This window comes from Streptomyces graminofaciens (genome assembly GCF_030294945.1).
GTDB classification, from domain to species: Bacteria; Actinomycetota; Actinomycetes; order Streptomycetales; family Streptomycetaceae; genus Streptomyces; species Streptomyces graminofaciens.
This window is the reverse complement of sequence record NZ_AP018448.1, coordinates 7446469-7677154: the sequence shown is the minus strand read 5'-3', so window position 1 is coordinate 7677154 and position 230686 is coordinate 7446469. Positions and strand designations below refer to the sequence as shown.

Genomic DNA, 230686 nt, shown 5'->3' with positions numbered 1-230686 from the left:
GGCGAGGCACAGTTCCGAACAATACTGCGAGAAGCGGAAGAAAGCTTAGAAGGCGCACAAAAGGGGCGTACGACTCGAAGAACAGACGAGTCGTACGCCGAGGTGGTGCGCTGTCGCCCTGGGCCGACGGGGTCGCCCGGTCAGGCGCCACCGGCCCTGTCGGCCGTGTCGGTGGCTTCGGAGGCCTGCCGGCCGTGCTCCACGCGCGCGAGGGCGGCGTCGACGGCCGCGTCCTCCTTGGCCTTGTTGGCGCCGCCCTGGGTCTTGATGATCACCCTGATGACCGCGATGAACAGCACGGCCATCACGAAGGGGGGCAGCAGCGCGGAGACGTAGTCCATGGGTCCAGGGTAGCCAGGGCTATACGGCCGCGAGCTGTTGGGGCGGGTTCGCGGGCGGAACGGAGGGTTTGCGCTTGGGCGGGAAGACCTCGCCGGGGGTGGGGATGGGCCGGCGGCCCGGCTCGGGGGCCTCGGGACGGCGGACGGGGCCCGGCTTGTCGGCGGGGTCGGCCGGGCGGGCGGGCCGGACCGGCTTGGGCCTGGCGGGCTCGTCGGCGGCCAGCCCGCCGGGGAGGGCCATGAGCCGGCCGCGCGAGCGCGAGGCCGGAACGGCCAGCCTGACCGTGCGCCCCCCGAGACGGGCGCGCACGACGCGCTCGGCGAGGGTGCGGCAGTGCTCCAGGAGCGCGGCGGCGGTGGGGTTGCCGCGCAGGGCGCGGAGTGCGGCGAGGTCGTCCGGGTGCGGGCGGTACCCCGCGCCGAGTGCTTCCTCCAGGAGCGCCAGGTAGCCCGTGACGGTGCCGGGGAGTGCGGCGCGGTACCTCGCTAGGTCGGCCACCAGGAAGGCCCTCAGACGGGCGCCCTCGCGGGTCGCCTCGTCGACGGACTCGGCGAGCCGGAGGCAGTCCTGGACGTCCTCCGCCGAGGCGGGACTTGGGTTGAGGGCGAGGGCGAGGGCCCGGCGGAGCACACGCAGCTCCTCCGTACCGAACGCCATGCCGCCGCGGGTTCCGTGGGGCGTGGGCATGCGGTGACGATACGCGCTAATCAGACAAAAGAGGTGCGCCGGGCGTGTGTGGCGCGCGGGGACCACCTGGTTGGGTGGTCCCCGCTGGGGCTCCGCCTCCAGACCCCTTGAAGGGGCGGCGGCGAGTAGATCTCAGAGACGCGACACGTTCCGCTCGTACACCAAGCGCAGGCCGATCAGCGTCAGCCACGGCTCGTGCTCGTCGATCACCGACGACTCGCCGAGGACCATCGGCGCCAGCCCACCCGTGGCTATCACCGTCACCTCCTCCGGATCGTCCGCCAGCTCACGGACCATCCGGCTCACCACGCCGTCGACCTGCCCCGCGAACCCGTACACGATGCCCGCCTGCATGGCCTCGACCGTGTTCTTGCCGATCACACTGCGCGGCCGCGCCACCTCGATCTTGCGGAGCTGCGCGCCCTTGACGCCCAGCGCCTCCACCGAGATCTCGATGCCCGGCGCGATGACCCCGCCGACGTACTCCCCGCGCGCGCTGACCGCGTCGAACGTCGTCGCCGTACCGAAGTCCACGACGATCGCCGGGCCGCCGTACAGCTCGACCGCCGCGACCGCGTTGATGATGCGGTCGGCGCCGACCTCCTTGGGGTTGTCGGTGAGGATCGGGACGCCGGTCTTGACGCCGGGTTCGACGAGGACCGCCGGCACGTCGCCGTAGTACCGCCGCGTCACCTCGCGCAGTTCGTGCAGCACCGAGGGGACCGTCGCGCAGATCGCGATGCCGTCGATGCCGTCGCCCAGTTCCTCGCCGAGGAGGGGGTGCATGCCCATCAGGCCCTGAAGCAGGACCGCCAGCTCGTCGGCGGTGCGGCGCGCGTCCGTGGAGATGCGCCAGTGTTCGACGATGTCCTCGCCGTCGAACAGACCGAGGACGGTGTGGGTGTTGCCCACGTCGATCGTCAGCAGCATGGCCTGTCCCCGTCCCTACTCGGCCGCGCGCAGGTCGAGGCCGATGTCCAGAATGGGAGACGAATGGGTCAGGGCTCCCACCGCCAGGTAGTCGACGCCCGTGTCCGCGTACGCCTTCGCGTTGTCCAGCGTCAGTCGGCCCGAGGCCTCCAGGACCGCCCGGCCGTCGACGATCCCGACGGCCTCCTCGCATTCGAGGGGCGTGAAGTTGTCCAGGAGGATCAGGTCGGCGCCCGCGTCCACGACCTCGCGGAGCTGGTGCAGGGTGTCGACCTCGACCTCGATGGGCACCTCGGGGAACGTCTCCCGCACCGCCTTGAAGGCCTGGGCGACACCGCCCGCGGCGACCACGTGGTTGTCCTTGACCAGCGCCGCGTCCGAGAGGGACATGCGGTGGTTGACCCCGCCGCCGCAGCGGACCGCGAACTTCTCCAGGGAACGCAGCCCCGGCGTCGTCTTCCTCGTGTCGCGCACCTTCGCCTTCGTGCCCTCCAGGGCGTCGGCCCACGCGCGCGTGGCGGTCGCGATGCCGGAGAGGCGGCACAGGATGTTCAGGGCGCTGCGCTCGGCGGTGAGGAGATCTCGGGTGGCGCCGGTGACGCTGAGGAGCTTCTGGCCGGCCTCCACGCGGTCGCCGTCGTCGACGTGGCGCTCGACCTCGAACTCGTCGGAGCAGGCCACCGAGAGGACCGCTTCGGCGACTCTGAGGCCCGCCACGACACCGCCCTCGCGCGCGGTGAAGTCGGCGGTGGCGCGGGCGTCCTCGGGGATCGTCGCGACCGTGGTGACGTCCACGCCGTGGGCGAGGTCCTCCTGGATGGCGACGTTGGCGATGTCCTCGACCTCGACGGGGTCGAGTCCGGCGTCGGCCAGGAGCTGGGCGAGCGCGGGGTCGAGCCCGCACGCCAGGTATTCGGCGTCCGCGAGGCCGTCGTCGGCGCCGCAGGCGCAGCCGTCGCCGCAGCCGCCGGAGGCGAGGGGAAGGTCGGGGGTGCTCACGTCTGTCACTGCTCCTGCCGGTGCTGCCTGGTCGGGGGGAAGTCTGGGGTGTCCGTGGTGTGTACCGCCAGTGTGCGGTCCGGATTGAGGCGTACGACGATGTGGCGGCGCCACTCGGTGTCGTCGCGCTCGGCGTGGTCCTCGCGCCAGTGGCAGCCGCGGGTCTCCTCGCGCAGCCGGGCGGCGGCGACCAGGACGCGGGCGACGCACAGGAGGTTGGTGGTCTCCCAGGTGTCGACGCCGGGCTCGGCCGTCTTGCCGTTCTCGTACAGGGCGTCCCGGGCCTCGGCGTGCAGCCGGTCCAGGGCCGCGGCGGCGGTCGCCAGGGAGGCCTCGGAGCGCAGGACGCCGGCGCCCTCGGTCATCGTGCGCTGGATCGCGAACCGTATCTCCGGGGCGAGCAGCGGGTGCGCGGGGGTCTCCGCGTGCGGGACGGGCTGGGGCACGCGCGCGTGGAGGCCGTTCCCGGCGTGGGCCGCGGCGATGTCGGCGACGATGCGCTCGGCGTAGACCAGGCCCTCCAGCAGGGAGTTCGAGGCGAGCCGGTTGGCGCCGTGGACGCCGGTGCAGGCGACCTCGCCGCAGGCGTAGAGGCCGGGGACGGTGGTCCGGCCGTGGGAGTCGGTGCGGACGCCGCCGGAGGCGTAGTGGGCGGCGGGGGCGACCGGGATGGGCTCGGTGACGGGGTCGAGGCCGTGGACGCGGCAGGCGGCGAGGATCGTCGGGAAGCGGTGCTGCCACATGTCGGCGCCGAAGTGCCGGGCGTCCAGGTACATGTGTTCGGCGCCCTGTTCCTGCATGCGGCGCATGATGCCCTTGGCGACGATGTCCCGGGGCGCCAGTTCGGCCAGTTCGTGCTGGCCGAGCATGAAGCGCACCCCGTCGGCGTCGACCAGGTGGGCGCCCTCGCCGCGGACCGCCTCGGAGACCAGGGGCTGCTGGCCCTCCGCGTCCGCGCCGAGGAAGAGCACGGTCGGGTGGAACTGGACGAATTCGAGGTCGGAGATCTCCGCGCCCGCGCGCAGGGCGAGGGCCACGCCGTCGCCCGTCGACACGGACGGGTTGGTGGTGGCGGAGAAGACCTGGCCCATGCCGCCGGTGGCGAGGACCACGGCGGGGGCGTGCACGGCTCCGACGCCGTCGTGCTGGCCCTCACCCATGACGTGCAGGGTGACACCGGCCGTGCCGCCCTCGGCGTCCGTCAGGAGGTCCAGGACGAGCGCGTTCTCGATCGTGCGCAGCCCACGCGCGCGTACGGCCTCGACGAGGGCCCGGGAGATCTCGGCGCCCGTCGCGTCGCCGCCCGCGTGGGCGATGCGGCGGCGGTGGTGGCCGCCCTCGCGGGTCAGCTCCAGGCCGCCCTCCTCCGACTCGTCGAAGTGGGCTCCGGTCTCGATCAGACGGCGTACGGCGTCGGGGCCCTCGGTGACGAGCAGCCGTACGGCGTCCTCGTCGCACAGGCCCGCGCCCGCGACCAGCGTGTCGTCCAGGTGCTGTTCGGGGGTGTCGCCCTCGCCGAGGGCCGCGGCGATGCCGCCCTGCGCCCAGCGGGTGGAGCCGTCGTCGAGGCGGGCCTTGGTGACGACGACCGTGTTCAGGCCGGCGGCCTCGCAGCGCAGCGCGGCGGTGAGGCCGGCGACGCCCGAGCCGACGACCACGACGTCGGCGGCGATGGACCATCCCGGTGCGGGCGCGTGCAGTCGTATGCCTGTGCTGGTCACGAGGCGGCTCCGAAGGTCAGGGGGATGTTGTCGATCAGCCGGGTCGTCCCGACCCGGGCCGCGACGGCGAGGACGGCTTCGCCCGTGAAGCCGTCCTGGATGTCGGTGAAGTCGGACGGGTCGACCAGAGCCAGGTAGTCGAGCACGATCGGCGGCTTCCCGCGCAGGGCCTCGTCGAGGACCAGGCGGGCGGCGGCGCGGACGGCGGCCGGTCCGCCGGGGGCTGCCTTGGCCATCGCGTGCGCGTCGGCGGCGGCGCGGGACTCGCCGAGCGCGCTGAGGGCCTCGGCACGCGCGCGCGTGGCGGGCACTTCGCGGGCCCGCGCGCGCAGCGCCTCCTGGGCCGCGTGCCGGTCGGCGCCCGCGAACAGGGCCTGGGAGAGCGCGAGGGCCGTACGGCGCTCCTCGGCGGACAGATACCGGTTGCGGCTGGACAGGGCCAGGCCGTCGGGCTCGCGGACGGTCGGTACGGCCACGATCTCCACGCCGAAGTTCAGGTCCCGGACCATGCGGCGGATCAGGGCGAGCTGCTGGGCGTCCTTCTGGCCGTAGAGCGCCACGTCGGGGCGGGTGAGGTGGAGCAGCTTGGCGACGACGGTGAGCATGCCGTCGAAGTGGCCGGGGCGGGCGGCGCCCTCCAGGCGGGCGCCCATGGGCCCTGCGGTGATGCGCACCTGGGGCTCGCCGCCCGGGTATACCTCGTCCGCCGAGGGGGCGAACACGACGTCGGCACCCGACTGTTCGGCGAGCTTCAGGTCGGCGTCCAGGGTGCGCGGATAGCGGTCGAGGTCCTCGCCCTCGCCGAACTGCAGGGGGTTCACGAAGACCGTGACGACGACCTCGCCGTCGGGGCCCGCGATCTCGCGCGCGGTGCGGATCAGCGTGGCGTGGCCCTCGTGCAGGGCGCCCATGGTCATCACGACGGCGCGACGGCCCACGCGCGCGCGTGCGTGCAGTTCGCCGGCGGTGCGCAGCACAGTGGTCGTCATCGGGCGTTCCCTTCGGTCCCGTCGGTCCCGCCTGCTCCGGTGGTTCCGTTCGTCCCGCCCGCGAGTACCCCGAGCAGGTCCTCGGCGAGTTCCGGTTTGAGCAGGCCGTGGGCGAGCGCGCGGTCGGCGGTCGCGCGGGCCATCGCCAGATACCCGGCGACGGTCTGCGGGGCGTGTTCGCGCAGCTCGGCGACGTGCGCGGCGACCGTGCCCGCGTCCCCGCGCGCGACGGGGCCGGTGAGGGCCGCGTCGCCCGACCTGAGGGCGTTGTCCAGGGCGGCGCCGAGCAGCGGGCCGAGCATGTGGTCGGGGGCGGAGACACCGGCCGTGCGCAGCAGTTCCATGGACTGGGCGACCAGGGTGACGAGGTGGTTGGCGCCGAGGGCGAGGGCCGCGTGGTACAGCGGGCGGTTCTCCTCGGCGATCCACTCGGGTTCGCCGCCCATCTCGATCACCAGGGCCTCGGCGGCGAGGCGCAGCTCCACGGGCGCCGTGACCCCGAAGGAGCACCCGGCGAGGCGCTGCACGTCCACCGGAGTGCCCGTGAACGTCATCGCGGGGTGCAGGGCCAGCGGCAGCGCGCCGGCCCGCAGGGCGGGGTCCAGGACCTTCGCGCCGTACCGCCCGGAGGTGTGCACGAGCAGTTGCCCCGGTCGTACGGCACCGGTGTCGGCGAGGCCCTCGACGAGCCCCGGCAGGGCGTCGTCCGGCACGGTCAGCAGGACCAGTTCGGCGCGCTGCAGGACGTCGGCCGGGGAGACGAGCGGCACGTCGGGCAGGAGCTCGGCGGCCCGCCGCCGGGAGGCGTCGGAGACCCCGGAGACCGCCACCGGGCGGTGCCCGGCGAGTTGCAGTGAGGCCGCCAGCGCGGGGCCGACCCGGCCGGCGCCGACGACGCCGACCGTGAGCCGCGCGGGGCGGTCCTTGGGATCTGGCTGCTGGAATGTACTCACTCGGTGGTGGCCTTCCCGTTCCAGTCCGCTCTGGGTACCGGACGATTTCTCGTCATGTTAACGCGATTGGGTTCGGGGGCTGTTTGGTTGTCCACAGGCTGTGGGTTTTCGCACGTTGACGAGGTGCGGAAACCGGGGTGTCGGGCGGGTGCGGGCCGGGGGATGATCCGGGGATGAGCGATACGGCGGAGCACGGAACGGGACGGACGACGGAACCGGCGGCCACGCCGTCGGCCGCGCGACGCAGGGCGGCCCAGCGGGCGGCGGAGCGCATCCTGGCCCGGCCCGGCGTCCAGGGGACGATCCGCGAGCGGCTGGCGGCGCTGGCCGAGGCGGCGCCGGACGTGTACGACCTGGACAAGTCGGCGGACATGTACGGCGACGGCATAGTCGAGGCCCTGGAGGAGCGGGTCGCGGGGCTGCTCGGCAAGGAGGCCGCCGCGTTCTTCCCGACCGGCACGATGGCCCAGCAGGTGGCCCTGCGCTGCTGGGCGGGCCGTACCGGCAACCCCGTGGTCGCCCTGCACGGCATGTCCCACCCGGAGATGCATGAGCGGAACGCGTTGGAGCGGGTCAGCGGTTTGCGTCCGGTGCGGCTGACGAGCGATCCCCGGCTGCCCACCGCCGAGGAGGTGCGCGACCTCGACGAGCCCTTCGGCACGCTGATGCTCGAACTGCCCCTCAGGGACGCCGGTTTCCTGCTGCCCTCCTGGCAGCAGCTGACGGAACTCGTCGAGGCGGCCCGGGAGCGGGACGCGGTGGTCCACTTCGACGGGGCCCGCCTGTGGGAGTCGACGACCCATTTCGAGCGTCCCCTGGACGAGATCGCGGGCCTCGCGGACAGCGTCTACGTGTCGTTCTACAAGTCCCTCGACGGCTTCGCCGGTGCCGCGCTCGTCGGCCCCCGGACCCTGATCGACGAGGCGAAGGCGTGGCGGCACCGCTACGGCGGCCAGCTCTTCCAGCAGTTCCCGACCGTGCTCTCGGCCCTCGTCGGCCTCGACCGGGAGCTGCCCCGGCTGCCGGAGTACGTGGCCCACGCGCGCGTGGTCGCCGCCGCGCTGCGCGAGGGCTTCGCCGAAGCGGGCGTCCCGTGGGCCCGCGTGCACCCCGAGGTGCCGCACACCAACGAGTTCCAGGTCTGGCTGCCGTACGGGGCCGACGTCCTCGGGGAGGCCGCGGTCCGGCAGGGCGAGGAGACGAAGACGCTGCTCTTCCACCGGGGCTGGGTCCCGGGCGGCCCGGGCCTGTCCGTCACCGAGGTCGGCGTGCGGGCCGAGGGCCTGGAGTGGACGGCCGACGACGTACGGGCGGCGGTGACGGACTTCGTGGCGCGGGTGGCGGAGGCGGGCGAGCGGTAGGCGGCGGGTGGCAGGGGGGCGGCGAGCAGTGGGCCGAGCAGTGGGCAGCGGGTGGCAGGCAGGGGCTCAGCCGAACCGGATGCGCCATGCGCTGTGCTGTCCCCTGCGTGGTTCACCTCCGCGTGTTCAGCCCTGTCCCCTGTGCGGATCACCTCCGCGTGGTTCAGCCCTGTCCCCTGTGCGGATCACCTCCGCGTGGTTCAGCCCTGTCCGCCGGCCCGGACCAGACCCGTCTCGTACGCCAGGACGACCACCTGGACGCGGTCGCGCAGGCCCAGCTTGGTGAGGATGCGGCCCACGTGGGTCTTCACCGTGGCCTCGGAGAGGACGAGCCGGGCCGCGATCTCGCCGTTGGACAGGCCCTGGGCCACCAGGATCATGACCTCGCGCTCGCGCTCGGTGAGCCGCTCCAGCTCCTTGTGCTGGGGCTCCTGCGTGCTCGGCAGCATCGGCGCGAACCGGTCGAGGAGCCGCCGGGTGGTCGAGGGCGCGACGACCGCGTCACCGCTGTGCACCGAGCGGATCGCGGCCAGCAGCTCGCCGGGCGGCACGTCCTTCAGCATGAAGCCGGAGGCGCCAGCCTTCAGCCCGGAGAAGGCGTACTCGTCGAGGTCGAAGGTGGTCAGGATGAGTACCTTCGGCGGGTTCGGCTCGGCGCAGATGCGGCGGGTTGCCTCGACGCCGTCCAGCTTCGGCATCCGGACGTCCATGAGGACCACGTCGACGTCCGTGGACCGCACCACCTGGAGGGCCTCGACGCCGTCGCCCGCCTCGGCCACGACCTCCATGTCCGGCTGGGCGGCGAGCACCATCCGGAAACCGGTGCGCAGCAGCACCTGGTCGTCGACGAGCATTACGCGGATGGACGGCATGTCGGGGGCCTCCGGTCGGGGATAGGGCGTCTGGGCTGGGCTGGGGCTGAGCGGGCACGTGTCAGCGTGTGGCGGTCGCGCGGGGCCGCGTCAATGGGCGGGCTTGAGCGGCAGCAGGACGCTGATGCGGAAGCCTCCCCCGGGGCGGGGGCCCGCGTCCAGGGTGCCGCCGACCATCCCGACGCGCTCGCGCATACCGATCAGACCATGCCCCTGGCCGTCGGCGCCGCCCTCCTCGTACATCTCGTGCGGGGCGCCCTTGCCGTCGTCCTCGACGAGCAGACCGAGCCCGTCGTCGAAGTACACCAGCCGTACGCTCGCACCCGCGTTCGGGCCGCCGTGCTTGCGGGTGTTGGTGAGGGCCTCCTGGACGATGCGGTACGCCGTCAGCTCCACACCGCTGGGCAGCGGGCGCGGGGTGCCCTCGATCTTGAAGTCGACGGGCAGACCGGCGACCCGGCACTGCTCGACGAGGTCGTCGATCTGCTCGACGTCGGGCTGCGGGACGTACTCGCCGACCTCCTGGTGCTCGCCGGTGCGCAGGACGCCCAGCAGGCGGCGCATCTCGGCGAGGGCCTGGCGGCCGGTGGAGGAGATGGTCTCCAGGGCCTTCTTCGCCTGGTCGGGGGCGGCGTCGAGGACGTACGCGGCGCCGTCGGCCTGGACGACCATCACGGAGACGTTGTGGGCGACGACGTCGTGCAGCTCCCGGGCGATCCGGGCGCGCTCGGCGGCGACCGCGACCTTGGCCTGCGCCTCGCGCTCCCTCTCCAGGCGGGCGGCGCGCTCCTCCAGCTGGGCGAAGTAGGCGCGGCGGGTGCGCAGCGAGTCGCCGAGGACCCAGGCGAGGGCGAACGGCACGGTCAGAATCACCCCGAGCACCGCGTTGCCCAGCATGCCCGTCTGCTGCTCGGACCAGCGCAGCTGTGCCAGCGGCGACGCGCAGAGGCCGCCGGCCAGGGCGAACCAGGAGGCCCAGCGGGCACCGTTCGCCGCGACGGTGTAGATGATCACCAGCATCGCGAAGTCGGCCGGCATTCTCGGCACGTCGAGGATCAGCTGCGTGAAGCCCGCCGCGGCGGCCAGCACCAGCATCGCCTCCGGCATACGGCGCCGCAGGGCGATCACAAGGCAGAGCAGCAGCGTGATCGCCAGGAAGGCGGCCTCGTTGTCGTTCCCCTCGTAGTTCCGGTCGAGGGATCCGCCGACCACGGAGATCCCGAGCAGGACGAGGGCCCAGAAGCCGTCGACCCATGTCGGGTGCCTGCGGAGGAAGTCATAGAGGCGCTGCACGTAACCCAGCGTAGGGAAGCGTCCGGTGTGCGGGGTCAACCGGAGGGTCGATCCGTGACCGGGCCACGTACTCCCCAAGGTGGAGGACGTGTTGTCCGTTCCGCTTAGCCTGCGGTGTGAGGGAGATGACGGATCGCCCATGAGCTCGGGAGTGTGTGTTGTCCGGCGACTGCGGGCGCGATGTGGTTGATCGCGCTGTTCCCCACGCCCCTGACGGGGCGCGGCCTTGGCGGGGGGCGATCGAAGAGGCCCTCTACGGTCCCGACGGGTTCTACCGGCGCCCCGAAGGGCCCGCCGGGCACTTCCGTACCTCCGTGCACGCCTCCCCCCTCTTCGCGCACGCCGTGGCCGGGCTGCTCTGCCTGGTCGACGAGGCGCTGGGCCGTCCCGCCGAGCTGGACGTCGTGGACATGGGTGCCGGGCGCGGGGAGTTGGTGACGGCGGTGCTGGGGGCGCTGCCCGCCGGAACGGCCGCACGCGCGCGTGGGTACGCCGTCGAGGTCGCCGGGCGGCCGTCCGGCCTCGATCCGCGTGTCGAGTGGCTCGCCGAGCCCCCGAAGGGGATCACCGGGCTGCTGTTCGCCAACGAGTGGCTGGACAACGTGCCCGTGGAGGTCGCCGAGGTGGACCCCGAGGGCGTGCCCCGGCTGGTACTGGTACGACCGGACGGGACCGAGCGGCTCGGGGAGCCCGTCGGCGGGGCGGAGGCGGAGTGGCTCGCCCGGTGGTGGCCGCTCGCCCCGGAGGAGGGGCTGCGCGCCGAGATCGGGCTGCCCAGGGACCGGGCCTGGGCGGGGGCCGTCGCGGGCGTCGGGCGGGGCCTCGCCGTCGCCGTCGACTACGCCCACCTGGCGGGGGCCCGGCCGCCCTTCGGGACGCTCACCGGCTTCCGGGAGGGCCGGGAGACGGCACCGGTCCCGGATGGCTCGTGCGACCTCACCGCGCATGTGGCGCTGGACGCCTGCGCACTGCCGGGGGCCCGCCTGCTGACCCAGCGGGACGCGTTGCGCGCCCTCGGGGTGACGGGCGGACGTCCACCGCTGTCCCTGGCCACCACCGACCCCACCGCGTACGTACGGGCCCTCGCGGGCGCGGGCGAGGCTGCCGAGCTGACCGCGCCGGGCGGGCTGGGCGACTTCGGCTGGCTGATCCAGCCGGTTGGAATTCCGGACCCGCTCCTCGCCTGAGCCGGCTCGCCGGTTGAAATTCCGGACCCGCTCCTGGCCCGAGCAGGACCATCGGTCGGAGTTCCTGACCCGCTCCCGGCCCGAGCCGGCCCGTCCACTGGAATTCCGGACGGGTCACTCGCCTGGCAGTTTGTTTTCCGGACCTACTTGTCGATGTCCCCGACCACGAAGAACAGCGACCCCAGAATGGCCACCATGTCCGCCACCAGCGTGCCCGGCAGCAGCTCGGTCAGCGCCTGGATGTTGTTGTACGAGGCCGAGCGCAGCTTCAGGCGGTACGGGGTCTTCTCGCCCTTGCTGACGAGGTAGTAGCCGTTGATGCCGAGCGGGTTCTCGGTCCACGCGTACGTGTGGCCCTCGGGGGCCTTCAGGACCTTCGGGAGGCGCTGGTTGATCGGGCCGGGCGGCAGCTCGGCGAGCCGGTCCAGGCAGGCGTCCGCGAGGTCGAGCGCGATGTGCGTCTGTTCCAGGAGGCACTCGAAGCGGGCCAGGCAGTCGCCCTCCTCCCGGGTGACCACCCTGAGGACGTCCTGCAGCTCCCCGTACGCCAGGTACGGCTCGTCGCGCCGCAGGTCGAAGTCGACGCCGGAGGCGCGGGCGATCGGCCCGCTCACCCCGTACGCGTGGACGGCCTCCGGCGTGAGGACGCCCACGTCGCGCGTGCGGCCCCGGAAGATCTCGTTGCCGAGGACGAGGTCGTCGAAGACGCCCATGCGGGAGCGGACGTCGGCGACGGCGCCGCGCGCGCGCGTGGCCCAGCCCGCCGGGAGGTCCTCCTTCAGGCCGCCGACGCGGTTGAACATGTAGTGCATACGCCCGCCGGAGATCTCCTCCATGACGTTCTGGAGCTCCTCGCGCTCCCGGAAGGCGTAGAAGACCGGGGTGATACCGCCCAGCTCCAGGGGGTACGAGCCGAGGAACATCAGGTGGTTGAGCACCCGGTTCAACTCGGCGAGCAGTGTGCGCATCCACACCGCGCGCTCGGGCACCTCCATGCCGAGCATGCGTTCGACCGCGAGGACGACGCCCAGCTCGTTCGAGAAGGCGGAGAGCCAGTCGTGGCGGTTGGCGAGCATGATGATCTGCCGGTAGTCGCGCGCCTCGAAGAGCTTCTCCGCGCCCCGGTGCATATAGCCGATCACCGGCTCCGCGTGCGTGATCCGCTCGCCGTCCAGGACGAGCCGGAGGCGCAGCACGCCGTGCGTGGACGGGTGCTGCGGTCCGATGTTGAGCACCATGTCGGTGCTCTCGGCGGCGCCGCCGACACCGACCGTCGTCTCTCTGGTCTCCGTCGTGGGAGTCATGGGCACAGTCTCTCGTACGTACGCTGGCGGAATGGAGACGGGGACCTTGGAAGACGGCACCGGACATGTGGGCGACGAGCCGGTCTGGACCGGGCTGCCGCCCGGGCTGCTGCGTATGAGGCGGCTGTTGCTGGTGGTGTGGGTGGGGGCGATCGCCGTCGGTACGGGCCTGTTGCTGGGTCTGCTCGCCGGCCCGGTCTGGGCGGCCTTCGCGCTGCTGCCGCTGGGGCTGCTGCTGTGGGGCTGGTCGATGCTGGGCCGCAACTGGCGTTCCTGGCGGTATGCCGAACGCGCCGACGACCTGCTGATCAGCCGGGGTGTGCTGTGGCGCGAGGAGACCGTCGTGCCGTACGGGCGGATGCAGCTGGTGGAGGTGACGTCCGGACCGGTCGAGCGGCACTTCGGGCTGGCGAGTGTGCAGCTGCACACGGCTGCGGCCGCCACGGACGCCTGCATCCCGGGCCTCGAACCGGCGGAGGCGGAACGATTGCGCGACCGGCTGACCGAGCTGGGCCAGGCCCGATCGGCGGGGCTGTGACCGCCCACGACGCCGACGAGGCAGTACGCGAGATGCGGCCGGTGACCGAACACCGGCTGCATCCCATCACCCCGCTGCGGCGGGCCTGGGCGCCGATCGCCGTGATCATCGGCTGGGCCGTGCACGACCCGGACGGGGCGCAGCGCCAGCTCACCAAACTGACCACGACGATGCTGCTCGTCGGGCTCGCCGTCCTCATCCCGGCCGCCGCGCTGTACGGCTTCCTGACGTGGTGGTTCACCCACTTCGCGGTGACCGACAGCGAACTGCGCATCCGTACCGGCCTGTTGTTCCGGCGCACCGCGCACATCCGGCTGGAACGCATCCAGGCCATCGACATCACCCGGCCGCTCCTGGCCCGGATCGCCGGCGTCGCCAAGCTCAAACTCGACGTCGTCGGCACGGACAAGAAGGACGAACTGGCCTATCTGGGCGAGGCCCACGCCCAGGCCCTGCGCGCCGAACTCCTCGCCCGCGCGGCCGGTTTCGCCCCCGAGACCGCCGGCGAGGTCGGCGAGGCGCCGGTACGGCAGTTGCTGAAGCTCCCGGCGGGCGTCCTGGCGGTGTCACTGCTGCTGACGGGCGCCACCTGGGGCACGCTGGTGGCCGCGGTCGTGGTCCCCTCGGTCCTCTGGTTCGCGACGGAGAGCGTTTGGACGGTCCTCGCGACGGCGCTGCCGCTGCTCGGCGCGGCCGGGGCGAGCAGTGTGGGGCGGTTCGTCGGGGAGTACGACTGGACGGTGGGCGAGTCGCCGGACGGCCTCCGCATCGACCGCGGCCTCCTCGACCGGACGCACGAGACGGTGCCGCCGGGCCGTGTGCAGACCGTGCGGATCGTCGAACCGCTGCTGTGGCGCCGCCGCGGCTGGGTGCGCGTGGAGCTGGACGTGGCGGGCTCCTCCAACTCCGTGCTCGTACCGGTCGCACCGCGCGAGGTGGCCGAGTCGGTGATCGCCCGGGTGCTGCCCGGGGCGACGGTCCCGGACCCGTCCGCGCTGGTACGGCCGCCGCGCCGGGCCGCGTGGTGCGTGCCGCTGTGGTGGAAGGGGTACGGCCTCGCCGTCACCGACACCGTGTTCGCCGCCCGGCACGGGTTGCTGCGCCGCCGTCTGGACCTCGTACCGCACGCGAAGGTCCAGAGCGTACGGCTGGTGCAGGGGCCGTGGGCACGGTTCAAGGGCGTGGCCGACGTGCACGTCGACACGGGCGCCAACAAGACGGTGACGGCCCGCCTGCGCGATGCCGCGGAGGCGGCGGAACTGCTGCGGGCGCAGGCGGAACGGTCACGAACGGGGCGCAGGGAGGCGCGGCCGGACCGGTGGATGGCCTAGCTCTCGTCTTCCCTTGAAGACGCTTCCTTTGAGGACGCTTCCCTCGAGGACGCGTGCCGCCCCCGGCGGCACGACCGGCCTCCTGACAGCCGGGACCGGCTGTCAGGAGGCCGCCGTGCGCAATCCCTGCAGATCGATCTGCTCGGTCTCGTCATGGGCCGTCAGGTCGATCACCTGTCCGATCCCCCGCGACGCCTCGTCGATCGGCTTGAACCGCCCCTCCGACTCTGCCTTGTGCAGCGCGAGCGCCTCCTGGCCGACCACATCGGCGAGGTCCTCGTTCTGCACGGCCTCGAAGGTGTCCGCCTCCTTCTGCGTACCGAAGAAGTCGAACCCTCCCTCGACGGCCGGCCGGCGCTGCGGCGCGGCCGGAACGTAGGCCACGGCGGTCGGCACGGTGAAGTGCCCCTCCGGCCGCCCGGACGACAGCACGGGCAGCGCCGACTGTGCCGGAACGGGCTCCACGGGCGCGGGTGTCGGCTCGGCGACCGCGTGCTCATGCCCGTCAGCCGCCCCGGGCTTCCCCGCCGGGTCGTCCTCCTCGGCGGTGACGACCGGAACCGCCTCGCCCTCGCCCTCCTCGGGAAGGACCTGACGGGAGCCGCCGCCGGTCGGACCGTCCGGGTCCCCCTTCGGCGAACGGTCCTCGGCGGAGCCGCCCTTGGACGACTTTTCCTTGCCGGACTCGTCCTCGGACTCGCCCTCCACGGCCTCGGGCGCGCTCTCCTCGACCTCGGCGACCTCGACGGCCTCGACGGCCTCGACGGCCTCGACGACAACGTCCGTCTCGGCCTCGGCCTCGACCTCGGCCTCGACGCCGGACTCCGAGTGCTCCTCCACGGCCCCCCGCCGTGTGATGATCCGGTCCAACGCCGAGTTGGCACGCAGGAACAGCGCGGACCCGGCCGGGGAAAACACGGAGGGAACCGACCGGTTCGCCTCGGAGCCGTCCTTCTCCGCCGACGCCGACGCCGACTCCGAAGAGGCAGCCACAGCCTCGTCGGACCCGTCGACCACGTCATCGTCCGCGCGATCCCGGGACACCCGAGGCGCCCCCTTCGCCGGCAACCCCTGCGGTGCCACCGGCGAGGCCTGAGCCGCGGCGGTAGGCGCGTCGCCGGTGGACAGCGCCCGCGCACCACCCTGCCCCTGGCTCTGCCCCTCCTCCGGAACCGTCGTCTCTATCTCCAGCAGACGGCGGCCCTCCAGGGCGCTCGCGCGCTCGGTCTCCGCCGTGGCGTACCGGCGCAGCAGGGCGGCGTGTTCGTTGCGCAGGTTCGCCAGCTCGGCCCGCTTGGCGCGCAGCTTGTGCTCCAGCTTGGTGCGCAGCTCGCGCGACTCCTCCAGGTCGGTCTCCAGTTCGGCGACCCGCTCCTCGTGACGCCATTCGTCGCTCGCCCGCGCGCGCGTGAGGTCGGCGACACGCTTGCCCGCCTCGACGTCCCAACGACGCATGACGGCCGCACCCACGGCCGCGGTCGCCGCCGCGACGGCGGCGGAGACCCGGAGTACCGAGGGCTGCTCGAACACCCAGGGGGTGAGGGCGCAGACGAGGGAGACGCCTGCGATCGCCGTGGGGGGCAGCAGCCTGTGCAGAGGCGGAGAATGGCGGTGACGTCCACGTGGCATGGCCAGAAACTTACCGCGCGTACGCGAATGATGGTGCCCCGGGCGGTAAAAACTCAGCCGTTCCCCAGCCCGCACACGGCTTCGGGTGTCCACCGCCGACACCGCTCCTTGATCGGCTCCGCCGAATCAAGATACTCCCAGGCCACATCGGCCTCTTATAACCCTCCTCGCCGGGCATCCGGCGAATTGCGGGACCATCGCGAACGCCTTCGGAATTCCTCACCGGCCGCGCACATTAAGTGGCCGTCACCGGTTCAAACCTCAGAACCGGTCACCGATCGCTCAGCCTTCCACTGATCCACTGCAGGGTCGCCGGGATCTCCCGCCGCCAGGTGTTGAAGTTGTGTCCGCCGCTGTCGAGGACGATGGACGAGATCCGCGTCGGCTGCCTGGACTTCACGAGCTTGATGAAGTCGAGCGTGGCCCGGTAGTCGCTCTCCCCCTGCTTGCTGCTGCTGACCAGCAGTGAGGTGTCGGGCGCGGGCCGGTTCCCGAGGTACCAGAAGAGGTCCGCCTCGTTCCGCAGCGTCTTGTTCCCCTGGAAGAGATCTCCCGTCGTCGGGTCGATCGGCGCCTTGTAGTACGGCGAGAGGCCGGCCCCGGCGGCGTACACCTCGGGGTGGTGGACGGCGAGTTTCAGCGCGCAGTAGCCGCCGGTGGAGTCGCCGACGACGCCCCAACTGCCGGGTTTCCTCCCGACCCTGTAGTGGTGGCCCACGGCGTCCGGAAGGTCCTCGGCGAAGAACGACTCGGTCTGCGGCCCGCCCGGGACGTCCACGCACTCGGTGTCGCGCGGCGGCGCCACGGTCGGCCGCATCATGACCAGAATCATCGGCTGGGCCCTGCCTTCGCCGGCCAGCTGGTGGGCCGTCTGCGGATAGCGCAGCCCCTTGATGAGTGCCTCGGCGGTGCCCGGATAACCGGTGAGCACGACGACGGCCGGGAACGTCCGCGTCCGGTACCGGGGCTGGAAGTACTCCGGCGGCAGATACACATACGCCGGGCCGGCGATCCCGGTCGTACGGCCGACGATCACCACCTTCTGTATCTGGCCGCCGAGTTGGCTCCGGGAACCGCCCGCCACGTCCATCTGCCGGGTGTCGACGACCCGGAGCGGACCTCCGCCGCCGCGGATGCCGTCGTGGTCGACGACCACTCCCTGGCTGGTCTCCTGGCCGAGGAGGTCGGCCCAGCTGGCGTAGAAACCGAAGGCCTGGTTGGCGGCGAGGCCGATCGACGCGAAGACGGCCACCTGGGTCGCCAGCAGCACCCCGATCCGGGCGCCGACCGTCCGCCAGCGACGGCGTGCCAGCCGCGGCCACAGCCAGACCGTACCGACGAACAGCAGTACGGCGACCGCGACCGCCACCACCAACAACGTGTTGCTCGTGAGACCCATCGGGTGACTCCCGCCGACCTTTCCTGTGCCTAAAACCGATTCTTTTCCTTGGCTTTGAACCGGCTTTCCCTTGGGGAGTGAACCTCTCTCCCCGAGACACCGTCCTAGAGGGCGCAATGTCGCCGGATGCCGGAAAGGCACCGGATCCAAGGTCTCTCGCGGAACTATGGGATGCGATGTCTGTCAGGACAGATGGGGAAATGTCGGGCGGGGTTCCGCTCCGATCGGGCGAGGCGCGAACAGCGAGCACGGTGAGGAGGCCGAGCAAGGCGCGTGAGGTGCTGCGCGGTCCGCGCGCGGAGGCCGTCCCCGCCTGGGTCGCCAGAGCCTGCACGCTCGTCGGGCTCCTCGACATCGCCGCGGGGGTGTTCCCGCGCTTCCGGTACAGCCGTATGCACACCCTGGCCGAGGTGCTGCCCGGCGCGCTGGGCCCGTTCGCCGCGGCCCTCTCGCTGAGCACCGGCGTGCTGCTGCTCCTGCTCGCCCATGGCCTGCGCCGGCGAAAACGGCGGGCCTGGCGGGCGGCCGTGGTCCTCCTCCCGGCGGGAGCGATCGCCCAGTTCACGTACCGTCACTCGCTCGTCGGCGTCCTGATCTCGCTGGCGCTGCTCGTCCCGCTGCTGCGCCACCGCGACGAGTTCCGCGCCCTGCCCGACCCGTACAGCCGCTGGCGGGCGCTCGCCAACTTCATGCTGATGGGCGCCGGTTCGATCGGCCTCGGTCTGCTCGTCGTGAGCGCGCACCCCCGGCGCATGGTCGGCAGCCCGAGCCTCGCCGACCGTCTGGAGCACGTGATCTACGGTCTGTTCGGCTTCGAGGGCCCGGTCGACTACACCGGCGACACCTCCTGGACGGTGGCCTTCTCCCTGGGCGCCCTCGGCCTGCTGACCGCCATCACCACGATCTACCTGGCCTTCCGCCCCGAGCACCCGGCGGCCCGGCTCACCGCCGACGACGAGGTCCGGCTGCGCGCCCTGCTGGCCAAGCACGGCGGCCGTGACTCGCTCGGCCACTTCGCGCTCCGCCGCGACAAGGCGGTCGTGTTCTCGCCGAGCGGCAAGGCGGCGGTGACGTACCGCGTGGTGCACGGCGTGATGCTCGCCAGCGGCGACCCGATCGGCGACGTCGAGGCCTGGCCCGGCGCGATCGAGCGCTTCATGGACGAGGCGACGGCCCACTCCTGGACACCGGCCGTCATGGGCTGCTCGGAGACGGGCGCCGAGGTGTGGACCCGCGAGACCGGCCTCGACGCCCTCGAACTGGGCGACGAGGCGGTGGTGGACGTCGCGGATTTCTCCCTCGCCGGGCGCTCGATGCGCAACGTGCGTCAAATGGTGAAGCGCATCGAACGGCTCGGATACGAAACCCGGGTACGGCGAGCCCGTGACCTCGGCGAGGCGGAGCTCGACCGGATCCGCCGCGCCGCCGAGGACTGGCGCGGCACCGACACCGAGCGCGGCTTCTCCATGGCGCTCGGCCGCATCGGCGACCCGGCCGACGGGGACTGCCTCATCGCCACGGCCCACAGAATCGAAGGGGCGGCGCGAAGCGCCTCGGGTAGGGCGGCGGTGGGAGACGGGTGGGTGGACGAGGTACCCGGCCCCTACGGGGACCTGAAGGCGGTCCTCCACTTCGTCCCATGGGGGCCCGACGGCGTCTCCCTTGACCTGATGCGCCGCGACCGCTCGGCGGACCCCGGCATGAACGAACTGCTCATCGTCGCCGCGCTCCAGGCGGCCCCACGCCTGGACATCAAGCAGGTCTCCCTGAACTTCGCCATGTTCCGCTCGGCCCTGGCCCGCGGCGAGAAGATCGGTGCCGGGCCGGTGCTGCGCGCCTGGCGGGGCCTGCTGGTGTTCCTCTCCCGCTGGTTCCAGATCGAGTCGCTGTACAAGTTCAACGCCAAGTTCCGCCCGCGCTGGGAGCCCCGCTTCGTCGTCTACGCCGCCTCCCGCGACCTCCCCCGGATCGGCCTGGCGGCCATGCAGGCCGAGGGCTTCGTCAACCCCGCCCTCCCCCGCTTCCTCCGCCGCCGCTCGGCGACCCCGTCCCCGTGCGCACACGCGAGGGCGGAACAGCACGACATGAGCAAGAGAGGCGTACGAGCGGCCTGAGCGGGGGCCGCGCCACTGGCGGTGGGTCCGCCATTGACGAGCCGTACCGGCTTCCTCACCCGACTACGGACCACGGCCTGCACCACCGGGGGCCTAGGCTTGACGCATGAGCATGCAGAACCGGCGCGGCCACGTGGCCGGAATGCCCCTGTGGGACCGTTGCGCGGTCATGGGCGTCGTCAATGTCACCCCGGACTCGTTCTCCGACGGCGGCCGCTGGTTCGACACCACCGCGGCCGTCAAGCACGGACTGGAACTGGTCGGCGAGGGCGCCGACCTGGTGGACGTCGGCGGTGAGTCGACGCGCCCCGGAGCGACCCGGGTCGACGAGGCGGAGGAACTCAGGCGGGTCGTCCCCGTCGTGCGGGGCCTGGCCTCCGAGGGCGTGACCGTCTCCGTCGACACCATGCGCGCCTCCGTCGCCGAGCAGGCCCTCGCCGCGGGCGCGGCCCTCGTCAACGACGTCAGCGGCGGTCTCGCCGACCCAGCGATGATCCCGGTGGTCGCCGACTCGGGCGCCCCCTTCATCGTCATGCACTGGCGCGGCTTCCTGGAAGGAGGCAACGTCAGGGGCGTCTACGAGGACGTGGTCTCCGAGGTCGTCAGCGAGCTGCACGCGCGCGTGGAGGCCGTTCTGGAGGGCGGTGTCGCCGCCGACCGGATCGTCGTCGACCCCGGTCTCGGCTTCTCCAAGGAGGCCGAGCACGACCTCGTCCTCCTCGCCCACCTCGACCGGCTGCGCGGGCTCGGACATCCGCTGCTGGTCGCCGCCTCCCGCAAGCGGTTCCTCGGCCGGGTCCTGGCCGGCCCGGAGGGCGCTCCGCCGCCCGCGCGGGAGCGCGACGCCGCCACCGCCGCCGTGTCGGCCCTCGCGGCCCAGCAGGGCGCCTGGGCGGTCCGGGTGCACGAGGTGCGCGCCACCGCCGACGCGGTACGCGTGACCCGGGCGATCGAAGGGGCTCGCGCGCGGTGAGCACGGCCCACACGGACGTCGAACAGGTCGAACTCGCCAACACCGCCTTCTACGAGGCGATGGAACAGGGCGACTTCGACACGCTCTCCTCGCTCTGGCTGACCCCGGCCGACCTGGGCGTCGACGAGGAGTACCACGACCCGGCCGACGCCGGCGTGATCTCCTGCGTGCACCCCGGCTGGCCGGTGCTCACCGGGCGCGGCGAGGTGCTGCGGTCGTACGCGCTGATCATGGCGAACACGGAGTACATCCAGTTCTTCCTCACCGATGTGCATGTGTCCGTCACCGGGGACACGGCCCTGGTCACCTGCACCGAGAACATCCTCAGCGGGGGTCCGGCGCCGGACGGCAGCGACGAGCTGGGGCCGCTGGTCGGGCAGTTGGTCGTCGCCACGAACGTGTTCCGGCGGACGGCGGACGGCTGGAAGCTGTGGTCGCACCACGGCTCCCCCGTACTGACCGAATCCGATGACGACGACGGCGACGACACGCCTTCCTGAGTGGTTGGAATCACGGGCACGGGGTATGCGCGGCTTCCCACCCGTGAGCCGCCGCGTTCCCCGGGGGAAACGTTCGGTGAACCCTGTCTGTACGGCGGTCGACCCGGGCCTCCAGGGGCGGGTGCTGTCCGTGCTCGCAGGTAGATTCGACAGTGGCCGGTGTGCCGTCCGCGTACGGCGGGCATGGGCCGTCACCGACGATTGCAGGAGTGATTCGCGTGGATCGTGTCGCGCTGCGCGGCCTGAGGGCCCGTGGGTACCACGGTGTGTTCCAGCACGAGCGCGAGGAGGGCCAGACCTTCGTCGTGGATCTCACGCTGGGCCTGGACACCCGACCGGCCGCGGCCGACGACGACCTGGCGAAGACCGTCCACTACGGGATCGTCGCGGAGGAGGTCGTGGGGATCGTCGAGGGCGAGCCGGTGAACCTCATCGAGACGCTCGCCGAGCGCATCGCCCAGGCGTGTCTGCGACACGACGGGGTGCTGGAGGTCGAGGTCGGCGTCCACAAGCCGAACGCGCCGATCACGGTCCCCTTCGACGACGTGACCGTCACCATCACCCGGAGCCGAGTATGACCGCGTTCTTCACCGAGGGTCAGAGCGACCCGACCGTACAGCCGGTGCCCGCCTCCGTCGTGGAGAAGGTCGACGCCGCCGACACCACCCTGCACAACCCCCGGTGGGCCGTGATCTCCCTGGGCTCGAACCTCGGCAACCGCCTGGACAACCTCCAGGGCGCCATCGACGCGCTGGAGGACACCCCGGGCGTCCGCATCAAGGCCGTCTCGCCGGTGTACGAGACGGAGCCGTGGGGCGTGGCGCCCGGCAGCCAGCCGAGCTACTTCAACGCGGTAGTCGTCCTCAAGACCACCCTGCCCCCGTCGTCCCTGCTGGAGCGGGCCCAGGCCGTCGAGGAGGCCTTCCACCGCGTCCGCGCGGAGCACTGGGGGCCGCGCACGCTCGACGTGGACATCGTCGCGTACGCCGACGTGGTCTCCGACGATCCGGTGCTCACGCTGCCCCACCCGCGCGCCCACGAAAGGGCGTTCGTCCTCGCGCCCTGGCACGACGTGGACCCGGAGGCCCAGCTCCCCGGCCGCGGCCCGGTCGGGCGACTTCTCGCCACCGTCACCCGGGAAGGCGTGTCGCCCCGCGCCGACCTGGAACTCCAGCTGCCCGAGTAGTCGTTAAGGTCTACCGGGTCGGGATCATCCGGGGTCGCCCCCGGAACCGCCGGATCACCGCTTCGGCCCGGCACCCGACCCGTACGGACCACCGGCTCGTCGAAGGGGCATCGTGAAAGAGCTGCGCATCAGGACGCTGGCAGCGGTGTTCGTCGTGGCCGGAGTGCTGTCGTGGGCGGGGGCCCGCCTGTGGTATTCGGTGGGCACCCTGCCCAGCGTCCCGCTGGCCGCGCCCATCGTCCTCGCCCTGATCGCCGCCGTCCTCACGGCCACGGCGCTCTCGCTGCGCTCCCGGCTCAAGGCCCAGCGGGAGCGGCAGCCCGACGCCAAGGGGGTCGACCCGCTGATGGCGGCCCGAGCGGTCGTCTTCGGCCAGGCCAGCGCCCTGGTCGCGGCCCTGGTGGCCGGTATGTACGGCGGCACGGGCGTCTTCCTGCTGGAGTACCTGGATGTGCCGCCCCGCCGGGATCAGGCCATCTACGCCGGATTCTCGGTCCTCGCGGGCATCGCCGTCATAGCGGCCGCCTTCTTCCTGGAGCGCGTGTGCAAGCTGCCCGAGGACGACGACACCAACGGGGGCGCGGCGCGGGCGGCGTAGGGGTCTCCCGGGCTGCCGGACCAGGTGGCCGTTGCCGAGGAGGCCTGGGTTCTGCTTGCCGACAATCGTCTCAGCGCGCCAGTATCAGGCTCATCGCCTCGGCACGGGTCGTGGCGTCCCGAAGCTGACCCCGCACGGCCGACGTCGTCGTCTTGGCGCCCGGCTTGCGAATGCCCCGCACCGACATGCACATGTGCTCGGCCTCGATGACGACGATCGCGCCACGCGCCTCGAGGATCCGCATGAGCGAGTCCGCGATCTGTGTGGTGAGTCGTTCCTGCACCTGCGGCCGCCGGGCGAACACGTCAACAAGCCGAGCCAGCTTCGACAAGCCGGTAATCTTGCCCGTTTCAGCCGGAATGTAACCAACATGCGCTACGCCATGAAACGGGAGCAAATGATGTTCACACAGGCTTACGATCTCAATGTCCTTCACCAGGACCATCTCGTCGTGTCCCAGATCGAACGTCGTCGTCAGAACGTCCTCGGGCTCCTGCGTGAGCCCCGCCAGAAGCTCCCGATACGCCCGGGCCACCCGCGTCGGCGTCTCCCTGAGGCCCTCTCGGTCCGGGTCCTCTCCGACCGCGATCAGCAGTTCTCGTACGGCGTTCTCGGCACGTTTCTCGTCGAACTCGCCGATGCTGCCCTCGCCGTCCAACGTCACGGGGTCGATCATGTGGTGCCTCGTTCCTGGGCCTGCGACACATAGGGATTACGCGTCTCACATATGGGCATACGAAAATGCCGCGCCCCCCAGGCTAGAACCTGGGGGGCGCGGCATCCATTCCGGGCCAAAGTGAGGCTTCCGGGAGCTCTGATCAGCTCTCGGGGCTCTCCTCCGGTGTGGCCTCCACCGCGGCCTTGGCGGTGATCGCCGGGGCCGCGCCGTTGGTGCCGTTCGTCAGTGCGAGCTCCCTGGGGGAGAGCACCGGCGGGCGGGTGGAGGGGGTGCGGCGGGAGGAGCCGGTCCAGGCGGGCCGGGGGGGACGCTTGACGATGGAGGCGAAGATCTCGGCGATCTCCTCCTTGCCCAGCGTCTCCTTCTCCAGCAGCTGAAGCACCAGGTTGTCGAGGACGTCGCGGTTCTCGACCAGGATCTCCCAGGCCTCGTTGTGCGCGTTCTCGATGAGCTTCTTGACCTCTTCGTCGACCAGCGCGGCGACCTCTTCCGAGTAGTCGCGCTGGTGGGCCATCTCACGTCCGAGGAACGGCTCGGTGTTGTCGCCGCCGAACTTGATGGCGCCGAGACGCTCGGTCATGCCGTACTGCGTGACCATCGCGCGGGCCAGGCTGGTGGCCTTCTCGATGTCGTTCGCGGCACCGGTGGTCGGGTCGTGGAAGACCAGTTCCTCGGCGGCGCGGCCACCCAGCATGTAGCCGAGCTGGTCGAGCATCTCGTTGCGGGTGGTCGAGTACTTGTCCTCGTCCGGCAGGACCATCGTGTAGCCGAGGGCGCGGCCTCGGGACAGGATCGTGATCTTGTGGACCGGGTCGGAGTTCGGCGAGGCCGCCGCGACCAGGGCGTGACCGCCCTCGTGGTACGCGGTGATCTTCTTCTCCTTGTCCGACATGATCCGGGTCCGCTTCTGCGGGCCCGCGATCACGCGGTCGATCGCCTCGTCCAGCATGTGGTTGTCGATCAGTTTCTTGTCGCTACGGGCCGTCAGGAGCGCGGCCTCGTTCAGGACGTTGGACAGATCGGCACCCGTCATACCGGGGGTGCGGCGGGCGACGGCGCCCAGGTCGACGTCGGGCGCGACCGGCTTGCCCTTCTGGTGGACCTTGAGGATCTCCAGACGGCCCTGCATGTCCGGGCGGTCGACGGCGATCTGCCGGTCGAAGCGGCCCGGGCGCAGCAGCGCCGGGTCGAGGATGTCCGGCCGGTTCGTCGCGGCGATGAGAATCACACCGCCCTTGACGTCGAAGCCGTCCATCTCGACGAGCAGCTGGTTCAGCGTCTGCTCGCGCTCGTCGTGACCACCGCCGAGGCCGGCGCCGCGGTGGCGGCCGACCGCGTCGATCTCGTCGACGAAGACGATCGCCGGGGCGTTCGCCTTGGCCTGCTCGAACAGGTCACGGACCCGGGAGGCACCGACACCGACGAACATCTCGACGAAGTCGGAACCGGAGATCGAGTAGAAGGGGACGCCCGCCTCGCCGGCCACGGCACGCGCGAGCAGCGTCTTGCCCGTACCGGGCGGGCCGTAGAGCAGCACACCCTTGGGGATCTTGGCGCCGACGGCCTGGAACTTGGCCGGCTCCTGGAGGAACTCCTTGATCTCGTGGAGCTCCTCGACGGCCTCGTCCGCGCCCGCCACGTCAGCGAACGTCGTCTTCGGGGTGTCCTTGGTGATGAGCTTGGCCTTGGACTTCCCGAAGTTCATGACTCGGGAGCCGCCGCCCTGCATCTGGTTCATCAGGAACAGGAAGACCACGACGATGAGGACGAAGGGGAGCAGGGACAGCAGGATGCCGACGAAAGCGTTCTGCTTGGTCGGGGAGACCGTGTAGCCGTCGGGGATCTGCTTGTTCTGGTACTTGTCCTGGAGGGTGGCGGCGAGGGTCACACCCTGGTCGCCGATGTAGCTCGCCTGAATCTTCGAGCTGCCCTCGATCTCCTCACCCTTTTTGAGCTGAGCCTTGATGAGCTGCTCTTCGCCCGTAGTGAGTTTGGCCTCTTGGACCTTGTTCTCGTTGATCGCCTGGACGACCTGGCCCGTGTCCACCGTCTTGTAGCCGCCGGACGAGCCGACGACCTGCATCAACACGACCACGGCAAGGACGGCCAGCACGATCCACATGACCGGCCCACGGAAGTATCGCTTCACGTCCATCCACACGGAGCGGTGCCGCCCCGTCCCTCCTGCCATAGTGAGTTTGATAAAGACTGTTCTTCGGACGGTACCCCAGCATTGTCACCCGAAGCCGCAGGGGACTGCTGCCAATCCCGTCCACGCCTGCTCCAACGGCGCGAAACCCGCTGGGGTTCCCGAACGTCTTACAGAGACTGTGTCAGCCGCCGTAGACGTGAGGCGCGAGCGTACCCACGAACGGGAGGTTGCGGTACTTCTCCGCGTAGTCGAGGCCGTAGCCGACGACGAATTCGTTGGGGATGTCGAAGCCGACCCACTCCACGTCGATGGAGACCTTGGCGGCGTCGGGCTTGCGCAGCAGCGTGCACACCTTGAGGGAGGCGGGCTCGCGGGAGCCGAGGTTGGAGATCAGCCAGGACAGGGTCAGACCGGAGTCGATGATGTCCTCGACGATCAGGACGTGCCTGCCCTTGATGTCGGTGTCGAGGTCCTTGAGGATCCGTACGACGCCGGAGGACTGGGTGCCCGCTCCGTAGGAGGACACCGCCATCCAGTCCATGGTGACGGGGGTGGACAGGGCCCGGGCGAGGTCGGCCATGACCATCACCGCGCCCTTGAGGACGCCGACGATGAGCAGGTCCTTGCCCTCGTACTCCGCGTCGATCTTGGCGGCCAGCTCTGCCAGCTTCGCGTCGATCTCTTCTTTGGTGATGAGCACCTGCTTGAGGTCGGCACCCATGTCTTTCGCGTCCACCCGCATCACTTTCGGTCGTCCCACCGGCCTTCGGACCGCTCACGTCCCGTGTCAGCGGCCCGGTTCAGGAGGGTCCGGATTCAGCCTTGCCGAATCACCAGTCTGCCACCCTGCCGCTGGGCGACGACTCGGCCGGGGAGATTGATGGCCCCCTGGCCCCGCCAGCCGGTGATGAGGCGGTCGACTTCCTCGATGTGCCGGGCGAAGAGGGAACCTGCCGGGGCACCGGCCTCGATGGCGGCACGGCGCAGGATGCGGCGGCGTACGGCGGGCGGGAGGGCGTAGAGCTTGGCGCACTCCAGCAGGCCGGCGGCGTCGCGCACGGAGGCCTCGGCCTGGCGGGCCCAGGCGTCGAGGGCGTCGGCGTCGTCGCGGGAGAGCTGGGCCGTACGGGCGAGGGCCTCGACGACGCCCTTGCCGAGCGCCTTCTCCAGGGCGGGCAGGCCCTCGTGGCGGAGCCGGGAGCGGGTGTAGGCGGGGTCGGCGTTGTGGGGGTCGTCCCAGACGGGGAGGGACTGGACCATGCAGGCCTTGCGGGCGGTCTGCCGGTCGAGGGCGAGGAAGGGACGTCGGTAGCGGCCGTCGGCCCCCGAGACCGCGGCCATACCGGACAGGGAGCGGATGCCGGAGCCGCGGGCGAGGCCGAGGAGGACGGTCTCGGCCTGGTCGTCGCGGGTGTGGCCGAGGAGGATCGCGGCGGCACCGTGGCGTTCGAGTGCGGCGTCCAGGGCGGCGTAGCGGGCGTCGCGGGCTGCGGCCTCGGGGCCGCCGTCGCGGCCGACGGAGACGGCGGCGGACTCGACCGGGTCCAGGCCGAGTTCGCGCAGGCGCAGCACGACTTCCTCGGCGCGCAGGTCGGAGCCGGGCTGCAGGCCGTGGTCGACGGTGACGCCACCGGCGCGGATGCCGAGTTTGGGGGCTTCGAAGGCGAGGGCGGAGGCGAGCGCCATGGAGTCGGCGCCGCCCGAGCACGCGACGAGCACGAGCGGCGGGGGCGACTGCTGCTCGTGTGCGGGGTCGTGCGCCGCGTACGCCGGGGGTGCGGCGGGGGCGGGCACGGGGGGTGCGCCGACAGCGCCGGGGGCGCCCGGGGTGGCGTGGGCGGGCGCGCGAAGGGGGGTGTTCGCGGTGCCGTGGGCGGTGGTGTCGGTGCTGTGTTCGGTGAGGAGGTCGTGGAGTACGCGGCGGACCGCCAGGCGTATCGCCGCGACCGCGGGGTGGGGACCCATGTCCGGTTCCCTTCATGAAGTTGTCGGGGGCGAGCCCGAGCTCGGTCACTCAGAGTGTGTAGATGGTGACAGAAGCGGGCCGTTCCCCGAGCATTGCACGCCTACCCATGCCTCACGGTCCCTCGGACGGGTGATTGGAGGGGCGTTCGCCTGCCGTCGGCCGGATTCGTTCACCACGCTCGCGCGCGGCTCACGACTCCGCCTTGCGATGCACCCGCGCGACCCAGTCCGCCGGTTTGGCGATCTCCGCCTTGGTCGGCAGGGTGTTCGGGGAAGTCCACACCCGGTTGAAACCGTCCATGCCGACCTGTTCGACGACAGCCCGTACGAACCGCTCACCGTCACGGTACTGCCTGAGTTTGGCATCCAAACCCAGCAGCTTGCGCAGGGCGAGGTCCAGTCGGGAGGCCCCCTTCGCGCGTCGCTGCTGGAACTTCTCGCGGATCTCCGCCACCGACGGCACGACCGCCGGGCCCACCCCGTCCATCACGAAGTCGGCGTGTCCCTCCAGGAGTGACATGACGGCCGTCAGCCGGCCGAGGATCTCCCGCTGCGACGGGGTCTGTACCAACTCCACGAACGAGTGACCGTCGTCGCCCTGCTCTCCCTCGGGCCGACCACCCGCGAGTGACTGGGCGGCCTCCCGGACGCGTTCGAGGACGGTCATGGGGTCGACCTCCGTCTCCCCCAAGAACGACTGGATTTCGCCCTCCAGGTGGTCACGCAGCCAGGGCACGGCCGTGAACTGCGTCCGGTGGGTCTCCTCGTGCAGACACACCCAGAGGCGGAAGTCATGGGGCTGTACGTCGAGTTCGCGCTCCACGTGGACGATGTTCGGGGCGACCAGCAAGAGGCGTCCGCCGCCGTTGTCCCCGGCCGGAAGCTCTCGGGTGGCCGGGGCGAAGGTCTCGTACTGGCCGAGGACCCGGGAGGACAGGAACGACAGCAGCATCCCGAGCTCCACGCCGGTGACCTTGCCGCCGACCGCGCCGAGCACGGCGCCGCCCGGGCTGCCGCCGCGACGTTCCTGCATCTTGTCCAGCAGCGGCTTGAGGAGCTCCCGGAACCCGGCGACGTTCGCCCGGACCCACCCGGGGCGGTCCACGACGAGGACGGGGGTGTCGTCGGCCGCGTCGGGTCCCATCCGCGTGAACGCGCGGACGTGCTCCTCCGACGCCTTCGCGTGCCGGCGCAGCTCCGCGACGATGGCCCGCGCCTCGTCCCGGCTCACCTCGGGGCCGGGCCGCACGAGCCTGGTCGCAGTTGCCACGGCGAGATTCCAGTCGACCATTTCGGCACCACCGATGCTCGTCATGTCATCAACCGTACGGGAGCACTGCCGCTGAGGTCAGGGGGCGAGGCGGGTGAGGGCCCCGTGCCTGTTCGGGTGGCGGTCGCGCGGAGTTGCTCGCGCAGTTCCCCGCGCCCCTTTCCGGTGCGCCGCAGCCCAGTGACGGACACGAAGGACGCGGCAGGGCCTCAGCGGCAGCCGCACGCCGCCAAGGCCGAGGCCGCGGCGTCCAGGGCTTGCTGCGCTCCCCCCGCGTCCTTCGTGTCCGTCGCCATGAAGGCGAAGGACAGGAGGCGGCCGTCCGCGTCCACCACCGTTCCCGCCAGCGTGTTCACACCGGTCAGGGTGCCGGTTTTGGCTCGTACCACTCCGGTGCCGGGGAGGTCGCTCGCGTAGCGGTTGCGGAGGGTGCCGGTGAAGCCCGCGACCGGGAGGCCCGTGAGGATCGGGCGGAGTTCGGGGTGGGTCGGGGCGGCGGACCTGGCGAGCAGGGTGGTGAGGAAGGCGGCGGTGAGCTGGTCGCCCCGGCTCAGGCCGCTGCCGTCGGCGAACCGAACGCCTTCCAGGGGGAGTTCGAGTTTCTTCAGTTCCTTGCCGATGGCTGACGCGCCGCCCTCGAAGCTCGCCTGCTCTCCCGTCGCGATCGCCACCTGGCGGGACAGGGCCTCGGCGATGTCGTTGTCGCTGTTGGTGAGCATGCGTTCGACCAGGGTCGAGAGGGGCGGTGAGGAGACGGAGGCCAGCTGCTCGGCGTCCTTCGGGGCCTTCACGGGGGCCTTGGACTTGACGGTGACGCCTCGGTCCTTCAGGAGGGCCGCGAACGTGGCGGTCGCGTCCGCCGCCGGGTCCGTGCTGCGGGCGGCGGTGCCGCGGTCGGAGTCGTCCAGGCGGGCCTCGTCGACCATGAGGGCGGCCACGGGGGCGAGGTTGGGGTTCTTGCCGATGGGGTGGAGTTCGGGGCCGCTGTAGAGGGAGGTGTCGTAGGTGAGCGTGATCTCCTTCAGGTGACGCTTGTCCAGGGCGGCCGCCGTCTCGTCGGCGAGGGTGCGCAGGCTCGCGTAGCCCTTCGTGTCCTTGTGGGCGGTGAGGGTGGGGTCGCCGCCGCCGATCAGGACGACCTGCTCGGCGTCGGTGTCCAGGACCGTGCGGGTCTCGATGCGGTGATCGGGTCCGGCCGCGCTGAGCACCGCCGCCGCCGTGGCGATCTTCGTCGTGGAGGCGGGGGTCAGCGAGTCGCCCGCCTCCCGGCCGTAGAGCTGCTTGCCGGTCGCCACGTCGACGACGGCGGCCGCGCGGCGCGGGCCGAGGGCCGGGGCGTTCAGGAAGGGGGCGAGGGCGTCGGTGAGGGCCTCGGTGTCGGGTGCGGAACCGGCGCCGGTGGCGCCGCCGAGGCCGATGAGTACGTTGGGGGCGCTCGGCGCGGGCTTGGGCGCCCCCGCGGACGTACCGGTCGGCGTATCGGAATTACGTCCGTGATCTGCGCCACCCTCGCCTTCGCGCGATGTTGCCCAGTCGCGCTCGGCCGTACGCTGACCCGAGGAGTCCCAGGGTCCGGCGATGGCGACGGATCCGGCCGAGATCACCAGGCCCAGCGTGGCCGCACCGGCGGTGAGCTGGAGGGTCGTGAGCTTCCCCGTGTGCCGTGTGAGCTGCGCAGAGCGTGTTTTCACGGCGTGCGCGGCTCGTACGACACCGGGTTTCACGGCGTGCGCGACGCGTACGGCGCCCGGTTTCACGGCGCGCGCGACCCGCACCACATGCGGTCTCGCAGCCCGCCAGACCTTCGGCTCAGGCACGACCACCAGCCCCTTTCGCGATCACACACCTGCGTGAGGGACACTTAACCACCAGAACTATGTGTTGATCATGGAGGAGCCACCGGTGGAGTTCGACGTCACGATCGAGATTCCGAAGGGTTCGCGGAACAAGTACGAGGTGGACCACGAGACCGGTCGGATCCGCCTGGACCGTCGGCTCTTCACCTCGACCGCCTACCCGACCGACTACGGCTTCGTCGAGAACACCCTCGGCGAGGACGGCGACCCGCTGGACGCGCTGGTCATCCTTGATGAGCCGACCTTCCCGGGCTGCCTCATCAAGTGCCGCGCGATCGGCATGTTCCGGATGACGGACGAGGCCGGCGGCGACGACAAGCTGCTGTGCGTCCCGGCGACCGACCCGCGTGTGGAGCACCTGCGTGACATCCACCACGTGTCGGAGTTCGACCGCCTGGAGATCCAGCACTTCTTCGAGGTCTACAAGGACCTGGAGCCCGGCAAGTCCGTCGAGGGCGCCGACTGGGTCGGTCGCGCCGAGGCCGAGGCCGAGGTCGAGAAGTCGTACAAGCGCTTCAAGGAGCAGGGCGGTCACTGACCCCCTCGTTCCGCTTTGGCTGAAACGGGCCGTGTGTCCCCTCGGGGATGCGCGGCCCGTTCGCGTACCGGTGCGTGCCGATGCGCATACTGAGGCGTACTGGAGGTGTCGTACGAGGAGCGCGGCGGAGTGAGGGAGCCCGAGGACCGCAAGCCGGTGTCGGACGAGTCGAGAACTGCCTTCGTGCCGGTGGGCATCACACCGGTGGTCGACGGCGAGTCGTCGGTGACCTCGGAGTTCGCGATCCCGGCCGGGCTGGATGTGCCCGCCGTGGGCGACTCCGAGTCGCAGACGACCTCCGAGTTCGCCATACCTGCGGGGCTCGCGCAGCCGCACGGGCCGGCCGCCGGGGAGCACGAGGGGTCCGCGTTCAGCACCCCGCGCACCTACAGCGCGAAGGACGCGCCGCCCGCGTTCACGCCGCCCGGCGGGATACCGGCCGTCAGCCTCGCCAAGGACGTGCCCTGGCAGGACCGGATGCGCACGATGCTGCGGATGCCGGTCGCCGAGCGGCCGGCGCCGGAGCCGCTGCGCGAGGGGGGCGAGCCGGGGCCGCCCGTGCCGCGCGTCCTGGACCTGACGCTCCGCATCGGTGAGCTGCTGCTCGCGGGCGGGGAGGGCGCGGAGGACGTGGAGGCGGCGATGTTCGCCGTGTGCCGCTCCTACGGCCTCGACCGCTGCGAGCCGACCGTCACCTTCACCCAGTTGTCGGTCACCCATCAGCCGTCGCTCGTGGACGACCCGGTCACCGCGGCGCGGATCGTACGGCGCCGGGGCACCGACTACACGCGGCTGGCGGCGGTGTTCCAGCTGGTCGACGATCTGAGCGACCCGGAGACCGCGATCTCGCTGGAGGAGGCGTACCGGCGGCTCGCGGAGATACGGCGCAACCGGCACCCGTATCCCGGCTGGGTGCTGACCGGCTCCAGCGGGCTGCTCGCGGGCGCGGCCTCCGTCCTGGTCGGCGGTGACTTCGTCGTCTTCGTCGCGGCGGCGCTGGGCGCGATGCTCGGCGACCGGCTGGCGTGGCTGTGCTCGGGGCGCGGGCTGCCGGAGTTCTACCAGTTCCTGGTGGCCGCGATGCCGCCGGCCGCGATCGGGGTGGCGCTGACCCTCGCCGACGTGGACGTGCGGGCCTCCGCCGTGATCACCGGCGGGCTGTTCGCGCTGCTGCCGGGGCGGGCGCTGGTCGCGGGCGTGCAGGACGGGCTGACCGGGTTCTACATCACCGCGTCCGCGCGGCTGCTGGAGGTCATGTACCTGTTCGTGGGGATCGTGGTGGGGGTGCTGACGATCCTCTACTTCGGTGTGAAGCTCGGCGCCGAGCTGAACCCGGACGCGGCGCTCAGCAGCGCCGAGCGGCAACCGGTGTGGCAACTCGTCGCATCGATGCTGCTGTCGCTGACCTTCGCGGTGTTGCTTCAGCAGGAACGATCCACCGTGTTGGCGGTGACGTTGAACGGGGGCGTGGCGTGGGCGGTCTACGGGGCCATGCACTACGCCGGGGGGATCTCGCCGGTGGCCTCCACGGCCGCGGCGGCGGGGCTGGTGGGGCTGTTCGGGCAGTTGCTGTCGCGGTATCGGTTCGCTTCGGCGTTGCCGTACACGACCGCGGCGATCGGGCCCCTGTTGCCGGGGTCGGCCACGTATTTCGGGTTGTTGGCGTTCGCCCAGAACGATGTGGACGCGGGGTTGGTCTCGCTGACCAAGGCCGCGGCATTGGCCATGGCCATCGCCATCGGGGTGAACCTGGGGTCCGAGCTGTTCCGGTTGTTCCTGCCCGGGGCCGCGCGGGTGGGGCGGAAGGCGGCCAAGCGGACTCGGGGGTTCTGAGCGCCTGATGGCCGGAGGTTCCGCCGTCCGGCGACTGCGGGCTGTCCGTGGCTGGTCGCGCGGTTCCCCGCGCCCCCTTGCGAGCGCGGGGTTGCCCTGTCGCCGTCAGTGCTGTGGGTAGTTCTGGCCGTAAGGGTTCTGCTGCTGTTGCTGGGGCTGCTGCTGGTAGCCGTAGTCCTGCCCGTAGCCCTGGCCGTACTGCTGGTCGTAGCCCTGATTCTGGTCGTACTGCTGGCCCTGGTAGCCCTGCTGGCCCTGGTAGCCCTCGTAGACCTGGTGCTGGTCGTAGCCCTGGTTCTGGTCGTACTGCTGCTGGTAGGGCTCTTCCTGCTGGTGGGCCTGGGGGATGCGGCGGAGCTGGGTCGTCCTGTCGTCCATGACCGGGGCGGCCGGGGCGACGTGGGCCGCGGCGGGCTGCTCGGGGGCGTTCTTCTTCGCCTTCTTGGCCTTGACGAACTCGATGATGATCGGGACCACCGAGATGAAGACGATCAGGAGCAGGATCGGCTCGACGTTCTCGCGGACCTCCTTGATGGTGCCGAGCCAGGAGCCGAGCAGGGTCACGCCCGCGCCCCACAGGATGCCGCCGATGATGTTGAAGATCAGGAACGAGCGGTACTTCATGCCGCTGACGCCCGCGATGATCGGCGTGAACGTGCGCACGATCGGCACGAAGCGGGCCAGGATCAGGGACTTGGGGCCGTGCTTCTCGAAGAACTCGTGGGCCTTGGTGACGTTCTCCTGCTTGAACAGGCGGGAGTCCGGCCGCTTGAAGAGCGAGGGGCCCACCTTCTTGCCGAACATGTAGCCCGCCTGGTCGCCGAGGATCGCGGCGAGGCAGATCAGCAGGACGGCCGACCACAGCGGGAAGTCCAGCGTGTCCGCGGTGATCAGCATGCCCGCCGTGAACAGCAGCGAGTCGCCCGGCAGGAAGAAGCCGATGAGCAGGCCGGACTCCGCGAAGACGATCAGGAGCAGGCCCCAGATGCCGAACTGGTCAAGCAGATAGTCCGGATCCAACCAGCTCGGTCCGAGGGCGATCGTCGTCACGGTTCCGGGCTCCTGTGGGGTGAGGAAGTAGGGGAAGCAGGTGAGGAAGTAAGGGCCTACCGTGTCCGTGCGGGACCTGTAGGAGTGACCAAAGCTATCAACGCCAGGTGACTCCCCCAGGTTCCAGCGCTTCCTCCAGGGTGCCCTGTGGGCCTTCTGGGACCAAGCTGTGGGTCATGGATGCCGACGGGCCGCGTTCGCCGTGATCGCCTCCCTGAGGTGCTCGGCGAGGCCCGGACGCATGGAGTCGTAGAACTCCTTGAAGCGCTCGTCGGAGACGTACATCTCCGCCAGGCCCTGATGGATCTCGTACGTGCACTCGTAGAACCACTTGGTGATGTGCTGCCGGTGTTCCTCGGCCATGTCCATGGCGCGCTGCCCGGTGGCGGGTTCGCCGACGGCCATGAGGGCGTCGTAGCGCTCGCCCCAGGAGGCCACCTCGGCCTGCATGCGCTTCCAGTCGTCCTTCGTGTACGAGGCGGCGCGGCGTTGGGACTCCGCGTACGCCTCGGTGCCGCCCCAGCGGCGCTCGGCCTCCTCGGCGTGCTCCTCGGGGTCCTTGTCCCCGAACACCTCGAACTTCTCCTCCGGCGTGAGGTTGATGCCCATCTTTCGCGCCTCCATGGCGTGTTCCACGGCCGCGGCCATCTTCCGCAGCTTCTCGATCCGGGCGGTCAGCAGCGCGTACTGGCGGCGCAGCTGCGTCTGAGGGTCCGCCTGCGGGTCGTCGAGCAGGGTCGCGACCTCGTCCAGGGGGAAGCCGAGCTCTCGGTAGAACAGGATCTGCTGGAGCCGGTCGAGATCGGCGTCCCCGTAACGGCGGTGGCCCGCGTGGGTGCGCTCGCTCGGCACCAGCAGGCCGATCTCGTCGTAGTGGTGCAGCGTGCGCACCGTGATCCCGGCGAAGCCCGCCACCTGCCCCACGGTGTAGCTCATGCCTCCGCTTCCCTTCCCTTTCCCGGTGTGTGCTCCAGGCTGCGGCCTCACGTCGCGTGAGGTGCAAGTCCCGCGTCCCGGGCCTACCGTCGAAGACATGCCACTGCACCGATGGGACAGCGCCCCGGACACCGGGCAGGACCAGGAAAGCGACCGGGCCGGGAGGGACGGCAAGCACGACCGGCACACGCTCGCCGTGAATCCCTTCTACGGCGAGGCCAATCCGGTGGGCGGCATGGCCGAGGCCCCGCCCCGGCATCGGCTGCCCGACGCGCCGCTGGCCCCCTCGACGGCCTACCAGCTCGTCCACGACGAACTCATGCTCGACGGCAACTCCCGGCTGAACCTCGCCACCTTCGTCACCACCTGGATGGAGCCGCAGGCCGGGACCCTGATGGGTGAGTGCCGGGACAAGAACATGATCGACAAGGACGAGTATCCGCGCACCGCCGAGCTGGAGCGGCGATGTGTGGCGATGCTCGCCGATCTGTGGCACGCGCCGGATCCGGCCACCGCCGTGGGGTGCTCGACGACCGGGTCGAGCGAGGCCTGCATGCTCGCGGGGATGGCCCTGAAGAGGAGATGGGCCAAGCGCAACGCCGACCGCTATCCCTCGCCGAGCGCCCGTCCCAATCTGGTCATGGGTGTCAATGTGCAGGTCTGCTGGGACAAGTTCTGCGCGTTCTGGGAGGTGGAGGCCCGTCAGGTGCCCATGGAGGGCGACCGGTTCCATCTCGACCCGGAGGCGGCCGCCGCGCTGTGCGACGAGAACACCATCGGGGTCGTCGGCATTCTGGGGTCCACCTTCGACGGGTCGTACGAGCCGATCGCCGAGCTCTGCGCGGCCCTCGACGCGTTGCAGGAACGCACGGGCCTGGATGTGCCCGTACATGTCGACGGGGCGTCCGGCGCGATGGTGGCGCCCTTCCTCGACGAGGACCTGGTGTGGGACTTCCGGCTGCCGAGGGTGGCGTCGATCAACACCTCCGGGCACAAGTACGGCCTGGTCTATCCGGGCGTGGGCTGGGCGCTGTGGCGGTCCGCCGCCGAGCTGCCCGAGGAGCTGGTCTTCCGGGTGAACTACCTCGGCGGCGACATGCCCACCTTCGCGCTCAACTTCTCCCGGCCCGGGGCCCAGGTCGTCGCGCAGTACTACACCTTCCTTCGGCTCGGCCGTGAGGGCTACCGGGCCGTCCAGCAGTCCACGCGGGACGTGGCCCTCGGGCTCGCGGAGCGGATCACGGAGTTCGGTGACTTCCGGCTGCTCACCCGGGGCGACGAGCTGCCGGTGTTCGCCTTCACCACGGCCGATGGCGTGACGGCGTACGACGTGTTCGATGTGTCCCGGAGGCTGCGGGAGAGCGGATGGCTGGTGCCCGCGTACACCTTCCCGGAGAACCGGCAGGACCTGTCCGTACTGCGGGTGGTGTGCCGCAACGGCTTCTCCTCCGATCTCGCCGAAATGTTCGTCGAGGATCTCGGGCGGCTGCTGCCCGAACTGCGCCGCCAGCCGCACCCCTTGACCCATGACAAGGAGGCGGCCACCGGCTTCCACCACTGACGGCACGTGCGGGAGGGCTACTTGTTCAGGCGCGCGAACCTCCGTACCGCCAGCGGGAAGAACACCGCGAGCAGGGCCAGTGGCCAGACGACCGCCGCCGTGATGTGCCCCGGTTCGCCGCCCGAGCGGCCGAACAGGTCGCGTGCCGCCGTGGCTGTGGCCGACAGCGGGTTCCACTCGACGACGGTGCCCAGCCAGGACGGCATGGACCCGGGGACGGCGAAGGCGTTGGAGAGGAAGCCGACCGGCCAGACCAGGATCTGCACGGCCTGCACCATCTCCGGTTTCCCGGCGACCATCGCCAGGTGGATGCCGATCCACAGCATGGCGAAGCGGAGGAGGAGGAGCAGGCCCACGGCTCCCAGGAAGGCCCCGGCCCCGCCGTGCGCACGCCAGCCCAGCGCGTACCCGACGGCGATCATCACGGCCAGGCTCAGCACCGACTGCATCATGTCGGCGGTCGAACGGCCTACCAGGACCGCCCCGTTGGCCATGGGCATGGAACGGAAGCGGTCGATGACGCCCTTGTTGAGGTCCTGGGTGACGGCGACCATCGTCCCTTCGAGCCCGAACGCCATGGTCAGCGCGAGCATGCCCGGGACCAGGAAGCTGACGTAGTCGCCCTCGACGCCCCGGCCGCCACCGATGAGGTAGCCGAACATCAGCAGCATCATCACCGGGAAGACCAGGCCGACCACGACCCGCACGGGCTGCCGTGCCCAGTGGGCGAGTTCGCGGCGGGTCATCGTCCAGCAGTCGGTCAGCGCGTACGCGGTCACACGGCCTCCTTCGTCCGGTGGTCCTCGGTCCGTTCCCGCCGCTCCCCCGTCAGGTGCAGGAACACCTCGTCCAGCGTCGGGCGGCGCAGGGCGACGTCCTCCGCCTCGATGCCGGCCTCCGCCAGGGCCCGTACGACGCCGGAGAGCGCGGCCATGCGGTCGGTGACCGGGGCGCTGAGGAGGCGCCGGTCGGTGTCGACCAGGACGTCCGCCGCGGAGAACGGCAGCAGGGCGGCAGCCGCGTCCAGCCGGCCGGCGTCGCGCAGGACCACGTCGACGCGGTCGCCGCCGGTCAGGCTCTTCAGCTCGTCCGGTGTGCCGTCGGCGACGACGCGGCCGCCGTCGACGACCGAGACACGGTCGGCGAGCTGGTCGGCCTCTTCCAGGTACTGGGTGGTGAGCAGGACCGTCGTACCGCCGCCGACCAGGGTGCGTACGGAGTCCCAGACCTCGGCTCGGCCGCGCGGGTCCAGGCCGGTCGTCGGCTCGTCCAGGAAGAGCACCTCCGGTTCGCCGATCAGGGACGCGGCGAGGTCGAGGCGGCGGCGCATACCGCCGCTGTACTGCCCGACCGGCTTGCGGCCGGTGTCGGCGAGGCCGAAGCGTTCCAGGAGCTCGTCGGCCCGCACGCGCGCGTGGCGGGCGCCCAGGTGGTAGAGGCGGCCGAACATCTCCAGGTTCTGCCGGCCGCCGAGCTCCTCGTCGAGCGCGGCGTGCTGGCCGAGCAGACCGATGCGGAAACGCACCTCACGCGCGCGTGCCACCACGTCGTGACCCGCCACCACGATCCGGCCCGCGTCGGGCCTCAGCAGGGTGGACAGGATGCGGACCAGGGTCGTCTTGCCCGCGCCGTTCGGCCCGAGCACTCCGTGCACCGTGCCGCGCGCGACTCGCAGATCGAGCCCTTCAAGTGCCTTCTTCTCGCCGTACTTCTTGTGTGCGCCTTCGACGGTGATCGCCGGGTCGGCCACTGAGAACTCCCTCTCTAGTCAAACTTGACTACGCCACTCAACGTAAGCCACCGGGACGCGTTGGTCAAACTTGATTAGCGGCGGTCCCCCGGATGCCGCTCCTTTGTCGCGTACGGGTTCGCCTGGCCCTCCGCCAGGACGGCGACGAACGGCTCGCCCTCGCCCGCGAAGGTGTAGGCGCCGCCCTCGACGCGCTCGATGAGGCTGCGGGTCCACTCGGCCTCGCCGTCGGCCGCGTGGACCCACATGTTCATGATCTCGCCGATGTGGCCCAGCTTTTCCGGACCGTCCTCGGGGACGTAGTGCTCGGTGACGGCGTCGCGCCACTCCGCGAGCCCGGCCAGCCGCTCCCGGAGCAGGCGCAGCACCTCCGCGCGCTCCAGGTCGACCATGAAGCCGATCGCCGCGGACAGCACGTCGATGGTCCGCTCGCGCGCCACCAGGGCCTCGCGCAGCAGCACGAAGTACTCCTCGGTGCCGATCTCCGTGATCTCGTACTCCGTGCGGGGCGGGCCGCCGGCCGTGGAGGGCGCGATCTCGTGCGCGTGCAGCAGTCCCTGTTTCGCCATCTGTTTCAGGGCGTGGTAGATCGAGCCCGGCTTGGCGTTGGACCACTCGTGTGCGCCCCAGTACTCCAGGTCGTTGCGCACCTGGTAGCCGTGGGCCCGCCCGTGCTGGCGCACGGCGCCGAGCACGAGGAGACGGATCGCTGACATGGGGCCCAGCGTAGAACCCACGTGAGGTCACCCCCCGCTCGCACCCTGCTCCTTCGCCACCAGCTCGAAAGCGGTGGCGCCGTCCAGCGATTCGCGGATGACGTCGGCGTGACCGGCGTGCCGGGCGGTCTCGCGGATGAGGTGGAGGCCCAGCCAGCGCATGGACACCCGCTCGTTCGGCGGGAACCACGGCTCGTTCGGCAGCGGAAAGGTGTCGTCGAGGCTGGGCACCGACCGGAGGAAGGACTCCGTCTCGGCGGCGACCTTCTCCCAGTACGCGAGCTGCGACTCCACGGTCTCGTCACCGACCAGGGTGAAGCACTCGTGCCAGTTCGTCTGGTCCCGCTGCACGGCCGGCTGCTCGCCCTTGGCCTTGGCGATCCACCACTGCTCGACCTCGGTGACGTGCTTGAGGAGCCCGGCGAGGGAGAGTTCGCTGGCGCTCGGCTTGCTGGAGGCCTGCTCGTCGGTCAGCCCGAGCACCGAACGGCGGATGCCGCCGCGCTGTTCCGCCAGGAAGGCGAGCAGCGCCCCGCGCTCGTCGACCGTCTCCTCTGCTCGCACGTGCTTGACCATGACCGTCTGCCTCTCGTCGGACCGGGGGCTTCGGGGAGCCCCTCTGACACCGACGAAACTACGGACCCTTGCGGTCAGCTTCTGTCCGCAAGGGTCCGTAACGGCGAAAGAATCCGGCAGCGAAAGGATCTAGAACGGGAAGAAGCTCCGGCCGTGCTGCACCGAGATCCACTTCTGCGTGGTGAACGCGTCCACCGTCGTCTCGCCGTTGAGGCGGCCGATGCCGGAGTGCTTCTCGCCGCCGAAGGGGACGAGGGGCTCGTCGTGGACGGTGCCGTCGTTGACGTGGAACATGCCCGTGTCGATCTGCTTGGCGAAGGCGACACCGCGCTCGATGTCCCCGGTGTGGACGGCGCCGCTGAGGCCGTACGGGGTGTCGTTGACGATGCGGACGGCCTCCTCCTCGCCGTCGAAGGGGATGAGGAAGACGACGGGGCCGAAGACCTCCTGCTTCAGGAGGGCGGAGTCGGCCGGGACGTCCGTGAGGACGGAGGGCTCGACCAGGGTGTCGGTCGTGGTGCCGCGGACGAGTGCCGTGGCGCCCTCCGCGATGGCCTGCTCGACGACGGCGGAGAGGGCGTCCGCCTGGGAGGAGTTGATGACCGGGCCGATGACCGTCTGCGGGTCGCTCGGGTCGCCGACCTTCAGCGACTTCACCTTCGCCACGAACTTCTCGGTGAACTCGGCCTGGACCGAGCGGTCGACGAGGACGCGGTTCGCGGCCATGCAGACCTGGCCCTGGTGGACGTAGCGGGAGAAGACGGCCGCGTCGACGGCGTAGTCGATGTCGGCGTCGTCCAGGACCACGAGCGCGCTGTTGCCGCCCAGTTCGAGGATCGAGCGCTTGAAGTGCGAGGCGGCGACGGTGGCGACATGGCGGCCGACCTGGTCGGAGCCGGTGAAGGAGATCAGCTTCGGGATCGGGTGCTCGATGAAGGCGTCGCCGATCTCGGCGATGTCGGTGACGACGACGTTCAGCAGGCCACCGGGCAGGCCCGCCTCCTCGAAGATCTTCGCGACGAGCGTGCCGCCGGTGATCGGGGTGTTCTGGTGCGGCTTCAGCACCACGCCGTTGCCGAGGGCGAGGGCCGGGGCGACCGACTTGACCGAGAGGAGGAGGGGGAAGTTGAAGGGGCTGATCACGCCGACGACGCCGACCGGGACGCGGTAGAGGCGGTTCTCCTTGCCGTCGACCGGCGAGGGGATGATCCGGCCCTCCGGGCGCAGCGCCAGCTGGACCGACTCGCACAGGAACTCCTTGACGAGATGCAGCTCGAAGCCGGCCTTCAGACGCGTACCGCCGAGCTCGGCGATGATCACCTCGGTGATCTCCTGCTCGCGGTCCTCGATGACGCGCAGGGCCTTCTCGAAGACCGCGCGGCGCGCGTACGCGTTGACCTGGGCCCAGTCCTTCTGGGCGGCGGCCGCGGCCCGGTACGCCTCGTCCACCTCGTCGACCGTGGCGATCGTGATCGACGCGAGCTTCTCGCCGTCGTACGGGTTGAAGTCGATGATGTCCCAGGAGCCGGAGCCCGGGCGCCACTCGCCGCCGATGTACTGCTGAGCCAGATCGGTGAAGTAGGACGACATGTGATCCTCAATCAGTCGGCATCGATCAATGATTGATCACTCGTCATCGTACGTCTGTGAAAAGGGAGTTGGAGAGCTACTCGGGAGACTCTGTGAAGACTCCCAGGAACAGGTTCCCGGCTCTCGGGAAGGACTTCAGGACAGCTGCAGCAGGCCCCTGAGCAGGTCGCGGCTCTCCGCCGGGGACGGGCTGTCGTCCTGGAGCTGCTTGAGCGCCCGCTCGTACTGGGTGACGTCCTCCTGCTTGTCCAAGTACAGGGCGCTGGTGAGCTGTTCGACATAGACGACGTCCGAGAGGTCGGACTCGGGGAAGCTCAGCAGCGTGAACGCGCCGCTCTCGCCGGAGTGCCCGCCGAAGCCGAACGGCATGACCTGGAGCACGACGTTCGGCCGCTCGGAGATCTCGATCAGATGCTGGTACTGACCCCGCATCACTTCCCGGTCGCCGTACGGGCGGCGCAGCGCGGCCTCGTCGAGGACACAGTGGAACTCGGGGGCGCTCTCGGAGACCAGGTACTTCTGGCGCTCCATGCGCAGGGCCACCCGCTTGTCGATGTCGGCCGGGCTCGCGCCCGCCATGCCCCGGGAGACGACCGCGTGGGCGTACGCCTCGGTCTGCAACAGGCCGTGCACGAACTGGACTTCGTACGAGCGGATGAGGTGCGCCGCGCCTTCGAGGCCGACGTAGGTGGGGAACCAGCTGGGCAGGACGTCCGAGTAGCTGTGCCACCAGCCCGCGACGTTGGCCTCCTTGGCGAGGGAGAGCAGCGAGGTGCGCTCGGCCTCGTCGGTGACGCCGTACAGCGTCAGCAGGTCCTCCACATCGCGTGTCTTGAAGCTCACGCGGCCCAGTTCCATCCGGCTGATCTTCGACTCGGAGGCGCGGATCGAGTATCCGGCCTTCTCCCGCGTGATCCCCTGCGCCTCGCGCAGCCGCCTGAGATGCGAGCCCAGCAGCATCCGCCTCACCACCGACCCGCTCGATTCACCGGCGCCCACGTTCGTCCAGCCTCCCCAACTTCTTCAAGGGCCGCAGTCTGCCACTAAATCACTCCGATCCGCACTCGTCCGGTTACAGAAATGGAAAGTCTTCAACAGGTGAGACGGATGGGGCGCGCGAATACACCACGGATGACATGGGACGCACAGGAAATCGCCAGCCCGACGCCAGGTTTCGCTCAGTCTGCGGGAAGAAGGTGACAGAAGAAATGAAGAGGAAGCGGCATGGGCAGGTCTATTTCGGGCGCGTGCACGTGCATCTGCCCTTGCATCTGCTGTACGCATCAGAAACCATGGTCCCGCGCCACCGCCGCATCGCCACGACCGCGAACACCCGGGAGTGCCTCGCATGGGGACGATTGGATCGACCATGCTCGAACCCTTACGGCAGGGACTTCCGCCACTTGATCCCGCGGCCGTGTCCAACGCCGCGTCCTGCGCGCTGCCGCCCCGCTACGAAGCGGTGCGCGAGGCACGGCAGTTCACCCGGGGCACGCTCGAATCGTGGCAGGTGGGCGACCGCTTCGACGACGTCTGTCTGGTGGTCTCGGAACTCGTCACCAACGCCCTGCGGCACGGCCTGGCCCCGACGGCCGGACAGACATCCGCCCAGGACCCCCCGGTACGGCTGCACTTGATGCGCTGGACCGAGCGGCTGGTCTGCGCGGTGCGCGACCCCAGCCACGACAGCCCCGTCGCCCGCGACTCGGACGACTTCTCGGCGGAGTCGGGCCGCGGCCTGTTCCTGGTCGACTCCTTCGCGGACAGCTGGGGCTGGCATCCGCTGGCCGGCACGCTGCGCGGCAAGGTGGTCTGGGCGCTGTTCCGGCTGTCCACGGGTGCGGGCGGGCCGGTCGCGTGCGACTCGGCGAACGGCTCGGCGAGCGGCTCGATGAACGACTCCGTGAACGACTCGGTCTTGAGCAGGTGAGGAACCGCGGCCCTTTTCCGGGCCGCGGTTCTACGCGTGTCACATCGGGGTGCGCGTCCGTACCCGGCACCCTGCGGGGGCTCAGCCGATCAGGTGGTCGAACTCGCCGTCCTTGATGCCCAGCAGCATGGCCTCGATCTCGGCGCGGGTGTAGACGAGCGCCGGACCTTCGGGGAACCGGGAGTTCCGCACCGCCACATCACCGCCGGGCAGCCGGGCGAACTCCACGCAGGAGCCCTGAGAGTTGCTGTGCCGGCTCTTCTGCCAGGCCACCGCGTGAAGCTCGGTCAGCTCCGTCGCGGCCATGCCGTTGTACACGTCGTCCACGCCGAACACGTCGTGGTCCACAGGTCGCTCCCCGGGGTGGTGGTGCAGTGGCTGTTGCGGCCATTGGTGCAATGGTCAACTGTTCCCGGATCATAGCTCCGTTCACATGCCGATGCGCGTGCAGACGCACGTGCGGATGCACGAGCAGATGCACGTGCACGAGGTGTGCATCTCTGGTTACGAAGCGACGCGAGAGATGCGTGAGACGCGCGGGGAACTCGCAAGAGAGACGTATGCCGGGGCCTTTCCGTTCCCCTCCTTGCACGGGATCCAGGCCCGCGAAGTTCACCGGGCGGGGAAAGGGGTGCGGAAACGGGTGTGGAAACGGGTGTCGAAAGCCGCCGTGAGGTTGGCGGGAAATGGGCGGGCCCGGGAGCGGGCGGCCCCGGGGAGCGGGCGGCCCCGGGGAGGAGGGGGATCCTTCCCGGGGCCGGTGTGGGGGGTGAGGGTGGAGCGTGGGGCTATCGGGAGGAATACGGCAGGAGGGCCATCTCCCTGGCGTTCTTGACGGCGCGGGCGAGTTGGCGCTGCTGCTGGGCCGTCACCCGGGTCACCCGGCGGCTGCGGATCTTGCCTCGGTCGGAGATGAACTTCCGCAGCAGGTCGGTGTCCTTGTAGTCGACGTATGTGATCCCGGCCTGGTCGAGGGGGTTGGGGCGGGGCTTGGCGGGCTTGCGCTCGGGCTTGCGGGCCATGGGGTTCAGACCTCCAGGAAGGTGTCGAAGGGACGCGGCAGCCGTGACCAGGCGTCGCGTCCGGCGGCGTACTCGGCGTCGGTGAGCAGGCAGGACTCCAGGAGCTGTTCGAGGCCGTCGCGGTCCAGGCCCGGTGAGGTGAAGACCAGGTGCTGGCAGCGGTCGCCGTGCTCCGGGTGCCAGTCGAGCGCGGCGGCGGCTCGGCGTACCGGCGGGACCATGTCCCAGGCCGCGTCCGGGAGCGAGGCCAGCCAGGGCCCGACCGTCTCGACGCACAGGGCGCCGCCCGCCGCGTCCCAGTGCAGCAGGGTGTCCGGCCGCTCGGCGAGCCAGAACCGGCCCCGGCTGCGGGCGGCCGCGCAGCACAGGTCCTCCAGGGCGGCGTACAGGCGCTCGGGGTGGAAGGGGCGGCGGCGGTGCCAGACGAGGGTGGTGACGCCGCACTCGTCCGCGTCGGTGGGGAGGAGGGCGCAGGCCGGGTGTTGGGCTGCGGCGGCGGCCTCCACGTCGAAGCCGGCGAGCGCTGCCGCGAGCAGGGCCGGGGAGCGCCGCGGGGGTTGTCGCGCGTCTTCGGGTGCCGGTGCGTCGCGGCTGGTCGCACCCCGCGACGGAGCCGCGTTTTGGTTCACCCCCGCGCCCCTTTCAGGGGCGTTGGCCGCGTCCTCTTCCGGAACACGCGCCGAGAACCAGTCCGCCCACAGGCCCCCGCCGCCCGCCGGACTCGTAGGGTCACCGCTGTCGATGGGCACCCTGTGCGCCGTCGGGTGCAGCTGGGCAAGTAGTGCCCTGTCCTCGTCGTCCGCGTCCTCCGAGTCGAGGACGGCGAGGACGGGGGCGTACTCCAACTGGCGGGCGAAGGTGTCGGCGACCGTGCGTTGGTCCGTGGCGGCGGCCGCCAGGCCGCGTTCGGCCAGGTCGTCGCCGTTGCCGAGGTAGGGCAGGAGGAGGGCGGGGTCGACGGCCGTGATGACCGAGGTGAGGCGCAGGCCGCTCGCCGCGACCACCTCGGCCATCGCCTTGGGCTCCACCGAGTCCCACAGCTCGACCACGGCGAGGCGGGTGAGGCCCGCGTCGGCGAGGCGCTCCAGCTCGGGGACCAGGTCCTCGCGGAGCGCGCAGCACGCACAGTCGTTGACGAGCGGGGCCTCGCCGGTGGAGACGAGGCCCGCCGCGTCCCGTACGGTCCGCAGGACCTTGCCGTCGGTGGCCGTGGAGAGGTCGTGGTGCAGCGCGACGCTGCCCGGGACCCCGGCGAGCAGCGCCTCGACGGCGGCCCGCCGGGCGTCGGCGTGCAGCCCGCCGACGATCGCGACAGACAGCTGGGTCACGTCGGTCAGCCCCGCTTCTTCCCGTACCGCTTCTCGAACTTCTCCACGCGCCCCGCCGTGTCCAGCACGCGCGCGGTGCCCGTGTAGAAGGGATGGCTGACGTTCGAGATCTCGACGTCGACCACCGGGTAGGTGTTGCCGTCCTCCCACTCGATCGTCTTCTCGCTCGTCATGGTCGAGCGGGTGAGGAAGGTGTGGTTCGCGGCGCGGTCGCGGAAGACGACGGGACCGTACGACGGGTGGATGTCCTTCTTCATCTCGGTCAGCGCTCCTCTCGGAAGTCAACGTGCCGGCCGGCCTTCGGGTCGAACTTGCGCAGCGTCAGCCGGTCCGGGTCGTTCCGGCGGTTCTTGCGGGTGACGTAGGTGTAGCCGGTGCCGGCCGTGGACCTCAGCTTGACGACCGGACGGAGTTCGTTGCGTGCCATGCTGGTACCTTACTGAAAATGACTTCCATTTGCATCACTGGATCGAGAGAGGTGCATCACCCTTGTCCGCCCACTGCATGCTGACCGGCGCCCAGCCCGGCTTCGGCAACCGCATCTCGCACTCCCACCGGCGTACGTCACGCCGTTTCGACCCCAACATCCAGTCCAAGCGCTACTGGCTGCCGAGCGAGAACCGGCATGTACGCCTGCGGCTGAGCACCAAGGGGATCAAGACCGTCGACGTCATCGGCGTCGAGGCCGCCGTGGCGCGGATCCGCGCGCGGGGGGTGCGGGTCTGATGGCGAAGAAGAGCAAGATCGCGAAGAACGACAGGCGGCAGGAGATCGTCGCCCGGTACGCCGCGCGGCGGGCCGAGCTGAAGGAGATCGTCCGGCGGCCGTCCTCGACGGAGGCGGAGCGGCTGGCCGCGCAGCGGGAGTTGCGCCGCCAGCCGCGCGACGCCAGCGCCACCCGCGTACGCAACCGGGACCAGGTGGACGGTCGCCCTCGCGGCTACTTCCGGGCGTTCGGGCTCTCCCGGGTGAGCCTGCGGGAACAGGCGCACGCGGGGTTCCTGCCGGGGGTGCGCAAGTCCTCCTGGTAGCTCATGGAGTCCTCATGGTTCCCGGCCATGTCCCGCACGGCCACTGCTGGTAGCTTGCCGATGTCGCCGCGGCGACCGGAACTGGCCACGCCCATGGGAGACCTCCAGTGACTACGGTGACTTCGGTGACTTCGGTGATGAAAGCAAGGGCCGCGGCGGCCGGGCTGGCGGCCGCGCTCGTGCTGACCGGGTGCAGCAGTGACGGCGACGGCTCCGGGACCAAGGAGTCGTCGGCCACCCCGACGGCGAGCGACAGCGCGTCCGGCGACGACGGCGGCTCCTCCGGCGCCAAGACCAAGCTGGAGGGCAACTGGCTGGCCACGACCGACGGCAAGCCGATCCTGCTGTTCGTCGACGGCAAGAAGGCCGCCGTCTTCGCGGGTACGTCGGTGTGCAGCGGCAAGGTCTCCGACTCGGCGAACATGCAGATGATCGAGCTCACGTGCACCGACGGCAGCGACGACCGCACCTCGGGCATGGTCGACTCCGTCAGCTCCAAGTCGCTCACGGTGACGTGGGAGGGCGGTGTCGGCGAGGAGACGTTCCAGAAGGCCGAGGGCGGCGGCACGCCGTCGGGCTTCCCTACGGGCCTGCCGACGGCGGGGCTCGGATAGGCCGACGCCGTGTTCTGAGCGTCTGAGCGTTCTGAGCACGACTTTTCGAGCAGGACAATCTGACGGGCCGCGGAACCTCGGGGGTTCCGCGGCCCGTTCACGCGACATCACCGGCACAGCAGCCGGACCAGCCACGACCTCCGGGAACCTCATGCGCACCGCTCCGATCGCCGCCGCCTCCATCCTGCTGGCGGCCCTCGCCCTGACCGCCTGCAGCAGTGACAGTGGGGGTGACGGCGGAAGCGGCAGCGGGAACGACACCCCCGCGAGCGAGAAGAAGGACACCGGCACCGCCTGCAAGGCCTCCGCACTCACCATCGCGTTCGGTCCCAGCAGCGCCGCCCCGGCCGCCGGGGACGAGGGCGCCGTCCCGGTCACGCTGACCAATGAGAAGGGCACCGCCTGCACGCTGAAGGGCTTTGCCGCCGTGCACCTCTCCGGGGGTGGTGACTCCTGGGGGCTCAAGTCCCAGGAGGGTGCGCAGGCGGCGGAACTGACCCTGGCGAAGGGGCAGTCGGCGAGCTTCACGATCTCGTATGTGCGGGGGGTGGCGGGTGACTCGGCGAAGAGCGCCGAGCTGGAGGAAGTGGTGTTCAAGCTGCCCGACGACAGCGAGACCAAGACCTACAAGTGGCCTGACGCCGAGGTCGAGCTGAAGTCAGTGGATCGGATCAGCGCGACGGTGGGACCGTTCTTGCCCGTGGGGGACTGACCGTTCGGGGGACTGAGGCGCTCGGCGGCTACCGGGCGGCCGGGGCTGGGGCTGGCGGGCCAGCCCCGCCGCCGGGTAGCCGGCAGCCGCCCCAGCGGCACGACTGCCCGCAGTCGAGAGAGAACTCATGACGGCAGCCGCGGCCTGGCCCCGACCTGGGCCCGGTCCGCCGCCTCGGCGCCCTGTTGCCAGCCGGCCGCGTCGTTGACGCCTCGTACTCGGGTGGTGACCGTGTCCGGGAACATGCGGGTGACCTGCTCTCGGACGGCCACGTCACGCGCGGCCAGGACGGGCAGCAGTTCGTCCACGGACGCGCCCGCGGCCGTTCCGCCTTCGGCGTGCTCCGCCCGGGTCTCCGAGATCTGGGCCTCGGCGACCGCCGCCAGCCGGTCGCCTATGCGGTGGGCGTACGCGGCGAGGAAAGACTGACGGAAGCTCTTCGTCCGCTTGCGTCCGCCCTTGCGCTGGGCCGCCTCCGCCTTGGTCATGGCGGTCGTGGCCTGCACGAGGAGTGAGGTGTGGAGCAGCTCGACCGCCTCCAGGTCGGCCTCGAAACCGACGACCGTGGAGAATCCGAGGGCCTCGTTCCACACCGCCTCGCAGCGGTTCGCCCGGGCGACCGCGTCGAGGAGGACCGCCTTGGCCGTCTCGTACGGCGGGTCGACGCCTATCCGGCAGGCGCCGGGCGCGTCCTTCGCGTGTGCGCGGGCCGCGACCAGCGCCTCGTCGATGCTGTGCCGGGCCATCAGCTCCTGCGCCTTCGCGCTGAGCGCCTCCGCCTCCTCCGGGAACCCGGTGGCCTCGGCCTTGGCCAGCAGGGCCCTGATCCGGGCGAGCATGCGGGACTCGGGGTGGCGCGGGACGCTGGTGCTCGGCTGCCGGTCCAGGGGTTCGAGCGTGGGCAGGCTCAGGAGCAGCCGGTACAGCTCCAGCACGGCTGTGGCGTACGAGAAGCGGTCGGTGCGCGGGGGTGACTCGGCGAGGGCCTTGAGGTCGTCCAGCTGGGCGGACCAGCGGGGCGTCGGTCGTTGCCCGCTTCCCGTCGCGCTCTCGTCGAGGACCAGTCGCGCTGTCAGTCGTAGATGGACGTCGTCCAGCTCGCGGCGCACGATCCGTATGACGTCGGCGGGCTGCCAGCCGCGCCGCCAGGCCGACGCGACGAACTCCCGCCCGCGCCGGTCGACCTCGGCGTCCGCCGCCGGGTCGGCGGCGAGCAGCGAGGCGCCCGTGTCGAGGGCCGCGTCGGTGTCGGCGTACAGCGCGGCCTCGAAGGCGCGGTCCACCGTGCTGGTCGTACTCACACCGCCGATCGTGTCATGGGGCACGGACAACGGCGGCCGGCCCCGGCGAAAGGTAGGGCCTGCCCTACCCCGGGACGCCCTTCAGTGGTCGTGTGCGGGCGGGCCCCGGACGGTTCGCTTGAAGCATGACCACGACAGACATGACAACGACAGCCAGCGAGGACACGGGGTCCGCGGCCGTACGCCTGCGGTCCCTGCGGCGTTCGTACGGCGAGGTCGTCGCCCTCGACGGCGTCGACCTCGACTTCGCGACCGGGACCTTCACGGCGGTGATGGGGCCGTCGGGATCGGGGAAGTCGACGTTGCTCAGCTGCGCGGCGGGGCTGGACCGGCCGTCGGGCGGGACGGTGAGCGTCGGCGGGGTCGAGCTGGCAGGGCTGAGCGAGCGGCGGCTGACGCTGCTGCGCCGGGAGCGGATCGGCTTCGTGTTCCAGGCCTTCAACCTGCTCCCCTCCCTCACCGCCGCGCAGAACGTGGCCCTGCCGCTGCGCCTCGCCGGACGCCGGCCCTCGCGCGGCGCGGTGCGCGAGGCGCTGGCCCGGGTGGGGCTGGCCGAGCGGGCCGGGCACCGGCCGACACAGTTGTCCGGCGGGCAGCAGCAACGGGTCGCGCTGGCCCGGGCGTTGATCACCCGCCCGGCGGTGCTGTTCGCCGACGAGCCGACCGGGGCGCTGGACACCACGACCAGTCGTGACGTGCTGGCCCTGCTGCGGGAGTTGGTCGACCGGGAGGGCCAGACCACGATCATGGTCACGCACGATCCGGTGGCTGCGTCGTACGCGGACCGGGTGGTGTTCCTGGTCGACGGGCGGGTGCACGGGGAGCTGGAACGGCCGTCGGCGGAGCGGGTGGCGGCGCACATGGCGGGGCTGGAACGCGGTGCCGGGGGTGGGGCCGAGGCCCACCGTGCCGTCGGAGGTGTGGTGCCGTGCTGACCTCTGTGCAGCTCGCGCTGTCGTCCCTGCGGGCGCGTTGGGCCGCGCTGCTCGGTTCCTTCGTCGCCGTGGCGCTCGGGGTCGGGGTGATGACGGCCATGGGGCTGGGCCTCGCCGCGACGCTGGACCCGCCGCCGCGCGCGCCGGAGCGGTTCGCGTCGTCGCCGGTGGTGGTGGCGGGCGTCGACACGCTCACGGTGGAGGTGCGGCGGGGGCCGGGCACCGCCCGGGTCTCCCAGCGGCTCGCTCATCCACACCCTGTGGACGAACAACTGGTCGAGGAGCTGCGGGCACTGGGGCGCGTGCGGACCGACGGCGCGGGAACACGGGACGCCGTGGGCGTCGACGCCCCCTTGGCCGCCGTACGCGAGGTCGTCGGGGAGCGTGCCCGGGTGCTGACCGGGGACGACCGTCGGCGGGTGGACCCGTCGTACGAGCGTGACGCAGAGGCGGTCGTCGCGATCAACGCGCTGCTCGGTACGGCGGGCGGGGTCACCGCGTTCGTGTCCGTCTTCGTGACGGCGTCGACGTTCGCCTTCGTCGTGGCGCTGCGCAGGAGGGAGTTCGGGCTGCTGCGGATGGCGGGGGCGACGCCCGGGCAGGTGCGGCGGCTGCTGCTCGGGGAGGCCACGGCGGTCGGGGTCGTGGCGTCGGCGGCGGGGTGTGCGCTGGGGGCGTGGGGGGCGCCTTTCCTGGTACGGGAGTTGGTGGACGGCGGGGTCGCGCCGACGTGGTTCGCGGTGCCGGACGGTGTGGTGTGGCCGTATCACGCGGCGTTCTGGACGGGGGTCTCCGTGGCGTTGGCCGGGGCCTGGGCGGCGGCGCGGCGGGCCGGGCGGATCGGTGCGGTGGAGGCGTTGCGCGAGGCGTCCGTCGACACCGGCGTACTGCCGTGGACGCGGCGGGTGGCGGGGTTCGCCCTGCTGGCGGCCGGGCTCGGGCTGCTGGCCTGGAAGCTGGGCACGGACCCGGCCGAGCTGCTGAAGCGGAAGACGTACACGACCCAGCCGATGCTGCTGATCACGGCCGTGGCCGCGCTCGCGCCGCTGGTGGTCCGTCCGGTCGTACGTCTGGTGGGTCGGTGTCTGCCCGGGGCGTGCGGGCTGCTCGTGCGCGAGAACGCGGCCACGTCCGTACGGCGGACCGCGGCCGTCGCCGCGCCGGTGCTGGTGACCGTCGCGCTGGCGGGTTCGCTGCTGGGGGCCGCCGGGACGGTGGCCGAGGCGAAGGGGGCGGAGACGCGGGAGCGGACGCGTGCCCACTACGTGGTGACGGGGGACGGCCTCGACGCGGCGTCCGTGAGGGGTGCGCGCGTGGCCGGGTCGGCGTCCACCGCCGTGTACGTGGTGGAGGAGGGGACCGCGGTCGTACGGTCCGACGCGCGTGCGGTGACGGACGTGGCGGTCTTCGCGGAGGTGTCGCGGCTGCCGGTGGTCGCCGGTGACGTACGCGATCTCGACGACCGTTCGATCGTCGTGAACGAAGAGTGGGAGCGGCACGACGTGGGGCGGTACGTGCGCGTGTGGCTCGGCGACGGACGGCCGGTACGGCTGCGGATCGCGGCGGTGCTCGCGCGCGGCACCGGGGACAACGGGGTGTACGTCACGGCCGCGAACGGTGGCGGGGCGGCTGTGGACCGGTTGGAGGTGCGCGTGGCGCGCGGGGGCGACCGGGCGGCGGTCGCGGCGGCGCTGCGGGACGGCCGGTTCCGGGGCGGTCAGGTGCGGTCGGCCGAGGAGTGGCTGGCGGCGAACCGGCCCGGGGCCGGGACGCAGACCCGGCTGGGGCTGTTCCTGGTGCTGGGCATCGCCCTTCTGTACGCGGGGATCTCGCTGGCCGGGACCCTGCTGATGGCCACGTCGGCGCGTGGCGCGGAGCTGCGGGTGCTGCGGCTGACCGGGGCCACCCGGCGGCAGGTGCTCGGCGTCGTCGTGGGCGAGGCGCTGGTCGGGGTGGCGGTGGGCGCGGTGCTGGGGCTGGCCGTGACCGCGGTGAACCTGGTCGGGCTCGGAGGCGCGTTGGGGTTGCTGTCGGCGCCGGTGCCGTGGGGGTCGGGGGTGCCGTGGGGGGTTGTGGGGGCGTGCGTCGGGGCGTGCGGGGTGGTGGCTGCGGGGGTTGTGGGAGGCGTGGTGGGTGCGGTGGGGGTGCGGGGGCGCTCGGTTTGAGCACCGCTCGGCTCCTGGGGCTCCCAAGCATGTCCCCCATCTGCCGCGACAGAGGTGTCAACTCGAAGTTGACAGTCAAGGGGTGTCAACCTAACGTTGACACCATGACGACGAACCCGCGTGTCACCTCATCCGTACGCCTCGACGACCTCATCGACGCCATCAAGAAGGTCCATCCGGAACCGCTCGACCAGCTCCAGGACGCGGTGATCGCCGCGGACCACCTCGGCGACGTGGCCGACCATCTGATCGGCCACTTCGTGGACCAGGCGCGACGCTCGGGCGCGTCCTGGACCGAGATCGGCAAGAGCATGGGCGTCACCCGGCAGGCGGCGCAGAAGCGGTTCGTGCCGAAGGCCGAGGCGGATCTCGATCCCAGTCAGGGCTTCAGCCGGTACACGCCGCGCGCCCGCAACGTGGTCATGGCCGCGCACAACGAGGCCAAGGCGGCGGGGAACGCCGAGGGGGTGCCGGCGCACCTGGTCCTCGGGCTGCTCGCCGAGCCGGAGGGGCTGGCGGCGAAGGCGCTGGTCGCGCAGGGAGTCTCGGCGGAAGCTGCGCGGGAGGCGGTGGGGGCGGTGCTGCCGCCCGCGGTGGCGGAGGTGCCGGAGCTGATTCCGTACAGCGCCGATGCCAAGAAGGTGCTGGAGCTCACCTTCCGTGAGGCGCTGCGGCTCGGTCACAACTACATCGGTACCGAGCACATCCTTCTCGCGCTGCTGGAGTTCGAGAACGGGGAGGGGGTGCTGAGCGGTCTGGGGGTGAGCAAGTCGGCCACCGAGGAGAGTGTGGCGGAGGCGTTGCGGGTGGTGGCGGAAGGGTAGGGGCGGCGGGGTTTCTCGCGCGGGAGAGCTCGGGTGGGTGGGGCGCGTTGGCGGGGGCGGGTTGGGGCGGGTCGCTCGCGCAGTTCCCACCGGGCCGCAGCCGAACAACCCGCCGCCTCGAACCCCCGTTGTCAGACCCCCCTGCCACACTCACCCCATGGCCGACCGGTGGGCTCTCGCGGTGGCCGAGGACGGTGGCGGGGTGGATCTCGCCCCCCTCGGTCCGGACGGGCTGCCCACGGGGCCCGCCCGGCGGGAGGCGGATCTCGTGGAGGCCGTGCGGGGGCGGCCGGACGTGGGGCGGTGGGTGTGGCGGGCCACCGCCGACGTGTATCCACGGCTCCTCGCCGGAGGCGTACGCGTGGAGCGGTGCTACGACATCGAGGACGCCGAGACCCTCCTCCTCGGTCACGAGGGCCGCCTCGGCGAACCCCGCTCCGCGGCCGCCGCCCTCGCCCGCCTGCGCCGCACCCCGGTTCCGCCGGACCCGCCGCTGCGCTCGGCGGACCCCGGCGGCCAGCCCTCCCTCTTCGAGCCCCGCCCCGTCCACGTACCCCTCACCGACCTCATCGAGGTGTACGCGGATCAGCAGAGACGGCACGACGCGACGGACCGCCCGGACCGGATGCGCCTGCTGACCGCCGCCGAGTCCGCCGGCATGCTCGTCGCCGCCGAGATGAACCGCGCCGGTCTGCCCTGGCGGGCGGACGTCCACCGCGAGGTACTGCACGAGATGCTCGGCGAGCGGTACGCGGGTGGTGGCGAGCCGCGGCGGCTGGCCGAGCTCGCCGACGAGGTGTCGCGGGCCTTCGGGCGGCGCGTGCGGCCCGATCTGCCCGCCGATGTCGTCAAGGCCTTCGGGCAGGCCGGGATCCGGATCCGTTCCACCCGCCGCTGGGAGATCGAGAGCATCGACCACCCCGCCGTGAAGCCCCTCCTGGAGTACAAGAAGCTGTACCGCATCTGGGTCGCCCACGGCTGGTCATGGCTGCAGGACTGGGTCCGCGACGGCCGCTTCCGGCCCGAGTTCCTCGCCCACGGCACGGTCACGGGGCGCTGGGTCACCAACGGCGGGGGCGCGCTGCAGATCCCCAAGGTGATCCGCCGCGCCTGCGTCGCCGACCCCGGCTGGCGGCTGGTCGTCGCCGACGCCGACCAGATGGAGCCGAGGGTGCTGGCGGCCATCTCCCGCGACCCGGGCCTCATGGAGGTCGCGGGCCGCGCGACCGACCTCTACCAGTCCGTCTCCGACCGCGCCTTCTCCGGCAACCGCGAACATGCCAAGCTCGCCGTGCTGGGCGCGGTGTACGGGCAGACGTCCGGGGACGGGCTGAAGAATCTCGCCGCCCTGCGCCGCCGGTTCCCGCGAGCCGTGCAGTACGTCGACGACGCGGCCCGCGCGGGCGAGGAGGGCCGGCTCGTACGGACCTGGCTCGGGCGTACGTGTCCGCCGGCGGTCGGAGCGTCCGAGGACGCCACGGAGGAGGCGGGTCTCCCCCAGGCCACCGAGGACGCCCCCGGCACAGGCCGGGCAACCGAGTGGGTGCCCGGCTACGCCTCCACCGACTCCCGCGCCCGAGGCCGCTTCGCCCGCAACTTCGTCGTCCAGGGCAGCGCCGCCGACTGGACCCTGCTCCTCCTCGCCGCCCTCCGCCGCTCCCTGGCCGGCATGGCCGCCGAGCTGGTCTTCTTCCAGCACGACGAGGTGATCGTGCACTGCCCGCAGGAGGAGACGGAGGCTGTGGTCGCCGCGATCCGGGAGGCGTCGGAGCTGTCGGGGCGGCTGACGTTCGGGGAGACACCGGTGCGGTTCCCGTTCACGACGGCGGTGGTGGAGTGCTATGCCGACGCCAAGTGAGGGAGCCCGCTCGTCGCCACGGACGCCCCACGGCCACGTGTGCTCACCGCTCCCCCGCCAGCAGCCCCCGCAGCTCCTTCACCACTGACGAGTCCGTGCCGTCCAGCACCGCGAGAGCCGCCTCCCACTCTCCGCGCGCCTCCTCGCCGCGCCCCAGCGCCCGCAGCAGCAGCCCCCGCTGGTGCCGGGCGAGCGCGGCGGCGTACCGGTCGGCCCTGCGTTCGGCGAGGTCGAGCAGGAGGGCGCACTCCTCGGCCGCCCGCTCCGTCCGACCCAGCGCGCGCAGGGCACGTACGAGCCCGAGCCGGGTCTGGGACTCGCCCTGCCAGTCCTCGTCGTCGCCGAGCACCCGCAGACTCTGTTCGAAACTGCGTACGGCGGCGGCCGGTTCACCGAGCCTGAGCCGCGCGTAGCCGATGTTGCAGTGCGCGGTGTGCCGTACGACGACGCTGTCGGCCAGCTCCCCGAGGGCCAGGCTCCGCTCGTGGTGGGCGATGGCGGCCCGTGCGTCGGTGTGCTTGTACAGATGTCCGAGATGGCTGAAGGTCACCGCCTCGCCGTACGGGTCGCCGAGCTGCCGGGACAGCTCCAGGCTCTGCCGCAGCGTCTCCTCGCTCTCCTCGTACCGCCCGAGGCTCTCCAGGAGCAGCCCCCGGTTGTTCAGACAGCGCCGTACGCAGGACACGACGCCGAGCTTCCGCCACAGCGTCAGGCCCTCGTCGTTGAGGGCGAGCGCCTCCGTGGTCCGGCCGGACATGAAGTGCAGCCCGGCCCGGTCGGTCAGGGCGAACGCCTCGGCCTCGTCGTCGCCGAGCGCCCGCGCCACGTCCAGCGCGAGTTTCCCCAGCACGTCCAGCTCGGCGAGCCGTCCGCCCCGGTGGAGGTACGGGAAGAGGTGCCGGACGAGCGCGGGCACCAGCGCCACAGGCCCGGCGCCCCCGCCCCGGCCGTTCTCCGTACGGGCGCAGCGCTCGACGAGGGCGACGATGTTGGGCAGTTCGCGGTCCCCCCACGCGAACACCTCCTCGGCGGAGGCGAAGGGCGGCCCGCCGGAGACCGTGTCCGAGTCCGACGCCTCCTCCGTCGCGGTCCGCGTCGGCCGCAGCCGTTCCTCCCGCTCGTACCCCGGCGGCAGCAGCACCGACAGGCTCCGCCGCGCCAGCCCCGCATACCAGCGCAGCGCCTGCTCGACGGCGCCACCACCATCCGCCCCGCCGTCGCCGGCGATCTCTCGTGCGAAGTCCCGTACGAGGTCGTGGGGTTCGTAACGGCCGTACGTCGTCTCCTCCAGCAGGGCCACGTCGACGAGCCGGTCGAGGGCGGCCTCGGCGCGGCGCTCGTCGGTGCCGGTGAGGCGGGCGAGGAGGGGCGCGCCGTACGCGGGCAGGTCGAGGGCGCCGATGCGGTGCAGGGCGTGGGCGGCGTCGCGGTCGGCCTGGCGTTCGGAGGCGCGCAGGGCCTCGTGGGCGACGGCGAGGGAGCGCCGGACGCTCAGGTCGTCGTACTCGAAGTGGTGCAGCCTTCCTTCCGTGGCGGCGAGTTGACCGGCGAGCGCGTCCGGGGTGAGGGCGCGGCGGGCCGCGAGGCGGGCTGCGACGACGCGCAGGGCGAGCGGCAGTCGGCCGGTGAGTTCGACGAGCGGGTGGGCGGCGTCGAGCCCTGCCGCACGGCCGGAGGCGGCACGCAGTAACGCCGCGCTCTCCTCGTCCGAGAGGGGCACGAGCGGGAAGCGGTGGGCGCCGTCCAGCGCGGCGAGCGGCGAACGGCTCGTCACGATCACCGCGCACCCGGCGCCGGCCGGCAGCAGCGGCCGTACCTGCGCGGCGTGCGCGGCGTCGTCCAGCACCATCAGCGTGCGGGTCGGCGCGAGCGTGGAGCGGAGCAACGCGGCGGCCGCGTCGGGGTGTTCGGGGATGCGGCGCGGGTCGGTGCCGAGGTCGCGGAGGAGGGAGGCGAGGGCCTGGGCCGGGGTGAGGGGGGTCATGCCGGGGGTTGCGCCGTGCAGGTTCACATAGAGCTGGCCGTCGGGGAAGCGGTCCACGAGGCCGTGTGCGAGGTGCAGGGCGAGAGCGCTTTTTCCTACGCCGGCCATGCCGCTGATGACGACGGGCTCCGCGGCAGCCGGGCGCCTGGGAGCTCGGGAAGAAGTGTGGTTCGGCGAGTGCGGGGCGTCTGTGGCTGATCGCGCCCACGCGGCGGTAGCCACAAGATCGATGCCGCCCCGCGCCCCTGGATGGCTGGGCGGCGCGTCCACGGCGAGGGCACGCCGTAGCTCGGTCAGGACCGCTGCCCTGCCGGTGAAGTGAGCGGGTGGGGGCGGGAGTTGGGCCGGACGAGGTGGCTCCTCGGCCGACGGCGTCGCCGCAGGCCCGGCTCCCGGCTCCCGGAGGATCTCCAAGTGCACCTTCCGCACCGCCGGTCCCGGTTCGACGCCCAGTTCCTCGACGAGGCGGGTGCGCAGGTCACGGTGGACGGCGAGGGCCTCGGCCTGGCGGCCGGTGCGGTGCAGGGCGAGCATGAGCAGCCGGTGGAAGGACTCGCGCAGGGGATGCTCGGCGACGAGCGCGGCGAGTTCGGGGGCGAGGGCGGCGAGCGCCTCGGTCTCGCCGAGGTGGAGTTCCGCCTCGTACCGCCACTCCAGGAGCAGCAGTCGGGCCTCCTCCAGCCGTTGCACGAAGGCCTGTTGGGCGAGGCCCTGTGCGCCGGACTCGGCCGCTGTGAGCCCGCCGAGCGGTGTCCCCCGCCACAGCGCGAGCGCGGCGGCGGACTCGCGCACGGTCCGTGTCCAGTCCCGGTCGGCGTGCGCGGCGCGCGCGGCGGCGGCGTGCGTCTCGAAGACGCGGACGTCCAGTTCGCCCTCGCGGACCCGCAGCAGATAGCCCGGCGGCACCGCCCGCAACCGCTCGGGGTCGTCCAACAGCCTTCGCAGCCGGGTCACATGGTTCTGGAGGGAGGCCTGGGCGGACGGCGGTGGCGCCCCGTCCCACAGCACGTCCTTGAGCGCCTCGACCGAGACGACCCGCCCGGGTTCGAGCAGCAGGGCGACGAGGAGGGCGCGCGCCTTGCCGCTGCCCACGGGACGTGCGCCGCCGTCTCCCGCCGTGCCCGCGTCGTCGTACAAGACCGGCGGACCCAGCAGTCCGAACCGCAGCCCGTCCCGCATAGAACCCGCCCGCTGCCTTCCCGCACCGTGAACCGGGCCCCACCCCCGCGGCGCCAGGGCGCCGACTCCGGTACGGCTCCCTGTGGAGCCGTTGGACTCATGTTAGCGATGTGTTGGCGCGACCTGATGTGATCACTTCATCGGATCCGGTCACGACGGTGCACGCGTACTACGCGTAGCTCGGGGGAGTGTCGCCGCAGCGGCCGGATCCGAGGGATCCAGACGCGGTGCCCCGGTCGGTTGAGGTGAACGACCGGGGCGCTCGTCGTACGCCCGCGCTCACCACGGCCGACAGCCAAGCCACCAGCGGGGCTTGTGGTTCAGTTGACCGACGGTCACCAGCGGGGACTCTGGTTCATTTGACCGGCGGCCGTCAGCGGGGCCTGTGGTTCATTTGACCGGTGGCCGTCAGATGACCGGCGGTCGTCCCAGCCGCGTCAGCCGCCACACCGAGTGCCATCGCATGGGCCGTCGTTCGCCGCCCGAGGTGCGCCAGCCTTCCATGAACCCGCCGAACCACGCCCGCAGTCCGCCGAGCGACCGCATCCGCAACAGGGTGATCAGCACCCACACCCCGAGATGTACGGGGATGAGGAGCAGCGGCAGCCGACGGCGGGCGAGCCAGACGCGGTTGCGGGCGTTGACCCGGTAGTAGATGGCGTGCCGGGCGGGTGAGGTCTTCGGGTGCTGGAGCAGCAGTTCGGGCGCGTAGAGCACGGTCCATCCGGCGTCGACGGCCCGCCACGCCAGGTCGGTCTCCTCGTGCGCGAAGAAGAACTCGGCGGCCCAGTCCCCCGTCTCCTCCAGCATGGCCATGGACAGGGCGTGCCCGCCGCCGAGGAACCCGGTGACCGGCCCGCCGCGCATCGGGTCCTTGGCGCCGACCCTCGGCACATGCCGCCGCTGGGTCTCGCCGTGCTCGTCGGCGATACGGAATCCGACGATGCCGAGCCGTGGGTCGGCGGTGTACAACTCCCCGACCCGCCGCAGCACATCGGCGTCGACGAGCAGCCCGTCGTCGTCCAGTTCGACGACGACATCGACGTCTCCGAACTCGCGCAGCCGCTGGATCGCCACGTTCCGCCCGCCCGGGCAGCCGAGGTTCTCGTCCACCTCGATGAGCGTGACCTCGCCGGGCAGCCCGAGCCGCGCGCCGAAGTCGGGCAGCGGACATCCGTTGCCGACGACGACGATCCGCTCGGGCGCGACGTCCTGCTTGGCGACGGACGCGAGCAACGCGTCCACCTCGGCGGGCCGATTGCCCATGGTCACGACGGCGACCGCGATCCGAGGCCCCATCTGCGCCACGACATCCACCTCATCCCACCGACGACAATGCCCGCGATGCTATCCGTTCACCAGGAGGGCATCCGCCGGATACCGGTTCTCTCCGCACCGTACGCAAGGACGAGCGCATCGAGTGCCTCACCCGCGGCCGGGACGCGATCTCCCGCCGCCCCGACGCCGTAGGGGACCCCTGAACGGCCCGGGACGTCAGGCCTGCAACGGGTTCGACCGCACCGCCGCCATCAGGTACCAGGCCGTCGCGCCAGTGTGCCGGTACGGGTAGTAGCCGAAGCCGAATCCGGTGTCGAGCGGGCTGCTCGCCGAGACGACCCCGGAGCGCTCGGGCAGCGCCCTCCCGCCCACGGTCTGGCCGCCGCCGAGCCGATCCTGGGCGTTCTCGATGGAGCCGAGGAGCCGCCGGGCGCGCGCCTCGTCGCCCCGCGCGCCCCGGTGGCGCAGGGCCAGCGCGAGATGCGCCGTCCCCTCGAACCACACCCCGTTCCGGTCCGGCTTGGGCTGGAACTCGGCGATCGGCGCGTCCTCGTTCGCCACCAGACTGGCGGAGCTGAAGGTGACACCCTCGTACGACTGCCCGGCCGGGACCGTGCTGTTGCGCCGCTCGGCGTGGTCCAGCACGGCCAGTTCGCCCAGCGCCCAGTCCAGGGAGCGCGTGTGAGGGCCCGAACGGCCTTCGAAGGCCAGGTACGTCCAGGTCTGCGTGTCCTCCGGAATCGGCGACTTGTTGATGGTCACCCCGTCGTTCGTGCCGGTGTAGAAGAAGCCCCCGGACGAACCCCCGGCCGGCTCCCACATCCGCCGCACGAACGCCTCGGCCCGGTCGCGCCGCTCCCGCCACACCCGGTCCCCCGTCAGCCGGGCGAGCCGCCCGAAGAGGCAGACCAGGTCGGTGTTGTGCTCGGTGGATGTGAACGGCAGCTTCTCGTTCGCGCCGTTGACCCCGAACTTGTAGCCGCCGAGCGGCTCGTCGGTACGGCCGGTCCGCTCGATCCACTCGCCGATCCGCACCGCGCCCCTGAGGAACCGCCGGGCCCCGGTCCGCCGGGCCAGCGCGCTCAGCGCGATCCCCGCCCACGCCATGTCCCCGACGGCCGTACCCGTGAACCCGAACTGCGTGCCCACGTTGGCGGTCCCGTCCGCCCGCACGAAGCCGTCCGGCTGCGGCACACCGTCGTAGTAGACGTACGGCCCGACGTTGTACGCCTGGCGCAGTCGGCCGTCGTCGTACGCCGGGTCGTGCGCCTGGGCGTAGAGCAGCGCGTCCCCGAGGGCCACGGCCCTGGCCCGGCCGTTGCCCGTACGCACCGCGAGCAGCGCGAGGATCGCGAGCGCGTTGTCGTACGTGAACGCCGTGCTGAACAGCCCCGCCTGGTCGGTGTAGCTCTGCGCGAGCCGCAGCTCGCCGTGGTCCGGGTAGCCGTCCATGGCCGCGGCGAGGAAGGCCTGGCCCCGCCGAAGAGCGGACGCGTCGGCGGCCTGGGCCGCGGCGGCGCCGCCTCCGACCAACGCCACGGCGCCGATACCGAGGCCGGCGCCGACGAGCGTACGACGGCTGAACGCGGGACCTTGCCTGCCGGTCATGGGACTCCCTTGGAACGTACGGGACTTGGTGGGACCTGCCGGGACACAGCTTCGCGCACCGACGCTTTGAGAGCGCTCTCAAGCCTCCGGTGCGCGCTCATTGTGCTGGTACGCCCGGGACGGGTCAACGCCCGTGACGTTCAAGAGGGTTGGTAAGTGTCCGGGGATCACTCGTCCACCACGGTGATCTCGCGGTCGTTCAGCGGCTGGGTCGGCCGGTTGCTCTTCGGGAAGAGCTCCTTGTACGCGGCCACCTCGTCCGGCGCGACCGTCACCGGCTCCTTCAGCACGGTCCACTTGACGCCCTCGGCGCAGGGCGGGGTCGTCAGCGAGCCGTCGTACTGGTATTGGTCGCGGTCGCCCGGCAGGAACGCGGTGAGGTCGATCTCGCCCTCGATCCTCCGCGTCTCGCCCTCCTCGCCCGGCAGCCCCGCGAGCAGGTCGCTGAACGCGGACTTGCCCGCCTTCTCCTCCATCAGCACGCCCACGACGGCGAGGTCGCCGTCCTTGTCGGCGTGCACGAAGTGCACCTCCATCGCGGTGTGCTCACCCTCCTCGGTGTGCTCGCTCGGGAGGTGGAAGTGGAACTGCTTGAGGTCGTACGACGTACCGTCGATCACGATCTCGCTGCCCGCGGAGACATTGGCCTGGATGCTGTGGCCGTTGTTCACCAACTCGGCGGTGACGGGCTTGTAGTCGATGGTGACGGCCTTGTCGACAGCCGCCTCGACGACGTGGGCGCCGTCGTCGTCCAGGTCGATCGGGGACTGCTCCTTGCCCGCCTCGCACGCCTCGAAGTCCTCCGCGAGGGTGGCCCAGTTCGCGGGGCCGTCGGCACCCTCGTACCCCCAGTGGGCGCCTTCCTTCTTCTCCGCGCTCTCCTTCTTCCCGGTCTGGGGGGAGGGGCTGGGGGACGCCGCGCTCCTGGCGTCGTCGCCGCCGTCGCCGTCCCCGCCCGCGCAGGACGTGGCGGTGAAGACGGAGAGGGCGGCGACTCCGGCTATCGCGGCCATGCGTATGACATGGGAAGACATGCTTGTTCCACCTCGCGGAGGTCGAGTGATCCTGGGGTTCGGCCACCCACCGGGTGCCGAACACCACTGTTCGATCCGGTCGAACAAGGCGGAGACAGGCGAGGAACAAGGCAGAGCCAAGCAAGGTAAGAGGACGTACAAGATTGGCCGGCCGGTTCTTGGCAGACGTACAACACCGCAGGTCAGAGGGGGATGTCGGGGAGCCAGCCTCGCACCTGGGGGGCCGGCCCCTCCCCCACTCGCCGCAGGACGATGCGCCGGCGGCGAAACCGGACAGGGCTCGGGCACTGATGGAGAGTCCGGGAACGGAACTCCACGATCCCGGACCCCTCAGCGCTGGATTGACCCATGATTTCTTGCCTTCAATGCACCCTTCTCCGGGTCTTTCCGGAGCCTAGATTCAGTGGTGTCGCCGGGAACACCGGTCGGCGGAACCACTGAGACCCAGGAGTGACCATGACGTTCACCAGTGCTTCGAAGCCGGTTCTCGTCCGCGCCGACGAGGCCGAGACATTGCAGGACGGAGCGACCAGCCTGATCACGCTGCTGGCCGACGCGAACGCCACCGGCAGTGCGCTGACCGCCAACCGCGCGACGCTGCAGAAGGGCTCTCCCGGTGCTCCCGCGCACTTCCACACCCGGGCCACTGAGATGTTCTACGTGCTCAAGGGGTCCATGCGGATCCTGCTCGACGAGCAGGTCCTCACGCTCGGCCAGGGCGACTTCCTGACCGTCCCACCGACCGTGCCGCACGCCTTCGCGCCGGCCCCGGACAGCGAGGCCGAGATGCTCGTCGTCTTCACGCCGGGGATGGACCGGTTCGACTACTACCGGCTGCTGGAGCGGGTGTACCGGGGCGAGGCCTCGGTGCAGGACATCCGCGACAGCTCCGAGCAGTTCGACAACCACTACTTCGAGAGCCCCGTCTGGCAGCAGGAGCTCGCCCGGCGCTGAACCCACGATCCGTACACGGGGGAACCACCCGTACACGGGGAACGAAGGGGCCTGTCATGTCCACCTCGTGGGGACGGGGTTCACGGTGGGGGCGGCAGGATCTGGCAGAGCGCGTCGAGGGCAGCGGCGTACGCGTGGTCGGGCGGGGCCGCGTAGCCGACGACCAGACCGTCGAACAGCGCGGTCCCGGTGGCGGAATGCCGGAAGCCGGCGAGTCCGTCGAGTGCGAGGCCGAGCCAGGTGGCGGCGTTCACGGTGGCTGTCTCGGTGCCTGGGGGCAGCCGCAGCACCGCGTGCAACCCCGCGGCGATCCCGGTGACCTCGATGTGCGGCGCGTGCTCGGCGAGCGCGGCGACCAGGCGGTTGCGGCGGTCACGGTAGCGCTGGCGCATCTGCCGGATGTGCCGGTCGTAGGCGCCGGAGGTGATCAGGTCCGCGAAGGTGAGCTGGTCCACCCCACTGGTCCAGCGCTCGCGCTGGCCCTTCGCCGCAAGGACCGGAGCGACCAGATGCTCCGGCAGTACCATCCAGCCCAGCCTCAGCGCGGGCGACACACTCTTGCTGGCCGACCCGACGTACAGAACGTGGTCGGGGTCCAGCGCCTGGACCGCGCCGATGGGTTCGCGGTCGTACCTGAACTCACCGTCGTAGTCGTCCTCGATCACCACACCGCCCCGAGCACGGGCCCAGTCGACCGCCGCGTTGCGCCGCGCCGGATCGAGGGGCCCGCCGACGGGAAACTGGTGGGCCGGGGTGAGCAGCACCGACCGCACACCGCGGTGCCCGTCCAGTTCCTCCGTTCTCGTGCCCAGCTCGTCCAAGCCGAGCGGCACCGTCCGTACGCCGTCGGCCGCCAGCAGGGCACGATGGAACGCCAGGCCGTACGCCTCGACGGCAACCGTTCCGCGCAGCACACCGCCGCCGAACAGCAGCCGCAGCGCATCGGAGAAACCCGAGCAGATCACGATGCGCTCCGGGCCGGTCCGTACGCCCCGTACACGGGCGAGGTAGTCGGCGAGCGCGGTGCGCAGCTCGATCCGGCCCTGCGGGTCGCCCGGCCCGAAGGCGTCGTGCGGCGCGGCGGTGAGCGCCCGGCGGGTCGAGGTCGACCACGCGTTCCTCGGGAACGACGAAGCATCCGGCTGACCCTGCTTCAAGTTGTGCGCGGGCGTGGCGAACCCCGTGGACGGCTTCTTCGGCACGCGCACCGCCCTGGCGGGTGCGGCGCGCTCCGCGACCCTGGTGCCCGAGCCCTGCCGGGCGGTCAGCCAACCCTCCGCGACCAGTTCCGCGTACGCGTCGGCGGCCGTGTTCCGTGCGATGCCGAGGTCGGCCGCGAGCGACCGGTAGGGCGGCAGCCGGACCCCGGCGGCCAGCCGCCCCTCCTGGATCGCCTCACGCAGGGCCTGGGCGAGGGCGGCCCGGCGCGAACCCGTCCCGGCCAGCTCAAGGTGCAGGTCGGCGCCGATGCGCTCGGCCGAATTGACCCAAGATTCCGACACTTGAAAGCACCTCTCCGGGGGTCTGCCGGGTCCCTAGATTAGTGACCATGACGAACGCCACCGCACCCCGAGTCGACTTCGCCGCCGCCGCGCCCAAGGCGTTCAAGGCCCTCATCGGATTCGATGCCTCGGCCCGCGAAAGCCTCGATCCGGCCCTGGTCGAGCTGATCCAGATCCGCTCGTCCCAGCTCAACGGCTGCGCCTACTGCCTCCACACGCACGTCAGTGACGCCCGCAGGGCTGGTGAGGACGACCTCCGTCTGCACATGGTCGCGGTCTGGCGCGGGACCGAGCACTATTTCTCGCCCAAGGAGCAGGCCGCGCTCGCACTCACCGAAGCGGTCACCCTGATCTCCGTGGGCGGGGTTCCGGACGAGGTGTACGCCCAGGCCGCCGCCGAGTTCGACAACACCGAACTCGCCCATGTCCTCGCGGCCATCTTCTCGATCAACACCTGGAACCGTGTCGCCGTCAGCACCGCCAAGGCCGCCTGCGCGGACAAACACTGACCGCGCACTTCAACTGCCGTACCTGGCAAGGAACTTGAAGCCTCCGAGCCCGCTCGACCACCACTGCTTCGACAGGCCCGCCTCGGGGCCGTACGGGAGTACTCCACATGCTCGACTCCTCCACCCAGGTCAGGATGGCGCGCCCGTCCCGGGACCTCGGCGCCGCCGAACGCTTCTACGTCGAAGGGCTCGGGCTCGATGTCCTGTGGCGGACCACAGAGCGCGTCTCGGGCGAACACGACCTGCTCATGGTCGGCCCGCCCGCCGGGACATGGCACTTCGAGATCACCCACGATCCGGAGAACCCGCTGGAGCCCACCCCCACCGTGGACGACCTCTTCGTCGTCTACCTCGGCACCCCCGTCACCGAGGAGCAGATCGAACGTCTCCTGGCCGCAGGGGGAACCAGAGTCACCGCGCACAATCCGTACTGGGACCAGTACGGAGTGACGATCGCAGACCCGGACGGCTACCGCCTCGTCCTGTGCACGCGCTCCTGGAACGCGTAACACCAGGCAGGTGGCGCGCGTTCGAGAAGCCGTCGCTCGTGCTCGCCGACGAGCCGACCGGCGCCCTCGACCACACCAGTGCGAGCGCTGTCATCGACATCCTCCGGGAGATGAGCGACGCCGGATGCGCCGTCGTCGTCGCCACGCACGACGACCGGGTCCGCGACCGCTGCGACGCGGTCCTCGCCGTGCACGAGAATCCCCGGCTCGGCCACGGCGCCGCACTCTTGCACTAGCCTTCACCCCCGGGGGGATTCAAACGCATGTACCAAAACGGGGTGAAGGCCGGCTCGGCGACGCGTCGCGCGGCCTTGGTGACGGCCGTCGTGCTCACGGGGGCCGCGGCCGCGCAACAGCTCATGATCGGCGTCGGGCTGGGCGGCTGGCTGCCCGGGTGGCAGCCCTGGCCGTATCTGCTCGGCGCGGCTCCGGCCTGGCTGCTGTCCCGCTCCCTGTGGATGAGAGCCGACCTCCCGGAGCCCGTGCAGCGCGTACTGATACCCCTGCGACGTACGCCGGTTGGGGTGTACGTCGCAGGCATACTGCTCCTCGCCGCAGCCGTCTGGGCCTGGCTGCAGGACAAGGAACCACACTTCGCGCACGAGGAAGCCGTCTACGCCAACAAGGCGCGCTCCTGGCTGGACGGCACCCCCGACGCGGGCTGGGGCCTCTACCGCCCCGTCGGCCTCCCGGCCCTCGGCAGACTGGCCCTCGCACTCCACGACGACGTGGGCGCCCTGCGCGCCGTCGCGCTGGTCCTGACCCTGTTCACGCTCACCGTCGTGTATCTGGTCGCCGCTCAGTGGATGTCCCGCCGCCGGGCGGCGACGGTCACGCTGCTGATACTCGGCGGGCTCGGATTCCTGCGCAGACTCCCGGAGTTCCTCAACGACATAGGTTCCACGGGCCTGTTGCTCATCGTCGTCCTCCTCCTGGTCAGGGCGCAGGAGAAGCAACACTCCCGGGCCCTGCTCGTCCTCCCGTTCGTCACGCTGGCCGCCTTCTACCTGCGGTACGGAATCGTGGGAAACCTGCTGGCGATAGCGCTGGCCGCCGTACTGGCCTACGGTCCCCGTGCCTGGCTCGCCCATGGCCGGCACCTGGCCTTCGCGGCGTTCACCCTGCTGCTCGGTCTCCTCCCGCACTTCGTCCACGCCACGAGGACCACCGGCTCACCGCTGGGCATCATCTTCTGGGCGACCGATCAGGCCGAACGCAGCTTCGTCGGCGACGGCCTCCTCTACTACCTCGCGATCTTCCCCTACCGCCTGGCCGGCGACCTGGGAGCGGTCGTCATGGCCGCGGGCCTAGTCGCGATGGGAGCGGCCGTACGCCGCCTCCGCCGCGCCCCGGCCGGCGAGCCGCTCCCGAACGACCGGCGCACAGCCTTCCTGGGCATGTCCGCCGTACTGATCTGCGTCATCCTGGGCACGGTCACGGACGGCGAGCCCCGCTTCATCTACCTCTCGGTCGTCCTCCTCACGATCCTGGGCGTGACCGAGATCGCGGACCGGCTCGGCTCCCTGGCCCCGGGAATACTCACCGCCGTAGCTGCTCTGGCCGCGCTGACCGTCCCGGCAACCGCACAGGTGGTGGCCCACGGCGCGATGCCCGCCCCCGAACACCTGGGCGCCTCCACCATCCCCGTCGCCCGCCAACTCACCTCCGACAAGCCGTGCCTCCTGGTCACCGGCTACGAACCCGAAATGGGCTGGTACTCAGGCTGCGACGCGGTCACCTACCGCCAGTACCGCCACATGAGCCCACCCCCACACACCGAAGTCACCCTCGTCCTCTTCGAACGAGGGCGCCTCCAGCCCGGCCCCACGGCCCTGAAAAAACTGATCGGCGACCACGAGACGACCACCCGCGAAATCCCCACGGGCGGGGCGATCGGCGACGCCACGGTGATCACTCTGCGGTAAGCACTCCGCGCAAGACATGCATGCCGCAGGAGCACCCCGGATCGCGCAGTTCCCCCGCAGTGGGCGCGGAAATACCGTAAAAAGCCGAGTGCCGCCCCGTACGATCGGCCGATATCCGTTCACGTGAGGAACCGTGACACGACGGCATGGGGAGAGCCCGGATGAACGACCGTACCGACCCTCGAATCAGTCACCCTCAACGGCTTGAGAAGGGACATCCGTTCCGCCAGTGGAAGACGTGGAAAATACCCGGGACCGGATTGAGCCTGACCGGGTACTCCCGAGCGAACGACAAGACTTTCTTCCACGTCCCCGAACTGCGATGCAGCCTCGATGCCGGTTTGGCCGAAGGCCGACAGGTGGAAACGGTGTTCTTGACGCATACCCATCTCGACCATTCCAAGGACCTCGATTATCTGGCCGCCAGGGATACGGGTGTTGACATCTATCTGCCGGCCGACGCGAAACCGTATGCGGAGGCCTATCTGCGTGCTTCGAGCGAACTGAACCACGGCGCGGCGTTCGATCCGTCCCTCGCCGGGCAGTGCCGCCTGCACGGCGTGCGATCAGGTGAGGAGTTCTCCGTGGGCCGTCGCGGGGAGTACGCGGTCCGAGTCGTCGAGTGCCTGCACAAGGTGCCGTGTGTGGGCTACTGCTTCGCGGAGAAAAAGAGGGTCCTGAAGCCGGAGTACGAAGAGCTGAAGGCATCGATGGTCGCGGCCGGCCGGGCCAAGGAGTTCGGCCGGATCATCGCTCAGCGACGCAAGGACGGTGATGACACAGTCGACCAGGAGGTCCGCCGCCCCCTCTTCGCCTTCCTCGGAGACACGCACGCAAGCGTGTTCACACTGAACCCCTGGCTGTTCGATTATCCAGTCATCATCACCGAGTGTACGTATCTCGACGATGCCCAACTCACCCGAGCACAGCAGGTCGGACACACCGTGTGGAGCGAGCTCCGTCCGGTGGTCCAGGCGCACCCGGAGAACCTGTTCGTGCTGACCCACTTCAGCCTGCGCCATTCCGACCGGGAGATCGTCGAGTTCTTCCGGAAGGAACTGGAGAGCGGAGCGGTCGAGCATCTCGACAACGTCGTGCTGTGGGTACATCCCGAAAGCTATCTGAACGAGCAGCACCAGCACGGCGGATGACAGAGCTTCCGGGCCGCGGAGACCGCTGCCGTACTGCGCCGCGACGGGCCGGCAGCGGGATCGGCAGCGCGGATCGGCGACGCGTAGGCCAAGGAGCGCGTCCGCGCCGAGGAGCGCGCCGGCGCCGAGGGCGGGAGGAACCCGAGTCGCATGACCCACGTGTTGTCGACCGCGTTGTCGATTCCCCACCGCCCAAAGCCTCGGGAGACGACGCCGACGCGCATCCACCTGAACACGCCGGGCCGTCCCGCGCTCAGACGTCCGGGGTACTGACGAAACGTCCGGAAACAGCATCCGGCAAGGCCGGGGGAGCTATATTATGCTGCGGCCATGTCAGTTATTCGGGGCACTGGGCGGTTATGGTGCGGACCACCCGACGGTAGGGCGCAGGGGAACGCGCTGACGCAGCCGGACGGGAATCGCATGATTCATGCGACCGTTTCCCCGTCGCATGAATGAAACACCAAAACCGCCCCAAGAGGGACGCGAAGCCCAAAGGCAGGGAATTCTCCAGGCCCTCGGCGACGCCGCGGGCGGCACGCCCACCGCTCTTCTGGTGGAGGGCGAGGCAGGGATAGGGCGCAGCACCCTGCTCGCCGAAATGGCCAAGCATGCCGAGAACGTCGGCTTTTCCGTGGCGCATACCCGACTGCCCCCGGCCGAAAGTCAATCGGCCTACAGCACGGTGCGGCGGTTGCTTCACTGTCTCCAGTTGCCGCGGCCACGCAATTCACCGGGCGGGGAAGGGGCCCCGGTCTCGTTGTCGAGTCCGGGGCCCGACTACCTAGAGTTCGAGCAGGCCTTGGCCGTGGCATCGGACGGCGCTCCGACCCTGCTGGTCCTGGACGATCTCCACTGGTGCGACGGGCCCTCGCTGCACTGGCTGGGCCGCATGGTGAACCAGGGCCGTACTCCCCAGGTGACGCTGTTGGGGAGTGCGCGGACGGGGGAGGCCGTTGCCGCGCCGGCGCCGTTCGGCGATCTCGCCGACCACTGTCGGCGCACCGCCCTCGTCGGCCTGGCCCCCGCGACTGTCGAGCGGCTCGTCCGGTCCGCCCTGCCCGAGGAATGCGACCCGGGATTCCTGCGTGCGGTCGTACGCGAGACCGGAGGCAATCCCCGCCTGCTGTGGTCGCTGCTCGACGAACTCATCGGGCACGGAGCGACACCGGACGAGGAGACCGGTCGGCATCTGGCCCGGTACGCGCCCGAGTCCGCGGCCGATGACGCCTACGCGCGGATGCGCGGCCTCGGCCAGTCCGCGGTGTCGATGGCCCAGGCGGTCGCCGTGCTGCACGAACACGCGGAACTGGCGATCGCCGCGCGTCTGGCCGGTCTGACCGGCTCGGAGGCGACGCACGCCGTCGACCGACTGGTCCGCCGGCAACTGCTGGTGAACCAGCAGCCCCTGGCGTTCCGCCGTCCCCTCATCGCGGCAGCGATCGAGCGATTCCTGCCCGTCAGCACCGCGGACACACTGCACTCCCGTGCCGCCCGGGTGTTGCACGAGACGGGGGCGGAGAAGGCGGAGGTGGCGGAACACCTGTTGCACACCAGCCCCGGGATCGACGCCTGGGCCGGCGAGATACTGCACGACGCCGGCGTCGACGCGATGGCCGCGGGCAGACCGCGAGCCGGCGAGCGCTATCTGCGGCGTGCCCTGCGAGAGCCTCGGCCGTGGGCGCCACGGGCCTGTCTGCCCCCCGACTCGGCCGAGTCCTCGCGGGAGGAGGCGGCCTGCGTCGACATCGCCAGCCATCTGGCCGGCGCCCTGCTGATGTTCGGTCGCGCGGAGGAGGCGCGGACGGTGCTGGACCGCACGGCGCTGCGGTTGGCGAGGGTGGAGTCGTTCGCTGTGCGCCTTGAGGCACAGGCCATGGTCACGGCCCTGGTGGACATGTCGCCCGCTGTGGAGATGAACCGGCGTGCGGCCGGCCTGAGCGCCGGGGAGTGGCAGGACACGATCGCACGGCAGTGCCTGGACACGGTCCGCGCCGTGCAGTGCTGCCGCCACGGTGGCTCGGCGGACGAGGCACGGGCGCTGGCCCTCGGCGTCCTCGCCGCGCCCATGCCGGGTCACTTCCTCGACCGCATCCTGTACTGGGCGAACGTGATCACGCTGGGCCGGATCGAAGAGGACGACCTGGCACTCCACTACTGCGACCTCGGGACCGCCCAGGCCGACAGCGAGGGTGACCAACTGGGCTCGGCGATCGCGCACGCGGTGCGGTGCAGACTCCTGTACTGCGTGGGACGGCTCGGCGAGGCGGTGGAGGCGGCCAGGAGCGCCACCATCCTGCTCAAGCGGTCGGGCGTGGACGTGAAACTGTTCGCCTGGTTGCAGGAGCAGAGCCTGCTGGCGCATCTCCTCGTCGAGCGGGGCGAGACGGCCGAGGCGGCCCGGCTGCTCGGGGCCGAGGCCGGTCCCGAGCAGCCGGGCCGGCCGCGGTCCCACCCCGAATTCGGATCCGGGCGGGGCCATCTGCTCCTGGCACGGGGGGACGCGCGCGGAGCGATGGCGGAGTTCCTCGACTACGGTGCGCTGCTGCTGAGCCACAACATCCGCGGGGTGTCCTACGGTGCCTGGCGGTCCTGGGCGACGCGGGCGTTCGCGGCGCTCGGCGATCGCGGGCACGAGAGCGAGCGCGCACGCCGACTGGCCGAGGAGGAGTTGGCGCTCGCGCGCCGCTGGGGCCGTCCGAAGGCGATCGGCACCGCCCTGCATGCCTGTGCCCTGGTGGCCGACGCCGAAGACGGGCTGCGCCTGTTCGAGGAGGCGCGGGCCGCGCTGGGCGGTCCGCACGCGCGGCTGCCGCTGGCCCGGGTGCTCACCGATCACGGTACGGCCCTGCGCCGCCTCGGACGTCACCGGGAGGCGGTCCCGCTGCTGCGCCGGGCCGCCGAACTCGCGGCGGCGTGCGACGCCGTGCCGCTGGCCGAACGGGCCGACACCGAGGCGCGCCTCGCCGACGCGACGGCCGGCGGACCGGTCACGGCTCCGAAGCCGGTGCGACTCACCGCTCCGCCCGCCGCTCTGGCGGGTCCACGACTGGAGATCCGCTGTTTCGGGGTGTTCCAGGTACGGCGCGGAGGCCGCCGACTGGACTGTTCGGCGCTGCGCCCCAAAGTCCGTGCCCTGTTGCAGTTGCTGGCCATCCACACGCCGCGGCTCGTGCACCGGGAGCACCTGCTCGCCGCGCTCTGGCCGGACCTGAAACCGGAGGCGGGCATACGCAATCTGCAGGTGGCCATCTCCCACCTGCGCGGCTTCCTCGAACCCGAGGCCGGGCGCGGCGACCACCGGCTTCTGTTGCGGGACGGCGAGTCCTACCGCATCGCCCTGTCGCCCGGCGACGAGAGCGACGTCCGGGAGTTCGAGCGTGCCGTCACCGACTGGCGGCGCATCCGGGACACCGGACGCACGAAGGAGATCGCCGACACCCTGCGGGCCGCTCACCGCTGGTACGCCGGGAGCCTGCTGCCCGAAGTCGGCCCCACCGAGTGGGTGGTGCCGGAGCGTCGGCGGCTGCGTATACGGGCCGCCGACGTCGCCGGTGCGCTGGCGGAGGTGGAACTGCTCCTCGGGCGCCCGGTCGAGGCCTCCGAAGCGGCCCGGCGCAGCCTTGAGCTGGACCGGTACCGCGACCGTTCGTGGCAGTTGCTGGTCGCCGCCCATCGCGAGGCCGGGAGCACGGCGGCGGCGGAGCGGGCGCAGCGCGAGTACGAGCGGGTGATCCGCGCCCTCGACTGAGGGGCAGATCGCGTTTCGCGCCGTGGCGGAGCCATGGGGCCCATGGGTCCCGCGGCGGAACCATGGGTCCATGGCCGGGCGGCCGGGGCGTGGGTGTTCGTCCCCGTCTCCGCGGGGACGGCACCGCCGCGGCTCCGCGGACGAACCGCGCACGCGGGGACGGCACCGCCGCCGCCCGCCGCGCCGGTTCGTCCGCGGAGCCGCGCACCGCGTGGCGGGATGCCGTCGACACGCGCCGGGATGCCGTCGACACACGGCGGGATGCCGTCGACACGTGGCGGGATGCCGTCCACACGTGGCGGGATGCCGTCCACACGTGGCGGGATGCCGTCCACACGTGGCGGGATGCCGTCCACACGTGGCGGGATGCCGTCCACACGTGGCGGGATGCCGTCCACGCACCTCACGACCGTGTGAAGAATTCGAGTTCACCCACGGCGGCAAGGCGCCCAGGGGCTTCGCCATAGGACGAGACGATGGTCAGGCGGATGCGGGTCACGTCCGGAATGCCCAGCTGGAAGTCTTGTGAGCCGTGCTTGTCCTGGAGCTTGATTCGCCGGGTGACGGTCTTGCCGCCCTCGACCCAGGCGGTCAGTTCGAACGCCGAGGGCCGCGCCTGCTTGAGGAAGTCGTCCTGCCGCTCGGAGGCGCCGGAGAGCACGACGAGGTGGAGCAGGTCGAAGCCGCCGGAGAATTCGGCCTCCACCCACTGTCCCTTGGCCGGGTTCTTCGGTGCCCACCAGTTGGTCCAGGTGCCATCGGCCGCGTGGGCGGCCGGATGGCCGGCGGCGCTGCTGGAGGCCTTGACGGTCTTCGGGGTGACGGGTGTGGGCTTGGCGACGCGATCGCTGACGCCGCCCAGCAGCCGGGAGGCGTAGGGCGACGACAGATAGAGCCCGCCGCCGAGCACGCAGAGGGCGAGGAGCACGCCGATCGCCCGGCGGGCCTTGGCCCAGCCGCCGTTACGGCGGCCCAGCCGCCGCCGACGGCGGCGATCGCGGAGACGGCGTGCCAGCCGCTGCCACCAGGGGGAGCGCGCCTGGGCGGCGGGGACCTCGAGCGCGTTGCCGCAACGGCGGCAGAAGCGTCGGCCCGCCGGGTTGGCGGTGCCGCACTCGGCACACGCCACGTCGTCCGGTGAGGGGACGTGTCCGTCCACGGCGCCGTGCCGCCGCCCGACACGCTCCAACGTCGGTTTGGCGGGGCGCACCGCGCCCGCCGCTTCCGCGGCACCGGGGTCCGGTGAGGCGGTCGTCGGCGCGACCGAATCCTCAGGCGTGGACGCGGCCGTCCGCACCGTGGGGGTGGGGGCCGTATGCCGAGGTGTGACCGCGGTGACCGTGCCCCCCGCGGCGGCCGTGCCCTCCGCGGCGACCGGTATCTCCGCGGCGATCGGGATCTCCGTGGCGACCGAGGTCTTCGTGGCGACCGAGGTCTTCGTGGCGACCGAGGTCTTCGACGGCGGCGTGGCCGCGGGACCGGCCGGACCGGCTGGTCCGGCCGGACCGGCCGGCTCCTCCTCCGCCACCGGCGTCTCCGTCCGCTCGCGGCCCCAGGCAGTAAAGGCGCCGCAGGCCCCGCAGAAGTCGTCGGCGTCCTCCTGCGGCGCACCGCACTGCTCGCATGTAGCCACTTGCGTAGGTTCTCCGTTCTTGCGGGGCTCCTGCCGGACGGCGGGGCCCGTTTGACTTGGATTCCTGGCGTGCCGTCCGCACCCGGGCCCGTATCCGTCCTACTGCTGGGGCTCGGTGACGACCTCGACGGTGCACGGGACATGGGCGGGGCGGTTGGCGTCGACCAGCGCCCGCAACTCCCGCAGGGGTACCGCTGCCGGGTCGACGACCCGGACCCGGACCGTCAACGACGGTTCGGCCGGGTCGTCGAACGTCCCGCCCGGGGTCGGTGACCAGGTGGTGCCGCCGCTGTCCGTGATCTGCGCCTCGACGCCGAATACCAGCCTTATCTGCTCGGCCAGCCCTCGCGCGGTCCCGCGCAGGCCGTGCTGCCGGACCGCTCCGGCCACCAGCTCGCGGCGGCGCGCGGCCGGCGAGCGGGGCGGGGAGTCAGCCGCCAGCCAGCCGCCCAGCCAGTCGACGAAGTCCTCCGGAGCGAGCCGGGGATCCCAGTAGGCGGGGAGACAGTCCAGGCAGGACAGGACCGGGGCGAGTACGTCGTCGAAGGCCGCGACCATACGTCGGGCGAAGTCGTCGTCGGCGTAGAGGAGAGGCAGCCGGTCGCCGAGAGGCAGCGGCGAGTCCAGTCCGGACACGGCCCGGCGGGCCGAGGCGCCGCTCACCGTTCCTCGGCCAGGAGTTGGTGTTCGAAGGAGGTCACCAGCGCGTGCGGGCCCACCTCGATCCGGTCGGTCGGAGTTCCCCGGCGTCCGGTGAGCGGGTCCGCAGGGAACAGGCGCAGGTCGTCGACGAGTGCCACTCCGGGCACCGCCTGCAGCACCGCGTGCGCCTCGCCTGCCTGGACCGGGCGGCCGAAGGGCCAGCCGCCGCCGTCCGGCCCGCCGACGAGCGGGTCGAAGTAGCGGTAGAGGGCGTCCAGCGCGCGGGCGCGCACCTGGGCGGCCGAGGCCCCGGGCTCGGCGGCGAGCCGGGCCACGACGGTCACCCCCTGGTACAGCGGCGGTTCGACCATCAGCCGGGTGCCGATCGGACGCCGCTCGTCCAGGTACCGGGCGATGTCGTCGAGCATCCGCTCCGGCGGGACGAGCTGCTCGATCCGCAGCCGGTCTCCGTCCGGCGACACCTGGGGGACGACCAGCACGCGCACGGCGCCCGCGGGTGCCCCGTCCCCGGCGGCCACGGCGCGGATCCGGGCCGCCGCCGGGGCCGCCCGGCGGGCGAGCGACTCGATGTCGCGTGCCGTCACGGCCCGGTCCTGGGAGCTCAGTTCGATCGGGCCGCGCAGTTTGGCGTTCTCGACCGACTCGCCGTCCCGGCCGCCCGAGGCGGCCTCGCGGTTGTCGATCCTGGCCACGTACGGGATGGAGCTGCGCAGCACGGTCAAGGTGTGGGCCGCGACGTTGCCGTGCCGTCCGCCACCGGTGCGGTAGCGGCGGATCCGGACCTGGGCGCCCTTGGGCGGCACCGCGCCGCAGCGGCGCAGCGAGCCGTCGGGGTCGCGCACCCCGGGCCCGAAGGCCACCTCGCCCAGGGTCCGGTCGAGACGGACGTGGCGATCGCCCGGCCCGCTGGCGCCGAACGACTCGACCTCGGTCCACTCCTCCCAGCCGCCGTCCTCGCCGGAGACCTCGACGACCAGGGGCTCCTCGTCCGGCAGCACCGGCGGCCTGGCGACGGCGAATCGCTGGCCGGGCACCCCTTCCGTCTCGCCGAGCCGCTCACCGGACACCAGTTCGCCGTGGACCGCCCCGACGGTGCCCCCGATGGTGAACGCCGTGGCACCGTGCAGCACCGGGGAGGAGGCGTAGAACGGCTGGTCGGTACGAGGGGTCAGGACCCGGCAGCGCAGCCACCCCGCTCGGCGGGCGGCGATGGGTGCGAGCGCGTGGCCGCCCGGCACGTGCAGGATCACCTCACCGGGCCGGTTGAGCCCGCCCGTGTCGTCCCGCTCCACCTCGCAGGGATGCCAGTCCGCTCCGTCGAAGGCCTCCCAGATCAACGGCGGACGGCGCGGGTCGACGCCGATCCCCTCCACCCGGCTGTCCAGGCGCAGGACCACCGCGCAGTGCGGGACGGCGGCGGAGAGACCGATGAGCAGGGCGTCCCCGGGGACCGGTTGGGTCTGGAAGCAGCCGATGTCGCGGCCGTCGGCGAGGTCCTCGGTCCGGTCGGTGGCTCGCGCCCCGTCGGCCTGGGTGAGCAGGTGCGCGAGCGAACAGGGCACGACGGCCAGATCGGCGGTGGTGGCGAAGACCAGGGCGTCCTCGGTCTCCGTGCGCACCGTCGCGATCTCGGTGTTCTCGGGCAGTACCACCGTGCCCTGCTGCGGTGCGGAGAGCCAGAAGGTGACATCGGTGCGGGCCGGGACCGGCGGGAACAGGGTGACCCCGATGAGGTCCAGGAAGGCCAGATAGCTCTTCTCGGGAACCCGGTTGAGCCGGTAGAGCAACTGATCGGTCATGTGCGCGAACGCCTCGATCAGGGTGACCCCGGGGTCGGAGACGTTGTGGTCGGTCCACTCCGGGCAGCGCTGCTGGATGAAGCGCTTGGCTTCGTCGACCAGCTGCTGGAAGCGGCGGTCGTCGAGGTTGGGGGCGGGCAGGGTCATCAGCGGACTCTCTCCTGGATGCTCGGCGCCGCCCCGTCACCGGAGCCGGCCGGGGGCGCGTCGTGCGAGGGGATGACATAGAACGGGAAGACGAGGTTGCGCGGGTTGTTGGTGCCCCGGACGGTGTAGCGCACGTCGATGTAGAGGGTTCCGGCGTCGCTGCCGTCCGGGGTGACGACGACGTCGGCCAGCTCGATCCTCGGCTCCCAGCGGTCGAGGGAACTGCGTACCTCGTAGGCGAGGCGCCCGGCGGTGTCCTCGTCGGCGGGCGCGAACACATGGTCGTGGATCCGGCAGCCGAACTCGGGGCGCATCGGGCGCTCCCCCGGGGCGGTGCCGAGGATGATCCGGATCGACTCGGCGATCTCACGGTCCCGGGTGACCAGGGCGATGCCCCCGGTGGCGTCGGTACGCAAGGGGAAGGCCCACCCGGCCCCGACGAACTGTTCGGCCATTGCTCAGCTGCTCCACTCTCCGGGTCGCGGTCGCGGTCGCGGACGCGGCAGCGACCGCCGCCGCGGACCTCACGGACCTCACGGACGGCACGGACGGCACGGACGGCACGTCAGTTGATCTTCACGATCGGGGCTTTGACGACGCATTGGCTCTTGCCTTCCAGCGACACCTTGGAATCGGCGGTGACGGTGACCGACGCGCCCTTGAGCTTCAGCTCCTCGGAACCGGCGTCGAGGCTGATGCCCTCCCCGGCGACCGTGACCTGCTTGGCCGCCTTGATGTTCACCGTCCCGTCGCTGCGCACGGTGATCGTCGTCTTCTGCCGGTCCAGTTGCAGCTCCAACTTCCCGTCCCCGGTGCGCACGCGGACCCCGGCGGGGCCCTTCGCCGCGTCGAGCAGCTCCAGGCGGTCCCCGGCCCGCGAGGCGAGCGACCTGCGGTTGACCTTGCCGCTGGTCGCGTCGACGAGTGACCCCTCATGGGGCGACGGCCGGTCGACCCCGTTGTAGAGGCCACCGATGACGTACGGCCGGTCCAGCAGTCCCTGCTCGAAGGCCACCAGCACCTCGTCGTTGACGTCGGGGCTGAACACCCCGCCGCCGCCGGTGCCGCCCAGCTGCACGGTGCGGACCCAGTCGCTGACGTACGCCGTTCCCGAGTCACCCGACAGCCAGGGGAACCTGAGCCGCACCCAGCCCTGGCCCTCTCGGTCCTTCGGCTCCTTGGTGTCGGTCACCACACCCACCGCCACACCGGGGATACGGGGTGAGCGCGCCGCCGCGACCGCCCCGCTGACCACCCCGTACGAGGTGCGGTCCTGGTTTCCGCTGACGGTGAGCCAGGTCTCGTAGCCCAGGCCGGGACGGTCGACATGTCTGCTGGCGGTGACCGTGTACCTGCCGTCGAACGGAGCGCCCGCGCCGGTCAGCGCGACCGCGACCCCGCACCGCAGCCGCGGGTCACCGCGGACGACCACTTCCAGTTCCGCCAGTGCCGCCGACACGTCCTCGGCCAGCGCCTTGGAGACCGCCTTCACCTCGGCGTCACTGCGGTACGGGACGTCCGCGACCACGAGCGGCGCCGCGCCGAAGGCCTTGGCGGCCTGGCGGGGAGTGACGCCCACCGCCACGGTGCGGCTCTCGCTCACCGCCGTCTCGCCGAGCAGCGACTTCTTCTCCTGGACGCTCCACCCGTGGACCTGAACCCGGTCGACCTGGTTGACCGAGGTGATGGACGAGCGGACCGAGAGGACGTTGTCGGCCATCTTGATCACATACGGACTCCTGCGGGGCGCCCCCGCGCCACCAGCTGACGGCGCCGACGAGGCGGCCGTGGGCCGGCGGAACTGGAACTTGCCGCCCTCCACCAGCATCTCCATGCCGTTCTCGGCGGCGAGAGAGGCGAGGAAGTCCCAGTCGGAGATGTTCGGCTGGGTGACGAGCGGATAGGTGGTCCTGGTGGAATCGATCCGGCCGATCGCGAGACGGGCGGCGGTGGCGACCTTGCGGGCGATGTCGGAGGCGGTCATGTTGGGGTACGCGGCCACCCTCCGGCCCCGCTGCAGCCGGTGCCCCTGGTCGAAGGCGCGCACCGTGGTGAACGTGCCGGTTCCGTCGAACTCGGCCTCCAGTGCCACGACCTCGCCGTCGAACAGCCGAACGGCGCTGCCCGCGCCATCGGGTCTGGCCGAGATCTTGAGCGCCCCGCCGATCACGATCCCGGACTTCCGCAGGAAGATCCGCTCGGGGTCGCGGTAGCGGAGGACGGCCGCGGCCGGAGCCGAGTTGCCGTCCTCGATCCGCACATGGACCGGCAGATCGCTGAGCGAGGCCGGAAGCGGGCGGGGCGCCTCCACCAGGAAGGTTGTCGTCATCAGCTCACTCCTCGTCGCCCGGTTCGCCCGCGGCGGGCAGCAGGATCTCCGTGCCGGGGCGCAGCCTGGTGGGATCGTCGATGTCGTTGGCCTGCGCGATCACCCGCCACGCGGTCGGGTCCCCGTACTCCCGGTAGGCCAGCGTCTCCAGGCTGTCGCCCTTCACCAGACGGTGCACCCGCCGGGCGTGCAGCGCGCCGGAGGTCGGGTTCTGCCCGGGAACCGGCCCGGCGGCCTCGGTCAGGGAGACCGAGCACGTGGCCCTGAGCGGGGTGCCGTTGGGGTCGAACAGCGAGTAGGTGGCCTGGACGTCCTCCAGGTAGCCGAAGAACGAGACGGTGCTGAAGGACCCCCAGGTGAACTTGACCCAGGGCGCGGACGGCGAGTCGGTGGCGCTGCTGCGCTCGGTGGGCGCGCACCAGTCGATCAGGGTTTCCACGGCCTGCTGAACACTGCTGTCGTGGGTCGCGGTGGCGTCCAGGAACAGTTCGACCGACAGTCTGCGCGGATGCGTGCCGACGAACTCGGGGACGCCCACCTCCTTCGCGCCCTTCGCCACATGGCGCACCCAGCCCGCGCCCTTGCCCAGGCTCAGCGAGGCCGGATTGAACTGGAAGGGCACCGCCTTGCCCACCTGCGAGCCGGGAGGTTCGCTGGGTTGTTTGGGCGGTTCGTACGCGGTCAGCTTGGCACGGGCCAGGGCGGTCAACGGACACAGCTCCTCTCGGTGCGGGGTGGGCGGGCGGAGTGGACGACGGGACGACGGATGACGGATGACGGATGACGGACGACGGGACGACCAAGGGGGCGGGGCCGGGTCACAGGAACCCGTGGTGGGCTAGCTCGATGCTTTCCATGGCGACCTGCGAGTTCCCGGGGTCGAAGGTGGGGCCGGTCCAGGACACGACGATCACGTCCCGAAGCGACCACTGGGCGATCACGTCCTGGAGGTTCGGCCGCAGGGCGGCGATCTGGGCGGTGCCACGGCGGGCCTTGCGCGGCAGCGAGGCCAGGAAACCGGCCACCTTCGCGGAGTCCGAGGTGAGCGGGCGCGAGAGCCTGACATTGGAGTAGGTGATCCGCGACGGCAGTTGCCACACGAAGCCGTTGTTGCCTCCCTCCACACGCTGCTCGACCTCCACCTGGAGGCTCAGTCCTTCGCAGTTGCTGAAGTCGCCCAGGTCGATGCCCTCGATCTGCAGCCGGAAGTGGACACTCGTCCCCGGATCGGTCCTCATCCGCGCTCCATCGCCTTGCCGGCCGCCGCGGCGGCCGTCCGTCGTCGTGTCAGTCGTTGTTGTTGTGTCAGTCGTCGTCGTTGTGCGCGTCGTCGTCTGGCAACTTCAGCGCCCACCGTCCAGCAGGCGCCCTGCCCGCTCCCTGCCGAGCAGGTACTCGGCGCGAAGCAGCCGGCCCAGTGGATCGGCGAGCCGCCGGGCGAGTTCGTCGACATGTCTGCGCTCCAGCCGCTGGAGGAACGCCCCGACGTCCTCGGGCACGCCGCGCCGGTGCGGATCGTCCGGCACCGGGGCGGACACCCTCGCGGCCATGGCTGGGCCGACGGGTGGTCCCGGGGTGCCACCACGGTCGGGTGACGCGGTGGTGCGGGCCGGCGGCGGCGCCGGCGGCGGCACACCGGGCGGGGCCACCGGTGGCTGCGGTGGTGGGAGCACGGTCTCCTTCACCAGTGGCGCCGCCAACGACTCGGTCCTCACCCGGGCCGGCGGGGCAGAGGGCAGGGCGTACGGCTCCAGGGCGCTACCGACCTGCGGCGGCGGCCCGGGACGCCCCGAGCGCTGTACCACCGAGGCGGCGGGCGCCAGGGAGACCGCCGGGTGCGGGCGAGGGCGTGGGGAGACCAGAGGGCGCGGCGGCGTCGCCGGCCTGGCGACACCCCCACGGAGAGTCGCCCCCGGGGTGAGAACACCGGACTCTTCGCCGAACACCCGGTTGCGACCGTCGGAACCCGGAGCGGATACGAGGCTGTCCGTCGCTCGCTGAAGGACCGGAGGCAGTGCCCCGGCCGACGGAGACGAAGAGGGAGACGAGACGGAAGAGGAAGAGGAAGAAAGAGAAGGAGTAAGAGGGGGAGAGGGAGATGTGACGTACGTGGGCACGGCGGTGGACACGGGAGGCGCGGACGCACTCCGCGGTCTGCGGCTGGGCGGCACCGGGTCGTTCGGCGCGCGCCGGGCCACCACCGGGCGGGTGGCGCCGCCCGGTTCCCCCGGAACGGGGCGCGGGGAAGAGGCGAATCCGGCGGCACGCTGCACGAACGGGGACGGGGACGGGGACACCGGAGCCCCGGCTCCCGCCTGCGGCACCTCAATGGGCGCGCCGAGCCCCAGCCCCGTACGGCCACCGCGGCCCTGCCGCGTCGGGCGGACCGTCGCGCCCGCATCCGGTGGGTCGGCGACGACCGGAACGACGGCGGCGGGCCGCAGTGCGGGGGGCGACGCCGGTCCGGCGGGAAGCGGGGCCCCGAGGCCGGATTTCCGTGCCTGGGCCCGTTGCACCATGGGCACGCTGGGCGCGGACACCGAGCCGTCGGTCTCCTTGGGGGGTACGGATACGGGTGCGGCCATGGGGACAGCCACGGGTGCGGCCATGGGTGTGGACGCGGGCGTACGCGCGGGTACCGGCGCCGGTGGGCGTGCGGTCACGGGCGGCGTCGCGGGCCGCGCAGGTACCGGCAGTACCGGCACCAGGTCGGAGACAGGCGAGAGATCGGGAGCCCGGTCGCTGCGTGCGGGTGGCGGGGCTGGTACGGGGGACGCCAGGGCCGGGGGCGCGGTTGCCGACGCCTCCCGTGCAGAGGGGGGTGCGGGCAGCGAAGCCGTCCCGGGGAATTCGGGCGTGGGCGGGACTGCCGTGGTGCTGCGCATGACGGGAGGCATGGCGGGAACAGGGGGCCGCCCGGGAGAGGCGGTGGGGGTCGAAGGGGGAGCAGACGTCCCGGCCTGAGCGGGCGGCGTCTTCCGCCGGGGCGGCACGGGACGGCCAGGAGCGGCTGTCCGGGACGGTGGCTGCGGCGGACCCGGCCGGGCCGCATCGGACGAGCCGGTGTCCGCGGCCCGAACGGTGCCGGGCCGCTCCGCCTGCGAAACACTCCGCTGGACCGGCTGGACCGGCTGGACCGGCTGAAGTGGATCGACCGGCTGGACCGGCTCGACTGGTTGCCGCCACGCCGTCGCCGGAGATACGGCAGCCTCGGGCAGCACCGCGGAAGCGGGCTCGGAGGCCGGTCGGGCGACGTACGGAAGCAGGTTCTCCTGCCGGGGCATCGGCTCCGTGGCACGTTGCAAGGTGGGCGGCGCGAACGGCATTGCCGACGCGGGCGCATCTGAAGGCTGACGGACGCTCTCCGTGACGGTCGGGTGCGCCGGAGTGGCGGTGGGCGGGGCCGATGCGTCGCTCCGCCGAGGGGGCTCGGCAGGTACGTTGCTCCGCCGAGAGGGCTCGGCAGGTGCGGCCGGGGTCGGCGGTGCGGCGGGCAGCTGTGCCGGGGCCGGGGGTGCAGCGCGCCCCAGCCGACGCTGCAGAGCGGGCGGCGGCACCGGCGTCCGGGCCGGGGTCGGAGTCGGCGTAGGAGTCGGTGATGCCATGGGTGCTACAGGTGCCGGCGGTGCTGCCGCTACAGCTGGAGCCACCGGAGCCGAACCCGCAGGTGCGACGGATTCCGCCCGGTCGACCGACGCCACTGGGTCGGCCGCCGATGCCGCCGGTACCGCTCGTGCCGCCGGTGCGGCTCGGTCCGGTGGTCGCGGTGGCGGAGACCCCGGGCGGTCAGTCGGTGGGGTGGTTGTCAGGTCGGCGGGTGCCGCACCGGGGGCCGAGATGTTCGAGGTGTACGCGGAGTCGGTCAGCGGGCTCGCTGTCCGCGGCCGCGTCCCGAAGCCTGGTCGCGATGCGGCGGCACGCTGGACCGTGGGCGGGGGCAGGGGCGGGGTACGCACTACCGGATGATCCGGTGGGGTGGCGGCCGGTGTCCGGCGGGCAACTGGTGCACCGGACCCGGCGGGAGCCGCAGAAGCAGTAGGCGCAACGTGAGCAGTAGGCGCAACGTGAGCAGCAGGAACCACGGGAGCGGCAGGTACAGCGGGAGCAGGAGGAACCACGGGAGCGGCAGGTACAGCGGGCACAGCAGGAACCACACGCGCGGTAGTAGCCACAGGAGCAGCAGGCGCCGCAGGCGCCGCGGAAGTAGCAGGCACCGATGGGTGTTGCCGCCGCGCGTGGAGTGCAGGTGGCGGCGTACGGAGCCCCGTCGTGTCCGATCGGGTCGGCTCGGTGGTCCGGCCCTCAGGCGCCCTCTCGGAGTGCGCGGGCGCTGCCGCCGCGCGCGGTGCCCGTGGCCGTGCCCGTGATGTCGTCGTTTCCTGTGCCTGGGGTGCGGGCGCGGCGGATACGCGGCGCTGGACGGGCGCAGGCGGCGATGCCGAAGCCCCGGCCCCGGCATCCGCCGCGTCTCTTCCCTGCAGCCCGCCACCGGACTGAGGACCACTGGACCCAGAGCCTCCGAACCCAGGGCCACCGAACCCAGGACCATCGAACCCAGGGCCACCGGACCCAGGACCGCCGGACTCCCCATCGGCCGGCTCCGCACCGGGTCCGGCGTAGGGAAGTGCGGGATGACCTCGTCGCTGCACCGCCGTGCCCGGGACCACGCCCACCACACCGTGCGCCACCCCGCCGGGTGCGTCGACGCTGACCAGGCGGCCTCGGTCGCGGTACAGCGAGGGGTTCCTCCGGGTCCCGAGACCGCGTTCGAAGGCGGGTGGGTCGGTGAGCAGGGCAGCCGGCGCGATCGTGAGGGGCATGGGACCCGCCGTGGGCCAGCCGCCGTCCGGCGGCGCGGCCGCTCCGGCCACTGCGGCGGCAGGCTCACCGGCGACAGCTGCACCGGCGGCAGCGGCAGCGGCAGACGTGTCCGCGGGGGCGGACGGACGGCCGCCCCGCCGCCGACCGATCCAGTCACGCATCGCCATGGCCCGTGCTCATCCTTCGTTGAGACGTGTGTTGATCCTGGCTATCTCGGTCACCCACCGGGCCCGCTCCCCGTGGGTCAGGTCGAGGATCTGGTCCCGGGACCAGTGGAAGTGGTAGGCGACGTACGCGGCCTCCTCGTGGATGCGGTCGACCCCGTACGTCACGATTCCCCCAGGCGGCTGCCGGCGAGGTCCACGTCGAAGGAGCACTCGCAGGACGGGCAGGTCACCTCGGCCCGGGTGTGGCCCTCGGCGTTGATCCTCCGGTAGAAGTCCTGGAGGAAGGCGAGGTCGGCGGCGAACAGCCGTTCCACCACGCCCGCGTGCACATCGGTGATCGCCCCGATGCGGGTGACGACCAGCCCGAGCAGGACCACCGTGAGATACGCCGGGTTCTCCTTCACGCGCAGGTCGATCAGCGGCACCAGCTCGTCACGGGCGGTCGCCAGCCGCATCGCGCCACGCCGGTGCACCGTTCCCGAGTCGTCCACGTAGCCGCGCGGGAGTTCGAAGTCGAACTCCGTCCTGAGCCGCTCCGGGGCAGCCGGGGGCGCCGCGACCTGGTGACTCGGTTGTTCGGGCGCGGTGAGGAGGGAGCCGTCTCCGGCGGGGTCCGCCCCGGGGGCGGCGCCGGAGACCGTACGACGCCTCATGCGAAGGTGATCGTTTCGAAGACGATGTTGACCTTCTCCGTGGCGGGGGTGGCGTCGCCCGCCTTGAGCCCGGGTCCCTCCCACTTGTTCACCCAGGCGTTCTCCAGGTTCATCCGCCGGACCGGGGTGTTCTTGGAGTCGGTGACGATGATGCTGATGTTCTTGCGCGCCTCGTCGACCGCCCCCTTCTCGAAGACCTGCTCGATCCACTGGCTGAAGGCGGAGCTCTTGTCCAGTCCCCGGGTGATGGTGACCTCGCCACCCTTGCGCGCACCCGGGAGCTTCTTGATCAGGTACTGGCCGCTCGGTGTGACCTGGGTGACCTCGATCGCGTCCACCTCGACCGACAGGCCGCTGACCTCCTGGACGGATTCGACCGCGACGCCGCCCAGCTCGACCTGGAAAATGTGTGTGGAGAGGGTGTCTCCCGTAGCCGTCATGGGTCCTACTGCCTTTCAGAGCTGTTGAAGATCACTGCTGCTGCCCGTTCCCCGCCGCCCGTTCCCCCGCCGCCCGCTCCCCGCTCCCCGTTGCCCGCTGCCCGCTGCCCACTGCCCGCCGCGGACCGGCACGGTCACTCATCGACGAGGCTGGTGCTGTCACTCGTCGACGAGGCTGGTGCTGTCGGAGTACTGGGACAGCCTGAAGACCACGAACTCGGCGGGCTTGACCGGGCAGATCCCGATCTCGCAGACCACCTGGCCGGCGTCGATCGAGTCCGGAGTGTTGGTCTCCGCGTCGCACTTGACGTAGAACGCCTCCCCCGCGCTGGCCCCGAACAGCGCGCCGCGACGCCACTCCTCGCGCAGGAAGGCCGAGATGTTGCGGCGGATGGTTCCCCACAGCCGTATGTCGTTGGGCTCGAAGACCACCCACTGGGTGCCGAGGAGAATGGACTCCTCGAGGTAGTTGAAGAGCCGCCGGACGTTGATGTAGCGCCAGGCCGGGTCGGAGGAGAGCGTCCGGGCGCCCCAGATCCGGATGCCGCGGCCGGGGAAGGCCCGGATGCAGTTCACCCCGATCGGGTTGAGCAGGTCCTGCTCACCCTTGGTGACATTGGTCGCCAGGTCCAGTGCCCCGCGCACGACCTCGTTGGCCGGGGCCTTGTGCACCCCGCGCTCGGCGTCGTTGCGCGACCAGACACCGATGACATGACCGCTCGGGGGCATCAGGCGGTTCTGGCCGCTCGCCGGGTCGAACGCCTTGATCCAGGGGTAGTAGAGCGCGGCGTACTTCGAGTCGTAGCCCGCCTCTTCCGTCCGCCACCGGCTCACCTGCTGGGGCTTCAGGTCGGGCAGTGGGTCGAGGACGGCGATCCGGTCGCCCATCAGCTCGCAGTGCGTGATCATCGCCAGCTGCACGCCCTTGACGCCCTCCGCGTCGATCAGGCCCTGCTGGTAGGCGGCCATCACGTCCGGGGCGGCCACCATGGTGATCTCGTCGATGGCCTCCAGCCCGCCGAAACCGGTACGGGCGGCGGCGTCCCCGATGTACTCCTGGGGGGAGAGTTCCGCCGGCAGCACCTCGGCGGACGCGGACGCGGGTGCAGGCGCAGACGCGGACCCGGACGCGGACGTGAGCAGAGCGACGCTCTGGGCCGAGGGGCGGGTCGGCGCGCCCTGGGCGGTGGCCTCCACCACCGCGATGAGCGCGGAGCTCGCCTTCACCTGGGTGACGACGTAGTTCTTGGCGTTCTTCCGGACCGTGACGTCATGGGTCTCCACGGCCTTGCCGTCCTGCGAGACGACCAGTTTGAACCGGTCCTCGGGGGCGTTCTCCCCCTCGGGGTGACGCACCTCGACCGTGGTGCGCGAGGCGTCGACGCCGGGGAGCGCCGAGACCCGGAACGAGCCGAGGCCGACCGGCTCGCCGACGGTCAGCTCCTTGGGTCCCGCACCGTCGGCCTGCCCGTTCCCGGCCTCCCCGCCGACGCGCACCACGTACGCGATTCCGCCACCGTTGGCGAAGTATCCGTACACCGACAACCCCAGATAGGAGCCGTCGACGAAATCACCGAAGATCTGGACGTACTGGCTCCAGGTGGTCACGAGCGTCGGTTCGTGGAAGGGACCCTTCTCGGCGAATCCCACGAAGGCCGCGACCGCCGTCCCCACCCCTTCGATGGGACGGGAGCCGCTCTGGGCCTCCTCCACATACACGCCCGGGGACAGGTACGTCGGCATCTTCGCGCTCCTCTTCGGATGACTGCGGGCAGGCAAGCAGTCTCATCCGCGATAAACGGGCCGGGTAAGGCCGCTCGCGCCGCGAAGGGGGACGCGCGGGGTGCCCGATCGGGCACCCCGGGGGTGCTCGCCGGTCCTGTCACACGACAAAGGGGTGGTGCGGCCGGTCCCGGGGCAGGGCTCGTCGCCCGAAGGGGCAGCGCGGCCCGGCCCGCCTCAGCCGTCCTGTCAGAACCCGCCGCCCCGCGCTCCCCACCCCGGCGCGAACTCGTGGTCCAGCACCAGACGGCCGAGCTTGCGGTACTCCTGCCGGACGGCCCCGACCAGATCCGCCGTGGAGACCGGCCGCCCGCTCTCGGCCGCCTGGTACGCGGCCGTGATCACGCAGGACCGGATCGATCCGCCGGCCAGCTCGAAACGGGCGCAGAAGTCCAGGTCGAGCCCGTCCTCACGGGGGATCGCGGGGCCGAGGCAGCGGTCCCACAGGTCACGGCGGAGCGGGGCGGCGGGCAGCGGGAAGTCGACGATCACGTCCAGTCGGCGGATGAACGCCTCGTCGAGGTTGGACCGCAGGTTGGTGGTGAGGACGGCGATGCCGTCGAAGGACTCCATGCGCTGGAGCAGATAGGCGCTCTCCATGTTCGCGTTGCGGTCATGGGAGTCCTTCACCTCGGAGCGCTTGCTGAAGATGGCGTCGGCCTCGTCGAAGAGCAGGATGCCGTTCACTCCTGCCGCCTCGGTGAAGATCCGTTCCAGGTTCTTCTCCGTCTCGCCGATGTACTTGTCGACGACCGAGGAGAGATCGACGACGTACAGGTCGAGACCGAGGTCCCCGGCGATCACCTCCGCGGACATCGTCTTGCCGGTGCCGGACTCCCCCGCGAGCAGCGCCATCACGCCCCGGCCCCGGCCGCCGCCCGGGCGCATGCCCCACTGCCCGAGCACCCGGTCACGGTGCCTGGCCCTGCGGGCGAGTTCACCCAGCTGCTCACTCACCGGCTCCGGCACGACGAGGTCCGCCCAGCCCACGGCCGGTTCGATGCGGCGGGCGAGGCGGTCGAGCCCCGTGGCGTTCTGCGCCCGGACCGCGGTGCTCAGCTGGGCCCGGGTGACGGGGCCGCCGGTGGACGCCGCCAGGCCGCGGGCCGTTACGGCGGCACGCCGGATCTGCTCCGGTGTCAGCACGTAGGCGGACATCAGGCCCGCCACCGCGGCCTCGCCGCCCGCGAGGCCCCCGGCCGGGGCCAGGGCCTCGCGCCACAGTGCCGCGCGTTCGTCGGCGTCCAGTCCGGGTACGGCCAGGACCAACGGGCTCGTCGGGGACCACTGGGGGTCCCAGGCACGGTGCCCGGTGAGGACGACCGGCACCGGCAGCGCCCCCAGGGTGCGCAGCAGCCGCCGGTGTTCGGGGTGGGCGGCGGGCTCCAGCGCCTCCAACGGTCCGGCGACGAGTCCGCCGCCGCGCAGCCGTGCCTCCCGGACCACGACCGGCACGAGCTGCTCCGGGTGGGGCGCCGACACGAGAGCCGTGAGGTCGAGGGCCAGCGCCGTCAGACCGGCAAGGCGCAGCCCCGTGGCCGCCACGCCGGTCGCCGAACCACCCTGCTCCTGGTGCAGATGGACCAGGCGTACGCCGGCGCGGAGCGCCGCGGCGAGGGAGGCGACCGGCGTGCCGACCGCCTCCGGGAGAGCTGGAGGACCCGCCCCCGGGAAAGCCGGAGCACCCGCCTGCAGGAGGTCCGGGGCACCCGTCCCCGGCAGATCCGGAGCACTCGCCCCCGGAAAGTCCTGGACACCCGCCCCCTGAAGGCCCTGGGCACCCGCCCCCGGGAGGCCCTGGGCACCGGCCTCCGGCGGAGGCAGGGCGCGGAGCACGGCGCCCGTCCGTGGATCCGGAGTGTCGTCGCCCAGCAGATACGCGGCCACCCGGTCCGGCACGCGCAGTCCCCGGGCGAGGAACGGCCTGCCGGGGTCCTCGATCTCCAGCAGACCGCCCCCCACCAGCGGGCCGCCCTCGGAGAACCGAGCCCTGACACCGGAATGCCTGGGATCGGCGCCCAGCACGTCCAGGGCGAGCCCGATGCCGGCCCGCCGCCGGGTGACGTCGTCGTTGAGATAGCCGTAGAGCTGTTCGTAGCCGGCGTCGAGATCCGGGAGGAGGGCGATCAGGAGGATGTCGACATCGAGGGGGCTCAGCCCGAAGCGCCGGGCGAGCGACTCCAAGGGCGGAACAGGCCGCCCGGCATCCGGTGTCCCGGCCTGTTCCGCCCGGGGCTCCGCCGCGGCGGCAGGTGACCCCTCACCGGGGCCGGAGCCGATGCCGTCCGGCCCCTCCAGCAAGCGGCCGACGTGCTCCTCGGACAGGTACAGGCCACGCAGCGGGTCGTCCGGATGCGGGTCGGCGCCACGCCGCCGGTCCACCGCCGCGCGCACCAGCCGCTCGACGACGCCGAGACGGGCGGGCGGCCGGCACGGCCCGGACGTGGCCGCCCCGCCCGGGCCCGGGTCCGCGTCGGGGGTCGGCCCCGAGGGCTTCGCGGCGGTTTCCACGGAGGTCCCGTTCAACGCCGCACCGCCCCCGGCGCCGAACCGCCGCCCACTGCCGAACCGCCGCCCGCCGCCGGGCCGCGGACCCGGCGGGCACCCAGCATGGGCGCCGCGCCCGGCCTGGGCGCGGGGGGCTGCCCATCGGGCGCGTCCCGACGTGCGTCCTGACCTGCGTCCCGACGTGCGTCCTGACCTGCGTCCCGACGTGCGTCCCGACCTGCGTCCTGATGGCGCGAGCGCCGTCTCTCGCTGCGGCGCGTCGCCTCCGGACCGCTGCTCCGGTCCAAGGTGCGCAGTTCCATGCCGTCCGTCACCGGTGGTGCGACGGGCCGGCCTATGGGTATCAGCGGGGCGGTCACGACCACGTCCAGGGAGGGCTTGAGCTCGCCGCCGAGCGCCGACCAGACATCGGCCAGCGCCCGGTGCCCGGCGGGCGGATGAGCGACGCCCAGAGGGACGGTCAGGTCCAGCTCCGCCAGCGACCCGGTGAGCCGCGCGGGCGCCAGGCATCCCGCACCCACCAGGCCCGCCAGCAGCAGCGACAGCAGCCGGTGCTCGTCCTGCGGCCGCTTGGTCCAGGCGGTGACCAGGTAGGAGAGGCTGTACCAGCGAGGCGGTTCGCTCAGTTGCACGGTCCTGCCCCGGTCGTCGAGTTCGGTACGGAGGCCCTGCTGCCGTCGTTCGAGGTCTTCGCGTACGTCGTAGAGGAAGACGTTGACGGCGGGGGCGCCGGACCGTCTGGCCACCCACTCCCGGGTGGGGGCCTCGAAGACCACCTCGGCGCCGGTCTCCCCGAGGATCTCCTCGCTCAGCAGGCTCCGCAGGGCCTCGTCCACCTCATGGATCACGGCTTCCGCCCCTGGGCCGACGGCCGGGCCGGGGCCCCGCTCGCGCCGGCGTCCGTACCGGATTGCGTACCGGCGTCCGGGCCGGCATCCGGGATGTCGTCCGGGATGTCGTCCGGGATGTCGTCCGGGATGTCGTCCGGGATGTCGTCCGTACCGACATCGCGGAGTGGCGGTAGCAACCGGGCCCCGGTCACGAGGAATGGGGCGGAGACGGGGTCGAACCCGGAGCCGGTGGCGGTGACTGTCCGCCGGCCGGTGCGGTCGCCCTCCAGGATCAGCATCTGCGCCACGAACGACCCGTCGGCCCCGGGTTTCGAGGGGTTGGCCGCCGCCGTGATGCCCGGACTCCAGTCGAGCCGCACCGGGACCCCCGGCGGGAAGCCGGCTCCCCGGACCAGGGTGACCGTGCCCGGGCTGCCGACCGGTGGCAGTGCGGTGATCTCCGGCTGACGTACCGTCAGGACCGTCTCGGCCCGCACGGCGCTGTCCGCCTCCGTGTGCGAGGTCGCGCTCACCGTGGCGCCGAGCCGGTACCGCCCGGCCTCCGTCGGGGTCAGTACGGCCTGTACGACGGTGGAGCCTCCCGGTTCCAGGTTGCCGACCGTGCAGCCGGCGGCGGTGCGGCAGGCGGCCGGCAGCGCGCTCACCGTGAGCTTCTCGGGGAGCTTGATGGCCAGTGACAGTCCCGTCACGCTCCGGTCGCCGGTGTTCGTCACTGTGTAGGTCACCGTGACGCTGCCACCGACATAGCCGGGGCTGGGGCCCGCCACGACGGTCAGCACGGGCGGGACCGTCGGCGGTACAGGTGCCGGTGCGCCGACCGAGACCTGCGCGGTCCCGTGGTTGTCGGCCGGATCGGGGTCGAACACGGAGCCGGACACGGTCCATACGAGGGGGAACGAGCCCTCGGCCGTGGCCGTGAGACGGAGCGTCACCTGGGCCGCCGCCCCCGCGGACAGCGCGCCGAGGTCGCAGGTGAACCGGGCTGTTTCACACCTGCCCGTGTCCGACTCCATGGCGGTCAGCCGCAGCCCCTGCGGTACGGAGACGACCAGCCGCGCGGCGGGTTCCGCCACCGGCCCGAGGTCGCGCACGCTCAGGGTGACGGTCGCCTTGTCACCCGGTTTCAGCTCTCCCGGGCCGGAGAGCGGCGAGGTGTCGAGGTCGGCGGTCGGCTGCCAGGTCGGCGACTGCTGGTGGCTGGTGTCGCCGCGCACTCCGGTATACCCCAGCGGCACAAGGACCGTGAGGGCGCCCGTTGCGACGTCGACGCTGTGGATCCGGGCCTGTTCCCTCGCCCGGCTGGTGAAGGCGATCCGTGACCCGTCGGCGGACCAGGCCGGAGCGGACTGGCCGGACTCTCCGCCCGGCAGCGGGCGGCGGTCGGTACCGTCCGCGTCCATCAGCCAGATGCCGTAGTCCCAGACGAAGGCGATCGTGGAACCGTCGGGTGAGACCGCGGGGGTGATGTCGGTCGGGGGCTCCCTGAACGGCCCGGAGGCAGCGGTCAGGTTGACCGGCCCGCCGCCGTCGGAGGCGCGGACCGACCAGATCTCCGAGAAGGAGTCCGTGATGTTCACCCGGGCGAACAGCAGCGTGCGGCCGTCCGGCGCGTACGACGGCTGGATGGCGAACTCGTGGCTCTCGGGGACCACGCTGAAGACCTCCTGGCCCGAGGCGACGTCGATCACGGCGATCCACTGCCATGGGCGGCCGTCCTCGCCGTGGCTCTCCCGCACGACCGCGATCCGCAGTCCGTCCGGCGACCAGGCCGGGGAGGTCTCCCGGTCCCCGGCCGCGGTCAGGGCGTGCAGCGGCCGGGCGGCTGATCCATCGGCGTTCGCGATCCAGATCCGGGCCACGGTCTCGTCGCTCCTCCGTTCGCGCCGGGTGAAGGCGATCCGCTGCCCGTCCGGCGAGTACACGGGTCCTTTGGCCGCCCAGTCGCCGCTGACGGAGGAGGAGGACACGGCGGCCGACAGACCCAGGTCGCGCGGGTCGGATCCGTCGGGCAGCATGTCCGACAGGTCGAGGCGGCCGGTCTCCGCCGCCGAGTCGCGGGCGACGAGCAGTTCGGTGCCCCCTCCGGCGGGCGTGTACCAACTGGGGCCGCTGACCTGCCGGTCCTCCGCCAGCCGCAGGACGGGGGCCGCCGTTTTGCGGGCCGGCGCCGTGTAGATGAGGTTCCGCCAGTCGTCGGAGCCCGGCTCACCGTGGCCGACGAAGGCCAGGCTCGCGCCGTCCGGCGACCAACTGCCCTCCCGGCCCTGCCAGCCGGACGGAAGCGCGGCGGACTGGGACCCGCTCAGGGACAGGAGCACCAGGTGCAGGCCGGTCTCGGCCGGGAAACCCCCCGGCCGCCCCTCGCAGGTGTAGAGGAGCGTGCCTGCGTCGGTCGGCGACCAGGCGGGCTCGGTCGCACCGGGGCCGTCGGCGCAGTCGTCCCCAGTGGTGATCTGCCGCATCGGCCCGCCCTCCACCGCGACGGTGAAGAGCTGGTACGGGGAGTCGTCGTCCATCTGGGTGCTGAAGGCCAGTCGCTTGCCGTCCGGCGACCAGGTGGGCCATGTGTTGTCGCCTGAGCGGGTGATCCGCCGCGCCTGACCGCCCTCGACGCGCACGACCCAGATGTCGTGCAGACCGTCGGTCCGACCGGTCGTGGCGGCGAAGGCCACCCGCTTGCCGTCCGGGGAGAGCCGCGGGTGCCGCACCCCGGAAGACGCGGTGGTGACCCGGGCGACGGGGCCCTTGCCGCGCTGTGTGTAGACCTGGGCTTCGGTGGAGTCCCGCAGGCTCGTCCAGACGATGGCGTCGCCCTGGGCCGAGGCGTCGTCGTCGTAGTGCTGCGGACCGGGGAAGAGCGGAACGCTGGAGTCGGCGCTCTCGCCGCCGAGGGCCACCGTGCCCAGGCTGCGGTGCTTCGACCCGTAGAACGCGATGCGTCCCGGGGCCGCGGTGTCGGCCGGCGCCGCGGCACTTCTTCCCTCCGGGGAGACGACGCCCAGCAGCGTCCCCAACAACAGCAGCGGAAGCGCCCTGGCGGCAAAGCGCCTGCCCCGCCCGCGACCACGCGGCATTCGAACGCTACGACGCACCGGCTCGTTCCCTCCCGGGTCCTCGTCCCCGGGGCAGGAGCCAGCGCTCGCCCCAGGATGGTCAGGCGGTCAATCCTGGGCGCCCGCCGGGAGGTTCACCCGGTGCGGCAGCGCAGAGAAGGACGCAGAACTCGTTGCCCCATCGGGCAGCGCACGGCCGCGCGAAGGGCCTCGGACACGGCCGCGCGAAGGGCCTCGGACACGGCCGCGCGAAGGGCCTCGGACACGGCCGCGCGAAGGGCCTCGGACACGGCCGCGCGAAGGGCCTCGGACACGGCCGCGCGAAGGGCCTCGGACACGGCCGCGCGAAGGGCCTCGGACACGGCCGCGCGAAGGGCCTCGGACACGGCCGTGCGAAGGGCCTCGGACAGGGCCGTGTGAAGGTGCCTCAGATGAGGCCTTGGCGCAACGCGTACGCGACCGCGTGCGTGCGGTTGCGTAACTGCAGTCGGCTCGTCACGTCGTGCAGGATGTTCTTCACGGTGCGCTCCGAATAGGAGAGGCTCTCGGCGATCTCCCGGGTGTCCAGCCCATCGGCGACGAGCTTGAGCACCCCGATCTCACGCGTGCTCATACCGGAGTAGGACAGCCCACGCGGGTCGAGCAGTTGCTGGTGCATCTTGCCGACCTGGGCCAGCAGACGGGCCAGCAGGTCGGACGGCATGCTGCTCTCGCCCCGGGCCGCCAGCAGGGCCACCTGGACGATCCGGTCCGGGGTCGCCTCCGAGCGGCGCACCACACCCAGGACCCCGCACTCCGCCGCTGTGATGAGGCCCGAGTCGTCGACGCGGGAGGCGATCAGCACGACGCGTGCGGCGGACGTACGGCCGAGTCGGCGCAGCAGGACCGCGGTGTGATCGTCGACGCTGTCGGTGACGACGAACACGACCGCGGCCCGCTCCTGTTCGGATTCCTGGAGTACCCACAGCTCAGGGCGCTGCCTGAGCTGGCTGACGACGCCGGACCGGGAGATCTGGTCTTCGGCGTGGACGAAGACGGCGACACGTTCCACTTCGTTCTCCTGCGTTCCCCGGCCCATGACCGGTGAGCGCCGGCCGACCAGGTGTCGATATTGAAACCAAGGGGGAACGAGCATGCACGTGCGGACTTTGCGTGCACTTAATGTGAAGCTAATGGGAAGACATGTTGCCTCCGGTTCTTCCCTATCGGCCCCTGGCAGGGAGCGGTGATCTTCTTACAGTCAGGGGCCATGACAGCATCTGCGCGGTTGGACCCCCCGTCCCTCTCGGTCGAACCCGGAGGGAGTCAGCGGGTCACCCTGCATGTCCGCAACGGCGGCGACATTGTCGAGGCGTACCGGTTCGAGGTGGTCGGCGCGCCGTCGGCGTGGTCCGCGGTGGAACCGGCCGAGCTGTCGCTCTACCCCGGGACCGGGGACACGGTGACGTTGACCTTCCAGCCCCCGAAGGCACCCGACACGTCTGTCGGGCAGCTGCCTTTCGCGGTCCGGGTCCTGCCCGTCGAACGGCCGCAGGACGTGACGATCCCGGAAGGAACGGTGGAGGTTCTGCCGTTCCACGCCGTCGAATCGGAGCTGCTCCCGCGCTCGAACCGGGGACGGCTCCGCGCGGGGTTCCAGGTGGCGGTGCGCAACCACGGCAACATGCCGGCTGACGTCACGCTCGGGGCATGGGACACCGACGAGAAACTGCGGTACCGCGTCCACCCGGCCAAGGCCGAACTCGCGCCCGGGGAGCAGGGCCATCTCAAGCTGACGGTACGGCCGCGCCATCGCATTCTGCGAGGTGCGGTGCAGCGACACGCCTTCCAGGTCCGCGTCGCACGCGACGGACAGCCCGGTGAGCCCCTTGACGGCGCGTACGAGCAGCGCCCGCTGGTCCCGGCGCTGCTTCCCAAGGCGCTCGCCCTGGCCGCCGCCGCTGCCACGGCCCTGACGGCGGCGTGGTTCGGCCTGCTCAAGCCGACGATCACCTCGACCGCGGGCGCCGCTGTCACTTCCCAGGCGAGCCAGGCGGTGCAGTCCGAGGTCAAGAAGCGCCAGAAGGAGGTCGCCTCGGTGGCGTCGGCTGCTGCGAGCGAGAGCGCGAAGGCAAAGGCAGAGGCAGGGGCGGGTACGAAACCGTCGGCACAGCCCTCCGGGGCCGCCTCCGGGGCCGCCGCGTCCGGGGCGGAGGGCGCCAACTTCTACACGCCGTTGTCCGTGCGGGCCAAGGCCGGCGCGAACGCCGGCGCCACGTTCACCGTGCCGAAGGGCAAGACGTTCCTGATCTCGGACATGGTCCTGCAGAACCCTCAGGGCGACTCCGGAACCCTCACGCTGAACATCGACGGATCCCAGGTGTCCCTGCTCGCGCTGGAGAACTTCCGCGACATGGACAGCCCCTGGGTGACGCCGCTCCGGGTCCCGGCCGGCGGCAAGGTCACGATGACCGTCGACTGCCGCACCCCAGGAGCGCCGCCTTCCGCCCCCAAGCCCACCACCTGCGCCGAATCCGCGCTGCTGAACGGCAAGATGGTCAAGTCGTGACGGCTCTGCCGGGCCCCGCTCAGTCGGCGACCTGTGTGTTCTGCTGACCGGGGAAGCCGATCTGGATGTTCCCTCCCCATGTGCACGCGCACTTCGACGACTGGGTCAGCGCCGGCTGACCCGAGACCAGTACCGTCGGCGATCCCGGCGCCCAGGGCGCAGGGGTGACAGGCACGCACGGCACGGGCGTCAGTACGCCCATCGCGGCGGCGGTCGCCTGCGCCACCATGGGGTTGTTCGGGCTCATGCACATCCCGAACGGCGGGATGTTCAGCTGCGGCACGACCGCCTGGATGGTGGCGACCGGCTTGCCCCCGCACAGCACGGGCCCGGGGGGCACGGACAACGTCCCGGGAACCGTGCCCGACGTGCAGCTGACCACTGCCGTCGCCGTCACGAGCAGCCCCATGGACACACCTCCGAATCCTCCGTCACTTCGACGTCGTGTGACGCTACGTCACAAGCACCGCCGCGAGCAGAGGTCCCGGGACAGCCGATCGGGCAGGGAACGATGCCTTGTCGTACGCGTTGAGGGGTTCACCGTGGTCGAGGCCCGACGATGGACCGGCGCCCTGGCTACTTCGGCACCGTCTCGCCTCTGCCCCCTGCCCACTGCCCCTCTGCACCGACTCGCAGGCTCACAGGCTCCTGAGCAGGGCATTGAGGGGAGCCGGCACCTGATCGACGTCGAGGTCGAGGGCCTCGACCAGGAGGCGGCCGTAGCGGATCTTGCGGCCCTTCTTCGTGCCGATGAAGCGGCGCAGTTGCTGTTGTCGGGGGCGGCCGTGCTGGGCGGGCTGGCGGGTGAAGGTGTGCCAGGCGCGCGCTTCGTGCTCGGTCTGGATGATCTGCTCGACCTTCGTCTCGCCCAGTGCGCGGATGAGCTCGTCCTCCAGGTCCGACACGCATATGAAGACGTCCCCGCCCGGCGCCCCCGCCCGATCGAGGCCTCGGTCGAAGTAGGGTCGCTCGCGCTCGTCGCACAGACCCGCCAGGCGCAGCCCGAGGCCGGTCGGGCCGAGGAGTCCGGCGTAGCGGCCGACGTTCATCGCCCCTCCCATCGGCAGCACGCACACCCCCTCCGCCGCCAGGTCCCGGCCCTGCCGGGCGGTCAGCGTCTCGACGGCGGCGGCATCGCTGAGCCCTTCCAGCAATACCGCCGTCCGTACCCCCAGCCCCACGGCCAGCTCCCTCGCAGGCTCCCCGGAACCGCCCTCCGCCCAGCTTCTGACCTCGTCCCGGAACACGCTCATGCTGACCATGAGACGAGTCTGCTGTCTCCACCCACGGCTCGGCACGGAATATTCGGCGCCGGGAGAGCGGTGGTGACGCAGGCCAGGGACATTTCCGCGTCGCCGGTGCTACGGCATCCGTCGGACGAGATGTCGTCGGGCTCGGTGATCGCAGAGGAGTCCAGGCTCGTACGCCGCACACCCGAACTCACCGAGTGGCTCTCCCCCACCGAGTGGCTCGCCGCAGCCGAGCCCGCCACGCCGGCAAGCTGCTCGCCGCAGCCGGACTGCACGGCCACACATACGCCCTCGACGCCCTCGACGCCCCTCGCGGCTGCCACCGCACTGGCCTCGCCCTCCCCCATGACCGTCCTGACACCACCAGACCCCGAAGACCTCCACATACTGCGCGGCCCCCGCATCCGCGTGATCAAAGTCTGATCGTCTCCACCCACGCTTCCGAAGCAGGGGCTCGGCGACACGGCCCACGACCGCTTGCCTCGGAGTCGCCGCGAACAGCGCCACCGGAGAGGGACTCTCAAGCCCCCGGGCCGTCAGTGCCCGCCCCGGTTGCCCATCGGCCCCGGGAGGTCCTGCTCGGCCCAGATGATCTTTCCGGCCCGGGTGTAGCGCGTACCCCAACGGCGGGTCAGCTGGGCGACCAGGAACAACCCCCGGCCGCCCTCGTCGGTGGTCCGCGCATGGCCCATCCGGGGCGAGGTGTTGCTGGCGTCGGACACCTCGCAGATCAACTTGTCATGCCGGATCATGCGCAGCCTGACGGGTCCGGTGCCGTGCCTGATGGCGTTGGTGACCAACTCGCTGACCACCAGTTCCGTGGTCATCACCAGGTCGTCCAGCCGCCATCCGAGCAGCTGGCGGACAGCCAGCTCCCTGGCGCTCGCGACGATCGCCGGATCCGTCGGCAGGTCCCACGAGGCGACCCGGTCGGCGCCCAGCGCATGCGGCCGGGCCAGGAGCAGAGCGACGTCGTCGGTCTGCGGGCCGGTCAGCAGATTGTTCACGACCGCCGAGCACAGGTCCTCCGGTGGCATGCCGGACTGCGCGAGCACATCGCTGAGGCGGGACAGCCCGACGTCGATGTCCTGGTCACTGCTCTCGATGAGGCCATCGGTGTAGAGGGCGATCAGGCTTCCCTCGGGGAGGGATATCTCGGCGGACTCGAAGGGCAACGAGCCGAGGCCCAGCGGAGGGCCCGCCGGAAGGTCCGGGAAGGTGACCTTGCCGCCGGGGGTGACCACGGCGGGCGGCGGATGTCCGGCCCGGGCCATGGTGCACAGCTGGGTGACCGGGTCGTAGACGGCGTAGAGGCAGGTGGCGCCCAGTACCGCGGTGGCGATGGGCTCGTCGTCGCCGCCCTTCTCCTCCGTCAGCCGGATCACCAGGTCGTCGAGGTGGGCCAGCAGCTCATCGGGCGGCAGGTCCATGTCGGCGAGCGTCTGTACGGCGGTACGCAGCCTGCCCATGGTCGCCGCGGCGTTGAGGCCGTGCCCGACGACGTCTCCGACGACCAGGGCGACCCGGGCACCGGACAGCTGGATCACATCGAACCAGTCGCCGCTCACCCCTTCCCGGGCATCGGCCGGCAGGTAGCGCGAGGCCACCTCCATGGCGGTCCCGCCGTTCAGCCCCTGCGGGAGAAGACTGCGCTGCAGGGCCAGCGCCGCAGCGTGCTCACGGGTGTAGCGGCGGGCGTTCTCCACCCACACCGCGGCCCGGCTGACGAGTTCCTCGGCGAGCAGCAGATCGTCCTCCTCGAACGGATCCGGATGCTCCGTACGGATGAAGGTGGCCACTCCCAGCACGGTGCCGCGCGCGGACAGCGGCACCCACATCGCCGAGGGCGCCCCGAACTCCCTGATGCTCGCGGCCCGGGCCGGGTCCTCGGCGACCCACGGAGTGGTGTCGGGGTCCAGGTACGCTTCCAGAATCGAGGTGCCGTTGACCATGCTCTGGATGTACGGCGACGACATGGGGGCGGCGATCGGGTCGCCGGTGGCGATCACCGATTCCGGACAGCCCTCGTGGATCGACTGCTGCCCGGCACGCCGCGCCGGATACGTGCCGTCGAACGGCCGCGAACCGGGTTCCTCCCCGTCCAGCACCGCTTCCAACAGATCGACGGTCACGAAGTCGGCAAGCCTCGGCACCGAGAAGTCGGCCAGTTCCTGAGCGGTCCGCATCACGCTCAGCGTGCCCCCGATACAGGCGCTGGCCTCGCTGAGCAGGGCCAGGCGCTCCCGGGCCCGCCATCTGTCGGTGACGTCCATGCCCATGTAGCACACGCCCAGCGGGCTGCCGTCCGGGTCGTCGAGACGAAAGAAGGACGTGGAGTAGGCGTGTTCCCGGTGCGGATCCGCCCAGGTCCAGCCCCGGTACTCGTAGTCGACGACCGGCACGCCGGTCTCCAGCACCCGCCGCATCTGTGCTTCGAGCGCCTCGGTGTTCAGGCCCGGCAACGAGTCCGACATCCGGCGCCCGAGCCGCTCTTCGCGCGGCACACCGCCGTAGCGCTCCAGGGTGTCGTTCATCCACACGTACCGCAGGTCCGGGCTGAGCACGGCCATGCCGAGCGGTGAGCGGGTGAGAAAACCTTCCAGCACCTCCCCGCTGACCGCCCAGGTCGGAGCCTTCGCCACGTCGATCGCCGATACGAGCCAGGCCCTGCGGTCGTCGGTGTCGGACATCGCGGTCACCCGCAGCCCGACCTCAAGACGGCGGCCGTCACGGTGCCGGGCGCCCACCAGGCCGCCCCAGCTCTCCCGGGTCCCGCACTCCTCTGCGACCTCGGCCGCCCGTGACGCGTCTTCGGGCTGCGCCAGCAGAGTGGCGGCGGAGCGGTCGAGGACCTCCGCCGCGCCGTACCCCAGAAGCCGCTCAGCGGCCCCCGTCCAGCCGATGACCGTGCCCTTCGCGTCGATCACCGCGGCAGCCACATTCGCCATCTCGAACGGTCCATGCGTTCCGTCCGTTGTTGCCTCCTTGGGGAACATCATGACGGCCGTCCCATCTCGCGGATGGCATATGGGTCATTCTATGAGGTATCGACCAGCGCTGCTCCCCCCCTCGGACCGCTGCTGGCCCTCGCTCCACTCCTGGCCCTCGCTCCACTCCTGGGCCTCGCTCCACTCCTGGCCCTCGCTCTACTCCTGGCCCTCGCCGGTGGTGAGCCGGGCGATCATCAGCGCCACCAGGATGATCGCGCCGTAGATGGCCTGGATCCAGAAGGACGACACCTGCGCCAGGGTGAGCAGGTTCTCCAGCATGCCCAGCAGCAGGACCCCGAGCAGCGCCCCGGCCAGGGATCCCTTGCCGCCGTTCAAGCTGATGCCGCCGATGACAGCGGCCGCGAACACGGTGAAGATCAGGCCCTGTCCCTGATTGGCGTTGATCGCCCCGACCCGTCCGGCGATCACCAGACCGGCCACCGCGGCCAGCGTCCCGCCGATGATCAGAACTCCCCAGGCCACCCGTTCGACCCGGATGCCCGCCGCCCGCGCCGCGGGGGCGTTGCCGCCCACCGCGTACACCGCGCGTCCCAGCCGGTGGTAACGCAGCGCCCACCCGGCGACGGCGAAACAGGCGCCGGTCACCCACACGGAGACGGGGACGCCGAGCCAGTTGTCGGACCCGAGGGCCAGGAACGCGGCGGGGGCGTCGAACAGGGTCTTGCCGGACACCATGCCGACCAGGACCCCGCGCAGCACGATGTTCATCGCCAGGGTCACGATGAATCCGTTGAGCTGGAGCTTGACGATCAGCAGACCGTTCACGGCCCCGATCAGCGCCCCGGTGAGCGGAATGATCAGCAGGCCGAACCAGGTGGGCAGATCGCTGCCGAACCCCGCCGAGGCGGCCGGGATCACGGCCATGAAGCCGAGGGCCGGGGCGAGCCCCGCGATCGATTCCAGCGAGAGGTCCATCTTGCCGCTGATCAGGATCATCGCCTCGGCGAGCACCAGCAGTCCGAGCGCCGAGGAGGCGCTGAGCACATTCAGCAGGTTGTCCCGCTCCAGGAAGCTCTCGTTGCTGACCGCACCGATGACCAGCAGCAGGAGCACCGCGGGCAGCAGCGCCAGGTCCCGGATCCGCCCCAGGGCGATCGCGCGGACGGGGCGGCGGGCCGCTCTGTCCGGCCCGCCACCGGACGTCGGGCCACCGGACGTCGGGCCATCGTTCGCCGGGCCACCGTTCATCGGACCGCCGTTCATCGGACCGCCGTTCGCCGGGCCACCGTTCGCCGGGCCACCGTTCGTCGGGCCGTTCGGCGCGGTGTCATTCATGGCCGGTGCCGACCCCTTCGATCGAGGCCACCAGTTCTTCGTCGGTCCAGCCGACGCTGTACTCGGCGGCGAGAGAGCCGTTGAACATCACCAGGACGCGGTCGCAGCTCCGCAGGTCCGCCAGCTCGTCCGAGACGACGAGTGCCGCGCGTCCCGCGGCCCTGGCCCGGTCGACGACCGACAGCAGCGCCCGCTTGGACTGCACGTCGACACCCGCCGTCGGATTGATGAGCACCAGTACCCCCGGGTCGGTGGCCAGCGCCCGGCCCATGACGACCTTCTGCTGGTTACCGCCCGACAGGTCCTTGACCGGCTGGTCCGGGCCGCCCGTCGTGATGTCGAGACCGGTGATCGTCCGCCGGGCGATGGCGTCCCGGGCCGGGCGTGAGATCACGCCCAGCCGCCCCAGCCGGTCCATGATGGTCATGGAGGCGTTCTCCGCCACCGACAGTTCCGGTACCAGCCCTTCGTGGTGCCGGTCGCGCGGCACACAGCCCACGCCCGCCGCGAGCGCCGAGGGGACGCTGCCAGGCCGCGTCGGACGGCCGAGAACCTCGATCCGCCCGCTGTCGGGCCGGTACAGCCCGGCGAGCGCCTCGGCGACCTGATGGCTCCCGGAGCCCGCGAGCCCGGTCAGCCCCACCGTCTCGCCGGACCGGATGGCGAAGCTGACGTCCGTGAAATGCGGGCCGCTCAGCCGGTCCACCCGTACGGCCACGGGCGCGTCCGCAGCCCGCGACCGGATCGCGCCGAAGCCGGGAGCCGCACCCGCGCCCCGCCCTCCGGTCATCGCCTCGACGAGTTGGGTCCTGCCCAGCTCGCCCACGGGCGCCGTGGTGATCCAGCGGGCGTCCCGGAAGACGGTGACGACCTGGCAGACGGCGTAGACCTCCTCCAGGTGGTGGGAGATGTAGAGAAAGGTGATCCCGGCCCGCTGCAACCGCCGGACATGGGTGAACAGGCGGTCGATCGCCCGGCTGTCCAGCTGGGCGGTCGGCTCGTCCAGAATGATGAACCGGGTTCCGCGCGAGATCGACCTCGCGATCTCCACCATCTTGGCGTCCTCGACGGTGAGCCCGCCGGCCGGCACGTTCTCGTCGACCTCCACACCCCATTCGTCCAGCAGCTCGCGGGCCGCCGCACGCATCCGCCGCCAGCTGATCACCTGGCCGCGTCCCGTGGGTTGCCGGTTGACGTACAGGTTCTCGGCGACGGTGAGGTCAGGGATGATCGTCGACTGCTGGTAGACGCAGGCGACCCGCCGCTGCCACGCCTCGCGGTCCGCCAGGCCGGGCGCGGGTTCGCCGTCGAACAGCACAACGCCGCGGTCCGGCCGCTGCAGTCCGGTCAGGATGGCCACCAGCGTCGACTTGCCGGCCCCGTTACGGCCGACCAGGGCGTGCGACTCACCGGCCCGGACGGCGATCCGCACGCCGTCCAAGGCCACGGTGGGCCCGTAGCGCTTGTGGATCCCGCGGGCCTCGGCCACCGCGCGGCGGCCGCCGCCATCGGCGCGGGGGTGGGTCGGTGGCGTCCGGTTCATCGCCGTCTCGCTTCCTGGGGGCCCGGGGAGACGGTCTCCCGGGTCACCCGGGTCAGGAGCTCTTGCCGATCTGGTTGCCCCACAGCGACGCGTCGTCGACGTTGTCCTCGGTCACCAACGGTGCCGACAGCTGGTCCTCCAGAATTCCGCTGGGCAGCCGGACGATGGTGCTGTCGTGGTCGGTCGGGCCCGGGCGGAAGGTCTCGCCCTCCATCGCCCGCTTGATGTAGTAGATGCCGTATTTGGCGTACTGGTCGGCCGGCTGGGAGACGGTCGCATCGATCAGGCCCTCGCGGATCGCATCCAGCTCCTGCGGGATGCCATCGTTGGAGACGATCACGATGTGCCCGGGACTACCGGCCGCCACCAGCGCGTCGTGCCGCCGCAGCGTGCTCAACGTGGGGGCCAGATACACGCCGCCGGCCTGCATGTAGATGCCCTTGATATCGGGGTTGGCGGTGTACAGCGCCTCCAGACCGGCCGCCGCCCTCTCCGCCTTCCAGACGGCGGGAATGTCCAGCACCCTGATGCCTGGGTAGTTCTTCTTGATGCACGCGCTGAACGCCTCCGACCGGTCCCGCCCGTTGATCGACGCCAGATCGCCCTGGATCTGTACGACCTTGCCCGTCTTCACCGCGTCGCCGATGTGCCGACAGGCCTTCTCCCCATAGGCACGGTTGTCGGCCCTGACCACCATCGCGACCTTGCCCTTGTCCGGCGCCACATCGACGGCGACCACCGGCACGTCCTTGGCTTGCGCGGCATTCAGCCCGGCGACGATCGCCGCGGAGTCCAGCGGCGAGACGACCAGGCCCTTCGCGTTCTGGGCGAGCAGATTCTGGATGTCGGTGATCTGTTTGCTCGGATCGGAGTCGGAGTTCACCGTCTGAAGCAAGCGGACGTCCTGGGCGGCGGCCTGCTTGGGGATGTAGGAGTCGTACGACTCCCAGAACGGTGAGGTGAGCAGCGGCAGCACCACCCCGACCTTGCCCGAAGCGGTGTTGTCGGTGCTGCTCGTGCCCCCGTCGCAGGCGGTGACGGCCGGCCCGCAGCCGAGTGCGAGGGCTGTTCCGACGGCGGCGATGCGTCGCTTCATGGTGCTCGGCTCCGAGTGAGTGGTCGGTGGTCGGTCATGTCAGTGATCAGTGGTCAGTGGTTGGCTCGTCAGTGATCAGTGGTCAGTGGTCACTGATTCAGTGGTTGGTGGTTGGTGGTTGGTGGTTGGTGGTTGGTCATGTCAGTGGAAGGAGTCCGGACGTGTGCGGATGCCCTGGATCCCTCCGTCCACGGCGAGTGCCGTCCCGGTGGTGGCACCGGCCAGCGGCCCGGCGAGATACGCGATGGCGTCCGCGACCTGCTGGGCGGTGACCAGGCGGCCGGTGGGCTGGCGGGCGATGAGAGCGGCGCGTTCGGCCGCCGGGTCGTCGGAGTGTTCGAGCAGCCGGCGCACCCAGGGGGTGTCCACGGTGCCTGGGTTGACGCAGTTGACCCGGATGCCCTCGCCGATGTGGTCGGCGGCCATCGCCAGGGTCAGCGCGAGCACCGCGCCCTTGCTGGCCGCGTACAGCGCCCGCTGCGGCAGCCCGGCCAGCGCCGCGACCGAGCAGGTGTTGACGATGGCCGCGCTGGGAGACCGGCGCAGATACGGCAGTGCCGCCCGGCTGGTGCGGACGATGCCGAGCACATTGATGTCCAACACGTGGTGCCATTCCTCGTCCGCGTTGTCCTCGACGGTGCCCTGGGCGCCGATGCCGGCGTTGTTGACCAGCACATCCAGGCCGCCGAACAGGTCCGCCACCCGGCTCACGGCGTCGGCCACCGATACGGCGTCCCCGACATCGGCCTGTACCGGGTGCAGCCACGCGGGCACGGGCCCGGGAACCCGGTCGAGCACCGCCACCCGGCACCCCCTCGCGGCCAGGGTCTCGGCGGTGGCCAGGCCGATCCCGGACGCCCCGCCGGTGACGACCGCGGTCAGCCCCTGGAATTCCTCCCCGCGGTTCATGCCGGGGGTCCTTCAGCCGGGGGATCGTCATACGGTCCGGGCGGGGACTCGTCGTACGGTCCGGCCGGGGGCTCGTCGTACGGTCCGGCCGGGGACTCGTCGTACGGTCCGGCCGGGGACTCGTCGTACGGGGTCTGCCAGGCGGCGCCGCCGGGGAACGCGTACGCGGCGAGCGACTCGGGCCGCATCGCCGAGCTGAAGCCGGGGGCGGTCGGGGCCGCGTACCGTCCCCGGACGATCACGACCGGGTCGAGGAAGTGCTCGTGCAGATGGTCGACATACTCGATGACCCGGTCCTGGAGGGTGCCGGAGACCGCCAGATAGTCGAACATCGCCAGATGCTGCACGAGCTCGCACAGGCCCACCCCGCCCGCGTGCGGGCACACCGGGATCCCGAACTTGGCCGCAAGCAGGAGGATCGCCAGGTTCTCGTTGACTCCCCCGACCCGGCAGGCGTCCAACTGCAGAAAGTCGAGCGCGTCCGCCTGGAGCAGTTGCTTGAACATCACCCGGTTGTGCACATGTTCGCCCGCCGCCACCCGCACCGGCGCCACCTGCCGGCGGATCGCCGCGAGACCGAGAATGTCGTCCGGGCTGGTCGGCTCCTCGATCCAGTAAGGGTCGAACTCCGCCAGCCGCCGGATCCACCCGACCGCCTCATCGACCCCCCAGCGCTGATTGGCGTCCAGCGCCATCCGCACCCCGGGGCCGATCGTCCCCCGCGCGGTACGGCACCGCCGCTCATCGTCACCCAGATCGGCGCCGACCTTGAGTTTGATCTGCGTGAACCCACTGTCCACGGCCTCCCGGGCCAACCCGGCGACCTTGCTGTCCGGGTAACCGAGCCAGCCGGGAGACGTGGCATACGCCGGATACCCCTCGGCGAGCAGCCGCTCCTCCCGCTCCCCCATCCCGCTCCGCGCCCGCCGCAGAATCCCCAGCGCCTCATCGGGGGTCAGCGCGTCCTCCACATAACGGAAGTCGATCAACGCGACCACCTGCTCCGGCGCGAGGTCGGCCAGCAGCTTCCACAGCGGCTTCCCCTCCCGCTTCGCGCACAGATCCCATACGGCGTTCACCACGGCCCCGATGGCCATGTGCACCACGCCCTTCTCCGGCCCCAGCCACCGCAGCTGACTGTCGCCGACGAGCGAGCGCCAGAACCCCCCGAGGTCGGACAGGACCTCTCCCAGCCGCAGCCCCACCACATGGGAACGCAACGCGTTGATCGCCGCCACCTCGACCTCATTGCCCCGGCCGATGGTGAAGCAGAACCCATGCCCCTCCAGCCCGTCCCCGACATCGGTGCGGACGATCACATATGCCGCCGAATAATCCGGATCGGGATTCATCGCGTCCGACCCCTCAAGCCGACGAGACGTGGGAAACCGGATGTCGTAGGCGTCCAGCGCCGTGATCCGCCCGCGCGTCGGGTGGGGCCTCATGGCAGGCGGCTCATCGACGTCATCGGAAGGACTCCAGAGAATCAGGCCAGACGGCAAGCATGGACACCCAAATGACTGTATATCGCCCAAAAGCCCCGACCGCGCTACCGCACGCCTGTGTCTCCGAGGGTTGGTACGGCACGGCGCCTGTCGTGATCGCCGACCGGCTCGACCATCGATGTGACCACGGGTGGGGACCGTGCCGATGCCAGGTCGCGAGCCGACGAACCGGGCGCTCCGCCCGAGCGGTTCGCGCACCGGTTCAACTGGGAGGAGCCACGCCAGTCGGCCCCGGCCCACCTGCGGGCCCGATCGCTCCGCCGGACCGGAGGAACTGCTGGACACGTGCGGAGGAGACCGGACACGCGAGTCCCGCTCGCATCCACCGGTTACCGAACCGGATCGAGTGGGACGCCGACGAGATCCTGGACGACGTACGCGGTTACCTCGTCGAGCACGCCGGAGCTCGCCGCAGCCGGCCTGCACGGCCACACATACGCCCTCGACGCCCTCCCCGTGCCTGATCGTCTCCACCCATGCTTCCGAAGCAGGGGCTCTGCGACACGGCCCACGACCGCTTGCCTCGGAGTCACCGCGAAGTGTCTCCCACAAGGCGCTGACGTGCTCCGCGTCGCTCACTCGGCGCGAGGCATACAGCGGATCGCTGCCAAAATCGCGTTGCGGATCTACGCCGTCGAGGCCCGCTCCGTGACGTGGGTCGTCCAGATGAGGGCTGTAGTGCAAATCCAGGCTGTCATGAACGCTTCTTCTGGTCAGCCGGTCGTTCGCTGATCACACAGCCAGTGAATCGACCGGTAATCGTGCAACTGGCCGCTACAAACGTGGTTGTCCCAGGTGCTCATCACGAGATCACCAGAAAGGACTGCCTTGGTCATGCAGTACGTCGCGCGCCTCACCACGGCTCTGGCCGCCGCAGGAGCACTTGTCCTCACCACACCGACCGGTGCGCAAGCCAGCGCGATCGGGTCAACCCCCGTACGCACCTTCGAGTACAGCGTAGGTGGTGTTGACGATGAAGGTGCCGACTGCATGTTCACGCACATCGTCCGAGGGAGCGGCAGGAAAATCACGTACCAGAACGCCGGAGTCGACTGTGCGTTCGTCGGAGCGCTGAGCAGCGGTTTCTGCAACTGGCGTATCGACTTCACCTATGCCGACACCAACAACCGGCTCTATCGCACGTCTCGCGGGAAGACGCACAGCGAGTGCAAGATCGACCCGATGCGGAACAACTCTCCCCAGACGCTGCCTCGTTATGGCAAGGCGTGCGCCCACCTCTACGTCAACGGAGTGCGGTGTGTGAGTCAGTGTCACCACATCACGAAGTGAGTTGTTCATGATCGAGCAGCAAAAGGGACCGAATTCGGACCAGGGTTTGAAAACACGGCGGCGTCGGGCCGGGATCGCCGCGTTCCTCGTGGGCCTCGTCGCCACGCTCGCCTTCTGCGCCTTCCTCCCCGGACTGCCTCACGTCATTGACTGGGGGGCAATTCTCGTGTCCCTCGCCGTGGGCGGACTTGCTCGATGAGGCTGCCAGTCCTGGATCACGAGAACGGCAATGGAGAAGACTGAACGCATGTGATCGCCTCGATGGAGCCAGGCATGAGGCTCCATCGAGCCCCTCCGACGCATCGTCGGTGCGCAGGCTCGCTACTGCGCAGGTTGACCAAACGGCCAAGTCCGGGCCGCAGTCGCCGCTGCATCCGCCTCGGGACCAACCAGCGCACACCTGCCGCTGCTACCACCGCGACACCGAGGATCACCGGGACCACTCGGCACGTCCGCCCAGTTGGCCTGAATACACACGCAGAAGGAATGAGCTTGCCACGCTCGTCCAGGAGCGCCAGCGGTAAAGGCCAGGGGGCCGACCGCTTCCGGTCCCAGCCCGCGCATGCTGCATGGCGGCACTCACCAGGTCAGGCAACCGACTCTCCCAGGCGCCCTGCACGCGCGGCGGGAACCCCAACCGCGACCAAAGCTCCGCAAGGAACCGCCCGTTCAGGAGCGTCCGCAAATCCTCAATGTGCATCGCCTCGCGGATGACGGTCTCGTAGAACATGCGGGGTCGACATCGTCCGCCAAGTTGTAGGACCCTTCGCACGACCTGTTCGAGTAGCCACGAGCGAGGGAGCCACCGATCGCGCACGGGCTCCGCTTCCCCCAGTCCAGCACTGCACCGATGCGCTCCCCTTGCGCATCTCGTGGGCTCAAATGCCGCCAGCCGTTCCGGAGAGTGAACTCTTCGACCTACCCGTTCCAACACGTAGGTCGAAGGGGGTTTCCGCGAACATGTTCCATGGTCAAGGGAAAGAAAAACTGCAGGTCAACAGCGTGACCTGCAGTTCTCTTCGGAGCCGCCTTCGGGATTCGAACCCGAGACCTACGCATTACGAGTGCGTTGCTCTGGCCATCTGAGCTAAGGCGGCGCGCTGTCTGCACCATGGTGCGATCAGCAACGTCGGTAAGTCTACACAGTTTCCGGAGTGCTCCGAACCAACCCCCGGGGCGCCCCGAAGGGGCCCCGGAGGCGGGTCGGCGAACCGTCGGCCGAGACGGTGCTCACGGCTGTGAGCAGCGCTTCCCTTCGACCGGCGGAGTGCCGCGCAGCAGGTACGCGTTGATCGTCGCGTCGATGCACTCGCTGCCGCGGCCGTACGCCGTGTGTCCGTCGCCCTCGTAGGTGAGGAGGCGGGCGGAGGAGAGCTGGGAGGCTAGGGCGCGGGCCCAGTGGTAGGGAGTCGCCGGGTCCCGGGTGGTGCCGACCACGACGATCGGCGCGGCGCCCTTCGCCTCGATGCGCTGCGGCTTGCCCGTCGGCGCGACCGGCCAGTACGCGCAGTTCAGGGAGGCCCAGGCGAGGGCACGGCCGAAGACGGGCGATGCCTTCTCGAAGTCGGGGACGGCAGCCTCGGCCTGGTCGGAGGTCGCGAAGGCCGCGGGCAGGTCGAGGCAGTTCACGGCGGCGTTGGCGTACATCAGGTTCGAGTAGGTGCCGCTCGCGTCGCGCTCGTAGTAGCCGTCCGCGAAGGCGAGCAGGCCGGTGCCGTCCTCTTCGCGGATCGCATCGGTGAGGGCCTGGCGCAGCCGGGGCCAGGAACCCTCGTCGTACATCGCGGCGATCACGCCCGTGGTGGCGAGGGATTCGCCCAGTTGGCGGCCATCCGTGTCGCCGGTCACGAGCGGCTGCGAGTCCAACCGTTCGAACAGGGCCTTCAGGTTCTCGCCGACCTGTGCCGTCGTGCGCCCCAACGGGCAGTCCCTCTGGCTCACGCAGTCCTTCGCGAAGGACCGGAAGGCCGTCTCGAAGCCCGCCGTCTGCTCCTCGTTGAGCTTGCGGGCGGACAGCGTCGGGTCGAGCGCGCCGTCCAGGACCAGTCGGCCCACACGGTCGGGGAACAGCCCGGCGTACGTCGCACCGAGGAACGTCCCGTACGACGCGCCCACGTACGTCAGCTTCTTGTCGCCCAGCACCGCGCGCAGGACGTCCATGTCGCGGGCGGCCTCGACCGTGGAGATGTGCCGCAGCAGCTTCGGATACCGCTGCCCGCACCCCTCCGCGAACTTCTTGAACGCGGCGACGACCTGTGCCTTCTCCCCCTGGTCGTCGGGTGTGAGGTCGGTCTGCGTGAACGTGTCCATCTGGCGGCCGGTGAGGCATTCCACCGGCTCGCTGCCGGCGGCGCCGCGCGGGTCGACGGCAACCATGTCGTAGCGGGCGCGGATCTGTGACGGGTAGGCGATGCCCGCGTACCCGTGGAGGTAGCCGACCGCCGAGCCACCCGGGCCGCCCGGGTTGACCAGCAGCGAGCCGAGGCGCTCGCCGGGGCCGGAGGCCTTTCTGCGCGAGACGGCCAGCTTGATGTCGCCGTCGGCCGGCTTCGCGTAGTCGAGGGGCGCCTTCATCGTGGCGCATTGGAAACCTGGGGCGTTGGCGCAGTCGCGCCAGCTCAGGTTCTGTTCGTAGTACGGGGCCAGCGTCGACGGGGTCGAGCGGGGCAGCGCGCCCAGCGCCACCGTGCCCGCCGCGTCCGCGGTCGCCGCCGAACTCGAACCGCCCGAGGAACAGGCCGAGACGAGAAGGGCGGCGACGGCGAACAACGCGCCGCCGGTACGACGCAGGGACCGATCCGGCCGAGGAGTACGCCTGATGTGCATCTCGCGAGAGTAACCATCAGCGACGCCATGGTCACCAACAGCAACGCCCGCTCCTCGTACGAGTGACGCCGTCAACCCGCCGACAGCCTCGCGGTCGCCGACGCCGGACGGAGGCTCGCGGCCACGACTCATCCCGCCCGCAGCGCCATCGTCATCGCCTCCACCGCCAGCAGCGGGGCCACATTGCGGTCGAGGGCCTCCCGGCACGCGCCGACCGCGTCGATCCGCCGTAGCGTCGCCTCCGGCGTCGTACCGCGCGCGACCCGCTCCAGGGCGTCCTGCACCTCGGTGTTGGCGATGGCGACCCGGGACCCGAGCTGGATGACGAGCACATCGCGGTAGAAACCCGTCAGCTCGCTCAGAGCCAGGTCCAGGCTGTCGCGCTGCGCGCGCGTTCTGCGCCGCTTCTGCTTGTCCTCCAGGTCCTTCATCACACCCGCCGTACCGCGCGGCATACGCCCGCCCTGCACCGCGCCGAGCGCAGCCTTCAGCTCCTCGGTCTCCTTGGTGTCGACCTCCTCGGCGAGCTGCTTGGACGCCTCGGACGCCGCGTCCACCAGCTCCTGCGCGGCCTTGAGGCATCCGCCGACGTCCTCGACCCGCAACGGCAGCTTCAGCACGGCGGCTCGCCGCTCCCGCGCCCGCGGGTCGGTGGCCAGCCGCCGGGCCCGCTCGATGTGCCCCTGAGTGGCCCGCGCCGCCATGGCCGCGGCCTGCGGCTCGATCCCCTCACGCCGTACGAGCATGTCGGCGACCGCGTCCACCGCGGGCGTGAGCAGCCCGACATGCCGGCACCGCGAGCGAATGGTCGGCAGCACATCCTCCAGCGACGGCGCGCACAGCAACCAGACCGTACGGGGAGCGGGCTCCTCGACCGCCTTCAGCACCGCGTTCGCCGACTTCTCGTTCAGCCGCTCGGCGTCCTCGACGAGGATGATCTGCCAGCGCCCGATCGCCGGCGAGGTGTACGACTTGCGGACGGTGTCCCGCATGTCCTCGGCGAGGATCTGCGTGCCCACGGCCGCGACGGTCGTGACGTCGGCGTGGGTGCCCACCAGCGCCGTATGACACCCGTCGCAGAACCCGCACCCCGGGCCCCCGCCGAGCGCACGGTCCGGACTCACGCACTGCAGCGCCGCCGCGAACGCCCGCGCCGCCGTGTTCCGCCCGGCCCCCGGCGGTCCCGTGAACAACCAGGCATGCGTCATCTTCGACGCCTCGGGAGGCGGCGCCCCGGTCGCGGCCGCGGTGACGATGGCATCGGCGTCCCGCGCGGCGGCGTCCAGCTGCGCGCTCAGCATCTCCTGCCCGACCAGGTCGTCCCACACCGTCACGGGCCACCACCTTTCCGTCCCATTTCACCTCTCCGCGCCCATTGTGCGTGACCCCACTGACAACGGGCCCCGCGAGCGAAGCAGCTGTGCACATCGCCGCCGTCCGCCTTCACACATCGGCCCCTGCACTACTGCTGGGCGGGGGCAGGTCGCGCGGCCCGGCGCCAACGGCGTGCCGCTGCGCCCACCCACCCGTGCCACGCCGCGCCGGCGGCACGACTGCCCGCAGCCAGAACGGTGAGTCAGCCGAGTACGCACGGAAGGGAGGATGCCGGGGGTGTCCGCCGGCAGCGGCCCACGCGGCAACCAGTCGGGCTTTCAGCAGCAGACCGATTCCGCGCCGGACCGAGGACGGATACCGAGGCGCGCCCCGACCCCGTACGGCCGCGCGGGCGAGCCACCCCCCAACGAGGGACTCAGCCCCGCCGCCGCCAGCCCCGCCCCCGCCCCTCGTCGGAGTCGTCGTCGTGCGGTCCCAGCAACTCGTCCGCCAGACTCGGCAGGTCGTCCAGCGGAGTCTCCTCGGCCCAGTCGGACCGCGGCCGGCGCCGTGGCGCCCCGTCGTCGTCCAGCTGAGGCAGCTCACGTGTCCGGTCCTCCGCCCCGTCGGGCGCGGGCGTGGGCCGCTCGTCCCGGAAGTACCCGGGCGGCACCCGGTCCTCCCGTACGGGCGGAAGCACAGCCGTCTCGTCGGCCGCTTCCGAGGGCACTGGCGGCAACACAGCGGTCTCGTCCTCGAACCGGGACCGGGCGGGCACCGGCGGCTGCGGCAGCTTCGCGGTCGTCTCCGAGTCCGACCCACCGTCCCGCACCGGCGGCAGCACAGCCGTCTCGTCCTCCGCCGGACCTACCGGCCGCTTCGTCATCACCACCGGCGTAGGCACAGTCACCGCCTCATCGGCCCCGGCCCCAGCCCCAGCCCCAGCACCGGAGGAACCGGCCTCAGCCGCGCGCCGCGCCTCCTCAGCCCGCAGCAACGCCTCCTCCGCAAGCCGCTGCTGCTCCAGCCGCCGCGCGTCCGCCTCAGCCTTCAGGCGCTGCTCCTCCACGGCCTCGGCCCGCCGCCGCTCCTCCTCAGCGGCCCGCACCCGAGCCGCCTCAACCCGCCGCTGCTCCTGCTCGGCACGCTGCCGAGCCTCCTCGGCACGCCGCCGCTCTTCCTCCTCGGCGAGCCGCCGAGCCTCCTCGGCGCGACGACGCTCCTCCTCCGCCCTACGACGCTCCTCCTCGACGCGCCGACGCTCCTCCTCCGCGGCCCGCGCCTTCTCCTCGGCGATGAGCCGCGCACGCTCCTCCTCGGCCCGGCGAAGCGCTTCCTCGGCCCGCTGCCGGGCCTCCTCCGCCTGCCGCTCGGCCTCGCGCCGCTGCGCCTCCTCCAGTTCGCGCCGCTTGCGCTCTTCCTCCTCGGCGCGCAGCCGGGCGAGCTGCTCCTGGCGCTCGCGCTCCAGCCGCTCCTCCTCGGCCTTGCGGGCGGCCTCTTCCTCGGCCCGGCGTCGGGCCTCCTCCTCGGCCTTGCGCCGCGCATCCTCCTGCGCCTTCACCTCGGCCTCGGAGAGCGGCAGCACCACGTCGAGCCGGTGCCGGATGACCGTCGTGACCGCCTCCGGGTCCTGTCCGGCGTCGACGACCAGATACCGCCCGGCATCCGCGGCGGCCAGCGTCAGGAAACCGGACCGCACGCGCGCGTGAAACTCGGCCGGCTCGGACTCCAGCCGGTCCGGCGCCTCGGTGAACCGCTCCCGAGCCGTCTCCGGCGGCACGTCAAGGAGCACCGTCAGATGCGGCACCAGCCCATCCGTCGCCCACCGCGAGATACGGGCGATCTCCGTGGGCGAAAGGTCACGCCCGGCCCCCTGATAGGCCACCGACGAGTCGATGTACCGGTCCGAGATCACCACCGCGCCCCGCTCCAGCGCGGGCCGCACCACGGTGTCCACGTGCTCGGCACGGTCCGCCGCGTACAGCAGGGCCTCGGCCCGGTGCGACAGCCCGGCGCTCGACACGTCCAACAGGATCGACCGCAGTCGCTTCCCCACCGGCGTGGCGCCCGGCTCGCGCGTCACCACGACCTCGTGTCCCTTGGCCCGGATCCACTCGGAGAGCGCCTCGACCTGGGTGGACTTCCCGGCGCCGTCACCGCCCTCGACGGCGATGAAGAACCCGGACTCGGCGGGCGCCTGGACCGGATCGTCCCCGCCCAGCAGCGCGTCCCGGAGATCCTTTCGCAGCGGCACCCCGGAGCGGTCGTCGACCTTGGCGAGCACCAGCGCGGCCACGGGCAGCAGCAGCGCGCCGACCAGCATCAGGGTGAAGGCGGCGCCCCCGTGGGCGAACACGAACTTGCCGCTCTCCAGCCGGTGCGGCCCGATCACGGCGGCGACGAGGGGCGCGATGAGCGCCGCCAGCGCCACGCACACCCGTACGACCGCCTGCAGGTGCTCGGTCGTACGCGCGCGCCGGAAGTCCTCGGCCTCCTGGTCGAGCAGCGCGTGGCCGGTGTTGGCCGCGATCCCGGCGCCGACGCCGGCCAGCCCCATGATCAGCACCACGCTCGTCACGTCGGGCACGAGCCCGGCGGCGAGCAGCGCGACCCCGGTGAACGCGATGGCGAGGGCGAGCAGTCGGCGCCGCGACAGCGACGGCAGCACCGACTGAGCCCGGCGGATCCCGACAACGACACCGCCGGTCAGCGTCAGCACCAGCAGCCCGTACGTCACCGGGCCGCCGCCCAGGTCCTTGGCGTGCAGCACGGCTACGGCGGCAGCGGCGGCGACGGCGCCCGCGACGGCACCGCAGGCCAGCACCAGGAGCAGGATCGCGCCGGTACGGCCCTTGTCGACGCCGGTGCCCGTCTTCGGACGGCGCAGCCCCTCTAGCGGGGACCGCGCGCGCGGGGTGCGCGTCTTCGGCAGTTCGATGAACGTCACCACGGACAGCGAGGCCGCGAAGAGCCCGGCGGCGACGTACGACGCGAGGGCCGCCTGGTGCTGGCCGAACCAGTCGATCCCGGAGCCCAGCAGGTTGTTGAGGAGCGAGGCGATGATGAGCGCGGCGGCCGCGAGGGGCACCGCCACGAAACTCGTACGCAGTGCCAGGCGCCGCAGCGCGTCCATGTGGTCCGGCAGCGGCCGTACCGTCGCGCCCTCCAGCGGCGGCGCGGGCAGCAGCGCGGGGGCCGCGCTCTCGCGGCACACCGTCCAGAACCGCTCGGCGACACCGGCCACGAAGGCGGTCACCAGCAGCAGCGCGAGCGCGTTGTCCGGCGTCCAGTCGATCCACAGGGGCGCCACGATCAGCAGCAGCACCCGCAGGCCGTCCGCGCCGACCATGGTCCAGCGGCGGTCGAGCGGGCCCTCCTGCGAGGTCAGCGAGGTGAGCGGGCCGAGGAGGACGGCGCCGAAGAGCAGCGTCGCCAGGGCGCGCGTACCGAACACGGCGGCCACGGTGAGGGCCACGCCCCGGTACCCGCCCCCGAACGAGCCCTCGGCGATGGCTGTCTGGAAGGCGAGGAGGACCAGCACGAACAGTGCGAGGACGTCGCCCACTCCGCCCACGAGCTGTGCGCTCCACAGCCGTTTCAGCTGCGGCTGGCGCAGCAGGGCCCGCACGGCGCGCTCCCTGGAGTCGGCGACCAGGGCGTCGTCGGGGGCCGTGTGAGGGGCCGTTGGCTGCTCGGCTGGCGTCATGCTTTCAGCCTATCGGCACGCACCGACACCTCGAAGCGACGCTCGAACACACGCACACCGCATCACCAAGTCACGCAAAAGACACACGCTCAGCGAAGCAGGGGTGAAGATCCCAGCCACTTCGACGAACGGAAGCCACTCCAGGGGCGCGAGGAACTGCGCGACCGGCCGCACGAGATCCGCGGCCGCGAACACCCGCACCCCCGAGTTGCTAGGGCGTGTTTCGAAAGTCCCGTCTGCCCCGCGACGCCTGGCACGGCACCTCGCCGCGTTGTCGGGATCGTCCGCGTACACCCAGTACGCGGACGACCCTCCGCCTTGCGACGCACCGCACCAGACGCCGCGGGCCCCGCCGTCCTTGCGGACGACGCCACTTTCGAAACACGCCCTAGGCGTCTTCCCCTGACGCCGCAGCCTTCTTGGCGGGCGCGGCCTTCTTCGCCGCAGCCGTCTTGGAGGTCGCCGTCTTCTTCGCGGCAGCGGCCGTCTTGGAAGTCGCTGTCTTCTTCGCGGCAGTGGTCTTCTTCGCAACGGCCTTGGTCGCCGTCTTCTTCGCGGGCGCCTTCTTCGCCGTCTTCTTGACAGGAGCCTTCGCCCGCTTCTCCGCGAGCAGCTCGAACCCGCGCTCCGGCGTGATCGTCTCCACGCTGTCCCCGGACCGCAGCGTCGCGTTGGTCTCGCCGTCGGTGACGTACGGGCCGAAGCGGCCGTCCTTCACCACGACCGGCTTGGCGCTGACCGGGTCCGCGCCCAGCTCCTTCAGCGGCGGCTTGGCGGCGGCCCGGCCACGCTGCTTGGGCTGGGAGTAGATCTCCAGCGCCTCTTCGAGCGTGATCGTGAAGAGCTGGTCCTCGGTCTGCAGCGAACGCGAGTCCGTGCCCTTCTTCAGATACGGCCCGTACCGCCCGTTCTGCGCGGTGATCTCCTGGCCCTCGGCGTCGGCGCCGACGACCCGCGGCAGGGACATCAGCTTCAGCGCGTCGGCCAGCGTCACCGTGTCCAACGACATCGACTTGAACAGCGAGGCCGTACGCGGCTTCACGGCGTTCTTGCCGGTCTTCGGGGTGCCCTCGGGGAGCACCTCGGTGACGTACGGGCCGTAGCGGCCGTCGCGGGCGATGATCTGGTGGCCCGTCGCCGGGTCGGCGCCGAGCTCGAAGTCGCCGCTCGGCTTGGCGAGGAGTTCCTCGGCCAGCTCGACGCTCAGCTCGTCGGGAGCCAGGTCCTCGGGCACGTCCGCCCGCTGGTGGCCCTCGGCGTCCTTCTCGCCACGCTCGATGTAGGGGCCGTAGCGCCCGACGCGCAGCACGATGTTGTTGCCTACGGGGAACGACGACACCTCGCGCGCGTCGATCGCGCCCAGGTCGGTCACCAGCTCCTTCAGACCACCGAGGTGGTCCCCGTCGCCGTTGCCCGCCTCGGCGGCCGTGCCTGCGGGGGCTGTGCTCTCGCCGAAGTAGAACCGCTTCAGCCACGGCACCGCCTGGGCCTCGCCGCGCGCGATGCGGTCGAGGTCGTCCTCCATCTTGGCGGTGAAGTCGTAGTCGACGAGCCGCCCGAAGTGCTTCTCCAGGAGGTTGACCACGGCGAAGCTCAGGAAGGACGGCACGAGGGCCGTGCCCTTCTTGAAGACATAGCCACGGTCGAGGATCGTGCCGATGATCGACGCGTACGTCGACGGGCGGCCGATCTCGCGCTCTTCGAGCTCCTTGACCAGCGACGCCTCGGTGTAGCGGGCCGGGGGCTTGGTGGCGTGGCCGTCGACCGTGATCTCGTCGGCCGAGAGCGCGTCGCCCTCGGCGACCTGCGGCAGTCGGCGCTCGCGGTCGTCCAGCTCGGCGTTCGGGTCGTCGGCGCCCTCGACGTAGGCCTTCAGGAAGCCGTGGAAGGTGATCGTCTTGCCGGAGGCGCTGAACTCGGCGTCCCGGCCGTCGGCGGCGGTGCCACCGATCTTGACGGTCACGCTGTTGCCCGTCGCGTCCTTCATCTGGGAGGCGACCGTCCGCTTCCAGATCAGCTCGTAGAGCTTGAACTGGTCACCGGTCAGACCCGTCTCGGCGGGCGTGCGGAAACGATCACCCGAGGGGCGGATCGCCTCGTGCGCCTCCTGCGCGTTCTTGACCTTCCCGGCGTACGTACGCGGCTGCGCCGGCAGGTAGTCGGCGCCGTACAGCTGGGTGACCTGGGCGCGGGCGGCGGCCACGGCGGTGTCGCTCAGCGTCGTGGAGTCCGTACGCATATAGGTGATGAAGCCGTTCTCGTACAGCTTCTGCGCCACCTGCATCGTCGCCTTGGCCCCGAAGCCGAGCTTGCGCGAGGCCTCCTGCTGGAGCGTCGTCGTACGGAACGGGGCGTACGGCGAGCGGCGGTACGGCTTGGACTCGACCGAGCGGACCGAGAACCGCGTGTTCTCCAGGGCGGCGGCCAGCGCGCGGGCGTTCGCCTCGTCCAGGTGCAGGACGTTCGCGCCCTTGAGCTGCCCCAGCGAGTCGAAGTCGCGGCCCTGGGCGACACGCCGGCCGTCGACCGACTGGAGACGGGCGACCAGGGACGACGGGTCGGACGCGTCACCGGCGCGGCCGGTCCCGAAGGTGCCGGTCAGGTCCCAGTACTCGGCCGAGCGGAAGGCGATGCGCTCGCGCTCCCGCTCGACCACGAGCCGGGTCGCGACGGACTGGACGCGGCCCGCCGACAGCCGCGGCATGACCTTCTTCCACAGGACCGGCGAGACCTCGTAGCCGTAGAGGCGGTCGAGGATGCGGCGGGTCTCCTGGGCGTCGACCAGCTTCTGGTTCAGCTCGCGCGGGTTGGCGACGGCGGCCTGGATCGCGGCCTTGGTGATCTCGTGGAAGACCATCCGCTTGACCGGGACCTTGGGCTTGAGGACCTCCTGGAGGTGCCACGCGATGGCCTCGCCCTCGCGGTCCTCATCGGTGGCGAGGAAGAGCTCGTCGGATTCCTTCAGCAGGTCCTTGAGCTTCTTGACCTGCGCCTTCTTGTCCGCATTGACCACATAGACGGGCTGGAAGTCATGCTCGACGTCCACGCCGAGGCGGCGCACCTCGCCGGTGTACTGCTCGGGCACCTCCGCGGCACCGTTGGGAAGGTCGCGGATGTGCCCCACGCTCGCCTCGACGATGTAGCCGGGGCCGAGATAGCCCTTGATCGTCTTCGCCTTGGCAGGCGACTCGACGATGACGAGTCGGCGGCCGCCATTCGCGGTCTCGCTGGTCGGGGACAACTTCGCTCTTCTCTCCGGTCGACGCTGGGCCTCCCCAGGCCTTGGTCCCGGGGTCGGGTCACGCCCCCGGCGACTGATGCCTCACGCGAGGCACAGCCCTCGTTCCGGGGTCGGGTCATGCTGACGCTGCGGAGTGTGACGGTACATCCCGCCCCCGTGTCAAACGGGAAAAGCCCGCAACGGCCACTCGAACGGTAACCCGACTACCGCCATTCCTGCCGCCCGGCGTGTGCATCGATCCTTTCGGGCCGATGCGGAGGGTGATCTCTCAACTACCCCCTACCCTGCCCTGCCCCGGCCTCCGGAGCCCGCTCAGACGCGGCTGAGGCACCACGCGCCGAGCACGAGGGCGACGACCGCGACGACGCTCGCGAGGGTCGCGGATGTGACGGGGTGCACTCCGTGGGCGACGGGCTGCCCCTGTCGCAGCCGGGTCACGGTCCATGTCAGCAGCGCGCCCCCGAACAGGGCGAACACCGCTCCCGCGAACATCGCCGGTCCGCTCTCCATGTCCCGTTCCTCCCGCCCCGAAGTGTCCCGGGACGGGAGGCTGGCACGTACGGGAAGCGGGCGTGCGAACCCGAGGTGAACGCGAGGGGGCCGGGTCCCCGGACCGCGTCGGCGGGGCTTCAGACCGCGCCGGGCGAGGGTATCTTCCCGGTCGTCTTCTGACCGTCTTCGCGACCCACCGTGCACACCACTTCGGTGAACCCCTTCCCCCAGTCCTCCTTGCTGCCGACCCAGCCGTATACCGTCAGCTCCGATCCGGGCGCCCAAGTCGACTCGAACTTGTTCTTGCACAGGGTGCCGCCCTCGTCGAGCACCTTCTGGTAGCTCATGTTGTCCGGGGCGTCGGCGGCGCCTATGACCTGGTCGGAGTGTGTCTGGGAGCACTCGGTCAGCAGGGCCTGGAAAGTGTCGTCGTCCTTGTCGACGTAGGTCCAGCAGTCGCCCACGGCCATCTGGGCGGCGTACAGGTCCAGTCCCTCGTCGCGGAACTGCCCGACCTCGCCCCCGATCGGGACGTGCTCGCCCAGTACGAGACACGCCGTGGCGCCGTCGGCCGCGTCGAAGCCCTCTTTCGTCGGGACGACCGCGTAGACGGCGGCGTCGGGCAGGGCCTCGGCGAGCGGGCCCGCCTGTCGCTCGCAGCGCTCGGCGCCCTGGTCGCGGGCGTCGGCGTAGGTGGACGCCGTGTCGACAGCCACGACCTGGCCGTTCGGCCACTCGTCCGCGGTGCAGGGCACCTTGCCCAGGTTGGGCTGCGACTTGAACGCCTCGCCCGCCGACCACACCACGCTGACGCAGTCACCGGCCTTCAACGGCTCGGTGAGACCGACCTGTTCGCCGTAGGGCAGGGCTGGTTCGGTGGGACCCGTCGATGTCGGCGGCTTCGGGTCGTCCGTGTCAGCGGCGGGCGTGGGACGGTCGGAATCCCTGTTCAGCGAGACCGCCAGCCAAGTACCACCGCCCGCGATCAGCAGCACGGCGAGCACGATCGCGGCGATCGCGCCCCCGGGCACGTTGCGCTTCGGCGGCCCTCCCGGAGGCATTCCGCCGGGCGGCAGACTCGCGGCGGTGACGGTCGGAAAGGCCGCGTTCCCGTAGGGGGTGGCCGGGTTGCCCGGTGCGCTGCCGTACGGCGTCGACGGGTTGCCGATGGTGGCGCCGTACTGCGGGGACTGCCCGTACTGCGGCGACTGACTGCCCGCCGTACCGCCGTAGGGCGTCGAGGCGTTGCCCCCGTACGGGTTCCAGTTCTCGTGCGGGCCGCGGGGCTGGGGGGCCTGCTGCCAGGGGTCGTACGGCGAGGTCCCGGCCGGGGTGTTCGGCCCCGCGCCCGGGGTGGGCGGGCCGCCCGCCGGAGTGTGCGGGGTGTTCGGCGTGGGCGGCGCGCCGGGCGTGTTCGGTCCGTATGCCCCACCCGGTGTGTTCGGGGCGTAGGCGCCACCCGGCGTGTACGGCGTCTGTGGCGCCCCCGGCGTGTTCGGGGTGTACGCCCCGCCCGGCGTGTACGGCGTCTGCGGTGCTCCCGGCGTGTTGGGGGCACCCGCCGCCGCCACGTACCCCGGCGGTGCGCTCGCCGCGTAGCCCTGGGGCGGCCCGAAGCCCTCGGCTGCCGCGGTCGACGGCGCGGCCGGGGCCGACGACGGCGTGGCCGCGCCCCAGCCCGGCGGCGAGGACTCGCTCCCCGCGCCCGCCACCCGCTCCAGGCCCCGGGCAACCGCCTCCGGCGACAGCCGCCGGACCGGGTCCTTGATGAGCAAACCGTGCAGGACCGGCGCCAGTTCACCGGCGCGGACCGGGGGCGTGGGCTCCTCGCCGAGCAGCGCTGTGAGCGTCGCGTACTCGCCATGGCGGTCGAAGGGGCCGCGGCCCTCGACCGCCGCGTACAGCGTGGCGCCGAGGGAGAACATGTCGGCGGCCGGTGTCGGCGGCTCGCCCCGGGCGCGCTCCGGCGCCAGATAGCCGGGGGTGCCGAGGATGCCGGCGGTGGCGGTGAGCCGGGGCTCGCGGGACTCCGGCTGGAGGGCGATGCCGTAGTCGGTGAGCAGCACGCGCGCGTACGGGTCGCCCGAGGCGTCGGCGGCCAGCAGGATGTTGGCCGGTTTCACATCGCGGTGGAGGATGCCGATCCGGTGGCCTGCGGTGAGCGCGTCGAGGACGGCGAGCCCGATGCGGGCGACCTGCTCGGGCGGGAGCGGGCCCCGCTGCCGTACGACCGCCTGGAGGTCGATGGCGTCCGGGACGTACTCCATGACGATCCAGGGCAGGCCCTCGTGGAGCACCACGTCGTGGACCGTCGCCACATGGGGATGCCCGCGCAGGCGGGCCGCGTGGCGGGCCTCGCTGCGGGCGCGGGCGATGCGCTGCGCGGGCTCCGTCGCGTCCATCGGGACGTCGGGCAGCGAGATCTCCTTCATGGAGACCTCGCAGGCCAGCTCGTCGTCGTAGGCCAGCCAGACGCGCCCCATGCCGCCTGCGCCCAGCTGCCTCAGCAGCCGGTACCGGCCGTTGATGATCCTTCCCTGCCCCTGCTCCGGCGTGTCCGCCATCGCGATCCCCCGATCCCCCAGAGACAGCGCGTGCCTCCCCCGAGGACACGTCGAATCCGTCTCTTGAAAATAGCTTCGCATGCACCACTGACAGGAGACCTTTTACGGACCAATCCAGTCAGACCTGGCACATGCGCCCCAGGGGTACCGATACGCCCCATCCGCTACGGCGAAGGGGCGCCGTGAGCCGTACCAGTCAGGTCACCGGGCGGTACGGGAACCGTCACGGGCGGCGCTCACCGCACGGGTTCGAGGAAGCCCTGCTCGACCAGCAGCCGGATCTGGGCCGGTGTCCGGTCGCGCAGCGCGACCGGGTCCTCGCCGACGAGCTGGGCGATGGCGTCCAGAATCCGCCCCGCGCTGAGCGTGCCGTCGCACACACCGGCGAAGCCCGCGCCGACCGTGTCCACCTTGGTGGCCCGGCGCATACCGCGGTTCTGACGCAGCACCACATGCTCGGGGTCCTCGGCGCCGGGCAGCCCGACCTGTTCCTGGACGATTTCGGCGGCGAGCCGGAAGTGGGCGGTGAGCAGCGCGGCGTCGTCGTTGCCGCGCAGGTAGTCGACGCGCGCGAAGTGCGTCCGTACGGCCTCACCGAGCGGCTGTTCGACCGGATGCGGCCATTCCTCGACGGTGACGGACGGCTGGTCGTCCGCGGGGGCCGTCTTCCGCAAGGTGATCCAGCCGAATCCGACGCCCTTGACCTTGCGCGCCTCGAACTCGTCGAGCCACGCGTCGTACCGCGCCTGGTACTCGGCCACGTCACCGCGGTGGTCGCCGGCGTCGCGCAGCCACAGCTCCGCGTACTGCGTGACGTCCTGGACCTCGCGCTGCACGATCCAGGCGTCGCATCCGCGCGGCACCCACGACCGGAGCCGCTCCTGCCAGTCCTCGCCCTCCACGTGCTGCCAGTTGGCGAGGAACTGGGCGTACCCGCCCTCGTTGAGCCGCTCCCCCGCCTGCTGAACAAGCGTGCGACACAGATCGTCCCCGCCCATCCCGCCGTCGCGGTAGGTGAGCCGGGCGCCGGGAGAGATCACGAACGGCGGGTTGGACACGATGAGGTCGTACGTCTCGTCGCTCTCGACCGGCTCGAAGAGCGAGCCCTCGCGCAGATCGGCCGCCGGGGCGCCGGAGAGCGCGAGCGTGAGCGCGGTGATGTGCAGCGCGCGCGGGTTGAGGTCGGTCGCGGTCACGCGCGTGGCGTGCTGCGCGGCGTGCAGCGCCTGGATCCCGGAGCCGGTACCGAGATCGAGAGCGGATGCGACGGGCGTACGCACGGTGATCCCGGCAAGCGTGGTGGAGGCCCCGCCGACCCCCAACACCACGCCCTCGTCCCGGCTCCCGATTCCTCCGGCCCCGCCGACGGCACACCCGAGATCGGACACGATGAACCAGTCCTCGCCGCCGGGCCCGCCGTATGGCCGCACATCGACGGTGGCGACGAGCTCGTCCCCGACCGCGGCCAGCCAGCCAGCGTCCACGCACACGTCGACGGGCAGAACACCCTCCACGCGCGCGCGTGCCACCGGCTGCTGCAACAGAAACAGCCGGACGAGCGCCTCCAACGGCGTGTCCCCCCGGGTCGCCCGAAGCGCCGGCACGACCTCACTGCGCGCCAGCGCCGCATACGCGGACGCCCCCAGCAGTTCGAGCAGCCCATCAGCGGTGAAGTCCACACCGAGCAAAGCCTCCCGAAGCCGCGCGGCGACTCCGGGCTGGTCGGTGGAGGGCAGGGAGGACGACTTGGAGTTACTCACGAACGCCAGCGTAGCCGCGCACAGTCACGCCGCCGTCGTAGCCGCGGGCAATCGTGCCGCTGGGCGCGGCACCCGTCCCATGGAGAGCGGCGCCCCGTAAGCGCCGGGCCGCGCGACCCGCCCCGCCCGGCAACCGCACCGGGCGCCCTGAAACCGAGGCTCAGGACACCCGTCCGCCCACCCCTCAGCTGGAAGAAACCGAAGCCGCGCCCGAGCCGGAGGCCGACTTGCAGCTCGCCTGCTCGGCCATCGCCTTCCCCACGTCCCCCTTCTCCAGCTCCTTCAGCGCGTCACTCCCGGTCTTGCTCAGCTTCTCCAGCTCGGTCGCGACCCCCTCGAGGCCATCAGCGAACTTCGCCTGGTCCTTCACGTTCAGCGCGTCCGACTTCTTCTTCAGCTCGGCATACGCGGCCGACAGGTCGTTCAGCTCCTTGACCGCGTTCTTCTGCTTGGTCGCCCCGTCGTCGACATTGGGCGCCCCGGCCGTCTGAATGGCCGCCGCCATCGCCTTGTACGCGTCGGAGATGTCCTGGAAGCCCTGCGAGTCGGCCTTCTGCACGTCCGCCGGCGCGCTGTCGTCCGAGGTCTCCTTCTGGATCGAGGCGTTGGCCGCCGCGATCTTCTTGATCTGCGGCTGTACGGCGTCGCAGACGTCCTTCGCCCAGGAGTTCAGCTTCTCGTTGGTGTCGTCGCCGCCGCACCCGGACAGCGCCAGTACCAGTACCGCACCGCCGGACAGTGCGGCCGCGAGCTTCTTGTTCACCGGATTGGTCCCTTCCGTGGCTCTCGGCCCCGGAACATACACGCCAGATGGGCGACACCCATGTGCCGAGTACCCTCTACACATACTTTTGTAACCATTTGCACCAAGAGAGAGAAGGCTCACGGAACTCATCGCGCACACACAGAACGGGCGGGCGGCGCATCAACACGCGCCGCCCGCCCGCCCCTTGAACTGGGCGCTGTTAAGCCCTCCTACGAAACCACCGCCGGATCGGCCGACTTGGCCATCCGCTCGGAGTTGCCTTCGTCACCCATGGCGATGCCTCGCCGCTTGGACACGTACACCGCCACCACGATCACCGCGATCGACAGCAGGGCGATGGCCACGCGCAGCCCGACGCTCTTGTCCTCGCCGTAGCTGAACTTGACCACCGCGGGCGCGATGAGCAGTGCCACCAGGTTCATCACCTTCAGCAGCGGGTTGATGGCCGGCCCCGCGGTGTCCTTGAACGGGTCGCCGACCGTGTCGCCGATGACGGTCGCGGCATGGGCCTCGCTGCCCTTGCCGCCGTGGTGACCGTCCTCGACGAGCTTCTTGGCGTTGTCCCACGCGCCACCGGAGTTGGCGAGGAACACGGCCATCAGGGTCCCGGTGCCGATCGCACCCGCGAGGTAGGCGCCCAGGGCACCGACCCCCAGTGTGAACCCGATCGCGATCGGCGCCATGACCGCGAGCAGCCCGGGTGTGGCCAGCTCCCGCAGCGCGTCCTTGGTGCAGATGTCGACGACCCTGCCGTACTCCGGCTTCTCGCTGTAGTCCATGATCCCGGGGTGCTCGCGGAACTGCCGCCGCACCTCGTAGACCACCGAACCGGCGGACCGCGATACCGCGTTGATCGCCAACCCCGAGAAGAGGAAGACCACCGCGGCACCGGCGATCAGCCCGACGAGGTTGTTGGGCTGCGAGATGTCCATCATCAGGTTCATCGGTGCGCCCGCGCCGGAGACCTTCTCGCCGACCTCGTCCGCCGCCGTGACGATCGCGTCGCGGTAGGAGCCGAAGAGCGCGGAGGCCGCCAGTACGGCGGTGGCGATGGCGATGCCCTTGGTGATGGCCTTGGTGGTGTTGCCGACGGCGTCGAGGTCGGTGAGCACCTGCGCGCCCGCGCCCTGGACGTCGCCGGACATCTCGGCGATGCCCTGTGCGTTGTCGGAGACGGGCCCGAAGGTGTCCATGGCGACGATCACCCCGACCGTGGTGAGCAGACCGGTCCCGGCCAGCGCCACCGCGAACAGAGCGAGCATGATCGACGTACCGCCGAGCAGGAACGCCCCGTACACGCCGAGGCCGATCAACAGCGCGGTGTAGACGGCCGATTCGAGGCCGACGGAGATTCCGGCGAGGACGACGGTGGCCGCGCCGGTGAGCGAGCTCTTGCCGATGTCCCGTACGGGGCGCCGGGTGGTCTCGGTGAAGTAGCCGGTGAGCTGCTGGATCAGCGCGGCCAGCACGATGCCGATGGCCACCGCGATGAGCGCGAGGACCCGCGGGTCGCCGCTCTTGTCGAGGATCGCCTGGTCCCCGACGCCTTCGAGCTCGGCGTACGTCGCCGGCAGGTAGGCGTAGACGGCGACGGCGACCAGCGCCAGCGAGATCACCGCGGAGATGAAGAAGCCGCGGTTGATGGCGGACATCCCGCTGCGGTCGGTCCGGCGTGGCGCGACCGCGAAGATGCCGATCATCGCGGTGAGTACGCCGATGGCGGGCACGATCAGCGGGAACGCGAGCCCCGAGTCGCCGAAGGCCGCCTTGCCGAGGATCAGCGCGGCGACGAGCGTGACGGCGTACGACTCGAAGAGGTCGGCGGCCATGCCGGCGCAGTCGCCGACGTTGTCGCCCACGTTGTCGGCGATGGTCGCGGCGTTGCGCGGGTCGTCCTCCGGGATGCCCTGCTCGACCTTGCCGACCAGGTCGGCGCCGACGTCGGCGGCCTTGGTGAAGATGCCGCCGCCGACTCGCATGAACATCGCGATGAGGGCCGCGCCGAGGCCGAAGCCTTCGAGGACCTTCGGCGCGTCGGCCGCGTACACAAGGACCACGCAGGACGCACCAAGGAGTCCGAGCCCCACCGTGAACATGCCGACGACGCCGCCCGTGCGAAAAGCGATCTTCATGGCTTTGTGCGAGACGGTGGTGAGATCCTTTTCCGGCTCACCCTCCGCCGGGGTCGCTTCCCGCGCCGCAGCGGCGACGCGCACATTGCTGCGGACGGCGAGCCACATGCCGATATAACCGGTGGCCGCCGAGAACGCGGCACCGATCAAGAAGAACACCGATCGTCCGGCGCGCTGATTCCAGTCGTCCGCAGGCAGCAGCATGAGCAGGAAGAACACGACGACGGCGAATACGCCGAGTGTGCGCAACTGCCGTGCCAGATAGGCGTTCGCACCTTCCTGTACGGCGGCCGCGATCTTCTTCATGCTGTCGGTGCCCTCGCCGGCCGCGAGCACCTGGCGCACCAGGACCCCGGCAACGGCGAGCGCGGCCAGTGCCACGACCCCGATGACCATCACGATGATCCGGTTGTCGTCCGTCAGCACTGCGGCTGCGAAGGTTGTGGGGTGGTCAAACTGTTGAGGGGTAGAAAGCCCCGCCATTCGTCCTCCTTGACGCTTGGGCTGAGCTCAAGATGTGGACGGATTGTAGGGAGGGGAACCTGATCAAAACAGTACGCGACAAACGGAATTAGCCTTCACATGCCCTACAGCAAATGATCGGCGCCCCACACGCTACTCGAAAGCGGTAATCCCTCAAAGGCGTTGACGCTTGATCAAATTATCGCGTGATTGATCGTGAATTCCTTCACGAATTCCAAAACTCCGATGAAATGGAGATCGGGAAATGCGAAGGGCCCTGCTCAGCAGGGCCCTTGCGGTACTACTTGATGTTGTGAGGAGCGGCACCGCTCGACGCGGTGGGAGAGTCAGGACAGAGCCACCGTCGGCGTCGGCCAGCTCATACGGATCAAACCGCCGTTCTCGCTCGCCGTGACCTCCACGTCGTCGACGAGGCCGCTGATGACCGCGAGGCCCATGTCGTCCTCCTCGATCTCCACGTCCGCGTCGCCGCCCGATGCCTTGTCGCCCGGGACGGTGTGCGGCGCTTCGTCACCGACCTCGATGGCGAACTGCTTCTCCTCCTCGATCAGCGACACCCGCACCGGCGCCGAGATACCGCCACTCTGATGCAGTCCGACCGCACGGGTGCACGCCTCGCCGACGGCCAACCTGACCTCGTCGAGGACGGCCTCGTCCACTCCGGCCCTGCGCGCCACCGCTGCCGCCACCAGTCGGGCGGTCCTGACGTGCTCGGGCAGCGCGCTGAAGCGGAGTTCAACGGTGGCCATGCATCCCCCTCGGAACTACGGGCGTGCTGTCGGAGGACCGGGCCGATCGGGCCCGGTCCCCCCTCGTCTGTCTCAGGCCGTTCCGGGCGCGAGCCCGGGCGGGCGGGGTCAGTCGGTGGCCGCCACCGCTTCGTCGACCGAGGTGTGAATCGGGAACACCTTGGTCAGACCGGTGATGCGGAAGATCTTCAGAATGCGCTCCTGGTTGCACACCAGTCGCAGCGAGCCCTCGTGGGCCCGCACTCGCTTCAGTCCGCCCACAAGCACGCCGAGCCCGGTGGAGTCGAGGAAGTCGACGCCCTCCATGTCGACGACGAGGTGGAAACTCCCGTCGTTGACCAGCTCGACCAGCTGCTCACGCAGCTTGGGCGCGGTATAAACGTCGATTTCGCCACCGACCTCGACGACCGTACGATCGCCGACGGTACGGGTCGACAGGGACAGGTCCACGGATCCTCCAGCACCTTGCTATCGAGCGTTCGCCCCTCGGGACACCTCGGCTTGAAAGCCCCCGGGACGGTTCGCCAGCCGCGATGGCATTCAATCACTTACCGGCAGGCGTGCACGACGCCTTGGCTCCATTGTCCGTCACGCCGGTGACACACTCGATGCCAATGGCCAAGAATCACCGATCCGATCGACCCTCGACGGACACCGCCTCCAGCCCCTCGCCGGGCACGGTCCTGGACCGGCTCGCCTCGGGGCCGAGCCGGGCTTCGCGCATCACTCATACGGAGCATGTGCCCCCGCGCGCGGGCCGCCATGCCGTCTGGCCTGACCGGATCCGTCCGGAAGTGATCGCCGCCGTCCAGGCGGCAGGAATCGAACATCCCTGGGCCCACCAGGCGCGTGTCGCCGAGCACGCCCTCGACGGCGACTCGGTCGTCGTCGCCACGGGCACCGCCTCGGGCAAATCACTGGCCTACCTCGTCCCCGTGCTCTCCCGCCTCCTGGACGGCTCCGAGGCCCCCAACGGCCGCGGCGCCACCACCCTCTACCTGGCCCCCACGAAGGCTCTGGCCGCCGACCAGCACCGAGCCGTGAAAAAACTTTCACAACCTCTCGGCAATGCCGTACGCCCCGCCGTGTACGACGGCGACACCCCGGTCGAGGAGCGGGAGTGGGTGCGCCAGTACGCCAACTACGTCCTCACCAACCCCGACATGCTGCACCGCGGGATCCTCCCCTCCCACCCCCGCTGGTCCTCCTTCCTGCGCGCCCTGAAGTACGTCGTCATCGACGAGTGCCACACCTACCGCGGCGTCTTCGGCTCACATGTCGCCCAGGTGCTGCGCCGACTACGCCGTCTGTGTGCCCGGTACGGCGCCGAGCCCGTCTTCCTGCTGGCCTCGGCGACCGCCGCCGAGCCGTCGGTGGCCGCGTCCCGCCTGACCGGCCTGCCGGTGGTCGAGGTCGCCGACGACGCCTCACCCCGTGGTGAACTGGTGTTCGCCCTCTGGGAGCCCCCACTCACCGAGCTGCACGGCGAGAAGGGCGCCCCGGTACGGCGTACAGCGACCGCGGAGACAGCCGATCTGCTGACCGACCTGACCGTCCAGGGAGTCCGCTCGGTCGCCTTCGTACGCTCCCGGCGCGGCGCCGAGCTGATCTCGGTGATCGCCCAGGAGCGGCTGGCCGAAATCGACCGTTCCCTGGCCCGGCGCGTGGCGGCGTACCGGGGCGGCTACCTCCCCGAGGAACGCCGCGCCCTGGAACGCGCCCTCCACTCCGGCGAACTCCTCGGCCTCGCCGCGACGACCGCCCTGGAGCTCGGCGTCGACATCTCCGGCCTGGACGCGGTCCTCATCGCCGGCTACCCGGGCACGCGGGCCTCCCTGTGGCAGCAGGCGGGCCGCGCGGGCCGCTCCGGCCAGGGAGCCCTCGCCGTCCTGGTGGCCCGCGACGACCCGCTGGACACCTTCCTGGTCCACCACCCCGAGGCCCTGTTCGACCAGCCGGTGGAGTCCACCGTCCTCGACCCCGACAACCCGTACGTCCTCGCCCCTCACCTGTGCGCCGCCGCCGCGGAACTGCCGCTGACCGAGGAGGACCTCAGGCTGTTCGGCCCGGCCTGCGAGGAGCTGCTGCCCCAGCTGGAGGCCGCGCAGCTGCTCCGCCGCCGGACCAAGGCCTGGCACTGGACGCGCCGCGAACGGGCCGCCGACCTGACCGACATCCGGGGCCAGGGCGGCCGCCCCGTCCAGGTCGTCGAGACCGGCACGGGCCGCCTGCTCGGCACGGTCGACGCGGGCGCCGCCCACACCACCGTCCACGAGGGCGCGGTCCATCTGCACCAGGGCCGTACGTACCTGGTGCGCGAACTGGACCTGGAGGACTCCGTCGCCCTGGTCGAACAGGCCGACCCGCCGTATTCGACGGTCGCCCGCGACACGACGTCCATCTCCGTCCTGGAGACCGACACCGAAGTCCCCTGGGGCGAGGGCCGGTTGTGCTACGGCTCCGTCGAAGTCACGAACCAGGTCGTCTCCTTCCTCCGTCGACGCCTCATCACCGGTGAGGTGCTCGGCGAGACCAAACTCGACCTCCCTCCTCGTACGCTGCGCACCCGTGCCGTGTGGTGGACGGTCACCGAGGACCAGCTGGACGCGGCCCGGATCAACCCCGAGATCCTCGGCGGCGCCCTGCACGCCGCCGAACACGCCTCGATCGGCATGCTGCCGCTGTTCGCGACCTGCGACCGCTGGGACATCGGCGGCGTGTCCGTCCCACTGCACCCCGACACCCTGCTCCCGACGGTCTTCGTCTACGACGGCCACCCCGGCGGCGCCGGCTTCGCGGAGCGCGCCTTCCACACGGCCCGCTCCTGGCTCACCGCCACCCGCCAGGCCATCGCCGCGTGCGAGTGCGACGCCGGGTGCCCGTCGTGCATCCAGTCCCCGAAGTGCGGCAACGGCAATGAGCCGTTGCACAAGCGGGGGGCCGTCCGGCTGCTGACCGAGTTGCTGAGAGGGGCGCCGGACGACAGCGCCTAGCGGGGCGCTCCCGGCGGGCCCGCTCTCGCCCTCGCCTCGGCCCTCAGCGGGCCCATGGCCGACGCCGCCGTCACGTCCGAGATCTCTCCCTCGACCTCGCACCGCACGAGTCTGCTCCCCTGTGCCCGCGCCACCCGTTCCGCCGTCGCGCAGGCCCCCTCGCCGCCCCGCATCCAGTGGTCGGCGGCCGCGAGCGCCGCGAGGTCGGCCGCCGACGCCGCACGGTGCCGGATCGCCACGGCCTGGCCCACGGCCAGTACTCCACCGAACACGACGCACAGCATGGCGATCGCACCCACCGCCCAGACGGTCGCGGAGCCCCGGTCCGAACGGGTGGCCCGCAGCGGCCGGGCGGGCCACGGACAAGGCCACGAGGGGGTACGCGGCAGGATGCGCGGCCACACCCCAGACCCCGAGGCGGTACGCGGCAGCAGGCCGGGCCACGCCCCAGACCCAGAGAAGACCCGCAGCAGCAAGCCAAGCCACGCCCTAGACCCAGAGGTGGCCCATGCCTGTCGGCCGGGCCACGTTCTCGTCCTCACCCGCTCCCCACCCCCACCGTCTCCTCCGCGAGCGCCACCGCCTCATGGCTCAGGTCGAGCCCCAGCCCGTCCGGCCCGGGCACGTGGGCCGAGACGACCACTCGGACGAAGTCGCCCTCGCGGCCCACGCTGACCTTCGCCCCGTCCGGCGCCGCCCGTCTGGCCGCCGCCTCGACCGCACCCGGCGAGTCCTGGCGGGCCGCCGCCCGCGCCCCGGTCCTGGCCGCGTCCACGCACTGGATCTGGGAGCACGCGGCGAGCAGAGCCCACACCAGCGCCATCGCGAAGAGCACCAGCACCGGCAGGGCCATGGCCGCCTCGGCCGTCACGAACCCGCCGTCGCCGCGCAGGGCCGCCCCGCGCCCGCTCCGTCGCCGCTCACGCCCCGCCACTGAGCGCCCGCCCCACGATCTGCTGCAGCTCCGCCTGGACCTGCCCGCTGGTCACCACCTTGTAGAGCACGGCCGCGAAGGCCACCGCCGCGATGATCCCCACCGCGTACTCGGAGGTGACCATCCCCGCGTCCCGGCGCGCCGCCCGCACCCGGAGCATCAGGGCCCCGACCACACGAACCCGTACCGCTTCTCGCACTGCCTTGTACATTTCAACCCCCGTGAGGTTCTGTTCCGTTCACCACTGGTCATCACTGCTCGTCGCTGTCACTTCGTGCTCAGCCCCCCCTGTTCATCCACCGCCCCCGCCCAACAACCCGTCCGCCAGCCCGATCACCACCGGCAGCACCCCGACCGCGATGAAGGCGGGCAGGAAGCACAGCCCCACCGGCGCGGTGACCATCACGGCGGCCTTGCGGGCCCGTTCGGTCGCCGAGCGCCCCCACTCGGCGCGGGCCTCTGCGGCGAGACGAGCCACCGGGACGGCCGCCGGGACGCCGGAGTCGTCGGCCCGCTCCAGCAGCCGTGCCAGCGCCCGAGCCCCCGGCAGCGCGGCGAGCGCACGCCACGCCTCGGCCGGTTCGCCCCCGAGCCGTGCCTCGGCTGCCCCTCTGGCCAGCCGCTCCCCCACGGGTCCGCCCAGGGCGTCCCCGACCGCCTGCGCTGCCACTCCAGGGCCCGCCCCGGCCGCGATGCAGGCCGCCAGCAGATCGGCGGCGAGGGGCAGTTGGCGCGCGGCGCCGGCAGCGTCGTACACCTCTGTCGAGCCGTCGTCACGCCGTGACCGCCGCAGCCACTGCCAGGCCCCGACCCCGGCGCCCAGTCCGACCAACAACCCCAAGAGGCCGCCGACCAGCACCCAGCCGCCGCACACCACTCCCGCTACGGGCAGCCACCGCAGTGCGGCGGCCCGTAGTGCGAGGCTTCGCTCCGGCGGCGCCGCCGACAGGGCCAGTACCGCGCCCAGCCGTGCGCGCAACCGTCGCTCGCGTCGGGCGGTGTCGAACGAGCGGGCCAGCCACCACAGTCCCACGACCGCTCCGACCACCACCCCCAGCCTGTGGATAACTTCGTCGCTCATGCCGCCTCAGCTCCCCGCACGATTCGCGGCACCCACTGCAGGCCCGCGCCCCCGACCGGCCGACAGCCCAACCCGACGGCGCTGTGCCACACCCCGCTCATGCCGCCTCCGCCCCTCGCACGATCCGCAGTACCCACCACAACCCGGCGCCCTCCAGCACCGCCCCGACCAGCAGGCACCCCATCCCGGCGGCGCTGTGCAGCACCACGTGCAGCGGGTCGGCGCCCAGCGCCGTGCCCAGCAGCAGGCCCAGCACAGGGAGCCCGGCGAGCATCACCGCTGTGGATCTGGCACCCGCCAACTGGGCCCGCAGGTCGGCCCGTTGGTCCCGCTCGGCCCGCAGGGCACCCTCCAGGCGGTCGAGCCCGGCGGCCAGCCCCGCACCCCGGTCCACGGCCACCCGCCAACACGCGGCGAGCCCCAGCAGCCCCTCGGCGCCCGGCTGGCGTGCCGCGTCGGCCAGCGCGCCCGGTACATCGCCGCCGAACCGTGCCGCCGCCAGCACCACCGCCCGGGCCTCGCCTAGCCCGTCCGAGTCCTGTGCGGCCCGCAGCAGCGCCTCACCCGGCTGCCGTCCGGCCCGCACCTCCCCGGCGAGCGTCGTGCACAGGGCGATCACCGCGTCGCCCCGCCGCTCCCGGGCCCGGCGCGCCTCGGCCGCCCGCCGCACCCGCCTCAGCAGCGGCACCCCGGCCGCACCCGCGAGCACCGGCAGCACCGACGCGCCCAGCACCGCGACCACCAGCCCGACCGCCGGCGCCCACCACTCGGCCCGCAGCCTCCGCACCCGGACGACCGCCTGCTCCCAGGGCGGCGGCCCCACCGGTCCGCCTCCGGCGAGCAGCAGTCGTGCCCGCCGAGCCCCGGCGTCCCGTCCGCCGCCCGACAGCATCCAGGCGGCCGCCCCGGCACACGCCGCGGCCGCCCCGACCGACATCTCACCGGCCCCCGTCAGCACAGCCCTCACCTCCTCGAAGCAGCCCCCGCAGCCGCTCCCAGCCCCGCTCGTACACGAACGCCTCCGCGCCCCACCGCAGCGCGGGCACGGTCACCACCAGCCCCGACGGGTCCCTTTCCAGCACATGGATCTCGGCGATCCGCCGCCGCCCGTCCCGGTCCCGCACGAGGTGCAGCACCACCGACAGCGCGGCCGCCAACTGGCTGTGCAGCGCGGCCCGATCGAGCCCGGCGGCCGTACCGAGCGCCTCCAGCCGGGCCGGCACCTGCCCCGCCGCGTTGGCGTGCAGGGTCCCGCAGCCGCCCTCGTGGCCCGTGTTCAAGGCCGCCAGCAAGGACACGACCTCGGACCCGCGCACCTCCCCCACGACCAGCCGATCCGGCCGCATCCGCAACGCCTGCCGCACCAGGTCCTGCAGTTCGACGAGACCCGCGCCCTCCTGGTTGGCGGGTCTGCCCTCCAGCCGCACCACATGCGGATGGTCGGGCCGCAGCTCCGCCGAGTCCTCGGCGAGCACGATCCGCTCGCCGTGATCGACCAGCCCGAGCAGCGCGCTCAGCAGCGTCGTCTTGCCACAGCCGGTCCCGCCGCTGATGACGTACGACAGCCGGGCACGGATCAGCGCCCGCAGCACCCGCTCTCCGCCGGGCGGGACCGTCCCCGCCGTGACCAGCTCGTCGAGCGTGAACGCCCGGGGCCGTACGACCCGCAGGGACAGGCATGTCGAGCCCACGGCCACCGGGGGCAGCACCGCGTGCAGGCGGGTGCCGTCCGGAAGCCGGGCGTCCACCCAGGGCCGGGCGTCGTCGAGCCGCCGTCCGGCGACGGCCGCCAGGCGCTGCGCGAGCCGTCGTACGGCCGCCGCGTCCGGGAACGACACCGCCGTCAGCTCCAGGCCGCCGCCCCGGTCCACCCACACCCGGTCGGGCGCCGACACCAGTACGTCGGTGACGGACGGGTCGGCGAGGAGCGGCTCCAGCGGTCCGCTGCCGACCAACTCCGATCGCAACCGCGCGGCGGCACCGAGCACTTCGGCGTCCCCGAGCACCCGTCCCCGCTCCCGCAGGGCCTGTGCCACGCGTGCGGGTGTCGGCTCGGAGCCGCTCTCGACGAGCCACTGTCGTACGCCGTCCAACAGCCCGTCGTCAGTGCTCCCGTTCATCCGGTCTCACCCCCGACCAGCACTCGCTCCCAGAACCCCTCGCAGAACCGTGCGAGCGGTCCGCGTGCGACGCCCCCGGGCGGTTTGCGGCCGTCCGTCAGGCCCGTCTCGGCAGGCACCTCGCCCGCGAGCGGCAGGCCCAGCAGCCGGGCCACCTCGTGGTCGTCGAGGCCGGGCGCGTACGGCCCCCGTACCGCCACCCGCAGATCGCGCAGGACCATCCCGCAGACGGAGGCCACCCGTGCGGACGCCGCGACGGCGCGCAGTTCGGCCGGGACCACCAGGAGGCCCAGATCGACCTGGGCGAGGGCCTCGGCCACGCCCTCGTCGATGCGGCGGGGCAGATCGACGACCACCGTTCCGCCGCGCCGCCGGCCGGCGGCGAGCACCGCGCGGACGGCCTGGGGCGGGATGGTGACCGAGTCGCCGCGGTCCCAGCTGAGGACCCGCAGGGAGTGCAGTTCGGGCAGCGACTCCTCCAGGGCGCCGCCGCCGACCCGGCCGCGCGAGGCCGCGAACGCCGGCCAGCGCAGCCCCTCGGCCGCTTCCGCGCCCAGGAGGACGTCGAGTCCGCCGCCCAGCGGATCGGTGTCGACGAGCAGGGTGCGCCTGCCCTGCCGCGCCGAGGTGATGGCGAGCGCGCAGGCCAGGGTTGACGCCCCGGCGCCGCCGCGGCCGCCGATGACGCCGACGGTGAGCGCGGGTCTGCCGACGCCCTCGGCCACGTCGGCGATGCGGTCGACGAGCCACTGCTCGCCGTCCGGCAGCATCAGCACATGGTCCGCGCCGATCTCCATGGCCCGCCGCCAGACCCCGGGGTCGTCCTGGTCCTTGCCGACGAGGACGACTCCACGCCGGGGCCCGACTCCGCGGACGCGCCCCACGGCGTCGTCGCCGACGAGCACGAGCGGCGGCGCCTCCCAACTGCCCCTGCCCTCCGGCACCCCGTGATGGACCTGCGGTTCGGCGCCGGCGGCCGCGCACAGGCGCAGCAGGTCGTCCAGTAGTTCCGGGTCCTCGGTGACGATCAACGGTCCGCCCTGCCGCCCCTCGGCGGCGGACTGCCGGTCATTGGTGATGGCTCCCGCCACGATCTCCAGCCCCCTTCGCCGGGTCCCGGACGGGATGCTCGGCGCCCTCGGCGCTCCGCGATTCCCACCCGCTCAAGACCCGTGTTCACGACCCGTGTTCCAGACGCCGGTGTTCCGGACGCCCGTGTTCAAGACCTGTGTGAAGAACCGGTGACCGGCCGCCATTTGGGCGACCGATACGAACCGGCCGTACGCGTCCGACAAACCGAACGGGCCATGAACTCGCCGCCGTCGGGACGCGCTGGAATCACGGTGCAGCCATCCCGGAAATCGTGTGGATCTTGGTCGATAACTGTGGACAACCCGATGGTTGTGAATATCGCCGTCACCCGAACAGGCGACGCCTTGGGCGACTTCCACAGCGCAGCGCGACAGATACGCACAGTGACGAATCCTGCGGAGAGATAGAGGAACGCCCAGGTGGGCAGGGAACGGCCCCATGGGCGGGAGAGAGGCGGGGAAAACGCACCCGGACATGCGACGACCCCCACCGGGGGGGAGAGTGGGGGTCGTCTCCACGGCCGACTCGGGGGGGGAGGAGTCGGGCCGGGTTAGCACGGTCGCGAACGATCCGTGACTTCCATGGTGTACCCGAGAGGCCTCTCAGGCAAACCCACACGCCCCACACTAGCCCGAATGGTGGGCGCATATGCTCGGCTCGTGGAAAACCACTCCTTGCCCCGCACAGCGGCCTTCTTTGACCTGGACAAGACGGTCATTGCGAAGTCGAGCACGCTCACGTTCAGCAAGTCGTTCTACCAAGGCGGCCTGATCAACCGCAGGGCGGCCTTGCGGACCGCGTACACCCAGTTCGTGTTCCTCGCAGGCGGCGCGGACCACGACCAGATGGAGCGGATGCGGAAGTACCTGTCCTCGTTGGTTCGCGGTTGGAACGTCCAACAAGTGAAGGACATCGTCGCCGAGACCCTTCACGATCTGATCGATCCCATCATTTACGACGAGGCCGCCTCTCTCATCGAGGAGCATCACGTCGCCGGGCGGGATGTGGTCATCGTCTCCACGTCCGGCGCCGAGGTGGTCGAGCCGATCGGCGAGCTGCTGGGTGCGGACCGTGTCGTGGCGACCCGGATGGTCGTGGGCGACGACGGCTGCTTCACCGGCGAGGTGGAGTACTACGCGTACGGCCCGACCAAGGCCGAGGCGATCCGGGAGCTGGCGGAGTCCGAGGAGTACGACCTCGCGCACTGCTACGCGTACAGCGACTCGGCGACCGACCTGCCGATGCTGGAGGCGGTGGGCCATCCACACGCGGTGAACCCGGACCGGACGCTGCGCAGAGAGGCCCTCGCGCGCGGATGGCCGATTCTCGACTTCCACCGCCCGGTACGACTCAAGCAGCGGCTGCCCACGCCGCCCCGCCCGGCACTTCTCGCGGCCGCCGCCATAGGTGCGGCGGCCGCCACCGCCGGGCTCGTCTGGTACGCGAGCCGGCGCCGCGTGGCGACCGCTTGAGCAAGCCGGCGCCCGATTAATGCCTCTTTAAACATGAAAGTAAAGAAGTACGTCCAGGGCTTTCGCTCACTCCGGTCCTGGAGTAGAAAGGACTCAAGGCCCGCGAGACCAAAGGACATCCGAAAGGATCACCTTAGAAACGCATTTTGGCCCCACGGACCGAGCATGAACACTGGGCACCCACGCGACGTCGACCCGTCGATTACGGGCCAGCCGCACCAGGTGACGGGCAAGAGTTCCCGACCTGATGGGCAACATCTCGAGGACGCTTGGTAACCGGGTGAACATGCCAGCGGCGGTACGAGTTCTCGTACCGCCGCAACCCTTTTCGATGGATCTAGGCCGCCCCCCGCTGCAGCGCCTCGCACACCGCCGTCGACTCGCGCGCGCCCAGCTCGACAGCGCGCCCGCAGTGGGCGATCCAGGCGGCCATGCCCTCGGGGGTACCGGAGACATAGCCGTCGAGGGCGGCCAGGTAGGCGGCGCGGCCGATTTCCGCGTGACCGACCTCCGCCGGGCAGACGGACTTGGGGTCGAGGCCGCTGCCGATCAGGACGATCCGCTCGGCCGCGCGCGCGACCAGGCCGTTGGCGAAGCCGAAGGGCCGCAGGGCGAGCAGTTCGCCGTGGACGACGGCGGCGGTCACCAGAGCGGGGGCCGAGCCACCTTTGATGATCAGCTCGGCGAGGCCGTCGAGCCGCCCCGAGACCTCGGCCGCGCTCGGCAGCGGCAGCTCGATCAGGGGCTCGTCGACGGGCTCGCCGTCCTGCCGGGGCCGCCCCACGCGCGCGTGGTCGCCGCTCGCCGCCACGAGGTGCAGCCGGGCCAGTACCCGTAGGGGCGACTGCCGCCAGATCGACAGCAACTGTCCCGCCTCGGCGGTCAGCCGCAGGGCGGCGCCCATCGTGCGGGCCTCCTCGTCGCCCTCCTGGCCGCTGAAGTCGGTACGGCGGCGCACCTCTTCGAGGGCCCAGTCGGCGCCGGACAGCGCGGCGGAGCCACGCGCGCCGCGCAGTGCCGCCTCCGAGGTGACCGCGTTGCTGCGGCGCCGCATGACCCGGTGGCCGTAGACCCGGTCCACCGCCTTGCGCACGGACTCCACGGACTCGGCCACCCCGGGAAGCCCCCCGAGGGCCGCGAGCGGATCGGCGTTCGCGCCTGTCGTACTCATGAGTACGACCCTACGCTCGCCCGCCCGTCACCCGACCGCCACCCCTCGACGACCTGACGAACTCCTTCTTCCGGCCGAACCCACGATGGAGTGGACTTCGCAGCCACCCGACCACCCTCGGCAATCACTCCACTACCCTTGGTGAACATGAAAATTGCTTTCGTCGGGAAGGGCGGGAGTGGCAAGACCACGCTGTCCTCCCTGTTCATCCGCCATCTCGCCATCTCCGGAGCGCCGGTCGTCGCCGTCGACGCCGACATCAACCAGCATCTGGGCGCCGCCCTCGGACTCGACGACCGGGAGGCCGCCGAGCTGCCCGCGATGGGCGACCGACTGCCCCTGATCAAGAACCACCTGCGCGGTTCCAATCCGCGCATCGCCTCCGCCGAGACGATGATCAAGACGACCCCGCCCGGCGAGGGCTCGCGACTGCTCCAGGTGTGCGAACCGAACGCGGTCTACGACGCGTGCGCCCGGCCGGTGGAACTCGACGGCGGGGCCATCCGTCTGATGGTCACCGGCCCCTTCACCGACGCCGACCTCGGGGTCGCCTGCTACCACTCCAAGACGGGAGCGGTGGAGCTGTTCCTGAACCACCTGGTGGACGGCCGCGACGAGTACGTGGTGGTCGACATGACGGCCGGTTCGGACTCCTTCGCGTCCGGCATGTTCACCCGCTTCGACATGACGTTCCTCGTCGCCGAGCCGACCCGGAGGGGGGTCTCCGTCTACCGCCAGTACAAGGAGTACGCCAGTGACTACGGCGTCGCCCTGAAGGTCGTCGGCAACAAGGTGCACGGTCAGGACGACCTGGACTTCCTCCGCGCCGAGGTCGGGGACGACCTGCTCGTCACCCTCGGGCACTCAAACTGGGTGCGGGCTCTGGAGAAGGGCCGCCCGCCCCGGTTCGAGCAGCTGGAGGAGCCCAACCGCCGTTCCCTGCACGCCCTTCAGGAGGCCGCGGACGCCACGTACGAGCTGCGTGACTGGGAGCGGTACACCCGCCAGATGGTGCACTTCCATCTGAAGAACGCGAGCAGTTGGGGCAACGAGCGGACGGGGGTCGACCTGGCCGCCCAGGTCGACCCCGACTTCGTGCTCCGCGAAGGGGTCACCGCCTCGGTGTGAGCGGGGCCAGAGCTACGGCGTGGCCGCCGGAGCCCCCGGAACCCCCCTGGGGGCCGGGGCCGGCCCGGCGGACAGGAAGGTGTTCCAGTCCTCCTCCGGGGCCTCGCCGACCTTGAGGGTGCGCAGCCTGTCCAGGACCTTCGGGTCCTGGGCGTCGAGCCAGTCGGCGAGTTGCCGGAAGGAGACACAGCGCACCTCGGCCTTGGTGCAGACCGTCTCGATGGTCTCCTCGACGGCGCGCATATAGGTGCCGCCGTTCCAGGACTCGAAGTGGTTGCCGATGATCAGGGGCGCGCGGTTGCCGTCGTAGGCCCGGTAGAAGCCCTTGAGCAGGCCGTCACGGAACTGGTCGCCCCAGTACTGCTGCTGGCCCGCGTCGCCCTCCTTGGCCCCGGACTGGTTCATGTAGAAGTTGTAGTCCATGGTCAGCGTCTCGAAGCTGCGGCCGGGGACCGGGACCAGTTGCATCGACAGATCCCACAGGCCTTCCTTCTTCTGGGGCCAGACCTGGGCGTTGACGCCGCTGGTGTCGTAGCGGAAGCCCAGTTCGCGGGCGGCCCGCATGAAGTTCTCCTGGCCCTCCAGGCAGGGGGTGCGGGCGCCGATCAGCTCCTCGTCGTAGTCGAAGGGCAGAGGGACGGCCTTCTCGGTGTCCGTGTTGGTCTTCCAGGTCTTCACGAACGACTTGGCCTGGGCGATCTCGCTCTTCCACTCCTCGACCGACCACTGGCCGACCCCGCCGCCGCTGCCGCAGAAGTGGCCGTTGAAGTGGGTGCCGATCTCGTTGCCCTCCAGCCATGCGCCGCGCAGCTGGTCCACGGTGTCCTTGATGCCGCGGACGTCGTTGAAGCCGATGTCCGAGCGGCCCGGTGAGTGTTGCGGCGGGCGGTACAGGTCCCGCTTCTCCTCCGGGAGCATGTACACGCCGCTCAGGAAGTACGTCATCGTCGCGTTGTTGGCGCGGGCGACCTTGCGGAAGTGCGAGAACAGGCGCTGGCCGTCCTCGCCGGCGCCGTCCCAGGAGAAGACCACGAACTGCGGGGGCTTCTGACCGGACTTCAGCCGCTCGGCCCTGGGCAGATGCGGCTGCGCTCCGGTGTACGCGGTGGAGCCGTCGCCGATCAGGCGGACCGGGGTCTTGGGTTGCGCCGGGGCGCCCTCCTTCGCGCCGGGCGCACCACGCCGGGCGCCCTGCTCGGGTTTTTTCGCGCCGGGGACACCGGTGGAACCCCGGTCACCGATCCCGCAGCCGGCGAGCGCCACGGCGCAGGTCGCGACAAGCACGACGCCTACGGCGATCCTCTGGGTGGCCGCCATCTTCCGTCCACCTTCTTCCTTCGTTCAGGGGCAGAGCGGCCAAGGTCGCAGAGAGTTCCGATCAGTTTTATATGACAAGCCGAAGAAAAGATGGATTAACACTCACGGGTGATCTGATAACCCATTTGCCGCGAATGTTCTTGCGTGGCCTTTACTCTGCATTACGATTCGTTTACTGATTGTTGAGAAATCCCGCCGCTGTAGCCGTGACCCACGGCCGCGACCCCCCACGCGACCGCGCAGCCCCGGAGGAGACGGGAGAACATGTCCACCTGCATCCCCGCCCGCGCCGCCGACTCGAACGCAAACGAGCCGGAGCGCGACCACCAACCCCACAGCCCCCCACGCGGACCACGCCGGTTCCGTATCGCGGGCGCCGATCTGTCCGCTTCGATCTCGGTCTTCCTGATCGCCCTACCCCTGTCCCTGGGCATCGCCCTGGCCACCGACGCGCCGCTCCCGGCCGGTCTCGTCGCGGCGGCCGTCGGCGGTCTTGTCGCCGGGCGGCTGGGCGGCTCCCCGCTCCAGGTCAGCGGCCCCGCCGCCGGCCTCACCGTCGTCACCGCCGACCTCATCCACCAGTACGGCTGGCGCACCACCTGCGCCATCACCGTCGCCGCCGGAATCGCCCAGCTGGGCCTGGGCTGTCTGCGGGTGGCCCGCTCGGCGCTCGCCGTCAGCCCCGCGATCGTGCACGGCATGCTCGCCGGCATCGGCGTCACCATCGCCGTCGCCCAGCTGCACATCGTGCTCGGCGGCACCCCGCAGAGCTCGGTCCTCGCCAACGTCGGCGCGTTGCCCGCGCAGTTGGCCAATCTGCACCCCGGCGCGGTCTCCATGAGCGTGCTGACGCTCGTCCTGCTGCTCGCGTGGCCGCGGCTGCCGGGGCGGGTGGGCCGGGCACTGCGCACGGCCCCGGCCGCGCTCGTCGCCGTCGCCGCCGCGACCGCCACGGCCGCGTTCGCCGGGCTGAGCCTGCCCAAGGTCGACCTGCCGTCGTGGCGCAGCCACGCCATGGCCGGGCTGCCCGAGGGACCGGTGCTCGGCATCGTCGCGGCCGTGGTCACCACCACGCTGGTGTGCAGCGTGCAGTCGCTGCTCGGCGCGGTCGCCATGGACAAGCTGGCGGCGGGCCGGACGGACGTGGCGCGCTCGGACCTCGACCGTGAGCTGCGGGGCCAGGGCGCGGCCAACGTCGTCTCCGGAGCGCTCGGCGGTCTGCCGGTCGCCGGTGTCGCCGTCCGCAGCACGGCCAATGTGCAGGCCGGCGCCATCAGCCGGAACTCCACGATGCTGCACGGCGTTTGGGTGGTAGCGGCCTCGCTTCTGCTCACCCGAGTCCTCGAGCTGATCCCCCTCGCCTCACTCGCCGCCCTGGTGATGGCCGTCGGGGTCCAGATGGTGTCCCTGCACCACATCCGCACGGTGACCCGCCACCGTGAGGTGCTGGTCTACGCCGTCACCACGCTCGGTGTCGTCCTCCTCGGCGTCCTGGAGGGCGTGGTCCTCGGCATCGCGGTCGCCGTCGGCGTCGCCCTGCACCGCCTCACCCGCACGCGCATCACCCATGAGGAGACGGAAGGAGTCCATCACGTACATGTACGAGGGCAGTTGACGTTCCTCGCCGTGCCGCGCCTGAGCCGGACCCTGCACCAGGTGCCCCAGGGGGCGGACGCGGTGGTGGAGCTGGACGGGTCGTTCATGGACCACGCGGCGTACGAGTCGCTGCAGGACTGGCGGCACGCGCACCGCGCGCTGGGCGGTTCCGTGGAGATCACCGGTCGCTCCGGTACCCGTATCGCCGAGCCCGCGAGTGTCTCGGCGTCGGGCTGCCGCTGCCGGCCGTGGACGGCGTGGCGCAACCACCAGTGCGAGGATCCGGGCACCGTGCCCTCCGGCGGCCCGCCGGAGGACGCGGTGGAGGGTACGGACAGGCACCGGCGGAGTGGGCATCAGCTGGCACGTGGCATCAGCGCGTTCCAGCGGAACACCGCTCCCCTGGTCCGCGGCGAGCTGGCCCGGCTCGCGCGGGAGGGGCAGCAGCCCTCGCAGCTCTTCCTGACCTGTGCCGACTCCCGGGTCGTCACCTCGATGATCACCTCAAGCGGTCCCGGCGACCTCTTCGTCGTGCGCAATGTCGGCAATCTGGTGCCGCCCCCCGGCGAGGAGAGCGGCGACGACTCGGTGGCCGCGGCGATCGAGTACGCGGTGGACGTGCTGAAGGTGCGGTCCATCACGGTCTGCGGCCACTCCGGCTGCGGGGCCATGCAGGCGCTGCTCAACAGCGAGCCGGGCGGCGCCCACACGCCCCTCAGACGGTGGCTGCGGCACGGCCTGCCGAGCCTGGCGCGCGCGACGGACAAGGACCGGCCGTGGGCGCGACTCGCCGGACGGGAACCGGCGGACGCGGTGGAGCAGCTCTGTCTGACCAATGTCATCCAGCAGCTGGAGCATCTGCGTGCCCATGAGTCGGTGGCCCGGGCCCTGCGCGAGGGCGTGCTCGAACTGCATGGGATGTACTTCCATGTGGGCGAGGCCCAGGCGTATCTGCTCACCGGGACGGACGGAGACAAGCTCTTCGAACACGTGGCGGCGGCGGAGGAACTGGGCAGCCCGGCGTGATGCCGATACGGGCGGGTGCGCGGCCTCGTCGTCCGGGGCCGCGCACCCAGCCCGTCGGCCGGCGCACCACAGGCGTCGCGCGGCTGAACCCCGTGCCCGCCGCGTCCGTGGGAACGGATGACCACACCGGCCACACCCCGACCGACCGCCTCGACCCATCACCCACTCCCACAGGTCTAAACCAATCCGGAGAAGGCCCTTGTCAGCAGGGGTCCGGGTCTGATGAGCTGTGGCCTGGGACACAACGGTCGCCCCGGCAAAGCACCGCAAGGGAGATGTCGTGAGCAACGAAAGCCTGGCCAACCTCTTGAAGGAGGAGCGACGCTTCGCGCCGCCCGCTGACCTGGCAGCCAACGCCAACGTCGCGGCAGAGGCGTACGAACAGGCCAAGGCTGACCGGCTCGGTTTCTGGGCGGAGCAGGCGCGCCGGTTGACCTGGGCCACGGAGCCGACCGAGACGCTGGACTGGTCGAACCCGCCGTTCGCCAAGTGGTTCAAGGACGGCCGGCTCAATGTCGCGTACAACTGCGTCGACCGGCATGTCGAGGCGGGCCTCGGCGACCGGGTCGCCATCCACTTCGAGGGCGAGCCCGGCGACAGCCGGGCCATCACCTACGCCGAGCTCAAGGACGAGGTGTCGAAGGCCGCGAACGCCCTGCTGGAGCTGGGCGTTCAGGCCGGTGACCGGGTCGCCGTCTACATGCCGATGATCCCGGAGACGGCCGTCGCGATGCTCGCCTGCGCCCGGATCGGCGCCGCGCACTCCGTCGTCTTCGGCGGCTTCTCCGCCGACGCGCTCGCGACCCGCATCCAGGACGCCGACGCCAAGGTGGTCATCACCTCCGACGGCGGCTACCGCCGGGGCAAGCCCTCCGCGCTCAAGCCGGCCGTCGACGACGCGATCGACCGCGTCGACAACGTCGAGCACGTCCTCGTCGTACGCCGCACCGGCCAGGAAGTCGCCTGGAACGACGAGCGGGACGTGTGGTGGCACGAGATCGTCGAGCGGCAGTCCGCCGAGCACACCCCCGAGGCGTTCGAGGCCGAGCACCCGCTGTTCATCCTCTACACGTCCGGTACGACGGGTAAGCCGAAGGGCATCCTGCACACCTCCGGCGGTTATCTCACCCAGGCGGCGTACACCCACCATGCCGTCTTCGACCTCAAGCCGGAGACCGACGTCTACTGGTGCACGGCCGACGTCGGCTGGGTCACCGGCCACTCCTACATCGTCTACGGGCCGCTGGCGAACGGCGCGACGCAGGTCATGTACGAGGGCACGCCCGACACCCCGCACCAGGGCCGCTTCTGGGAGATCGTGCAGAAGTACGGGGTGACGATCCTGTACACGGCGCCCACGGCGATCCGTACGTTCATGAAGTGGGGCGACGACATCCCCGCGAAGTTCGATCTCGGCAGCCTGCGCGTGCTGGGGTCCGTCGGTGAGCCGATCAACCCCGAGGCGTGGATCTGGTATCGCAAGCACATCGGCGGCGACGCGACGCCGATCGTGGACACCTGGTGGCAGACCGAGACGGGCGCGATGATGATCTCCCCGCTGCCGGGCGTCACGGAGACCAAGCCGGGATCGGCCCAGCGGCCGCTGCCGGGCATCGCCGCGACCGTCGTCGACGACGAGGCGAACGAGGTGCCGAACGGCGGCGGTGGCTATCTCGTCCTCACCGAGCCATGGCCGTCGATGTTGCGGACGATCTGGGGCGACGACCAGCGGTTCCTCGACACGTACTGGTCACGGTTCGAAGGCAAGTACTTCGCCGGTGACGGGGCGAAGAGGGACGACGACGGGGACATCTGGCTCCTCGGCCGCGTCGACGACGTGATGCTCGTGTCGGGCCACAACATCTCCACCACCGAGGTGGAGTCGGCGCTCGTGTCGCACCCGTCCGTCGCCGAGGCGGCGGTCGTGGGCGCCGCCGACGAGACCACCGGTCAGGCGATCGTGGCGTTCGTGATCCTGCGCGGTACGGCCAACGCCGAGGACGAGGGCCTGGTCAGCGACCTGCGCAATCACGTGGGCGCCACGCTCGGCCCGATCGCCAAGCCGAAGCGGATCCTGCCGGTGGCCGAGCTGCCGAAGACCCGCTCCGGGAAGATCATGCGGCGCCTGCTGCGGGACGTGGCGGAGAACCGGCAGCTCGGTGACGTCACGACGCTGACCGACTCCACGGTGATGGACCTGATCCAGGACAAGCTGCCGGCAGCGCCCAGCGAGGACTGACGAACCACGTACGGCCTCGAAGGGCACCCGGCGACGAGCGCGCCGGGTGCCCTTTAGCTAAGCTAAACAATAGGTGCGCCGGGAAGTCTGGTCGGCAAGTGTTCCGTCCTGCCCACCCACCGGAGGTCCCCCACCGTGGCCGCGTCCCGCACCACCCCCGCCCACAAGGTCCTCGGACGGCTGTCCCTGCCCGAGCGGACCTTCGTGGCGGACGCGCTGCGCACCGAGACCGTCGGCGGTGTGCTGCTCCTCCTCGCCGCCGTGGCCGCGCTGATCTGGGCGAACATCCCCGCACTGCACCACAGCTACCAGACCGTCAGCCACTTCCACTTCGGCCCCGAGGCCCTCGGCCTGAACCTCTCCGTGGCGCACTGGGCCGCCGACGGACTGCTCGCGATCTTCTTCTTCGTCGCCGGGATCGAACTCAAGCGCGAGCTGGTGGCGGGCGACCTCAAGGACCCCAAGGCCGCGCTCCTCCCGGTCGTCGCCGCGCTGTGCGGCATGGCCGTACCGGCGCTCGTCTACACGCTCACCAACCTCAGCGGCGACGGTTCGCTCGCCGGGTGGGCCGTGCCCACCGCCACCGACATCGCCTTCGCGCTCGCCGTGCTGGCCGTCATCGGGACGTCGCTGCCGTCCGCGCTGCGCGCGTTCCTGCTCACCCTCGCCGTCGTCGACGACCTGTTCGCCATCCTGATCATCGCCGTGTTCTTCACCGCCGACCTCGATTTCGTCGCGCTCGGCGGCGCCGTCGTCGGCCTCGTCGTCTTCTGGGTACTGCTCCGCAAGGGCGTACGCGGGTGGTACGTGTACGTTCCGCTGGCGCTGGTCATCTGGGGGCTGATGTACAACAGCGGTGTCCACGCCACCATCGCCGGAGTCGCGATGGGCCTGATGCTGCGCTGCACGAGACACGAGGACGAGAACCGCTCCCCCGGCGAGCACATCGAGCACCTCGTACGCCCCCTGAGCGCGGGCCTCGCGGTGCCGCTGTTCGCCCTGTTCAGCGCGGGGGTCATGGTGTCGGGCGGTGCGCTCGGACAGGTGTTCACCCAGCCGGAGACGCTCGGTGTGGTGCTCGGGCTCGTCGTCGGCAAGGCGGTCGGCATCTTCGGCGGGACCTGGCTCACCGCCCGCTTCACCCGGGCCTCGCTCTCCGAGGACCTGGTCTGGCCGGACGTCTTCGCGGTCGCCTCCCTCGCCGGGATCGGCTTCACCGTCTCCCTGCTCATCGGCGAACTGGCTTTCGAGGGCGACGCCTCGCTCACCGACGAGGTCAAGGCGGCCGTGCTGACGGGGTCGCTCGTCTCGGCCGTCCTCGCGACCGTTCTGCTGAAGATACGCAACGCCAAGTACCGCGCCCTGGTGGAATTCGAGGAGCGCGACGACGACCACGACGGCATCCCCGACATCTACGAGGAACACGACCCGGCGTACCACCTGCGCATGGCCGAGATCCACGAGCGCAAGGCCGCCGAACACCGAAGGCTTGCCGAAGTGGCGGGCGGGGCAGGCGACGGGGACGACGGTCCGGCATGATCTGACAGGACCGTACAAACGCATATGAGGGAGACCCCGATGAGCGCACCCGACGGCAGCCCGGTCGGTGCCGAACGCAGTGTCGGCCAGTTGTTCGCCTCGGCGACGGCCGAGATGTCCGCGCTGGTGCACGACGAAATCGCACTGGCCAAGGCCCAGTTGAAGCAGGACGTCAAGCGGGGCATGGTCGGCGGCGGGGCGTTCACGGCGGCCGGCGCGGTGCTGATCTTCTCCCTGCCGATGCTGAGCTTCGCCCTGGCGTACGGCATCCGCACCTGGACCGACTGGAACCTGGCGATCTGCTTCCTGCTGTCGTTCGCGGCGAACGTGCTGGTCGCGGTCGCCCTCGCGCTCATCGGTGTGGTCTTCGCGAAGAAGGCGAAGAAGGGCCAGGGCCCGCAGAAGGTCGCCGCCTCCGTGAAGCAGACCGCGGGCGTGCTGCATAACGCCAAGCCGCACCCCCGTCGGACGAACCGGGCCGACGGCGCCGTCGAGGCTGTGGCACGCTCGACGTCATGACCGACCCCGCGACCGACCCGGCCGCCCCCTCGAATCAGCCCACGTCTCCCGTACGACTCGACGTGCCCGGCGCGAAGGGGCTGATCCACCGGGACGTGGCGGCCAACGGCGCGCGTTTCCACATCGCCGAGCTGGGCGACGGGCCCCTGGTGCTGCTGCTGCACGGCTTCCCGCAGTTCTGGTGGACCTGGCGGCACCAGCTGGTCGCGCTCGCCGACGCGGGCTTCCGGGCCGTGGCCATGGATCTGCGCGGGGTCGGCGGCAGCGACCGTACGCCCCGGGGCTACGACCCGGCGAACCTCGCCCTCGACATCACCGGCGTCGTACGGTCCCTCGGCGAGCCCGACGCCGCGCTGGTCGGCCACGACCTGGGCGGCTATCTGGCGTGGACGGCGGCGGCCATGCGCCCCAAGCTCGTACGACGGCTCGCGGTCGCCTCGATGCCGCACCCGCGGCGCTGGCGCTCGGCGATGCTGTCGGACGTCAAGCAGACGGCCGCCGGGTCGTACATCTGGGGGTTCCAGCGGCCCTGGATCCCGGAGCGGCAGCTCACGGCCGACGACGGCGCCCTGGTGGGCCGGCTGATCCGCGACTGGTCGGGGCCCGGGCTGCCCGACGACGAAGCCGTGGAGGCGTACCAGCGGGCGATGTGCATCCCCTCGACGGCGCACTGCTCGATCGAGCCGTATCGGTGGATGGTGCGGTCCATGGCCCGGCCGGACGGCATCCAGTTCAACCGCCGTATGAAGCGCCCGGTGCGCGTCCCCACGCTCCATCTGCACGGTTCACTCGACCCGGTGATGCGTACGCGCAGCGCGGCCGGCTCCGGCGAGTACGTGGAAGCGCCGTACCGCTGGCGTCTGTTCGACGGCCTCGGGCACTTCCCGCACGAGGAGGATCCGGTGGCGTTCTCCTCGGAACTCATCAACTGGCTGAAGGACCCCGAGCCCGATCGGTGAGTTCGGCCAGGCCCTCCCACCAGCCGAATCTGAACGCCTGTTCTACGAACGGCCACTTGCCCGGCGCATAGGCCAATTGGGGGGCGTGGGGGCGGTTATCGACCTTGGGGCGGGGGCACACGTCGGGGTATGGGCTGGACGCACGACTACAGTGACGCAGCACGAAACCGCCGCTCGGCCGCAGGCCTGAGCTCCCACCAGAGGGGCGGCCCGCAACTGCCGGGCGCGGAAGACCCCAGGCTGGGCATTCCGCGCATCCTGCGCCGCCGCGCCCGCTGGGTCTCCGCCCGGCTGCGCCATCCCCGGCCTTGAAGCCGCAGGTCCTCGAAGCTCCCCGGCTCAGAGCGCGCAGCTGTCGCTGTCCACCTGCTGGTTGGCCGTACGGCCCTCGGTGATGTCGTCGCGGATCTCGTCCGCGGTGAGCGCGTACCCGGTGTCCGGGTCGTCGAGGGACTTCGCGAAGACCACGCCGTAGACCTTGCCCTCGGGGGTGAGCAGCGGGCCGCCGGAGTTGCCCTGGCGGACGGTCGCGTAGAGCGAGTAGACGTCGCGGTGGACCGTGCCGCGCTTGTAGATGTCCGCCCCGTCGGCCGTGATGCGACCGCGCACCCGTGCCGGGCGGACATCGTACGAGCCGTTCTCCGGGAAGCCGGCCACGATGGCGTCGTCACTGCTGACGGCGTCCTTGGCGCTGAACTTGAGCACCGGCGCGTGCAGGTTCGGCACGTCCAGTACGGCGATGTCGCGCTCCCAGTCGTAGAGGACGACCGTGGCGCTGTACTTGCGGCCCTCTCCGCCTATCTGGACGGTGGGCTCGTCGACTCCGCCGACCACATGCGCGTTGGTCATCACGCGGCGCTCGCCGAAGACGAACCCGGTGCCTTCGAGGACCTTGCCGCAGCTCTGGGCGGTGCCCATGACCTTGACGATGGAGTCCTTGGCGCGGCGGGCGACCGGGCTGTTCGCGAGCGCGGGGTCGGGGGGCTGGACCTCGGTGATCGGCTCGTTCGAGAACGGGCTGAAGACCTGGGGGAATCCGTTCTGCGTGAGGACCGAGGAGAAGTCCGCGAACCAGGTGTCGGCCTGGTCGGGCAGGGCGTCGGACACGCCGTGCAGCACCTTGGAGTTGCGGACCTCCTTGCCGAGGGTCGGCAGGGTGGTCCCGGCGAGCGCCGAGCCGATCAGCCACGCCACGAGGAGCATCGCGACGACGTTGACCAGGGCACCGCCGGTGGCGTCGAGGGCGCGGGCCGGGGACCAGGTGATGTACCGGCGCAGCTTGTTGCCGAGATGCGTGGTGAGGGCCTGGCCGACGGAGGCGCAGATGATCACGACGATGACCGCGACGACGGCGGCGCCTGTGCTCACCTCGGAGTTGTCGGTCAGCCAGTCCCAGATCACGGGCAAGACGTAGACCGCGACGAGGCCGCCGCCCAGGAAGCCGATCACCGACAGGATGCCGACGACGAAGCCTTGGCGGAAGCCGACGATCGCGAACCACACGGCGGCGACCAACAGCAAGATGTCCAGCACGTTCACCGCTTCAAGCCTCGCCTTGTCACTTCGCGATCACTACAGGCCGGCCGGGCGTCCGGGGGCCGCCCCCCGGAACACACGGCTCGGCAGACACCCTGTCATGCGCGCCAGTCGAGCGGGACCTGCTTGTCCCGGTCCCAGGGGCGCTCCCAGCCCGAGTAGTGGAGCAGGCGGTCGATCACTCCGGCCGTGAAGCCCCACACAAGGGCCGATTCGACCAGAAATGCCGGACCTCTGTATCCGCTGGGGTGCGCGACCGTGACCCTGTTGGCCGGATCCGTGAGATCGGCCACGGGGACCTTGAAGACGCGTGCCGTCTCGTTCGGATCGACGACCCGGACCGGGCTCGGCTCGCGCCACCAGCCCAGCACGGGGGTCACGACGAAGCCGCTGACCGGGATGTACAGCTTGGGCAGCACGCCGAAGAGCTGGACACCGGCCGGATCGAGGCCGGTCTCCTCCTCGGCCTCGCGCAGGGCGGCCCACAGTGGCCCGTCGGCCGCCGGGTCGCCGTCCTCGGGGTCGAGGGCGCCGCCGGGGAAGGAGGGCTGGCCCGCGTGCGATCTGAGCGAGCCGGCGCGCTCCATGAGCAGCAGCTCGGGGCCGTGGTCGCCCTCGCCGAAGAGGATCAGGACCGCCGACTGGCGCCCCGCGCCGTTCTCCGGCGGCAGGAAGCGGCTCAGCTGCAGCGGCTGGACCGTCTCGACGGCGCGGACCACCGGGTCCAGCCAGGTGGGCAGGCCGCCCTTGTCGAGCAGCGGCCGCTCGGCGTCGTCGCTGCCGCCGCCGGCGCTCGTATCCGTGTCCGTATCCGTATGACTTGCCCGTGTCATCGCCACCCCCGTCGTCCTGCCCGTTCCAACGCGCGGAATTCCGCTGATCGTTCCGGGGGTCCCTCGTGTGGGTGGCCCCCGTGCGAGCACCAGGAGGCGGGTGAGTGCTGGACGCGGGCCGTCATCCGGCGGCTCCCAGGGGCGGGGCCGGGATGCCGCCCGCGTCCAGGTACGACTGCGGGGGGTTGAGGCGCTGGCCCGGGAAGCCGCCCTTCTCGTACTTCAGGAGCTTCCTGGCCTTCTCCGGGTCGGTCTCCCCCTCGCCGTACGCCGGGCAGAGGGGGGCGATGGGGCAGGCGCCGCAGGCGGGTTTGCGGGCGTGGCAGATACGGCGGCCGTGCCAGATCACGTGGTGCGAGAGGTCGGTCCAGTCGCTCTTGGGGAAGAGCGCGGAGATGGCCGCCTCGATCTTGTCCGGGTCGGTCTCGGCGGTCCACTGCCAGCGTCGCACGAGCCGCTGGAAGTGCGTGTCCACCGTGATGCCCGGTCGGCCGAAGGCGTTGCCCAGCACGACGAAGGCGGTCTTGCGGCCGACGCCGGGCAGCTTGACGAGGTCTTCGAGGCGGCCGGGGACCTCACCGCCGTGCTTCTCCACAAGAGCCTTCGAGAGCCCTATCACCGACTTCGTCTTGGCCCGGAAGAACCCGGTCGGGCGAAGGATCTCCTCGACCTCCTCCGGGTTGGCCGCGGCCAGGTCCTCGGGGGTGGGGTACTTGGCGAAGAGCGTGGGCGTCGTCTGGTTGACCCTCAGGTCGGTGGTCTGGGCCGACAGGACCGTGGCGAGGATCAGCTGGAAGGGGTTCTCGAAGTCCAACTCCGGGTGGGCGTACGGGTACACCTCGGCGAGCTCGCGGTTGATGCGACGGGCGCGGCGGACGAGAGCGGTGCGGGACTCGGGCTTGGGGGATTTGGAGGGCTTGGCGGGTTGTGCGGGTTGTGCGGGTTGGACGGAAGCGTCGGGCGCCGCATTCTCGGCCGCGGTCTTCTTGGCTGCGGTCTTTTCGGCTGCGGTCTTTTCGGCTGCGGTCTTTTCGGCTGCGGTCTTCTTGGCTGCGGTCTTCTTGGCTGCGGTCTTCTTGGCTGCGGCTTTCTTCGCCACGGGTGCCTTCGCCGGGGCGCCCTTCGCCGTCGTCGTCACTTTTGCCGCCTTTTCCGTTTTGTTCGCCCCCGCGGGGGCTTGTTCGCCCACAGCGGAATCGCGACGTGCAACCACCCGTCCAGCCCCCTTGGCCCGTGCTCTCACCGGCGTTTTGGACACCCGGCCAGCCTAAAGCCCGGCACCGACATCCGCCCCGGCCCCAGAAGATCGGCCCCCAATTGGACCCCTGACGCTTACCTCAGGACATGTGTGCGGCATCCTTGTGACAGATCACACTGTTTGGACCGTCCGGCAAGATGGGGAACACGGTCCCCTGGTAGTACGGGGAGCAAGATCCCCTGAGCAGGTCGACAAGGAGAGAACTCGTGGACGACGTTCTGCGGCGCGCCCCGCTCTTCGCGGCGCTCGATGACGAGCAGGCCGCGGAGCTCCGCGCCTCCATGAGTGAGGTGACCCTCGCGCGAGGTGACGCTCTCTTCCACGAGGGCGACCCCGGCGACCGCCTCTATGTGGTCACCGAAGGCAAGGTCAAGCTCCACCGCGCCTCACCCGACGGCCGGGAGAACATGCTGGCCGTGCTCGGCCCCGGTGAGCTGATCGGCGAGCTGTCGCTGTTCGACCCGGGCCCGCGGACGGCGACCGCCACCGCGCTGACCGAGGTCAAGCTGCTCGGCCTCGGCCACGGCGACCTCCAGCCCTGGCTGAACGCGCGGCCCGAGGTGGCCGCCGCGCTGCTGCGCGCCGTGGCCCGGCGGCTGCGCAAGACCAACGACCAGATGTCCGACCTGGTGTTCTCGGACGTGCCCGGCCGTGTCGCGCGTGCCCTGCTGGACCTCTCGCGGCGCTTCGGTGTGCAGTCGGAGGAAGGCATCCATGTGGTGCACGACCTCACGCAGGAGGAGCTGGCGCAGCTCGTCGGCGCCTCGCGCGAGACAGTGAACAAGGCGCTGGCCGACTTCGCGCAGCGTGGGTGGCTGCGGCTGGAGGCCCGAGCCGTGATTCTGCTGGACGTGGAGCGGTTGGCGAAGCGGTCGCGCTGATCGCTGGATTCGGCCGTACGTCGCCGGGGTCCGCCTCTTTCGCTGGGGCGGGCCCCGGGGTGTTTTCGCCCCCGCGCCGCCCCTACCCCGTCCCATCCTCCAGGCGCTGCCGCCCCTTCGACCCGCCGGGTGCGCCTGAGAGCTCGGGTGGGTGGGGTTGTCCGGCGGGTGCGCGTCCGTTGTGGTTGATCGCGCGGCTCCCCGCGCCCCTTTCGGGGCGCTCTCAGATCAGGCCGTGGTCCGTCAGGTACTCCAGTTGGGCCCTCACCGACAGTTCCGCCGCCGGCCACAGGGAGCGGTCCACGTCCGCGTAGACGTGGGACACGACCTCGGCGGGGGTGTGGTGCCCGTTCTCGACCGCTGTTTCCACCTGGGCCAGGCGGTGGGCGCGGTGGGCCAGGTAGAACTCGACGGCGCCCTGAGCGTCCTCCAGGACGGGGCCGTGGCCGGGGAGGACGGTGTGCACGCCGTCGTCGACCGCCAGGGACCTCAGGCGTCGCAGTGAGTCCAGATAGTCCCCGAGACGGCCGTCTGGGTGGGCTACGACCGTCGTTCCACGCCCCAGGACGGTGTCACCCGTCAGGACCGCCTGATCGGCCGGGAGATGGAAGCACAGCGAGTCGGAGGTGTGGCCGGGGGTCGGGACGACACGGAGTTCCAGGCCGCCGATCGAGACGACGTTCCCCGCGCCGAGGCCCTCGTCGCCGAGCCGTAGCGCCGGGTCCAGGGCTCGTACGTTCGTTCCCGTCAGTTCCGCGAAGCGGGCCGCGCCCTCCGCGTGGTCGGGGTGCCCGTGCGTGAGCAGGGTGAGCGCGACGCGTTTGCCGGCCTGTTCCGCCGTGGCGACGACGTGGCGCAGATGCCCGTCGTCCAGCGGGCCGGGGTCGACCACGACCGCCAGGTCGGAGCCCGGCTCGGACAGGATCCAGGTGTTCGTGCCGTCCAGGGTCATCGCGGAGGGGTTCGGCGCGAGAACGTTCACCGCGCGCGCGGTGGCCGGTCCGGAGAGGACCCCGCCCCTGGGCTGGCCGGGGAGGGCTGCGGCGTCGGTCATGCGTGAGGGCCTTCCAGCGGGACGGGCGGAGCACTGCGGGGGCTCGGGGCACCACCTACGGGGCAGCCTCCGAGGGCCGTCGTGGCGGTCATTGCGTACCCCTGTCGGCCGCCGCTATGCGCTTGGTGAACTCGGCGTGACCGGGCCACGTCAGGGTCACCTCGTCGCCCTCCAGGCGGGCCTGGGCGAGGACGGGGGTGAGGTCGCGGCCGGGTGCGGCGGCGAGTGCCCCGGCGGCCGTGTCGTACGCCGTGAGCTGGCGCAGGGTCGCGATGGTGGGCGGCATCATCGTGAGCTCACCCTTGTCGTACCCCTCGGCCGCGTCCCTTGGGCGGATCCACACCGTGCGGTCGGCCTCCGTGGAGACATTGCGGGTGCGCTGGCCTTCCGGGAGGGCGGCGACGAAGAACCAGGTGTCGTAGCGCCGGGACTCGAACTCGGGGGTGATCCAGCGGGTCCAGGCGCCGAGGAGGTCGGAGCGCAGGACGAGTCCCCTGCGCTCCAGGAACTCCGCGAAGGACAGGTCACGGGCGGCCACGGCCTCGCGGTCCGCCTCCCAGCCGTCGCCCCTGGTGTCGCCGACCACGGTGTCGGGGGTGGGGCCGGCGAGCAGGACACCCGCCTCCTCGTAGGTCTCCCGTACGGCCGCGCAGACGATCGCCTGCGCGTCGGTCTCGTCGACGCCCAGCCTGGACGCCCACCACGCGCGCGTGGGGCCCGCCCAACGGATCTGGAGGTCGTCGTCACGGGGGTCCACTCCCCCGCCCGGATACGCGTACGCGCCCCCGGCGAAGGCCATGGAGGCGCGTCTGCGCAGCATGTGCACGACGGGGGTGCTCGCGGTGTCCTTGAGCAGCATGACGGTGGCGGCCCTTCGGGGGACCACCGGCGTCAGCGTGCCGGCCGCCAGCGCACGGATACGGTCCGGCCACTCCGCTGGGTACCACTGCCCGTTTGCCATGGGCGGAGGCTAACCCGTTCCGGGCGGATGTTCGAGAGGTGAACGGTTCGCCCGGGGCGGGTCGGTCGAGGGCCCGGGAGCGGCCGGCCGCGAGCCGTCGTCGGGTCGGCCGAGGCGGGTCGGCCGCCAGCCTCAGGCCGGTCGGCCGCAAGGAAGGTCGGCCGTAAGCCTCAGGCCGGTCAGCCGCACCGGAGAGTCAGCCGCAGGGGACGTCAGTCCGCCACCAGCTCCACCTGGAGTTCGACCTCCACCGGCGCGTCCAGCGGCAGGACCGCCACGCCGACCGCGCTGCGCGCGTGCACGCCCTTGTCGCCGAAGACCTCGCCCAGCAGCTCGCTCGCGCCGTTGAGGACGGCGGGCTGGCCGGTGAAGTCCGAGGCCGAGGCGACGAACCCGACGACCTTCACCACGCGCGCGACCTTGTCCAGGTCCCCGGCCACCGACTTGACGGCGGCCAGCGCGTTCAGCGCGCACGTACGGGCCAGTTCCTTGGCCTCCTCGGGCGTGACCTCGGCGCCCACCTTGCCGGTGACGGGCAGCTTGCCGGCCACCATGGGCAGCTGCCCGGCGGTGTACACATACACACCGGTCCGCACGGCCGGCTGGTACGCGGCGAGCGGCGGGACGACCTCGGGCAGGGTCAGCCCGAGCTCCGCGAGCCTCGCCTCGACGGCGCTCACGCCTGCTTCTCGCGCTTCAGGTAGGCCACCAGCTGCTCGGGGTTGTTCGGCCCGGGCACGACCTGGACGAGCTCCCAGCCGTCCTCGCCCCAGGTGTCCAGGATCTGCTTCGTGGCGTGGACGAGCAGCGGCACGGTTACGTATTCCCACTTGGTCATGCGGCCGACTTTATCCGCTGTCCGGAGCGGGCCGGGCGGCGCCCGGGACGACGTCGGCGACCACGTCCGAGGCCACGTCCGAGGCGATGCCGGCGGCCACCTCGTCCACCGCTCGCGGCGGAGTTGTCCACAGCCTCCCGCGTATGCCGGGCGCGGACTGGTTAGTCTCGAATACGTGAGCAGGCTCCAGGTCGTCAGCGGCAAGGGCGGGACCGGAAAGACCACGGTCGCCGCCGCAATCGCGCTCGCCCTCGCGACCGAAGGGAAACGCACCCTTCTGGTCGAGGTCGAGGGCAGGCAGGGCATCGCACAACTCTTCGAGACGGAGGCGTTGCCGTACGAGGAGCGGAAGATCGCCGTCGCCCCGGGGGGCGGTGAGGTGTACGCACTGGCCATCGATCCCGAACTGGCCCTGCTGGACTACCTCCAGATGTTCTACAAACTCGGCAGCGCCGGACGGGCCCTGAAGAAGCTCGGCGCGATCGACTTCGCCACGACCGTCGCGCCCGGCCTCAGGGACGTCCTGCTGACCGGCAAGGCGTGCGAGGCGGTGCGCCGCAAGGAGAAGAGCGGCCGGTTCGCGTACGACTACGTGGTGATGGACGCCCCGCCGACGGGCCGCGTCACGCGCTTTCTGAACGTCAACGACGAGGTGGCGGGCCTCGCGAAGATCGGCCCGATACACAATCAGGCGCAGGCGGTCATGCGGGTCCTGAAGTCCCCGGAGACGGCCGTGCACCTGGTGACGCTCCTCGAGGAGATGCCCGTCCAGGAGACGGCGGACGGCATCGCCGAGCTGCACGCCGCGAAGCTGCCGGTGGGCCGGATCATCGTCAACATGGTGCGCCCGGAGGTGTTGGACGCGGCCGAGCTGGAACTCGTACGGTCCACCGCTCGTTCCTCCTTCGCGCAGTCGCTGTCGGCCGTGGGGCTCGGCGGCGCGCGGCGCGGCGGTCATGCGGAGCGGCTGGTGGACCCGCTGCTGGCGCAGGCCGAGGAGTACGCGGAGCGGTACACGCTGGAGCACGAGCAGCGGGCGGTCCTGGGCGATCTGGGCCTGCCGCTGCACGAACTGCCGCTGCTCGCCGAGGGCATGGATCTGGCGGGTCTGTACGAGCTGGCCACGGAGCTGCGGAAGCAGGGGATGTCATGAGTCCGGACCCGGTCCACCCGCACCATGGCCTGTCCTCCGCGCGCGTGCTCGACCTCGATCCGCTGCTCGACGACCCGAAGACCCGCATCGTGGTGTGCTGCGGCTCGGGCGGCGTCGGGAAGACGACCACGGCGGCGGCGCTGGGGCTGCGCGCGGCGGAGCGCGGCCGGAAGGTGGTGGTCCTCACCATCGACCCCGCGCGTCGGCTCGCCCAGTCCATGGGCATCGACTCGCTGGACAACGTCCCCCGCCGGGTGAAGGGCATCGAGGACTCCTCCAGCGGCGAACTGCACGCGATGATGCTCGACATGAAGCGCACGTTCGACGAGATCGTCGAGGCGCACGCGGACCCGGAGCGAGCGTCCGCGATCCTGTCGAACCCCTTCTACCAATCGCTCTCGGCGGGCTTCGCGGGCACGCAGGAGTACATGGCGATGGAGAAGCTGGGGCAGCTGCGGGCGCGCGACGAGTGGGATCTGATCGTCGTCGACACCCCGCCGTCCCGCTCTGCGCTGGACTTCCTGGACGCCCCGAAGCGGCTGGGCTCGTTCCTGGACGGCAAGCTGATCCGGGTGCTGCTGGCGCCCGCGAAGGTCGGCGGGCGCGCCGGGATGAAGTTCCTGAACGTCGGGATGTCGATGATGACGGGCGCCCTCGGCAAGCTGCTCGGGGGTCAGCTGCTGAAGGACGTGCAGACGTTCGTGGCCGCCATGGACTCGATGTTCGGCGGGTTCCGTACACGGGCGGACGCCACGTACAAGCTGCTCCAGGCGCCCGGTACGGCGTTTCTGGTGGTGGCCGCGCCGGAGCGGGACGCGCTGCGCGAAGCCGCGTACTTCGTGGAGCGGCTGGCCGCCGAGGACATGCCGCTGGCCGGGCTTGTGCTCAACCGGGTCCACGGCAGCGGGGCGACCCAGCTGTCCGCCGAGCGCGCGCTCGCCGCCGCGGAAAATCTTGCCGAGCCCCGCATTGTGGATCAGGAGGACGGGAAAGCAGTTCTTAACTCTCCCGACACGTACGGCAGTTCAGAATCTCCCGCCTCCACGACTGTCTCCGCGACCGCCTCCGTCGGTGCCCAGGACGGCTCCCCCGCCCAGGACCCGACCGTCGAACAGCTCACGGCAGGCCTGCTCAGGCTGCATGCCGAACGGATGCGGCTGCTCTCCCGCGAGCAGCGCACACGTGATCGCTTCGCCGCGCTCCACCCCGAGGTGGCCGTGGTCGAGGTCGCCGCACTGCCCGGCGACGTCCACGACCTGGTGGGCCTGCGGGACATCGGCGACCGCCTGGCCGCCGTACGACAGGAGCTGCCGACGTCCTCGGAGTGACCTGCTGCGGTGACTCGTACGCCTCGGGGCACCCGAGAGCCAGCACACCTGCCCGATATGCCGGCACCTTCAGGGCACCCTCGATGCTCGTGATCCGTGAACGTGCCCCTCGTCGGGGGCTCGCTCTCAGCTCACCGCCGCGTAGTTCTCGTAGAGCTCGTCGTCGTCGAGCGGCAGGATGCCCACGCCACGCTCGTACTCCGTGCGCGCGGTCTCGAGGAGCCGGCGCCATGAAGTGACAGTCGGACGCCTGCGCAGCAGTGCGCGGCGCTCGCGCTCCGTCATTCCTCCCCACACGCCGAACTCGACGCGGTTGTCCAGCGCGTCCGCCAGGCATTCCGTGCGTACCGGGCACCCGGTGCACACCGCCTTGGCCCTGTTCTGCGCTGCTCCTTGAACGAACAGTTCATCCGGATCGGTAGTGCGGCAGGCAGCCTGCGCACTCCAGTCGGTTACCCAGCCCATACCGGCGCCGTCCTCTCCCGAATCGAGGCTCCCCCACGGCGGCAGCGGCATATTCACCGCCGCCAGTTGAGGACGTTACGGAAGGTGGGCACAGCGCAACACCCCCTTCGGGCCCAATCTTGAATGGCCCGAACGGACTATGCGTAAGCGGCAGATCACCCGCGGGAGTGACCTGAGGGCATACGTAACTATCCCGACAGAACGGGATAGTTGACATGCGTCACAACGGACACCGAATGACACACAAGGCGTATTCGGACACGACCCTCGAAAAAAATCGGAAGAACGTCGGAACGATTCGGGCTCGACGGACGTACTTGATACAAGGGCCAACGGCTGTGACAGTTGAGAGCAGCTTAGGCCAAGGCCTATACGTGTGTCCGGCGAATGAGAACGTAGGCTGCCTCCATGCCAAAGAAGCGCTCGGGCGGTGGCCTGTCGGCAACGCAGCAGGCCGCCAAATTCCTCGGTGTCAGCGTGCTCGCGGGAGCCGTCATGGCGGGCATCGCGCTGCCCGCGGTCGGCGCCCTGGGCCTGGCCGCCAAGGGCTCCGTCGAGGGATTCGACGAGCTCCCGGCCAACCTCAAGCAGCCGCCGCTGAGCCAGCGCACCACGATCCTGGACAGCAAGGGCGACCAGATCGCCACGGTGTACTCGCGTGACCGTACGGTGGTCGATCTCAAGGAGATCTCGCCGTACATGCAGAAGGCGATCGTCGCCATCGAGGACGCGCGGTTCTACGAGCACGGCGCGGTCGACCTCAAGGGCGTGCTCCGCGCGCTCAACAAGAACGCGCGCAGCGGCGGCGTGTCCCAGGGCGCGTCCACGCTGACGCAGCAGCTGGTGAAGAACGTGGCGGTTGAGGAGGCCGGCGACGACCCGACGCTGGTCGCCCAGGCCACCCAGCAGACCCTCGGCCGCAAGATCCGCGAGCTGAAGTACGCGATCCAGCTCGAGGAAGAGCTCGGCAAGAAGAAGATCCTCGAGAACTACCTGAACATCACGTTCTTCGGCCAGCAGGCCTACGGCATCGAGGCCGCCTCCCGGCGTTACTTCTCCAAGTCCGCCAAGGACCTGAAGGTCCAGGAGGCCGCGCTGCTCGCCGGCATCGTCCAGTCGCCGAGCCGCTACGACCCGGTGAACGACCCGAAGGAAGCCACCAAGCGCCGTAACACGGTGCTCCAGCGCATGGCCGAGGTCGGCGACATATCGCGGGCTGAGGCCGACAAGGCCAAGGAGAAGCCGCTCGGCCTGAAGGTCAGCAAGCCGAAGAATGGCTGCATCACGGCCGTCAAGGGCGCGGGCTTCTTCTGCGACTACGTGCGCGAGGTCTTCCTGAACGACCCGGTCTTCGGCAAGACCAAGAAGGCCCGGGCCAAGATCTGGAACCAGGGCGGCCTGACGATCCAGACGACGATGGACCCCAAGGCCCAGAAGTCGGTCCAGGCCTCCATCAAGAACCACGTCAACCGGACCGACGAGGTGGCCACGGCCGGCACGATCGTCGAGCCCGGCACGGGCAAGATCCTCGCGATGGGCCAGTCCCGGCCGTACGGCGTCGACGTGAAGAAGAACCAGACGACGATCAACCTCTCGGTCGACGACTCCATGGGCGGCGGCGCGGGCTACCAGCCAGGTTCGACGTTCAAGCCGATCGTCGCCGCGGCCGCGATCGAGGGCGGCATGTCCCCGGGGAAGTCGTACTCCGCGCCGTACAAGATGGAGTACCCGAGCCCCATATCGGTCTGCGGCGGCAAGAACTGGGTGAACACCGACGGCACGACGCTCACCAACGAGAACGAGACCGAGGTCGGGCCGTACTCGATGCGGAAGGCGACCGCGCTGTCGGTCAACACCTACTTCGTGCAGATGATCGCGGACATCGGCATCTGCCCGGTGACGGAGATGGCCGGGAAGATGGGCGTCGAGCGGGCCGACGGCGCCAAGATGGGCCAGAACCCGTCGATCGCGCTGGGCACTCAGGAGATGTCCCCGCTGACGATGGCGAACGCGTACGCGACCTTCGCCTCGCGCGGTATGTACTGCACGCCGATCGCCATCGAGTCCATCACCCAGCGGGTCGGCGAGAAGTCGAAGTCGCTCCAGGTCCCGAAGTCGACGTGCTCGCGCGCGATGTCCGAGAACACCGCCGACACCATCAACACCCTGCTCAAGGGCGTGGTCGAGGACGGTACGGGTACGGAGGCGGGCCTCGGCAGCGGCCGTCCCAGCGCCGGTAAGACCGGTACGACGGACGGTCGTTACGCGGCCTGGTTCGTGGGTTACACCCCGAACATGGCCGGTGCCGTCTGGGTCGGCGACCCGGCGCACGAGCGCCGCATGGTGAACATCAGCATCGGCGGCGTCACCTACGCAAAGGTCTTCGGCGGCAAGGTCCCCGGCCCGATCTGGCGCGACATGATGTCCGGCGCCCTGGCGGGCGAGCCCGCCCCGAACTTCACCCTCGTCCCCCTGCCCAGCGACAACCCCGGCCGGGGCCGCGGCGACAGGGATGACGACGACAACGGCAACGGGGACGACAACAACGGCAACTCCGGCGGCACGACCGGCGGCGACGCCGGCGGCACCGGCTTCCCGACCCCGTCCTTCTCCTGGCCGGACGGCTGGATCCAGGGGCAGGGCAACGGCGGGAACAACGGGAATGGCAATGGGGGTGGCTTCGGCTGAGCCTGCGGGCTGCGGGCTGCGGGCTGCGGGCTGCGGGCTGCGGGCTGCGGGCTGCGGGCTGCGGGCTGCGGAGTAAGTAGTACGGCGGTGGGGGCGCCCCTTGTTATCGGGGGCGCCCCCACCGCCGTATCAGTGTGTGGCCGGCGTTGTGACGGGCCGGGCCTATGGTGTTGTTTTGGGTGCCTGGCGTTGTGACGTGCTGGTCAGCCGCCCGCGAGGAGCTGCTTGACGACGGCGGCGACGCGGCCGCCCTCGGCGAGGCCCGCCACCTTCGGGTTGACGATCTTCATGACCTGGCCCATGGCACGCGGACCCTCGGCGCCGGCCGCCTTCGCCTCCTCGACGGCCTGGGCGACGATTCGGTTCAGCTCGTCGTCGGACAGCTGCTTGGGCAGGTACTCGGCGAGGAGCTCACCCTCCGCCATCTCCCGCTCGGCCGACTCGGCGCGACCGCCCTGTGCGAAGGCGTCCGCGGCCTCGCGGCGCTTCTTCGCCTCCTTGGTGATCACCTTGAGGACCTCGTCATCGGAGAGCTCGCGCTTCTCCTTGCCCGCGACCTCCTCCTTGGTGATCGCGGTGAGCGTCAGCCGGAGCGTCGAGGAGCGGAGCTCGTCGCGCTCCTTGATCGCAGCGTTGAGGTCTTCCTGCAGCTTCGACTTGAGCGTGGTCATGGCGTCGATTGTCGCAGGTGTGGCGGGAAGGGCGCGCCTTGATTTCGCCGGTGCGTGGCGAGGGAGGGCGTACGAGGGTGTGGAGAGCAGGTGGTGCGCCGTGAAGCGCACGTTGTTCGAGTGGAGGTGCAAGACCACCACCGTCGTCCTGTCGCAGCAGGACGGCTGAAGCTGAGGGCAGCCTGACCCGGGAGGTGCCGGGGAGGGTGGCAAGCGGCCCTGACAAAGCCGGGACGTGCCAGCACTGCCAGATGGTGCGGGTCCGGCAAGCAAGACGGAAAGGAGTACGCGAGGAACCGGCGCTGACGCCCCCTGACTCCACACCAGCTCCAACCTGGTGGATATGGGCTGGAAGCGGTACGTCCCTGCCTTGTACCTGGGGTGGGGAACTTCCCAAGTGGCACCGGACTGTTGCTTGGGGAGGCCACGGTGAAGTGCTGCGGGGTAGCCGTGGCGACGCCGCGGGGGTATAGCCGGACTCCTCCTCCGTCGATCGAACAGCGAGTGAACACGGGAACCGTCCCGGTCCTGACCTCGGACAACGCGTCCAGCGGTGTTCGAGGCTGGGCCCACCGTCGGCCGATCGGGCCGGGACGGGGCGGAGCCGCCGTAGTACTCCGAGCCGGGGAAAGCCCGGCACATGGGGAAGGGCGGCAGCGGAATCGAGAAGGGAAGGAGGCTGCAATGCCGAAAGACGCGCCGCTGAACAGCGACGCACCGGAGGTCCCCATGGGGTCTCACCAGCGGGTATCGGGGATGCAGGCCAAACTTCACCGTTGGGCGACGGCCGATGAAGGCCGCAGGTTCGACGATCTGTTCAACCTCGTATGCGACCCGGCGACGCTGCTTGTGGCGTTCGAACGGGTCGCAGGCAACAAAGGGGCCAAAACGCCCGGAGTTGACGGCCTGACAGTCGTCAACGTCGAGCAGGAGATTGGTCCTTACGGGTTCCTGGAGGACCTTCGCCACGTACTTAAATCGGGTGAGTTCCGCCCGCTGCCGGTACGTGAGCGCAAGATCCCCAAGCCCGGCGGGAGCGGGAAGGTGCGCAAGCTCGGCATCCCCACCGTGACCGACCGGGTGGTCCAGGCCGCCCTGAAGCTGGTGCTGGAACCGATCTTCGAGGCCGACTTCAAGCCGGTCTCCTACGGCTTCCGGCCCCTGCGGCGGGCACACGACGCGATCGCCGAGATCCACTTCTACGGCACCCACGGCTACCGCTGGGTCCTGGACGCGGACATCGAGGCGTGCTTCGACTCGATCGACCACACGGCCCTCATGGACCGGGTGCGAGCACGGGTCAAGGACAAGCGCGTGCTGCGGCTGGTCAAGGCGTTCCTCAAGGCCGGCGTCCTCACCGAGGACAACAACCGCGAGGACACCTACACCGGCACCCCGCAGGGAGGCATCCTCTCCCCGCTCCTGGCGAACATCGCCTTGTCGGCGCTCGATGAGCACCTGACCAGGCCGTGGGAGCCGGGCGGGGAGATGGCTACCCCCTACCAGCGCAGGCGTCGCCGTGCCGCCGGGCGTCCGAACTGGCGCATCGTCCGCTACGCGGACGATTTCGTCGTTCTGACCGCCGGTGAACGCTGTGATGCCGAAGCGTTGCGCGAGGACATCGCCGACGTGCTGCGACCGCTCGGGCTTCGCCTCTCCGAGGCCAAGACGCAGGTGGTGCACATGTCGGACGGGTTCGACTTCCTGGGGTTCCACATCCAGTGGCGCCGCAAGCGAGGAACGGACAAGTGGTACGTCTACACCTTCATCGCTGACCGGCCCATCCGGCAGCTGAAGGACAAGATCCGTGCCCTCACGAGCAGAACGTCGCAGATGAATCCCAGGGACGTGCTGATCAGGCTCAACCAGATCATGCGCGGGTGGGCCAACTACTTCAAGCACGCGGTCGCGAAAGTCACCCTGAAATCCCTCGCCAGATTCGTCTGGCACCGGGTGATCAGCTGGTGGATCGTGCTGCATCGCTGGAGGTGGAAGGACGTCCGCCGACGCTTCACCGACCACAACGGCCGGTGGAAGCCCCTGTCGGCGGACGGGATCGAGCTGTTCAGCCTCCAAGTGGTGACGGTCTCCCGTTACCGCTACCGAGGCGACACGATCCCCGACCCCTGGGCGCTCCTCAACCACGCCTGAACGGCAGAGACCGTGGAGAGCCCGGTGCGTGGAGACACGCACGCCGGGTTCGGCGAGCGGCACGGAGAAACGGACCGGTGGCAACACCGGCACCGCGCTCCGTGCCGACTCAACGGCCGGACTCGGCTGTCCACAGCCGGAGTTCGGGAGTCCACAAATGGCTGTCGTGCCGTTGTCGTGCGGTTCCCGTGGTTGTCCACAGGCTGCGCGGCGGCTCTTCGGGGTCTGACACGATGGACGCATGCGAGCGCGATACGGAGTACCTCTGGGGATCGCGGCGGCTACGGCCGCCGGTGTGGTGTACGCGGCGGGCTTCGAGGCCCGCTCGTTCCGGCTGCGGCGGGTGACGGTGCCGGTGCTGCCGCCGGGCATGCGGCCGCTGCGGATACTCCAGGTCTCCGACATCCACATGGTGAGCGGACAGCGCAAGAAGCAGCGCTGGCTGCGCTCGCTGGCCGGCCTGCGCCCCGACTTCGTGATCAACACCGGGGACAACCTGTCCGACACCGAGGGCGTCCCGGAGGTCCTGGACGCACTGGGCCCGCTGATGGAGTTCCCGGGGGCGTACGTCTTCGGCTCGAACGACTACTACGGGCCCATGCCGCGCAATCCCGCGCGCTATCTCATGGAGAAGGTCCAGGGCCGCCACGGGCTGAACGGCAACAAGCCTGTGGTCGGCGTGGTCCACAACCCATGGGAGGACCTGCGGGACGGCTTCGACGCAGCAGACTGGCTGAACCTCACGAACACCCGGGGCACGCTCAAGATCGAGGGCGTGTCGGTGGAGCTGACCGGCCTCGACGACCCGCACATCAAGCGGGACCGGTACGCGCGCGTGGCCGGCGGCCCGTCGGAGTCGGCCGACTTCTCGATGGGCGTGGTCCACGCTCCGTATCTGCGCTCGCTGGACGCCTTCACCGCGGACGGCTACCCCCTGATCCTCGCCGGCCACACCCACGGCGGCCAGCTCTGCATCCCCTTCTACGGCGCGCTGGTCACCAACTGCGACCTGGACACGGACCGGGTGAAGGGCCTGTCCACGCACACGGTGGAGGACAGGACGGCGTACATGCACGTCTCGGCGGGCTGCGGGACGAACAGGTACACGCCCGTACGCTTCGCCTGCCCACCGGAGGCTTCGCTGTTGACGTTGGTGGAGCGGGGGGCGGGGGCGGGGACGTAGGGAGGACGGGGTTGTAGGCCCGGCGGGTCGGCGGTCCGGCGGGCGGCGGGTCGGCGGGCGGCAGGTCGGCGGGCGGCGGTCCACAGGGCGGCGGGGCACCCGTATGGGTCGTCCTGAATCGCCCCTTTCGTCGGGGCGACTTAGCGTGAGCGCATGACCGCACCGCTGCCCAAGGACATCCCCGATCTGCCCGCGATCCCGGGCATGCCCGCGCCGGTGACGTCCGTCGTGCCCGCGACGGCGGTGGTGACACCGGCACGACACCCGGTGGCGGCGGCCTTCCGCGCGCTGGTGGCACTGACGGCGGCGGTGACCGTGGTCGTCGAGGTGGTGCTGGGCAGCCCGCTGCGGGTGCTCAGCCACTTCTCGGTCCAGACCGGCGTCCTGGTGGCGCTGGTCTTCGCGGCCTCGGCCCGACGGGCCTGGGTGGCCCGCCGCCCCCTGCCCCCCTTGGTGACGGGCGGCACCCTCTTCTACGCCACGATCACCGCGCTGGTGTACCACCTGATCCTGGCGAAGGACCCGAACGCCTTCTCCATGACGGTGACCGCGACGGGCGCCCCGGTGGCCCCCGCCGGCTGGCACGCGCTGACGAACCACGCCCTGCACACCGCGATCCCGGCCGCGGTGGTGGCTGACTGGCTGCTGCTGACCCGGCCGGGCCCGCTGCGCCTCGGCCACGCCACGACGTGGCTGCTCTACCCCATGGCATACCTGGCGTTCACGCTCGCGCGCGCGGCTCTGCTGACCCCCGACTGGCCGGCCCCGTACCTCTATCCCTTCCTGGACGTCGACCGCCACGGCTACAAGAGCGTCCTGAGCAACGCCCTCCTCCTGGGCCTCGCCTTCTACGCCCTCGCCCTGCTCCTCATCGTCGTCGATCGCCTCCGCCCCGACCCGGTACACCCTCGTCGTGGCCGCCGCGACGGCCACGACCGCCGCCCCGAAAACCGGATTTCGTCTCCGGCCACCAGTGGGCTAAAGTAAACGACGTCGCCGCGACAAGCAGTGACAATCGGGGTGTAGCGCAGCTTGGCAGCGCGCTTCGTTCGGGACGAAGAGGTCGTGGGTTCAAATCCCGCCACCCCGACAGCTAAGTAGCAGGTCAGAGGGCCCTTACCGGATCGGTAGGGGCCCTCTGACGTTGCTGCGTGTCTAACTGCGTGACTACCGGTTCCCGCCTCAGGTAGCCACAGAGTTCGCCACGCCGCCAGAGTCCACCTATTCCCAGAGCCTCACCGCGTAATAGACCGCCTGCAAAGTCCGCGCCACTACGGTGCAGACGTCTCGCAGCCTCTTGATGCTTCGGATGCGACCGACCGCCCTGGTCCGCTTCTCGGACAAGATCACATCCCTCGATCCGCATGATCGATGTGGTTGGAGAGCAGAGTCTCGGCCGCGCCGTACCACCGGAATGGCTGCGCACCATCCCGCCAGAGGCGGGATGCCTGGTCACCCACGTCATCAGCACTGACGAACCGGGGAAGTTCGCGTGTCGGCCATCCTGGATAGACGGCCACACCTCGTGCGGCTATCCAGTCGATCCTGGCCTGGTCCGGGTCGATGACGAACAGATCGCCGTATCCCGCAGGCAGAGAGAACCTGTCAACGACCAATACAGACCAGCGACTCCCTCCAGGCGTCTCGAGGAAGGAAACTTCAACGACTTGCGGACCCATGTGGCTGAAGAGGAACGCCTGGGCAAGGCCCACTTCCTGCATACCGCCTTCCTCGCGCGAGACCCACGGGATCGGATCGCCAGGCGAGTCAGGATCCCAGTCGTCCGGCCACCCATACCTCCCGTAGGCGTACCGGCTGGACCAGGACGGCGGGAGACAAGTATCGGCGGGGTCTCGCGGCCCGATCAGCGCCTGGACCAGGAGGCGGTGATAGCTCATGTCGCTCGTAGCCAACGTCACGCGCGTCCGTTCAGGACCTGCGATGCAGTGGAGCAAACCCCACTCGCCGGGGCTCGGCGCGAGAGCCTGCCGCGCGCAGAGGGCCGCGTAGCTGAGGCCGTCACGTACTGCGAAGGCACGAGTCACCTCAGAGTACTCAAGGGGAACGAGTCTGCTGAGGTCGATGGACACCGGGAACCGGCCCTTTCGTTCGATCGGCACCATCTCGGCGCCGGCGATGTCGTAGAGCTTGACCCTGCTGTCGCCCTCGGCGCCACCGCCATCAAGAGCAATGCGTCGGCGAAATCGAGACGAAAACATATGCCATCTGACCTGCTGTTTTACCGCTTTCATCGGAGCCCCGCGCAGGCTCAGATAGCGCGGTCCGCAGCTCCAGTTCACCCGATAGTGTGTACGGCTTACGCACCCCAAACTCTGGACCGTTACCCCGCCGTGACAAGGGGAGTCGAGCGGTGGCGTTCGCTCGCCGGGACGACGAAGAAACGCGGAACGTCTGTGCACCTCCACATGACGCAGGACCACCCACCCGGATTCGGTGTCGGTGGCCCCGTGTCGCGCCATGCTTATCGTTTCGGATCAGCACCGAAGATGCCGTCCATGACCACGGCACCGGTCTGGATCACGGGCCGGATCTGCTTCCGATAGACCTCCTCGGTGACGGCGGTGCCGGAGTGACCGACGAGTCGCGAGATCTCCTCCAGCGGCACGCCCCGGTCGGAGAGCAGAGACACGAAGCTGTGCCGGAGCTCACGAGGCGTCCACTCGTCGGCGTTGATTCCGTCAATGCCCTTGAGCGCCTGGCGGAAGGCACGGCGGACGTTGGCCGCATCGAGCGGCTTGCCGACAGCCGAGGAGAAGACGAGTCCGTGTTCCTCCCACTTCTCGCCAGCGGCGAGCCGGTCCCAGCCCTGATCTTCGAATTGCTGCCAAAGTGCATCGACGCAGCGCGACGGCAGGGCGAGCGTGCGCCGAGACTTCCGGGTCTTGGTGTCCCCAGTCCGCCTGACCGAGCGCCACACGGCGAGGTGCGGAGGTTGCGGCGGGTCGAGGTCGGGGCGTCCTTTCAGGAAGACGTGATCCCAAGTGAGAGCCCGCAGTTCCTCGGTACGCGCACCGGTCAGCAGGGCGAGGACTATGTACGCGTACATCGACGTCCCCTCGGCGCCCTTGAGCACAGCCTCAGCCTGAGCGAAGGTGAGCGCCTTCGAGGGGCGCCCTGTCTGCCCCTGGGGAACCGAGCACAGCTCTACGACGCTGCGCTTCACCTTGTCCCGCGCCATGGCCCGCTTGACCGCACGGTTCAGGCACGAGTGGAGCGACTGGAGGGTGCGAGTGCTGAGGGTCTGGGCCCCGAGCGACGGGATGACGTGCTTCTGGCTCAAGAGCGTGCAGGTCTCGACCGTGCTGGGGTCGACGTCCACCAGGCCGTACGTCAGCCAGTCCGTCACGGCGTCCTTGACCGTGTAGTTGGTAGGCGCGATCGCGAGGCCGTCTTCGTGGTCACGTAGTACCTCCTTGAGCTTGTTCTTCGCCTCAGTCTTGGTCTTGCCACTCCCCCGCTTGACGATCCGCTTGCCGCTCGGATCGAAGCCGAGGTTCGCCGTGGCGATCCACCGTTGCCGCTTCTCGTCCCAGTGCAGGCCGCCGTCACCACGGCTTCGACGCTTGGACATCAGGCCGCACGCTCCATCTGTCCCTCGATGAAGTCGCCCAGGGCGGAGGCAGGGATGCGCCGGCACCGGCCAATGGTCACCGAAGGGAGCCGCCGCGTACGGATGAGGTCGTACACCTTGGACCTCCCGAGTCTCAGACGGGCCATCACCTCGCCAACGGTGAGGAGTTCGTCATCACGCATGGTCGGGATCTCCTTGCACGTCGAGGGAGGCGGGACGCGAAGACGCGAAGAGGGCTTCCGCATCGGTGAGGCCAGTGCCGGCGAAGCGCCAGTGGGAGAGAACGAGGACGGTTTCCGGGTCGGGCAGGGGGTGGCCCGCTTCGGCGGCGCGGGCGCGGGTGAGGGCTTCGTTGTGGTCGGCGCGTTCCTGGCGGAGGGCGCCGAGGGTGACGGAGTAGGCGCGGGACTTGGTGGAGAAGTGGCCGCGGAAGCCGAGCATGTGGGCCCACTTGCGCAGGCGCAGGGCTTCGAGTTCGGGGAAGGCGCCGAGATGCCAGCAGGTGAGGATCAGCTGTCGGGCGTGGTCGGTGACCTGGGCGCCGATGAGGTCGGTGATCGGGTTGCGGATGGGGCGGTCGAGGGTGCCGGCGGTCTCGGCGCCCTTGGTGGCGTACTTCGCGATGTACGCGGCGACGGCACGGCTGGAGAGTTCCGAGGTGCCCGCGAAGTCCGCCGAGCGGATGGGGCGGATGTCGAGCTGTTTGCCGAAGCGGAAGGTGTAGGGGCGTCCGTCGAGGAGGGGGCCGGGGGTCTCAGCGAGGCGGACCGCTGTGCGGATGGCGTCGGTGAGGAGTTCGGTGGTGGCCCAGGGCGGTGGGGTGTCTTCGGCGCCTTCCGGGCCGTCGAGGCGGATGACGGCGTGGAAGTGGACGGCGCCGCGTCGCTGGTACTCGGCGACCTTGGCGTAGGAGACCTTGAGGCTGTTGCGGAGCTCCGAGCGGGTGAGGCCCGCTCGGGAAGCGAGTTGTTGGCGCAGGTAGGTGGTGAAGCGGGCCCAGAGGGCACCGGCGTGGGCGTTCCACAGGACGGCGGCGCGGTAGTCGTACCGGTCAGGGTCCAGGGGTGTGCCGAGTGCGGGGTCGTCGTCGGGGTGGAGTCGACCGCAGCGGCACCGGCCGACGGTGGGGCGGTTGTGGACGGGACCGAAGGAGGGGGCGGTGAAGGTGGCGAAGACGCGAGGGTGTTGGGCGACGGCCGGGCCGATGCCCTTGCCTCCGCTCAGTCCGGCTGTGACGAGGTGGAAGGTGTCTTTGCGGTACACCTCGGCGCAGGCGGCGCATCTGGTGGCCCGGCGGTTGTTGCAGCGGATGAGGAGCTGTCCGGCCGGAAGGTCGGTGTCAGCGATCTCCCGGACGATCTCTCCCGTGGCGGCATGGATGTCGAGCCGGTGGCCCTCCATCCGTACGGGCCGCTCGCAGCCGCCCAAGCGCTGGATCTGCCGGGCGTAGGCGCCGAGATCGCCATAGCGGGCGAGGGCGGCCAGGTGGCGGATGGCTCCGAGGGGAGCCGGGGGACGCATGTGCGGGTTTCTCCTTGCAGGGGTTGCAGGTCTGGCGCGCCCGACCCCTCCCGTCGAGGGGGCTAGACAGTGTGGGTAGGGCCGGGCAGGTGGAGTTGTCGTGTCAGCGGTCGCGGCGGGTGAGGAGAGAGCGGATGACGACGGCGCACACGGCGGTCGAGGTGGCCGTGATAGCGACGGCGAGGAGCATGGAGACGAGGACGGCGCCGACGACCAGGACGACGGCGGTGCCGCCGCCGACGAGGGCGAGTGCGGTGCCGGGAGTGAGCTGGACGGCCGGACGGGACGGCGCGGGGGTTGCGGGGGCCGGTTGCGGGGTCAGGGTGGCCGTGGTGACGGGGGTCGGCTCGATGACCGCGGGCGGTGTCACCAGGCCGGTGGGCTGAGGCATGGTCGGGATCTTGGGTCGGAGCATGAGCAGGTCTCCTTTCTCGGTTACTTGACGAGGGAGTTGATGACAGGGGCCAGCAGGGTGTCGGCGATGAGGTAGCCGCCGAGGAGCAGCGCGGTGATGAGCCACCAGGGCGGGCGGATGAGCTTGACGCCCAGGACCCCGATGCAGAGGAGGGCGAGCCAGAGCGGTACGTCCACGGAGTTGTTCTCCTGTCAGGCAGAGCAGCGGTGGGTGCGGGCGGCGAGTTCGGCGGCGGCGCGGGAGTCGTACTCGGCGGAGAAGTCGCACCGGGGCGCGGTGCAGGCGGCCAGGTGGCGGTGCTTGCCGCGTTCGATGTAGGAGGCGACGTTCACGGGGCCGATACGACGGACGTTGCGGAAGCGGCGGTGCATGGCGGTCCCTTCTCAGAGGTGCGCGGCGACGGACGCGGTCATGGACGGGGGCAGGCCGAGCCGGGCGCGTGCGGCGTCGGGGTCGGCGGGGTGGCCGGTGGCCGAGTGGTGTTCGTCGGCGAGGGCCCGGACGCGGTCGACGAGTGCCGGAGGGAGGGCGACGGCGGGAACGGCCGCCGGGGCCCGAACAGGGGTGGAGTCGGTCACCGGGTCGGCGACGGTGGTTGCTTCGCTGGTGGTGGTCTCAGGGGCGGGGCCGGGGGCCGCGAGCACGACCGGGTTGGGCATGTCGACGGCAGTCGGGACGGAGCGTGATTCCTCATGCGGGTCGGTCGTCGACGAGGCCGGGCCCTCGGGCGCTTCCTGGGGGTGGTGGGGTGTGTGGGCGAGGAGCGTGCCGCCGAAGAAGGCGACGGCCGGCCAGCCCGCGACCACGACGCGGAGCCAGGCGGGGATGTGGTCGAGGTCGAGGAGCCCGGCGGTGGCGACGTTGGCGCCGAGGGAGGCTGTCAGGGCCACCAGGAACCACAGCCGCGGGCCCCCAGCTCCCAGGCCCGCTCGCTGCGCCTGCCGCATCCGGCGCCAGGCGGCGACCAGCAGCAGGTCGACGCTGACGGGGTAGGCCCACGCCTTCCAGCCGCCCTGTCCGGCCGCTTCGGCGAGGTCGTGCAGGTGGGAGAAGGACAGGGCACCGGCGATGACGGCCTGGACGATCACGGCGTCGACCCGCAGGCGCTTGACCATGGCGGTCATCGGATTCCCTTCCAGTTTTTGGCATGGGAGAGGTAGGGACGTGGCGCGAGACGGTCGCGCCGGCCAGGTGAGGAAGGGGCTACTCGGTCACCGGCTGGGCGGTGGGAACTGCAGCGGTGGCAGAAGACGGGACGGCGGACTCCACGGCGACGGCGGGCCGGAAGGAGTCGAGCCGGGGCAGGTCCGGCATCAGGGCGGCGGTGTCACGGCAGACGGCCGCCGCTTCGGCGAGGGTGAAGTGTGGTGCGCGGACGCGGGACCAGCCGCCGGAGGAGTCACCGACGACGGCGACGCCGGGGCGTTCGGCCGGGATGGCGGTAGCGGCGAGGGCCGCTTCCGGGGAGATGTCGGCGAGTGCCATGTTCGCCGAGGCTTCGTCGTTGACGCGGTGGCAGACGCGGCCGGTCAGCTGGGCACGGAGCATGGTGGCGCCCTTGCCGAGTTCGGACCCGAAACGCTGCCCGCACACCTCCAGATAGATGCCCGCCGCCCGCCCGAGCTGGGCGAGGCGGATGAGCTTGGTGACCATGGCGTCCCGTCGCTTCTCGTCATCCCGGTTCGCGGCCAGGAACAGCTCCGCCACTTCGTCGACGACGACCACGACCGGCACCGGCCGTACGGCTTCCGGCAGCCCCCACACGTCCGAGGTGAGCACGGCATCGGGACCGGCCCCGCTACCCGCACCACTACGGAGCCCGATGAGCCGGAAACGTGCCTCCATCTCGTCCACCAGCACGTCCAGGAGTTCGTCAGCCCGGTCAGGAGTGTCGGCGAGCGCGGACAACCGGGGCGCGAACGGGGCGAGTTCCACGCCCCACTTGCAGTCGATGCCGACGAGCACGACCGACTGCCGGGCCAGACCGCACAGCAGATTGCGCAGGTAGACGGACTTGCCGGACTGCGTGGCGCCGAGGATCAGTTCATGCGGCACGGTGCGAAAGTCCCGTACGTGCCACTCACCGTCTTCCCGCAGCGCCAGCGGCAGGCACATCGAATCGGACCCCGGCCGACGCCGGGCCGGCCTGACCTCGGCGAGCACGTCCCAGCCGACCAGCCGCAGTTCGAGCCGCCCCGGCTTTGTGGTGCGGACGTACACGGCATGGACGCCCCAGGCGTGCCTCAGCCGGTCGGCGGAGGCCATGAAGTCCTCTGGAGCCTGACCCGCCGCCATACGCAGCCGCATCACTAGACCGGACCCGGTCGGCAGCGGGAACGACCGCCGAGGCGGTACCGGCGCGGCCTGACGCCCGACCATCCGGGCAGTGGCCCGACGGACGGCCGAGGCCGGAACCGTCAGACCACAGGCATCCATGGTGTCCCGATACGAAACGAGCACCCGCAGCGCGGCGACCGGATAGCCGATGACCCACCAGAACACGACCGGCATACGACGGCGCACGACGAGCAGCAGGCCCAGGACCAGCAGGACCGGCAGCAGAATCGACAGCGGAACCCGGAATCCCTCGGTCACGGCGATCAACCCTGAACCGGAGCCGGGGCGTTGACCATGACGGCGTCGGCCCGGTAGGCGATGCCGTGCCGGGCACGCCCACCGAACTCGCTCTCCCAGGGCCGGGCAACCAGACCCGACAGGATGACCGGGGCGCCCATGACCAGACCGTCACCGATGCCCTGCTCGGGAACGGTCACCTTGATCATGTCCGAGCCACCGGCCGCGATGAACACCAACTCCACCGTCATGAGCCGCTGGTTGGTAACCGGGTCAACGGCAACCTCACCGGTCTGCCGGTCCCTCACCTTGACCTCCGGCAGCTTGGTGATGAGGAGCGTCGCGGCCGAGGTGTCCACGGGGATGACACGCATTGTCTGTACCTCACAGGGTCGTTGGTGCCCTCTCGCTGAGCAGCACCATTCCGACTGGATACCCCCCTAGACAGCACAAGGGAGAGTGCCCACCACCTGAACTGTCTAGGGGGGTATGCGAGTTGGGTCGCGGCCTCACCGCTCGCGTGAGTTGTGTGCGTCAGTCCAAGGCCCAGTGGACGGCGGTCGCGTCGTCGCGAGCCTTGCCCCGCGGCCAGCGTCGGCCCTCTGGGTCGCCGGCCTCGGCTTCCCGTACACGGCGGATCAGCTCATCCGGTCCCGACGAGTGGAGGACGGACAACACCGCGCCCCAGTCGGCGAGTTCGAACCGGTCGACGAGGCGCGTGGCACCGTCGCTCAGCAGCGTCACGGATGCCAGCGAGTCCAGCGGCACCGTCCCGGTCAGGGCATGCTCGGCCGCACGCGGATCGGGGCCGGCGATCCAGAAGCCGCCCGGCCGGTTGCGGAGCCCGGTCAGGGCATCCCTGTACTCGGCGAGCGCGGCAGTGTGTTCCGCCGAGCCGGTGGGCAGTTGGTCGACAGCCCCGCGCAGCCGCTTGCCGACCTCGTCCAGACGCCGATCGGTGACGACGGTCGTAGGGCCTTCCCTGTCTGCCAGCAGCAGGGAGGAGTCGCCGAGAACGAGGTACTCAAGGACTCCCCCGCCGAGCCGCGCGGCGGCGACCGTACTGGTGGGACTGGCCCGGTAGGCGAGGTCGCAACTGTCCTCGTGCAGGGACCGGACGAGACTGATCGAGTCGGCGAGGCAGTCGGCGAGCGGCCGTGAGGGACACGCGGTCATGCCGCGCAGCAGTAGAGCGCCGAGGGTTGCGGAGAACCAGGCGACGCCGTGCGTGCACCCGGTCTCGGCCCCGCCCACACCGGCACCGTCGAGGACAACGGCCGCGCCGGGGGCGGCAGCGGCGAAGTCCTCGTTCTCGCGGTCGGGTTCGGCGGGCTGCGTGGCGAGGGCGAACCTCACCCCGCTGCCTCCGTCGCCTCTTCGTCGTGCCGGTAGAGGGGGCAGAGCAGTTCGGCGGACTGCGGTTCGCTTGTCTCCGGGTCGTACTCGACGCCGACGAGCGTGGAGAACCGGCGGTCACCGACCTGGCCCCACAGGGTGTTCAGGTCGTTGGCGAGCAGATGCACGACGCCGAGAGAGCCCTGAGTGTGGATGCCGGCGATGGCGAGCAGCGAACCGTTGCCGTCCGGGCGCGGTAGCCGGCCGAGGTATCCGACGTCGTACGGCCTGGCCTGGTCGCTGTCCTGGCCTGACCGGTAGACGGTGCCGGTGCGCCGGTCGACCACGGTCCAGGGCCCGTCTTCCGCGCGCTCCCAGCGCAGGACGGGGTCTTGCGCGTACGTGTCCCACATCTCCTGGGACATACGTGGGCCACAGACGACGACCAGGCCGTCTCGATTGAGGTCGATCTCGCCGCCGACCGACACATGCTCCGAGGCGACTTCGAGCCCGTATGTGCGCGCGAGGTCTTCTAGCCTCTTGCCGGAGCTGACGTCGTCCATGGCGACGACCGTCCGCCCGCGCTCGTCATCACGCCGCAGAGGCGTAGCAACGACGACGGAGCCCCGGCCAAGGAAGGCCCCCTCCGGCGCCGGGCCGGTGTGCCGGATCTGGTGGATCCGCCCGCGGCTCAGACCCGCCTTCTCCGCGATCTGCGCATACGACAGCCCTTGCGCGTGCAGGTCCTGGACCACGCGTCGGCGAAGGCGAGCCAGCTCGGTCACCTCCTGCTGTGCATCAGCCAACCGGGTCGTTACCTCGCGCAACAGCCGGTACGGATCGTCAATCGCCATGATCCGCTGCAACTCGTCCGACATGACTTCACCTCCTAGCACTAACCAGGAGTCTAGGGCCCTAGACGGAATGGGCGGGAGACGGCGTCCTGTACTTACGCCGACCACGTAGAACCGCGACCGTCTGCCGGGCACACCCCGAGGGCTCACCCGTCACCGCCCGCGAGGCGACCAGAGACGACCGTCGAGGCGGGCGCGATCACGCACCCTCCCGCACGAGGTCCGCCCACACGGTCCGCCCGTCGGGCCAGCTCTTGATGCCCCAGTCCTTGGCGCACGCGGCCACCAGCGCCAGGCCGCGACCACCTTCCTCCCGGTCCGTCACGTCGCGCAGGTGAGGTTCGCGTTCACCTCCCACATCGACTACCTCGATGCGCACAAGGTCACTGTCGTCGCCGAAGCTGACGACCACGACGAACCAGCCGCCGGCCGCGCCGCTCAACGAATGCCGCACAGCGTTTGTCGCAAGCTCACTGACGACCAGGACCGCGTCGTCGACCGGTCCTCGCTCCTCCAGCAGAGCAGCGACGAAGCGTCGAGCATGACCCACCTCCTCGGCCAGGCCGGGAAAGGCGCGGCACCACTTGGTACGCATGGGAGATCCCTCACTCTACGTCTAGGGGGCTAGACAGCGCAACGGCAGAGTATTCCCATGACGGAGCGGCAAGCTAGGCATTCAGAGGAATTATTCCTCTATCGAGTGAGGGTGTCTCCTAAGCTGCGGAAGTCCGCCATCGACCGCAACAGCAGCTCCCGCACCTCGTCGCCGAAGATGGCCGCTTCCTCGAATCGGGCGAACGTCTCCTCGTAGGCTGCCAGTTCAGCGGAGTCCGCCGACACACGCTCACGGTCGAAGGTCTCGACAACAACGGCCCGCTCATCGCACAGGGTGAACCCGTGGCGAGGCAGCACCGGCACCCGCCGACGCCAGGGGATGACCCCGAGCCGCACGGTGTCCAGGCTCTCGACAGCCAGCAGCCGGTCGAGCTGGGCGAGCATGAGCGCCGGAGTCCCCGGCCATGTACGCAACACGGCCTCGGTCAGCACGAACACCGACTCCCGACCCGGCTCGTACAACACGCTCTGCCGCTCGATGCGGGCAGCCACCGCCCTACCAATGGCATCAGGCGACGAGTTCGGCACACTCGCGAAGACGTGCCGGGCGTACTCCGCGGTCTGAAGCAAGGCCGGCAGCACAATGCACTGGAACGACCTCACCAACTGCGCGGACCGGACTTCCTCGTCAACGGTGCTACCGGCGCCCGGAGTTGGGCCCTCCGTGTGTTGGGCAGCACCCGGAGCGGCCATCACAGCGTGCAGCAGCTCACGAATCTCACGAGCGGTCGACTCATCGAGGCCGAGGGCGCCTGAGAGGCGGTCGAGCACATCAACGCTCGGAACCATGCGGCCGGTCTCGACCTTGGACACAGTCGGCTGCCCCACCCCGGCACGCTGCGCCACCACAGCACCCGTCAGCCCAGCCTCTGCCCGAAGTTCCCGAAGACGCGCACCAAGCGCCCGCATCCGCTCCCGCCGCTCACTCCCCATGCTCAGGGTTCTACACCACAGGGCAGCCCCGTACAGCAAAGCCGATCACGGCCACCGTCAACCATCAGCTGGGACCGAAGTGTCGAGTATCTACCGGGATCGGACACAACGAGGCCAGCACCGCATGATTCAAACTTTCTCTACTGGTTCAAGAGCCCGCGCACGGCGCGGGCGCGCGCCGCCTCTGCGGCGCGGCCTGCCTCCTGTCTGCGCCCCGGCTGGCCGCGCCCGGCGGCGCGCTCGGCGGCTGCGGGCATGAGGTGGGAGACACCCTCTGTGGCTGGGGCGGTCGGCTCCACGGCTTTAGGCAGCCACTTTGGGGCGAGCCTCTATATCTTGGCCCCAACGTCGTGCTTTACCGGGCAGGTCCACAGACTGCCCGACTCGCCATCAGCTTACGGGGCCAAGATCACTCGCCCCAAAGCAGCTCCAGCCCAAAGCCGCTCCGCCGACCTGCGAGATTTCATGCGGGAAGATCGACAGCACCGGCAATGAGCACCTTCTGAGCCAGAAAGCGCATGAGTACATTCTCGGCACGGAGAGACTCGGCTTCGGGCGAGAAGGGCATCAGCAGTGAGTCCACCTGGCCTCCACCATCTTCCTTGGTGTGAACCACTCGACACCTAATCTCATAGATTCTCTCGCAAAGCAAGTCGGCCAGGTCCCCCTTTTTCCGCTTCGGGTCTACTGGCTCTAGGCCTGCGATTGCTTGCCTTTTAGCGCTGAAGTATCCAAGGACTTCCGGATTCGCCGAGAAAAAATCCGAAATTGCATCTTCGGAAACGGAGTACCTGACAGTTGCCTTCAGCTGGCTACGCTCGTCCCCGTACCCTCTTCCAGGTTGACGTGTGATTCGCAGGATGCGCGACAACTGACGTTCATCATCCGCTCTAAAGTTCGGATCACGCAACTCGTTGCGCAGCTTATCGAGAAGATCTCGCTGACTATAGCGAGAGAAGTAGTATTCGAGTACCTGATAGTAGGCAAGGAACTCAAGCAGAGGCATTCCGACGGCTGACCGGGCGTACCGGTAGAGACTCAGCGGCTCAGCGGCGTACTGCAGCTTAGGTAGGGTAGGAGCGCTTGCGTTTTGATGGGTCCGCCGACCAAATCTCATTGGGCCCACCGGCCGCATGCGCCGGAAGGTGAATGAAACGCCATATTTCAGATCGAGCTCGAAGAGGATGGCGTTGCCCGCACTTTCAAGAAATGTCAAAGCCTCTGGATAAGTTCTGAGCTGTCGCCCCTTAAGTTTGAGAGTGACGGGCCCAAAGCTGCAGAAAACAGAGAATCTCTTAGACGGTGAACTGATCTCTGCAGACCAGTCCTCACCCCTAGTGCCGGTTATCGTAACAGATCCCTGCGCTTTGGTACGTAGATTCTCTTCCGGAGTTGCAGTTACCCATCCGGGGATACGCTCCACTAGGCGGTGAGTTGGCCCACTGGTGGCTGTCAGGGCAACTTCGATACTGGGATTTTCCTCCAATGCATCAAAGGCTTCATACTCGCCGAGGGCGCGAATTTTCGCGAAATCCATTTCCAAGCATGTGGGTGCATCTTCTTCGGAAATCAGTACAGCGCGAGAGCTCCTGCCGGACGCAATGTCGATCTGCAGTAGCGCCGATTCGTCCCACGATGTCGTCCATTCGCAGGAGATGCCTGCGGCCTGGATTTTTTTCTCCAGGGCAAGCAATGGGGAATTCGGCTTCAGGGAACCCGCAACAGGGTTGTTATCGACAGTCATCATTCTTCCGGTGATTGCTTGGATTCTGGGGAAGTGATGATCCCACAGTGCGTGGTGTCGTGTCCGGCATTATGTTCCACCGTCGTGACGTATCTCGATTCGGTGTAGTCAACGCCTCGGAAGATTCTGGCGGACGGCTGCGGGCGACCACTTGGAGAGCTGTACAGCCATGCTGGCCGCGGGAGGTCGCCATCAGTTCACGTCCCTGGGCCGTCCGAGGCCGGCCGACGCTGACAGTGGGCACCCACGGGTGACCACCCCCACGCCCGATGTCCTGCTTCATCCTGCCTGATCACGGGAGCAGTCGAGGGCCCTTCAAGGCCCTAAGCTGATGTCACAGGCACCTGCGCGAGCCAGAGCCGCACGCTCGTGGAACATAAACCGGTGTTCCTGCCGCGATAAAAGGTTTTCAGAACAGGCCTTCTTGTTCCCCAGGCTCAACAGTTACACCGGAAGTCTCCGGCCGGATTTGCACGAGTTCCAAAATCTCGGGATCATATAGCCAAAAGTAGCGCCCCTCTACTTCCTGACGTCCTCGGATTCTGAGGGCCAGATTGTTCCTGTGCGCATCAACCGCCAAGTCGTAGTCCTCAACCTTGAGTCGCACGCGCATTTTCTTGGCTCTGGATCCACTGAAAACATCAAGGCGCACAACTCCAGGCTCCCCCGGCTTTGGTCGCTCCAGTTGAGTCACTGCCCCGAGAACTGTGACATATTCAGCAGCAGCAGTAGCGGCAAAGATGTTACCTGCTGTCTCTAGAGCTGAATAATCCGAGGGGGAAAACTCCAACCTATGCCGTTGCGCTGGTTCTCCGCGAAGCAAGTCTTCCGCCGAATTAAGTTCTACTTCGATCTCTGCCCCGTCGGAGTCCCTAATTAGAGCACGCACCGCCTGGGTTAATTCGTAACAAAAACCGCGCCTGACGTTCTCAACAAAGCCATGTGTAGACCCAGAGGCCTTGAAGTGGTCCACAGATTCTCGGGCTGCCGAGAGGGCATCCACCATGCCCAGTGTGATTTCCCGGCCCGTATGACGCCCCAGCAACGGCATCGTTTCCCCGGGATTGATCTTCCGCTCCGTATACACCTCTTCTGGGGGCACGTAGGCGGTGATTACGTAGCTACCCACCTCAGTCTGGCCCATGAGAACCGAGTCGAGGAAGGACTTAGCAAGGAAGTAGTTAGCGTTACCGAAATAGGCGGCCTTCGACTTCCGCGTCTTGGCCCCTACCACCATGGACTTCTGCGCGCCGGCATGCAGGTCCTCGCCAGCCGTCCAAGGGATTGTACCCCTTTGGCTGCGCGTCTCTTTATGAAACTTTACTTCGTCGCCCAGAGAATGCAACGTGGCGGCACGTTCCAACAGGGAGCGAATATCTCCATCACCCATTTTCCAGGCTTGCGCAACCGCTTGACTCAGTAGCTCAAAGTAGTCCTCTGTCTCAGCATCCTGAGGGAGGAGGACACCTCTTACTCGCTCGCCACCTTCTGAGATAGGACGCCAACGGCTATACAGATTCTCTTGCCCCCCGTACTTCTGCCACCCGTTGTTCTGGAGCGCAAGAGCTAATTGCCGGTCGGTGAGGTGGCGTGCAATTTCTCTGAAGTCCGGCGCATTCACGGCCTACCTCCCTTCCCTATGCGCTCCATAATTCCACAAAGTGCCTTATCGTCAAATATTCGATCGGTTGACACCCTGACGGATGTGTACTCTTCTCCCGAGGGCTGCTCACCTGTAACACTGCGCCAGTAAGCACAGTGACGCAGCTTGAATATATCGTGAGTAGCCTCGACCCAGGCCGCGATATCTTCGGGAATTATCATCGCCACCAAAATGCGATGAACGGTCACCTTTTGACGCGCGAGAAGCTTGAGCCGATCATTCGATAATTTGACGGATACAAACCCGTTGGCCGGATTAGGCCCGCAGGTCCAAGTGCTCTTGAGCTGGATCTTTAGATCGATCTGACAGTCCGCCTCGTGCAGGTCAGACGCATGGGTTATCACCCAGTCAATCCCGTCGTCGGGCTCGGGCTTCGCCATGGTGCATCCTGCTGCAGCAGCTACCGCTCTTAGGTAACCGTCCTGGAGCATCTCCATGCGCTGCTTCTTGGGCAGGTCTCCCCTCAAGGGCGCGGCTGGCAGCGCCCCGCCAACATCGATCATGCATCCCCCCAATGCCATATCGCGTAGATCACATGCTAAGGCGGAGGCAGGTTGAGCGGTAGGTCAACGACCTCACCTCATGACTCCTGGTTCGACCGGGATCACCAACCGTGAACGACGCATGGTGCCCGCCTCCGTTCGACCAAATCGCCCGGTGCCCCACCGCCGCCCGTCCGCGAGCACGACCGCCCGTGGCGATGTTCGCGGCCTCAACCAGACTTAAACGGCCAGTTGGGGGCAAGCGGCGGAGGCCGGTAGAGGGCATCGCATTCGGGAGGTCGCGCCAGAGGCGTGCCAGATCGTGCGGGGAATCACGGGGAACCAGAGGGAACCAAGACGACGCCCACCAAGAGCCAACGCCGTTTCGCTGCAGGTCAGATCAGCAGTGAGCCCCAGATCCCCTCAGCTTCCCAAGCTGAGGTTCGCAGCACTGATGGAGGTCCAAGGTGTCATTGGTGGCAAGCTGGCCTTCGAAGTCGCGTTCCGCCAGGGTGATCCTGGAGGAGCGCCGTCATTCCCTGAGTGTTCGTACCGCCCACACGTCGTCGTTGGCGATCCCCGACTTGAGTGCTCGGCGCGCGTACCACCGTGCGAGGAACGATGTCGGCTCGGCTGCCTGGTTCGCTGCGTGCAATCCTGCGGTCAGGTCTTCAAGACGCTGACGTGCCGCTTCGTACTCCAAGCGAGCGAGGTCAACGCACAGCATCTGCTGACTGCCGTCCCGCACTTCAACATAGGCATTGCCGGACGTGGTGCACTGTGTCGCGTGCTGGTCTGGCGCCAGCAGGCTTGTCGCCCCTCCAATGACCGTGGCCAAGAGGGCACCCACACCAGCAAGGCGAACGCCGATGACATCGGCTACAGCCGACACGCCGGCCAGGGCGCCCACCGCAGCCGCCAGCACTGACAGCCAGCGGTGCGTACTGCGCCAGATCATGGAAGCCGCGAACTGATGGTGGGCACTATGCAAGGCCCTTTCCCACAGCCGTTCACACTCCCCGGCAATGGCTTGTACTTCTTCTGGTACATCCCTGATGTCGAAAGGGACGGGATGTCCGTGCCTGTCCGGTTGCTGAGCCACGATCCCCCCGAGATTCACGCAACGGCACCACCGCCATCCTGCCCGCGCGAGCGCTACGCCAACACCGTGGCCCGTCTCCAAGTCCACAGCGCGACCGGTATGACTGTCACCGGCCGATACACACGGAGCTACGGATCGGAGGGGGCGTGCCCCATCCGTGCCCGATCGTGCGGGAAGTCACGGGGAACCACGGTGGTGAGCAGGTACCGCGCAGCGCACCGGCCCCCGACCGATTCACCTGGTCAGGGGCCGCTCTCCTGTGCGGTGGGTGTGGGATTTGAACCCACGGTGACTTGCGCCACGACGGTTTTCAAGATCGATTTTTGGCAGTACATGACTGAGAGGTACGTGCGACCGAACCAAGAGCCACACGAAGGCGGACTTAAGCAACAGCATGGTCCCCTCCACATGTGTCCTGGAGGGGACCATGCTGCTATCTGGTGGATCAGATGGCGGCGGGCGCCTTCTTGTACCAGTCGGTGATCACCTTGGTCAGGTGGACGATGTTCTGTTGGCGCATGATCGGCGCCGAGGCATTGGGCTCGAAGTCCTCGTTCGCCGCCGTGGTGCGCCAGATGCTCTGCTCAGTGACCGGGGCGCCCATGTGGCGGTCGAGCCGCTTGAAAAACTCCTGGATGTCACCGTCTTCAACTCCGTCCTCCTTCAAGTTGCGGTAAACGCCACCGAGGACGCGGAGCATGCCCACGGAACCGAGGAGGGAGGATACGCGGAGCTGCATCGCTTTAGTAGGGGGCGCCGGCGGCTCGTTCTTGCGCTTCTCAGCAAGGGAGGGGTGGTAGTTGTCGACGTCCTCCTCGGTGATCGCTGCCAGGTCGGTGAAGGCTGTGGAGATGACGTCCAGGAAGCCGCGGACGCTTTCGATCACCTCGTTGTCGGTGAGGGACTCAACCTTCTTGTTGACGCGCCCACCGGGGCCGGCGATGACGGAGCGGGTGATGTCGGCGACGTGCTTGGCACCCATCAGGTTGCGGTTGGCCAGGGTCATCCGATCGCGCTCAATGTCGATCTTCCCCGCGAAGAGGGGGTGAGCAACGATGTCGGTGAGCGTGCGATTGGCGATGCGCGAGGTGTCGAAACGGGCCCGGACGGCGCCGGAGATGCCCTTGGCATTGTCGGCGACGTCGACGAACATCTGCTGCCCGCGGACGCCGTCGACCTCCACGTAGATGTCGACGCCGATGAACTCCTCCTTGAGGCGCTGGAGCCGGAGGACCAGAGCTTCGCGCTCCTCGTCAAGTTTCTGCTTCTTGGCCTCGTTGGCACGGACCGCCTCACGGTCGATGCGCGCGATTTCGTCGGTGATGCGCTTCTTCTCTAGGTGGACCCCGAGCACGCGGTGCTGGCCGTCGATCGTGATCAGGCGCCCGATGCCTCCGATGGCCCACGGGACGGTGAGGTACCCGATAGCGCCGTCCGCGCTGATCGACTCGAAGCGGCAGCCGCCAGTGTCGCGGATGAGGAGGGCCGGTGCTACCCAACCGGGGTTCTCGGCGAGGTAGTTACCGAAGCCCTTCGCATGGTTGGGGTCGACACGGCGGTTGTCCGGGTCAGGCTTGGCCGGGTCCGGGATTGTGAGGATTACCGGGAGCTCGGACAGAGGGATGCGGGTCGTGTAGACCGTGCGTCCTCCCTGCGTGGTCCGAATCGCCAGGTATGTGGACTCCTCGCGCGTCAACGACAGACGAGAGGGGTCAACGGTGATGGTCACCTACAACGTCCTTTCTGGGCCAGCAACTTGTTGTCCGGCCTCCATAAGACGCAACCGTAGGGAATTTACGGAAAATCCGTTTGGATAACCTGCTAATTGACACATTTAACGCATTAGATGTCACCTTGCTTCAACATTGTGTCGTTATTTGATCAGGCGACGAATGAGGGCATGACCCGTTCGATGACCTATCGGTGGTGTCCATGCACGAACGTTCAAACTCGTGCCACTCGCGTGCCAGAACAGGCGGAGCTTCACGGGGGAACGGCGGGGAGTCGGTCGCAGGTCCCCAAAGGCTGGAGCAGCATTCCGGCGCAGGTCAGTGCGGCAGTCGCCGCCAGAACACCCAAGCTTCCCAAGCCGATGGCATCAGCTGAGGCGGGCGTGCCCAGCCTCGATCATCCCTAAGTGATCGAAAGGTTAAGTGGTTTACTGGACAGCCCTGGGCGATGGAGGCACCTCAAAGACCTTGAGGCCCTTGGCCAAGGCCCGGAACTCCATGCTTGCGTCCACGCAGGCGAGGGTGACTTCACCGGTCACCATCTGCTTGATCTTGATGGCCTGGCGGATGATCTCGTCGTCGGGGATAGACAGGCGTTGGTGCCCGTCGTCGTCGAGAAGTACCTCAACGGTCACCTTGTCTCGAACCGGAGCGGGAAAGATCTGCCCAGCGGCCCGGTGCTTCTCCCGGAGGCGCTTGAGGACCTTGCGTGCCTTGTCGCCAGCGTTGGTGTTACCTGTGTCCTTGAGCTTGTCAAGCTCCTCGACCACGATGATTGGGGCAATCAGCCGCACGGGTCCCTTGATGCCCATCTTCGTCGGCCATGCAAAGTCGGTGAAGATCTCCCCTTGAATGAAGGCTGAGGTGTCGACTACGACGATGGCTCCCGGATGGCCGGCGAACTCCCGGATGCGAGCGATCTGCACGAGAGCAGCGTCGATGCGGCGGACTTGGTTCTCGACCTCACCGTGTATCAGAGGGTAGGGCCGTGGCGTGACTTGAACAATGCGACGGATCTCCCAGTACGCCGCTGTGTAGAGGCCATCCGCCATGACGTCGTCGTCAAACAGGCTGCGAAAGTGCCGCTCCGCGTCCTCGACCCAGGACAAGTATCCGTCCCTGGCCGATACAACGGCCGTCGTGTTGACGATGCTTTGGCACTTGTTCTTGAGCTGCATGAGGGTCAGTTCGGCGGCATCCGCCAAGCAGACATCGCGAAGTTGCATGCACACAGACTGCCAGCTCAACGGACGGCATACACCCGAGATATGAGAGGCGCCGGGGAGGCGCTCGGGCCGTCCCTGGGCCGTCCGAGGACGCTCAACAGTGACCAATGACGACCAACGGCGACCACGAGGCGGACGAGCCTACCGCCCTTGACCAGCAAAAACCCAGCTCACCAAGATCCCCGGCAAGACCCCGGGCAAGAAGAAGTAGTGCACCGAGCGGTCAGCGCCTGGCGTTTGGGTCAGGCCGTGTGACGCTGGCGAGCGCGGAGCCAGTGGACACCCTTCACGGCGTACACAGCGGCCATGAGCGCGAAGCTGGCGCAGGTGAGCCAGAACCAGGATTCCGCGACTGCGAGACTCAGCACCAGGCCGCCGAAGAGCAGCAGGGAGGCGACAACGTCCACCAGGTCAAGGCGCGCCTGGAAACGCACCGACGAGTCGGATTCGCGCAATCGGCGGATGACGGGAACGAGGCCGAGGGCCTGCAAGATCGCCAGGCCGAGAGCGAGCCAGACGAACCAGCCGGGTATGTCCACGGCGCGCACTGTATCGCGCCCCCAGAACTGCTGAGTGTCTAACTGCGTGACAACGCCGACGAACAACAGCGGACGCCCGCGAACGTCAGCGGACCATCAGCACAGATCAGAGCCACACACGCCCAAGGCAGCGCCCCCACCCAAGTTGCTTCGGGACGAAGAGGTCGTGGGTTCAAATCCCGCCACCCCGACAGTGAAACACCAGGTCAGGGGCCTGATCCGCATCGCGGGTCAGGCCCCTGAATGGTTTCCAGGACTATGAGGAAAGTTGGTCGATTCCTCGGTGCAGAACCTGATGAGCGGCGGCTGAGCGTCCACTACTGACGTTGTTGCCGTGATCTCGTCAAGGTGAGGCCGGTTTGGCGAGACATCCGTCGATGAGGTTGCTGCGGTACTGGATCTGGCGGAGACCGTGCCGAAGCTCGCTCATGAGGTGGTCAGGGTCGGTGAACGCGGTGTTGGCCTGGCTGGTGCGCCGCAGCAGTGACCAGACGCCTTCGACAGGGTTGAGGTCGGTGCATCGGTCGGCAGGAAGTAGCAGATAGCAGGCCAGAGCGGCGATGGAGAAACGGCGCTGGGAGCGTCCCCGCACCCGGGTGACAGGTGCGTGTCCGCGCCTGGCCCAGGTGCGAACGGTGGGCGGCGTCATCGAGAACCCGGCCTCGCCTTCGAAGCACAGCCAGGCCCCGAGCGCCGCCACGGCGCTTCCGCCTGGGGCCGGGTCTCCTTCACCCAGCCCGTGACGGCTTCCTCGTCGCACTCGATCGCGCGACGGGCCGGGCCCTGGTGGCTGAAGCCGTGCCGGTGCAGCATCTGGGCATTGGCCGACAGCCTCATGCTCTTGTGGACCTCCGCGACATCACGCCAGCTAGGTCAGTAACTCATGGAGTATGCAGATTTGTTGGAGCGACGGTCGACACCTCCGCCCAGATCGTCTTGCCCACGGGGTGACGAGGCGTCGACCCCCAACGCACAGCCAGGACGTCCACCAGGAGCAGGCCGCGACCCGACTCGCCGTCGGGGTACGACGAGGGCGCGGTGGCAGGAGGCCGTTTCGCGGTGGCGGCGTCGGCGACCTCGATCCGCACCAGCCCGGCCACCTCGTCGAGGCCGAGCCCGAGTCGGAAGTCGCGACCCGGGACGCGCCCGTGCTGGACGGCGTTCGCGGCGAGTTCAGCCACGACGAGGGCGACCGCGCACGACACCTCCGACTCCGGCGGGTACCCCCACATCTCCATGTGCCGCACGGCGCGGCGTCGGGCGAGCCTGGCGCCCAGGGGCGACGAGGTGAACTGCACTGTGAGCGCCGGGTGTTCGGTGGCTTCGTCGTCGCGCACGACCGTTTCCGTCACAGGGGCGCCGGTTCCCCGTCGGGGTTCTTCGCCTGTGGTGGTCGTTCCTGTCAGCACAGCGTGACCGTCCTTGTCCGTCGAGTGCCGGGACGTCCCGCGATGTGCGCGGATCGTCACGTTCCGTACTCAAGAGTCGTCGGGCGGCCCTACTCTCGGAAGGTGACACAGCCTTACTTTTCAGTCCGTAAGGAACGGAAGTGACGCCTTGGCCAACGGAATCGATCCCAGTACGTCGATGGCGGCGCTGTTCGGTTCGCGGGTACGCCGACTCCGTACGGCGGCCGGGCTGACCCAGGCCGAACTGGGCGACAGGACACACGTGGTGAGCACCCGGATCACGCAGATCGAGCGGGCGTCCGGGGCGAAACCGACGCTGGCACTGGCACGGGCGCTCGACGCCGCCCTCGGGGCGGACAACTTGTTGGTCGAGCTGTGGCCGTATGTGTATCGGGAGGCGTTTCCGGACTGGTCGCGGAAGTTCATGGCGCGTTCGGAGCGGGCGGTGTCCATCGGTGAGTACGCAGCGCATGTGGTGCCCGGTCTGCTCCAGACCGAGGAGTACGCGCGGGCCGTCCTGAGCGTCGGCCTCACCCTCAGCAGTGAAGCGCAGTTGGAGGAGAGGCTCACTGTGCGCATGGGACGTCAGGAGCGGCTCGGCTCAGCTGATCGACCTGTGCTGTGGGTCGTCCTCGACGAAGCGGTCCTGCGGCGGCCGATCGGTGGTCATGCGGTGATGCGCGGGCAGTTGGAGCGTCTGATCGCGGCCGCGGCCGAGCCTCACATCACCGTGCAGGTGTTGCCGTTCGACCAAGGCGAGCACGACGCGATGGGCGGCTCGCTGACGATTCTCGCGCTGTCTGACGGCTCGGAAGTCGCCTACACAGAAGGCGCGCACTACGGCCAACTGATCGAGGATCCAGTCGAGGTCAGAACATTTTCCCTGACCTACGATCGGCTACGGGCGGCAGCCCTGCCCCCGCTCATGTCTCTCGACATGATCCGATCCGTGATGGAGGGCAACCACCGTGGAGCGAAGGTCCCGTCCCGATCTGAACGGCGCCGCGTGGCGCAAGAGCAGCTACAGCAATCAGGAGGGCGGCAACTGCGTGGAGGTGGCGGACGGGTTCCCCGGCGTGGTCCCCGTCCGTGACAGCAAGGTTCCGCACAGTCCCGCTCTGACCTTCGAGGCCGCCTCCTGGGCAGCGTTCATAGGCGAGTTGAAGGCCGGCCAGGACCGCCACTGAGTCGACCAGGTCCCGGTCACGGCCCGACTTCCGGGTCCGCCGGATCCTTGCCCGCGAGGGCCCGGCGGGCCACTGACCTCCCTGAAGAACCGGGGGAAAGAACTACCCGCCCACCCACCCTCCCCAGCCAGGAAGCCGGCGTCACCCGTCCGAGTGACCGGCTTGCAGACGCGGAACACGGGCGGTTACGTTCGCCGCGACAACCGCAAACAGATACGGCCCCCGGCCGGGACGGCAATCCCGATCGAGGGCCTGACCGATCAGGAAGCAATACCTTCCCGATGGCTGACTCGCAGTCTAACGCGCGCCTGCGCGCCGACGCCGGAGCTCCGACCTCCGGCGTGATCCACGTACGCACCCGGCTGACGGCCGACTTCACCGTGATCTCCAACGCCCTCGCCCAGCGGCGCGGCAGCGCGGTCACGGTCGGCGTGGCCGTCTACATCCTCTCCCTGCCCACCGGCACTTCCGTGACCATCGCCGCCCTGTGCGAGCACTTCACCGAGGGCGAGATCCTGATCTCGCGGGCCCTGAGGGAACTCGAAGCGGCCGGTTACCTGGAGCGCCGCCGCGAGCGGCTGTCCACCGGACAGATCCGTACCCGGACGTACTTCTACGACGTCCCCGGCGGCGATCCGGATGCGGATTCGGACGCGGATCCGGACGCGGATCCGGACGGGCCGCCCGAGCCGCCCGAGCCGCCCAAGCCTCGTCGGCCCCGGAAGCAGCCCGCCTCGGCGGCGGCGGTCACGGCCGCGTACGCGGCCGTGGAGGAAACGGTGGCCGCGCCCGTACAGGCCGAGGCGGAGACACCGCTCCCGCTCGCCGACGCCGACCCGCGGGCCATCGCCGTACTCGCCGCCCTGCGCCGGGTCGACCCCCGCCTTGTCGTGTCCGCGCAGGAAGCCGCCCGCCTCGCCCCGGCCGTCACCCGGTGGCTCGCGGCAGGCCTCCTGCCCACACAGATCACGGACCACCTCACCACAGGACTCCCGGACCGCCTCCTGGTCCGCCCGGTCGGCATCCTCGCCTACCGGCTCAAGGAGACGCCCCTGCCCGCACCGGCCAGGAGCGCGGACCGCGCAGAACCCGCAGTACGTCCGGCGGTCGCGAGCATGCGGAACTGCGACGGTTGCGACCGGGGGTTCCGCTCTGCGGAACACAGCCGTTGCCGGGACTGCAGGTCCGGGGACCATCTTCGTGCGGCTTCCTGACCGATGGCCGGGTATGCGGTCCACCCGTAGGTGGGAATCTTGATGTGCGACGATGCGAAATCCGGTACCAGCAGGAGGCTGGGCATGGTCGACAGGTTCCAGGACGGGCTTCTGACGCCCACGGAAACGGCCTCCTACCTGGAGATTCCCCAGTCGACCCTGGCAGCTACGCAGCGCCGAGATGGTCGAACGCCTCGTCGCACGCCGTGACGCGATCCGCCGGGCCGTCGAGAAGGGCGGTCCGGCGGCCTACGCCGTGCGGCACGACCGCATCGAACGCACGTGGCCCTGACGGGCGGGTGCCCCTTGGGCACCCCGCCCCCAGCCAGCGCTGCTTCGCCCCCGCGCCCACAGCGCGGCCACGATCTCCATCTGCGTGGGTCCGGTCGGCCGGTGTGGCCCTCTCAGCCGTTCCACCCCTCGTCGTACGGGTCGTGTGGGGCCTTGACCGGGCGGGTGGTGGTGACGTCCAGGTACGGGATGGGGGTGCCGTTGACCGGGTCCTTGGTCCGGCGGGGGGTGTAGGTGCCCGTCGCCTCCAGCCAGGTGTCGGGGCGCAGGACGGGCGGGAGTTGGCCGGTGAGGGCAATTTTGACCGGTTGTGCGTCGGCGGCGCAGCAGTTGAGGGCCATGCGGACGAGGTACGGGGTGCCGTCGCGGTCGAGGGCCAGGAAACCGGTGACCTTGAGTTCTCGGCCTCGCAGGGCCCGGCCCTTGTCGTAGACCGCGCGGCCCGCGTAGTCCGCGACGGTCAGGCGCAGGGGGCCGTCGGCGGGGAGGTCGGAGTAACCCTGGGGCTGTTCCTGCAGGGCCGAGCCGGTGCGCAGGGCGGTGTAGGAGCCGACCGCGGGCGGGGCGACCAGGACGAGGGCGAGGAGGGGGAGGACCAGGAGCCAGGAGACCCGGGGTTCGCGGTGCCCCTTGCCGCCGTGGGCATGGCCGGGCGTTTCGCCATGGCCGGGCGTCTCTCCATGGGTGTGAGGGTCGCCCTCCGAGTAGGGGCCACCCTCCGACTGAGGGTCGCCCTCCGAGTGAGGGTCGCCCTCCGAGTGGGGGCCGCCCTCCGAGTCGGCGTGGGTGTCCTTCTCCTGTCGGACCGCCCGGCGTTCGTACCAGACCGTCGCCACCGCCGCCGCGATCAGTACGATCCCGGCGGCTATCAGCAGCGGGCGGAGGCCGGCCTTGACGTAGCGGAGGTAGAGGTCGGTGAAGCCGGCGTGCAGGAGGGCGCCGCCGGTGAGGAAGAGGATGACCGTCTGGGCCTGGCGGTTCACAGGAGCACCGTCCCGACCAGCGCCGACACCGCGATCGCGAGGACGAAGGTGACGGGGGCGAAGCGGAGCGCGAAGGCGCGGCCGAAGGTGGCTGTCTGCATGGCGAAGAGTTTCAGGTCGATCATCGGGCCGACGACCAGGAAGGCCAGCCGGGCGGTCAGGGAGAACTGGGTCAGGGACGCGGCGACGAACGCGTCCGCCTCCGAGCAGATCGACAGCAGGACGGCCAGGACCGCCAGGGCCAGCACGGCGACGAGCGGGTTGTCGGCGGCCGCGTTCAGCCAGGTCGCCGGTACGACCGCCTTGAGTGTGGCCGCCGCCATCGCGCCGACGACGAGGAAACCGCCCGCGTGCATCACGTCGTGCCGCACCGAGCCCCAGAACGCGGCCCCCTTGCCCTGCCCCTCGTAGGACGGGCGCTCCGGCGGGCGCATCCACTCACCGCGCCCCAGCCGCTGCCACAGCCAGCCCATCGCGCACGCCACCAGCAGGCTCGCCGCGAAACGGGCCAGCACCATTTCGGCATCGCCCGGGAAGGCCACGGCGGTCGCGGTGAGCACGATCGGGTTGATGGCCGGGGCGGAGAGCAGGAAGGCGAGCGCGGCGGCGGGGGTGACGCCTCGGCGTACCAGCGCCCCGGCCACCGGCACCGACGCGCACTCGCAGCCGGGGAGGACCACGCCGGCCAGCCCGGCCGCCGGTACCGCGAGGGCGGGACGTTTCGGCAGGGCGCGGGCGAAGAACGACGGCGGCACGAACACGGCGATGGCCGCGGACAGCAGCACTCCGAGCACCAGGAACGGCAGGGCCTGTACGACGACGGCCACGAACACCGTCATCCAGCTCTGCGTCACGGGCGCCGCCAGCGCGCCGCGCAGCGGGCCCTGCGCCGCCACCGCGAGGACCAGCAGCATCGTGAGGAGGAGGGGGGAGTTGAGGTGCCGGGCGGCCCGGTCGTCGTCGGGTGCGGCGGCGTCGGTGCGGTCCGCCCGGGGCGGGGAGTCCTTGGTGATGGCCACGGGGGACGGTACCTCCGTACGGAACGGCTGTGCTGGGCGGGCTGGTTCGGGCTCGCCCTTTCCGTCCCGTTCGGGCTCGCCCTTCCGTCTCATACGAGGGCCGGGGCGGGGTTGCTCATCCACCGGCCCAGCCCCTACTTCGTAATGGAATCCATTTTCATGTAGCGTTCCGGTGCGCGTCGGCTGCCCCGGTGCGTCAGCGATGTTGGTGCGTCAGCGATCGAGGAGGACCCCATGGCCGTACCCAAGCGGAAGATGTCCCGCAGCAACACCCGTCACCGGCGGGCCCAGTGGAAGGCGAGTACGCCGCGGCTGGTGCCGTTCACGGTCGACGGCTCCACGTACCTCGTACCGCAGCGGCTGCTGAAGGCGTACGAGCGCGGGCTGATCCACCCCGAGGGCTGAGGGCTGAGGGCTGAGGGGGCATGACCATGGGTCGTGAACGGCTGCCCGTCACCGTCCTCTCCGGGTTTCTCGGAGCGGGCAAGACCACCCTGCTCAACCATGTTCTCGCGAACCGCGAGGGGTTGCGGGTGGCGGTCATCGTCAACGACATGAGCGAGATCAACATCGACGCCGCTCTGGTGCGCGGCGGCGAGGCGGCGCTGTCGCGGACCGAGGAGCGGCTGGTCGAGCTGACCAACGGGTGCATCTGCTGCACCCTGCGGGACGATCTGCTGGAGGAGGTGGACAGGCTGGCCCGGGAGGGTCGTTTCGACTACCTCCTCATCGAGAGCAGCGGGATCTCAGAACCCATGCCCGTCGCGGCCACGTTCGCCTTCGCGCGCGACGACGGGGCCACGCTCGGCGATCTCGCGCGGCTCGACACGATGGTCACGGTCGTCGACGCCGCGAACTTCCTGCCCGAACTGGCGGGTGGTGACGAGCTGGTGGAGCGGGGGCTCGATCAGTACGAGGACGACGAGCGCACCGTCAGCGATCTGCTGATGGACCAGATCGAGTTCGCCGATGTCATCGTCCTGAACAAGCTCGACCTGGTCGACACGGCCACCGCCGAACGGCTGGGGGCGGCGCTTGCGCGGCTCAACCCGGCCGCACGGATCGTTCCGGCCCAGCACGGTCGGGTACGGGTCGCGGACGTGCTCGGCACCGGGTTGTTCGACCTCGACCGGGCCCAGCAGGCGCCGGGGTGGGTGCGGGAGCTCAACGGGGACCATGTGCCGGAGACCGAGGAGTACGGGATCTCGTCGGCCGTCTTCCGCTCCGAGTTGGCGTTCCATCCCGGGCGGCTGTGGGACTTTGTGACCGAGGGGCTCGACAGTGGGGCGTTCGGGCAGGTGCTGCGGTCCAAGGGGTTCTTCACGCTGGCCAGTCGGCCTCGGGTCGTCGGGTTGTGGTCGCAGGCGGGGGCTGTGGCGCGGTTCGAGCCGTCCGCGGTGCGGGATGCGGAGGCGTCGTACGCGCAGGAGCTTGTGTTCATCGGGGTCGGGTTGCGGGGGGATGTGTTGCGGGAGGCGCTGGGGGCGTGCCTGGTGAGGAGTGGTGAGGTGGTCGGCGGGGGTGGTGAGGATCCGTTTCCTGCGTGGGCGGCGTACGGGGTGGAGGATGCCTGTGAGCACGAGGAGGGGGTTGGGGGCGGGCGGTGAGTTGTGAGGGGCGTGAGGTTTTTCGCCCACGCCCACGCCCACGCCCACGCCCAGCAACCGCAGCCGCACCCGCACCCGCACCCGCACCCGCACCCGCACCCGCACCCGCACCCGCACCCGCACCCGCCGACGCAACCTCCGACGCAACCCGCTCAAAACGCACGGCGCTCCCGTCACGCCGCCTCCCCCTCCGCCACCCCCTCCGCCTCCCCCTCCGCCTCCCTCACCGACTCCAGCAACGTCGCCCGTGCGCGGGCCACTCGGGAGCGGATCGTGCCGACGGGGCAGCCCGTGAGCCGCGCCACGTCCTCGTACGACAGACCCAGCACCTGCGTGAGCACGAACGCCTCCCGCCGCTCCCCGGGCAGGGCGCCCAGCAGGTCGGCCAGAGCGATACCGTCGTCGAAGCCGGGCAGCCCGTGCGGCTGGGACCGCTCGACGGCCAGCCGCCAGTCCGGTACGTCGGACAGGCGGGGCCGGGACGCCGCGTGCCGGAAGCTGTCGGTCACCGCTCGGCGGGCGATGGACAGCAGCCACGTACGAGCCGAGCAGCGGCCCTCGAACCGGTGCAGGCTGCCGAGCGCGCGCAGGAACGTGTCCTGCGCCAGGTCGTCGACCGCCTGGGGGTCGGCGCAGAGATGCGCGACGAAGCGCTGGACATCGCGGTGCAGGGCGCCGACGAACCGCTCGACCGCCGCCGGGTCGCCGCCGCGGGCCGCGAGGGCCCACTCGGTTATCGACGCGTCGCGACTCTCCCGTTCGGCGCGTTGGTCGTGGTCGTCACGCGCCGCGGTCAGGGTAGGAGTGATCACCTGGTGTCCTTCTCGGATCGTCCGGGATCCGGACCGCCGTCGGCGCGAAGGTGCGCGCGGCGAGCCCGGTGGCAGGGAGGGTGGCCGTACGGCGCGCGTACCGCGAGGGGTGCGCGACGGCGTACGACCGGATCCCGAGGCGTGTACCGGCCGTACGGGCCGCCTCGGGTCACCGGCTGTCGTCAGCTGACAGCGGTCCCCGCGGGCGGACCCCGAGAAGTGATCGCGTGGACGAGCAGGAACTGTCGCGGCGCCCGGTCCGAGCGGCGGCTCACCCGGCGGCGCGGGCGGTGGGGTGCCGCGGGCACCGCGAGCGGCAGCCGCAGGGGCGCGGCCAGCCATCCGGCGACGGCCCGCAGCAGGCGGAAAGCGGCGCACTCCCCGTACGCCAGCCATAGACCGCACAGGAGCGCGGCCAGCAAGTGGGCGGCGAGCATGCCGGACGACGACGAGCCGCCACCCGGGAGGAACCCGGCGTGGTCCATGCCGTCCATGGAACTCACCTGGACTGTGTGATCCATGTGGCCCATGTGGTGCGCAGCCGTGGAACCGGCGTGATTGCTGTGCGTCGGGTCCACAACAGGCATGCCTGCCATGGGAGTTGTGGACGTCATGCGAGTCGTGGACGCCGTCGTCGCCGACTGCGCGAACGAGAAGCCCGAGTGCAGTGCGGTCTGGGCCGTGACCACGACCGACACGATCAGCGGGAGCCCGCGCTCGCGGCCGGCCAGGGACCAGCCCACGGCACCGGTCGCGGCGGCTCCGGCGGCCATCGCCCACCAGGGCACCGGGCTGCCGGACATCGTGACGTGTCCCAGGGCGGCGAGCAGCACGCAGACGGCCGCGAACACCGCGGCCCGCACCGTGCGAGAACACCAGCCTGCTGTCATGGCGCCCCATCCTCGCATCCGGGTAGCGCACCCATCCCGTCCCTCTTGAGTACGGATGTCCATCCGTGGTCACACTCACTCCCCCAGTTGTGACGCGGGTCACGATTAGCGGCGGTTTTCCGTCAGTTGTCCGTCAGTTGTCCGGCGGTGTCCGGCACTTGCGTACGCCCCGGCGCGGGCGCCGGTGGAACCGGGATTGCCGGTGGGGCACTCTTCTGCCTTGTGGGGATCCCTTCGCAGCACAGTGGCCAGAACAGCCCGGCGGGCAGGGCGGGACAGACTGGACAGGCGGGACGGCCAGGACAGGCGGGACGGCCAGGGCAGGCGGGACCATCAGGGCAGAGAGATTCCGGCGCGCACATGGTCGTCTGCGGTGACGACGGGCTGGCGCACCGCCTCTCCTCCGAACTACGCACCGTGTACGGCGAGCAGGTGACCCTCGTCGTACCGGCCGCCGCCCGGGTCGCCCAGCGGCCGGTGGTGGGGCGGGCCCGGGCCGCCGCGCTCCTCGACCTGGTGTCCGCGGCGGTCAACCGGGCCGCCGGCAACGGCGATCCGGCGGGTGGCGACCGCGGCGGCGAACGAGGCGGCGAACGAGGCGGTGAGCGGAGCAGCGAGCGCATCGGCGAGCGGCTGCTGGAGGCCGCCGAGGCGACCGAGGCCGTACTCGCCGAGGCCGGGGTGGAGCGGGCCGCCGCGCTCGCGCTCGTGTACGACGATGACGAGACCAACATCCGGGCCGCCCTCACCGCCCGGCGTCTCAACCCCCGGCTGCGGCTCGTCCTCCGGCTCTACAACCGGCGGTTGGGACAGCACATCGAGGAACTCCTCGACCAGGCGGCGGCGTTGGCCACGGGCGGCACCACCACCGACGGGGGCGATGCCATCGACTGGGGCGGTGCCTCCACCACCGTCCTCTCCGACGCCGACACCGCCGCGCCCGCGCTGGCCGCCACCGCCGTCGCCGGGACCAGCAAGGTTGTCCAGACGGACGGGCTGATGCTGCGCGCGGTGGAACGCCCACCGGGGCGTGCCGGGCAACGCGACGCCCAGGACTCCGGGCTCTACACGCTCGCGCTGCTGTCGGCCACGACCAACGACCCCGCCGGAGCCGACGGTTCCGAACGGGACGGGGAGCGCGGGCCCCAACTCCTGCCCGACGAGCGGGCGGTGGCGGCCGCGGGCGGACGCGGCACGGTCGTACTGGAGACCGTGCGGTACGCGGGGCCGGCCCTGCCGCCGAGTCGGCGCGGGGGCGGGTCGCTCGGGTTTCTCGGCTCGTTCGGATCGCTCTTCTCGCGGCGGCTGCGGTGGTCGCTCGCGGGTCTCGTGGGGTGTGTGTTCGCGCTCGCCGTCGCGCAGATGATCGCGACCGGGGAGCATCCGCTGCGGGCCACGTATCTCACTCTGCTCGACCTCTTCGCCATCAACGACCCCGCGACCGAGGGCACCGACTCCGACTCCCGGCAGATCCTGCAACTGCTGTCCGGGCTGATGGGGTTGCTGCTGCTGCCGGTGCTGCTGGCCGCCGTGCTGGAGGCGCTGGGTACGTTCCGCAGCGGATCCGCGCTGCGGAAGCCGCCGCGCGGGCTGTCCGGGCACGTCGTCCTGCTCGGCCTCGGCAAGATCGGTACGCGGGTGCTGGCACGGCTGCGGGAGCTGCACATCCCCGTGGTGTGCGTCGAGGCCGACCCCGAGGCGCGCGGGCTGGCGGAGGCGCGGCGGCTCCGGGTGCCGGTGGTGCTGGGGGATGTGACCCAGGAGGGTGTGCTGGAGGCCGCGAAGATCCATCGGGCGCACGCGCTGCTGGCGGTGACCAGCTCCGACACGACGAACCTGGAAGCGGGGCTGTACGCCCGTTCCGTACGCCCCGATCTGCGTGTCGTCCTGCGCCTCTACGACGACGACTTCGCCACCGCCGTGTACCGCACCCTGCGTGCCGCGCACCCGCAGGCCCTCACCCGGAGCCGGAGCGTGACGCATCTGGCCGCGCCCGCGTTCGCCGGGGCGATGGTGGGGCGGCAGATCCTGGGGGCGATTCCGGTGGAGCGGCGGGTGCTGCTGTTCGCGGCGGTGGAGGTGCGGGGGCATCCGCGGCTGGAGGGGCGGACGGTGGCGGAGTCGTTTCGGGCCGGGGCGTGGCGGGTGCTGGCGCTGGACACGGCCGCGGCCGCGGCCGGCGACCCCGGCGAGCAGCGGGCCTCGGGACTGGTGTGGGATCTGCCGCCGACGTACGTACTGCGGGCCGAGGACCGGGTGGTGCTGGCGGCGACGCGGCGGGGGCTGGCGGAGTTGTTGGGGCGCCGGGCTCGGACGGCGTAGCCATGCCGGTGGGGGTGCGAGGGGAGGTCCCGCCCCCGCAACCGCACCGGTGCGGGGGGAGGAGGTTCTCGCCCCGCCGCCCCGCCGCCCCGCCGATGCGCCGATGCGCCGATGCGCCGATGCGCCGATGCGCGAGGGGAGGTTCTCGCCCCCGCCGCCCCTACCCGTCCCATCCACGAGCCGGGGGCTGCGCCCCCAGACCCCGGCCGGTTTGATGGCTGCGGGCCGGTGGGGGCTTGTCGCGCAGTTCCCCGCGCCCCTGATGACAGCGCACCTGATGACAGCGCACCTGATGACAGTGCCCGTGATGACAACAACACGGGCGCGGGGGCGAACTGCCGCTAGCCGCGGAGCCCCAGGTGTCGCTCCGCGAACTCCAGTTCAAGCCTCAGCTGCTTGATCCGCTCGTCCACCACCAGCGAGCCGTGCCCGGCGTCATAGCGGTACACCTCGTGCACCGCCTCCCTGGCCGCCAGCCTGTCGACGTAGTTGTCGATCTGCCGGATCGGGCAGCGGGGGTCGTTCACGCCGGCCGAGATGTAGACGGGAGCCTTGACCGCGTCGACGTACGTCAGCGGGGACGACGCCTCGAACCGCTCGGGCACCTCCTCCGGCGTACCCCCCAGCAACGTGCGGTCCATCGCCTTCAGTGCCTCCATCTCGTCGTGGTACGCCGTGACGTAGTCCGCTACCGGAACCGCCGCGATCCCCAGGGTCCACGCGTCCGGCCGCGTGCCGAGCCCGAGCAGGGTCAGATAGCCGCCCCAGGAGCCACCGGTGAGGATCAGGCGCTCGGGGTCCGCGAGGCCGGACGTCACCGCCCACTCCCGGACCGCCTCGATGTCCTCCAGCTCGATGAGGCCGACCCGGTGCTTCAGCGCGTCGGTCCAGGCGCGGCCGTAGCCCGTCGAGCCCCGGTAGTTGATGCGGATCACCGCGTACCCGTGGTCGAGCCAGGCCGCCGGTGCCGCCGCGAACGCGTCGCTGTCGTGCCAGGTCGGGCCGCCGTGGATGTCGAAGACCGTGGGGCAGGGGCCCTCGACGCCCGCCGGGCGCTGCACCAGGGCGTGGACCCGGCCGCCGGGGCTCTCCACCCACACGTCCTCCACCGGCACCGAACCGGGGCTCTTCATGCCCGGCGGGTCGAGCACGACCTCACCCGTCGTGGAGCGGACGACCGGCGGCTCGGCGGCGGACGACCACAGGTACTCCACACTGCCGTCGGGCCGGGCCGTGGCCCCCGACACCGTGCCCTTCGGGGTCTCCACCCGCTCCAGACGACGCGACGCCAGGTCGTAGCGCCACAGATCGCTGCGGGCCTCGAAGTCGTGGACGACGAGCAGCGCGGACCCGTCCGGATACCACTCGGCGCTCAGATCGCCGTCCAGCCGGTCCGCGAGGCCGAGGTCGGTCTCCTCCCCCGTCGCGACGTCCCACACCAGCGGCTCCCAGCGGCCACCGCGCTGATGCCCGATGAGCAGCCTCGTGTCCCCGTCGAGCGGAGCGAAGCCGAGCACCTCCAGGCCCAGCTCGACCGTGCCGCCCTTGGTGTCGTCGAGCTCGGCGACCGTCGTACCGTCCGGCCGCACCACGCGCAGCGCCGAGTGCATCGCGTCGCCGTGCTCGGTGTGCTCGATCGCGATGAGCGAGCCGTCGTGCGAGAGGTCGCCGACGCCGGCCGACTCCCGGTGACGGTAGATCTCGACCGGCTCCGAGCCGTACCTGGACAGGTGGATCGTCGAGCCGTCCTCGTCCGTCGAGCGGCCGACGACCGCCGTACGGCCGTCGCGGCCGATGGCCAGACCCGCCGGGTACGAAGGCTCCAGGCCCGGTGTGGCCTCTTCGTCCGGGCCGCCGGAGAACGGCTGGCGGCGCCATACGCCGAACTCGTCGCCGTCCTTGTCGTCGAACCACCAGATCCACTCGCCGTCGGGCGAGAGCACGCCGTCCGTCGTGCCGTTCGCCCGGTCGGTGACCTGGCGCTGCTCGCCCGTCGCACGGTCCCACGCGTACAGCTCGTACGTCCCCGTGGCGTTGGAGACGAACAGCGAGCGGTGCGGGGCGTCCTCCGCCCAGTCCGGCAGGGACACCCTCGGGGCGCGGAACCGCTTCTCCCAGTCGGGCATCGGCCCGTGGTCGAGGTCCGGCGTCATCTCGGCTTGGGGCTTGGACCCGTTGCTGTCAGTCATGGCCCCATACTGCCCGCCCCGACCGACAACCCGCTGCCGAGGCCCCCAGCCTGTGGACAACTCCCCTCCGGCTGCTCGACCCGGCCCGATTGTCAGTGGCCGGGTGCACACTCGCCCCATGACACCGGTAACGGATCTACGCAAGACCGTCGAGAGCTTCTGGGCCGCGGCCGAGGCACGTGACTGGGCCGCGTTCGCCAAGACACTGGCCGACGACGTCGTCTACACACTGCCGCAGACACGCGAACGCATCCGCGGCAAGGAGACGTACGTCCGGTTCAACCGGGAGTATCCGGGCGACTGGCATGCCCGGATCGAGCGGATCGTCGCGGAGCCGGGGCAGGTCGTCTCCTGGGTGCGTGTCACGGTCGGGCCGGAGGAGACGCACGCCGTCTCCTTCTTCACGGGTGACGAGCGCGGCCTGATATCAGGCGTCGTCGACTTCTGGCCCGAGCCGTACGAGCCGCCCGCCGGCCGGGAGCACCTCGTCGAGAGGTACTGAGAGGGGGACGCGAGGTACGGACCCCCGCGCCCCGCCCGTCGCCGACGGCACCGTACGGTTGAAGGCGTGTACCGGTTTCTGCTGACGCCCCGATGGTGGGGGATCAACGTCTTCGTGCTGCTCGCCATCCCCTTCTGCCTGTTCATGGGGTCCTGGCAGCTGAGCCGGTTCGAGGACCGGATGGCGGACCACCGGGCCGCGACCGAGCAGGCCGACCCGTCGAAGCGGCCGGCCGCGCGTCCGCTGGACGAGCTGCTGCCGGTGGACAAGGAGACCTCGGGCGATCCGGCGATCGCGACGGGACGGTACGGGGAGCAGTTGCTCGTGCCGGAGCGCAGTCTCGACGGCAAGCGCGGGTTCTACGTGCTGACGCTGCTGCGCACCGACGACGGCAAATCCCTGCCCGTCGTCCGGGGCTGGCTGCCCGGCGACGCCGACGCGGACCGGGCCCCGGCGCCGCCCACCGGCGAGGTCACCGTGACCGGCGCGCTGCAGGCCTCCGAGACCCCGGGGTCGAACGGCGTGACCGCGCAGGGCGGTCTCCCGGCCGGTCAGGCCGGGACGATCAGCGCGGCGGCGCTCGTGAACCTGGTGCCGGACAAGCTGTACGACGCCTGGATCACGCTGGACAAGGCCGACTCGGGGATGAAGGCCGTGCCCGCGACCGCGCCGCAGGACACGGGCCTGGACCTGAAGGCGTTCCAGAACCTGGGCTACACCGGGGAGTGGTTCGTCTTCGCCGGCTTCGTGGTGTTCATGTGGTTCCGGCTGCTGCGCCGCGAGGTGGAGTTCGTCCGGGACGCGGAGCTGGGCCTGGTCCCGGACGAGAATCCGGCGGAAGGTCTGGCGGAGGATGCGGCGGGCCAGGCGGGCCAGGCACGGGAAACGGAACCCGCCACCTAGCCCCGGTCCGAAGCGTTCCCGCTGTCCGCCACGCAGCCGCCCGAAGCGTTCCCGCTGCCCGCCACCCGGCCACCCAGCCGCCCAGCCGCCCAGCCGCCCAGCCGGCCGAAGCGTTCCCGGTCAGGTCGCCTGCAGCAGCCCCGTCCGGTAGACCGTGCCCGCGCACGCGTTGCCCACCGTGGTCGCCGCGCCCGCCGCGCCGCCCTCCGCCGCGTAGGAGACGGTGACGCTGCCGTCGGCCGTGCCGCCGTCCTCCATGATGAGCTGGCTCGACACCGTGTTGCCGCTGTCCGTGCCGGTGCCGCCGTTGTCCGAGGCGTCGTCCGTGGGCGTCGGGTCCGGCGAGGGGTCCGTGCCTCCGCTGGTACCGCCGCTGCTGTTGCTGGTGGGGCAGGCCTCCGAGGGCACCCAGGCGAACCGCACCACGTACGCGGCGCCCGGCGCCAGCTCCATCTGGGCGACGGAGAGGGACGGGTCGGGAAGGCCGCTCGCCGCGTCGCCCGCGACATGGTCCGCCACGGTGATCTTCGACTGGTCCGCGGCACCCCCCGGCGTGAGGCTCATACCGCCCGCGCCGGCGACCGTACAGATGTTGCTGGAGGTGTTGGACACCCGGAAGTAGCCGTAGACCGCGCCGACGGAGTCGGGGGCGCTGACGCCGGAACCGGCGCTGGCGAGCTGCTCGGCCGTGCACGCCGCGGCGCCCGCGGCCGTCGCCGTCACCTCGGGGTTCACCGTCGACTGGCCCTTGTCCTTGTCGCCCTTGTCCTTGTCGGCGTCCTTACCGGAGCCCTTGGAGGCCCCGGAATCACCACCCGACGAACCGCCGCTGCCGGACTGGCCCTTGGACTGGCCGGCGTTGCCCTGGGTCTGCGAACCGTGGCCGACCACCGAGGGGTTGGGGTCGGAGCCGGTGGAGTTGGAGACATGGACGAGGGCGGGGATCGCCGTGCCGACGAAGAGCGCGGCGGCCGCCATGCCGACGACGGCCTGACGCTTGCGCGCCCGGCGGGCCGGTACCGCGCGTCGTAGGTGGTCGAGTGTGCCGTCTCGGGGCTCGATGTCCGACACGGTCTGGTGCAGCAGACTACGCAGCGCCAGTTCGTCCGAGTCGAACCCGTCGGGGCCGTGATTCACAGTTCCGTTCCCAGCGTGCGATTGCGTTTCTTCGTGCTCGTCGAGCGCGCGCCCCCCGACGCGCTCGCTCCGCCCGCGCCCCCACGAGGCGCGTCCGTCGTGCTTGTCGGTCCCGGCGACACCCAAGTGCCCCGAACGGCCCGAGGATCCGGAGAGACCCGAGGCCCCGGAGAGACCTGAGGATCCGGAGAGACCCGAAGGCCCGGAATGACCTGAGGCCCCGACGAACCCGGAGGTCCCACCGAGCCCGGCGAGACCACTGATCCCGTCGTCCCGGCCCTTGCCGAACGCGTCCCCTTTACCGAACGCGCCCGCCTTGCCGCGCGCATCGCCGCTGCCGACCTGGCCACGCTCGCCGACCTCGCCGCGCTCGCCGGACTCGTCGTCCCTGCTGAACGCCTCATCCCTGGTGACCGCGTCGTTGCCGGTGACCGCGTCGTCCCCGGTGACCGGGTCGTCCCGGTCGAACTCGTCGTCACTGGTGACCGCGTCGTCACTGGTGACCACGTCATCCCTGGTGACCGCGTCGTCCCGGTCGAACTCGTCGTCCCGACCGGCCCCGTCACCCTTGCCGACTCCGCCCCCGCTCATGCCGGCGCCTCCATGGCGACGCGCAGGGCCGCGATGCCGCGGGAGCCGTACGCCTTGACCGAGCCCAGGGATATCCCGAGCGTCTCGGCGACCTGGGCCTCGGTCATGTCCGCGAAGTAGCGCAGCACCAGGACCTCGCGCTGACGGCGCTGGAGCCCCTTCATCGCCTTGATCAGCGAGTCGCGCTCCAGCTGGTCGTACGCGCCCTCTTCGGCGCTCGCCATGTCCGGCATCGGCTTCGACAGCAGCTTCAGGCCGAGTATGCGGCGGCGCAGCGCGGAGCGTGAGAGGTTCACGACCGTCTGGCGCAGATAGGCGAGCGTCTTCTCAGGGTCACGGACGCGTTTGCGCGCCGAGTGCACGCGGATGAACGCCTCCTGGACGACGTCCTCGCAGGAGGCCGTGTCGTCGAGGAGGAGCGCCGCGAGACCGAGAAGTGAACGGTAGTGAGCGCGATAGGTCTCGGTGAGATGGTCGACCGTCGTGCCGGCGGCCGTGGTCGTCTCATCGGCGCCGTCGCGCTGGTTCGGGATGCGGGTGGACCGCGCAGCGGGCATGGGGGCGATCACCGGCATGCCGCCGGGCGCACCGGGCATGCGGGGACGGCGGACTGGACGAAGGGCGGCGCCCCTCGTCTGTACCGCAGTGAAGTCGAGTACCTCTGCCACGCCTGTTGGACACGCATCCCCCCGTAGGGGTTGTACGCGACAGGCATCACTTTTGCGTCAGACCGCGCATCTGTTGGCACGATCCGTACATCCGTTGGCACAACCGGCCAGAAACCGGGCAGCGCGTCGAACGCCCTCATGCGTACCAGCTCTTCCCCTATGCCCCAAGTGTGCTGCGCCCAGCCCCGCCGAAGGACGCTCGTTAAAGACGCTCCCCGTCCTCCGCGCGGTTGCGGAGAACGGGGAGGGAAATCCTCGATCACCGGGAGGCCTGAATCAACCCGGAAATCCTTCGACGGACGAACCGTCGACTCGAAGAACTTACACGCCACCACCGACAACGGCGCCCAGGGCGTCCTGCAGAGCGGTCTACGCCGACTCCGCCGCCACCAACTCCGCGATCTGCGCGGTGTTCAAAGCCGCACCCTTGCGCAGATTGTCGCCGCACACGAAGAGTTCGAGCGCCGTCGGATCGTCGAGGGCCCGGCGTACCCGCCCGACCCAGGTCGGGTCGGTGCCGACCACATCGGCGGGAGTGGGGAACTCCCCCGCGCCCGGGTCGTCGTAGAGCACGACCCCCGGCGCCGTGGCGAGGATCTCACGCGCCTTGGCGACCGTGACCTCGCTCTCGAAGCGGGCGTGGAGCGTGAGCGAGTGGGCGGTGACCACGGGCACCCGTACGCAGGTCACGGCGACCGGCAGCCGCGGCAGTCCGAGGATCTTGCGGGACTCGTCCCGCACCTTCATCTCCTCCGAGGACCAGCCGTCCTCGCGCAACGAACCCGCCCACGGCACGACGTTCAACGCCACCGGCTCCGGGAACGGCCCGGTGTTGTCGCCCACGGCCCGCCGTACGTCTCCGGGGTTGGTCCCCAGTGACGTACCGGCGACGAGGGCGATCTGCTGCCGCAGGGTCTCCACGCCGGCCCGGCCCGCGCCGCTCACGGCCTGGTACGAGGAGGCCACCAGCCCGCGTAGCCCGAACTCGGCGTGCAGTGCGCCGAGCGCCACGATCATCGAGAGGGTCGTGCAGTTGGGGTTGGCGATGATGCCGCGCGGCCGGACGCGTACGGCGTGCGGGTTGACCTCGGGGACCACGAGGGGCACCTCCGGGTGCATCCGGAAGGTGCCCGAGTTGTCCACCACGACCGCGCCCTTGGACACGGCGATCGGCGCCCAGTGGGCCGCCACCTCGTCCGGTACGTCGAACAGGGCGATGTCGACCCCGTCGAAGGCTTCCTCCGACAGGGCCACGACCTCGACCTGCCTCCCGCGCACGGCCAGCTTGCGGCCGGCCGAGCGCGGGGAGGCGATCAGACGGATCTCGCCCCAGATGTCCGCGCGGTGGGACAGGATCTGGAGCATGACCGTGCCGACGGCCCCGGTCGCACCCACGACCGCGAGCGTCGGCCCGACCGCCTTGGCGGACCCGGCCATCAACGGCCGGGGTCTCCGGCATGGGCGGAACGGACGTTCATCGGCCGGTGCCTCCGTAGACCACGGCCTCGTCGCTGTCGGAGTCGAGACCGAACGCCGTGTGCACGGCACGCACGGCGTTCGGGACGTCGTCGGCGCGGGTGACGACCGAGATGCGGATCTCGGAGGTCGAGATCAGCTCGATGTTCACGCCCGCGTCGGAGAGCGCCTCGAAGAAGGAGGCGGTGACTCCCGGGTTGGTCTTCATCCCGGCGCCGACCAGGGAGATCTTGCCGATCTGGTCGTCGTAGCGCAGCGAGTCGAAGCCGATGGCGCCCTTGTTCTTCTCCAGGGCCTCGATGGCCTTGCGGCCCTCGGTCTTGGGGAGGGTGAAGGAGATGTCCGTCAGACCGGTCGTCACGGCGGAGACGTTCTGCACCACCATGTCGATGTTGACCTCGGCGTCCGCGATGGCGCGGAAGATCGCGGCGGCCTCGCCCGGCTTGTCCGGGACGCCGACGACCGTGACCTTGGCCTCGGAGACGTCGTGGGCGACTCCGGAGATGATGGCGTGCTCCACCTTGTGGTCCCCTTGCGACTCTGGCTTCTCGTTGCTGACCCAGGTGCCCGGCAGTCCGGAGAAGGACGAGCGGACGTGGATCGGGATGTTGTAGCGGCGGGCGTACTCCACACAGCGGTGGAGCAGCACCTTCGAACCGGACGAGGCCAGTTCGAGCATGTCCTCGGAAGAGATCCAGTCGATCTTCTTCGCCTTCTTCACGACCCGCGGGTCGGCGGTGAAGACGCCGTCGACGTCGGTGTAGATCTCACAGACCTCGGCGTCGAGCGCGGCGGCCAGCGCGACGGCGGTCGTGTCCGACCCGCCACGACCGAGGGTCGTGATGTCCTTGCTGTCCGCGCTGACGCCCTGGAACCCGGCGACGATCGCGATGTTGCCCTCGTCCAGCGCCGTACGGATCCGACCGGGCGTGACGTCGATGATCCGGGCTTTGTTGTGGACCGAGTCGGTGATGACGCCTGCCTGGCTGCCGGTGAACGACTGGGCCTCGTGGCCCAGGTTTTTGATCGCCATGGCCAGCAGTGCCATGGAGATCCGCTCTCCGGCGGTCAGCAGCATGTCGAACTCGCGTCCGGCAGGAATCGGCGATACCTGCTCGGCGAGATCGATCAGCTCGTCCGTCGTGTCGCCCATCGCGGAAACGACGACGACCACCTGGTGGCCGTTCTTCTTCGCTTCCACGATTCGCTTGGCGACGCGCTTGATGCCCTCGGCATCGGCTACGGAGGAACCTCCGTACTTCTGCACGACAAGGCCCACGTGCGCTCCTCGCTCGGTTCAGTCCTGTTCCGCACATACACACGTACTGCGGTCGGCTCAGTCTAACGAGCGGTCGAAATGCCCTCCCCTGGTACCGCATGGTGAGATGTCCCGCTCACCCCTTGATCACCTGGGTTTTCTCCGGACGTCCCCCGGTTTTCACCCGGCTTCTCGCCCGGACATCCGACCGCTCCGGGAACGTCTCTGCCCACACCGTCACCGAACAGTCTGCGACAGTGCGGAAAAGTGCCCCGAGTCACACGAGAGCCACCGATCCAAGCGGAAGCGCAACTTTCAAGTATTAAGGTCGGCCCGTGCGCGTACTTCTGGTGGAAGACGACGAGCCGGTCGCCGAGTCGCTCCGGCGTGGGCTGCTGCGATACGGCTTCGAGGTGGAATGGGTGTCGACGGGCGGCGCGGCGCTCTCGTACGAGGAGCCGTACGACGTCGTGCTGCTCGACCTCGGCCTGCCCGACACCGACGGCCTCGACGTCTGCAAGTCGCTGCGGGACCGCAGTGCTGTGCCGATCATCGTGATCAGCGCGCGCAGCGACGAGACGGACCGGGTGGTCGGTCTGGAGCTGGGCGCCGACGACTACGTCTCCAAGCCCTTCGGCGTACGCGAGGTCATCGCCCGGATAAGGGCGGTGATGCGCCGCGTGCAGCCGCGCGCCGCCGACGCTCCCCCGGCCGGCCCCGACCGCTACGGCGACCGGCTCACCGTCGACCGCAAGGCCGCGCGCGTCCACCTGGACGGCACGGAGGTGGCGCTGGCCCCCAAGGAGTACGACCTGCTGGCCTTCCTCACCGAGGAGCCGGGCGCGCTGATGTCGCGCGAGCAGATCATGGAGGCCGTCTGGGACGCGAACTGGTTCGGCCCGACGAAGACGCTCGATGTGCATGTGGCGGCACTGCGGCGGAAGCTGGCGGGGGCGATCACGATCGAGGCGGTGCGGGGGGTGGGGTTCCGGCTCATCGTGAACGAGAGCGCGGGGGCGGGCGGCGCCGGCAGTGAGGGCTCCGGCGCGTCATGATCCGTCAGCTGCTCCGCAGTTACGTCCTCCTTGTCGCCGTCGCGATCGCGCTGTTCACCGTGCCGGTGGCGTTCACGCTGACCGCGCAGCTGCGGGGTGACACCGTCAACTCGGTCGGGCGCGAGGCCAAGACCATGGCCAAGCTGCTGGGCAACGGCGACGAAGCGTCCTGCGCGGCCCTGACCCGTATGGCCAAGGCGTACGACCGCGACGAGATCACGGTCCAGGTGACCGCCACCAACGGGTGCACGGCGAAAGGCCTGGACGCGCCCGCCCAGGACTCGGCGCTGACCAAGGCGCTGCGGGACGGCAAGAAGACAGAGGACTGGGGCTCGGACTTCATCTGGGGCAAGCACCTGGTGGTCACGGTCCCCGCCCGCGCGGCGGGGGCGGACGAGGTGGTCGGCGCCGTACGCGTCGTGTTCTCCACCGACGACCTCACCACCCGCCTCTGGACGATCTGGGGCTTCCGGGCCGCGCTGGCCGTCCTCGTCCTCGGGGCGGCGGCCGTCATCGGCGTCTTCGTGGCCCGCCGCCTCACCCGCCCCCTCCTCCAGCTCAACGAGATGGCGAGCAAGCTCAGCGACGGGGACCTGACGGCCCGTTCCCCCGTGACGGGCCCCCAGGAGACCCAGACCCTGGCCCGCACGCTGAACCAGGCCGGTGAGCGCCTGGACACCCTGATCGCCTCGCAGCGCATCTTCGTGGCCGACGCCTCGCACCAGCTCCGCACGCCGTTGACCGCTCTGCGGCTGTCCCTGGACAACATCGCGGACGGGACGGACGACGAGTTCGTACGGGAGGACGTGGAGCAGGCCACGGCCGAGGTGGTCCGGATGAGCCGCCTGGTCAACGGCCTGCTGGTGCTGGCGCGGGCCGAGGCGAAGGTGACGGCGGCGGAACCGCTGACGCTCCGGGACGTCATCCAGGAGCGGCTGGACGTGTGGAGGCCGGCCGCCGACGAGCGTGGAGTCACCATCACGCTCAGGGGGAGTGCCGACGGCCGGCTGCTTGTGCTGGCCAGTCCCGGTCATCTGGACCAGGTCCTGGACAACGTGCTCTCGAACGCTTTGGAGGTGTCGCCGGACGGCGGCATGATCACGGTTCGGGTGGACGCCCGGGGCGACGAGGTGGAGCTGTCGCTGCTGGACGAGGGGCCCGGCATGTCGGATGCCGAGAAGTCCCGCGCCTTCGACCGCTTCTGGCGCGGCCAGGGCCTCACCGGGAAGTCCGGTTCGGGCCTCGGGCTCGCCGTCGTCAAGCAACTGGTGACGGACGACGGCGGCACCGTGACCCTGCGGGACGCGCCCGGGGGCGGGTTGTGCGTGGCGCTCACGCTGCGTGCGGCGCGGCACGCGGGGGGCTGAGCGCCGGGGAAGGGGGCTGAGCCGGGGGGTGGTCGGCTCAGCCACGGCTGTGGAGGCCGGTGTCGGTGATCAGCCCTCGGGCATCGCGGAGGAGTGGTGGTTGACGATCTTCCACACGCCGTTCCGCTTCTCGTACTCGTAGGTGTAGCGGGCCTCGACGACGCGCTTCTTGCCCGTCTTCGGGTCGGTGAGTGTGAACTCGTACACACCGGCGTCGAGGGCTGAGTTGCTGTCGAGGATGTTGATGTGGGTCTCGATCTTCTTGCCGACCGGCTTGTTGGCGAGGAAGTGCTCGAAGTAGTCGACGATCCCGGCGCGGTCGGTGCGGACCTTGTTCGAAACGGTCGGGAGGAGCACCGCGTCCTTGGCGTACCGGTCGGCGACCTTCTTGGCGTCGCCGGTCCGCAGGGACTTGTTCCAGCCGTCGAACAGCGCGGCGATCTGCTTCTCGGAAGCCTTCTTCGGCTTCTTCGGCGCGTGGTGCTCGGCTCCGGCCATGCTGACGCCGGCGGTGACGGTACCGACGGTGGCGAGGGCGGTGGCAGTGACGATGGCGGCGCGTATGCGGTTCTTGCGGGTCATCGCTAACTCCTGTGCGAATGCGGGGTGTTACTTGCCTCCGCTTCTTGTGCGGTGGAAGTGACTCCAGATTCGCGTTCCGCCGGTTAGGGCCTGTGCAGCGGATGTACAGGGGCCGGACAAGAGCCCGCCAATTGACGTACGGCGACGACTCGATCACCCTCGGTGGGGGTGTAGGTGGCCACCCCGGGGCCGGGGTCGGCTCAGTCCACGAACTCCTTGAGGGGCTCGGTGTCGAGGGTGATGTTCACCGGGTCGGGGAGCTTGACGGTGGCTCCGAAGGGCAGCTTCTCCTCGTGCCGGTACCGCCCGCCCTCCGGCTGGTTGAACACCACGACCGAGCCGTCGTCACGGTCGATGAGGAGGTAGACGGGAATGCCTGCGGCGGCGTAACCGTCGGGCTTCTCGATTCGGTCACGCTGGTGCGTATCGGAGTCGTACGACGTGACCTCCACTGCCATCAGCGCGCTGTCGGCCTCCGACCACTCGCCTTGCCCCTTGAGACCGCCCACACGCACAAGAACCCCATCGGCACGGGCGCGCCCCTTGCGGTAACGCTCCGTCTTGAGGCCACTCTCCGGGTGCAGCCAAAGATCAGGGCGATGCTGCATGCACACCCGCTGCAGCCATGCGATCATCTCGCGATGGTTGCCGTCCGCCATGGGCTTGACCACGACCCTTCCATTGATGAACTCCAGCCACACGGTCTCCGGGGCATGGCGTTCCAGCTCCTCGAACTCCTCGACGGACATCTGTGGCCGGTGCTCGGTCCTGGGGGTCATGGCGTCGCCTCCTCGACTCCATGGTGCCCTGACCGGCACGTCCTGCACGCTCATACGTCCCTCCCTTCCGGCGGGTCTCCCACAGGAGGACCGCCCCGCTCGTGGTGTGCGGGCCGCGTCACTTCCAGCGCCCCACGCCCGCCGCTCGGCGCAGCTCCTCCACCCGGGCCGTGACGTCCACGACCTCGTCGGCGCCCGGCAGGCCGCCGTCGCGCGGGGCGGGGAGGAACGTGTCCGGGACGAAGCTGTACACCGGCATCGGCCCCTCGGCTTCGCACAACGCCAGGCACTCACGGCACAGCCCGTTGACGAGCTCGACCGTTCGTTCGTCGGCCTCGCACATACCGCAGATCATGATCACTCGGTCGACACGGGCGCGACGTCCGGCGGCCTTCTGCCTGACCTTCGCGCGCTTCGGCTTCATCGGGGGCATCTTGTTCTCCAATCGTTTGCGGGCGAATCCGCCCGGGTTGGTCACGGAGGACGGCAGACCGTCGGTCAGGGCCTTGGTGACGTCGTGCGGCGTCGCACCACGCGACAGCCATTCCGTGACGAGGGATTCGAGCGAGTGGCAGTCCGCGTCGGACAGCGGCATACGGGCGTCTGCGGAGCGGAGTTCGGCGAGGGTCTGATAGGCGGTGCCGGGCTCAGGGGCGGCGGGCTCAGCGTCAACGGGCTCGGCGGGCTCGGCCTCCTGGGCCGGTTCTTCGTGCGCCTCGTCGGCGGGCCCGTTCTCCTCGATCCGGGCCAGTCCCGACTGGTAGTGCTCCGTCACGTCCCTGCCGTCGCGCTCCCGCGCGAAGTTCGCCCACCACTCCACCGGCCTGGGCATACGCGACCAGTACGTCCGCGTCACCCACCGCATCGAGTTGCCCTCGATCGTGAGGTGCTCCCTGATCCAGCGCAGATGGCCGGCGTGGACGAGGCGCCCCGTCGAGGTGCGCACGGCTTGCTGGCCGTAGCGGGGGTGTGCCTCCGCGATCGCCTTCTGGCTCATGGCGTGACCGTCTTCGAGGTGGTCGATGAAGACGGCAATCTCGGCGTCGCGAGGGCTCAGGTGTGCGAAGTCCGGGTCCGCGTGCGGGTCTTCGTCACCCACGGAACGCTTTCCGTAACCCGTTTTGGCCATCGGGTGGGACGGGGAAGGCAGGGCAGGACTAGGCTGCGCGTAAGCCACGATCGAACTTCCTCTTCGATGCGTAGGTCTAGGCCCTGGCACTGGTGTTGGCGCACCGGCCGGGGCCGATCTATTTGGTCGGTTGCCGCGAACCTAGAGTGGCTTCACGTTCCGAAGCAAGTCGATCACGGAACGTCACCCGTTCGAGTTACGCCCCTTCAACTCACGTACAGACAGGGTTGGTTGGGTTGGTTTTTCACCCAGCCCAGAATCTTGGAAACCCCATGGAAGAGCTCGGGTCCCGGGGCTCAAGCTCCGGGCTGACCTGCGGAGATGAAGGCGTTCCAGGCGGGGGCGGCGAGGGTGAGGGTGGGGCCGGTTGGGTTTTTGGAGTCGCGGACGTGCACCGTCAAGTGAGCGGTGGAGAAGGCGACTTCGACGCAGTCGCCCCCTTCGTCGTCGCTGTAGGTCGACTTGAACCACTTCATCACTCATCCACCATCCGCTCGATGAAACGGGCCGATTCAGCGGGGCTGAGGGCCTGCGCGCGGATCATGCTAAGTCGCTCGGTCACACGGCTGACAATCTCCGGGTCGGCCGTGAGTTCGCTGGCGAACGGGCCCTCCGTGAAGACGAACCGCTCGTGGTCATGCGTCTCCAGCACCACCATCGGCCCCAAGAGCGCCGCGCTGATGGCTCGTTCGAAAGGCAGCACCTGCAGCAGGACGTTCCGCAGGCGCCCCGCATCCAGGAAGCGGTGCAGCTGCTCAGCGTTCACCTGGGGACTGCGCAGCACCGCCTCATAGAGCACGAAGCTCAAGGCCACCGGCGGCTTTCGCTCCGTAAGAATGCTCTGCCTCTCCAGACGTGCCGCGATCCGTTCCTTTACCGTCGCCTCGTCCAGGGGTGGATAGCGGCTCTCGATCAGGGTCCTGGCGTACCCCTCCGTCTGCAACAACCCCGGCACCAACGCCACCTCGTACGACCACCGACTGATCGCTTCCCTCTCACGCAGCATGAAGTCCTGCGCCCGCGCGGGGTACTTCTCCCTCTGCAAGTAGTCCTTGGCCGCACTCAGCAACCCCTCCGCCCTGCACAACTCGTCCGCCACATCGAGCGCTCTCGGGGTCGGCATCCGCACCCCCTGCTCCATCGACTTGATCGTGTCCGGCGAGTAGTTCGCGGCCTCCGCCAGCTCCTCCCGACTCACGTTCGCCTTCGTGCGCCAGCGCTTCATCTGGTTGCCGCCGTACCGCCAGGCAACCGGCGGTTGTGAATTGGAGTTGTACTGGCCCGACACAGCGCGCACCTCCGACCGATACACCTCGGCGTGTATCACCTCAGTCACTACCGAGCGTAGCCCTCCCATCGCCACCGTGTGACCATGACCAGCGCAATTCAGCGACCCCACTGGGTCCCAATGTCAGGACACCGGCTCCGGGTGATCGGCGTGCACTTCGACGCCGTGCGGATCGAGGGCGATCGCGGACGGGCCGTCGCGTGGCGGCTCATCGACGCGGCGGACGGGGACGCCGGGCCGATCGTGTACGAGGTGACGGGGAACCGGTGGCTGTACTTCCTGGTGCCGCCGGGGTCGGTGCAGCGGCACGAGTGGCCGCTCGGCGTGCACCGCTTCGGGATGACGAACATCCGTACCGTCACCTTCGTCGGCATCCCGGCCCTGGAGGGGAACACCTGGCCACTGCGCTGGTGGTCCAACCCGACGCGCGAATCCCCTTATGTGGACGCCGAGCTGCTGCTCGACTCCATCACAGCGTCCCCAGCGCCGGTGCGAACGCGATGAGGAGGGGGACGAGGGCCAGGAGGCCTGCGGCAGCTGTCGTTGCCGTGCGGCGGACTCGGTCCAGGCGGGGCGGGGGCTCCAGCAGGCGTTCCACTCGGTCGCCCAGGAGGCGGCGGGTGTTCGCGCAGGTCAGGACGCCTCGGTGTTGGTTCAGCTCGATCAGGGCCAGGGCCGTCGTGAGGTGGCCGCAGCGGCGGGACGCCGTGTCGTCGGCTGCCAGTTCGACCAGGCGGTGGGTCTGGTCGGCGAAGTGGGCGAAGAGGGGGATGCGGGGGAAACCCGTGGCTAGGGCCGTGGAGAGGTGGAGGAGCCAGTCGTGGCGGGCGCGGGCGTGGCCGAGTTCATGGGCCAGTACCGCGTCCAGCTGACGGTCGCTCAGTTTGGCCAACGCGCCTGTCGTCACGACCAGTTGGGGTGGCGTGCCGTGCATCAACCAGGCGTCGGGGTACTCGTCCTCCAGGACCAGCAACGGGCCCTTCGGCTGCGGCAGGCCCGCCGGGAGGTCGGGGGCCCGCTCACGCAGGTGCGCCCGGCGCAGGTGGCGTCGGCGGCCGGCCTCGACCAGCTCCCTGACCAGCATCGCGCCACTCCACGCCGCCCCGCAGGCCAGCAGCAGGGTCAGTACGGCCGTCCAGCGCGGCGCGGCCGTCAGGTCGTACGCCGCGGTGACGGCCGGGGGCGCGGGAGCGAAGGCGTGCGTGCGGACCGTCTCGAAGACCGCCGCCGCGCCCAGGACCAGGGCGGCCAGGCAGCTCAGCAACGCCGTGGCCACCAGGCACTGCCATGCCCAGAGCGCCACCACCGGTTCCCGTTCCGACCAGGCCGCCCTCAGCAGGGCGCGGGGGCCCAGCACGGCGGCGGTCAGGGCCACGGCGATGAGCAGGAACAGGAGGACGGCCACGTCGCTGACTCCGGTTCTTGTCGGGTGCGGTCGGGGGTACGGGCGGGTACGGCGGTGCCTACGCTACCGCCCGTAACCGCCCTCCGCCGAGCCCCGTGAGGAAGTCAGTAGCTGTGCAGCTGTGCCTCCCACGTGCCCTCCGGTCGGCCCGAGACGCGGTGTTCGGAGCGCTCCGCCTTGCCGAAGGACTTCACGTTCGGGGTGGCGATCCAGAACGTGGCCGCGCTCGCGCTGGAGCCCTCCGCTCCGATGGCGGAGCGGGTGTCGCCCTTGATCGTGATCGCGGCGTTGACGTTCGTCACCTTGGCCTTGGCGCTCACGACGGCGGTGATGCGGTCGGCGGGGGCGCGGTAGGAGAGGTGGACCTGCTCCGAGGTCACGGGGATGCCGTAGATGTACTCGGTGACCGTGTGCGTCAGTGTGACCGTGCGGTTCTTGTCCTTGGCCCGCTTGCTGGTCGCGTCGCTGACGATCTTGACGTCCTTGTTGAACGCCGTCTCCACGTGGTGGACGCTCTGGCCGATCTTGCCCCAGGAGTGGTCGACCAGCTGCCAGTAGACCTTCCGGTTCTGGAGATAGCCGACGAACTTGGCCTGCCGGGTCTTCGACAGCGAACGGAAGGCGGCGAGCGTCTTCCTGGCCTCGGGGGTCTTCTGCTGCTTGAGGTACGTGATGTAGCTCGCGACCGTGAGCTTGGCCGGCTGCTTCGCCGCGGCCGACGCGACCGACCCGACCGGCGCGGCCGACGCGATCGACCGGGATATCGCGGTCGGCCGCGCGGCGGTCGAGTCCAGGGCCTGGGCGGCCGTCGGGGCCAGTACGGCCAGTCCGGCCGCCGCGGCTACGGCGGCTGTCGTGAGGCGGCGGGCGGAGCTGTCGCGCACGGTTCTCCCCTTGCGTAGGCGTTGATCTGGCTGGTGCGATCAACCTACGGATCAAGGGAGTTGGCCGGTATTGTCCCTTCGGGTGTCGGCCGAAGGGACAGTGCCCGGCGTCCGCCGCGGCTACGGCTGCTTCGCCTTCCCGAGGCCCAGCGGGCCCCCGATCTCCTCCGCCATGACCTGGCCCGCCTCGAACTCCAGGGTCTCGTCGCCCATCATTTCCTGGTCGGTGTCGAGACCGTCCAGTTCGGCGAGAGGCTGGTTCAGGCGGACGTGCGCCACCAGCGACTGGAGCGCGCGGAGCGTCGCCGAGGCCGTCGAGCCCCAGTTGGAGAAGTACGAGAACTGCCACCACCACAGGGCCTCCGTGTGGCGGCCCGCGCGGTAGTGGGCCATGCCGTGGCGGAGGTCGGCGATCACATCGGCGAGGTCGTCGGAGATCCGGGCGGGCACCGGCGCCTTGCGGGGCTCGTACGGGTCGAAGACCTCGGAGTAGACGTCGATCGGTTCGAGCATCGTGGCGAGGCGTTCGCGCAGCACGTCGACGTCGCCCTCGGGGCCCAGGTCGGGCTCGTACCGCTCGTCGGGGACGATGTCCTCGTGCGCGCCGAGGCGACCGCCGGCCAGGAGCAGCTGGGAGACCTCCAGGAGGAGGAAGGGGACGGCCGAGTCCGGCTCGTCGCCCTTCGCCACCTCCGAGACGGCGACCAGGAAGCTCTCGATCTGGTCCGCGATCTGAACCGCGAAGTCGTCCGGGTTCTGACCTGTCGCGTGCAGCGTGGCGTCAGACATCCAGCAATCGTCTCCCCTCGAAGGCGCGGCCGAGGGTCACCTCGTCCGCGTATTCCAGGTCGCCGCCCACCGGGAGGCCGCTGGCCAGGCGGGTGACCTTGAGGCCCATGGGTTTGATCATGCGGGCGAGGTACGTGGCCGTGGCCTCGCCTTCGAGATTCGGGTCCGTGGCGAGGATCAGTTCGGTGACCGTTCCGTCGGCCAGGCGGGCCAGCAGCTCTCGTATGCGCAGGTCGTCGGGGCCGACGCCCTCGATCGGGCTGATCGCGCCGCCGAGGACGTGGTAGCGGCCCCTGAACTCGCGGGTGCGCTCGACGGCGACCACGTCCTTGGGCTCCTCCACGACACAGATGACCGTGGGGTCGCGGCGCGTGTCGCGGCAGATGTTGCACAGCTCCTCCTGTGCGACATTGCCGCAGGTCGCGCAGAAGCGGACCTTCGCCTTCACTTCGAGGAGGGCCTGCGCCAGACGCCGCACGTCCGTCGGCTCCGCCTGCAGGATGTGGAAGGCGATCCGCTGCGCGCTCTTGGGACCGACGCCGGGCAGCCGCCCCAGCTCGTCGATGAGGTCCTGGACCACGCCTTCGTACAACGGACTGCCGTCCTTCCCTGGGTTCGTTCAGTACGTACGGTAGTTGGCCACCCGCCTCCTTAGAAAGGCAGGCCGGGGATGCCGCTGCCGCCGCCGAGGCCCTGGGCCAGCGGACCGAGCTTCTGCTGCTGGAGGGTCTGGGCGTTCTCGTTGGCCGCCTGGACGGCCGCGACGATCAGGTCGGCGAGGGTCTCCGTGTCCTCCGGGTCCACCGCCTTGGGGTCGATCTTGAGCGCGCGCAGTTCGCCGGAGCCCGTGACGGTGGCCCTCACCAGACCGCCGCCCGCCTGGCCGTCGACCTCCGTCCGCGCGAGTTCCTCCTGCGCCTTCGCCAGGTCCTGCTGCATCTTCTGGGCCTGCTGGAGCAGCGCCTGCATATTGGGCTGGCCACCACCGGGGATCACGATCAGCTCCTCGCATGAGTTCCTGGGGCTTCGGCACCGAGCCTACGTGGTCGGCACCGCCCGTGCTCAGCCACTCTTTCGAGTGAGTCTGCGGGGATTCGTATACCTGATCAAGGGCTCTTTCCAGGGGGAAAAGTGGTGAAACCGGAGTCTTCGCCACCCATTGGGCGGTAGGAAGGGGTCCCGCGCGTCAGGAGCCACCCCGACGCACGTGCGCACCGTCACCGTCGTCAGTAGGTAGGGAGTGCCGGGTGAGTCAGCCGGAGATGCAGCCCGAGGGGGTCCCGTACGACGGGTGGGGGGACGGGGCCCTGCCCTGGGTCGGCGATCTGACCGGGCGGCCGTTTCCGCACGGGGACTGGGGGGCGCCGGCGGAACGGCTGGACGAGCTGTACCGGTGGGTGGAGCGGGGGGCGCTGGACACCGCCGCGTGGTATCTCGCCGACCGGGTGTGGAAGCGGCGGGGGGCGCGAGTGCTGCGGGTGGGGGCCGCGGCGGGGGCGCTGATCGGGGGCGCGCTGCCGTTGATCGATCTGACCGGGGTGATGGGCGGGGTGGCGCCCTGGGGATATCTGGCACTGCTGCTGTGTGTGGCGTGCGTGGCCGGGGACCGGTTCTTCGGGGTGACCTCCGGGTGGATGCGGGACGTGGCCACGGCGCAGGCGGTGCAGCGGCGGCTCCAGGTGCTGCAGTTCGACTGGGCGTCGGAGAGCGTGCGGGAGGTGCTCGGGCCGGCGGAGGGGACGGCCGGGGAGGCGGCGGAGCGGTGTCTCGGGGTGCTGCGGCGGTTCTGTGAGGACGTGACGGAGCTGGTGCGGGCCGAGACGGCGGACTGGATGGTGGAGTTCCGGAGCGGGACCGGGCCGCTGGGGATCCAGACGGTCGGGGTCGTCGGGCGGGGGGCCGAAGGCGGGGGTGTGGGGCGCATGCCCATGCCTCCGGGGGCTCGGCCGAACATGCCTCGGCAGCGGCCGCCGGAGGCTCGGTGACACCTCGGGGTGCGGCGGGTTCTTGGGAGAGCCGGGTGGGTTCTTGGAGAGCGCGGCGGGTTCTCGTGCGTCGGCGGGTGCGCGATCGTCGTGGTTGCTCGCGCCCACGTGGCGGAGCCGCGTATCGGCACGGCCCCGCGCCCCTTACGAGGTCTTCGCGTACGTCAGTGATTCGCCCGACTCCGTGTTGACCCGGCGCAGGCGGCCGTCGGGGAGGAGGCTGACCTCGGTGGCCTCGCCCGGGGTGCAGGACGTCGCCGGTTCGCCGACCGTGACCGTGGACGGGCCGATCTGGAGGGGGCCGTCGTCGTCCGGTTCCTCGGTCAGTTCGGCCTCGAACACGCAGTGGTAGGTGCCGCTGCCCGCCGGGCCGTCCGCCGTGAGCGAGAGCACGGTGTCGCCCACCTCGCCCTGCTGGATGACGAGTTCACGGGTGTTCTCGCCGTCGGCGTTGTCGATGGTGGCGTTCCAGGTGCCGAGGAACTCCTCGGGGATCGTGCCGTCGTCCTCGGACTCGGAGGGCTCCGCCGAGCTGGGCGGATCCGTCGGCTCGGACGTCGTGGGCCCGGGGGTCGGCGCCGCGCTGGTGCTCTTCCCGCCCTTGGCGTCGTCCTCCTTGCCGCCGTCGTCGCCCCTCTTCATCAGCGCGTACACCGAGCCACCGGCGGCGAGCGCCACGACCAGGGCGACGATCACGAGGAGGACTGAGGACTTGCGGTTCTTGCGTGGGGGCTCGGGCTGCGGCTGCGGGGCGGCCCCGCCCGGACCGTACGGGGGTGTGGGGCCGTAGGGCGGCGTGGGGCCCAGGGCCGGGGCGGCCGCCCCGCCGTACGCGCCGTAGCCCTGTGGCTGCTGCCCGTAGGGGTTCTGCGGGTAGCCGTAGCCGGGGGCGGGCTGGGGGTGCTGCTGCGGGTAGCCGTACACGGCGGGGCCCGGCGGGGTGGCCGGCGGGGGCGGCTGGGCGCCCGCGATCTGGGTGGGCAGCCGGTCCAGCGGGGCAGCGCCGGGCGCGGCCGGGGCGTGCTCGGGCGGGGCCGGCGGGAGCGCGGGAAGAGCGGCGGGGGCGGAGGCGGCTTCCTTGGTGAGGTCGGGCCTTCCCGGACCGGCCGCGCCCTCCGGACCGCCCGTCCCCTTGGGCGCGATGGGGTCCTCCGGGTCCTCCGTGTCGAGCAGCTCCACGGCACGGCGGCCGAGTTGGGCGACGAGGGCGCTCGGCAGCCACGGGTCGCGGGAGCGTCCGGCGAAGACCGTGTTTTCGGCGCCCGTACGCTCCAGGATCTGCGCCAGCGTCGGCCGCTCGGCGGGCTCCTTCTTCAGGCAGTCCCGTACGAGGTCGTGGAGGCCCTCGGGCAGCTCCTCCAGGTCGGGTTCCTCCTGCGCGATACGGAACATCAGCGCGTGCACACCGGAGTTGGCGCTGCCGAAGGGCAGGGCGCCGGTGGCGGCGTAGGCGAGGACGGAGCCCAGGCAGAAGACGTCGCAGGCGGAGGTGACGCGGTCGCCGCGCACCTGCTCGGGGGCCATGAAGCCGGGCGAGCCGACGAGCGCGCCGGTGCGGGTGAGGCCACCGTCGGTGACGGTCTCCAGGGCGCGCGCGATACCGAAGTCGATGACGCGGGGTCCGTCGATGGTCACGAGGACGTTGGACGGCTTGAGGTCGCGGTGGATCAGCCCGGCGGTGTGGATGTCCTGGAGCGCGTGGGCGAGCCCGGCGGCGAGGATGCGTACGGAGCGCTCGGGGAGGGCGCCGTGGTCGTGTCCGACGACGCTCTGGAGGCTGGGGCCGGCGACGTAGCCGGTGGCGACCCAGGGGATGTCGGCGTCGGTGTCGGCGTCCAGGACCGGGGCGGTCCAGTAGCCGCCGACCTGGCGGGCGGCCTGCACCTCCTGCCGGAAGCGGGCCCGGAACTCCTCCTGCTCGGCCAGCTCCTGCCGGACGAGCTTGACGGCGACCGTGCGGCCGCGGTCGGACCGGGCCAGGTACACCTGGCCCATGCCCCCCGCGCCGAGCCGCGCGAGCAGGCGGTACGCCCCGATCCGCTGCGGATCACCAGGCCCGAGCTTCTCCATGTCCGCTGCCCCCCGTCTTCCCCCAATAGGTGCACAACGGACCGATCGTAATGCGGGCATCCGGGGAGGTGGATGGAGCGGTGTCTACGGTTCCGTAACGGCCGCCCGCGCATGAGAGCTCGGGTGGGAGGGGTTCGTAGGCGGGTGCGAGTACGTCGTGGTCGATCGCACAGTTGCACAAGGGGGCGACACACTGTCGTGTTCCCGGCCGAGGCGCAGACAGGACGCCGATATCCCGCCCGTCCTCCGCACGCCTAGCCTCGTCCCATGACCCCTCAGTCGAATCCCCAGGTCGGCGCGGCCGTAAAGGCCGCGGACCGGGCACATGTGTTCCACTCCTGGTCCGCACAGGAGCTCATCGACCCGCTAGCCGTCGCCGGCGCGGAGGGTTCGTACTTCTGGGACTACGACGGCAACCGGTACCTCGACTTCACCAGCGGCCTCGTCTACACGAACATCGGCTACCAGCACCCGAAGGTCGTCGCCGCGATCCAGGAACAGGCCGCCACCCTGTCCACCTTCGCCCCCGCCTTCGCGATCGAGGCCCGCTCCGAGGCGGCCCGGCTGATCGCCGAGCGCACCCCCGGCGACCTGGACAAGATCTTCTTCACCAACGGCGGCGCGGACGCGGTCGAGCACGCCGTACGCATGGCCCGGCTGCACACCGGCCGCCCCAAGGTGCTCTCCGCCTACCGCTCGTACCACGGTGGCACCCAGCAGGCCGTCAACATCACCGGCGACCCCCGCCGCTGGGCCTCCGACAGCGCGAGCGCCGGTGTCGTGCACTTCTGGGCACCCTTCCTCTACCGCTCCCGTTTCTACGCGGAGACCGAGGAGCAGGAGACCGCCCGCGCGCTGGAGCACCTGGAGACGACGATCGCCTTCGAGGGGCCGGCGACCATCGCCGCGATCATCCTGGAGACCATCCCGGGCACCGCCGGCATCATGATCCCGCCGCCGGGCTATCTGGCCGGGGTCCGGGACCTCTGCGACAAGTACGGGATCGTCTTCGTCCTGGACGAGGTCATGACGGGGTTCGGGCGGACCGGCGAGTGGTTCGCCGCCGACCTCTTCGGTGTGGTGCCCGACCTCATGACCTTCGCCAAGGGAGTGAACTCCGGTTACGTCCCCCTCGGCGGCGTCGCCATCTCGCCCGCCATCGCCGAGACCTTCGGCAAGCGGCCGTACCCGGGCGGTCTGACGTACTCCGGGCACCCCCTGGCCTGCGCCGCCGCCGTCGCGACGATCAACGTCATGGCGGAGGAGGGCGTCATCGAGAACGCCGAGAACCTGGGCGCCTCGCTCATCGGGCCCGCCCTGCGCGAGCTGGCCGAGCGCCACCCGTCGGTGGGTGAGGTACGCGGTGTCGGCATGTTCTGGGCCCTGGAGCTGGTGAAGGACCGCGAGACCCGCGAACCCCTGGTCCCCTACAACGCGGCCGGCGAGGCCAACGCCCCCATGGTCGCCTTCGCCTCCGCCGCCAAGGCGAACGGCATCTGGCCCTTCGTCAACATGAACCGCACCCACGTCGTCCCCCCGTGCAACATCACGGAGGCCGAGGCCAAGGAGGGCCTGGCGGCCCTGGACGCGGCGCTTTCGGTGGCGGACGAGTACACGGTCTGACCAGCACATGGCCTGACCAGCACGTGATCTGACGAGTACACAGTCGGTCGAGTACACGGCCTGAGGCCGCGAGGACTTCACGAAAGGGCGCTCCCGGCTTCCGCGCCGGGGGCGCCCTCGCCGTTGCTCACCTCACGCGGAACCACCCGATACCGAACCACCCGATACACCACCCACACCCGCCACACCCGCCACGACCCCCACTCCCACCGGCCGCCCACCCTCCAGGATCACGAACCGCAGCCCGACCTCCATGGCGACCGGCCGCTCCAGAGTCACCCTCATCCGGCTGTGCGCCCCGGGCGCCGCCTCCCGCACGCCCTCGGGCAGCCCGATCGTGCCGGTGAACTCGGCGGAGCGGAAGAAGAACCGTGCCTTCCGGCCCTCGGCGACAGGCGCCCCGAAGCCTCCTTCTTCCTCGGACCGCAGATACACCTCGGCCTCGAAAGCGCGGTACGCCGTGGCAGTGCCCGGCGCCGCCAGCACCTGCCCTCGTGCGACCTCGGGGCCCTCGGGTCCGACCCCGCGCAACAGCACCCCGACGCCGTGGCCCGCCTCCCCCTCGACCACAGGTCTGCCGAATATCTCCACCCCGGCACAGATCACCCGGCCCGCCGAGGCCCTGCCCCCGACGATCTCGATCTCGTCGCCGGACCGGACCGTGCCCCGCAGGATCCGGCCGGTGACGACCGGGCCTGCGTCCCCGGGGCGGTCGAAGACGCCCTCGATCGCCAGCAGGAACGGGCGGTCGGCCTCCCGCACCCGGTCGGGGACGTATGTGTCCAGGCGCCGGGCGAGTTCGTCGATCTCCTCGACCGCCTCGGGGTCCTCCTCCAGCGCCCGCAGCGCGGACCCGCGTACGACAGGGATCTCGGCGCCCGGGAATCCGTGCGCCGACAGCAGCTCACGGACCTCCGCCTCCGCCAGCCCCAGCATGTCCCCGTCCTCCACCAAGTCGCACTTGTTGAGGAACACGACGACACACGCCACCCCCACCCGCCGGGCCACCCGTACCTGCTCGCGGGTCTGCGCCCGCACCCCCTCGTCCGCGGCGACCACGAGGATCACGGCGTCCACCCGGGCCCCGCCGACGATCAGGTCACGGACACCGTCGGTGTGCTCGAAACAGTCCACATATCCGTGGCGACGGCTCAGGGCCGCCGCCAGGGTGCTCCTGCCGTGGCCGGCCTGTCCCAGGGTGCCCAGACCCAACCGGGGCTGCCACTCGAACTCCACTCTCGCTCCCCCTCGGTCGACAAAAGACCAAAACACCTTGGCCCGAACCCGAACGCGTAAGGTGACGTGCTCGTAAGAGAACACAGAAAGCACGTAACAGGCGTGCAGAGAGCACATGTGCGGCAGACCCGCACCCGTACGCGGAGGGGGACCCAGACCACAATGCCCGGCACCGGCGGCGGCAATGGCGCCGTGACCCGTAGCACCCTGCGGCAACAGCTCGCGGACGCGCTCCGTGACGAGGTGCTGGGCGGCCGTCTCCAGCCGGGGCAGGAGTTCACGGTCAAGGAGATCGCCGAGCAGTACGGGGTGTCGGCGACGCCCGTGCGCGAGGCGCTGGTGGATCTGTCCGCGCAGGGACTGCTGGACGCCGTGCAGCACCGCGGCTTCCAGGTGCACGAGTACTCGCTGGACGACTACCGGCACATGGTCGAGGCCCGCATCCTGGTCACCGACGGCATGTTCCGGCGGCTGGGGGAACGGAAGGTCGATCCCCGTGCGGCCGCCGCGCTCGCGGGAGTCCGGCGTCGCGGCGAGGAGGCCCGACGTGCCGCCACCGCCGGTGACCTGGACATCCTCATCGGCTACGACCTGCGTTTCTGGCGCGAGTTGAGCATTCTCTTCGGCAACCCCTACCTCGCCGACTTCCTGCACCGGCTGCGCGTTCAGGCCTGGGTGTGCGCGGTGCAGTTCCTGCGCCGGGTGAAGGGCCCCGACGGGCTCAAGGGGCGGCTGTGGGCGAGCCACACCGACCTCGTCGACGCCCTCACCCGCCGGGACGCGCAGACCGCGCAGGAGATCATCGCCGCGTACGACGCCCACTCCCTCGACCTCGTCGAGCGCCTGGCCGCCGAATGAGCACGATCGCGACCCCCACCGTCGATCTCTCCGTCGTCATCCCGGCCTACAACGAGGAGCAGCGCCTCGCCCCGACCCTGGACGCGGTCGTCGCCCATCTGACGGCGACACAGGCCGCCGCCACCTGGGAGGTCATCGTCGTCGACGACGGCTCGACGGACGGCACCCGGGACGTCGTGGCCGCCGCCACCGCCCGGGACGCCCGCGTCCAACTCGTCGTCGGCGGACCCCGCAACCTCGGCAAGGGCCACGCCCTGCGCCTCGGCGTCCTCGCCTCCTACGGGCGGCGCATCCTCGTCACGGACGCCGATCTCGCCGCGCCCATCGGCGAGTTGGAGCGGCTCGACAAAGCGCTCTCCGACGGGCACGCGGCCGCGATCGGTTCCCGCGAGGCGCCGGGCGCGGACATCGAGCGGCGTCAGCACCGGGTGCGCGAGAGCCTCGGCCGCGCCGGGAACCTGCTGATACGCGGGCTCGCGGTGCCGGGCATCCGGGACACCCAGTGCGGCTTCAAGCTGTTCGACGGCGACCGGGCCCGCGCGGCCTTCGCCGTCTCCCGCCTCAACGGGTTCGGCATAGACATCGAGATACTCCAGCACTTCCGGCACTCCGGCTGGGCCGTCGCCGAGGTGCCGATCCGCTGGTCGCACCAGCCCGGTTCGAAGATCCGGCCGCACGACTACGCCCGCGTCCTCGGCGAACTCGCCGCCCTGAAGGCCCGATCCGTACGCCCGGCCGACGTTCTCGCCGTCATCGCCTTCCTGTTGCTGTCCGTGCTGCTCCACGCCGGACGGTGGATCGACCCGAACGGCCGCTATCTGCCGGACTCCCTCCAGGACCAGAACCAGTGGGAGTGGTTCCTCGCGGTCACGGCCGACAACGTCGTCCACCTCAGAAACCCGCTGTTCACCGACTTCCAGGGCTTTCCCGACGGTGTGAACCTGATGGCCAACACGGTCATGCTCGGCCTGTCCGTGCCCTTCACGCCCGTCACGCTCGCCCTGGGTCCGTCCGTCTCGCTCGCCCTGGTCATGACCCTGGGCCTCGCCGGCACGGCCGCCGCCTGGTACTGGCTGATCGTCAAAAGGGTGGTCCGACACCGGGGAGCGGCCTTCGCGGGCGCGGTCCTCGCCGCCTTCGCGCCGCCGATGGTCAGCCACGCCAACGCGCACCCGAACTTCGTCGTGCTGTTCATGATGCCGCTGATCATCGACCGGGCGCTGCGGCTGTGCACGGGCGCCCGCACGCGACGGGACGGCGTCGTCCTGGGGCTGATGGCCGCGTACCAGGTCTTCCTCGGCGAGGAGCCGCTGCTGCTCGCCGCGATGGGGATGCTGCTGTTCGCCGCCGCGTACGCGGTCGTACGCCGTGACGTGGCCCGTGCCGCCTGGCGCCCCCTCCTCAAGGGCCTGGGCATCGCGGCGCTGGTCGCGCTCCCCCTCGTCGCGTTCCCGCTGTCCTGGCAGTTCTTCGGCCCGCAGAGCTACAAGAGCGTGCTGCACGGCGACAACGCGGGCAACAGTCCTCTGGCCCTCCTCTCCTTCGCCGAGCGCTCGCTCCTCGCGGGCGACCAGGACCGTGCGAACGCCCTCTCCCTCAACCCGACCGAGCAGAACGCCTTCTACGGCTGGCCGCTCGTCCTGCTGGCCCTCGGCATCGTCGTACGCCTGTGGGAGCGGCCGTTGGTGAAGGCGCTCGCGTGCACGGCGACGGCGGCGGCCCTGCTCTCCCTGGGCCCGAAGATCCGCCTCCCGCAGACGGACCTGGTCGTCCCCGGCCCTTGGGCGCTGCTCGCCGACCTGCCGTTGTTCGAGTCGGTCATCGAGGGCCGCGTGGCGATGGTCTGCGCCCCGGTACTCGGCATGCTGCTGGCCCTCGCCTGCGAACGGCTGGCGTCGGTGCGGAGCCTCGGCACCCGGTACGTCGGCTTCCTCGCGATCACCCTCGCGCTGCTGCCGATCGTCCCGGCCCCCCTGAAGTCGGTCGAACGCCCGGACGTCCCGGCGTTCATCGCCGACGGGACGTGGAAGTCGTACGTCGACACCGAGGCCGGCGAGACCCTGGTGCCCGTGCCGCTGCCGGACCCGGGCAACGCGACGGCGCTGCACTGGCAGACCACGGCCGACTTCGGCTTCCGGATGCCCGGCGGCTACTTCAACGGCCCCTTCGGCGAGGACCGGGTCGGGATCTACGGCGCCGTCCCCCGCCACACCTCCAACCTCCTGCGTGACATCCGTTATGGCGGCGAGGTCCCGACCATCGGGAAGAACTGGCGGGCGCAGGCCCGCGCGGACTTCGCGTACTGGCACGCGGGGGCGCTGGTCCTCGCTCCGCAGCTGTACGACGAGCGGTTGCGCGAGGCGGTGGACAAGCTGGTGGGCGAGCCGGGTAGGTGGGTGGGCGGTGTGTGGGTATGGGATCTGGCAGGAGCCACTGCCGCGACGGACGGGGACTGAAGCCGCGTTCAGCGACTACGCTTCCCTGACCACCGAACCCGGTGTCATGCCCACCGACCGCTGTGCGCCGTAGACCCGAGGAGCTCTTTTGGCCTGTGACCTCTGGCTCGTCCCGCTCATCGACGTGTTGTGCCACACCCCCGACAATCCCTTCGCCGAGGAACTCGCGCTCTACAACAAGCTGCTGGGAGAGGCCGGGCTGCCGCCGGTGCCGGTCTACCAGTACATGCCGGGCCTGAGCGGCGAGGTGGCCCCGGTCGCCGGCTTCGACTACGACGCGCTGCACTTCCTGCGCCGGGCGTATCTGCTCCAGGTGTGCGGGCTCGCGGTGACCCCGGTGGACGAACTGGGCGGCGACTACGAACAGCTGCTGGAGATGTTCGAGGGGACGGCCCAGCAGTCGCACCTGGTCTGGCACTACGACCACGCGGGCGCGTACGTGCCGGTCGACTTCCCACAGCCGCTGTCGAGCGACGAACTCCTCGCCGGGGGCGGCCCGTTGGGTTCCTCCCAGGCGCTGCTGCGGGAGCTGGAGTTCGTCGCCCCGTCGATCGGCATCGACCCGGCGAACCCCCCGGCACCCCCCGAGGCACCGCTGACGCCGACGGAGTTGGAGGAACCGGCCGTTCCGGCCCCGTACGATCCGAGCCCCTTCGCCCGCGAACGGCATGTGTGGCTGGGGCTGCACGCGGCGGCGACGCGGAGTCTGGCGCAGGGGTCGATGATCGTGTTCAGCTGAGGCTCGGTGGACCTGGGACAGCCCCTTGCGTGAAGAACGGCCCGGCGACGGAAGGTATCCGGGAGCTGTCCTACAGGTCCCGAACAGGTCCCGAACAGGTCCGGAACAGGTTCAGGGCATACACGGCAGTTGAGGCGTTCACGAAATCCGCGGCGCCTCGATGACGAACGCGGCCAGTCGGTCCAGGCCGAGCGCAATCTGCTCCGGGGACAGGACGCTCAGCGAGAGCCGGATCTGATGGGAGCCGCCGGAGCCGCCGTAGAAGTGGTGCATCGGGGTCCAGAGCACGCCGAACTTCCTCGCCGACAGTTCGAGCATCGCCTCGTCGGCGGCGAAGGGCAGGGTGAGGACGAGGAACATGCCGCCGCCCGGGGTGTTCCAGGAGACCGGACCGGCCGGGGTGCCCGCGCCGAGGCGTTGTTCCAGACCGTCAAGCGCGGCGCGCAGGTTCCTTCGGTAGACGGCCGCCTCTCGCAGCGTCGCGCGTTCCAGGCTGCACTCGTTCTCGACGAGGTACCCGCCGATCACGGCCTGGGCGACGGTCGAGGTGTTCAGCGTCAGCATGCTCTTCAGTCGGGCCAGCTGGTCCGCGAACAGTCCCTCCCCCGCGACCGGCTGGTCGGCCACCACATAGCCGACCCGGGCGCCCGCGAACGCCGTCTTGGCGAACGAGCCGAAGTAGACCACCCTCCGTGTCCGGTCGAGGACCTTGAGGGTGGGCAGCCGTCCCGTCCCCGAGTGGAAGAAGGAGTACGGGTTGTCCTCCAGGATCAGCAGGTCCTCCCGCTCCGCCAGTTCCAGCAGCCGCCGCCGGTCCGCCAGGGACATGCTGACCCCGCTGGGGTTGGCGAAGTCGGGCACGACATAGCAGGCTCGTGGCCGCAGGCCCGCGGCCCTGGCGCGGCGGATCTGTTCCGCCAGGTCGTCCAGGTCGATACCGCCCGGCCCCTCCCGCACCTCGCGTACGGCCATGTCGACGATCCGGGTCGCGCCGAGGAAGCCCACATAGGCCGGTACGGCGGTCAGCACCACGTCCCGCTCGTCGCGGCGCAGCGCGCGCAGGACCAGGACCATGGCCTCCTGGCAGCCGGTGGTCACGACCAGGGACTCGGGGTCGACGGTCATCCGCTCGTCGAGTTCGAGGTGCCGGGCGATCAGCCGGTGGATGACCCCCTTCGTGCGGCCGTACTGGAAGAAGGTGCGGCGCACCTCCTCGGGGCCCAGGCCCAGTTCGCTCTCCAGATACCGCTCGAAGGCGCCCAGTTGCCGGGGCAGCGAGCCGACGTCGTAGAAACCCTCGTAGGGGCGCCCGGCCGCGAAGGAGACGGCCTGGGGATACCGGCCGGCGATGTCGTTCAGCAGCGTCATGGAGGTGAGGACGGGGTCGTGCACCGAGGAGTGGAGGTCGGCGGCGTCCAGGACGACCTGGGCGGGCGGGGCGGGCGGTACGACCGGGGCGGGCGGGGGCACGTCGAGCGCGTCCGTGGGCGGCCCCGTCCTCCTCAGCGTCACGGCGTTCCGGGCCCGCATACCGGTGACGTCGCCCGCGTCGTCCACCATGAACTCGAACACCCCTCCCTGGAAGGCGAACATCGTGCGGGTGATCGGCAGGCACCGCAGCTCGCTGCGGTCCTCCTCGGAGTACAGATACAGCTCTCCGTCCCGGACGAAGACCTCGACCTGGTCGAGGCGGGTGTACGTGCCGGTGTAACGCTCCAGGTCGGCCGCGTCCGGGCGCTCCAGCCGGCGTTCGTCGAAGCGCCGGCACAGCTCTCCGTCGACCATCACATAGGTCACATCGCCGTCCGTGGCCGGCACGAAGCCCAGGGACACGGTGTCGCCGCCGAGGTCTCCCTCGTACCGGCCGTCCGGGGTGGCCTTGAGAGCGACCCGCTGTTCGTTGATCTCCGCGACCAGTCCACAGTCCTCGACGGTGAGCCGTACCAGCCCGGTGGCCTGCCCGACGAAGACCCCCGCGCAGCCGGGTGGGGGCCCGCCGCTCTCCCGCGCCCGGCCCTCGGCGCGCGGTCGCGGCGGGGCTGACGAGGCCGGCGGGGCGCTCGTCTCCAGTACCCGGTGCAGCAAGGCCGCGCCATCGAATCCTGGCGGCCGCGCGTTCACCAGCAGCACCGCCCCGACGCGCTCCTCGGGAAGCATGAGCAGCCAGGTGCCGTACCCGCACATCTCGCCGGGGTGGCCGACGAACGTGCGGCCCTGCCACCGCCACCGCCGAAGACCCAGTGTGCTCGCCCGCCGGTCCGGGAGGTGGAGCGAAGCGTGTGCCGTCGTCATCAGCCGTACGGTTTCGGGCGTGAGCAGGCTGTGCGCCCCGTGCCGTCCCTCGTTCAGGACCATGGCGACCAACCGCGCCAGGTCGAGCGCGCTCGACCACGCGAAAGCGGACGGGTAGTGCGCGACATTGTCGATGAGCCCGCGCTCCACGGTCGGCACCCCGTCGACGCCGAAGTCGTGGGACAGGGCGTGCGGGTGGGTCACGGCCACGTCCGGGTCGAAGAGCGTACGCGTCATGCCCAGCGGCCCGAGGAGCGTGTCGTCGAGGACCTCGGGGAACGTGGTGCCCGCGACGGAGGCGGCCAGCAGGCCGGCCAGGTCGTAGCCGGGATTGCTGTACGAGTACGCCGTGCCCGGGGGCGCGAGAGGTGTGTACGTCCGCAGGAGTGCCGGGACGACCCGGCCCAGGTCCCGCGGGTCACGGCTGCCGGTGAGGAAGAAGTCGTCGGGCAGCCCGGCCGTGTGGCCCAGCAGCATCCGTGGCGTGATCCGCTCGATGTCCGGGTAGCCGGTGCCGGTGAGCGCGGGCAGCACGTCGGTGACCGGACGGTCGAGGTCGATCAGACCTTGCTCGCACAGCCGCAGCACCGCGGTCGCGGTCAGCGACTTGGTGACCGACCCCAGCCGGAACAGTGTCCCGGCCGAGACCGCCGAGCCGTCCTCCTCCGCACTCGTACGGCCGAAGCCCTCGGCCCGTACGACGCCGTCCGCGTCCACGAGGGCCAGGGCCAGCCCGGGTATCCCATGCCGCTCGCGTATGCCCTCGACGTCGATGAGCGGGGCGAAGGAACCAGTGGTCACCGCCTCGCTCCCGAAAGACCGGCGCCCGTCACCCGCACCGCCAGCATGTCCAGCCCCTCCTCGGCCGCGCTCAACGCCTGATGCGGGCCGTCGTCGTGCTCGGTGAGCACATAGCCGAGGCGCGACTCGATCTCCCCCTGCTGCGGGGGTGCGATCCAGTCGCCCGGTTCGGCGAACAGGCGCGCCCGTACGACATGGGGCGCGGCGGCGGCCTGAGCCAGTCCCTCGATGTCGACGACCGTGCCGGAGTCCTGCGCCAGCAGCAGCCGTACGCAGGCCCCCCGCCGATGGCGCTCGGTGAGGTCGGGGCGCTCGCCGAGAGCCAGTTGCAGGGCGACGCCTGCGAGGTCGACGCCCAGGGCGCGACGCACCAACTCCGGGATGTAGACGCCGGGCAGCCGCGGATTGACCTCGACCACGCGGACGCCCTCGGGGGTGCGCTTGAACTCGGTGTGGACGACGCCGGTGCGGATGTCCAGCGCGCGGATCGCTTCCCGTGTCCAGTGGCTCAGCTCGCGGTGGTCGTCCTCGGGCAGCCGGGAGGGCACGAGGAGGCCGTCGTACACGAAACGCGACTGGGTCGGACCGATC

Annotated in this window: 200 protein-coding genes, 2 tRNA genes and 3 pseudogenes (1 of these 205 cut by a window edge); 67 read left to right on the top strand and 138 right to left on the bottom strand. The window is 70.6% G+C overall.

The genetic code is table 11. The features are described 5' to 3' along the window. Window positions 1-140 precede the first annotated feature (140 nt). From SGFS_RS33690 to SGFS_RS33660, 7 genes are all read right to left on the bottom strand, one after another. A complete protein-coding gene (locus SGFS_RS33690) occupies window positions 141-341 on the bottom strand; it encodes a hypothetical protein (RefSeq protein ID WP_286255888.1) in 201 nt (66 codons plus the stop codon). A 19-nt stretch (window positions 342-360) separates the two neighbouring features. Continuing rightward, window positions 361-999, bottom strand: coding sequence for a hypothetical protein (locus SGFS_RS33685; RefSeq protein ID WP_286260197.1), 639 nt, complete (start codon window positions 997-999; stop codon window positions 361-363). A gap of 162 nt (window positions 1000-1161) precedes the next feature. Next, on the bottom strand, window positions 1162-1959 hold the full coding sequence (locus tag SGFS_RS33680) for a type III pantothenate kinase (protein WP_286255886.1): 798 nt from the start codon (window positions 1957-1959) through the stop codon (window positions 1162-1164). A gap of 15 nt (window positions 1960-1974) precedes the next feature. Then, a complete protein-coding gene (gene nadC, locus SGFS_RS33675) occupies window positions 1975-2958 on the bottom strand; it encodes a carboxylating nicotinate-nucleotide diphosphorylase (protein ID WP_286255884.1) in 984 nt (327 codons plus the stop codon). Between the two features lie 5 nt (window positions 2959-2963). Then, on the bottom strand, window positions 2964-4679 hold the full coding sequence (locus SGFS_RS33670) for an L-aspartate oxidase (RefSeq protein WP_286255882.1): 1716 nt from the start codon (window positions 4677-4679) through the stop codon (window positions 2964-2966). Then, entirely contained in the window at window positions 4676-5668 is a 993-nt protein-coding gene (panC, locus tag SGFS_RS33665; protein WP_286255879.1) for a pantoate--beta-alanine ligase, read from the bottom strand. Before panC ends, SGFS_RS33670 begins: the two co-directional genes overlap by 4 nt. After that, window positions 5665-6621, bottom strand: a complete 957-nt coding sequence (locus SGFS_RS33660) for a Rossmann-like and DUF2520 domain-containing protein (RefSeq protein ID WP_286255878.1) — start codon at window positions 6619-6621, stop codon at window positions 5665-5667. Before SGFS_RS33660 ends, panC begins: the two co-directional genes overlap by 4 nt. Before the next feature lie 173 nt (window positions 6622-6794). Between SGFS_RS33660 and SGFS_RS33655 the strand changes: the two genes are divergently transcribed. After that, the gene (locus SGFS_RS33655; protein ID WP_286255877.1) at window positions 6795-7982 is read left to right on the top strand and encodes a threonine aldolase family protein; all 1188 of its coding nucleotides are present in this window, start codon (window positions 6795-6797) and stop codon (window positions 7980-7982) included. A gap of 200 nt (window positions 7983-8182) precedes the next feature. Here the strand turns inward: SGFS_RS33655 and SGFS_RS33650 are convergent, their stop codons facing one another. Beyond that, entirely contained in the window at window positions 8183-8854 is a 672-nt protein-coding gene (locus SGFS_RS33650) for a response regulator (protein WP_286255876.1), read from the bottom strand. A gap of 90 nt (window positions 8855-8944) precedes the next feature. Beyond that, complete coding sequence (locus SGFS_RS33645; protein ID WP_286255875.1) at window positions 8945-10147, bottom strand: sensor histidine kinase; 1203 nt, start codon at window positions 10145-10147, stop codon at window positions 8945-8947. Window positions 10148-10329: 182 nt separating this feature from the next. Between SGFS_RS33645 and SGFS_RS33640 the strand changes: the two genes are divergently transcribed. Then, window positions 10330-11334 (top strand): SAM-dependent methyltransferase, encoded by a 1005-nt coding sequence (locus SGFS_RS33640; RefSeq protein ID WP_434028224.1) that lies wholly within the window; start codon window positions 10330-10332, stop codon window positions 11332-11334. Between the two features lie 143 nt (window positions 11335-11477). On the opposite strand, the gene SGFS_RS33635 is transcribed toward SGFS_RS33640, so the two are convergent. After that, window positions 11478-12638, bottom strand: coding sequence for an NADH-quinone oxidoreductase subunit D (locus tag SGFS_RS33635; protein ID WP_286255874.1), 1161 nt, complete (start codon window positions 12636-12638; stop codon window positions 11478-11480). Between the two features lie 31 nt (window positions 12639-12669). Between SGFS_RS33635 and SGFS_RS33630 the strand changes: the two genes are divergently transcribed. Together SGFS_RS33630 and SGFS_RS33625 are read left to right on the top strand one after the other, a co-directional pair. Then, window positions 12670-13176, top strand: a complete 507-nt coding sequence (locus SGFS_RS33630; protein WP_286255873.1) for a PH domain-containing protein — start codon at window positions 12670-12672, stop codon at window positions 13174-13176. 32 nt (window positions 13177-13208) lie between these two features. Next, entirely contained in the window at window positions 13209-14507 is a 1299-nt protein-coding gene (locus SGFS_RS33625) for a PH domain-containing protein (protein ID WP_286260192.1), read from the top strand. Window positions 14508-14609: 102 nt separating this feature from the next. On the opposite strand, the gene SGFS_RS33620 is transcribed toward SGFS_RS33625, so the two are convergent. Both SGFS_RS33620 and SGFS_RS33615 read right to left on the bottom strand, forming a co-directional pair. After that, complete coding sequence (locus SGFS_RS33620; RefSeq protein ID WP_286255872.1) at window positions 14610-16136, bottom strand: hypothetical protein; 1527 nt, start codon at window positions 16134-16136, stop codon at window positions 14610-14612. A 271-nt stretch (window positions 16137-16407) separates the two neighbouring features. After that, entirely contained in the window at window positions 16408-17535 is a 1128-nt protein-coding gene (locus tag SGFS_RS33615; protein WP_286255871.1) for an alpha/beta hydrolase, read from the bottom strand. Window positions 17536-17735: 200 nt separating this feature from the next. Here SGFS_RS33615 and SGFS_RS33610 point away from each other — a divergent pair, with 200 nt between their 5' ends. The 6 genes from SGFS_RS33610 to SGFS_RS33585 all read left to right on the top strand — a co-directional run bounded on the left by SGFS_RS33610 (window position 17736) and on the right by SGFS_RS33585 (window position 22906). Continuing rightward, entirely contained in the window at window positions 17736-19649 is a 1914-nt protein-coding gene (locus tag SGFS_RS33610; protein ID WP_286255870.1) for a phosphatidylglycerol lysyltransferase domain-containing protein, read from the top strand. A 106-nt stretch (window positions 19650-19755) separates the two neighbouring features. Continuing rightward, a complete protein-coding gene (folP, locus tag SGFS_RS33605; protein WP_286255869.1) occupies window positions 19756-20622 on the top strand; it encodes a dihydropteroate synthase in 867 nt (288 codons plus the stop codon). After that, entirely contained in the window at window positions 20619-21122 is a 504-nt protein-coding gene (locus tag SGFS_RS33600) for a nuclear transport factor 2 family protein (RefSeq protein WP_286255868.1), read from the top strand. The genes folP and SGFS_RS33600 overlap by 4 nt, the downstream gene beginning before the upstream one ends. Window positions 21123-21340: 218 nt before the next feature. Continuing rightward, window positions 21341-21700, top strand: a complete 360-nt coding sequence (gene folB, locus SGFS_RS33595; RefSeq protein ID WP_286255866.1) for a dihydroneopterin aldolase — start codon at window positions 21341-21343, stop codon at window positions 21698-21700. After that, window positions 21697-22308: a 2-amino-4-hydroxy-6-hydroxymethyldihydropteridine diphosphokinase gene (folK, locus tag SGFS_RS33590; protein WP_286255864.1), complete on the top strand. Its 612-nt coding sequence runs from the start codon at window positions 21697-21699 to the stop codon at window positions 22306-22308. Before folB ends, folK begins: the two co-directional genes overlap by 4 nt. 112 nt (window positions 22309-22420) lie before the next feature. Beyond that, complete coding sequence (locus SGFS_RS33585; protein ID WP_286255861.1) at window positions 22421-22906, top strand: DUF3180 domain-containing protein; 486 nt, start codon at window positions 22421-22423, stop codon at window positions 22904-22906. 70 nt (window positions 22907-22976) lie between these two features. On the opposite strand, the gene folE is transcribed toward SGFS_RS33585, so the two are convergent. The 6 genes from folE to dacB form a co-directional block, all read right to left on the bottom strand. Continuing rightward, on the bottom strand, window positions 22977-23582 hold the full coding sequence (folE, locus tag SGFS_RS33580) for a GTP cyclohydrolase I FolE (RefSeq protein WP_286255860.1): 606 nt from the start codon (window positions 23580-23582) through the stop codon (window positions 22977-22979). Between the two features lie 142 nt (window positions 23583-23724). Continuing rightward, window positions 23725-25740 carry an ATP-dependent zinc metalloprotease FtsH gene (gene ftsH, locus SGFS_RS33575; protein WP_286260190.1) on the bottom strand — a complete coding sequence of 672 codons (2016 nt, stop codon included), beginning with the start codon at window positions 25738-25740 and terminating at the stop codon, window positions 23725-23727. 178 nt (window positions 25741-25918) lie between these two features. Beyond that, on the bottom strand, window positions 25919-26479 hold the full coding sequence (gene hpt / locus SGFS_RS33570) for a hypoxanthine phosphoribosyltransferase (protein ID WP_286260188.1): 561 nt from the start codon (window positions 26477-26479) through the stop codon (window positions 25919-25921). Window positions 26480-26553: 74 nt separating this feature from the next. Then, on the bottom strand, window positions 26554-27702 hold the full coding sequence (tilS, locus tag SGFS_RS33565; protein ID WP_286255859.1) for a tRNA lysidine(34) synthetase TilS: 1149 nt from the start codon (window positions 27700-27702) through the stop codon (window positions 26554-26556). Between the two features lie 190 nt (window positions 27703-27892). Next, complete coding sequence (locus SGFS_RS33560) at window positions 27893-29017, bottom strand: zinc-dependent metalloprotease (protein ID WP_286255858.1); 1125 nt, start codon at window positions 29015-29017, stop codon at window positions 27893-27895. 164 nt (window positions 29018-29181) lie between these two features. Next, window positions 29182-30795, bottom strand: coding sequence for a D-alanyl-D-alanine carboxypeptidase/D-alanyl-D-alanine endopeptidase (gene dacB, locus SGFS_RS33555; protein WP_286255857.1), 1614 nt, complete (start codon window positions 30793-30795; stop codon window positions 29182-29184). Window positions 30796-30874: 79 nt separating this feature from the next. Between dacB and SGFS_RS33550 the strand changes: the two genes are divergently transcribed. Together SGFS_RS33550 and SGFS_RS33545 are read left to right on the top strand one after the other, a co-directional pair. Next, on the top strand, window positions 30875-31366 hold the full coding sequence (locus tag SGFS_RS33550) for an inorganic diphosphatase (RefSeq protein ID WP_048819635.1): 492 nt from the start codon (window positions 30875-30877) through the stop codon (window positions 31364-31366). A 129-nt stretch (window positions 31367-31495) separates the two neighbouring features. Further along, window positions 31496-33199, top strand: coding sequence for a threonine/serine exporter family protein (locus SGFS_RS33545; protein ID WP_286255854.1), 1704 nt, complete (start codon window positions 31496-31498; stop codon window positions 33197-33199). Window positions 33200-33304: 105 nt separating this feature from the next. Here SGFS_RS33545 and SGFS_RS33540 read toward each other — a convergent pair whose 3' ends face one another. Next, window positions 33305-34249 carry a DedA family protein gene (locus SGFS_RS33540; protein ID WP_286255853.1) on the bottom strand — a complete coding sequence of 315 codons (945 nt, stop codon included), beginning with the start codon at window positions 34247-34249 and terminating at the stop codon, window positions 33305-33307. A 174-nt stretch (window positions 34250-34423) separates the two neighbouring features. Further along, a complete protein-coding gene (locus SGFS_RS33535) occupies window positions 34424-35185 on the bottom strand; it encodes a MerR family transcriptional regulator (protein WP_286255852.1) in 762 nt (253 codons plus the stop codon). 97 nt (window positions 35186-35282) lie between these two features. On the opposite strand from SGFS_RS33535, the gene SGFS_RS33530 reads away from it, so the two are divergent. Further along, window positions 35283-36746 carry a glutamate decarboxylase gene (locus SGFS_RS33530; protein WP_286255850.1) on the top strand — a complete coding sequence of 488 codons (1464 nt, stop codon included), beginning with the start codon at window positions 35283-35285 and terminating at the stop codon, window positions 36744-36746. A gap of 17 nt (window positions 36747-36763) precedes the next feature. Here the strand turns inward: SGFS_RS33530 and SGFS_RS33525 are convergent, their stop codons facing one another. From SGFS_RS33525 to SGFS_RS33500, 6 genes are all read right to left on the bottom strand, one after another. After that, on the bottom strand, window positions 36764-37525 hold the full coding sequence (locus SGFS_RS33525; protein ID WP_286255849.1) for an ABC transporter permease: 762 nt from the start codon (window positions 37523-37525) through the stop codon (window positions 36764-36766). Continuing rightward, window positions 37522-38496 carry an ATP-binding cassette domain-containing protein gene (locus SGFS_RS33520; protein ID WP_286255848.1) on the bottom strand — a complete coding sequence of 325 codons (975 nt, stop codon included), beginning with the start codon at window positions 38494-38496 and terminating at the stop codon, window positions 37522-37524. The genes SGFS_RS33525 and SGFS_RS33520 overlap by 4 nt, the downstream gene beginning before the upstream one ends. Window positions 38497-38570: 74 nt before the next feature. Further along, window positions 38571-39212, bottom strand: a complete 642-nt coding sequence (locus SGFS_RS33515; protein ID WP_286255846.1) for a PadR family transcriptional regulator — start codon at window positions 39210-39212, stop codon at window positions 38571-38573. Between the two features lie 27 nt (window positions 39213-39239). Next, the gene (locus tag SGFS_RS33510) at window positions 39240-39788 is read right to left on the bottom strand and encodes a DinB family protein (RefSeq protein WP_286255844.1); all 549 of its coding nucleotides are present in this window, start codon (window positions 39786-39788) and stop codon (window positions 39240-39242) included. A gap of 129 nt (window positions 39789-39917) precedes the next feature. Then, window positions 39918-41378, bottom strand: a complete 1461-nt coding sequence (locus SGFS_RS33505) for an aldehyde dehydrogenase family protein (RefSeq protein WP_286255843.1) — start codon at window positions 41376-41378, stop codon at window positions 39918-39920. Between the two features lie 135 nt (window positions 41379-41513). Continuing rightward, complete coding sequence (locus tag SGFS_RS33500) at window positions 41514-42338, bottom strand: helix-turn-helix domain-containing protein (protein WP_286255842.1); 825 nt, start codon at window positions 42336-42338, stop codon at window positions 41514-41516. Window positions 42339-42726: 388 nt separating this feature from the next. On the opposite strand from SGFS_RS33500, the pseudogene SGFS_RS33495 reads away from it, so the two are divergent. After that, window positions 42727-43209 (top strand): annotated as a pseudogene (locus tag SGFS_RS33495) (ATP-binding protein); the annotation flags it as partial. Between the two features lie 180 nt (window positions 43210-43389). Here the strand turns inward: SGFS_RS33495 and SGFS_RS33490 are convergent. From SGFS_RS33490 to rpmG, 5 genes are all read right to left on the bottom strand, one after another. Continuing rightward, window positions 43390-43656, bottom strand: a complete 267-nt coding sequence (locus SGFS_RS33490) for a DUF397 domain-containing protein (RefSeq protein ID WP_286255841.1) — start codon at window positions 43654-43656, stop codon at window positions 43390-43392. Between the two features lie 440 nt (window positions 43657-44096). Continuing rightward, window positions 44097-44330: a 30S ribosomal protein S18 gene (gene rpsR / locus SGFS_RS33485; RefSeq protein ID WP_286255840.1), complete on the bottom strand. Its 234-nt coding sequence runs from the start codon at window positions 44328-44330 to the stop codon at window positions 44097-44099. Window positions 44331-44335: 5 nt separating this feature from the next. After that, a complete protein-coding gene (locus SGFS_RS33480; protein ID WP_286255839.1) occupies window positions 44336-45658 on the bottom strand; it encodes a CobW family GTP-binding protein in 1323 nt (440 codons plus the stop codon). A 5-nt stretch (window positions 45659-45663) separates the two neighbouring features. Next, the gene (locus SGFS_RS33475; RefSeq protein ID WP_286255838.1) at window positions 45664-45915 is read right to left on the bottom strand and encodes a type B 50S ribosomal protein L31; all 252 of its coding nucleotides are present in this window, start codon (window positions 45913-45915) and stop codon (window positions 45664-45666) included. 5 nt (window positions 45916-45920) lie between these two features. Further along, a complete protein-coding gene (gene rpmG, locus SGFS_RS33470; RefSeq protein WP_286255837.1) occupies window positions 45921-46085 on the bottom strand; it encodes a 50S ribosomal protein L33 in 165 nt (54 codons plus the stop codon). 62 nt (window positions 46086-46147) lie between these two features. On the opposite strand from rpmG, the gene rpmB reads away from it, so the two are divergent. The 4 genes from rpmB to SGFS_RS33450 all read left to right on the top strand — a co-directional run bounded on the left by rpmB (window position 46148) and on the right by SGFS_RS33450 (window position 48015). Next, window positions 46148-46384, top strand: a complete 237-nt coding sequence (gene rpmB, locus SGFS_RS33465) for a 50S ribosomal protein L28 (RefSeq protein WP_037702498.1) — start codon at window positions 46148-46150, stop codon at window positions 46382-46384. Further along, window positions 46384-46689, top strand: a complete 306-nt coding sequence (gene rpsN / locus SGFS_RS33460; RefSeq protein ID WP_286255835.1) for a 30S ribosomal protein S14 — start codon at window positions 46384-46386, stop codon at window positions 46687-46689. The genes rpmB and rpsN overlap by 1 nt, the downstream gene beginning before the upstream one ends. Before the next feature lie 137 nt (window positions 46690-46826). After that, window positions 46827-47303 carry a hypothetical protein gene (locus tag SGFS_RS33455; protein WP_286260187.1) on the top strand — a complete coding sequence of 159 codons (477 nt, stop codon included), beginning with the start codon at window positions 46827-46829 and terminating at the stop codon, window positions 47301-47303. Between the two features lie 151 nt (window positions 47304-47454). After that, window positions 47455-48015 carry a DUF4232 domain-containing protein gene (locus SGFS_RS33450; protein WP_286255833.1) on the top strand — a complete coding sequence of 187 codons (561 nt, stop codon included), beginning with the start codon at window positions 47455-47457 and terminating at the stop codon, window positions 48013-48015. Between the two features lie 125 nt (window positions 48016-48140). Here SGFS_RS33450 and SGFS_RS33445 read toward each other — a convergent pair whose 3' ends face one another. Further along, the gene (locus tag SGFS_RS33445) at window positions 48141-49316 is read right to left on the bottom strand and encodes a DUF2786 domain-containing protein (RefSeq protein WP_286255832.1); all 1176 of its coding nucleotides are present in this window, start codon (window positions 49314-49316) and stop codon (window positions 48141-48143) included. Window positions 49317-49441: 125 nt separating this feature from the next. Between SGFS_RS33445 and SGFS_RS33440 the strand changes: the two genes are divergently transcribed. From SGFS_RS33440 to SGFS_RS33425, 4 genes are all read left to right on the top strand, one after another. Further along, window positions 49442-50251 carry an ABC transporter ATP-binding protein gene (locus SGFS_RS33440; RefSeq protein ID WP_286255831.1) on the top strand — a complete coding sequence of 270 codons (810 nt, stop codon included), beginning with the start codon at window positions 49442-49444 and terminating at the stop codon, window positions 50249-50251. Beyond that, window positions 50245-52416 carry an ABC transporter permease gene (locus tag SGFS_RS33435; protein WP_286255828.1) on the top strand — a complete coding sequence of 724 codons (2172 nt, stop codon included), beginning with the start codon at window positions 50245-50247 and terminating at the stop codon, window positions 52414-52416. Before SGFS_RS33440 ends, SGFS_RS33435 begins: the two co-directional genes overlap by 7 nt. 104 nt (window positions 52417-52520) lie before the next feature. Continuing rightward, window positions 52521-53240, top strand: coding sequence for a Clp protease N-terminal domain-containing protein (locus tag SGFS_RS33430; protein WP_286255826.1), 720 nt, complete (start codon window positions 52521-52523; stop codon window positions 53238-53240). Between the two features lie 157 nt (window positions 53241-53397). Beyond that, window positions 53398-55098: a bifunctional 3'-5' exonuclease/DNA polymerase gene (locus SGFS_RS33425; protein WP_286255824.1), complete on the top strand. Its 1701-nt coding sequence runs from the start codon at window positions 53398-53400 to the stop codon at window positions 55096-55098. A 43-nt stretch (window positions 55099-55141) separates the two neighbouring features. On the opposite strand, the gene SGFS_RS33420 is transcribed toward SGFS_RS33425, so the two are convergent. From SGFS_RS33420 to SGFS_RS33405, 4 genes are all read right to left on the bottom strand, one after another. After that, window positions 55142-58261 carry an AfsR/SARP family transcriptional regulator gene (locus SGFS_RS33420; protein WP_286255823.1) on the bottom strand — a complete coding sequence of 1040 codons (3120 nt, stop codon included), beginning with the start codon at window positions 58259-58261 and terminating at the stop codon, window positions 55142-55144. Between the two features lie 408 nt (window positions 58262-58669). Next, window positions 58670-59560 (bottom strand): glycosyltransferase family 2 protein, encoded by an 891-nt coding sequence (locus SGFS_RS33415; protein WP_286260185.1) that lies wholly within the window; start codon window positions 59558-59560, stop codon window positions 58670-58672. A gap of 195 nt (window positions 59561-59755) precedes the next feature. Beyond that, complete coding sequence (locus tag SGFS_RS33410) at window positions 59756-61147, bottom strand: Tat pathway signal sequence domain protein (protein WP_286255822.1); 1392 nt, start codon at window positions 61145-61147, stop codon at window positions 59756-59758. A 167-nt stretch (window positions 61148-61314) separates the two neighbouring features. Further along, entirely contained in the window at window positions 61315-62181 is an 867-nt protein-coding gene (locus SGFS_RS33405; protein WP_286255821.1) for a carbonic anhydrase, read from the bottom strand. 456 nt (window positions 62182-62637) lie between these two features. On the opposite strand from SGFS_RS33405, the gene SGFS_RS33400 reads away from it, so the two are divergent. Beyond that, window positions 62638-63135, top strand: a complete 498-nt coding sequence (locus tag SGFS_RS33400; RefSeq protein WP_286255819.1) for a cupin domain-containing protein — start codon at window positions 62638-62640, stop codon at window positions 63133-63135. Window positions 63136-63215: 80 nt separating this feature from the next. Here the strand turns inward: SGFS_RS33400 and pdxR are convergent, their stop codons facing one another. Continuing rightward, complete coding sequence (gene pdxR, locus SGFS_RS33395; protein WP_286255817.1) at window positions 63216-64637, bottom strand: MocR-like pyridoxine biosynthesis transcription factor PdxR; 1422 nt, start codon at window positions 64635-64637, stop codon at window positions 63216-63218. Between the two features lie 47 nt (window positions 64638-64684). Between pdxR and SGFS_RS33390 the strand changes: the two genes are divergently transcribed. The 6 genes from SGFS_RS33390 to SGFS_RS33365 all read left to right on the top strand — a co-directional run bounded on the left by SGFS_RS33390 (window position 64685) and on the right by SGFS_RS33365 (window position 72482). Then, the gene (locus SGFS_RS33390; RefSeq protein WP_286255816.1) at window positions 64685-65146 is read left to right on the top strand and encodes a carboxymuconolactone decarboxylase family protein; all 462 of its coding nucleotides are present in this window, start codon (window positions 64685-64687) and stop codon (window positions 65144-65146) included. Between the two features lie 107 nt (window positions 65147-65253). Further along, window positions 65254-65655 (top strand): VOC family protein, encoded by a 402-nt coding sequence (locus SGFS_RS33385; protein WP_286255814.1) that lies wholly within the window; start codon window positions 65254-65256, stop codon window positions 65653-65655. Between the two features lie 38 nt (window positions 65656-65693). After that, a complete protein-coding gene (locus SGFS_RS33380; protein WP_286255813.1) occupies window positions 65694-65891 on the top strand; it encodes a P-loop NTPase family protein in 198 nt (65 codons plus the stop codon). Window positions 65892-65918: 27 nt separating this feature from the next. Beyond that, window positions 65919-67580, top strand: a complete 1662-nt coding sequence (locus SGFS_RS33375) for a glycosyltransferase family 39 protein (protein ID WP_286255812.1) — start codon at window positions 65919-65921, stop codon at window positions 67578-67580. Window positions 67581-67741: 161 nt separating this feature from the next. Then, entirely contained in the window at window positions 67742-68731 is a 990-nt protein-coding gene (locus SGFS_RS33370) for an MBL fold metallo-hydrolase (protein ID WP_286255810.1), read from the top strand. A gap of 430 nt (window positions 68732-69161) precedes the next feature. Continuing rightward, entirely contained in the window at window positions 69162-72482 is a 3321-nt protein-coding gene (locus SGFS_RS33365) for an AAA family ATPase (protein ID WP_350284036.1), read from the top strand. Between the two features lie 403 nt (window positions 72483-72885). Here the strand turns inward: SGFS_RS33365 and SGFS_RS33360 are convergent, their stop codons facing one another. The 17 genes from SGFS_RS33360 to SGFS_RS33280 form a co-directional block, all read right to left on the bottom strand. Further along, on the bottom strand, window positions 72886-74115 hold the full coding sequence (locus SGFS_RS33360) for a zinc ribbon domain-containing protein (protein ID WP_286255808.1): 1230 nt from the start codon (window positions 74113-74115) through the stop codon (window positions 72886-72888). Window positions 74116-74214: 99 nt separating this feature from the next. Next, on the bottom strand, window positions 74215-74778 hold the full coding sequence (locus SGFS_RS33355; RefSeq protein WP_286255807.1) for a phage tail protein: 564 nt from the start codon (window positions 74776-74778) through the stop codon (window positions 74215-74217). After that, window positions 74775-76724 carry a putative baseplate assembly protein gene (locus tag SGFS_RS33350; protein ID WP_286255806.1) on the bottom strand — a complete coding sequence of 650 codons (1950 nt, stop codon included), beginning with the start codon at window positions 76722-76724 and terminating at the stop codon, window positions 74775-74777. Before SGFS_RS33350 ends, SGFS_RS33355 begins: the two co-directional genes overlap by 4 nt. Next, window positions 76724-77179, bottom strand: a complete 456-nt coding sequence (locus tag SGFS_RS33345) for a GPW/gp25 family protein (RefSeq protein WP_286255805.1) — start codon at window positions 77177-77179, stop codon at window positions 76724-76726. The genes SGFS_RS33350 and SGFS_RS33345 overlap by 1 nt, the downstream gene beginning before the upstream one ends. 110 nt (window positions 77180-77289) lie before the next feature. Further along, window positions 77290-79053 carry a VgrG-related protein gene (locus SGFS_RS33340; RefSeq protein WP_286255804.1) on the bottom strand — a complete coding sequence of 588 codons (1764 nt, stop codon included), beginning with the start codon at window positions 79051-79053 and terminating at the stop codon, window positions 77290-77292. 4 nt (window positions 79054-79057) lie between these two features. Continuing rightward, window positions 79058-79771, bottom strand: coding sequence for a CIS tube protein (locus SGFS_RS33335; protein ID WP_286260184.1), 714 nt, complete (start codon window positions 79769-79771; stop codon window positions 79058-79060). Between the two features lie 100 nt (window positions 79772-79871). Continuing rightward, window positions 79872-80291, bottom strand: a complete 420-nt coding sequence (locus tag SGFS_RS33330; RefSeq protein ID WP_286255803.1) for a phage tail protein — start codon at window positions 80289-80291, stop codon at window positions 79872-79874. A 105-nt stretch (window positions 80292-80396) separates the two neighbouring features. Continuing rightward, on the bottom strand, window positions 80397-80753 hold the full coding sequence (locus tag SGFS_RS33325; RefSeq protein WP_286255802.1) for a hypothetical protein: 357 nt from the start codon (window positions 80751-80753) through the stop codon (window positions 80397-80399). Window positions 80754-83008: 2255 nt separating this feature from the next. Next, window positions 83009-83209: a hypothetical protein gene (locus SGFS_RS33320; protein WP_286255800.1), complete on the bottom strand. Its 201-nt coding sequence runs from the start codon at window positions 83207-83209 to the stop codon at window positions 83009-83011. Between the two features lie 841 nt (window positions 83210-84050). Further along, a complete protein-coding gene (locus SGFS_RS33315; RefSeq protein WP_286255799.1) occupies window positions 84051-84206 on the bottom strand; it encodes a DUF6760 family protein in 156 nt (51 codons plus the stop codon). Beyond that, window positions 84203-84694: a hypothetical protein gene (locus tag SGFS_RS33310; RefSeq protein ID WP_286255797.1), complete on the bottom strand. Its 492-nt coding sequence runs from the start codon at window positions 84692-84694 to the stop codon at window positions 84203-84205. The genes SGFS_RS33315 and SGFS_RS33310 overlap by 4 nt, the downstream gene beginning before the upstream one ends. Next, window positions 84691-85134 (bottom strand): phage tail protein, encoded by a 444-nt coding sequence (locus SGFS_RS33305; protein ID WP_286255796.1) that lies wholly within the window; start codon window positions 85132-85134, stop codon window positions 84691-84693. The genes SGFS_RS33310 and SGFS_RS33305 overlap by 4 nt, the downstream gene beginning before the upstream one ends. 159 nt (window positions 85135-85293) lie before the next feature. Beyond that, the gene (locus SGFS_RS33300; RefSeq protein ID WP_286255795.1) at window positions 85294-86877 is read right to left on the bottom strand and encodes a phage tail sheath family protein; all 1584 of its coding nucleotides are present in this window, start codon (window positions 86875-86877) and stop codon (window positions 85294-85296) included. A 228-nt stretch (window positions 86878-87105) separates the two neighbouring features. Further along, complete coding sequence (locus SGFS_RS33295) at window positions 87106-89442, bottom strand: ATP-binding protein (protein ID WP_286255794.1); 2337 nt, start codon at window positions 89440-89442, stop codon at window positions 87106-87108. After that, window positions 89439-90272: a Pvc16 family protein gene (locus tag SGFS_RS33290; RefSeq protein ID WP_286255793.1), complete on the bottom strand. Its 834-nt coding sequence runs from the start codon at window positions 90270-90272 to the stop codon at window positions 89439-89441. The genes SGFS_RS33295 and SGFS_RS33290 overlap by 4 nt, the downstream gene beginning before the upstream one ends. Continuing rightward, window positions 90269-93289, bottom strand: coding sequence for a CARDB domain-containing protein (locus SGFS_RS33285; RefSeq protein WP_286255792.1), 3021 nt, complete (start codon window positions 93287-93289; stop codon window positions 90269-90271). Before SGFS_RS33285 ends, SGFS_RS33290 begins: the two co-directional genes overlap by 4 nt. 466 nt (window positions 93290-93755) lie before the next feature. After that, a complete protein-coding gene (locus SGFS_RS33280; protein WP_286255790.1) occupies window positions 93756-94379 on the bottom strand; it encodes a helix-turn-helix transcriptional regulator in 624 nt (207 codons plus the stop codon). A gap of 198 nt (window positions 94380-94577) precedes the next feature. Here SGFS_RS33280 and SGFS_RS33275 point away from each other — a divergent pair, with 198 nt between their 5' ends. Next, complete coding sequence (locus tag SGFS_RS33275; RefSeq protein ID WP_286255788.1) at window positions 94578-95876, top strand: COG1470 family protein; 1299 nt, start codon at window positions 94578-94580, stop codon at window positions 95874-95876. Window positions 95877-95895: 19 nt separating this feature from the next. On the opposite strand, the gene SGFS_RS33270 is transcribed toward SGFS_RS33275, so the two are convergent. Together SGFS_RS33270 and SGFS_RS33265 are read right to left on the bottom strand one after the other, a co-directional pair. Further along, complete coding sequence (locus SGFS_RS33270; protein ID WP_286255787.1) at window positions 95896-96285, bottom strand: DUF4280 domain-containing protein; 390 nt, start codon at window positions 96283-96285, stop codon at window positions 95896-95898. 229 nt (window positions 96286-96514) lie between these two features. Continuing rightward, window positions 96515-97138 carry a TOPRIM nucleotidyl transferase/hydrolase domain-containing protein gene (locus SGFS_RS33265; protein WP_286255785.1) on the bottom strand — a complete coding sequence of 208 codons (624 nt, stop codon included), beginning with the start codon at window positions 97136-97138 and terminating at the stop codon, window positions 96515-96517. Between the two features lie 63 nt (window positions 97139-97201). On the opposite strand from SGFS_RS33265, the gene SGFS_RS33260 reads away from it, so the two are divergent. Beyond that, window positions 97202-97549: a hypothetical protein gene (locus SGFS_RS33260; RefSeq protein ID WP_286255783.1), complete on the top strand. Its 348-nt coding sequence runs from the start codon at window positions 97202-97204 to the stop codon at window positions 97547-97549. Window positions 97550-97662: 113 nt separating this feature from the next. Here SGFS_RS33260 and SGFS_RS33255 read toward each other — a convergent pair whose 3' ends face one another. From SGFS_RS33255 to SGFS_RS33230, 6 genes are all read right to left on the bottom strand, one after another. Further along, on the bottom strand, window positions 97663-100125 hold the full coding sequence (locus SGFS_RS33255; RefSeq protein WP_286255781.1) for a SpoIIE family protein phosphatase: 2463 nt from the start codon (window positions 100123-100125) through the stop codon (window positions 97663-97665). Between the two features lie 147 nt (window positions 100126-100272). After that, window positions 100273-101412: an ABC transporter permease gene (locus SGFS_RS33250; protein WP_286255779.1), complete on the bottom strand. Its 1140-nt coding sequence runs from the start codon at window positions 101410-101412 to the stop codon at window positions 100273-100275. Beyond that, window positions 101405-102955 carry a sugar ABC transporter ATP-binding protein gene (locus tag SGFS_RS33245; protein ID WP_286255778.1) on the bottom strand — a complete coding sequence of 517 codons (1551 nt, stop codon included), beginning with the start codon at window positions 102953-102955 and terminating at the stop codon, window positions 101405-101407. Before SGFS_RS33245 ends, SGFS_RS33250 begins: the two co-directional genes overlap by 8 nt. A 52-nt stretch (window positions 102956-103007) precedes the next feature. Beyond that, window positions 103008-104051, bottom strand: coding sequence for a sugar ABC transporter substrate-binding protein (locus SGFS_RS33240; protein WP_286255777.1), 1044 nt, complete (start codon window positions 104049-104051; stop codon window positions 103008-103010). A 141-nt stretch (window positions 104052-104192) separates the two neighbouring features. After that, window positions 104193-104960, bottom strand: coding sequence for an SDR family NAD(P)-dependent oxidoreductase (locus tag SGFS_RS33235; RefSeq protein ID WP_286255776.1), 768 nt, complete (start codon window positions 104958-104960; stop codon window positions 104193-104195). Continuing rightward, window positions 104957-106405 (bottom strand): L-fuconate dehydratase, encoded by a 1449-nt coding sequence (locus tag SGFS_RS33230; RefSeq protein WP_286255775.1) that lies wholly within the window; start codon window positions 106403-106405, stop codon window positions 104957-104959. Before SGFS_RS33230 ends, SGFS_RS33235 begins: the two co-directional genes overlap by 4 nt. Window positions 106406-106585: 180 nt before the next feature. On the opposite strand from SGFS_RS33230, the pseudogene SGFS_RS33225 reads away from it, so the two are divergent. The 3 genes and pseudogenes from SGFS_RS33225 to SGFS_RS33215 form a co-directional block, all read left to right on the top strand. Continuing rightward, window positions 106586-106875 (top strand): annotated as a pseudogene (locus SGFS_RS33225) (IS701 family transposase); the annotation flags it as partial. 424 nt (window positions 106876-107299) lie between these two features. Beyond that, window positions 107300-107755, top strand: coding sequence for a hypothetical protein (locus tag SGFS_RS33220; protein WP_286255774.1), 456 nt, complete (start codon window positions 107300-107302; stop codon window positions 107753-107755). Window positions 107756-107762: 7 nt separating this feature from the next. Further along, on the top strand, window positions 107763-107954 hold the full coding sequence (locus SGFS_RS33215; protein ID WP_286255772.1) for a hypothetical protein: 192 nt from the start codon (window positions 107763-107765) through the stop codon (window positions 107952-107954). A gap of 824 nt (window positions 107955-108778) precedes the next feature. Here the strand turns inward: SGFS_RS33215 and SGFS_RS33210 are convergent. From SGFS_RS33210 to bldG, 12 genes are all read right to left on the bottom strand, one after another. Continuing rightward, window positions 108779-108852: transfer RNA gene (locus tag SGFS_RS33210), tRNA-Thr, on the bottom strand. Window positions 108853-108985: 133 nt separating this feature from the next. Continuing rightward, window positions 108986-110581, bottom strand: coding sequence for an alpha/beta hydrolase (locus tag SGFS_RS33205; RefSeq protein ID WP_286255771.1), 1596 nt, complete (start codon window positions 110579-110581; stop codon window positions 108986-108988). Window positions 110582-110709: 128 nt separating this feature from the next. Beyond that, window positions 110710-111915 (bottom strand): DNA polymerase III subunit delta', encoded by a 1206-nt coding sequence (locus tag SGFS_RS33200; RefSeq protein WP_286255770.1) that lies wholly within the window; start codon window positions 111913-111915, stop codon window positions 110710-110712. Window positions 111916-112331: 416 nt separating this feature from the next. Beyond that, window positions 112332-115601: a dTMP kinase gene (gene tmk, locus SGFS_RS33195; RefSeq protein ID WP_286255769.1), complete on the bottom strand. Its 3270-nt coding sequence runs from the start codon at window positions 115599-115601 to the stop codon at window positions 112332-112334. A gap of 388 nt (window positions 115602-115989) precedes the next feature. Beyond that, the gene (topA, locus tag SGFS_RS33190) at window positions 115990-118842 is read right to left on the bottom strand and encodes a type I DNA topoisomerase (RefSeq protein ID WP_286255768.1); all 2853 of its coding nucleotides are present in this window, start codon (window positions 118840-118842) and stop codon (window positions 115990-115992) included. A gap of 312 nt (window positions 118843-119154) precedes the next feature. Beyond that, window positions 119155-119352 carry a hypothetical protein gene (locus SGFS_RS33185; protein WP_286255767.1) on the bottom strand — a complete coding sequence of 66 codons (198 nt, stop codon included), beginning with the start codon at window positions 119350-119352 and terminating at the stop codon, window positions 119155-119157. Between the two features lie 119 nt (window positions 119353-119471). Beyond that, window positions 119472-121898 carry a serine/threonine-protein kinase gene (locus SGFS_RS33180; protein WP_286255766.1) on the bottom strand — a complete coding sequence of 809 codons (2427 nt, stop codon included), beginning with the start codon at window positions 121896-121898 and terminating at the stop codon, window positions 119472-119474. A gap of 236 nt (window positions 121899-122134) precedes the next feature. Then, a complete protein-coding gene (locus tag SGFS_RS33175; RefSeq protein ID WP_286255765.1) occupies window positions 122135-123658 on the bottom strand; it encodes a class I SAM-dependent methyltransferase in 1524 nt (507 codons plus the stop codon). A gap of 184 nt (window positions 123659-123842) precedes the next feature. Next, window positions 123843-124421: a small secreted protein gene (locus SGFS_RS33170; RefSeq protein WP_286255764.1), complete on the bottom strand. Its 579-nt coding sequence runs from the start codon at window positions 124419-124421 to the stop codon at window positions 123843-123845. A 212-nt stretch (window positions 124422-124633) separates the two neighbouring features. Then, entirely contained in the window at window positions 124634-127039 is a 2406-nt protein-coding gene (locus tag SGFS_RS33165; protein WP_286255763.1) for a sodium-translocating pyrophosphatase, read from the bottom strand. 326 nt (window positions 127040-127365) lie between these two features. Continuing rightward, entirely contained in the window at window positions 127366-127788 is a 423-nt protein-coding gene (locus tag SGFS_RS33160) for an ATP-binding protein (RefSeq protein ID WP_286255762.1), read from the bottom strand. Between the two features lie 108 nt (window positions 127789-127896). After that, entirely contained in the window at window positions 127897-128238 is a 342-nt protein-coding gene (gene bldG / locus SGFS_RS33155) for an anti-sigma factor antagonist BldG (protein ID WP_005475923.1), read from the bottom strand. Between the two features lie 83 nt (window positions 128239-128321). Here bldG and SGFS_RS33150 point away from each other — a divergent pair, with 83 nt between their 5' ends. Then, the gene (locus SGFS_RS33150; RefSeq protein WP_286255761.1) at window positions 128322-130781 is read left to right on the top strand and encodes a DEAD/DEAH box helicase; all 2460 of its coding nucleotides are present in this window, start codon (window positions 128322-128324) and stop codon (window positions 130779-130781) included. On the opposite strand, the gene SGFS_RS33145 is transcribed toward SGFS_RS33150, so the two are convergent. The 7 genes from SGFS_RS33145 to ssd all read right to left on the bottom strand — a co-directional run bounded on the left by SGFS_RS33145 (window position 130778) and on the right by ssd (window position 136007). Then, on the bottom strand, window positions 130778-131065 hold the full coding sequence (locus tag SGFS_RS33145; RefSeq protein ID WP_286260183.1) for an Rv3654c family TadE-like protein: 288 nt from the start codon (window positions 131063-131065) through the stop codon (window positions 130778-130780). The genes SGFS_RS33150 and SGFS_RS33145 overlap by 4 nt on opposite strands. A gap of 254 nt (window positions 131066-131319) precedes the next feature. Then, on the bottom strand, window positions 131320-131715 hold the full coding sequence (locus SGFS_RS33140; RefSeq protein WP_286255760.1) for a TadE family type IV pilus minor pilin: 396 nt from the start codon (window positions 131713-131715) through the stop codon (window positions 131320-131322). Beyond that, the gene (locus SGFS_RS33135; protein WP_286255759.1) at window positions 131702-131926 is read right to left on the bottom strand and encodes a DUF4244 domain-containing protein; all 225 of its coding nucleotides are present in this window, start codon (window positions 131924-131926) and stop codon (window positions 131702-131704) included. Before SGFS_RS33135 ends, SGFS_RS33140 begins: the two co-directional genes overlap by 14 nt. Window positions 131927-132007: 81 nt before the next feature. After that, the gene (locus tag SGFS_RS33130; RefSeq protein ID WP_286255758.1) at window positions 132008-132796 is read right to left on the bottom strand and encodes a type II secretion system F family protein; all 789 of its coding nucleotides are present in this window, start codon (window positions 132794-132796) and stop codon (window positions 132008-132010) included. A 97-nt stretch (window positions 132797-132893) separates the two neighbouring features. Then, complete coding sequence (locus tag SGFS_RS33125) at window positions 132894-133733, bottom strand: type II secretion system F family protein (RefSeq protein ID WP_286260182.1); 840 nt, start codon at window positions 133731-133733, stop codon at window positions 132894-132896. Window position 133734: 1 nt separating this feature from the next. After that, complete coding sequence (locus tag SGFS_RS33120; RefSeq protein WP_286255757.1) at window positions 133735-134916, bottom strand: TadA family conjugal transfer-associated ATPase; 1182 nt, start codon at window positions 134914-134916, stop codon at window positions 133735-133737. Then, window positions 134913-136007 (bottom strand): septum site-determining protein Ssd, encoded by a 1095-nt coding sequence (ssd, locus tag SGFS_RS33115; protein WP_286255756.1) that lies wholly within the window; start codon window positions 136005-136007, stop codon window positions 134913-134915. The genes SGFS_RS33120 and ssd overlap by 4 nt, the downstream gene beginning before the upstream one ends. A 636-nt stretch (window positions 136008-136643) precedes the next feature. On the opposite strand from ssd, the gene SGFS_RS33110 reads away from it, so the two are divergent. Next, window positions 136644-137480 (top strand): HAD family hydrolase, encoded by an 837-nt coding sequence (locus SGFS_RS33110; RefSeq protein WP_286255755.1) that lies wholly within the window; start codon window positions 136644-136646, stop codon window positions 137478-137480. A gap of 337 nt (window positions 137481-137817) precedes the next feature. On the opposite strand, the gene SGFS_RS33105 is transcribed toward SGFS_RS33110, so the two are convergent. Continuing rightward, window positions 137818-138651, bottom strand: a complete 834-nt coding sequence (locus tag SGFS_RS33105; protein ID WP_286255754.1) for a Fic family protein — start codon at window positions 138649-138651, stop codon at window positions 137818-137820. A 147-nt stretch (window positions 138652-138798) separates the two neighbouring features. Between SGFS_RS33105 and SGFS_RS33100 the strand changes: the two genes are divergently transcribed. Beyond that, window positions 138799-139779: an ATP-binding protein gene (locus SGFS_RS33100; RefSeq protein ID WP_286255753.1), complete on the top strand. Its 981-nt coding sequence runs from the start codon at window positions 138799-138801 to the stop codon at window positions 139777-139779. A gap of 12 nt (window positions 139780-139791) precedes the next feature. On the opposite strand, the gene SGFS_RS33095 is transcribed toward SGFS_RS33100, so the two are convergent. Further along, complete coding sequence (locus tag SGFS_RS33095) at window positions 139792-141096, bottom strand: polysaccharide deacetylase family protein (protein WP_286255752.1); 1305 nt, start codon at window positions 141094-141096, stop codon at window positions 139792-139794. Between the two features lie 264 nt (window positions 141097-141360). Between SGFS_RS33095 and SGFS_RS33090 the strand changes: the two genes are divergently transcribed. From SGFS_RS33090 to SGFS_RS33065, 6 genes are all read left to right on the top strand, one after another. Beyond that, window positions 141361-143718: a bifunctional SulP family inorganic anion transporter/carbonic anhydrase gene (locus SGFS_RS33090; protein WP_286255751.1), complete on the top strand. Its 2358-nt coding sequence runs from the start codon at window positions 141361-141363 to the stop codon at window positions 143716-143718. A 280-nt stretch (window positions 143719-143998) separates the two neighbouring features. Then, window positions 143999-145957 carry an acetate--CoA ligase gene (gene acs, locus SGFS_RS33085; RefSeq protein WP_286255750.1) on the top strand — a complete coding sequence of 653 codons (1959 nt, stop codon included), beginning with the start codon at window positions 143999-144001 and terminating at the stop codon, window positions 145955-145957. 135 nt (window positions 145958-146092) lie between these two features. Further along, complete coding sequence (nhaA, locus tag SGFS_RS33080) at window positions 146093-147496, top strand: Na+/H+ antiporter NhaA (RefSeq protein WP_286255749.1); 1404 nt, start codon at window positions 146093-146095, stop codon at window positions 147494-147496. Between the two features lie 39 nt (window positions 147497-147535). After that, window positions 147536-148015: a phage holin family protein gene (locus SGFS_RS33075; RefSeq protein ID WP_286255748.1), complete on the top strand. Its 480-nt coding sequence runs from the start codon at window positions 147536-147538 to the stop codon at window positions 148013-148015. Continuing rightward, window positions 148012-148974, top strand: coding sequence for an alpha/beta fold hydrolase (locus tag SGFS_RS33070; RefSeq protein ID WP_286255747.1), 963 nt, complete (start codon window positions 148012-148014; stop codon window positions 148972-148974). Before SGFS_RS33075 ends, SGFS_RS33070 begins: the two co-directional genes overlap by 4 nt. A 129-nt stretch (window positions 148975-149103) precedes the next feature. Further along, the gene (locus tag SGFS_RS33065) at window positions 149104-149286 is read left to right on the top strand and encodes a hypothetical protein (RefSeq protein ID WP_286255746.1); all 183 of its coding nucleotides are present in this window, start codon (window positions 149104-149106) and stop codon (window positions 149284-149286) included. Between the two features lie 27 nt (window positions 149287-149313). Here SGFS_RS33065 and SGFS_RS33060 read toward each other — a convergent pair whose 3' ends face one another. The 3 genes from SGFS_RS33060 to nth form a co-directional block, all read right to left on the bottom strand. Then, the gene (locus SGFS_RS33060) at window positions 149314-150513 is read right to left on the bottom strand and encodes a MarP family serine protease (protein ID WP_286255745.1); all 1200 of its coding nucleotides are present in this window, start codon (window positions 150511-150513) and stop codon (window positions 149314-149316) included. 95 nt (window positions 150514-150608) lie between these two features. Continuing rightward, on the bottom strand, window positions 150609-151343 hold the full coding sequence (locus SGFS_RS33055; RefSeq protein ID WP_286255743.1) for an NUDIX hydrolase: 735 nt from the start codon (window positions 151341-151343) through the stop codon (window positions 150609-150611). A 121-nt stretch (window positions 151344-151464) separates the two neighbouring features. Next, window positions 151465-152481: an endonuclease III gene (gene nth, locus SGFS_RS33050; protein WP_286255741.1), complete on the bottom strand. Its 1017-nt coding sequence runs from the start codon at window positions 152479-152481 to the stop codon at window positions 151465-151467. Window positions 152482-152807: 326 nt separating this feature from the next. Between nth and SGFS_RS33045 the strand changes: the two genes are divergently transcribed. Next, a complete protein-coding gene (locus SGFS_RS33045; RefSeq protein ID WP_005476003.1) occupies window positions 152808-153482 on the top strand; it encodes a Crp/Fnr family transcriptional regulator in 675 nt (224 codons plus the stop codon). 223 nt (window positions 153483-153705) lie between these two features. Here SGFS_RS33045 and SGFS_RS33040 read toward each other — a convergent pair whose 3' ends face one another. The 4 genes from SGFS_RS33040 to SGFS_RS33025 all read right to left on the bottom strand — a co-directional run bounded on the left by SGFS_RS33040 (window position 153706) and on the right by SGFS_RS33025 (window position 156335). Continuing rightward, on the bottom strand, window positions 153706-154536 hold the full coding sequence (locus SGFS_RS33040) for an MBL fold metallo-hydrolase (RefSeq protein ID WP_286255729.1): 831 nt from the start codon (window positions 154534-154536) through the stop codon (window positions 153706-153708). A gap of 88 nt (window positions 154537-154624) precedes the next feature. After that, window positions 154625-155497 carry an NUDIX hydrolase gene (locus SGFS_RS33035; RefSeq protein ID WP_286255728.1) on the bottom strand — a complete coding sequence of 291 codons (873 nt, stop codon included), beginning with the start codon at window positions 155495-155497 and terminating at the stop codon, window positions 154625-154627. A gap of 212 nt (window positions 155498-155709) precedes the next feature. Then, window positions 155710-156177, bottom strand: a complete 468-nt coding sequence (locus SGFS_RS33030; protein ID WP_286255727.1) for a RidA family protein — start codon at window positions 156175-156177, stop codon at window positions 155710-155712. Then, on the bottom strand, window positions 156174-156335 hold the full coding sequence (locus tag SGFS_RS33025; protein ID WP_003981536.1) for a DUF4177 domain-containing protein: 162 nt from the start codon (window positions 156333-156335) through the stop codon (window positions 156174-156176). Before SGFS_RS33025 ends, SGFS_RS33030 begins: the two co-directional genes overlap by 4 nt. Window positions 156336-156510: 175 nt before the next feature. Here SGFS_RS33025 and SGFS_RS33020 point away from each other — a divergent pair, with 175 nt between their 5' ends. Both SGFS_RS33020 and SGFS_RS33015 read left to right on the top strand, forming a co-directional pair. Further along, entirely contained in the window at window positions 156511-157488 is a 978-nt protein-coding gene (locus SGFS_RS33020; protein ID WP_286255723.1) for an ArsA family ATPase, read from the top strand. Continuing rightward, window positions 157485-158816: an ArsA family ATPase gene (locus SGFS_RS33015; RefSeq protein ID WP_286255722.1), complete on the top strand. Its 1332-nt coding sequence runs from the start codon at window positions 157485-157487 to the stop codon at window positions 158814-158816. The genes SGFS_RS33020 and SGFS_RS33015 overlap by 4 nt, the downstream gene beginning before the upstream one ends. A gap of 126 nt (window positions 158817-158942) precedes the next feature. Here the strand turns inward: SGFS_RS33015 and wblA are convergent, their stop codons facing one another. After that, a complete protein-coding gene (gene wblA, locus SGFS_RS33010; RefSeq protein WP_286260181.1) occupies window positions 158943-159281 on the bottom strand; it encodes a transcriptional regulator WblA in 339 nt (112 codons plus the stop codon). A gap of 408 nt (window positions 159282-159689) precedes the next feature. Here wblA and SGFS_RS33005 point away from each other — a divergent pair, with 408 nt between their 5' ends. Beyond that, window positions 159690-161969 (top strand): transglycosylase domain-containing protein, encoded by a 2280-nt coding sequence (locus SGFS_RS33005; protein WP_286255720.1) that lies wholly within the window; start codon window positions 159690-159692, stop codon window positions 161967-161969. 203 nt (window positions 161970-162172) lie between these two features. Here the strand turns inward: SGFS_RS33005 and SGFS_RS33000 are convergent, their stop codons facing one another. Then, a complete protein-coding gene (locus SGFS_RS33000) occupies window positions 162173-162640 on the bottom strand; it encodes a GatB/YqeY domain-containing protein (protein WP_286255718.1) in 468 nt (155 codons plus the stop codon). Window positions 162641-163324: 684 nt separating this feature from the next. On the opposite strand from SGFS_RS33000, the gene ltrA reads away from it, so the two are divergent. The 4 genes from ltrA (at window position 163325) to SGFS_RS32980 (ending at window position 167064) form a co-directional block, all read left to right on the top strand. Then, window positions 163325-164791 carry a group II intron reverse transcriptase/maturase gene (ltrA, locus tag SGFS_RS32995; RefSeq protein ID WP_286247083.1) on the top strand — a complete coding sequence of 489 codons (1467 nt, stop codon included), beginning with the start codon at window positions 163325-163327 and terminating at the stop codon, window positions 164789-164791. A gap of 241 nt (window positions 164792-165032) precedes the next feature. Further along, window positions 165033-165974, top strand: a complete 942-nt coding sequence (locus SGFS_RS32990) for a metallophosphoesterase (RefSeq protein WP_286255717.1) — start codon at window positions 165033-165035, stop codon at window positions 165972-165974. A 153-nt stretch (window positions 165975-166127) separates the two neighbouring features. Then, window positions 166128-166961: a Pr6Pr family membrane protein gene (locus tag SGFS_RS32985; protein WP_286255715.1), complete on the top strand. Its 834-nt coding sequence runs from the start codon at window positions 166128-166130 to the stop codon at window positions 166959-166961. Window positions 166962-166990: 29 nt separating this feature from the next. Continuing rightward, window positions 166991-167064, top strand: a tRNA-Pro gene (locus SGFS_RS32980). A gap of 256 nt (window positions 167065-167320) precedes the next feature. Here the strand turns inward: SGFS_RS32980 and SGFS_RS32975 are convergent. The 23 genes and pseudogenes from SGFS_RS32975 to SGFS_RS32860 all read right to left on the bottom strand — a co-directional run bounded on the left by SGFS_RS32975 (window position 167321) and on the right by SGFS_RS32860 (window position 187636). After that, window positions 167321-168274 (bottom strand): hypothetical protein, encoded by a 954-nt coding sequence (locus tag SGFS_RS32975; RefSeq protein ID WP_286255713.1) that lies wholly within the window; start codon window positions 168272-168274, stop codon window positions 167321-167323. A 182-nt stretch (window positions 168275-168456) separates the two neighbouring features. Then, on the bottom strand, window positions 168457-169566 hold the full coding sequence (locus tag SGFS_RS32970) for a site-specific integrase (RefSeq protein WP_286255710.1): 1110 nt from the start codon (window positions 169564-169566) through the stop codon (window positions 168457-168459). Beyond that, a complete protein-coding gene (locus SGFS_RS32965) occupies window positions 169566-169748 on the bottom strand; it encodes a helix-turn-helix domain-containing protein (protein WP_286255709.1) in 183 nt (60 codons plus the stop codon). Before SGFS_RS32965 ends, SGFS_RS32970 begins: the two co-directional genes overlap by 1 nt. Then, window positions 169741-171087: a replication initiator gene (locus SGFS_RS32960; protein ID WP_286255708.1), complete on the bottom strand. Its 1347-nt coding sequence runs from the start codon at window positions 171085-171087 to the stop codon at window positions 169741-169743. Before SGFS_RS32960 ends, SGFS_RS32965 begins: the two co-directional genes overlap by 8 nt. Window positions 171088-171190: 103 nt before the next feature. Next, window positions 171191-171502 (bottom strand): SpdD-like protein, encoded by a 312-nt coding sequence (locus tag SGFS_RS32955; RefSeq protein WP_286255707.1) that lies wholly within the window; start codon window positions 171500-171502, stop codon window positions 171191-171193. A gap of 20 nt (window positions 171503-171522) precedes the next feature. Beyond that, window positions 171523-171678 (bottom strand): hypothetical protein, encoded by a 156-nt coding sequence (locus SGFS_RS32950; protein ID WP_286255706.1) that lies wholly within the window; start codon window positions 171676-171678, stop codon window positions 171523-171525. A 15-nt stretch (window positions 171679-171693) separates the two neighbouring features. Beyond that, window positions 171694-171873 carry a mobile element transfer protein gene (locus SGFS_RS32945; protein ID WP_033526533.1) on the bottom strand — a complete coding sequence of 60 codons (180 nt, stop codon included), beginning with the start codon at window positions 171871-171873 and terminating at the stop codon, window positions 171694-171696. A gap of 12 nt (window positions 171874-171885) precedes the next feature. Further along, window positions 171886-172617, bottom strand: coding sequence for a DUF2637 domain-containing protein (locus SGFS_RS32940; RefSeq protein WP_434028223.1), 732 nt, complete (start codon window positions 172615-172617; stop codon window positions 171886-171888). A gap of 88 nt (window positions 172618-172705) precedes the next feature. Then, window positions 172706-174013 carry an FtsK/SpoIIIE domain-containing protein gene (locus tag SGFS_RS32935; protein ID WP_286260179.1) on the bottom strand — a complete coding sequence of 436 codons (1308 nt, stop codon included), beginning with the start codon at window positions 174011-174013 and terminating at the stop codon, window positions 172706-172708. Window positions 174014-174102: 89 nt separating this feature from the next. Beyond that, window positions 174103-174450, bottom strand: a complete 348-nt coding sequence (locus SGFS_RS32930; protein WP_055517769.1) for an SCO3933 family regulatory protein — start codon at window positions 174448-174450, stop codon at window positions 174103-174105. A gap of 160 nt (window positions 174451-174610) precedes the next feature. Further along, window positions 174611-175432, bottom strand: a complete 822-nt coding sequence (locus SGFS_RS32925; RefSeq protein ID WP_286255696.1) for a protein phosphatase 2C domain-containing protein — start codon at window positions 175430-175432, stop codon at window positions 174611-174613. Beyond that, a complete protein-coding gene (locus SGFS_RS32920; protein WP_286255694.1) occupies window positions 175429-176289 on the bottom strand; it encodes a sigma factor-like helix-turn-helix DNA-binding protein in 861 nt (286 codons plus the stop codon). The genes SGFS_RS32925 and SGFS_RS32920 overlap by 4 nt, the downstream gene beginning before the upstream one ends. 175 nt (window positions 176290-176464) lie before the next feature. Next, window positions 176465-176860 carry an ATP-binding protein gene (locus SGFS_RS32915; protein WP_286255691.1) on the bottom strand — a complete coding sequence of 132 codons (396 nt, stop codon included), beginning with the start codon at window positions 176858-176860 and terminating at the stop codon, window positions 176465-176467. 98 nt (window positions 176861-176958) lie between these two features. Beyond that, a complete protein-coding gene (locus tag SGFS_RS32910; RefSeq protein ID WP_286255689.1) occupies window positions 176959-177813 on the bottom strand; it encodes a helix-turn-helix domain-containing protein in 855 nt (284 codons plus the stop codon). Between the two features lie 463 nt (window positions 177814-178276). Further along, the gene (locus SGFS_RS32905; protein WP_286255687.1) at window positions 178277-179560 is read right to left on the bottom strand and encodes a hypothetical protein; all 1284 of its coding nucleotides are present in this window, start codon (window positions 179558-179560) and stop codon (window positions 178277-178279) included. 406 nt (window positions 179561-179966) lie between these two features. Next, window positions 179967-181178, bottom strand: a complete 1212-nt coding sequence (locus SGFS_RS32900; protein WP_286255685.1) for a hypothetical protein — start codon at window positions 181176-181178, stop codon at window positions 179967-179969. After that, entirely contained in the window at window positions 181175-181657 is a 483-nt protein-coding gene (locus SGFS_RS32895; RefSeq protein WP_286255684.1) for a DUF4365 domain-containing protein, read from the bottom strand. Before SGFS_RS32895 ends, SGFS_RS32900 begins: the two co-directional genes overlap by 4 nt. Before the next feature lie 577 nt (window positions 181658-182234). Next, window positions 182235-182822 carry an SLATT domain-containing protein gene (locus SGFS_RS32890; protein ID WP_286255682.1) on the bottom strand — a complete coding sequence of 196 codons (588 nt, stop codon included), beginning with the start codon at window positions 182820-182822 and terminating at the stop codon, window positions 182235-182237. A gap of 427 nt (window positions 182823-183249) precedes the next feature. Then, window positions 183250-184533, bottom strand: coding sequence for a DNA sulfur modification protein DndB (locus SGFS_RS32885; protein WP_286255680.1), 1284 nt, complete (start codon window positions 184531-184533; stop codon window positions 183250-183252). Window positions 184534-184962: 429 nt separating this feature from the next. Beyond that, a complete protein-coding gene (locus SGFS_RS32880; protein ID WP_286255678.1) occupies window positions 184963-185760 on the bottom strand; it encodes a PIN domain-containing protein in 798 nt (265 codons plus the stop codon). Window positions 185761-186002: 242 nt separating this feature from the next. Continuing rightward, window positions 186003-186299, bottom strand: coding sequence for a hypothetical protein (locus tag SGFS_RS32875; RefSeq protein WP_286255677.1), 297 nt, complete (start codon window positions 186297-186299; stop codon window positions 186003-186005). Window positions 186300-186616: 317 nt separating this feature from the next. After that, a pseudogene (locus SGFS_RS51875) lies at window positions 186617-187145 on the bottom strand (helix-turn-helix domain-containing protein); the annotation flags it as partial. 35 nt (window positions 187146-187180) lie between these two features. Beyond that, window positions 187181-187636: an ATP-binding protein gene (locus SGFS_RS32860; RefSeq protein ID WP_286255673.1), complete on the bottom strand. Its 456-nt coding sequence runs from the start codon at window positions 187634-187636 to the stop codon at window positions 187181-187183. 250 nt (window positions 187637-187886) lie between these two features. Between SGFS_RS32860 and SGFS_RS32855 the strand changes: the two genes are divergently transcribed. The 3 genes from SGFS_RS32855 to SGFS_RS32845 all read left to right on the top strand — a co-directional run bounded on the left by SGFS_RS32855 (window position 187887) and on the right by SGFS_RS32845 (window position 190109). Next, window positions 187887-188801: a helix-turn-helix domain-containing protein gene (locus SGFS_RS32855; protein ID WP_286255671.1), complete on the top strand. Its 915-nt coding sequence runs from the start codon at window positions 187887-187889 to the stop codon at window positions 188799-188801. Further along, a complete protein-coding gene (locus tag SGFS_RS32850; RefSeq protein WP_350284034.1) occupies window positions 188758-188895 on the top strand; it encodes a DUF397 domain-containing protein in 138 nt (45 codons plus the stop codon). Before SGFS_RS32855 ends, SGFS_RS32850 begins: the two co-directional genes overlap by 44 nt. 281 nt (window positions 188896-189176) lie before the next feature. Beyond that, the gene (locus tag SGFS_RS32845) at window positions 189177-190109 is read left to right on the top strand and encodes a hypothetical protein (RefSeq protein ID WP_286255669.1); all 933 of its coding nucleotides are present in this window, start codon (window positions 189177-189179) and stop codon (window positions 190107-190109) included. 404 nt (window positions 190110-190513) lie between these two features. Here the strand turns inward: SGFS_RS32845 and SGFS_RS32840 are convergent, their stop codons facing one another. Continuing rightward, window positions 190514-191383 carry a TIGR03943 family putative permease subunit gene (locus SGFS_RS32840; protein ID WP_286255667.1) on the bottom strand — a complete coding sequence of 290 codons (870 nt, stop codon included), beginning with the start codon at window positions 191381-191383 and terminating at the stop codon, window positions 190514-190516. Next, complete coding sequence (locus SGFS_RS32835) at window positions 191380-192402, bottom strand: permease (protein WP_286255666.1); 1023 nt, start codon at window positions 192400-192402, stop codon at window positions 191380-191382. Before SGFS_RS32835 ends, SGFS_RS32840 begins: the two co-directional genes overlap by 4 nt. A 234-nt stretch (window positions 192403-192636) precedes the next feature. On the opposite strand from SGFS_RS32835, the gene rpmF reads away from it, so the two are divergent. Continuing rightward, the gene (rpmF, locus tag SGFS_RS32830; protein ID WP_286255665.1) at window positions 192637-192807 is read left to right on the top strand and encodes a 50S ribosomal protein L32; all 171 of its coding nucleotides are present in this window, start codon (window positions 192637-192639) and stop codon (window positions 192805-192807) included. Between the two features lie 26 nt (window positions 192808-192833). Then, window positions 192834-194009 (top strand): GTP-binding protein, encoded by a 1176-nt coding sequence (locus tag SGFS_RS32825; RefSeq protein WP_286260175.1) that lies wholly within the window; start codon window positions 192834-192836, stop codon window positions 194007-194009. Window positions 194010-194182: 173 nt separating this feature from the next. Here SGFS_RS32825 and SGFS_RS32820 read toward each other — a convergent pair whose 3' ends face one another. Further along, window positions 194183-194821, bottom strand: coding sequence for a sigma-70 family RNA polymerase sigma factor (locus tag SGFS_RS32820; RefSeq protein WP_434028096.1), 639 nt, complete (start codon window positions 194819-194821; stop codon window positions 194183-194185). 182 nt (window positions 194822-195003) lie between these two features. After that, the gene (locus tag SGFS_RS32815) at window positions 195004-195711 is read right to left on the bottom strand and encodes a hypothetical protein (protein ID WP_286255664.1); all 708 of its coding nucleotides are present in this window, start codon (window positions 195709-195711) and stop codon (window positions 195004-195006) included. Between the two features lie 360 nt (window positions 195712-196071). On the opposite strand from SGFS_RS32815, the gene SGFS_RS32810 reads away from it, so the two are divergent. Next, complete coding sequence (locus SGFS_RS32810; RefSeq protein WP_286255663.1) at window positions 196072-198033, top strand: NAD-binding protein; 1962 nt, start codon at window positions 196072-196074, stop codon at window positions 198031-198033. A gap of 341 nt (window positions 198034-198374) precedes the next feature. On the opposite strand, the gene SGFS_RS32805 is transcribed toward SGFS_RS32810, so the two are convergent. Continuing rightward, the gene (locus SGFS_RS32805) at window positions 198375-200222 is read right to left on the bottom strand and encodes a S9 family peptidase (RefSeq protein ID WP_286255662.1); all 1848 of its coding nucleotides are present in this window, start codon (window positions 200220-200222) and stop codon (window positions 198375-198377) included. Window positions 200223-200340: 118 nt separating this feature from the next. Here SGFS_RS32805 and SGFS_RS32800 point away from each other — a divergent pair, with 118 nt between their 5' ends. Both SGFS_RS32800 and SGFS_RS32795 read left to right on the top strand, forming a co-directional pair. Beyond that, window positions 200341-200724, top strand: coding sequence for a nuclear transport factor 2 family protein (locus tag SGFS_RS32800; protein WP_286255661.1), 384 nt, complete (start codon window positions 200341-200343; stop codon window positions 200722-200724). Between the two features lie 66 nt (window positions 200725-200790). Continuing rightward, on the top strand, window positions 200791-201627 hold the full coding sequence (locus tag SGFS_RS32795; protein ID WP_286255660.1) for an SURF1 family protein: 837 nt from the start codon (window positions 200791-200793) through the stop codon (window positions 201625-201627). Window positions 201628-201747: 120 nt separating this feature from the next. Here the strand turns inward: SGFS_RS32795 and SGFS_RS32790 are convergent, their stop codons facing one another. From SGFS_RS32790 to SGFS_RS32775, 4 genes are all read right to left on the bottom strand, one after another. After that, entirely contained in the window at window positions 201748-203355 is a 1608-nt protein-coding gene (locus tag SGFS_RS32790; protein ID WP_286255659.1) for a hypothetical protein, read from the bottom strand. After that, window positions 203352-203951: a SigE family RNA polymerase sigma factor gene (locus tag SGFS_RS32785; RefSeq protein WP_286255658.1), complete on the bottom strand. Its 600-nt coding sequence runs from the start codon at window positions 203949-203951 to the stop codon at window positions 203352-203354. The genes SGFS_RS32790 and SGFS_RS32785 overlap by 4 nt, the downstream gene beginning before the upstream one ends. Window positions 203952-204392: 441 nt before the next feature. Continuing rightward, window positions 204393-205460 carry an aspartate-semialdehyde dehydrogenase gene (locus tag SGFS_RS32780; protein ID WP_286255656.1) on the bottom strand — a complete coding sequence of 356 codons (1068 nt, stop codon included), beginning with the start codon at window positions 205458-205460 and terminating at the stop codon, window positions 204393-204395. 37 nt (window positions 205461-205497) lie between these two features. Next, window positions 205498-206778 (bottom strand): aspartate kinase, encoded by a 1281-nt coding sequence (locus SGFS_RS32775; protein ID WP_286255655.1) that lies wholly within the window; start codon window positions 206776-206778, stop codon window positions 205498-205500. A gap of 314 nt (window positions 206779-207092) precedes the next feature. Between SGFS_RS32775 and SGFS_RS32770 the strand changes: the two genes are divergently transcribed. Both SGFS_RS32770 and SGFS_RS32765 read left to right on the top strand, forming a co-directional pair. Beyond that, window positions 207093-207812, top strand: a complete 720-nt coding sequence (locus SGFS_RS32770) for a response regulator transcription factor (RefSeq protein ID WP_286255653.1) — start codon at window positions 207093-207095, stop codon at window positions 207810-207812. Next, window positions 207809-209179: a sensor histidine kinase gene (locus SGFS_RS32765; protein WP_286255651.1), complete on the top strand. Its 1371-nt coding sequence runs from the start codon at window positions 207809-207811 to the stop codon at window positions 209177-209179. The genes SGFS_RS32770 and SGFS_RS32765 overlap by 4 nt, the downstream gene beginning before the upstream one ends. Before the next feature lie 69 nt (window positions 209180-209248). On the opposite strand, the gene SGFS_RS32760 is transcribed toward SGFS_RS32765, so the two are convergent. The 5 genes from SGFS_RS32760 to SGFS_RS32740 form a co-directional block, all read right to left on the bottom strand. Further along, window positions 209249-209761 carry an SgcJ/EcaC family oxidoreductase gene (locus SGFS_RS32760; protein ID WP_286255650.1) on the bottom strand — a complete coding sequence of 171 codons (513 nt, stop codon included), beginning with the start codon at window positions 209759-209761 and terminating at the stop codon, window positions 209249-209251. Window positions 209762-209961: 200 nt separating this feature from the next. Next, entirely contained in the window at window positions 209962-210540 is a 579-nt protein-coding gene (locus SGFS_RS32755; protein WP_286255649.1) for a Uma2 family endonuclease, read from the bottom strand. A gap of 118 nt (window positions 210541-210658) precedes the next feature. After that, window positions 210659-211639 (bottom strand): hypothetical protein, encoded by a 981-nt coding sequence (locus SGFS_RS32750; protein WP_350284033.1) that lies wholly within the window; start codon window positions 211637-211639, stop codon window positions 210659-210661. A gap of 326 nt (window positions 211640-211965) precedes the next feature. After that, window positions 211966-212145 carry a DUF397 domain-containing protein gene (locus tag SGFS_RS32745; protein WP_286255648.1) on the bottom strand — a complete coding sequence of 60 codons (180 nt, stop codon included), beginning with the start codon at window positions 212143-212145 and terminating at the stop codon, window positions 211966-211968. Further along, the gene (locus SGFS_RS32740; protein WP_434028222.1) at window positions 212145-212894 is read right to left on the bottom strand and encodes a helix-turn-helix domain-containing protein; all 750 of its coding nucleotides are present in this window, start codon (window positions 212892-212894) and stop codon (window positions 212145-212147) included. The genes SGFS_RS32745 and SGFS_RS32740 overlap by 1 nt, the downstream gene beginning before the upstream one ends. Window positions 212895-213098: 204 nt before the next feature. Between SGFS_RS32740 and SGFS_RS32735 the strand changes: the two genes are divergently transcribed. Beyond that, complete coding sequence (locus tag SGFS_RS32735) at window positions 213099-213461, top strand: hypothetical protein (protein WP_350284032.1); 363 nt, start codon at window positions 213099-213101, stop codon at window positions 213459-213461. Here SGFS_RS32735 and SGFS_RS32730 read toward each other — a convergent pair. The 5 genes from SGFS_RS32730 to SGFS_RS32710 form a co-directional block, all read right to left on the bottom strand. Continuing rightward, entirely contained in the window at window positions 213427-214362 is a 936-nt protein-coding gene (locus tag SGFS_RS32730) for a M56 family metallopeptidase (RefSeq protein WP_286255644.1), read from the bottom strand. The two genes, SGFS_RS32735 and SGFS_RS32730, sit on opposite strands and share 35 nt — an antisense overlap. A gap of 104 nt (window positions 214363-214466) precedes the next feature. After that, window positions 214467-215246, bottom strand: coding sequence for a hypothetical protein (locus SGFS_RS32725; RefSeq protein WP_286255643.1), 780 nt, complete (start codon window positions 215244-215246; stop codon window positions 214467-214469). 120 nt (window positions 215247-215366) lie between these two features. Then, window positions 215367-216035: a DUF5063 domain-containing protein gene (locus SGFS_RS32720; RefSeq protein WP_286255642.1), complete on the bottom strand. Its 669-nt coding sequence runs from the start codon at window positions 216033-216035 to the stop codon at window positions 215367-215369. Next, window positions 216028-216627, bottom strand: coding sequence for a recombination mediator RecR (gene recR / locus SGFS_RS32715; RefSeq protein ID WP_189263277.1), 600 nt, complete (start codon window positions 216625-216627; stop codon window positions 216028-216030). The genes SGFS_RS32720 and recR overlap by 8 nt, the downstream gene beginning before the upstream one ends. A 59-nt stretch (window positions 216628-216686) precedes the next feature. Continuing rightward, window positions 216687-217031, bottom strand: coding sequence for a YbaB/EbfC family nucleoid-associated protein (locus SGFS_RS32710; protein WP_286255635.1), 345 nt, complete (start codon window positions 217029-217031; stop codon window positions 216687-216689). 251 nt (window positions 217032-217282) lie between these two features. Between SGFS_RS32710 and SGFS_RS32705 the strand changes: the two genes are divergently transcribed. Next, a complete protein-coding gene (locus tag SGFS_RS32705; RefSeq protein ID WP_286255633.1) occupies window positions 217283-218020 on the top strand; it encodes an SLATT domain-containing protein in 738 nt (245 codons plus the stop codon). Between the two features lie 144 nt (window positions 218021-218164). Here SGFS_RS32705 and SGFS_RS32700 read toward each other — a convergent pair whose 3' ends face one another. Beyond that, entirely contained in the window at window positions 218165-220090 is a 1926-nt protein-coding gene (locus tag SGFS_RS32700; protein WP_286255632.1) for a serine/threonine-protein kinase, read from the bottom strand. Window positions 220091-220357: 267 nt separating this feature from the next. On the opposite strand from SGFS_RS32700, the gene SGFS_RS32695 reads away from it, so the two are divergent. After that, window positions 220358-221713 carry an aspartate aminotransferase family protein gene (locus SGFS_RS32695; protein WP_286255631.1) on the top strand — a complete coding sequence of 452 codons (1356 nt, stop codon included), beginning with the start codon at window positions 220358-220360 and terminating at the stop codon, window positions 221711-221713. A gap of 132 nt (window positions 221714-221845) precedes the next feature. Here the strand turns inward: SGFS_RS32695 and SGFS_RS32690 are convergent, their stop codons facing one another. Further along, window positions 221846-222949, bottom strand: coding sequence for a GTP-binding protein (locus tag SGFS_RS32690; RefSeq protein WP_286255629.1), 1104 nt, complete (start codon window positions 222947-222949; stop codon window positions 221846-221848). Window positions 222950-223111: 162 nt separating this feature from the next. On the opposite strand from SGFS_RS32690, the gene SGFS_RS32685 reads away from it, so the two are divergent. The 3 genes from SGFS_RS32685 to SGFS_RS32675 all read left to right on the top strand — a co-directional run bounded on the left by SGFS_RS32685 (window position 223112) and on the right by SGFS_RS32675 (window position 227002). Then, the gene (locus tag SGFS_RS32685; RefSeq protein WP_286255627.1) at window positions 223112-223807 is read left to right on the top strand and encodes a GntR family transcriptional regulator; all 696 of its coding nucleotides are present in this window, start codon (window positions 223112-223114) and stop codon (window positions 223805-223807) included. Further along, window positions 223804-226263 (top strand): dolichyl-phosphate beta-glucosyltransferase, encoded by a 2460-nt coding sequence (locus tag SGFS_RS32680; protein WP_286255625.1) that lies wholly within the window; start codon window positions 223804-223806, stop codon window positions 226261-226263. Before SGFS_RS32685 ends, SGFS_RS32680 begins: the two co-directional genes overlap by 4 nt. Window positions 226264-226351: 88 nt before the next feature. Further along, window positions 226352-227002, top strand: coding sequence for a hypothetical protein (locus SGFS_RS32675; protein WP_286255623.1), 651 nt, complete (start codon window positions 226352-226354; stop codon window positions 227000-227002). 138 nt (window positions 227003-227140) lie between these two features. On the opposite strand, the gene SGFS_RS51520 is transcribed toward SGFS_RS32675, so the two are convergent. After that, window positions 227141-230095, bottom strand: a complete 2955-nt coding sequence (locus SGFS_RS51520) for an aminotransferase class I/II-fold pyridoxal phosphate-dependent enzyme (RefSeq protein ID WP_350284030.1) — start codon at window positions 230093-230095, stop codon at window positions 227141-227143. Next, window positions 230092-230686: the final stretch of an ATP-grasp domain-containing protein gene (locus tag SGFS_RS32660; RefSeq protein WP_286255622.1), read on the bottom strand. Its footprint extends 677 nt past the window's final position; only the last 595 of its 1272 coding nucleotides appear in the window; its start codon lies beyond the right edge, outside the window; its stop codon occupies window positions 230092-230094. The genes SGFS_RS51520 and SGFS_RS32660 overlap by 4 nt, the downstream gene beginning before the upstream one ends.

Bases quoted from the DNA above. Each gene is read 5' to 3' on its own strand.
- SGFS_RS33690 (WP_286255888.1), bottom strand. From the start codon at position 341: ATGGACTACGTCTCCGCGCTGCTGCCCCCCTTCGTGATGGCCGTGCTG.
- SGFS_RS33685 (WP_286260197.1), bottom strand. From the start codon at position 999: ATGGCGTTCGGTACGGAGGAGCTGCGTGTGCTCCGCCGGGCCCTCGCC.
- SGFS_RS33680 (WP_286255886.1), bottom strand. From the start codon at position 1,959: ATGCTGCTGACGATCGACGTGGGCAACACCCACACCGTCCTCGGTCTG.
- panC (WP_286255879.1), bottom strand. From the start codon at position 5,668: ATGACGACCACTGTGCTGCGCACCGCCGGCGAACTGCACGCACGCGCG.
- SGFS_RS33655 (WP_286255877.1), top strand. From the start codon at position 6,795: ATGAGCGATACGGCGGAGCACGGAACGGGACGGACGACGGAACCGGCG.
- SGFS_RS33650 (WP_286255876.1), bottom strand. From the start codon at position 8,854: ATGCCGTCCATCCGCGTAATGCTCGTCGACGACCAGGTGCTGCTGCGC.
- SGFS_RS33635 (WP_286255874.1), bottom strand. From the start codon at position 12,638: ATGACTCCCACGACGGAGACCAGAGAGACGACGGTCGGTGTCGGCGGC.
- SGFS_RS33630 (WP_286255873.1), top strand. From the start codon at position 12,670: ATGGAGACGGGGACCTTGGAAGACGGCACCGGACATGTGGGCGACGAG.
- SGFS_RS33625 (WP_286260192.1), top strand. From the start codon at position 13,209: ATGCGGCCGGTGACCGAACACCGGCTGCATCCCATCACCCCGCTGCGG.
- SGFS_RS33620 (WP_286255872.1), bottom strand. From the start codon at position 16,136: ATGCCACGTGGACGTCACCGCCATTCTCCGCCTCTGCACAGGCTGCTG.
- SGFS_RS33615 (WP_286255871.1), bottom strand. From the start codon at position 17,535: ATGGGTCTCACGAGCAACACGTTGTTGGTGGTGGCGGTCGCGGTCGCC.
- SGFS_RS33610 (WP_286255870.1), top strand. From the start codon at position 17,736: ATGTCGGGCGGGGTTCCGCTCCGATCGGGCGAGGCGCGAACAGCGAGC.
- folP (WP_286255869.1), top strand. From the start codon at position 19,756: ATGAGCATGCAGAACCGGCGCGGCCACGTGGCCGGAATGCCCCTGTGG.
- folK (WP_286255864.1), top strand. From the start codon at position 21,697: ATGACCGCGTTCTTCACCGAGGGTCAGAGCGACCCGACCGTACAGCCG.
- folE (WP_286255860.1), bottom strand. From the start codon at position 23,582: ATGATCGACCCCGTGACGTTGGACGGCGAGGGCAGCATCGGCGAGTTC.
- ftsH (WP_286260190.1), bottom strand. From the start codon at position 25,740: ATGGACGTGAAGCGATACTTCCGTGGGCCGGTCATGTGGATCGTGCTG.
- hpt (WP_286260188.1), bottom strand. From the start codon at position 26,479: ATGCGGGTGGACGCGAAAGACATGGGTGCCGACCTCAAGCAGGTGCTC.
- tilS (WP_286255859.1), bottom strand. From the start codon at position 27,702: ATGGGTCCCCACCCCGCGGTCGCGGCGATACGCCTGGCGGTCCGCCGC.
- SGFS_RS33560 (WP_286255858.1), bottom strand. From the start codon at position 29,017: ATGACGAGCATCGGTGGTGCCGAAATGGTCGACTGGAATCTCGCCGTG.
- SGFS_RS33535 (WP_286255852.1), bottom strand. From the start codon at position 35,185: ATGAGCTACACCGTGGGGCAGGTGGCGGGCTTCGCCGGGATCACGGTG.
- SGFS_RS33530 (WP_286255850.1), top strand. From the start codon at position 35,283: ATGCCACTGCACCGATGGGACAGCGCCCCGGACACCGGGCAGGACCAG.
- SGFS_RS33515 (WP_286255846.1), bottom strand. From the start codon at position 39,212: ATGTCAGCGATCCGTCTCCTCGTGCTCGGCGCCGTGCGCCAGCACGGG.
- SGFS_RS33510 (WP_286255844.1), bottom strand. From the start codon at position 39,788: ATGGTCAAGCACGTGCGAGCAGAGGAGACGGTCGACGAGCGCGGGGCG.
- SGFS_RS33505 (WP_286255843.1), bottom strand. From the start codon at position 41,378: ATGTCGTCCTACTTCACCGATCTGGCTCAGCAGTACATCGGCGGCGAG.
- SGFS_RS33500 (WP_286255842.1), bottom strand. From the start codon at position 42,338: ATGCTGCTGGGCTCGCATCTCAGGCGGCTGCGCGAGGCGCAGGGGATC.
- rpsR (WP_286255840.1), bottom strand. From the start codon at position 44,330: ATGGCCCGCAAGCCCGAGCGCAAGCCCGCCAAGCCCCGCCCCAACCCC.
- SGFS_RS33475 (WP_286255838.1), bottom strand. From the start codon at position 45,915: ATGAAGAAGGACATCCACCCGTCGTACGGTCCCGTCGTCTTCCGCGAC.
- rpmG (WP_286255837.1), bottom strand. From the start codon at position 46,085: ATGGCACGCAACGAACTCCGTCCGGTCGTCAAGCTGAGGTCCACGGCC.
- rpsN (WP_286255835.1), top strand. From the start codon at position 46,384: ATGGCGAAGAAGAGCAAGATCGCGAAGAACGACAGGCGGCAGGAGATC.
- SGFS_RS33455 (WP_286260187.1), top strand. From the start codon at position 46,827: ATGAAAGCAAGGGCCGCGGCGGCCGGGCTGGCGGCCGCGCTCGTGCTG.
- SGFS_RS33450 (WP_286255833.1), top strand. From the start codon at position 47,455: ATGCGCACCGCTCCGATCGCCGCCGCCTCCATCCTGCTGGCGGCCCTC.
- SGFS_RS33440 (WP_286255831.1), top strand. From the start codon at position 49,442: ATGACCACGACAGACATGACAACGACAGCCAGCGAGGACACGGGGTCC.
- SGFS_RS33430 (WP_286255826.1), top strand. From the start codon at position 52,521: ATGACGACGAACCCGCGTGTCACCTCATCCGTACGCCTCGACGACCTC.
- SGFS_RS33425 (WP_286255824.1), top strand. From the start codon at position 53,398: ATGGCCGACCGGTGGGCTCTCGCGGTGGCCGAGGACGGTGGCGGGGTG.
- SGFS_RS33420 (WP_286255823.1), bottom strand. From the start codon at position 58,261: ATGCGGGACGGGCTGCGGTTCGGACTGCTGGGTCCGCCGGTCTTGTAC.
- SGFS_RS33415 (WP_286260185.1), bottom strand. From the start codon at position 59,560: ATGGGGCCTCGGATCGCGGTCGCCGTCGTGACCATGGGCAATCGGCCC.
- SGFS_RS33410 (WP_286255822.1), bottom strand. From the start codon at position 61,147: ATGACCGGCAGGCAAGGTCCCGCGTTCAGCCGTCGTACGCTCGTCGGC.
- SGFS_RS33405 (WP_286255821.1), bottom strand. From the start codon at position 62,181: ATGTCTTCCCATGTCATACGCATGGCCGCGATAGCCGGAGTCGCCGCC.
- SGFS_RS33400 (WP_286255819.1), top strand. From the start codon at position 62,638: ATGACGTTCACCAGTGCTTCGAAGCCGGTTCTCGTCCGCGCCGACGAG.
- SGFS_RS33390 (WP_286255816.1), top strand. From the start codon at position 64,685: ATGACGAACGCCACCGCACCCCGAGTCGACTTCGCCGCCGCCGCGCCC.
- SGFS_RS33385 (WP_286255814.1), top strand. From the start codon at position 65,254: ATGCTCGACTCCTCCACCCAGGTCAGGATGGCGCGCCCGTCCCGGGAC.
- SGFS_RS33375 (WP_286255812.1), top strand. From the start codon at position 65,919: ATGTACCAAAACGGGGTGAAGGCCGGCTCGGCGACGCGTCGCGCGGCC.
- SGFS_RS33370 (WP_286255810.1), top strand. From the start codon at position 67,742: ATGAACGACCGTACCGACCCTCGAATCAGTCACCCTCAACGGCTTGAG.
- SGFS_RS33365 (WP_350284036.1), top strand. From the start codon at position 69,162: ATGCGACCGTTTCCCCGTCGCATGAATGAAACACCAAAACCGCCCCAA.
- SGFS_RS33350 (WP_286255806.1), bottom strand. From the start codon at position 76,724: ATGACCCTGCCCGCCCCCAACCTCGACGACCGCCGCTTCCAGCAGCTG.
- SGFS_RS33345 (WP_286255805.1), bottom strand. From the start codon at position 77,179: ATGGCCGAACAGTTCGTCGGGGCCGGGTGGGCCTTCCCCTTGCGTACC.
- SGFS_RS33340 (WP_286255804.1), bottom strand. From the start codon at position 79,053: ATGACGACAACCTTCCTGGTGGAGGCGCCCCGCCCGCTTCCGGCCTCG.
- SGFS_RS33330 (WP_286255803.1), bottom strand. From the start codon at position 80,291: ATGAGGACCGATCCGGGGACGAGTGTCCACTTCCGGCTGCAGATCGAG.
- SGFS_RS33310 (WP_286255797.1), bottom strand. From the start codon at position 84,694: ATGAGGCGTCGTACGGTCTCCGGCGCCGCCCCCGGGGCGGACCCCGCC.
- SGFS_RS33305 (WP_286255796.1), bottom strand. From the start codon at position 85,134: ATGACGGCTACGGGAGACACCCTCTCCACACACATTTTCCAGGTCGAG.
- SGFS_RS33300 (WP_286255795.1), bottom strand. From the start codon at position 86,877: ATGCCGACGTACCTGTCCCCGGGCGTGTATGTGGAGGAGGCCCAGAGC.
- SGFS_RS33275 (WP_286255788.1), top strand. From the start codon at position 94,578: ATGACAGCATCTGCGCGGTTGGACCCCCCGTCCCTCTCGGTCGAACCC.
- SGFS_RS33270 (WP_286255787.1), bottom strand. From the start codon at position 96,285: ATGGGGCTGCTCGTGACGGCGACGGCAGTGGTCAGCTGCACGTCGGGC.
- SGFS_RS33265 (WP_286255785.1), bottom strand. From the start codon at position 97,138: ATGGTCAGCATGAGCGTGTTCCGGGACGAGGTCAGAAGCTGGGCGGAG.
- SGFS_RS33255 (WP_286255781.1), bottom strand. From the start codon at position 100,125: ATGATGTTCCCCAAGGAGGCAACAACGGACGGAACGCATGGACCGTTC.
- SGFS_RS33250 (WP_286255779.1), bottom strand. From the start codon at position 101,412: ATGAATGACACCGCGCCGAACGGCCCGACGAACGGTGGCCCGGCGAAC.
- SGFS_RS33245 (WP_286255778.1), bottom strand. From the start codon at position 102,955: ATGAACCGGACGCCACCGACCCACCCCCGCGCCGATGGCGGCGGCCGC.
- SGFS_RS33240 (WP_286255777.1), bottom strand. From the start codon at position 104,051: ATGAAGCGACGCATCGCCGCCGTCGGAACAGCCCTCGCACTCGGCTGC.
- SGFS_RS33235 (WP_286255776.1), bottom strand. From the start codon at position 104,960: ATGAACCGCGGGGAGGAATTCCAGGGGCTGACCGCGGTCGTCACCGGC.
- SGFS_RS33230 (WP_286255775.1), bottom strand. From the start codon at position 106,405: ATGAGGCCCCACCCGACGCGCGGGCGGATCACGGCGCTGGACGCCTAC.
- SGFS_RS33220 (WP_286255774.1), top strand. From the start codon at position 107,300: ATGCAGTACGTCGCGCGCCTCACCACGGCTCTGGCCGCCGCAGGAGCA.
- SGFS_RS33215 (WP_286255772.1), top strand. From the start codon at position 107,763: ATGATCGAGCAGCAAAAGGGACCGAATTCGGACCAGGGTTTGAAAACA.
- SGFS_RS33205 (WP_286255771.1), bottom strand. From the start codon at position 110,581: ATGCACATCAGGCGTACTCCTCGGCCGGATCGGTCCCTGCGTCGTACC.
- tmk (WP_286255769.1), bottom strand. From the start codon at position 115,601: ATGACGCCAGCCGAGCAGCCAACGGCCCCTCACACGGCCCCCGACGAC.
- SGFS_RS33185 (WP_286255767.1), bottom strand. From the start codon at position 119,352: ATGGAGAGCGGACCGGCGATGTTCGCGGGAGCGGTGTTCGCCCTGTTC.
- SGFS_RS33180 (WP_286255766.1), bottom strand. From the start codon at position 121,898: ATGGCGGACACGCCGGAGCAGGGGCAGGGAAGGATCATCAACGGCCGG.
- SGFS_RS33165 (WP_286255763.1), bottom strand. From the start codon at position 127,039: ATGGCGGGGCTTTCTACCCCTCAACAGTTTGACCACCCCACAACCTTC.
- SGFS_RS33160 (WP_286255762.1), bottom strand. From the start codon at position 127,788: ATGGCCACCGTTGAACTCCGCTTCAGCGCGCTGCCCGAGCACGTCAGG.
- SGFS_RS33150 (WP_286255761.1), top strand. From the start codon at position 128,322: ATGGCATTCAATCACTTACCGGCAGGCGTGCACGACGCCTTGGCTCCA.
- SGFS_RS33145 (WP_286260183.1), bottom strand. From the start codon at position 131,065: ATGCTGTGCGTCGTGTTCGGTGGAGTACTGGCCGTGGGCCAGGCCGTG.
- SGFS_RS33135 (WP_286255759.1), bottom strand. From the start codon at position 131,926: ATGTACAAGGCAGTGCGAGAAGCGGTACGGGTTCGTGTGGTCGGGGCC.
- SGFS_RS33130 (WP_286255758.1), bottom strand. From the start codon at position 132,796: ATGAGCGACGAAGTTATCCACAGGCTGGGGGTGGTGGTCGGAGCGGTC.
- SGFS_RS33125 (WP_286260182.1), bottom strand. From the start codon at position 133,733: ATGTCGGTCGGGGCGGCCGCGGCGTGTGCCGGGGCGGCCGCCTGGATG.
- SGFS_RS33120 (WP_286255757.1), bottom strand. From the start codon at position 134,916: ATGAACGGGAGCACTGACGACGGGCTGTTGGACGGCGTACGACAGTGG.
- SGFS_RS33110 (WP_286255755.1), top strand. From the start codon at position 136,644: ATGGTGGGCGCATATGCTCGGCTCGTGGAAAACCACTCCTTGCCCCGC.
- SGFS_RS33105 (WP_286255754.1), bottom strand. From the start codon at position 138,651: ATGAGTACGACAGGCGCGAACGCCGATCCGCTCGCGGCCCTCGGGGGG.
- SGFS_RS33100 (WP_286255753.1), top strand. From the start codon at position 138,799: ATGAAAATTGCTTTCGTCGGGAAGGGCGGGAGTGGCAAGACCACGCTG.
- SGFS_RS33095 (WP_286255752.1), bottom strand. From the start codon at position 141,096: ATGGCGGCCACCCAGAGGATCGCCGTAGGCGTCGTGCTTGTCGCGACC.
- SGFS_RS33090 (WP_286255751.1), top strand. From the start codon at position 141,361: ATGTCCACCTGCATCCCCGCCCGCGCCGCCGACTCGAACGCAAACGAG.
- SGFS_RS33075 (WP_286255748.1), top strand. From the start codon at position 147,536: ATGAGCGCACCCGACGGCAGCCCGGTCGGTGCCGAACGCAGTGTCGGC.
- SGFS_RS33070 (WP_286255747.1), top strand. From the start codon at position 148,012: ATGACCGACCCCGCGACCGACCCGGCCGCCCCCTCGAATCAGCCCACG.
- SGFS_RS33065 (WP_286255746.1), top strand. From the start codon at position 149,104: ATGGGCTGGACGCACGACTACAGTGACGCAGCACGAAACCGCCGCTCG.
- SGFS_RS33055 (WP_286255743.1), bottom strand. From the start codon at position 151,343: ATGACACGGGCAAGTCATACGGATACGGACACGGATACGAGCGCCGGC.
- SGFS_RS33040 (WP_286255729.1), bottom strand. From the start codon at position 154,536: ATGACCGACGCCGCAGCCCTCCCCGGCCAGCCCAGGGGCGGGGTCCTC.
- SGFS_RS33035 (WP_286255728.1), bottom strand. From the start codon at position 155,497: ATGGCAAACGGGCAGTGGTACCCAGCGGAGTGGCCGGACCGTATCCGT.
- SGFS_RS33025 (WP_003981536.1), bottom strand. From the start codon at position 156,335: ATGACCAAGTGGGAATACGTAACCGTGCCGCTGCTCGTCCACGCCACG.
- SGFS_RS33015 (WP_286255722.1), top strand. From the start codon at position 157,485: ATGAGTCCGGACCCGGTCCACCCGCACCATGGCCTGTCCTCCGCGCGC.
- wblA (WP_286260181.1), bottom strand. From the start codon at position 159,281: ATGGGCTGGGTAACCGACTGGAGTGCGCAGGCTGCCTGCCGCACTACC.
- SGFS_RS33005 (WP_286255720.1), top strand. From the start codon at position 159,690: ATGCCAAAGAAGCGCTCGGGCGGTGGCCTGTCGGCAACGCAGCAGGCC.
- SGFS_RS33000 (WP_286255718.1), bottom strand. From the start codon at position 162,640: ATGACCACGCTCAAGTCGAAGCTGCAGGAAGACCTCAACGCTGCGATC.
- ltrA (WP_286247083.1), top strand. From the start codon at position 163,325: ATGCCGAAAGACGCGCCGCTGAACAGCGACGCACCGGAGGTCCCCATG.
- SGFS_RS32990 (WP_286255717.1), top strand. From the start codon at position 165,033: ATGCGAGCGCGATACGGAGTACCTCTGGGGATCGCGGCGGCTACGGCC.
- SGFS_RS32985 (WP_286255715.1), top strand. From the start codon at position 166,128: ATGACCGCACCGCTGCCCAAGGACATCCCCGATCTGCCCGCGATCCCG.
- SGFS_RS32970 (WP_286255710.1), bottom strand. From the start codon at position 169,566: ATGTCCAAGCGTCGAAGCCGTGGTGACGGCGGCCTGCACTGGGACGAG.
- SGFS_RS32965 (WP_286255709.1), bottom strand. From the start codon at position 169,748: ATGCGTGATGACGAACTCCTCACCGTTGGCGAGGTGATGGCCCGTCTG.
- SGFS_RS32960 (WP_286255708.1), bottom strand. From the start codon at position 171,087: ATGCGTCCCCCGGCTCCCCTCGGAGCCATCCGCCACCTGGCCGCCCTC.
- SGFS_RS32955 (WP_286255707.1), bottom strand. From the start codon at position 171,502: ATGCTCCGACCCAAGATCCCGACCATGCCTCAGCCCACCGGCCTGGTG.
- SGFS_RS32945 (WP_033526533.1), bottom strand. From the start codon at position 171,873: ATGCACCGCCGCTTCCGCAACGTCCGTCGTATCGGCCCCGTGAACGTC.
- SGFS_RS32940 (WP_434028223.1), bottom strand. From the start codon at position 172,617: ATGGTCAAGCGCCTGCGGGTCGACGCCGTGATCGTCCAGGCCGTCATC.
- SGFS_RS32935 (WP_286260179.1), bottom strand. From the start codon at position 174,013: ATGCCGGTCGTGTTCTGGTGGGTCATCGGCTATCCGGTCGCCGCGCTG.
- SGFS_RS32930 (WP_055517769.1), bottom strand. From the start codon at position 174,450: ATGCGTGTCATCCCCGTGGACACCTCGGCCGCGACGCTCCTCATCACC.
- SGFS_RS32920 (WP_286255694.1), bottom strand. From the start codon at position 176,289: ATGTCGGACGAGTTGCAGCGGATCATGGCGATTGACGATCCGTACCGG.
- SGFS_RS32915 (WP_286255691.1), bottom strand. From the start codon at position 176,860: ATGCGTACCAAGTGGTGCCGCGCCTTTCCCGGCCTGGCCGAGGAGGTG.
- SGFS_RS32910 (WP_286255689.1), bottom strand. From the start codon at position 177,813: ATGGGGAGTGAGCGGCGGGAGCGGATGCGGGCGCTTGGTGCGCGTCTT.
- SGFS_RS32905 (WP_286255687.1), bottom strand. From the start codon at position 179,560: ATGATGACTGTCGATAACAACCCTGTTGCGGGTTCCCTGAAGCCGAAT.
- SGFS_RS32895 (WP_286255684.1), bottom strand. From the start codon at position 181,657: ATGGAGATGCTCCAGGACGGTTACCTAAGAGCGGTAGCTGCTGCAGCA.
- SGFS_RS32880 (WP_286255678.1), bottom strand. From the start codon at position 185,760: ATGCAACTTCGCGATGTCTGCTTGGCGGATGCCGCCGAACTGACCCTC.
- SGFS_RS32855 (WP_286255671.1), top strand. From the start codon at position 187,887: ATGGCGGCGCTGTTCGGTTCGCGGGTACGCCGACTCCGTACGGCGGCC.
- SGFS_RS32845 (WP_286255669.1), top strand. From the start codon at position 189,177: ATGGCTGACTCGCAGTCTAACGCGCGCCTGCGCGCCGACGCCGGAGCT.
- rpmF (WP_286255665.1), top strand. From the start codon at position 192,637: ATGGCCGTACCCAAGCGGAAGATGTCCCGCAGCAACACCCGTCACCGG.
- SGFS_RS32825 (WP_286260175.1), top strand. From the start codon at position 192,834: ATGGGTCGTGAACGGCTGCCCGTCACCGTCCTCTCCGGGTTTCTCGGA.
- SGFS_RS32815 (WP_286255664.1), bottom strand. From the start codon at position 195,711: ATGACAGCAGGCTGGTGTTCTCGCACGGTGCGGGCCGCGGTGTTCGCG.
- SGFS_RS32810 (WP_286255663.1), top strand. From the start codon at position 196,072: ATGGTCGTCTGCGGTGACGACGGGCTGGCGCACCGCCTCTCCTCCGAA.
- SGFS_RS32805 (WP_286255662.1), bottom strand. From the start codon at position 200,222: ATGACTGACAGCAACGGGTCCAAGCCCCAAGCCGAGATGACGCCGGAC.
- SGFS_RS32800 (WP_286255661.1), top strand. From the start codon at position 200,341: ATGACACCGGTAACGGATCTACGCAAGACCGTCGAGAGCTTCTGGGCC.
- SGFS_RS32790 (WP_286255659.1), bottom strand. From the start codon at position 203,355: ATGAGCGGGGGCGGAGTCGGCAAGGGTGACGGGGCCGGTCGGGACGAC.
- SGFS_RS32785 (WP_286255658.1), bottom strand. From the start codon at position 203,951: ATGCCCGGTGCGCCCGGCGGCATGCCGGTGATCGCCCCCATGCCCGCT.
- SGFS_RS32780 (WP_286255656.1), bottom strand. From the start codon at position 205,460: ATGGCCGGGTCCGCCAAGGCGGTCGGGCCGACGCTCGCGGTCGTGGGT.
- SGFS_RS32765 (WP_286255651.1), top strand. From the start codon at position 207,809: ATGATCCGTCAGCTGCTCCGCAGTTACGTCCTCCTTGTCGCCGTCGCG.
- SGFS_RS32760 (WP_286255650.1), bottom strand. From the start codon at position 209,761: ATGACCCGCAAGAACCGCATACGCGCCGCCATCGTCACTGCCACCGCC.
- SGFS_RS32755 (WP_286255649.1), bottom strand. From the start codon at position 210,540: ATGACCCCCAGGACCGAGCACCGGCCACAGATGTCCGTCGAGGAGTTC.
- SGFS_RS32745 (WP_286255648.1), bottom strand. From the start codon at position 212,145: ATGAAGTGGTTCAAGTCGACCTACAGCGACGACGAAGGGGGCGACTGC.
- SGFS_RS32740 (WP_434028222.1), bottom strand. From the start codon at position 212,894: ATGAAGCGCTGGCGCACGAAGGCGAACGTGAGTCGGGAGGAGCTGGCG.
- SGFS_RS32720 (WP_286255642.1), bottom strand. From the start codon at position 216,035: ATGTCTGACGCCACGCTGCACGCGACAGGTCAGAACCCGGACGACTTC.
- SGFS_RS32700 (WP_286255632.1), bottom strand. From the start codon at position 220,090: ATGGAGAAGCTCGGGCCTGGTGATCCGCAGCGGATCGGGGCGTACCGC.
- SGFS_RS32695 (WP_286255631.1), top strand. From the start codon at position 220,358: ATGACCCCTCAGTCGAATCCCCAGGTCGGCGCGGCCGTAAAGGCCGCG.
- SGFS_RS32685 (WP_286255627.1), top strand. From the start codon at position 223,112: ATGCCCGGCACCGGCGGCGGCAATGGCGCCGTGACCCGTAGCACCCTG.
- SGFS_RS32680 (WP_286255625.1), top strand. From the start codon at position 223,804: ATGAGCACGATCGCGACCCCCACCGTCGATCTCTCCGTCGTCATCCCG.